This is a genomic window from Rhizobium sp. WYCCWR 11152, from assembly GCF_013087615.1.
GTDB lineage: Bacteria > Pseudomonadota > Alphaproteobacteria > Rhizobiales > Rhizobiaceae > Rhizobium > Rhizobium indicum.
This window is the reverse complement of the sequence record NZ_JABFCP010000009.1, coordinates 113,122-339,071: the sequence shown is the minus strand read 5'-3', so window position 1 is coordinate 339,071 and position 225,950 is coordinate 113,122. Positions and strand designations below refer to the sequence as shown.

217 protein-coding genes, 2 tRNA genes and 7 pseudogenes (2 of these 226 only partly in view) are annotated in these 225,950 nt (G+C 61.2%); 112 read left to right on the top strand and 114 right to left on the bottom strand.

Features of this window, described 5'->3' with window-relative positions:
- From G9X67_RS16810 to G9X67_RS35030, 5 genes and pseudogenes are all read left to right on the top strand, one after another.
- Positions 1 to 144, top strand: partial view of an aldo/keto reductase gene (locus G9X67_RS16810; protein ID WP_210258917.1) — the end only. 843 nt of this gene lie to the left of the window's left edge; only the last 144 of its 987 coding nucleotides appear in the window; its start codon lies beyond the left edge, outside the window; its stop codon occupies positions 142 to 144.
- 89 nt (positions 145 to 233) lie between these two features.
- A complete protein-coding gene (locus G9X67_RS16805) occupies positions 234 to 701 on the top strand; it encodes a cytochrome P460 family protein (RefSeq protein WP_171599235.1) in 468 nt (155 codons plus the stop codon).
- Entirely contained in the window at positions 701 to 1,378 is a 678-nt protein-coding gene (locus G9X67_RS16800; protein ID WP_138328702.1) for a DUF4405 domain-containing protein, read from the top strand. The genes G9X67_RS16805 and G9X67_RS16800 overlap by 1 nt, the downstream gene beginning before the upstream one ends.
- 354 nt (positions 1,379 to 1,732) lie before the next feature.
- Complete coding sequence (locus G9X67_RS16795) at positions 1,733 to 2,272, top strand: BA14K family protein (RefSeq protein WP_171599234.1); 540 nt, start codon at positions 1,733 to 1,735, stop codon at positions 2,270 to 2,272.
- 22 nt (positions 2,273 to 2,294) lie between these two features.
- Positions 2,295 to 2,420 (top strand): annotated as a pseudogene (locus tag G9X67_RS35030) (IS5/IS1182 family transposase); the annotation flags it as partial.
- A gap of 110 nt (positions 2,421 to 2,530) precedes the next feature.
- On the opposite strand, the gene G9X67_RS16785 reads toward G9X67_RS35030, so the two are convergent.
- On the bottom strand, positions 2,531 to 2,917 hold the full coding sequence (locus tag G9X67_RS16785) for a limonene-1,2-epoxide hydrolase (RefSeq protein ID WP_138328991.1): 387 nt from the start codon (positions 2,915 to 2,917) through the stop codon (positions 2,531 to 2,533).
- A 159-nt stretch (positions 2,918 to 3,076) separates the two neighbouring features.
- On the opposite strand from G9X67_RS16785, the gene G9X67_RS16780 reads away from it, so the two are divergent.
- Positions 3,077 to 3,994, top strand: coding sequence for an AraC family transcriptional regulator (locus tag G9X67_RS16780; RefSeq protein WP_171599233.1), 918 nt, complete (start codon positions 3,077 to 3,079; stop codon positions 3,992 to 3,994).
- Here the strand turns inward: G9X67_RS16780 and G9X67_RS16775 are convergent.
- Both G9X67_RS16775 and G9X67_RS16770 read right to left on the bottom strand, forming a co-directional pair.
- On the bottom strand, positions 3,951 to 4,625 hold the full coding sequence (locus G9X67_RS16775; protein ID WP_138328705.1) for a glutathione S-transferase family protein: 675 nt from the start codon (positions 4,623 to 4,625) through the stop codon (positions 3,951 to 3,953). The two genes, G9X67_RS16780 and G9X67_RS16775, sit on opposite strands and share 44 nt — an antisense overlap.
- Before the next feature lie 44 nt (positions 4,626 to 4,669).
- Positions 4,670 to 5,428, bottom strand: a complete 759-nt coding sequence (locus tag G9X67_RS16770) for an SDR family oxidoreductase (RefSeq protein WP_012756469.1) — start codon at positions 5,426 to 5,428, stop codon at positions 4,670 to 4,672.
- Positions 5,429 to 5,579: 151 nt separating this feature from the next.
- Here G9X67_RS16770 and G9X67_RS16765 point away from each other — a divergent pair, with 151 nt between their 5' ends.
- Positions 5,580 to 6,479: an AraC family transcriptional regulator gene (locus G9X67_RS16765; protein WP_138328706.1), complete on the top strand. Its 900-nt coding sequence runs from the start codon at positions 5,580 to 5,582 to the stop codon at positions 6,477 to 6,479.
- Positions 6,480 to 6,730: 251 nt separating this feature from the next.
- On the opposite strand, the gene G9X67_RS16760 is transcribed toward G9X67_RS16765, so the two are convergent.
- Positions 6,731 to 7,477 carry a glucose 1-dehydrogenase gene (locus G9X67_RS16760; protein ID WP_171599232.1) on the bottom strand — a complete coding sequence of 249 codons (747 nt, stop codon included), beginning with the start codon at positions 7,475 to 7,477 and terminating at the stop codon, positions 6,731 to 6,733.
- A gap of 107 nt (positions 7,478 to 7,584) precedes the next feature.
- Between G9X67_RS16760 and G9X67_RS16755 the strand changes: the two genes are divergently transcribed.
- Positions 7,585 to 7,929 carry a helix-turn-helix domain-containing protein gene (locus G9X67_RS16755; RefSeq protein ID WP_171599231.1) on the top strand — a complete coding sequence of 115 codons (345 nt, stop codon included), beginning with the start codon at positions 7,585 to 7,587 and terminating at the stop codon, positions 7,927 to 7,929.
- 195 nt (positions 7,930 to 8,124) lie between these two features.
- Here the strand turns inward: G9X67_RS16755 and G9X67_RS35025 are convergent, their stop codons facing one another.
- The 3 genes from G9X67_RS35025 to G9X67_RS16740 form a co-directional block, all read right to left on the bottom strand.
- On the bottom strand, positions 8,125 to 8,538 hold the full coding sequence (locus G9X67_RS35025; protein WP_246705422.1) for a hypothetical protein: 414 nt from the start codon (positions 8,536 to 8,538) through the stop codon (positions 8,125 to 8,127).
- Positions 8,539 to 8,561: 23 nt separating this feature from the next.
- Positions 8,562 to 8,960 carry a hypothetical protein gene (locus tag G9X67_RS16745; RefSeq protein WP_246413111.1) on the bottom strand — a complete coding sequence of 133 codons (399 nt, stop codon included), beginning with the start codon at positions 8,958 to 8,960 and terminating at the stop codon, positions 8,562 to 8,564.
- Between the two features lie 126 nt (positions 8,961 to 9,086).
- The gene (locus tag G9X67_RS16740; protein ID WP_246413148.1) at positions 9,087 to 9,524 is read right to left on the bottom strand and encodes a hypothetical protein; all 438 of its coding nucleotides are present in this window, start codon (positions 9,522 to 9,524) and stop codon (positions 9,087 to 9,089) included.
- A 151-nt stretch (positions 9,525 to 9,675) separates the two neighbouring features.
- Between G9X67_RS16740 and G9X67_RS16735 the strand changes: the two genes are divergently transcribed.
- Positions 9,676 to 10,659, top strand: a complete 984-nt coding sequence (locus G9X67_RS16735; RefSeq protein WP_171599230.1) for a phosphotransferase — start codon at positions 9,676 to 9,678, stop codon at positions 10,657 to 10,659.
- 266 nt (positions 10,660 to 10,925) lie between these two features.
- The gene (locus G9X67_RS16730; RefSeq protein WP_171599229.1) at positions 10,926 to 11,732 is read left to right on the top strand and encodes a class I SAM-dependent methyltransferase; all 807 of its coding nucleotides are present in this window, start codon (positions 10,926 to 10,928) and stop codon (positions 11,730 to 11,732) included.
- A 257-nt stretch (positions 11,733 to 11,989) separates the two neighbouring features.
- Here the strand turns inward: G9X67_RS16730 and G9X67_RS16725 are convergent, their stop codons facing one another.
- From G9X67_RS16725 to G9X67_RS16715, 3 genes are all read right to left on the bottom strand, one after another.
- A complete protein-coding gene (locus tag G9X67_RS16725; protein WP_210258890.1) occupies positions 11,990 to 13,099 on the bottom strand; it encodes a sulfite oxidase in 1,110 nt (369 codons plus the stop codon).
- Positions 13,100 to 13,424: 325 nt separating this feature from the next.
- Positions 13,425 to 15,314: an adenylate/guanylate cyclase domain-containing protein gene (locus G9X67_RS16720; protein ID WP_138387879.1), complete on the bottom strand. Its 1,890-nt coding sequence runs from the start codon at positions 15,312 to 15,314 to the stop codon at positions 13,425 to 13,427.
- 239 nt (positions 15,315 to 15,553) lie between these two features.
- Positions 15,554 to 16,441 (bottom strand): LysR substrate-binding domain-containing protein, encoded by an 888-nt coding sequence (locus tag G9X67_RS16715; protein ID WP_171599227.1) that lies wholly within the window; start codon positions 16,439 to 16,441, stop codon positions 15,554 to 15,556.
- Positions 16,442 to 16,557: 116 nt separating this feature from the next.
- Between G9X67_RS16715 and G9X67_RS16710 the strand changes: the two genes are divergently transcribed.
- Together G9X67_RS16710 and G9X67_RS16705 are read left to right on the top strand one after the other, a co-directional pair.
- Positions 16,558 to 17,262 carry an SDR family oxidoreductase gene (locus G9X67_RS16710; protein WP_171599226.1) on the top strand — a complete coding sequence of 235 codons (705 nt, stop codon included), beginning with the start codon at positions 16,558 to 16,560 and terminating at the stop codon, positions 17,260 to 17,262.
- Positions 17,263 to 17,350: 88 nt separating this feature from the next.
- Positions 17,351 to 17,920: a pyridoxamine 5'-phosphate oxidase family protein gene (locus G9X67_RS16705; RefSeq protein WP_171599225.1), complete on the top strand. Its 570-nt coding sequence runs from the start codon at positions 17,351 to 17,353 to the stop codon at positions 17,918 to 17,920.
- A 901-nt stretch (positions 17,921 to 18,821) separates the two neighbouring features.
- On the opposite strand, the gene G9X67_RS16695 is transcribed toward G9X67_RS16705, so the two are convergent.
- The gene (locus G9X67_RS16695) at positions 18,822 to 19,472 is read right to left on the bottom strand and encodes a pyridoxamine 5'-phosphate oxidase family protein (RefSeq protein WP_171599223.1); all 651 of its coding nucleotides are present in this window, start codon (positions 19,470 to 19,472) and stop codon (positions 18,822 to 18,824) included.
- A 489-nt stretch (positions 19,473 to 19,961) separates the two neighbouring features.
- Between G9X67_RS16695 and G9X67_RS16690 the strand changes: the two genes are divergently transcribed.
- The gene (locus tag G9X67_RS16690) at positions 19,962 to 20,234 is read left to right on the top strand and encodes a BON domain-containing protein (protein WP_138387884.1); all 273 of its coding nucleotides are present in this window, start codon (positions 19,962 to 19,964) and stop codon (positions 20,232 to 20,234) included.
- A 53-nt stretch (positions 20,235 to 20,287) separates the two neighbouring features.
- Positions 20,288 to 20,587, top strand: a pseudogene (locus G9X67_RS16685) (hypothetical protein); the annotation flags it as partial.
- Between the two features lie 37 nt (positions 20,588 to 20,624).
- Here the strand turns inward: G9X67_RS16685 and G9X67_RS16680 are convergent.
- The 6 genes from G9X67_RS16680 to G9X67_RS16655 all read right to left on the bottom strand — a co-directional run bounded on the left by G9X67_RS16680 (position 20,625) and on the right by G9X67_RS16655 (position 23,680).
- Positions 20,625 to 20,882: a GlsB/YeaQ/YmgE family stress response membrane protein gene (locus G9X67_RS16680; protein WP_138328718.1), complete on the bottom strand. Its 258-nt coding sequence runs from the start codon at positions 20,880 to 20,882 to the stop codon at positions 20,625 to 20,627.
- Between the two features lie 161 nt (positions 20,883 to 21,043).
- Positions 21,044 to 21,262, bottom strand: a complete 219-nt coding sequence (locus tag G9X67_RS16675) for a hypothetical protein (RefSeq protein ID WP_171599222.1) — start codon at positions 21,260 to 21,262, stop codon at positions 21,044 to 21,046.
- Positions 21,263 to 21,611: 349 nt separating this feature from the next.
- Positions 21,612 to 22,223, bottom strand: a complete 612-nt coding sequence (locus G9X67_RS16670; protein ID WP_138328721.1) for an ATP-dependent Clp protease proteolytic subunit — start codon at positions 22,221 to 22,223, stop codon at positions 21,612 to 21,614.
- Positions 22,224 to 22,269: 46 nt separating this feature from the next.
- Positions 22,270 to 22,629, bottom strand: coding sequence for an SRPBCC domain-containing protein (locus tag G9X67_RS16665; protein ID WP_138328722.1), 360 nt, complete (start codon positions 22,627 to 22,629; stop codon positions 22,270 to 22,272).
- Entirely contained in the window at positions 22,626 to 22,940 is a 315-nt protein-coding gene (locus tag G9X67_RS16660; RefSeq protein ID WP_003557361.1) for a metalloregulator ArsR/SmtB family transcription factor, read from the bottom strand. Before G9X67_RS16660 ends, G9X67_RS16665 begins: the two co-directional genes overlap by 4 nt.
- Positions 22,941 to 23,068: 128 nt before the next feature.
- A complete protein-coding gene (locus G9X67_RS16655) occupies positions 23,069 to 23,680 on the bottom strand; it encodes a TetR/AcrR family transcriptional regulator (RefSeq protein WP_138387887.1) in 612 nt (203 codons plus the stop codon).
- 137 nt (positions 23,681 to 23,817) lie between these two features.
- Here G9X67_RS16655 and G9X67_RS16650 point away from each other — a divergent pair, with 137 nt between their 5' ends.
- The 3 genes from G9X67_RS16650 (at position 23,818) to G9X67_RS16640 (ending at position 25,482) form a co-directional block, all read left to right on the top strand.
- Positions 23,818 to 24,207 carry a RidA family protein gene (locus G9X67_RS16650; protein WP_171599221.1) on the top strand — a complete coding sequence of 130 codons (390 nt, stop codon included), beginning with the start codon at positions 23,818 to 23,820 and terminating at the stop codon, positions 24,205 to 24,207.
- A gap of 343 nt (positions 24,208 to 24,550) precedes the next feature.
- Positions 24,551 to 24,868, top strand: a complete 318-nt coding sequence (locus G9X67_RS16645) for a PepSY domain-containing protein (RefSeq protein ID WP_138387889.1) — start codon at positions 24,551 to 24,553, stop codon at positions 24,866 to 24,868.
- Between the two features lie 17 nt (positions 24,869 to 24,885).
- A complete protein-coding gene (locus G9X67_RS16640) occupies positions 24,886 to 25,482 on the top strand; it encodes a general stress protein (RefSeq protein ID WP_171599220.1) in 597 nt (198 codons plus the stop codon).
- A 122-nt stretch (positions 25,483 to 25,604) separates the two neighbouring features.
- Here the strand turns inward: G9X67_RS16640 and G9X67_RS16635 are convergent, their stop codons facing one another.
- Both G9X67_RS16635 and G9X67_RS16630 read right to left on the bottom strand, forming a co-directional pair.
- A complete protein-coding gene (locus G9X67_RS16635; RefSeq protein WP_138328995.1) occupies positions 25,605 to 26,366 on the bottom strand; it encodes a ferritin-like domain-containing protein in 762 nt (253 codons plus the stop codon).
- Between the two features lie 530 nt (positions 26,367 to 26,896).
- Positions 26,897 to 27,619 carry an RNA polymerase sigma factor gene (locus G9X67_RS16630; protein ID WP_138387890.1) on the bottom strand — a complete coding sequence of 241 codons (723 nt, stop codon included), beginning with the start codon at positions 27,617 to 27,619 and terminating at the stop codon, positions 26,897 to 26,899.
- A gap of 366 nt (positions 27,620 to 27,985) precedes the next feature.
- Here G9X67_RS16630 and G9X67_RS16625 point away from each other — a divergent pair.
- From G9X67_RS16625 to G9X67_RS16610, 4 genes and pseudogenes are all read left to right on the top strand, one after another.
- A pseudogene (locus G9X67_RS16625) lies at positions 27,986 to 28,091 on the top strand (TetR family transcriptional regulator); the annotation flags it as partial.
- Positions 28,092 to 28,262: 171 nt separating this feature from the next.
- Positions 28,263 to 29,312, top strand: a complete 1,050-nt coding sequence (locus tag G9X67_RS16620) for a PAS domain-containing sensor histidine kinase (RefSeq protein WP_171599219.1) — start codon at positions 28,263 to 28,265, stop codon at positions 29,310 to 29,312.
- 74 nt (positions 29,313 to 29,386) lie between these two features.
- Positions 29,387 to 29,779, top strand: a pseudogene (locus tag G9X67_RS16615) (response regulator).
- A 275-nt stretch (positions 29,780 to 30,054) separates the two neighbouring features.
- Complete coding sequence (locus G9X67_RS16610) at positions 30,055 to 30,846, top strand: aldolase (RefSeq protein WP_138328729.1); 792 nt, start codon at positions 30,055 to 30,057, stop codon at positions 30,844 to 30,846.
- A 15-nt stretch (positions 30,847 to 30,861) separates the two neighbouring features.
- Here the strand turns inward: G9X67_RS16610 and G9X67_RS16605 are convergent, their stop codons facing one another.
- Complete coding sequence (locus tag G9X67_RS16605; RefSeq protein ID WP_171599218.1) at positions 30,862 to 31,212, bottom strand: AraC family ligand binding domain-containing protein; 351 nt, start codon at positions 31,210 to 31,212, stop codon at positions 30,862 to 30,864.
- 224 nt (positions 31,213 to 31,436) lie between these two features.
- On the opposite strand from G9X67_RS16605, the gene G9X67_RS16600 reads away from it, so the two are divergent.
- Together G9X67_RS16600 and G9X67_RS16595 are read left to right on the top strand one after the other, a co-directional pair.
- Positions 31,437 to 31,877, top strand: coding sequence for a hypothetical protein (locus G9X67_RS16600; RefSeq protein WP_171599217.1), 441 nt, complete (start codon positions 31,437 to 31,439; stop codon positions 31,875 to 31,877).
- Between the two features lie 57 nt (positions 31,878 to 31,934).
- The gene (locus G9X67_RS16595; RefSeq protein WP_171599216.1) at positions 31,935 to 32,393 is read left to right on the top strand and encodes a GNAT family N-acetyltransferase; all 459 of its coding nucleotides are present in this window, start codon (positions 31,935 to 31,937) and stop codon (positions 32,391 to 32,393) included.
- 125 nt (positions 32,394 to 32,518) lie between these two features.
- Here the strand turns inward: G9X67_RS16595 and G9X67_RS16590 are convergent, their stop codons facing one another.
- Positions 32,519 to 32,971 carry a hypothetical protein gene (locus tag G9X67_RS16590; RefSeq protein WP_171599215.1) on the bottom strand — a complete coding sequence of 151 codons (453 nt, stop codon included), beginning with the start codon at positions 32,969 to 32,971 and terminating at the stop codon, positions 32,519 to 32,521.
- A gap of 200 nt (positions 32,972 to 33,171) precedes the next feature.
- Here G9X67_RS16590 and G9X67_RS16585 point away from each other — a divergent pair, with 200 nt between their 5' ends.
- The gene (locus G9X67_RS16585) at positions 33,172 to 33,849 is read left to right on the top strand and encodes a winged helix-turn-helix domain-containing protein (RefSeq protein WP_062941956.1); all 678 of its coding nucleotides are present in this window, start codon (positions 33,172 to 33,174) and stop codon (positions 33,847 to 33,849) included.
- The gene (locus G9X67_RS16580) at positions 33,836 to 35,233 is read left to right on the top strand and encodes a HAMP domain-containing sensor histidine kinase (protein ID WP_171599214.1); all 1,398 of its coding nucleotides are present in this window, start codon (positions 33,836 to 33,838) and stop codon (positions 35,231 to 35,233) included. Before G9X67_RS16585 ends, G9X67_RS16580 begins: the two co-directional genes overlap by 14 nt.
- Here G9X67_RS16580 and G9X67_RS16575 read toward each other — a convergent pair.
- Entirely contained in the window at positions 35,199 to 36,002 is an 804-nt protein-coding gene (locus G9X67_RS16575) for a glycosyltransferase family 25 protein (RefSeq protein ID WP_171599213.1), read from the bottom strand. The two genes, G9X67_RS16580 and G9X67_RS16575, sit on opposite strands and share 35 nt — an antisense overlap.
- A gap of 259 nt (positions 36,003 to 36,261) precedes the next feature.
- Between G9X67_RS16575 and G9X67_RS16570 the strand changes: the two genes are divergently transcribed.
- The 7 genes from G9X67_RS16570 to G9X67_RS16545 all read left to right on the top strand — a co-directional run bounded on the left by G9X67_RS16570 (position 36,262) and on the right by G9X67_RS16545 (position 44,523).
- A complete protein-coding gene (locus G9X67_RS16570; protein WP_171599212.1) occupies positions 36,262 to 37,611 on the top strand; it encodes a nodulation protein NfeD in 1,350 nt (449 codons plus the stop codon).
- 27 nt (positions 37,612 to 37,638) lie between these two features.
- Positions 37,639 to 38,403: a slipin family protein gene (locus tag G9X67_RS16565; RefSeq protein WP_003550345.1), complete on the top strand. Its 765-nt coding sequence runs from the start codon at positions 37,639 to 37,641 to the stop codon at positions 38,401 to 38,403.
- A gap of 1,531 nt (positions 38,404 to 39,934) precedes the next feature.
- Entirely contained in the window at positions 39,935 to 40,630 is a 696-nt protein-coding gene (locus tag G9X67_RS16560) for a class I SAM-dependent methyltransferase (RefSeq protein ID WP_171599211.1), read from the top strand.
- A gap of 433 nt (positions 40,631 to 41,063) precedes the next feature.
- Complete coding sequence (locus G9X67_RS16555; protein WP_171599210.1) at positions 41,064 to 42,590, top strand: winged helix-turn-helix domain-containing protein; 1,527 nt, start codon at positions 41,064 to 41,066, stop codon at positions 42,588 to 42,590.
- Positions 42,591 to 42,926: 336 nt separating this feature from the next.
- Complete coding sequence (locus G9X67_RS35020; RefSeq protein ID WP_138328737.1) at positions 42,927 to 43,271, top strand: hypothetical protein; 345 nt, start codon at positions 42,927 to 42,929, stop codon at positions 43,269 to 43,271.
- A 255-nt stretch (positions 43,272 to 43,526) separates the two neighbouring features.
- Entirely contained in the window at positions 43,527 to 44,045 is a 519-nt protein-coding gene (locus G9X67_RS16550) for an AAA family ATPase (protein ID WP_348647958.1), read from the top strand.
- Between the two features lie 241 nt (positions 44,046 to 44,286).
- Positions 44,287 to 44,523 (top strand): hypothetical protein, encoded by a 237-nt coding sequence (locus G9X67_RS16545; RefSeq protein WP_026158563.1) that lies wholly within the window; start codon positions 44,287 to 44,289, stop codon positions 44,521 to 44,523.
- 277 nt (positions 44,524 to 44,800) lie between these two features.
- Here G9X67_RS16545 and G9X67_RS16540 read toward each other — a convergent pair whose 3' ends face one another.
- Positions 44,801 to 46,375 (bottom strand): carboxylesterase family protein, encoded by a 1,575-nt coding sequence (locus tag G9X67_RS16540; protein WP_171599495.1) that lies wholly within the window; start codon positions 46,373 to 46,375, stop codon positions 44,801 to 44,803.
- A gap of 555 nt (positions 46,376 to 46,930) precedes the next feature.
- On the opposite strand from G9X67_RS16540, the gene G9X67_RS16535 reads away from it, so the two are divergent.
- Positions 46,931 to 47,752 (top strand): phosphotransferase, encoded by an 822-nt coding sequence (locus tag G9X67_RS16535; protein WP_171599209.1) that lies wholly within the window; start codon positions 46,931 to 46,933, stop codon positions 47,750 to 47,752.
- Positions 47,753 to 48,161: 409 nt separating this feature from the next.
- On the opposite strand, the gene G9X67_RS16530 is transcribed toward G9X67_RS16535, so the two are convergent.
- The 9 genes and pseudogenes from G9X67_RS16530 to G9X67_RS16490 form a co-directional block, all read right to left on the bottom strand.
- Positions 48,162 to 48,488 carry an NIPSNAP family protein gene (locus G9X67_RS16530; protein ID WP_027685646.1) on the bottom strand — a complete coding sequence of 109 codons (327 nt, stop codon included), beginning with the start codon at positions 48,486 to 48,488 and terminating at the stop codon, positions 48,162 to 48,164.
- Positions 48,489 to 48,710: 222 nt separating this feature from the next.
- A complete protein-coding gene (locus tag G9X67_RS16525; protein ID WP_171599208.1) occupies positions 48,711 to 49,304 on the bottom strand; it encodes a hypothetical protein in 594 nt (197 codons plus the stop codon).
- A 13-nt stretch (positions 49,305 to 49,317) separates the two neighbouring features.
- On the bottom strand, positions 49,318 to 49,515 hold the full coding sequence (locus G9X67_RS16520; RefSeq protein WP_171599207.1) for a helix-turn-helix transcriptional regulator: 198 nt from the start codon (positions 49,513 to 49,515) through the stop codon (positions 49,318 to 49,320).
- Complete coding sequence (locus G9X67_RS16515; protein ID WP_171599206.1) at positions 49,512 to 49,811, bottom strand: GcrA family cell cycle regulator; 300 nt, start codon at positions 49,809 to 49,811, stop codon at positions 49,512 to 49,514. Before G9X67_RS16515 ends, G9X67_RS16520 begins: the two co-directional genes overlap by 4 nt.
- On the bottom strand, positions 49,808 to 50,206 hold the full coding sequence (locus G9X67_RS16510; RefSeq protein WP_171599494.1) for a hypothetical protein: 399 nt from the start codon (positions 50,204 to 50,206) through the stop codon (positions 49,808 to 49,810). Before G9X67_RS16510 ends, G9X67_RS16515 begins: the two co-directional genes overlap by 4 nt.
- Positions 50,172 to 50,537, bottom strand: coding sequence for a hypothetical protein (locus G9X67_RS16505; protein ID WP_171599205.1), 366 nt, complete (start codon positions 50,535 to 50,537; stop codon positions 50,172 to 50,174). Before G9X67_RS16505 ends, G9X67_RS16510 begins: the two co-directional genes overlap by 35 nt.
- A gap of 51 nt (positions 50,538 to 50,588) precedes the next feature.
- A pseudogene (locus tag G9X67_RS16500) lies at positions 50,589 to 50,865 on the bottom strand (sigma-70 family RNA polymerase sigma factor).
- Between the two features lie 250 nt (positions 50,866 to 51,115).
- A complete protein-coding gene (locus G9X67_RS16495; protein ID WP_171599204.1) occupies positions 51,116 to 51,310 on the bottom strand; it encodes a hypothetical protein in 195 nt (64 codons plus the stop codon).
- Complete coding sequence (locus G9X67_RS16490) at positions 51,307 to 51,498, bottom strand: hypothetical protein (protein ID WP_003557274.1); 192 nt, start codon at positions 51,496 to 51,498, stop codon at positions 51,307 to 51,309. The genes G9X67_RS16495 and G9X67_RS16490 overlap by 4 nt, the downstream gene beginning before the upstream one ends.
- A 142-nt stretch (positions 51,499 to 51,640) precedes the next feature.
- Between G9X67_RS16490 and G9X67_RS16485 the strand changes: the two genes are divergently transcribed.
- From G9X67_RS16485 to G9X67_RS16465, 5 genes are all read left to right on the top strand, one after another.
- Positions 51,641 to 52,288 (top strand): S24 family peptidase, encoded by a 648-nt coding sequence (locus tag G9X67_RS16485; protein ID WP_171599203.1) that lies wholly within the window; start codon positions 51,641 to 51,643, stop codon positions 52,286 to 52,288.
- A 116-nt stretch (positions 52,289 to 52,404) separates the two neighbouring features.
- Entirely contained in the window at positions 52,405 to 52,872 is a 468-nt protein-coding gene (locus G9X67_RS16480; protein ID WP_138328746.1) for a hypothetical protein, read from the top strand.
- A gap of 705 nt (positions 52,873 to 53,577) precedes the next feature.
- Entirely contained in the window at positions 53,578 to 53,841 is a 264-nt protein-coding gene (locus G9X67_RS16475) for a hypothetical protein (protein WP_171599202.1), read from the top strand.
- Positions 53,842 to 53,852: 11 nt separating this feature from the next.
- Positions 53,853 to 54,089, top strand: coding sequence for a hypothetical protein (locus tag G9X67_RS16470; RefSeq protein ID WP_171599201.1), 237 nt, complete (start codon positions 53,853 to 53,855; stop codon positions 54,087 to 54,089).
- Positions 54,086 to 54,310 carry a hypothetical protein gene (locus tag G9X67_RS16465; RefSeq protein WP_138328749.1) on the top strand — a complete coding sequence of 75 codons (225 nt, stop codon included), beginning with the start codon at positions 54,086 to 54,088 and terminating at the stop codon, positions 54,308 to 54,310. The genes G9X67_RS16470 and G9X67_RS16465 overlap by 4 nt, the downstream gene beginning before the upstream one ends.
- 26 nt (positions 54,311 to 54,336) lie before the next feature.
- Here G9X67_RS16465 and G9X67_RS16460 read toward each other — a convergent pair whose 3' ends face one another.
- Positions 54,337 to 54,576 (bottom strand): DUF982 domain-containing protein, encoded by a 240-nt coding sequence (locus tag G9X67_RS16460; protein WP_012756410.1) that lies wholly within the window; start codon positions 54,574 to 54,576, stop codon positions 54,337 to 54,339.
- 183 nt (positions 54,577 to 54,759) lie between these two features.
- Here G9X67_RS16460 and G9X67_RS16455 point away from each other — a divergent pair, with 183 nt between their 5' ends.
- The 4 genes from G9X67_RS16455 (at position 54,760) to G9X67_RS16440 (ending at position 58,429) form a co-directional block, all read left to right on the top strand.
- On the top strand, positions 54,760 to 54,948 hold the full coding sequence (locus tag G9X67_RS16455; RefSeq protein WP_171599200.1) for a hypothetical protein: 189 nt from the start codon (positions 54,760 to 54,762) through the stop codon (positions 54,946 to 54,948).
- A 9-nt stretch (positions 54,949 to 54,957) separates the two neighbouring features.
- On the top strand, positions 54,958 to 55,980 hold the full coding sequence (locus G9X67_RS16450; RefSeq protein WP_138328751.1) for a LuxR family transcriptional regulator: 1,023 nt from the start codon (positions 54,958 to 54,960) through the stop codon (positions 55,978 to 55,980).
- A gap of 206 nt (positions 55,981 to 56,186) precedes the next feature.
- Positions 56,187 to 57,311, top strand: a complete 1,125-nt coding sequence (locus tag G9X67_RS16445; RefSeq protein ID WP_246799858.1) for a GSU2403 family nucleotidyltransferase fold protein — start codon at positions 56,187 to 56,189, stop codon at positions 57,309 to 57,311.
- A gap of 518 nt (positions 57,312 to 57,829) precedes the next feature.
- Positions 57,830 to 58,429 (top strand): c-type cytochrome, encoded by a 600-nt coding sequence (locus tag G9X67_RS16440; protein WP_171599199.1) that lies wholly within the window; start codon positions 57,830 to 57,832, stop codon positions 58,427 to 58,429.
- A 245-nt stretch (positions 58,430 to 58,674) separates the two neighbouring features.
- Here G9X67_RS16440 and G9X67_RS16435 read toward each other — a convergent pair.
- Positions 58,675 to 58,751 (bottom strand) — tRNA-Pro (locus G9X67_RS16435).
- Positions 58,752 to 59,012: 261 nt separating this feature from the next.
- Here G9X67_RS16435 and G9X67_RS16430 point away from each other — a divergent pair.
- The gene (locus G9X67_RS16430) at positions 59,013 to 59,420 is read left to right on the top strand and encodes a hypothetical protein (protein WP_024323212.1); all 408 of its coding nucleotides are present in this window, start codon (positions 59,013 to 59,015) and stop codon (positions 59,418 to 59,420) included.
- A gap of 460 nt (positions 59,421 to 59,880) precedes the next feature.
- Here the strand turns inward: G9X67_RS16430 and G9X67_RS16425 are convergent, their stop codons facing one another.
- From G9X67_RS16425 to G9X67_RS16415, 3 genes are all read right to left on the bottom strand, one after another.
- Complete coding sequence (locus tag G9X67_RS16425; RefSeq protein WP_171599198.1) at positions 59,881 to 63,276, bottom strand: acyl-[ACP]--phospholipid O-acyltransferase; 3,396 nt, start codon at positions 63,274 to 63,276, stop codon at positions 59,881 to 59,883.
- A 93-nt stretch (positions 63,277 to 63,369) separates the two neighbouring features.
- Positions 63,370 to 63,651: a YiaA/YiaB family inner membrane protein gene (locus G9X67_RS16420; RefSeq protein WP_003546080.1), complete on the bottom strand. Its 282-nt coding sequence runs from the start codon at positions 63,649 to 63,651 to the stop codon at positions 63,370 to 63,372.
- A 49-nt stretch (positions 63,652 to 63,700) separates the two neighbouring features.
- Positions 63,701 to 64,387 (bottom strand): PspA/IM30 family protein, encoded by a 687-nt coding sequence (locus G9X67_RS16415; RefSeq protein ID WP_171599197.1) that lies wholly within the window; start codon positions 64,385 to 64,387, stop codon positions 63,701 to 63,703.
- A 111-nt stretch (positions 64,388 to 64,498) separates the two neighbouring features.
- Between G9X67_RS16415 and G9X67_RS16410 the strand changes: the two genes are divergently transcribed.
- The 3 genes from G9X67_RS16410 to G9X67_RS16400 all read left to right on the top strand — a co-directional run bounded on the left by G9X67_RS16410 (position 64,499) and on the right by G9X67_RS16400 (position 66,765).
- Positions 64,499 to 65,107, top strand: a complete 609-nt coding sequence (locus G9X67_RS16410; RefSeq protein WP_171599196.1) for a TetR/AcrR family transcriptional regulator — start codon at positions 64,499 to 64,501, stop codon at positions 65,105 to 65,107.
- Positions 65,108 to 65,402: 295 nt separating this feature from the next.
- Positions 65,403 to 66,182, top strand: coding sequence for an SDR family NAD(P)-dependent oxidoreductase (locus G9X67_RS16405; protein WP_171599195.1), 780 nt, complete (start codon positions 65,403 to 65,405; stop codon positions 66,180 to 66,182).
- Between the two features lie 70 nt (positions 66,183 to 66,252).
- Entirely contained in the window at positions 66,253 to 66,765 is a 513-nt protein-coding gene (locus tag G9X67_RS16400) for a hypothetical protein (protein WP_171599194.1), read from the top strand.
- A 49-nt stretch (positions 66,766 to 66,814) separates the two neighbouring features.
- On the opposite strand, the gene G9X67_RS16395 is transcribed toward G9X67_RS16400, so the two are convergent.
- From G9X67_RS16395 to G9X67_RS16370, 6 genes are all read right to left on the bottom strand, one after another.
- On the bottom strand, positions 66,815 to 70,003 hold the full coding sequence (locus G9X67_RS16395; protein WP_171599193.1) for a type I restriction endonuclease subunit R: 3,189 nt from the start codon (positions 70,001 to 70,003) through the stop codon (positions 66,815 to 66,817).
- A gap of 22 nt (positions 70,004 to 70,025) precedes the next feature.
- Positions 70,026 to 72,158, bottom strand: a complete 2,133-nt coding sequence (locus G9X67_RS16390) for a DUF262 domain-containing protein (RefSeq protein WP_171599192.1) — start codon at positions 72,156 to 72,158, stop codon at positions 70,026 to 70,028.
- Positions 72,159 to 72,204: 46 nt separating this feature from the next.
- Positions 72,205 to 72,948 (bottom strand): DUF6615 family protein, encoded by a 744-nt coding sequence (locus G9X67_RS16385; RefSeq protein WP_171599191.1) that lies wholly within the window; start codon positions 72,946 to 72,948, stop codon positions 72,205 to 72,207.
- Positions 72,945 to 74,225: a restriction endonuclease subunit S gene (locus G9X67_RS16380; protein WP_171599190.1), complete on the bottom strand. Its 1,281-nt coding sequence runs from the start codon at positions 74,223 to 74,225 to the stop codon at positions 72,945 to 72,947. Before G9X67_RS16380 ends, G9X67_RS16385 begins: the two co-directional genes overlap by 4 nt.
- Positions 74,222 to 75,772 (bottom strand): N-6 DNA methylase, encoded by a 1,551-nt coding sequence (locus G9X67_RS16375; RefSeq protein ID WP_171599189.1) that lies wholly within the window; start codon positions 75,770 to 75,772, stop codon positions 74,222 to 74,224. The genes G9X67_RS16380 and G9X67_RS16375 overlap by 4 nt, the downstream gene beginning before the upstream one ends.
- 155 nt (positions 75,773 to 75,927) lie before the next feature.
- Positions 75,928 to 76,001: transfer RNA gene (locus G9X67_RS16370), tRNA-Gln, on the bottom strand.
- 163 nt (positions 76,002 to 76,164) lie between these two features.
- Between G9X67_RS16370 and G9X67_RS16365 the strand changes: the two genes are divergently transcribed.
- The 3 genes from G9X67_RS16365 to G9X67_RS16355 are packed head-to-tail and all read left to right on the top strand — an operon-like array spanning position 76,165 to position 79,286.
- The gene (locus G9X67_RS16365; protein WP_171599188.1) at positions 76,165 to 77,076 is read left to right on the top strand and encodes an MBL fold metallo-hydrolase; all 912 of its coding nucleotides are present in this window, start codon (positions 76,165 to 76,167) and stop codon (positions 77,074 to 77,076) included.
- A gap of 30 nt (positions 77,077 to 77,106) precedes the next feature.
- Positions 77,107 to 77,565: a DCC1-like thiol-disulfide oxidoreductase family protein gene (locus G9X67_RS16360; RefSeq protein ID WP_171599187.1), complete on the top strand. Its 459-nt coding sequence runs from the start codon at positions 77,107 to 77,109 to the stop codon at positions 77,563 to 77,565.
- On the top strand, positions 77,562 to 79,286 hold the full coding sequence (locus G9X67_RS16355; RefSeq protein WP_171599186.1) for a DUF4166 domain-containing protein: 1,725 nt from the start codon (positions 77,562 to 77,564) through the stop codon (positions 79,284 to 79,286). The genes G9X67_RS16360 and G9X67_RS16355 overlap by 4 nt, the downstream gene beginning before the upstream one ends.
- A gap of 572 nt (positions 79,287 to 79,858) precedes the next feature.
- Here the strand turns inward: G9X67_RS16355 and G9X67_RS16350 are convergent.
- The gene (locus G9X67_RS16350) at positions 79,859 to 80,770 is read right to left on the bottom strand and encodes a DUF1499 domain-containing protein (protein ID WP_171599185.1); all 912 of its coding nucleotides are present in this window, start codon (positions 80,768 to 80,770) and stop codon (positions 79,859 to 79,861) included.
- Positions 80,771 to 81,380: 610 nt separating this feature from the next.
- Between G9X67_RS16350 and G9X67_RS16345 the strand changes: the two genes are divergently transcribed.
- On the top strand, positions 81,381 to 81,773 hold the full coding sequence (locus tag G9X67_RS16345) for a hypothetical protein (RefSeq protein WP_017993220.1): 393 nt from the start codon (positions 81,381 to 81,383) through the stop codon (positions 81,771 to 81,773).
- Positions 81,774 to 81,788: 15 nt separating this feature from the next.
- On the opposite strand, the gene G9X67_RS16340 is transcribed toward G9X67_RS16345, so the two are convergent.
- Positions 81,789 to 82,034 (bottom strand): hypothetical protein, encoded by a 246-nt coding sequence (locus tag G9X67_RS16340; protein ID WP_003546063.1) that lies wholly within the window; start codon positions 82,032 to 82,034, stop codon positions 81,789 to 81,791.
- A gap of 123 nt (positions 82,035 to 82,157) precedes the next feature.
- On the opposite strand from G9X67_RS16340, the gene G9X67_RS16335 reads away from it, so the two are divergent.
- Both G9X67_RS16335 and G9X67_RS16330 read left to right on the top strand, forming a co-directional pair.
- The gene (locus G9X67_RS16335; RefSeq protein ID WP_003546062.1) at positions 82,158 to 82,355 is read left to right on the top strand and encodes a hypothetical protein; all 198 of its coding nucleotides are present in this window, start codon (positions 82,158 to 82,160) and stop codon (positions 82,353 to 82,355) included.
- Positions 82,356 to 82,730: 375 nt separating this feature from the next.
- Entirely contained in the window at positions 82,731 to 83,009 is a 279-nt protein-coding gene (locus G9X67_RS16330; RefSeq protein WP_171599184.1) for a hypothetical protein, read from the top strand.
- A gap of 38 nt (positions 83,010 to 83,047) precedes the next feature.
- On the opposite strand, the gene ppdK is transcribed toward G9X67_RS16330, so the two are convergent.
- From ppdK to G9X67_RS16305, 5 genes and pseudogenes are all read right to left on the bottom strand, one after another.
- Positions 83,048 to 85,756: a pyruvate, phosphate dikinase gene (ppdK, locus tag G9X67_RS16325; RefSeq protein ID WP_171599183.1), complete on the bottom strand. Its 2,709-nt coding sequence runs from the start codon at positions 85,754 to 85,756 to the stop codon at positions 83,048 to 83,050.
- An 839-nt stretch (positions 85,757 to 86,595) separates the two neighbouring features.
- Positions 86,596 to 90,057: a chromosome segregation SMC family protein gene (locus G9X67_RS16320; protein WP_171599182.1), complete on the bottom strand. Its 3,462-nt coding sequence runs from the start codon at positions 90,055 to 90,057 to the stop codon at positions 86,596 to 86,598.
- 96 nt (positions 90,058 to 90,153) lie between these two features.
- The gene (locus G9X67_RS16315) at positions 90,154 to 90,930 is read right to left on the bottom strand and encodes a DsbA family protein (RefSeq protein WP_020665237.1); all 777 of its coding nucleotides are present in this window, start codon (positions 90,928 to 90,930) and stop codon (positions 90,154 to 90,156) included.
- 536 nt (positions 90,931 to 91,466) lie between these two features.
- Positions 91,467 to 91,652: pseudogene (locus tag G9X67_RS35435) on the bottom strand (hypothetical protein); the annotation flags it as partial.
- Positions 91,652 to 92,149 (bottom strand): DUF721 domain-containing protein, encoded by a 498-nt coding sequence (locus tag G9X67_RS16305; RefSeq protein ID WP_018069144.1) that lies wholly within the window; start codon positions 92,147 to 92,149, stop codon positions 91,652 to 91,654. The gene G9X67_RS16305 and the pseudogene G9X67_RS35435, both read right to left, overlap by 1 nt.
- A gap of 108 nt (positions 92,150 to 92,257) precedes the next feature.
- Here G9X67_RS16305 and mutY point away from each other — a divergent pair, with 108 nt between their 5' ends.
- From mutY to G9X67_RS16290, 3 genes and pseudogenes are all read left to right on the top strand, one after another.
- The gene (mutY, locus tag G9X67_RS16300) at positions 92,258 to 93,361 is read left to right on the top strand and encodes an A/G-specific adenine glycosylase (RefSeq protein WP_171599181.1); all 1,104 of its coding nucleotides are present in this window, start codon (positions 92,258 to 92,260) and stop codon (positions 93,359 to 93,361) included.
- A 2-nt stretch (positions 93,362 to 93,363) separates the two neighbouring features.
- Positions 93,364 to 93,978 (top strand): HAD family phosphatase, encoded by a 615-nt coding sequence (locus G9X67_RS16295; RefSeq protein ID WP_171599180.1) that lies wholly within the window; start codon positions 93,364 to 93,366, stop codon positions 93,976 to 93,978.
- A 5-nt stretch (positions 93,979 to 93,983) separates the two neighbouring features.
- Positions 93,984 to 94,348, top strand: a pseudogene (locus tag G9X67_RS16290) (nuclear transport factor 2 family protein).
- A gap of 167 nt (positions 94,349 to 94,515) precedes the next feature.
- Here G9X67_RS16290 and G9X67_RS16285 read toward each other — a convergent pair.
- From G9X67_RS16285 to G9X67_RS16275, 3 genes are all read right to left on the bottom strand, one after another.
- Positions 94,516 to 95,679, bottom strand: coding sequence for a site-specific DNA-methyltransferase (locus tag G9X67_RS16285; RefSeq protein ID WP_138387933.1), 1,164 nt, complete (start codon positions 95,677 to 95,679; stop codon positions 94,516 to 94,518).
- A gap of 178 nt (positions 95,680 to 95,857) precedes the next feature.
- Positions 95,858 to 96,208, bottom strand: a complete 351-nt coding sequence (locus G9X67_RS16280) for an antibiotic biosynthesis monooxygenase (RefSeq protein ID WP_138328773.1) — start codon at positions 96,206 to 96,208, stop codon at positions 95,858 to 95,860.
- Positions 96,205 to 96,534, bottom strand: a complete 330-nt coding sequence (locus G9X67_RS16275) for an NIPSNAP family protein (RefSeq protein WP_171599179.1) — start codon at positions 96,532 to 96,534, stop codon at positions 96,205 to 96,207. Before G9X67_RS16275 ends, G9X67_RS16280 begins: the two co-directional genes overlap by 4 nt.
- A 71-nt stretch (positions 96,535 to 96,605) precedes the next feature.
- Here G9X67_RS16275 and G9X67_RS16270 point away from each other — a divergent pair, with 71 nt between their 5' ends.
- Positions 96,606 to 97,292: a metalloregulator ArsR/SmtB family transcription factor gene (locus G9X67_RS16270; RefSeq protein ID WP_171599178.1), complete on the top strand. Its 687-nt coding sequence runs from the start codon at positions 96,606 to 96,608 to the stop codon at positions 97,290 to 97,292.
- A 44-nt stretch (positions 97,293 to 97,336) separates the two neighbouring features.
- Here the strand turns inward: G9X67_RS16270 and G9X67_RS16265 are convergent, their stop codons facing one another.
- Positions 97,337 to 97,768 carry a hypothetical protein gene (locus G9X67_RS16265; protein WP_246705420.1) on the bottom strand — a complete coding sequence of 144 codons (432 nt, stop codon included), beginning with the start codon at positions 97,766 to 97,768 and terminating at the stop codon, positions 97,337 to 97,339.
- Between the two features lie 145 nt (positions 97,769 to 97,913).
- On the opposite strand from G9X67_RS16265, the gene G9X67_RS16260 reads away from it, so the two are divergent.
- The 4 genes from G9X67_RS16260 (at position 97,914) to G9X67_RS16245 (ending at position 101,581) form a co-directional block, all read left to right on the top strand.
- A complete protein-coding gene (locus G9X67_RS16260) occupies positions 97,914 to 98,096 on the top strand; it encodes a hypothetical protein (protein ID WP_171599060.1) in 183 nt (60 codons plus the stop codon).
- A 51-nt stretch (positions 98,097 to 98,147) separates the two neighbouring features.
- Positions 98,148 to 99,977 (top strand): methyl-accepting chemotaxis protein, encoded by a 1,830-nt coding sequence (locus tag G9X67_RS16255; protein ID WP_171599177.1) that lies wholly within the window; start codon positions 98,148 to 98,150, stop codon positions 99,975 to 99,977.
- Between the two features lie 187 nt (positions 99,978 to 100,164).
- Positions 100,165 to 100,854 carry an HAD family hydrolase gene (locus G9X67_RS16250; protein WP_017990554.1) on the top strand — a complete coding sequence of 230 codons (690 nt, stop codon included), beginning with the start codon at positions 100,165 to 100,167 and terminating at the stop codon, positions 100,852 to 100,854.
- A gap of 142 nt (positions 100,855 to 100,996) precedes the next feature.
- A complete protein-coding gene (locus G9X67_RS16245) occupies positions 100,997 to 101,581 on the top strand; it encodes a hypothetical protein (protein ID WP_171599176.1) in 585 nt (194 codons plus the stop codon).
- Between the two features lie 103 nt (positions 101,582 to 101,684).
- Here G9X67_RS16245 and G9X67_RS16240 read toward each other — a convergent pair whose 3' ends face one another.
- A complete protein-coding gene (locus G9X67_RS16240) occupies positions 101,685 to 102,332 on the bottom strand; it encodes a hypothetical protein (RefSeq protein ID WP_138328780.1) in 648 nt (215 codons plus the stop codon).
- A 265-nt stretch (positions 102,333 to 102,597) separates the two neighbouring features.
- Here G9X67_RS16240 and thrC point away from each other — a divergent pair, with 265 nt between their 5' ends.
- From thrC to G9X67_RS16220, 4 genes are read left to right on the top strand one after another with little or no spacing between them, the layout of a single operon-like run.
- Positions 102,598 to 104,022 carry a threonine synthase gene (gene thrC, locus G9X67_RS16235; protein WP_171599175.1) on the top strand — a complete coding sequence of 475 codons (1,425 nt, stop codon included), beginning with the start codon at positions 102,598 to 102,600 and terminating at the stop codon, positions 104,020 to 104,022.
- A gap of 3 nt (positions 104,023 to 104,025) precedes the next feature.
- Entirely contained in the window at positions 104,026 to 105,324 is a 1,299-nt protein-coding gene (locus G9X67_RS16230; protein WP_129418200.1) for a pitrilysin family protein, read from the top strand.
- Between the two features lie 29 nt (positions 105,325 to 105,353).
- Positions 105,354 to 105,968, top strand: coding sequence for a GNAT family protein (locus G9X67_RS16225; RefSeq protein ID WP_129418199.1), 615 nt, complete (start codon positions 105,354 to 105,356; stop codon positions 105,966 to 105,968).
- Complete coding sequence (locus G9X67_RS16220; protein WP_164070380.1) at positions 105,965 to 108,877, top strand: sensor domain-containing phosphodiesterase; 2,913 nt, start codon at positions 105,965 to 105,967, stop codon at positions 108,875 to 108,877. The genes G9X67_RS16225 and G9X67_RS16220 overlap by 4 nt, the downstream gene beginning before the upstream one ends.
- A gap of 33 nt (positions 108,878 to 108,910) precedes the next feature.
- Here the strand turns inward: G9X67_RS16220 and G9X67_RS16215 are convergent, their stop codons facing one another.
- From G9X67_RS16215 to G9X67_RS16190, 6 genes are all read right to left on the bottom strand, one after another.
- Entirely contained in the window at positions 108,911 to 109,537 is a 627-nt protein-coding gene (locus tag G9X67_RS16215; protein WP_171599174.1) for a class I SAM-dependent methyltransferase, read from the bottom strand.
- A 358-nt stretch (positions 109,538 to 109,895) separates the two neighbouring features.
- Positions 109,896 to 110,870: a hypothetical protein gene (locus G9X67_RS16210; protein WP_171599173.1), complete on the bottom strand. Its 975-nt coding sequence runs from the start codon at positions 110,868 to 110,870 to the stop codon at positions 109,896 to 109,898.
- On the bottom strand, positions 110,860 to 111,213 hold the full coding sequence (locus tag G9X67_RS16205; RefSeq protein WP_171599172.1) for a hypothetical protein: 354 nt from the start codon (positions 111,211 to 111,213) through the stop codon (positions 110,860 to 110,862). Before G9X67_RS16205 ends, G9X67_RS16210 begins: the two co-directional genes overlap by 11 nt.
- The gene (locus tag G9X67_RS16200) at positions 111,213 to 111,986 is read right to left on the bottom strand and encodes a hypothetical protein (protein WP_171599171.1); all 774 of its coding nucleotides are present in this window, start codon (positions 111,984 to 111,986) and stop codon (positions 111,213 to 111,215) included. Before G9X67_RS16200 ends, G9X67_RS16205 begins: the two co-directional genes overlap by 1 nt.
- 490 nt (positions 111,987 to 112,476) lie before the next feature.
- Positions 112,477 to 114,375 (bottom strand): UvrD-helicase domain-containing protein, encoded by a 1,899-nt coding sequence (locus G9X67_RS16195; protein WP_171599170.1) that lies wholly within the window; start codon positions 114,373 to 114,375, stop codon positions 112,477 to 112,479.
- Positions 114,372 to 116,699 (bottom strand): AAA family ATPase, encoded by a 2,328-nt coding sequence (locus G9X67_RS16190; protein WP_171599169.1) that lies wholly within the window; start codon positions 116,697 to 116,699, stop codon positions 114,372 to 114,374. Before G9X67_RS16190 ends, G9X67_RS16195 begins: the two co-directional genes overlap by 4 nt.
- Positions 116,700 to 117,131: 432 nt before the next feature.
- Here G9X67_RS16190 and G9X67_RS16185 point away from each other — a divergent pair, with 432 nt between their 5' ends.
- The gene (locus G9X67_RS16185) at positions 117,132 to 117,482 is read left to right on the top strand and encodes a DUF2200 domain-containing protein (protein ID WP_171599168.1); all 351 of its coding nucleotides are present in this window, start codon (positions 117,132 to 117,134) and stop codon (positions 117,480 to 117,482) included.
- An 86-nt stretch (positions 117,483 to 117,568) separates the two neighbouring features.
- Here G9X67_RS16185 and G9X67_RS16180 read toward each other — a convergent pair whose 3' ends face one another.
- Positions 117,569 to 118,267, bottom strand: a complete 699-nt coding sequence (locus G9X67_RS16180) for a TetR/AcrR family transcriptional regulator C-terminal domain-containing protein (RefSeq protein WP_138328787.1) — start codon at positions 118,265 to 118,267, stop codon at positions 117,569 to 117,571.
- A gap of 193 nt (positions 118,268 to 118,460) precedes the next feature.
- Between G9X67_RS16180 and G9X67_RS16175 the strand changes: the two genes are divergently transcribed.
- The 3 genes from G9X67_RS16175 to G9X67_RS16165 all read left to right on the top strand — a co-directional run bounded on the left by G9X67_RS16175 (position 118,461) and on the right by G9X67_RS16165 (position 119,928).
- Positions 118,461 to 118,949: a RidA family protein gene (locus G9X67_RS16175; protein ID WP_138328788.1), complete on the top strand. Its 489-nt coding sequence runs from the start codon at positions 118,461 to 118,463 to the stop codon at positions 118,947 to 118,949.
- Positions 118,950 to 119,092: 143 nt separating this feature from the next.
- Positions 119,093 to 119,518 carry a hypothetical protein gene (locus tag G9X67_RS16170; protein ID WP_164055545.1) on the top strand — a complete coding sequence of 142 codons (426 nt, stop codon included), beginning with the start codon at positions 119,093 to 119,095 and terminating at the stop codon, positions 119,516 to 119,518.
- Positions 119,519 to 119,619: 101 nt separating this feature from the next.
- On the top strand, positions 119,620 to 119,928 hold the full coding sequence (locus tag G9X67_RS16165) for a Dabb family protein (RefSeq protein WP_128440084.1): 309 nt from the start codon (positions 119,620 to 119,622) through the stop codon (positions 119,926 to 119,928).
- 32 nt (positions 119,929 to 119,960) lie between these two features.
- Here G9X67_RS16165 and G9X67_RS16160 read toward each other — a convergent pair whose 3' ends face one another.
- Genes G9X67_RS16160 through G9X67_RS35305 form a run of 4 tightly spaced genes read right to left on the bottom strand, consistent with a single transcriptional unit; the run spans position 119,961 to position 122,620 of the window.
- On the bottom strand, positions 119,961 to 120,860 hold the full coding sequence (locus tag G9X67_RS16160) for a metal ABC transporter substrate-binding protein (RefSeq protein ID WP_171599166.1): 900 nt from the start codon (positions 120,858 to 120,860) through the stop codon (positions 119,961 to 119,963).
- Positions 120,861 to 120,876: 16 nt separating this feature from the next.
- Positions 120,877 to 121,749, bottom strand: a complete 873-nt coding sequence (locus tag G9X67_RS16155) for a metal ABC transporter permease (protein ID WP_171599165.1) — start codon at positions 121,747 to 121,749, stop codon at positions 120,877 to 120,879.
- Entirely contained in the window at positions 121,746 to 122,495 is a 750-nt protein-coding gene (locus G9X67_RS16150) for a metal ABC transporter ATP-binding protein (RefSeq protein ID WP_171599164.1), read from the bottom strand. The genes G9X67_RS16155 and G9X67_RS16150 overlap by 4 nt, the downstream gene beginning before the upstream one ends.
- Entirely contained in the window at positions 122,492 to 122,620 is a 129-nt protein-coding gene (locus G9X67_RS35305) for a hypothetical protein (RefSeq protein ID WP_260685528.1), read from the bottom strand. Before G9X67_RS35305 ends, G9X67_RS16150 begins: the two co-directional genes overlap by 4 nt.
- A 404-nt stretch (positions 122,621 to 123,024) precedes the next feature.
- Here G9X67_RS35305 and G9X67_RS16145 point away from each other — a divergent pair, with 404 nt between their 5' ends.
- The 5 genes from G9X67_RS16145 to G9X67_RS16125 all read left to right on the top strand — a co-directional run bounded on the left by G9X67_RS16145 (position 123,025) and on the right by G9X67_RS16125 (position 127,922).
- A complete protein-coding gene (locus G9X67_RS16145) occupies positions 123,025 to 123,612 on the top strand; it encodes a TetR/AcrR family transcriptional regulator (protein ID WP_171599163.1) in 588 nt (195 codons plus the stop codon).
- Positions 123,613 to 123,722: 110 nt separating this feature from the next.
- Positions 123,723 to 124,478 (top strand): SDR family oxidoreductase, encoded by a 756-nt coding sequence (locus G9X67_RS16140; protein ID WP_171599162.1) that lies wholly within the window; start codon positions 123,723 to 123,725, stop codon positions 124,476 to 124,478.
- Positions 124,479 to 124,919: 441 nt separating this feature from the next.
- Positions 124,920 to 125,828 carry a LysR family transcriptional regulator gene (locus G9X67_RS16135; RefSeq protein WP_171599161.1) on the top strand — a complete coding sequence of 303 codons (909 nt, stop codon included), beginning with the start codon at positions 124,920 to 124,922 and terminating at the stop codon, positions 125,826 to 125,828.
- 113 nt (positions 125,829 to 125,941) lie between these two features.
- The gene (locus G9X67_RS16130; protein WP_171599160.1) at positions 125,942 to 127,417 is read left to right on the top strand and encodes an MFS transporter; all 1,476 of its coding nucleotides are present in this window, start codon (positions 125,942 to 125,944) and stop codon (positions 127,415 to 127,417) included.
- Between the two features lie 40 nt (positions 127,418 to 127,457).
- The gene (locus G9X67_RS16125) at positions 127,458 to 127,922 is read left to right on the top strand and encodes a nuclear transport factor 2 family protein (RefSeq protein WP_171599159.1); all 465 of its coding nucleotides are present in this window, start codon (positions 127,458 to 127,460) and stop codon (positions 127,920 to 127,922) included.
- A gap of 229 nt (positions 127,923 to 128,151) precedes the next feature.
- On the opposite strand, the gene G9X67_RS16120 is transcribed toward G9X67_RS16125, so the two are convergent.
- Positions 128,152 to 128,637: a peroxiredoxin gene (locus tag G9X67_RS16120; protein WP_011650769.1), complete on the bottom strand. Its 486-nt coding sequence runs from the start codon at positions 128,635 to 128,637 to the stop codon at positions 128,152 to 128,154.
- A gap of 140 nt (positions 128,638 to 128,777) precedes the next feature.
- The gene (locus tag G9X67_RS16115; RefSeq protein ID WP_171599158.1) at positions 128,778 to 129,629 is read right to left on the bottom strand and encodes a protein-disulfide reductase DsbD domain-containing protein; all 852 of its coding nucleotides are present in this window, start codon (positions 129,627 to 129,629) and stop codon (positions 128,778 to 128,780) included.
- Positions 129,630 to 129,770: 141 nt separating this feature from the next.
- On the opposite strand from G9X67_RS16115, the gene G9X67_RS16110 reads away from it, so the two are divergent.
- The 3 genes from G9X67_RS16110 to G9X67_RS16100 all read left to right on the top strand — a co-directional run bounded on the left by G9X67_RS16110 (position 129,771) and on the right by G9X67_RS16100 (position 131,864).
- Positions 129,771 to 130,376: a YqgE/AlgH family protein gene (locus G9X67_RS16110; RefSeq protein ID WP_130667473.1), complete on the top strand. Its 606-nt coding sequence runs from the start codon at positions 129,771 to 129,773 to the stop codon at positions 130,374 to 130,376.
- A gap of 115 nt (positions 130,377 to 130,491) precedes the next feature.
- Positions 130,492 to 130,683: a CsbD family protein gene (locus tag G9X67_RS16105; RefSeq protein ID WP_171599157.1), complete on the top strand. Its 192-nt coding sequence runs from the start codon at positions 130,492 to 130,494 to the stop codon at positions 130,681 to 130,683.
- A 95-nt stretch (positions 130,684 to 130,778) separates the two neighbouring features.
- Positions 130,779 to 131,864, top strand: a complete 1,086-nt coding sequence (locus tag G9X67_RS16100) for a putative zinc-binding metallopeptidase (protein WP_171599156.1) — start codon at positions 130,779 to 130,781, stop codon at positions 131,862 to 131,864.
- A 103-nt stretch (positions 131,865 to 131,967) separates the two neighbouring features.
- On the opposite strand, the gene G9X67_RS16095 is transcribed toward G9X67_RS16100, so the two are convergent.
- Both G9X67_RS16095 and G9X67_RS16090 read right to left on the bottom strand, forming a co-directional pair.
- Positions 131,968 to 132,534 carry a flavodoxin gene (locus G9X67_RS16095; RefSeq protein WP_171599155.1) on the bottom strand — a complete coding sequence of 189 codons (567 nt, stop codon included), beginning with the start codon at positions 132,532 to 132,534 and terminating at the stop codon, positions 131,968 to 131,970.
- 30 nt (positions 132,535 to 132,564) lie between these two features.
- On the bottom strand, positions 132,565 to 133,758 hold the full coding sequence (locus tag G9X67_RS16090; RefSeq protein ID WP_171599154.1) for a carboxymuconolactone decarboxylase family protein: 1,194 nt from the start codon (positions 133,756 to 133,758) through the stop codon (positions 132,565 to 132,567).
- Positions 133,759 to 134,015: 257 nt separating this feature from the next.
- Between G9X67_RS16090 and G9X67_RS16085 the strand changes: the two genes are divergently transcribed.
- Positions 134,016 to 134,909 carry a LysR family transcriptional regulator gene (locus G9X67_RS16085; RefSeq protein ID WP_171599153.1) on the top strand — a complete coding sequence of 298 codons (894 nt, stop codon included), beginning with the start codon at positions 134,016 to 134,018 and terminating at the stop codon, positions 134,907 to 134,909.
- Positions 134,910 to 134,943: 34 nt separating this feature from the next.
- Here the strand turns inward: G9X67_RS16085 and rnhA are convergent, their stop codons facing one another.
- The 5 genes from rnhA to G9X67_RS16060 form a co-directional block, all read right to left on the bottom strand.
- Positions 134,944 to 135,399, bottom strand: a complete 456-nt coding sequence (rnhA, locus tag G9X67_RS16080) for a ribonuclease HI (RefSeq protein WP_171599152.1) — start codon at positions 135,397 to 135,399, stop codon at positions 134,944 to 134,946.
- On the bottom strand, positions 135,396 to 136,361 hold the full coding sequence (locus G9X67_RS16075) for a homoserine kinase (RefSeq protein WP_171599151.1): 966 nt from the start codon (positions 136,359 to 136,361) through the stop codon (positions 135,396 to 135,398). The genes rnhA and G9X67_RS16075 overlap by 4 nt, the downstream gene beginning before the upstream one ends.
- Before the next feature lie 70 nt (positions 136,362 to 136,431).
- Positions 136,432 to 137,433 carry a 4-hydroxy-3-methylbut-2-enyl diphosphate reductase gene (gene ispH, locus G9X67_RS16070; RefSeq protein WP_011650764.1) on the bottom strand — a complete coding sequence of 334 codons (1,002 nt, stop codon included), beginning with the start codon at positions 137,431 to 137,433 and terminating at the stop codon, positions 136,432 to 136,434.
- Between the two features lie 238 nt (positions 137,434 to 137,671).
- Positions 137,672 to 138,427 (bottom strand): SURF1 family protein, encoded by a 756-nt coding sequence (locus tag G9X67_RS16065; protein ID WP_138328809.1) that lies wholly within the window; start codon positions 138,425 to 138,427, stop codon positions 137,672 to 137,674.
- Entirely contained in the window at positions 138,420 to 138,800 is a 381-nt protein-coding gene (locus G9X67_RS16060; RefSeq protein ID WP_138328810.1) for a DUF983 domain-containing protein, read from the bottom strand. The genes G9X67_RS16065 and G9X67_RS16060 overlap by 8 nt, the downstream gene beginning before the upstream one ends.
- Positions 138,801 to 139,057: 257 nt before the next feature.
- On the opposite strand from G9X67_RS16060, the gene G9X67_RS16055 reads away from it, so the two are divergent.
- A complete protein-coding gene (locus tag G9X67_RS16055) occupies positions 139,058 to 139,699 on the top strand; it encodes a chloramphenicol phosphotransferase (protein ID WP_138328811.1) in 642 nt (213 codons plus the stop codon).
- 333 nt (positions 139,700 to 140,032) lie between these two features.
- Here G9X67_RS16055 and G9X67_RS16050 read toward each other — a convergent pair whose 3' ends face one another.
- From G9X67_RS16050 to coxB, 6 genes are all read right to left on the bottom strand, one after another.
- Entirely contained in the window at positions 140,033 to 140,911 is an 879-nt protein-coding gene (locus tag G9X67_RS16050) for a cytochrome c oxidase subunit 3 (RefSeq protein WP_138328812.1), read from the bottom strand.
- A 61-nt stretch (positions 140,912 to 140,972) separates the two neighbouring features.
- Positions 140,973 to 141,581 carry a cytochrome c oxidase assembly protein gene (locus tag G9X67_RS16045; RefSeq protein ID WP_130788898.1) on the bottom strand — a complete coding sequence of 203 codons (609 nt, stop codon included), beginning with the start codon at positions 141,579 to 141,581 and terminating at the stop codon, positions 140,973 to 140,975.
- On the bottom strand, positions 141,578 to 141,718 hold the full coding sequence (locus tag G9X67_RS16040; protein ID WP_020048779.1) for a hypothetical protein: 141 nt from the start codon (positions 141,716 to 141,718) through the stop codon (positions 141,578 to 141,580). Before G9X67_RS16040 ends, G9X67_RS16045 begins: the two co-directional genes overlap by 4 nt.
- A complete protein-coding gene (locus tag G9X67_RS16035) occupies positions 141,718 to 142,668 on the bottom strand; it encodes a heme o synthase (RefSeq protein ID WP_138328813.1) in 951 nt (316 codons plus the stop codon). Before G9X67_RS16035 ends, G9X67_RS16040 begins: the two co-directional genes overlap by 1 nt.
- A 67-nt stretch (positions 142,669 to 142,735) precedes the next feature.
- Positions 142,736 to 144,436, bottom strand: coding sequence for a cytochrome c oxidase subunit I (gene ctaD, locus G9X67_RS16030; protein WP_138328814.1), 1,701 nt, complete (start codon positions 144,434 to 144,436; stop codon positions 142,736 to 142,738).
- A 17-nt stretch (positions 144,437 to 144,453) separates the two neighbouring features.
- Complete coding sequence (coxB, locus tag G9X67_RS16025) at positions 144,454 to 145,338, bottom strand: cytochrome c oxidase subunit II (protein ID WP_138328815.1); 885 nt, start codon at positions 145,336 to 145,338, stop codon at positions 144,454 to 144,456.
- Between the two features lie 316 nt (positions 145,339 to 145,654).
- On the opposite strand from coxB, the gene G9X67_RS16020 reads away from it, so the two are divergent.
- From G9X67_RS16020 to G9X67_RS16010, 3 genes are all read left to right on the top strand, one after another.
- On the top strand, positions 145,655 to 146,323 hold the full coding sequence (locus G9X67_RS16020) for an invasion associated locus B family protein (RefSeq protein ID WP_171599150.1): 669 nt from the start codon (positions 145,655 to 145,657) through the stop codon (positions 146,321 to 146,323).
- 458 nt (positions 146,324 to 146,781) lie between these two features.
- Positions 146,782 to 148,197: a metalloprotease TldD gene (tldD, locus tag G9X67_RS16015; RefSeq protein ID WP_012756317.1), complete on the top strand. Its 1,416-nt coding sequence runs from the start codon at positions 146,782 to 146,784 to the stop codon at positions 148,195 to 148,197.
- 16 nt (positions 148,198 to 148,213) lie between these two features.
- Positions 148,214 to 148,705 carry a GNAT family N-acetyltransferase gene (locus G9X67_RS16010; protein WP_138328817.1) on the top strand — a complete coding sequence of 164 codons (492 nt, stop codon included), beginning with the start codon at positions 148,214 to 148,216 and terminating at the stop codon, positions 148,703 to 148,705.
- A gap of 19 nt (positions 148,706 to 148,724) precedes the next feature.
- Here the strand turns inward: G9X67_RS16010 and G9X67_RS16005 are convergent, their stop codons facing one another.
- Together G9X67_RS16005 and G9X67_RS16000 are read right to left on the bottom strand one after the other, a co-directional pair.
- Positions 148,725 to 149,042, bottom strand: a complete 318-nt coding sequence (locus G9X67_RS16005; RefSeq protein WP_064650537.1) for a hypothetical protein — start codon at positions 149,040 to 149,042, stop codon at positions 148,725 to 148,727.
- Between the two features lie 82 nt (positions 149,043 to 149,124).
- Complete coding sequence (locus G9X67_RS16000; RefSeq protein ID WP_138328818.1) at positions 149,125 to 150,408, bottom strand: D-alanyl-D-alanine carboxypeptidase family protein; 1,284 nt, start codon at positions 150,406 to 150,408, stop codon at positions 149,125 to 149,127.
- A 262-nt stretch (positions 150,409 to 150,670) separates the two neighbouring features.
- Between G9X67_RS16000 and G9X67_RS15995 the strand changes: the two genes are divergently transcribed.
- Positions 150,671 to 151,708 (top strand): polysaccharide deacetylase family protein, encoded by a 1,038-nt coding sequence (locus G9X67_RS15995; RefSeq protein WP_171599149.1) that lies wholly within the window; start codon positions 150,671 to 150,673, stop codon positions 151,706 to 151,708.
- A gap of 6 nt (positions 151,709 to 151,714) precedes the next feature.
- Here G9X67_RS15995 and pdxH read toward each other — a convergent pair whose 3' ends face one another.
- Positions 151,715 to 152,335, bottom strand: a complete 621-nt coding sequence (pdxH, locus tag G9X67_RS15990; RefSeq protein ID WP_011650750.1) for a pyridoxamine 5'-phosphate oxidase — start codon at positions 152,333 to 152,335, stop codon at positions 151,715 to 151,717.
- A 65-nt stretch (positions 152,336 to 152,400) separates the two neighbouring features.
- Here pdxH and G9X67_RS15985 point away from each other — a divergent pair, with 65 nt between their 5' ends.
- From G9X67_RS15985 to G9X67_RS15970, 4 genes are all read left to right on the top strand, one after another.
- Entirely contained in the window at positions 152,401 to 152,859 is a 459-nt protein-coding gene (locus G9X67_RS15985; protein WP_171599148.1) for an RT0821/Lpp0805 family surface protein, read from the top strand.
- Between the two features lie 287 nt (positions 152,860 to 153,146).
- The gene (locus G9X67_RS15980; RefSeq protein WP_171599147.1) at positions 153,147 to 154,346 is read left to right on the top strand and encodes a DnaJ C-terminal domain-containing protein; all 1,200 of its coding nucleotides are present in this window, start codon (positions 153,147 to 153,149) and stop codon (positions 154,344 to 154,346) included.
- A 121-nt stretch (positions 154,347 to 154,467) separates the two neighbouring features.
- On the top strand, positions 154,468 to 155,286 hold the full coding sequence (fabI, locus tag G9X67_RS15975; protein WP_138328822.1) for an enoyl-ACP reductase FabI: 819 nt from the start codon (positions 154,468 to 154,470) through the stop codon (positions 155,284 to 155,286).
- Between the two features lie 23 nt (positions 155,287 to 155,309).
- The gene (locus tag G9X67_RS15970; RefSeq protein WP_011650747.1) at positions 155,310 to 155,900 is read left to right on the top strand and encodes a histidine phosphatase family protein; all 591 of its coding nucleotides are present in this window, start codon (positions 155,310 to 155,312) and stop codon (positions 155,898 to 155,900) included.
- 98 nt (positions 155,901 to 155,998) lie between these two features.
- On the opposite strand, the gene G9X67_RS15965 is transcribed toward G9X67_RS15970, so the two are convergent.
- Positions 155,999 to 156,259: a DUF1344 domain-containing protein gene (locus tag G9X67_RS15965; protein ID WP_003569889.1), complete on the bottom strand. Its 261-nt coding sequence runs from the start codon at positions 156,257 to 156,259 to the stop codon at positions 155,999 to 156,001.
- Positions 156,260 to 156,503: 244 nt separating this feature from the next.
- On the opposite strand from G9X67_RS15965, the gene G9X67_RS15960 reads away from it, so the two are divergent.
- The 3 genes from G9X67_RS15960 (at position 156,504) to ribB (ending at position 162,129) form a co-directional block, all read left to right on the top strand.
- A complete protein-coding gene (locus G9X67_RS15960; protein ID WP_171599146.1) occupies positions 156,504 to 159,683 on the top strand; it encodes an EAL domain-containing protein in 3,180 nt (1,059 codons plus the stop codon).
- Positions 159,684 to 159,915: 232 nt separating this feature from the next.
- Positions 159,916 to 161,013 carry a chorismate synthase gene (gene aroC / locus G9X67_RS15955; protein WP_130693959.1) on the top strand — a complete coding sequence of 366 codons (1,098 nt, stop codon included), beginning with the start codon at positions 159,916 to 159,918 and terminating at the stop codon, positions 161,011 to 161,013.
- A 12-nt stretch (positions 161,014 to 161,025) separates the two neighbouring features.
- On the top strand, positions 161,026 to 162,129 hold the full coding sequence (gene ribB / locus G9X67_RS15950) for a 3,4-dihydroxy-2-butanone-4-phosphate synthase (protein ID WP_171599145.1): 1,104 nt from the start codon (positions 161,026 to 161,028) through the stop codon (positions 162,127 to 162,129).
- A gap of 233 nt (positions 162,130 to 162,362) precedes the next feature.
- On the opposite strand, the gene G9X67_RS15945 is transcribed toward ribB, so the two are convergent.
- On the bottom strand, positions 162,363 to 163,553 hold the full coding sequence (locus G9X67_RS15945; protein ID WP_171599144.1) for a winged helix-turn-helix domain-containing protein: 1,191 nt from the start codon (positions 163,551 to 163,553) through the stop codon (positions 162,363 to 162,365).
- 118 nt (positions 163,554 to 163,671) lie between these two features.
- Here G9X67_RS15945 and G9X67_RS15940 point away from each other — a divergent pair, with 118 nt between their 5' ends.
- The 6 genes from G9X67_RS15940 to G9X67_RS15915 all read left to right on the top strand — a co-directional run bounded on the left by G9X67_RS15940 (position 163,672) and on the right by G9X67_RS15915 (position 168,250).
- Positions 163,672 to 164,346 (top strand): ABC transporter ATP-binding protein, encoded by a 675-nt coding sequence (locus G9X67_RS15940; protein ID WP_138328828.1) that lies wholly within the window; start codon positions 163,672 to 163,674, stop codon positions 164,344 to 164,346.
- Positions 164,346 to 164,954, top strand: a complete 609-nt coding sequence (locus G9X67_RS15935; RefSeq protein WP_138387976.1) for an energy-coupling factor transporter transmembrane protein EcfT — start codon at positions 164,346 to 164,348, stop codon at positions 164,952 to 164,954. The genes G9X67_RS15940 and G9X67_RS15935 overlap by 1 nt, the downstream gene beginning before the upstream one ends.
- Before the next feature lie 24 nt (positions 164,955 to 164,978).
- The gene (locus G9X67_RS15930; RefSeq protein WP_012756299.1) at positions 164,979 to 165,542 is read left to right on the top strand and encodes a biotin transporter BioY; all 564 of its coding nucleotides are present in this window, start codon (positions 164,979 to 164,981) and stop codon (positions 165,540 to 165,542) included.
- 114 nt (positions 165,543 to 165,656) lie between these two features.
- Positions 165,657 to 166,193 (top strand): GXWXG domain-containing protein, encoded by a 537-nt coding sequence (locus tag G9X67_RS15925; protein WP_171599143.1) that lies wholly within the window; start codon positions 165,657 to 165,659, stop codon positions 166,191 to 166,193.
- A 129-nt stretch (positions 166,194 to 166,322) separates the two neighbouring features.
- A complete protein-coding gene (locus tag G9X67_RS15920) occupies positions 166,323 to 167,114 on the top strand; it encodes an alpha/beta hydrolase (RefSeq protein ID WP_138328831.1) in 792 nt (263 codons plus the stop codon).
- Entirely contained in the window at positions 167,111 to 168,250 is a 1,140-nt protein-coding gene (locus G9X67_RS15915) for a PAS domain-containing sensor histidine kinase (RefSeq protein ID WP_171599142.1), read from the top strand. Before G9X67_RS15920 ends, G9X67_RS15915 begins: the two co-directional genes overlap by 4 nt.
- A gap of 512 nt (positions 168,251 to 168,762) precedes the next feature.
- On the opposite strand, the gene G9X67_RS15910 is transcribed toward G9X67_RS15915, so the two are convergent.
- From G9X67_RS15910 to G9X67_RS15895, 4 genes are all read right to left on the bottom strand, one after another.
- Positions 168,763 to 170,307 (bottom strand): methionine--tRNA ligase, encoded by a 1,545-nt coding sequence (locus G9X67_RS15910; protein ID WP_171599141.1) that lies wholly within the window; start codon positions 170,305 to 170,307, stop codon positions 168,763 to 168,765.
- 214 nt (positions 170,308 to 170,521) lie between these two features.
- Positions 170,522 to 171,868, bottom strand: coding sequence for an SLC13 family permease (locus tag G9X67_RS15905; RefSeq protein ID WP_171599140.1), 1,347 nt, complete (start codon positions 171,866 to 171,868; stop codon positions 170,522 to 170,524).
- Positions 171,869 to 171,964: 96 nt separating this feature from the next.
- Positions 171,965 to 173,479 (bottom strand): AMP-binding protein, encoded by a 1,515-nt coding sequence (locus G9X67_RS15900; RefSeq protein ID WP_171599139.1) that lies wholly within the window; start codon positions 173,477 to 173,479, stop codon positions 171,965 to 171,967.
- Positions 173,476 to 174,900 carry a malonyl-CoA decarboxylase gene (locus G9X67_RS15895; protein WP_171599138.1) on the bottom strand — a complete coding sequence of 475 codons (1,425 nt, stop codon included), beginning with the start codon at positions 174,898 to 174,900 and terminating at the stop codon, positions 173,476 to 173,478. Before G9X67_RS15895 ends, G9X67_RS15900 begins: the two co-directional genes overlap by 4 nt.
- Positions 174,901 to 175,078: 178 nt before the next feature.
- On the opposite strand from G9X67_RS15895, the gene G9X67_RS15890 reads away from it, so the two are divergent.
- Entirely contained in the window at positions 175,079 to 175,729 is a 651-nt protein-coding gene (locus G9X67_RS15890; protein ID WP_171599137.1) for a GntR family transcriptional regulator, read from the top strand.
- A 39-nt stretch (positions 175,730 to 175,768) separates the two neighbouring features.
- Here the strand turns inward: G9X67_RS15890 and G9X67_RS15885 are convergent, their stop codons facing one another.
- The 3 genes from G9X67_RS15885 to G9X67_RS15875 all read right to left on the bottom strand — a co-directional run bounded on the left by G9X67_RS15885 (position 175,769) and on the right by G9X67_RS15875 (position 177,545).
- Complete coding sequence (locus G9X67_RS15885) at positions 175,769 to 175,951, bottom strand: hypothetical protein (RefSeq protein WP_171599136.1); 183 nt, start codon at positions 175,949 to 175,951, stop codon at positions 175,769 to 175,771.
- A 69-nt stretch (positions 175,952 to 176,020) separates the two neighbouring features.
- Positions 176,021 to 177,061, bottom strand: a complete 1,041-nt coding sequence (locus G9X67_RS15880; RefSeq protein ID WP_171599135.1) for a hypothetical protein — start codon at positions 177,059 to 177,061, stop codon at positions 176,021 to 176,023.
- 82 nt (positions 177,062 to 177,143) lie between these two features.
- Positions 177,144 to 177,545, bottom strand: coding sequence for an acyl-CoA thioesterase (locus G9X67_RS15875; RefSeq protein WP_138387985.1), 402 nt, complete (start codon positions 177,543 to 177,545; stop codon positions 177,144 to 177,146).
- Positions 177,546 to 177,818: 273 nt separating this feature from the next.
- Here G9X67_RS15875 and G9X67_RS15870 point away from each other — a divergent pair, with 273 nt between their 5' ends.
- From G9X67_RS15870 to dxs, 5 genes are all read left to right on the top strand, one after another.
- Complete coding sequence (locus tag G9X67_RS15870; protein WP_171599134.1) at positions 177,819 to 178,754, top strand: histone deacetylase family protein; 936 nt, start codon at positions 177,819 to 177,821, stop codon at positions 178,752 to 178,754.
- 2 nt (positions 178,755 to 178,756) lie between these two features.
- Positions 178,757 to 179,008: an exodeoxyribonuclease VII small subunit gene (locus G9X67_RS15865; protein WP_171599133.1), complete on the top strand. Its 252-nt coding sequence runs from the start codon at positions 178,757 to 178,759 to the stop codon at positions 179,006 to 179,008.
- Between the two features lie 86 nt (positions 179,009 to 179,094).
- The gene (locus G9X67_RS15860; RefSeq protein WP_171599132.1) at positions 179,095 to 179,862 is read left to right on the top strand and encodes an SDR family oxidoreductase; all 768 of its coding nucleotides are present in this window, start codon (positions 179,095 to 179,097) and stop codon (positions 179,860 to 179,862) included.
- A gap of 137 nt (positions 179,863 to 179,999) precedes the next feature.
- The gene (locus G9X67_RS15855) at positions 180,000 to 180,923 is read left to right on the top strand and encodes a pirin family protein (protein ID WP_171599131.1); all 924 of its coding nucleotides are present in this window, start codon (positions 180,000 to 180,002) and stop codon (positions 180,921 to 180,923) included.
- A gap of 234 nt (positions 180,924 to 181,157) precedes the next feature.
- On the top strand, positions 181,158 to 183,074 hold the full coding sequence (gene dxs, locus G9X67_RS15850; RefSeq protein ID WP_171599130.1) for a 1-deoxy-D-xylulose-5-phosphate synthase: 1,917 nt from the start codon (positions 181,158 to 181,160) through the stop codon (positions 183,072 to 183,074).
- Between the two features lie 232 nt (positions 183,075 to 183,306).
- On the opposite strand, the gene G9X67_RS15845 is transcribed toward dxs, so the two are convergent.
- The gene (locus G9X67_RS15845; protein WP_171599129.1) at positions 183,307 to 185,241 is read right to left on the bottom strand and encodes a methyl-accepting chemotaxis protein; all 1,935 of its coding nucleotides are present in this window, start codon (positions 185,239 to 185,241) and stop codon (positions 183,307 to 183,309) included.
- Positions 185,242 to 185,458: 217 nt separating this feature from the next.
- Entirely contained in the window at positions 185,459 to 186,454 is a 996-nt protein-coding gene (locus tag G9X67_RS15840) for a DUF4424 domain-containing protein (protein WP_171599128.1), read from the bottom strand.
- A 132-nt stretch (positions 186,455 to 186,586) separates the two neighbouring features.
- On the opposite strand from G9X67_RS15840, the gene G9X67_RS15835 reads away from it, so the two are divergent.
- From G9X67_RS15835 to G9X67_RS15825, 3 genes are read left to right on the top strand one after another with little or no spacing between them, the layout of a single operon-like run.
- Entirely contained in the window at positions 186,587 to 187,333 is a 747-nt protein-coding gene (locus G9X67_RS15835; protein WP_171599127.1) for a TlyA family RNA methyltransferase, read from the top strand.
- Positions 187,330 to 188,580: a class I SAM-dependent RNA methyltransferase gene (locus tag G9X67_RS15830; protein WP_171599126.1), complete on the top strand. Its 1,251-nt coding sequence runs from the start codon at positions 187,330 to 187,332 to the stop codon at positions 188,578 to 188,580. Before G9X67_RS15835 ends, G9X67_RS15830 begins: the two co-directional genes overlap by 4 nt.
- A gap of 2 nt (positions 188,581 to 188,582) precedes the next feature.
- Entirely contained in the window at positions 188,583 to 189,593 is a 1,011-nt protein-coding gene (locus G9X67_RS15825; RefSeq protein ID WP_171599125.1) for an MBL fold metallo-hydrolase, read from the top strand.
- A 60-nt stretch (positions 189,594 to 189,653) separates the two neighbouring features.
- On the opposite strand, the gene G9X67_RS15820 is transcribed toward G9X67_RS15825, so the two are convergent.
- Entirely contained in the window at positions 189,654 to 190,409 is a 756-nt protein-coding gene (locus tag G9X67_RS15820) for a crotonase/enoyl-CoA hydratase family protein (protein ID WP_171599124.1), read from the bottom strand.
- Between the two features lie 9 nt (positions 190,410 to 190,418).
- Positions 190,419 to 192,197: an acyl-CoA dehydrogenase gene (locus G9X67_RS15815; protein WP_171599123.1), complete on the bottom strand. Its 1,779-nt coding sequence runs from the start codon at positions 192,195 to 192,197 to the stop codon at positions 190,419 to 190,421.
- A gap of 208 nt (positions 192,198 to 192,405) precedes the next feature.
- On the opposite strand from G9X67_RS15815, the gene G9X67_RS15810 reads away from it, so the two are divergent.
- Positions 192,406 to 193,401, top strand: a complete 996-nt coding sequence (locus G9X67_RS15810) for a transporter (protein WP_138328851.1) — start codon at positions 192,406 to 192,408, stop codon at positions 193,399 to 193,401.
- A gap of 290 nt (positions 193,402 to 193,691) precedes the next feature.
- On the opposite strand, the gene G9X67_RS15805 is transcribed toward G9X67_RS15810, so the two are convergent.
- Both G9X67_RS15805 and G9X67_RS15800 read right to left on the bottom strand, forming a co-directional pair.
- Positions 193,692 to 194,159, bottom strand: coding sequence for a BA14K family protein (locus G9X67_RS15805; RefSeq protein ID WP_171599122.1), 468 nt, complete (start codon positions 194,157 to 194,159; stop codon positions 193,692 to 193,694).
- Between the two features lie 146 nt (positions 194,160 to 194,305).
- Positions 194,306 to 195,550: an aromatic ring-hydroxylating dioxygenase subunit alpha gene (locus G9X67_RS15800; RefSeq protein WP_171599121.1), complete on the bottom strand. Its 1,245-nt coding sequence runs from the start codon at positions 195,548 to 195,550 to the stop codon at positions 194,306 to 194,308.
- 404 nt (positions 195,551 to 195,954) lie between these two features.
- Here G9X67_RS15800 and G9X67_RS15795 point away from each other — a divergent pair, with 404 nt between their 5' ends.
- The 3 genes from G9X67_RS15795 (at position 195,955) to G9X67_RS15785 (ending at position 199,146) form a co-directional block, all read left to right on the top strand.
- Positions 195,955 to 196,563: a DUF6656 family protein gene (locus G9X67_RS15795; RefSeq protein ID WP_171599120.1), complete on the top strand. Its 609-nt coding sequence runs from the start codon at positions 195,955 to 195,957 to the stop codon at positions 196,561 to 196,563.
- 145 nt (positions 196,564 to 196,708) lie between these two features.
- The gene (locus G9X67_RS15790; RefSeq protein WP_171599119.1) at positions 196,709 to 197,683 is read left to right on the top strand and encodes an L-threonylcarbamoyladenylate synthase; all 975 of its coding nucleotides are present in this window, start codon (positions 196,709 to 196,711) and stop codon (positions 197,681 to 197,683) included.
- Positions 197,684 to 197,715: 32 nt separating this feature from the next.
- A complete protein-coding gene (locus tag G9X67_RS15785) occupies positions 197,716 to 199,146 on the top strand; it encodes an FAD-binding oxidoreductase (protein ID WP_171599118.1) in 1,431 nt (476 codons plus the stop codon).
- Positions 199,147 to 199,164: 18 nt separating this feature from the next.
- Here the strand turns inward: G9X67_RS15785 and G9X67_RS15780 are convergent, their stop codons facing one another.
- Positions 199,165 to 202,494: a DUF1217 domain-containing protein gene (locus tag G9X67_RS15780; RefSeq protein ID WP_171599117.1), complete on the bottom strand. Its 3,330-nt coding sequence runs from the start codon at positions 202,492 to 202,494 to the stop codon at positions 199,165 to 199,167.
- 300 nt (positions 202,495 to 202,794) lie between these two features.
- On the opposite strand from G9X67_RS15780, the gene G9X67_RS15775 reads away from it, so the two are divergent.
- Positions 202,795 to 203,361, top strand: a complete 567-nt coding sequence (locus tag G9X67_RS15775; RefSeq protein ID WP_018486292.1) for a DUF6101 family protein — start codon at positions 202,795 to 202,797, stop codon at positions 203,359 to 203,361.
- Positions 203,362 to 203,520: 159 nt separating this feature from the next.
- Here G9X67_RS15775 and G9X67_RS35430 read toward each other — a convergent pair whose 3' ends face one another.
- Positions 203,521 to 203,982 carry an Lrp/AsnC ligand binding domain-containing protein gene (locus tag G9X67_RS35430; protein ID WP_171599116.1) on the bottom strand — a complete coding sequence of 154 codons (462 nt, stop codon included), beginning with the start codon at positions 203,980 to 203,982 and terminating at the stop codon, positions 203,521 to 203,523.
- A gap of 89 nt (positions 203,983 to 204,071) precedes the next feature.
- On the opposite strand from G9X67_RS35430, the gene G9X67_RS15765 reads away from it, so the two are divergent.
- Entirely contained in the window at positions 204,072 to 205,049 is a 978-nt protein-coding gene (locus tag G9X67_RS15765) for a pyridoxal-phosphate dependent enzyme (RefSeq protein ID WP_171599115.1), read from the top strand.
- Between the two features lie 63 nt (positions 205,050 to 205,112).
- Here the strand turns inward: G9X67_RS15765 and ubiA are convergent, their stop codons facing one another.
- From ubiA to G9X67_RS15740, 5 genes are all read right to left on the bottom strand, one after another.
- Complete coding sequence (ubiA, locus tag G9X67_RS15760; RefSeq protein WP_171599114.1) at positions 205,113 to 206,072, bottom strand: 4-hydroxybenzoate octaprenyltransferase; 960 nt, start codon at positions 206,070 to 206,072, stop codon at positions 205,113 to 205,115.
- A gap of 158 nt (positions 206,073 to 206,230) precedes the next feature.
- Positions 206,231 to 207,043, bottom strand: coding sequence for a MipA/OmpV family protein (locus tag G9X67_RS15755; RefSeq protein WP_138328860.1), 813 nt, complete (start codon positions 207,041 to 207,043; stop codon positions 206,231 to 206,233).
- Positions 207,044 to 207,437: 394 nt separating this feature from the next.
- Positions 207,438 to 208,019, bottom strand: coding sequence for a histidine phosphatase family protein (locus G9X67_RS15750; protein ID WP_138328861.1), 582 nt, complete (start codon positions 208,017 to 208,019; stop codon positions 207,438 to 207,440).
- A gap of 67 nt (positions 208,020 to 208,086) precedes the next feature.
- Positions 208,087 to 209,346: a cyclopropane-fatty-acyl-phospholipid synthase family protein gene (locus G9X67_RS15745; protein ID WP_171599113.1), complete on the bottom strand. Its 1,260-nt coding sequence runs from the start codon at positions 209,344 to 209,346 to the stop codon at positions 208,087 to 208,089.
- Positions 209,347 to 209,479: 133 nt separating this feature from the next.
- The gene (locus G9X67_RS15740; protein ID WP_171599112.1) at positions 209,480 to 211,789 is read right to left on the bottom strand and encodes a Tex family protein; all 2,310 of its coding nucleotides are present in this window, start codon (positions 211,787 to 211,789) and stop codon (positions 209,480 to 209,482) included.
- A gap of 414 nt (positions 211,790 to 212,203) precedes the next feature.
- Between G9X67_RS15740 and glyS the strand changes: the two genes are divergently transcribed.
- The gene (gene glyS, locus G9X67_RS15735) at positions 212,204 to 214,318 is read left to right on the top strand and encodes a glycine--tRNA ligase subunit beta (protein ID WP_171599111.1); all 2,115 of its coding nucleotides are present in this window, start codon (positions 212,204 to 212,206) and stop codon (positions 214,316 to 214,318) included.
- A gap of 297 nt (positions 214,319 to 214,615) precedes the next feature.
- Positions 214,616 to 215,104, top strand: coding sequence for a DUF523 domain-containing protein (locus G9X67_RS15730; RefSeq protein ID WP_171599110.1), 489 nt, complete (start codon positions 214,616 to 214,618; stop codon positions 215,102 to 215,104).
- A 135-nt stretch (positions 215,105 to 215,239) separates the two neighbouring features.
- Here the strand turns inward: G9X67_RS15730 and G9X67_RS15725 are convergent, their stop codons facing one another.
- From G9X67_RS15725 to G9X67_RS15690, 8 genes are all read right to left on the bottom strand, one after another.
- Positions 215,240 to 217,063 (bottom strand): methyl-accepting chemotaxis protein, encoded by a 1,824-nt coding sequence (locus G9X67_RS15725; RefSeq protein ID WP_171599109.1) that lies wholly within the window; start codon positions 217,061 to 217,063, stop codon positions 215,240 to 215,242.
- Positions 217,064 to 217,323: 260 nt separating this feature from the next.
- A complete protein-coding gene (locus G9X67_RS15720) occupies positions 217,324 to 219,144 on the bottom strand; it encodes a methyl-accepting chemotaxis protein (protein WP_171599108.1) in 1,821 nt (606 codons plus the stop codon).
- Between the two features lie 428 nt (positions 219,145 to 219,572).
- Positions 219,573 to 220,034 (bottom strand): plant virulence effector HPE1-like domain-containing protein, encoded by a 462-nt coding sequence (locus G9X67_RS15715; protein WP_171599107.1) that lies wholly within the window; start codon positions 220,032 to 220,034, stop codon positions 219,573 to 219,575.
- Positions 220,035 to 220,133: 99 nt separating this feature from the next.
- A complete protein-coding gene (purD, locus tag G9X67_RS15710) occupies positions 220,134 to 221,411 on the bottom strand; it encodes a phosphoribosylamine--glycine ligase (RefSeq protein WP_171599106.1) in 1,278 nt (425 codons plus the stop codon).
- 65 nt (positions 221,412 to 221,476) lie between these two features.
- Entirely contained in the window at positions 221,477 to 223,411 is a 1,935-nt protein-coding gene (locus G9X67_RS15705; RefSeq protein ID WP_171599492.1) for a DUF2207 domain-containing protein, read from the bottom strand.
- Positions 223,412 to 223,449: 38 nt separating this feature from the next.
- Positions 223,450 to 224,712, bottom strand: a complete 1,263-nt coding sequence (aroA, locus tag G9X67_RS15700; protein WP_171599105.1) for a 3-phosphoshikimate 1-carboxyvinyltransferase — start codon at positions 224,710 to 224,712, stop codon at positions 223,450 to 223,452.
- A 285-nt stretch (positions 224,713 to 224,997) separates the two neighbouring features.
- On the bottom strand, positions 224,998 to 225,549 hold the full coding sequence (locus G9X67_RS15695; RefSeq protein WP_171599104.1) for a LemA family protein: 552 nt from the start codon (positions 225,547 to 225,549) through the stop codon (positions 224,998 to 225,000).
- Between the two features lie 139 nt (positions 225,550 to 225,688).
- On the bottom strand, positions 225,689 to 225,950 hold the end of the coding sequence (locus tag G9X67_RS15690) for a glycine--tRNA ligase subunit alpha (protein ID WP_011650682.1). It continues 695 nt past the right edge of the window; 262 of the gene's 957 nt are visible here — the last part of the coding sequence; the start codon falls outside the window, past its right edge; the stop codon is at positions 225,689 to 225,691.

The window sequence follows — 225,950 nt, the reverse complement described above, 5'->3', positions numbered from 1 at the left end:
CACCTGGTTGAAAATCTCGGGGCGCTTCGTGTCGAACTGACGCCTGAAGATCTCGCCGAGATCAATGCCGTGCTCTCCACCATAACCGTGCATGGCGGGCGCATGAGCCCGATGTTTACGGAATCGGTCGACGTCGAAGCCTGATCTTCCGGAACGGCGGGCGCTCAAGCGGCGCCCGCTGGCATTTCCGAAGCCGCCACAGGTCACATTTCCCATATCCAGAAAGGATCCTCATGCCATCGTTCCGTTCTGTCCTTCTAGCCCTCGGTGGGGCCGCTCTGCTCCTAGCATCCGGCCTTGCCGCCGCAGCCGCCAACCGCGCGACCTTCCCGAAAGATTTCAAGCAGATGGTTATGTATGGAGATTACAGGCGCGGCTCAGGTGGCGAGCTGGCTTATGCCCTGAAGGAAACGATCGACATCGCGAAGGCTGGCCAGCCGTTACCCCCGGGCACGAGGCTTGTACTGGAGATTTATGATGACGGTGCCCTAACCGGCTACTTCGTGATGGAAAAAGGTGTGGATTGGGGCCTCGAAGTCGAGGAGGAGAAGCGCACCGGTGACTGGCATTTCCAGCAGTTCGACACCAACGGCCAGGTCAACCGCACCTCGATCGCGGAACGTTGCGAGGCCTGCCACCAAGGGCAGGAAAGCAATGATTTCATGTTCACCCGCGACCGCATGGAAGCGTATCTGCCCTGATGCCGCTTCAGGTTCGCCTGCTGATGAACGCCGTGGCGGGTGGTCTGCTAGTGGCTGCCCTGGCCTATGATTGGCTGGGCAACCTTACCCATGAACTGATCGGCACGGCCATGTTCGGGCTGCTGATCTTCCACAACGCCTTCAATCGCCGCTGGTACGGTTCGACCGCCCGCAAGGGTAGCCGGGATCTGCGCGGCTGGCTCAACATCGTCACCATCGGCGCACTCGCGGCCGCAATGCTAAGCCTGCTGGTCACCAGCTTGATCATTTCGCGCTCTCTATTCAGCCTCTTGCCGATTGCCAGCTCGTTCGGGGCACGTCAACTGCACGCCCAGGCCGCCTATTGGGCGCTGGTGATCGTCGCGGTCCACGTCGGCATGCGCTGGGCCATGATCATGGCCTCGATGCGCGCCTGGCTGCGACTTGGCACCCCCAGCGTCGGTAGGACTTGGATCCTCCGCGCCCTGGCGCTGGCCGTAGCCGCCTACGGCGTCCACAGCTGGATGGTCATGGGTACCGGGTCGCGCCTTATGGCCGAAATGACTCTTAATCTCTGGAATTTCGAAGAAGCGGCATTGCGGTTCTTTTTGCACCAGGGCGCCATTGTTGCGCTGTTCGTCTGCCTCGGGCACTACGCAACCAGCCTAATGCAATTGCGCAGGAAAGGCTCACGCTGAGTGGCATTCCGTCACAAATGACAGGTCGCGATTTCGATTCCCATCAAGACCCGATATGGCCGCTTCTGGCGGATACCGCTGACAAAGTCGCGTCGCAGGTGATGACCGCCTTTGCCGGCGTCATGGATGAGCTCCGCGTCGCATGTTTCGTGGAGCGCGCAGCGGCTTATACGGGATGACGGAGAGTGGGGCGCGTGCTTTCGCCGGGAGCCCCGCCGTCGAAGAAAATCCTTCCTGCGAAACTCCTCGAATCAAAGTCGATTTTAGGGTAAAATTAACCAGTGCATTGAGAGGGCTGAAACGTCCTTGCGCGCCGCATGCGTCGCGCAGCGCTTACGAAGGAAAGATGAGCCAATGAAAAGGTTAGCAATCGTTATCCTGTCGCTGGTGACGGCGCTGACGAGCGTCCCGCCGGCCATGGCGTTTCCCACCATTGCCGTGCCGAAAATCGAAGCCGCAGAGGCGCAGCCGGTCCAGTACAGAAATTATCGCGGCGGCTACCGCGGTGGATACCGAGGCGGCTATCGAGGCGGCTATCGAGGCTACCGCGGGGGTGGCTATCGCAACGACAATTGGGCTTGGGGTCTCGGCGGGCTCGCGACCGGCGCAATCATCGGCGGAATGCTAGCGCAGCCGTATTATGGCCGAAGCTATTACGGTCGGGGCTACTACGATCAGGGCTACTACGGATCGCCCTATTACGGTCCGCCGCGCTACTACGGCTCGACCATTTACCGTCCGCGCTACTACGCGCCGCGCTCGTACCGCCAAGTCTATAGTGGCGGCAACGGACATACGAGCTGGTGCTACTCGCGCTACCGGTCTTACAGGGCTTACGACAACACGTTCCAGCCCTATTACGGTCCGCGACGGGCGTGCGTCTCGCCCTACTAGCCGGCAGGTAATGGGCCGCACAACGCTCTACAATCGCTTCATCCGCTGGAGCCGGCTCGGCGTCTTCGATCGCATCTTCGCTGGGCTCACCGGCGGACGGTCCAGGCCTGGGCGCATCATGATCGACGCGACTCATCTGAAAGCCCACCCGCACGGCTGCGAGCCTGCTTAAAAGGGGATGTTCCCGATTGGGCGCGTTGTGCCGATCGCGGAGACAATAATCTCCGCGTCCAGCCCCATCGTTCGCAAGCCGGCGTCTCAGCCGGCAGAGAACTTCTGGACGGCGGTAACGTCGAAATAGTCCCGCCACTCGACAATCTTGTCGTCTTCGATCTCGAAAATGCCCATGATCATCACCCGTCCGATTTCGCTGCCGTCGGCACGCTCGAACCGGTCGAGCCTTTCGGTGAGAACGCGAGATCCGTCGGCGGCAATCGCGAGCATGTCGATATGGACCGTCGAGATGCCCATCGACGTCTCCAATCCGTCGATCATGGCGATAGCCTCTTCGACGCCGTTCGTGACTGAAACGCCTTCGTTGACCCAGCGCGTGTTGGGTGTGAACCAGCGACGGACGGCTGGCCTTCCGCCGTCTTCCAAGAATGTGGCGCAAAAAGCCGAAACAGTTTCCGTTGGGGTGGGCATGGCAGTTCCTTTCAGGATGATTTAGAAGCCTCAACGGCCTCTGTGTTCAGCCTGAAGATAGGCTTTGAATCGCGACGCCACGATGCCAGATCTTCCGCTATCATTGCCTGATTTTCCGGAATGATTGATAATTCTGGGCAATCGAGTTAAGCTGCCTTGATGAGCGAACTCGACAAAATCCGCGCCATGGCGGTGCGCCACGCTGGCCGTCAGAGTCCTCAACTGCCGAGACTGTTCGCTTACATCCTCGACCATACAACCGAGATCGACCCGCTGATCTACGATCCTGCGGCGTCCCTGGTGATCCAGGGAACTCAGCGCATGTTTATCGGCGACAAGATGTTTGAGTACGGCCCTGGCCAAAGCATGATCGTCGCGGCTGAGATCGCTGCGTTGGGTCAGATCTGTGAGGCGTCAGAGGATCAACCGTTTCTCGCAGTCGGTCTGTTTTTGGATCCAGCCCTGCTGTCGGATCTCGTACTTGAAATGGCAGCGATACCAGAGTTGCCGATTGAATCGGGATACGGCGTTAGCACCGCGAGCGCGTCGCTTCTGGGCGCTTGGGGAAGACTACTGGAACTACTCGATCGCCCAACCGAAATCCCGGTCATGGCTCGGTCTCTGGAGCACGAGCTCATGTTTCGGCTGCTGATGGGACCGCACGGCGGCCTGCTCCGTCAGATTGCCGGATCTGACTCGCGCCTGATGCACATCCGAAAGGCCATGGCTTGGATCCGCGATCACTACACCGAGCGCCTCAATTTCAAGGCGGTCGCTGCGCTCGCGGGTATGAGCGTATCCGTGTTTTACGATCGCTTTAAAGCCGTTGCCGCCGTCAGCCCGCTTCAGTATCAGAAATATATCCGGCTCCACGAGGCCCGCCGTCGCATGATCGCGAACCAGGTGAGTGCAGCCGAGGTGGGGTTTGCGATCGGCTATGAAAGCGCCTCGCAGTTCAGCCGTGAGTACAAGCGTCTCTTCGGAGCGCCGCCGGGTCAAGACACCGAGAGAGCGAAAGCGGGCTTGGGGGGAATCAATCGGCCAAGATCGCCTGGTGCTCGGCCAGATGTTGCTTGAAACGGCGACCGTAGTCCCGCCCCACGGCCGCGACGACGCTCGCTCGTAGTGCCAAAGCCTCACGCCATATGGATACGCGTGGGAGACCCTGAAATATTATCTGCGTCACGGTCGGGTTGATGAGGTCGAAATACCGGAACAGAGGCGCGAACACCGCATCGACCATGCTGAACGTCGATCCAGAGAAGTAGGGCCCTTGGTCACGCACATCTTCGAGCCTCTCTAGCCGGTTTCGGAACGCTGCCCGCTTGGCGTCTGCGGTTGCACGATCCTTGGCGTTTAGGAATTGCCAGGCTTCGGCTAGTGCCGCCGTACCATATTCGATCCACGCGCGCTGTTGAGCGCGAGACAGCGCGTCCTCAGAGTAGAGCCTTGCGCCGCCCTGCGTCTCCTCTAGATATTCGCAAATCACCATGCTTTCGAACAGGATCGCGGCCCTGTCATCCGCCCGCTCCACCTTCAGCAAGGGCACCTTGCCTGTCGGAGAAAGCGCCAGGAACCAGTCCGGTTTGTCAGCGAGATCGACGTCGATCCTGTCGAACGACACGCCCTTCTCCAAAAGGACGATCGCCGCACGCTGAACGAACGGGCATAGCGGATGGCTGATGAGCGTGAGCTTGCTGGTTGTCATGATGGCCTCTCGATAACCGACAATCTGGGGAGCACTTGCCTGGTCTAAAGCAATTGTCCTCCCGAGATGTCGAAGGTGGTGCCATTGGCCCAAGCCATGTCGTTGGACAGGATCGCGGCGACGGCGCCGCCCACATCGTCCGGCAGGCCGACGCGGCCCAGCGCGATGCCCTGCGCCACGTACGCGTTCACGCCCTCATTATCGCGCACTGCGCCGCCACCGAAATCGGTTGCGATGGCGCCCGGCGCGATGGCGTTGACGCGAATCCTGCGTTCACCCAACTCCACAGCCAGGTAACGTGAAAGCACCTCGACCGCCGCCTTCATGGCTGCGTAGAGGCTGTACCCCGGCAAGGTGAAGCGCACGAAGCCAGAGGAGACGTTCAGTATGCGCCCGCCATCCGCGATCAGCGGCAGAAGCTTCTGGGTCAGGAAAATCGGCCCCTGGAGATGGGTAGAAACCAAGGAAGCAAACTGCTCCTCGGTCGCATCGACAAAGTTCGAAAACAGGCCGTTGCCGGCGTTGTTGACGAGATAGTCGAAACGATCTCGGTGGAAGTCCGACCTGAGCGTCTCGGTGACGGCGCCAACGAATGCCGGGAAGCTCGCCGTGTCGGTTACATCGAGCGCCAGCATCGACGCCTTGCCGCCCAGCGCTTCTATTTCCTGACGCAAGGCGTTGGCCTCGGTCATGCCATTACGGTAGGTGCCGATGATATGGACCCCACGCTTGGCCAAGTGAAGCGCCATGTTGCGGCCAAGGCCGCGGCTTGCGCCGGTGATAAGTGCGATAGGGTGGGTCATGACTGCCTTTCTCGGATGTCGCGCCCTCAGGCGCTTTTGTTGGATCCAAGATAGGCAAACGCCGGGTTGGGAACACGCCCGATCGGCTCAACCTCTTGCCTGATTGTCTCAAAACCTTTGCTTTTTCGCGGGGGCGTGGCACACTGGAGATATGACAGACGATCTCGCGCCGCATCTGGACATTGTGTTGCGTCATGCCGCGACGGGCTCGACGGACACACTGATCCCCCGCCTCGACATGTTCGTAGGACGAGACACCACGGGCAAGGTGCCTTGCCTTTATCGCTCGATGATCTGCTTCATTCTGCAAGGGTCTAAGCGCGTTGCAATCGGCGACACCCTTCTGAGTTACGACAGCGCGCAGTATTTCATCAGCGCTCTCGACCTACCGCTGACTGGGCAAATCCTGGATGCCGGCAAGGGTCGCCCCTATGTCGCGGTCTCACTCGTCCTGGAGCCGGGGCTGTTGGCAGAGCTTGCTGCGACCATGCCCTCCGTACGAGAGAACGATCAGAAAAGCATGGGCGTCGCGGTCAATCCAATGATCGCTCCGCTTCGCGATACATTGCTCCGGTTGCTGTCGTTGCTCGATAACCCGGCGGATATTCCCATTCTCAGCCCGATGATCGAGCGCGAGCTACTCTACCGGTTGCTGCAGGGCCCACAGGGGCGATTGCTGCGTCAGATCGCACGGCCTGAGGGTGCCGTGGCCCGCGTCCGGCGCGCCATCGCGTGGATTAGGGACCACCCCGACGCGCACCTTCGCATCGAGGCCCTTTGCGATGCCAGCGGGATGAGCCGCGCAAGCTTGCATCGCCATTTCCTGGCGATCACTGGCTTCAGTCCTCTTCAGTATCAAAAGCAGCTCAGGTTGCAGGAAGCCCGCCAACTGTTGCTAGCGGGCGGCCATAGCGCGTCGGATGCGGCGTTCGCGGTCGGATACGAGAGCGCCTCGCAATTCAGCCGCGAGTATCTTCGGCAATTCGGCGCGCCGCCGGCGCGGCATGTCCAGGAGATGCGTCAAGCGATTGAACACCCGACGGTGGCTTAGACGTCTGCGGCGGGCCAATCTCCAAGACGCCGAGCCGGCTCCAGCCTTGGATTGCGGCTTGGCGCACGCACACCATCGCCACAGCTAGAGCATGTCGCGCAAAAGTGTGCAGCGGTTTTGCGATAACGACATGCGTAAAAACAAAGAGCTAAAGCGCGACAAGCGAATCTGAAAGATCGCGACGCGCTTTAGCCGTTTAATTCAGAACAGCATTCAGGTTTGAGGCCGACCCGGTATCACATCATCATGCTTTAGCGAAAACCGCCGCTGGCGGACAATCGTTCGCCGCTCAGCCAGCGGGCATCGTCGGAAGCGAGGAAGACGGCGACACCGGCGATATCATCCGGCTGGCCGATGCGGCCGAGCGGCGTCTGGGCGACGATGGTCTGTTCGAAATCCGAGCCGATGACGCCCGCCGTGTGCGTGCCCTCGGTTTCGACCATCCCTGGCAGGATGGCGTTGACGCGGATCTTGCGCGGGCCGAGTTCCTTGGCAAGCACGCTGTTGATGCCCTCGACGGCTCCCTTCGTCCCGGTATAGACGGCGGAGTCTGGCGGCGCCAGACTGGTGACCACCGAGGAGATGTTGATGATGCTGCCGCCCTCGCCGAGATGCTTCACCGCTGCCTGGGTGGTCAAGAGAACACCGAGAACATTCACGTCGAACATGCGACGATACTGTTCCTCGGTCACCTCACCGATCGGCGCGAATTCATAGACGCCGGAATTGTTGACCAGCACGTCGAGCTTGCCGAACTCCTTGACCGCAGCATCGACCAGTCCCTGTGCCTCACCGGCCTTCGAAACATCGCCTTGCACCGCAATGGCTTTGCCACCGGCCGCGCTGATCGCCTCAACCACGGCGTCGGCTCCCGACTTGCTCGAAGCGTAGTTGACCACCACTTGCGCACCCTCTGCTGCGAACGCCTTGGCAATCGCAGCGCCAATGCCTTTGGAGGCGCCCGTTACGACAGCGACCTTTCCTGTGAGCTTAGCCATTTCTCGTCCCTTCAGATCTGGACAGCCGCCGGGATTGACAGGCTTGTTCCATAGTTCAGAAATTCGGAACTGTTGATCTCGATGTCAAGGGACGCTATATAAAATTCATGAGACCGCTCTTTCACCCAGCCCTGGAGGACATCAAGCCCGAGGCGATCCTCTATGCGCTGTCCGATCCGGAGCGCGTTGCCATTTATGCAAAGCTTGCCGGCGCCAGCGGTGGCGGGACGTGCTCTGCGCTTGCCGATCTCGGCGACCGCGTCATTCCAAAGTCGTCGCTGTCCAACCACTTCAAGGTGCTGCGCGAATCCGGGCTGATCATGAGCGAGCGCCAGGGTGTGGAGATGCGCAATCAAACGCGCTGCACTGAGCTGGACGAACGCTTTCCGGGCCTGATCAAGGCCATTCTGACGGCTTACGGCCAGCTTCCCGGGCAGCCGACGGCGGACTGATCGCCCCTAGAGAATAGCCCCCAATGGCCGCTGCCGGCGGAGGTTCGCCTGGTGCTTGCAGGCAACACGAATGGTCGCATGGATCCAGTCGCCCTTTCTATCTGCCCTACTGATGATTGTGGGCGTAGTTTGCGACCCGCGCATTGGACCGACAGGCGACCCAATGCGGGAGCACCAACAGCGGACAGAAGCAGATCAACGAGCGCTGCGGGTTATGATCTCCATCACGAGCTCTTTGTCTTTGTCCGTCCGATAGATTCCCCACACCCGGCAGCCGCGCATGATTTCATAGTTTTCGCGGTTATCCGGGTTCGATCGCATGAGCGCCACAATCACGTCGTTCGGCCCCCTCCACTGGTCCGCAAGCCCGCTTCGTGTCCAATTGAAAGACAATGGCCCCTGTTGAACGCTCCCCTTCAGGGTCTCCAGTATTTCGAGGGTCACCCGCGCCTCTTGGCCCGGTTCCAAAACTTCGAAGTCCCGGAAATTGCCCCGAACGATCACGTCAGCGTCGAACAGCTCAGAAAAAAATGGTCGAGGTACTGCGCACGCGTGAGCGCTCGTCGCTGCGACGAAAACGGAAATCAGGGCGCAGACTGCCGGAAGCAAAAATTTCATCCCCCCAAGCGCAACTAAGATGCAAAGGCGGTTTCATATTCAGGATAGGCCATGCCCAATATGATAATATTTATTTCCTGAACGGTTTCATTGAAATCCTCAATCGCGACGCCCTCGCATCGAAGCACCCCGAACTCTGCTGAACATGCAGAGAGCTGGGCCTTGCCCTCTAAATCATTATATTCGCCGTCAATTACGAACGCGTGGAGGCGTGGATCATAATCTGGAGTGGGAACAAAATGTCCCCCTGCAACGCCCATCGACGGATCGATGGGACCGAGATCGGCGTGCCCAATGATTTTTTCTTCGTGCAGAATATCGACATTCATGGCTTCATCTCGAAGTTTGCCTCGTTGCCTACCCACCGAATTTTCGACCACTATACCGCGAAGCTCCATTATATAGGATGTCATCACGATGCTTCCTTCCGAGTGGCAATTGAACGAGTACCGCCGCGTAGGGGCTGGAGCCGGCTCATAACAGCAACAGGCCGACACGCGAACTGCTAGTCAGCGACTGGTCCAACCTTTGGCCTTAGCTTAATTCTTGATCACATTGATGTTGACGGTGACGTCCTTGATGGTCCCCTCCCCGTAGGACACCCTCACCTTGTACATGTCACTTCCAGAATAGCCGCTGTTGGAAGTATAGTATTCCGACACGCCGAGAGATTTCCTGGAATTGCATTTAATGCGGATGCCATCCTTGTAATTTGAATAAATATTCTCTTTGACGAATTCAACCGAGCCATGCGCCGGGGCTTGTACCAATTCTATATTGGCCATTGTTGCAGCCGTGCAGTCTTCATTCAAATTGTAGGACTGGCCCATCTTTGTCCGCTCTCCACTCAGAGCCCGACTGTGATCCGCAGAAATAGCGACACCGTTTTGAGTGGTGACACATCCAGACAGACCGAAAATGATGGAAAGCACAGAAATCGAAATAGAGTTTTCTTTCAAAAATCGCGAAGCCTGCATTTTGTTTTTCATCTCTTGGTTTTATCAATAGCGCCATTCACCTTATCCAATCAGCAGCCTATTGCAATCGTAGGTGCCTGCGGCCGCCACCGCCTTCATGGCCTTCTCACCGCGGAAGCAGCCTGCCAGCAAAGCCGATGGTACAGCGCCCATGCTCGATTTTAATCCGCTTTATTCGACCCCGCAGGTTGCGGCTATCGAACAGTTCATCGATCGGCATTATCCGCTCGCAGGGCCGGTTTCCTGCCGGATGCTCCAGCGCGGTTTGAATGATGTGTATCTTGCCGTCGGAAGCAACGGCGAGCGTTATGTGTTCCGGCTTTCCCACCGCCGCGCCCGTGGTCCGGCCGACGTCAAGACCGAAACGGCTTTCCTGACGCATCTTGCGCAATCTGGCGTTCCCGTCGCCGCAGCCGTCCCGACACGCGAGGGCAGCTTGTTCGTTGAGGGAGATGCGCCGGAGGGCGTGCGCCAGGCCGTGCTCTTCCGGGCGCTCGAGGGCCGCAAGCCGGATACGGCGGATGCCGGCGATGCGCGGGCCAACGGCAAGACCCTTGCTTTGATGCACGACGCCGCCGAGACATTTCAGCCGGACGGAGCGCTCTATCGGCTTGATCTCGAACACTTGCTGCATCGGCCGCTTGCCCGCATATGCGACAGCGGCGTCGTGGAGGACGCCGAGGTCCGCAGCGAACTTGAAGACATCGCGGCGCGGACCGCAAAGGCGATCGAAGCCTTCGGCGATTTGACGTCGACCTATTGCCACGGCGACTGTCACGGCTTCAATGCGCGGATCAACGACGCCGGTGAAGCCGTATTTTTCGACTTCGATGACGGAGGTCCGGGATATCTCGCCTACGACTTGTCGGTGTTTTTGTGGGCTCAAATATCCTTCGGCCGGCGGTCGACCGAAATGTGGGACGCCTTCGTCGATGCCTATCGGGCCGTCCGGCCGATCACGCCAGATGACTTCGAAGCCGCCCATCGCTTTGTGATCGCCCGCCACATCTGGCTGATGGGCGAGTACGCCAGCCGGGCCCAGGAATGGGGAAACGAGACTGTCGGCTGGATTGCCCGGGAAGCAAATTTCCTCAGGCGGTGGGAGACCGAGCGATGTGTCGATCGGCTGTTTTGAGTTCAGCTCTGCTCGGCAGCCGGAGGATCGGCGGTGCGCCGGCGCAGTCGGCGATCGCTTCGACCTTCGCCCACTCCTGGTGCCGATAAAGGAACGCCCGTGAAGGTCGATATATGGGACTTGGCGGGATATCAGCACTCCCGCTGTGTCATATTTTCTTGAGAAGCGTTAACATGGTTCCGCTGGATTGCCCGGTGTGACGGCGGTACGCGCGACCCGAATGGCCGTGTTACGATCCATTCTTGATCGAGGGAGGATGGCAAGCCATGGAAACCGCAGAACTACGATATAATTGGGCTGATCCCGACGTCTACGAGACATTCATAGGGCGCTGGAGCGAACATCTGGCAAGCCCATTTCTTACACGTGCCAATATTGCTCCGGGCAGTCGCGTGCTCGATGTAGCATGTGGGACAGGTGTGTTGTCGAAAGCACTGGCCGAGGCGGGAGCGCATGTGATCGGTGTTGACGCATCGGAGGGATACCTGGAAGGAGCCCGCCGTCGACGATCCCACCCCAATATCGCATATGAACACGGCGATGTCCGGCACATGCGGTTCGACACTAACTTTTTCGATGCGGCCGTTTCCACGCTAGCCCTGGACGTTATCCCGGAAATTGAACAGGTAGTTGCCGAGATGATGCGCGTGACCCGTCCAGGCGGCGTGGTCGCGTCCGCCGTTACTCAGTTCTTGGGCGGCATGCCCGCCTTCGATCTCGTCATTAACACCGGCGCCGTGCTTGAGACCGACTTCGCCAGGCTGAGATCCATGCGGGCGGGGCGCCAGCTCTTCTGGCCTAATGGTCAGGCGACGTTGTGGCGGAAGATCGGCCTCGTCGACGTGACGGAGATTCCCGTTGTCGTGGATTGCGAGTATGCGTCCTTCGCGGATTATTGGGCTACGTTCACCGACGGGCCAGGCAGCATCACAAGCATATTGATGGCACTTTCGGACGACGCCCGCGGTTCGATCGAACAGCATGTTCGTGCCGGGTATCTGGTTGGCTTGCCCGATGGACCCCGGTCATTTCCCATGATGTTCCGTGCGGTGCGTGGCTTGGTCCCAGCCTGATTCTGGAGAGCATGCAATGGGCCTGCGAGGGCCCGGTGTGGCCATTCTGAGACCATAATCCCCGCGGGTTGATCGTCAGCTATCGTTCCTCGGCAGCCAAAAGCTGCCAGGCCGCTAACGGCTCCAAATGCCGATCAGCAATGCGCCTCTTAAAGGTCATCGAGCACCCCGTCGCTGTAGCTGCAAAGCGGACATGACGCAGTGACAACGCGGGTCGCAGTTGCGCCAAAAGCCGCCATTCCGCCCCATGCGGGTAATTAGATCACGAATTCCTCCTCGTACGTCTGTGGCTCGGGAACGACCGTAACCTCCACTGGAACGATCCAATTGGCCGCGTAGCTCTCGCAGTCGGAATGCTGAAGGTCGGGCTGCACGCACCCCGCCCCATCGACCGCGCGACATCGCAGCATATATCGCCCCACTTCTTCAGGGGTCCACATGTACTCCCACAAGCGCCATGCAAAGGGACGTTCTTTTTCGAGAAGCCTTCCCTCGCGCCAGCCCCTGCCATCTCCGGTGCAGACCTGCACCTGCCGGATAGCAGCCTCCCCGCTCCAGGCGGCTCCGAAAATCCGGTACGGTTGGCCGGCAATGAGACGCGCCCCCTGTACGGGACGCGCGATCTGCGCTTTGACCTCCATCTCCGCAAGGGGGACCAGCCTGGGTTCCCCGAGGCTGCGCTCCCAACGGAAATAGTCGCGCGCCTGCCAGTAGCCAAGGAACGGTTGCTCCACAACCGTGATATGCGTGATCCACTTGACCCAAGCCATGCCGAACCAGCCACCCACGACCGCGCGTAGCGGGTAGCCGTGATCGCGCGTCAACGGCTCCTCGTTCATCGAATAGGCAAGGATCGTGCTGTCAGCGATGGCCTTCTCAAGCGGTAAACTGCGCGCAAAAGCGATGGGGCCGGGAGAAGCCGTTTTCTTGTTCGTGTCGACGACGCCGCTGTCGGCGCCTGCGAGCAGAACCTCACATGCGGTTGGCTTAACGCCCGCCATTTCCAAAATCTCGCGCAGAAGAACACCTGTCCAGGCGGCATTGCCGACGGCTCCGTTCTGCCACTGCAACCCCTCCTTCGGCGGCTCATAGTAGACGCGCCCGTTCCCTGCGCACTCGACGACGGCGGTGAAAGTCGTGCTCCGCATCGCCTTGATGCTGTCGAGGTCAAGTTCGATCGGCCGCTCCACCGCCCCGTCAACGCGCAATCTCCAGTCTCGCGCATCGAGGTCCGGCGACGGGAAATGGTTTCGCACGAAGAACTGCTCGGTTGGGATCAGCCAATCGGAGAGCGACGCAAACGGAAACTCGATGTTCGGTGGGGATTTCTGTCGAACTATTAGACTGGGTTGCTGTGGTGTCGGCATCGTCCTCGTCTCCCCTTTCAACAGCACAACGTCGGCTCTCGGTCGCGCGAATTCCGGTACGATCACACCGCCCCTCGCCGTGTGTCGGTCGCATTCCGACTTCGGGCCGCATTCTAGCACATACCGCACGTTCCTCGGATCGACCTCGAACGGCAGCAAAGGGGCCGACGGCGGTCTTGACCGCTTTGCGCCCATTTCCAGACATACGTCTCCCCGACCGGAACGAGCGACGAGCGCCGCATCTGGGCTTTCGCGGTCAGTGAAACGAAGGTCGCGTCTCGGACCCTTCGAAGCGTTTGTCATCTGTGGCTGCTCGTCAACGCGATTAGGGCGAAGCACACTCCGGCAGGCGCAACGGCTTCTTTAGCTTCGTGAGCTCTTCCGCTTTGGCGCAATCAGGAAAGCCGACGAGCCGCATGGTTTCGATCAACCGCTGGCGCTCCGCTTCATTGAATCCGGGAATATTGGCAAATCCCTCAACGGTCAAATTGGGAAACCGCCTGAGTGCGTCCGTTACTGAGACCTTCGCCTCTTCAGTTCGGCCAAGAGCCGCAAGCGCGCCAGAACGCATCACCCAGTGTTTCCTTCCATAGTTTTCCGCCGTCAAGCGGTCCAGCATCCGCAGGGCATCCTCATACCGGCCAGCCATGAAGTAGGCATGAGTGAAAATCCTGGCACTCCACATCGGGAAACCGGGGTTGAGACTGACCGCCTTGTCGACCAGTTCCGCGGTGCGCTCAGGCTCGCCGAAGGTCGAGGCCCAATCGATATAGAAAGTCAGAACTTCGAACTGACCGGGAGCGAGGCGCAGCGCGGTATCGAACTCTACCTTGGCGCGTCCAAATTCGCCTCTGTCGCCTAAAACTATGGCATAAACAGCATGCGCCTCGGCATCGCTCGGGTCGAGCTGGACGGCGCGCTCGGCAGCCTCGGCAGAGAGAACCCGGTTCTTGTCGGGTTCAACCCCAAAACCGGTCAAGACACCATGGGAATGGCTAAGTTCGACCCAGGCGCGGGCAAGACCGGGGTCCAGTTCGACCGCGCGGGTGAGCAGCCTGACGGCCTCCTCGACATCCGCCTGATTGACTTGCTCGAGTTTTTCGGTGCCGAGCAGATAAAGTTCGTAGGCGTTGAGATTCCCGGGCGGCTTTCGGTGGGCAGTGATGCGGCCCGCCTCCTGGACCAAACCCGCGCCGCCACCGAGGCGGTTCGAAATCTGCTCGGATATTTCGATCTGGATTGCGAACAAGTCCTCGTCCGGCCGGTCCCAGCGCTGCGACCAAAGATGTTTGCCCGTCTTGGCGTCGCTGAGCTGCGTCGTAATTCTTACGCGGTCAGACTGACGCTGGATGGAACCCTCGACCACAAATCCCGCGCCAAGCGCCTTACCCACTTCACTCGGCGCGGCTGGTTTGTCCCGGTATTGTTCAGTCGAGTTACGGGCGATCACGTGGAATTCAGGGAACCCCGCCAGATCGGTGATGATGTCCTCAGTGAGGCCATTGGCGAGGCGTCCGGTCGCCTCGTCGCCGCCATAGTTGTCGAACGGCAGCACCGCTACCGACGGCTTGCCGCTTACTGTCGCGGTCGGCCAGAATTGCCAGACCGTCCCGGCCAAGACCAGAATAAGGACTGGCACGGCTGCTGCTGCCCAAACCCAGCGCGGAGGCGATGACCGCGCTGGTTGGCGTGGGGCTTGTCCCTCTAGGATGACGCGGAAGGCCTGTACCGGTTCGGCGATATTCTTCACCTTCTGCTCGCCCATCGGCTCGAAACCGAAAGCCAGCTTCTTCTCAACCTCCCTTGCGACCTTTCCCGAAACACAGATGCCGCCAGGGTCTGCCAACTGCTGAAGCCTGGCCGCGACGTTGACGCCCTCGCCATACCGGTCCTCGCCCTCAACGATCACCTCGCCGAGATTGATCCCGATCCTGACCCTGATCCGCTGGTCCTCGGGAACGGCGGCGTTCCGTTCCGCCAGCCCGCGCTGCAGCGAGACGGCGCATTCCACCGCGTCCACCACGCTGCCAAATTCGGCGAGCATCCCGTCGCCCATCAGCTTGAAAATCTGGCCGTGATGGCGAGCAATATCCGGCTCAAACAGTTCCTTGCGTCCCGCACGAAGGCGCTCGAATGTACCAGCCTCGTCGCGCTCCATCAGCGCGGAATAGCCCACGACATCAGCAGCGAGGATGGCGGAAAGCTTGCGGTCCATTGGTTCGGCCTCACCCGCCCTATTATAGGACTGGTCGCACTTAAATGAAACGACCGACCTCAACAGCGCTTCAGGGGAACCCGCGTTTCATCCAACGCTTCCACTGAATGCCGCAGGCAGTCCCTCGGTGTGGAATGTGAGCCCGATTGTTCGTGTGCCTACCGCAGCAATGTGAGGACCGGCGTCGAACGCAGCCCCACTGTCCGGTGTGGGCGGCGAAGCGGCGCATGACCTAACCATCAGTTCTGCACCTGCGAGCGCAGCCAATCCTGAAGCTTGTCCACCGCTTCGGACTTCCGGTATCGCGGCTTCACCAGATAGAAGTGCGAGCGCGCTTTGAGGGCGCCGTCGAAGACCTGCCTCAGCCTGCCCGCCTCAATGTCGGTCGAGACGAAAGCGCGGGTCGCCACGGCGATGCCCTGCCCGGCGATCGCAGCTTCGATCGCATGCGATGTCTGCGAGAAGCTGATGCCCCGAAACAGCGTGGGATCACCGCCGCCGAGGAAGCGATCGATATATTCGGGCCAGGAATTATGGGCATCGTGAAGCAGCGTGTAGTGCGAGAGTTCTTCCGCGTTCTGAGGCTCGGCTCCCTCGGCGACGAGGCTCGGATTGCAGATGGCAATGATCTCCTGCTCGAACAGCAGTTCGGCGGCAAGGCCAGGACCGAAGGGAGGGCTGCCATATCGGACGGCGAGATCGACGCCGTCGACCTGGAAGCTGGAAATGCGGTCTGTCGCCAGGATGTGGAGATCGAGATCGGGATGCCTCGAAGTGAAATCAGGAAGACGCGGGATCAGCCATCTCGAGGCGAAGGTCGGTGTCGTGCTGACCACCAGTTTGACCGGCTGAGGCTTCAGGTTCGCCGTCGCGTTTGCGAGCAGTTCGAAGGCGCGCCTTACGTCGGCGACATAGCTTCGCCCCTCGCCCGTCAGCGCCAATGACTTCGGCAGGCGCTCGAACAATGTCACCCCGAGTTCCGCCTCAAGCCCGCGCACGTGCTGGGCGACAGCCCCTTGCGTGACGCCGAGCTCTTCGGCCGCGAGCCGGAAGTTCAGATGACGCGCCGCCACGTCGAAGGCCTTGAGGCCGTTGAGGGATGGAAGATTGCCGATGGACATGGACATTCGATAGTTTTTCTACTGGAACATTTCACGAAAACTGGTTCGATCTCGCTTGAAGCCCATGGTATTCGAAGGATCAACGCCCGGCAATGGGTGCAAATCGACTAGGGAGAGCGACGATGACAGTAGAAAAGGTAGCGATCATCACGGCTGGCGGCAGCGGCATGGGTGCGGAGGCCGCGAAGCGGCTGGCGGCCGATGGCTTCAAGGTCGCCATCCTGTCCTCTTCAGGCAAGGGCGAGGCGCTTGCCACCGAACTCGGCGGCATCGGCGTCACCGGCTCGAACCAGTCCAACGACGACCTCAAGCGCCTGGTCGATGCCACGATGGAGAAATGGGGCCGTGTCGACGTCCTCGTCAACAGCGCCGGCCACGGCCCGCGCGCGCCGATCACCGAGATCACCGACGAACAGTGGCACGCGGGCATGGACATTTATTTCATGAACGTGGTCCGTCCCGTGCGGCTGGTCACGCCGATCATGCAGGCGCAGAAGTCGGGCGCAATCGTCAATATCTCCACCGCCTGGGTGGCTGAACCGTCGGCGATGTTCCCGACCTCGGCCGTCTTCCGCGCCGGGCTTGCCGCCTACACCAAGATTTATGCCGATACCTATGCGGGCGACGGCATCCGCATCAACAACGTGCTGCCAGGCTGGATCGACAGCCTGCCGGCGACGGAGGAGCGCCGCGACAGCGTGCCGATGAAGCGCTACGGCACCAGCGCCGAAGTGGCGGCGACGATTTCCTTCCTCGTTTCCGAAGGGGCGGGCTATATCACCGGCCAGAGCCTCAAGATCGACGGCGGCCTTACCCGGTCCGTCTGACAGGATCGCTTTCAACGCCAAGGAGAACAGCGATGTGCTTCAACTGGAACGTCAAGGCCGGCGAGATAAGGAACGCGGAGGCGACGGAGTGACCCTCGCCGAGGTCGATGCATCGGCCTGGGCCGAGCTGGAAGGCGCTGCCGCCGATCCGCAGTCGGCCTTCCGCTACCTGAACCTGTGTTCGGTCGACGCCGGCGGCCGGCCGCAAGCCCGCATGGTCGTGCTGAGGCGCGCGGATGTGGCGCGACGCATCCTGGAAATCCATACGGATGTCAGAAGCCCGAAATGGCAGGAAATATCGGCCAATCCTCGGGTCACCCTCCTCGGCTTTGGCCCGCAGCCGAAAGTGCAGCTTCGCCTTCAGGGGTCGGCCGAACTCAATGGACCAGCAAGCGAGTGCGCGACTGAAGCCTGGAGCCTGCTGCCGCGATCGACGCGCAGCACCTATATGGGTGGGCCGCCGGGCGACGACATCGGCGAGCGGCCGGCAAGCGAGGGTAGCATCGCAGACGCCGATGGACGAGCCTTCTTCGGGGTGCTGATATTCCGAGCCGAGACGCTGGACTGGTTCCAGCTACGCCACGCAGACAACCGACGCGCAGTCTTTGCCTACGACCATCTGGGGGCGCTGACCTCCTCCCGCTGGGTCAATCCCTGAATACCAGACGATGTGGATGACCAGCTATCAGCCTTTGCGGTAGGTCGGTCGGGTTTCGAACGTCTGGAGGCTGCGCGACTGTTCCGGAACTATAGGTTTTTTTCCCCAATCTGTTCAGAGGCCCGCAAATGGCGAGACGGTGTCGAGACACTTCGGCCGCTGTCGACCCGACGTGGCCATCAAGAACGCGGCCAAGACCCGACTGGAACCAACCATACTAATCCCTGCCAAGGTCGAGACGTTCTTATCGTGAAATCTCGCGATGAATCGCGGACAAGTCCGAGCTTCCGCATCACGCTTTGGGAGCGGAGGTTGTCACCACTGGTGTATGAGACGATTTGGTCTAGCCTGATATCATGGATTGCGTGAGAGAGGGCTGCTCTGGCACTCTCGAAAGCGTAGCCATTTCCCCATGCCGCTCGTCGGAATCGCCAACCCACTTCGTAGTGGGAACCCAGCGGATGTTTTGGGTCCATCCGCGGCATCACCCCGGAATAGCCTAGGAAATTGCCATTCACGTCTTCCACAGCCCATCGCGCGACTCCATGTTCGGCTTGTGCGGCGAGGTAGCGGGCAAATTTGAGGTCGCTCTCGACATTGTCGATTGGGCCGCCGAGATCCGCCATCACTTCTGGATCGGCGTGCATCTCGGCAAATGGTGATCGGTGATGGTCGGCGAAATGGTGCAATTTCAGGCGCGTCGTCTCAATCACTTTGGGTTCCCGCTTGATCCGTCGCACCTACTTTAAACGCCATTGCGACCTTAGCAACGGCAGGTCTCTGGCGCAAAGCCGTCGACGGAGGGCGGGGTGCCACCAGCTCGCGGATCATGACCGCTCCACCAGCAGGCCTGCCGCCAAGGCCTGAAAAGCCTCGACCGCCTTCGGCCGGAGCCGGGCAGCTAGTACAGTGTCCTTCGGTAGGCTTGCTCCAGTTCTTCGTCCATCTTTCGCATTTCATCCCCGTCCTTCGGCGCTCCTGTCGTCTCGTCCAGAATGATCTTTATCAGCGAGGGCATCTCCGTGCGGTCCTGGAAATGATCCGGGCTCCACAGGTGGGACCGTCTGAAGGCCTTGGCGCAATGCATGAAGACTTCGCTGACGTTGACGATGATCGCGAGTTTCGGGAGACGATCAGCGACGCTCATGCTCGTCAACAATTGAGGATCATGGGTCAGACTTGCCCGCCCGTTGACGCGCAATGTGTCGTCGAAACCGGGGATAAGAAACAATAGCCCGACGTTCGGGTTGGCGATGATGTTGCTTAAGGTATCAAGACGATTGTTGCCAGGTCGATCCGGGATCGCCAGGGTGCGCTCGTCGAGAACCTTGACGAAGCCCGGAGGGTCGCCGCGAGGACTGACGTCGGCCCTCCCCTCCGAACTCTGCGTGCCGATGCAGAAGAATGGCGAGCGCCGAATGAATTCCTGCGCGTGCTCGCCAAGCGAATTCTGACACTTCACGATTGCCAGAGCGTGGGTCGGCTCGAACAGCGCCCGAAGCGACTGCTCATCCGCGATGGCAAAATCTGGATTGAGTTGTAAGGCCGTCATGATCCCCTCCCGAAATCCCTCTTATCGCATGGCCGAACGGTCGGGCCGGAACCCTGACCTCGCTCGTCTCCGTCCGCAAGCCATGGATATGATGTACGTACCTCAGAAGATATACATGAGTTGCTACCCGGGATCAATGAAGGTTTCCGTCGATGCCGCCATCACCGAGATAGCCAAAGCCACCAAGCGAGTGTTTCCACTTTATCGGATAAATCCTGGTCACCACCTCTAACCGCACGCGAAGCATTCCGTTGCTGAGCTCGGACCCTCGACAGTGGTCGATAACTTGGCGCGTCATCAGGGAGGTTCTGACTGGAGTTCAGCAAACATTGCTAAAACCTCCCTGATGTCCTTTCAACAAGGATCAGGAGAAATCTTGGTGCCGAGGGAAAGGTGGACTTAAGTCCAGGTGGTGATGTCAGGACACGCTGCTCATATCTAATGCGAGGTAACGTGTACGTCCGTGGAGGGGCGGGACAGGAGGAGAATATGAAGTTCGGCCCCGATAACTACAATCACGAAGAGCGCTGCTCGCAAGGCCACAGTTCGGCATCCACCATCGCCACAATCGAAGCGACCCTTTCCGCCGATCCGGATATCGACAGCAGTGCCATCGAGATCAGGATGCTCGGCCCTGTCGTCCTGCTCGAAGGCTTTATAACCAAGGCTGCAGACCGCGACAAAGCTATCTCGCTTGCTGCGATGATCGTTGGCTGGGAGAACGTCCAGGACCGGATGCTGAGCCGTTTTCCCACGCAGTAGGCAGGCGAATCCTGTTCTACATTATATAGTTAGAGCATGATGTCACCCGATTGGCCGAACTCAATGGCCCGGCAAGCGAACGCGCGGCCGAGGCCTGGAGCCTGCTGCCGCGATCGACGCGCAGGACCTATATGGGCGGGCCGCCGAGCGACGAAATCGGCGAGCTGCCGGCGAGCGAGGGTAGGATCGCAGACACCGATGGACGGGCCTTCTTCGGGGTATTGATATTCCGAGCCGAAACGCTGGACTGGTTCCAGCTGCGCCACGCCGACAATCGACGCGCGGTCTTCGCCTACGACAAACTGGGCGCGCCGAGCGGACGACCACGCGTGAGTGCTAACCCGAAAACGTGATGAAGGCGGCCGGTTTGCGAAGCCGCCTCCTGTTTGATCAGGCCGTACGTCTGACCATTCTCGCAACAGCGATGAGGATACAGGCTCCGATGAAGCCCGCGATCAGATAACCCAGCCATCCGCCAAGGGCGACGCCGAAGAGCGACAGTACAAAGTTGGCGACGATGGCGCCGACAATACCGAGAAGGACGTTCATCAGCACGCCCATGTTGCTCTTCATCAGCAATTCAGCGAGCCAGCCGGCAATGCCGCCGATGACGATTGCGGCGATCCAGCCGATACCTGCATTTTCCATAACAATTCCCCTTGTGAATTATGAGCGGCCGCGCGGGCAATCACGTCTCGCAGATCCGGCTAAACCGATTGCCAAGCGACAAGACTATAATCTTCGCCGCGCCAGTTGGTTCCATAACCCCCGCCCCAAGAGGTCGCGGCCCCTCCCCGATCGGCTTCAGGTCATCTGTCGGCCGCGGGCCAGTCGTTCGCAGGCTCCTCTATGACGGCAGTGTCGTCGTCCGCGGGGTCGGGATCGCGCTCAAGGGCTGCGCGCAGATCGCCGATCTCCTTGATGATCGCATCGAAGACATCCTGCTGCCGGGCCCCGGCGACAACGCAGTCGTCGACGAGATGCTCCAGCTTCGTGCGAAGCCCGACCTTCCAATTATTTTTGCTCATAACCTTCTCCTCCTCGTTCTGACAGTTCCCACCGCCGTTGATAGGCGGGCGGCGGCTTCTACGTTCAGGAGAAGTGCTGGTTGGCGGTTCGATCATCGCGAGATCCTGCTCAGCGGGATGAGGTCGCGGCGAACGGGTAAAGGTGCTCGCCTGGCGTTTCGTTGCCCGCACCGAGAAATCGGAAAAACCGGTGCGTTCACCATCTCCGTCACGTCCGATTGGCACGCCGCGACCTCGGCGGATAAACCGATAGCCGCCGCAACGGTTCCGCCCGGCTTGGACTCTTTTGCCGGCATCGCAAAACCGTCTATTCTGCGACGTTGCAAAAGTCAGGAAAAGAAGTGTCGCTTCAATCGGGAATTTCGTCTTCCCGAACCTTTAGAATACGGTCGATAAGACCCCATTCCAATGCTTCTTCCGCCGTCATGAAGCGGTCGCGATCCATCCCGCGCTCAAAGTCTTCATAGGAGCGTCCGCAATGCTCCGCGTAGAGCCGCGTCATGCGCTGCTTGGTCTTCAGAATTTCTTCGGCATGAATCATCATGTCGGAAGCCTGCCCTTGGAAGCCACCGGATGGCTGGTGAATGAGGATACTGGCATTGGGCAAAGCAGCTCTTCCGCCGGCCTCGCCTGCCATCAGCAGGAACGATCCCATGGAACGGGCTGTGCCCATGCAAAGCGTATGAACCGGCGCGCGGATAAAGCGCATGGTGTCGTACATGGCGAGGCCGCTGGTCACGACGCCGCCCGGAGAATTGATGTAAAGATTGATCGGCTTCTTTGGATTCTCGGCCTCAAGAAACAGCAACTGCGCGCAGACCAGAGCGGAAACGGTATCGTTGACCTCGCCGTTGAGAAAGATGATGCGTTCGCGCAGAAGGCGGGAGTAAATGTCAAAAGACCGCTCCCCTCTGCTGGATTGTTCTATGACCATAGGGACGAGTTGCATCGCTTCGCGCATCGGCGAACTCCAATCTTGCAGAAATCAAAGGGGAGAGCTTGCCGCGTCAGGCGGCGAGCATGAGGGGCGGACTGTTGCCGTTCGCGGGCGTTTTCGCCATCCGGTCAAGCCTCGCGTCGGTTAGCTCGTGGATGATGCGCAGGCGGGTGCCGCCGGTCGCGTTCGGGACGATCGTGAACGTCACCGTGCTTTCAAGGAAAGGTGGAGCGTCGTCGCGCAGGCTATAACGGACTTCCTCGCCAGGTGTGATCGTGGCCGGAGTGGGATCGGCTAAAGCGTCTTTCGGCAACCAGTTTTCCCGAAATTCCGGAATGCTGATTGCACGCCAGACCTTTTGCGGCGGCTCATCCAGATCGAATTCCAGTTCGATGCCGTTTTTCTGCTCCTTGGCCTTTCCATCGTTCATTGGTCCATATCCTTCAGCAAGACCTTGAGAGCTTCGATGCGGGCAGGCCAGTAGGCGCGATATTTCGCCAACCATTGTGCGATGAGAGCCAGCCCGTCCGGATCGACTTCGTAATTCACGAAACGCCCCTGCCGTTCTTCCCTCACGAGCTTTGCGCTCCGCAAAACCGAGAGATGTTGCGACATTGCCGGCTGGCTGATCTCCATGCCCTCACGCAGGGCACTGGCGTTCATGCCGCCCGCCGCCAGCTTCTCGAAGATCGCGCGGCGGGTCGGGTCAGCCAAGGCTCGGAAAATGTCATTCTCGATCATGCCAACACATAAGCACACACTTATGCGATTCGCAAGTCTATTTCGCGATGGCTTTTCCGTTGTAGAAGGAGCCACTTTCGCCGTTACTGCGGGTGAACGTCCCTTCGCTCGACTTGGCCCTTGGTCGATCACAAACGCTCCACAAGCAGACCTGCCGCCAAGGCATGAAAAGCCTCGACCGCTTTCGGCAGCACGCTCTGCGGATCTTCGCTGGCGGCGATCCAGAGAGCGGCATTGAGAGCCGCGCCGCTCAGCAACCGGGCGGCCGCCTCCGGGTCAAGCGGCTTGAGGATGCCTTGGGCGATCAGGCGCTCCACCGTGCTCTTGGTCACCTGCAGACAATTGTTCTGGCTCGGCCACTGCGAGGGATCCCCCAACACTGCAGGTCCGTCGAGCAGAACGATGCGTTGCACTTCCGGATTGAGCGCCATCTCGATATAGGCCGCACCCTCGGCGAGCAGGCCCTGCCAATCATTACCCGCGCGCGCCCCGATCTCTTGAGCGCGCACTGCCATTTCCGTGTCGATCTGATCGACAACCGCCGCCAGCAGCCCACGCTTGTCTTGGAAGTTGTGGTAAAGCGCGCCCCGTGTCAGACCGACGCCAGCCGTCAGCTCGTCCATCGATGCCGCGGAGTACCCCTTTTCCGCAAAAGCCTTTCGCGCCGCCGCGATCAATTTGACGCGGTTTTCCTGCATCGTTTCGCTGCGTTTCCTGGCCATTCGATCCCTCAATTTCATATACGAAGCGTATATGGACTTGACATACGATGCGTATCTCATACATTTCACATACGAACCGTATATCAAATGGGGCGCGAGATGTGAAGCGATACGTCGCGCTCAACGGTCGTTGTCAACAATGAAGAGAGATCAGAATGACCCAACGCGAAGCAATCTTTCCAGCCGACAGGCACGCTCTTTACGAGAAGCACGGCTATTCCGCCGCCATCCGGTCCGGCGATCTGTTGTTTGTATCAGGACAGGTCGGCAGCCGTTCGGATGGAACACCCGAACCCGATTTCGAAAGCCAGGTGCGGCTTGCCTTTGACAACCTGAAGGCCACGCTGAGTGCTGCCGGCTGCACGCTGGATGATATCGTCGATGTCACTACTTTCCACACCGACCCCGAAAACCAGTTCGGAACGATCATGGCCGTCAAGCAGGAGATTTTCAGCAAGCCACCCTACCCGAATTGGACTGCCATCGGCGTCAACTGGCTCGCCGGCTTCGACTTTGAGATCAAGGTTATCGCCCGTATCCCGTGAAGTCACTGACATTGCCGGGGCCGCATCCGTCACCGCACGAAGTGCCGGCAGCAGAGTGGCCCCGCGCTGCCACCCCCTGGCACATTTGACAGCAGCACAACCTTAGGAGTTATAGGACCGACCTCACTCCGAGAGGTTTCCTCAAGGCGCCCGTGGATCATCGGTTACGCTCCCCGTTATTATCTGCTTACATTGCCCCGGCGCCGCAGAGAATAACCCCGCAGCGCGCCGCGTTGCCATATATTTAGAAAAATCAACCGCATAATCTTCGGGAACAAAGATCTCCTCTGCGTGTTTTGACCGCATGGATCGTCTTCTGATCCGCAAAATGGAGAAAACACCTATGAAGAAGATCGTCTTTGCGGCGGCAATTCTCGGCGCGTCTGCCCTTGCAGCCTTTGCCCAGACAACACCGGCTCCATCTCCGGATGGAAACACACCTGCGGTTGCAACCCCAGACACCAAAAATCCGACTGCGCCCGTTGAGGGCGCCAACAGCTTTACCGAAGCTCAGGCGAAGGATCGCATTGCGGAAGCGGGCTACACCGACGTCAAGGATCTCAAGCTCGATGACAAGGGGATCTGGATGGCCGCCGGCATGAAGGACGGGAAAGCCGTCTCCATCGCCCTCGACTATCAAGGCAACATCGTCGCCAAGTAACCCCAAGGAGAAGCATGATGAGAACTATAACCGGACTATTCGACGACTACTCGGACGCTCGCTCCGCCGTCAGCAAATTGGAAGCGGCAGGCGTTCCCTCAAACGACATCAGTATCGTCTCCAACAAGGCTGGCCGCATTGATCGCGACAATGACGTTGGCGAGGATGCCGCAACGGGGGCCGGCATCGGCGCTGCCGTCGGTGGCGCTGGCGGCCTGCTCACCGGACTGGGCCTGATGGCCATTCCTGGTGTCGGGCCGGTGGTTGCCGCAGGCTGGCTTGCCGCAACTGCGGCCGGGGCCGTCGCCGGCGCCGTCGCTGGTGGTGCTGCTGGTGGCCTGATCGGCGCCCTCACCGACTCCGGCGTCCCGGAAGATGATGCTCACCTCTATGCCGAAGGTGTCCGCCGCGGCGGCAGCCTGGTCACCGCCAAGGTCGACGACGCCCGCGCCGCCGAGGCGCAGGCTATTCTCCAGGGCTCAAACTGGGTCGACCCGGTCGAACGTCGGCGTGCCTATAACGAGCAGGGCTGGACCCGCTTCGACGACACGCTCGATCCATACGCCCCTGAGCAGATCGCGCAGGAGCGCGACCGGTATCGCCGGACGATCTAACCGCCCTTGAGCTCAACCCTCCTTGCACGTCGCAAGGAGGGTTGAGGCGTTAATCTCACACAGAGCAGCGGATACCAATCCGCTCAGTTTCCGGTGGCCAATCGTCACTCGTCGCAATTGGCTCAGGTGGTCTTGAGCGTGCCGTTCATCCCTTCTGGATAAAAGCCGCCCTTGCTCACTCCGTCCTTGTCAGTGAGGTAGACGATCCGGAGCACCTCCTGCGGCGTTCTGGTGAACGCGATCGCATCGGGCGTCGAGGGAACGATGTTGGCTTTTCCGTCCTCCTGGATCCCCTGGTCCTTATCGTCTGATCCGTCGATTTTGTCTCGGGCATTGGAGACCGCGTTGGCGGCCTTCCAGGCTTCCTCTCCCTTTCGGTACAGCGTAGATCGCGCCATTCCCATGTGATAGGCCTCGACCGCCAGGATGCCTGCGGCTGCGGCGAGGAAGTCCTTGTTTTTCAGAACTGTCGCCGCACCGGCATAGGCGGTGACGCCGACATCCTCGAACAACATCCCGCCGAGAACGAAGTTCGTCTCGTTGCTGAAGGGGTCGAAGTCCGGCCCGAGGCCCGCTGCTTCCGCGACGGCTTTGAAGCCCGCATCGAAATCGATGGCCGGCCTGTCAACCGCGTTGGTTCCAAGCGTCTTGCGGTAGAAGCGGACGTGCGCGAGTTCGTTTTCCGCGACTTCCTGCATGAATTCGCCGATGGCCGGCGTCTCGAACGAGACTTGCTTTCCACCAACGACGTCGCCGGGTTTCGAACCGGCATCGGCTGCGTCGATGCCCATTCCGGTGGTGCCGCGGAGGTAGTATTCAGCCTCCATATATTCGAGGTTGAGCGCAAAGCGGAAAATGTCCTCGTCCGATATGTCCTGTGCCAATACCGGCGAAGGCCGCGTAATTCCGCTGAGTGCCACTCCGGCACCGAGTACGATAAGTCCCTGAAGCGACTGACGCCGGGATAGGTGAAGTGCGCCCTGCATGGCGGTCTCCTATGTTTGTTGATTCAACACCGCTGTCAGCACCGCGGCACCGAATGCATTTGCCTGACGATTAGATGGTCCGGGCCGCCAAAATATTCCCGTGTCCCGCTACAAAGGCCCTGCGAAAGGAGCCGGCGTAATCTCGGCGTGGACGGCGTCTAGAGCCTTTCCGGGTTAGATTGAAGCATTCTGTTAGCTCAAACGGAGTCGGATGGTCGACCGGCCGGCGCGTGTCGTAGCCCGGCTCTACGGCCAAGCCGGCCGGTCGATCAGCCGGCCCGTTTCAGCCAACCCGAAGGGCCGGGCATCTTTCCGCCAGGGCAAAGGCGATCGGCTCGGACGTACCAAGAGGTATGCCCATCGCCAATCGCCTTTGCCCTGACGAAAACCTGCTCCGGCAGAATGTTTCAATCTAACCCGGAAAGGCTCTAGGCGCGCTCAGTCGCCGCGTTCAACAGATGAGTAGCCTTTCGAACCAGGCGAATTGCGAGCCGATCGAGGACTGATTGCGCGAGGCGGTCACAACGAGCGCCAGCGAAGAGAAACGTATCCGTGAACACGGTGGCGAGCTTGTCCCGCAGCGTTTCGCGGAGCAGCCGGCGTGCGCGATAAAGACGGGTGCTCACTGTCTGAGGTCGCAATGCCAAAAGAAAAGCCGTTTCCTCAATGCTCATTTCCTCGACGTCCCGCAAGACAAAGACGATGCGAAAGGGCTCTGGCAAGTCACTGACGGCTCGCTCCAGCAGGCCGCGGATTTCAGCGAGAGCGGCCGCCTCTTCGGGATCAGGCTTGTGTGCGCTGAACGGAGCGACCATGCCTTCGATGGCTTTCGCGTCTACGGTGGGTCGCCTTTTCCGGCGGCGTCCCAGCGCCTCGTTCAGCGCGATCCGGGTGAGCCAGGTCGACAGCCGTGCCTCCGCGCGGAATTCGGCCAGATGGGTGAAGGCGTGGATGTAGGTTTCCTGAAGTACGTCCTCCGCCTCGGTGTCGTCATTCAGGACGGCGCGGGCGACCCGGTGAAGCCGCTGATTGTGACGCTTGATGATTAGCCAGAATGCGGCGGGGTCAAGCTGTCGCGCGTGTTCAACCAACCCCGCGTCGTCAAGGTCCTCGATCCTCACTGCCTCGGTGGATCCGCTCGACTTCATCATGGGCGCTCCAGATGCATCAGCTTACTATGAGATAGGCGTTTTCCGGCTTTTCGGTCTGCGGCCAGGTGGAGACTTGGGACTCTACCGGACCAGAGGTCTGCTGACCAAGTAAATCGGACTTGTTGCGAAGCAGTTCTATCTTCCGGTTTTGCCGCAACTGAGACCTTCCAGCGTGGTCGCCGGCGATGCCTGCTTTCTACGGCCGACATGAGGGCGCAAAGCAGCCTTATCCTTCGATAACCAAAAAGGTCCGCTCTTAGGGCTGAAGGCGGACCGACAGTTTTCGCCTCCGGGGCGCAGGCCATTCTCCAGGGAAACCCCTTCAGAGGTTACCGGGGGAGCGAACGTGCATGGCGAGCTTCACGCAGCCAACACCAACCGACAATCGCACGCTCCCATCTGCTGTTGGTGGGACGGCGCTTTCCGGAAAGGCCTCGACTTCCTGCTCGATGGCCTCGCTCCCAAGCAATGAATATTCCTCATCATCGCTCATCGCGTCACCATGGCGGCCGCGATATTTAGTATGAAGAGATTACCTCTCGGCGTGTTACAGTCTCTTTGTCGGACTGAGCCTTCTGGCCGGTTGGCATTGTCGCCGAGTGATGACTTGCTTCGTGAGTCTCCGGCCCTTGAGGGCCTCTCCATGCAAAAGACAGCGCCAGCGCATTTTGAAGCGGCGAGCACTCTTGCCGTGGTGGTATCGTCCAATGAACCGCTGCTTTTCCTATCCGACGACCTGAAGGTTATCGCGGCGAGCGCATCCTTCTGCCGGGCCTTCGACATCGACCCCCGGACAGTTTGCGGCCAACGCCTCAGCGAAATTGGAAACGGCGAATGGGCAATGCCCAAGCTTGCGTCACTGCTGACGGCCACCGCCTCAGGAAGTGCCACTATCGAGGCTTACGAAATCGACTTTCAACGGCCAAACCAGAAAACACGGCACCTGGTCGTCAATGCACGGACGCTCGATGACGGCGACATCGATCATATTCGTCTGCTTCTTGCCATCACCGACGTGACCGATATGCGCGCCGAGGCTCGGCTGAAAGATGATCTCGTTCGCGATAATGCGATCCTGCTGCAGGAGGTCCAGCACAGGGTGGCAAACAGCCTCCAGATCATTGCCAGCGTTCTCATGCAGAGCGCCCGCCGGGTCCAGTCGGAGGAAGCGCGCGGGCACCTCCACAATGCCCATCACCGGGTCATGTCGATTGCGGCCCTGCAGCGGCAACTCTCGACGTCTAACGGCGGCAAGGTTGAACTCCATACCTATTTCACTCAGCTTTGCCAAAGCCTCGGTGCGTCGATGATCGCTGACCCAGACAGGCTTTCGATCCAAGTGACGGTCGACGACAGCGCCGTGGACGCGGACGTTTCCGTTCGCTTGGGGCTAGTTGTGACCGAGCTTGTCATCAACGCCCTCAAGCATGCCTTTCCCGATGAACGACCGGGCACAATCATCATCGACTATCGATCATCCAGCGACGACTGGACCCTCTCCGTGACCGACAACGGCATCGGCATGCCTGCGGGCAGCGAAGCACCAAAGGCGGGCCTCGGGACTGGCATTGTGGAGGCGCTGGTAAAGACCCTGAATGGCGAAATTCAGCTGAGCGATACGGGTCCCGGCACCGCGGTCACCATCAGCCACCGGGAAAGCGCCGGTTCCCGCGACATTTCTACGGCCGCGTAGGAACCGAATGGCTTCCTACGCGCTATCCCATCGGAGCCTGCGAGACTCCGAACTCTAATTCAACTGAGTGAGTGATGAAAAATGGCAAGGCGGTCGTCCTGGTCGTCGAAGACAGCACGATCATTCGGATGGGTGCGGTCGATCTGGTGGTATCTGCGGGATAAGAAGCGCTGGAGGCATGCGATGCGGACGAGGCAATCGGCATCCTTGAATCGCGAGACGATGTCGATCTGGTGTTCACCGATGTTCAGATGCCGGGCACGATGGACGGCATCAAGCTCTCCCATTACATAAACGATCGGTGGCCGCCTGTCAGGTTGATTGTTGCCTCCGGCGCAGCAATCCTCGAAGAGAGCAACCTCCCCACCGGAAGCAGGTTCTTCTCGAAACCCTACGACGACCACGCGATTATCGATGCAATGGCTCATCTTCTGTCGATCCGGAATAAGACTGGGCTGGCAAGTTAGGTGTTTTTCGACACCCCCTCGGGTCGAGCCGCGGGGCGAGACGATCCGCCATCCGCTGCGCCGACGGGGAGTTTGGCGGAAAGCGCCTCCCCACCCTCCGTCATCCGAGGCCTCGAGCCTGGGATCCATGCCCACTGCTGATGGGAGACCGGCGTGGGTAAAAATATGCAGATGAACCGAACCATGTTGCCTCCAGCCGGCTTGATGCGAAGCTGATCCGGGCGTAATCCAGAACATAGCCACCCTCTCCTACGACACCGATCTGAAACGAACCCATGGCGCACTCCCTCAATACAGCCCCCTCGCCCGCCGGCGGCCCCAACCAGCCGAAACTCGATACGGACGACATCTGGCAGGCCCGCGTCGATCTTGCCGCCTGCTTCCGGATGGCGGCAAGGCTCGGCATGGAGGAAGGGATCTGCAACCACTTCTCGGCCGTCGTTCCCGGCTATGACGACCTGTTCATCGTCAACCCGTACGGCTACGCGTTTGCCGAACTGACGGCCTCGATGCTGTTGATCTGCGATTTTCACGGCAACGTCGTGTCGGGCAGCGGGCAGCCCGAGGCCACCGCTTTTTACATCCACGCCAGGATTCACAAGAACATTCCGCGCGCCAAGGCGGCGTTCCACACCCACATGCCCTATGCCACCGCCCTTTCGATGACGGAGGGCGATCCGCTGATCTTTGCCGGGCAGACCGCCTTGAAATTCTATGGACGCACGGCCGTCGACCGCGACTATAACGGCCTGGCGCTCGACGCGCGCGAGGGCGATCGGATCGCCGCCGCGATTGGGGAAGCCGACATCGTCTTCATGAAGCACCACGGCGTGATGGTCTGCGCACCCAATATCGCCGAGGCCTGGGACGACCTCTATTACCTCGAGCGCGCCTGCGAAGTGCAGACGCTCGCCCTGTCGACCGGACGCGAAGTCCTTGCCGTCGCGCCTGAGATCGCGGAAGCGGCGTACCGGCAAATGCGCGAAGGCGACCCGGAGTCGGCCCGGCTCCATCTGGAGTCTGTCAAACGCGCGCTCGATCGCAGCGAGCCCGAATACAAGCGCTGAGCCGCAGCTGGCGGTCTAGGCGTGTGCCGGCCGCCAATGGGGATAGGTGACATAGGCGGTGAGCGCGCCTTCCTCGTGCGAGCGGATGGTCACCGTTTCACCCTTGGGCATGTAGATGATTTCGCCTGGCCCGGCGGTGACTGTTCCGGCATCTGTCGAGACCGAAAGCCGCCCTTCCAGAACGATCATCACGTCATCGACATCAATTGTCTCGGTAAGGCTCTGGCCGGGCGCGTAACGTCCATAGCCGATGGTGATCGGCCCTCCGTGCCGCTCGTCGACCAGATTGCCGACGGAGATGTCTGCCTCCAGTCCGGGGGAGCGCTCCAACGACGCATCGGCGATCGTGAACTTGCGCATCTTCATCGTCTTCCTCCATTGCCGCATGCAGAGGTAGCGCGGAAATTTCACACGCCAAGACGGACGGCAGACGCACGAGGAAAGGCTCCCGGTCTTATGGTTTCCTCGCCATAGAGAACGGCGGGGTGAAGCATGGCAACCCGCTTCACCCACACAAGGCTTTGGGATATCGATCCCGCGTGCCTTTTGGCCAGCGACACCGAAGCCGCCGTCCCAACGAGGAGGGAAACATGCGCTTTCTCCATGGGTCGGCCGTTCCTATCGAGGAATTTATTCGAGCAAAGAAGTTCCATGTGTTGAGATATGATGTCGACGGCTTGACCAAACCCGTGGCCGTGCCTCCTTCCGAAGTCAGCGAATTGCTTGATAGGTCACAGATAGCTTGGGGAGCCCGTGCGCCCTACTATCTCTCCGCTGGAATGGCTGAGGAACAAGCGCCCCTTTCGCTCGAAGAAGCAGTTCGCCAGATCGAACGAACTTCTGGCGATGAATTTCTTTTGGACATGTATGTCGACGGAGGGTTGATATCGGTGTCAGCAAGCGTGCTGGAGTTCCAACGAGGAGCCAGCGAAGCCAACTGGTGGCATCCACGCCCGTTCAAAAGACGATGGCGCGATCTTCCTGGCGTGCGGCATCTCATTCATTTGAAGTCAACATTCAAGAGGTCATGATCGGGCGAGATCTGAACTGGAGAAATCGCCAAATTTTCGGTGGGGACCCTTCGCGCCATGATGGACGAGATTGAAATCCGGGGCGTCATTGGCAGTGACGCCCCTTTGATTAGCGAACTCTTGACAAATACGATCCGCATCAGCAATTCGGCGGATTATCCCGCCAGCGTCATAGAGAGGGTCATCGGTAATTTCTCTGCCGATGCGATCCTGAAATTGATGGACAGCCGGATCGTCTGGATCGCCCTTCAGGGCGGTGAACCCGTGGGAACGGCAAGCCTTGACGGGAATACGGTGAGGACGGTTTTCGTATCTCCGACGGCTCAGGGGCGCGGCATCGGAAGACGCCTCATGCAGACGGTCGAAGTGGAAGCCTTTGCCAACGGCATGAAGGCTTTGCAGGTTCCCGCCTCTCTGACTGCGAGAAATTTCTATGCCCGCCTCGGTTACAACGAGGTGCGGGAGGTCCTATTTGGCGAAGAGCGCACTTTCGTGATGGAAAAGCAGATCGGTTGAGCAGGCAGGCCTGATGGCCGCCGCCCCTGCAGACCTTCCGGATGCGTGGACAACCAATCTTCATGATTTGCCTGCCCGGTGCCAATGGTTGGATCCTCGGGTCAAGCCGATTTCAACAGCAGAAATCATGTTTGGAAGAAGCTTATCTGATAATCTGGGAAGTCATCCGGCCGTTCCGGCTGAACAAACTCGACAGCGAATGTCCGATCAGGAAATTGCCACCCAAGCTTGGCCATGTAGATTTCGCGCAGCCGTTCGCCCAGGATCGCCAGCTTGTCGCCCACCATATCCGTGCATGCCGAGTGCTGAATGTCGGCGATGTGAAAATGGTTCATTGCCCATTCGATAGACTGGCGCGTTGCATCAGGATTTTGTTCGAACGATCGCAAACCCTCAATATTGAAACCATCAACGAGAACGTATTTTTCAAACGCTACGAAGCGCGGCCAGAATATCTCTGAATAGCCTACGGCGAGTGAGAAATTCCCGCTGTTGGCGGTCCAGTCCCGGAGGCTGATCCCTCGACCATCATTCCAGGCTGCGAGTTCTGATTTCATGCTATTAGGAATGTTCGCCACCGTCCCCTCCTTGTCATCTAAGCTTGCCGAGACGAGAGAAGCCTAACGCATCACTTCTTTCCAAGGAACGGCCGGAAACTCCTGGCGCCCGGTTGCGCCTGAAGCCACCCCCCGCCCGTCACCTTACGAATCCGTAAGTTGTGGCCAAGCCGTCCTCTCGGCTAGATCTCGCCCCCAGGCATGCCGGGAAGATCGGGCTGATGCGAATCCTGCTTATCGAGGACGATACCAAGACGTCCGATTATATCGCCAAGGGCTTTTCCGAGGCAGGGCATGTCTGCGACGTGGTTGGCGATGGCCGCGATGGGCTGTTTCAGGCGCAGCGCGAGGCCTATGACGTCATCGTCGTCGATCGCATGCTGCCGGGTCTCGATGGTCTGGCGATCGTGCGTTCACTGAGGGCTGCCAAGGTCGGCACATCGGCGCTGTTCCTGACGTCGATCGGCGGCGTCGACGATCGGGTCGAGGGGCTGGAAGCGGGCGGCGACGATTATCTGGTCAAGCCCTTTGCCTTCTCCGAGCTTCTGGCGCGCGTCAATGCGCTTGGCCGGCGGCCGCCGGTGCAGGAGCAGAGGACGGTGCTGAAGGTTGCCGATCTCGAGCTCGATCTGATCCGGCGCGAGGCCCGCCGCGCCGGCCAGGTGATCGAGCTGCAGCCGCGCGAATTCACCCTGCTCGAGGTGCTGATGCGCGGCGAAGGCCGGGTCATCACCAAGACGATGCTGCTGGAGCGGGTCTGGGATTTCCACTTCGATCCGAAGACCAGCGTCGTCGAGACCCATATCAGCCGCCTCAGGGCCAAGGTCGACAAGCCGTTCCAGGTCCAGCTTCTGCACACAGTCCGAAACACCGGATACAGCCTGCATGCGCCTCGCTAGCTTACGCCGGAGCACGCCTTTCCGCCTTGCCGTCACCTTCGGCGTGCTCTTCGTCGTCGCCTTCATTTTCAGCGGCGCGATCATCTATCACATGCTGCGCCTCGGCCTTGCGCGTGATCTCGAACAGTCGCTGGGCGAGATGAATTCGCTTATTGTCTCGACCTACAAACCCAATGATACCGAGGATCTGGTCAATACGCTGAACAATTATGCGAGCTTCCAGTCGACCTCCGACGGGCTTTATTCGCTGACGGATGCAGGCGGGCGCAAACTTGCTGGCAACTTCGCCGCACCCCGCATCCCGAACGGCGTCTATACCGTCACCTCCAGGGATGTCGGGCTGAAGGGGCATGAACGCTACCGGATGCAGGTCTCGACTATCGGCCCCTACAGCCTGGTGGTGGCGGAAAACTTCAACGACGTCGACGAGATGCTGCGGATCGTGCTGGTCAGCTTCGAATGGGCCGCCGCGATCGTCGTCGCGACTGCGATCGGCGGCGGCGTCTTTCTCGCCGTACGGGCCCAGGCGCGGCTGGACAGGGTCGCGCTGACCATGAACGACGTCTCGCACGGCGCGCTCGACGCCCGCATTGCCATCACCGGCAACGGCGACGATCTCGATACGGTGGCGATCCAGATCAACGCGGCGCTGGAGCGGCTGCAGAGATTGGTCGAGAGCATGCGGCAGGTGAGCGCCGATATCGCCCATGATCTGAAGACGCCGCTCAACAGGCTGCGCCTGACGCTGGATGCCGCGGTGGCCGGAAACGACCAGCAGGCAGATGTTTCGGCTCTGCTTGACGAAGCGAGACACGAGAGCGACCGGATCAACGCCACCTTCGAGGCGCTGCTGCGCATTTCCCAGATCGAGGCCGGCGCCCGCAAGGAGCGTTTCCAGGCAACCGATATCGACGCCGTGCTTGCGGTCATTTCCGAGGTCTATGTCGATGTCGCGGAAGACGCGCTGATGACGTTGAGGATCGCGGAGCGCTGTCCCGCTCTCATCCGGGGCGACCGCGATCTCCTGACGCAGATGATCGCCAACCTGGTGGAAAACGCGATCAACCACTGCCCGGCCGGAACCGATATCACGGTTTCGCTCCGCCACCGCGGCGGCCGCGCCATCGTCTCGGTCGCCGATAGCGGCCCCGGCATTCCCGCCGGCGAAAGGGACAAGGTCTTCCGGCGTCTCTACCGGCTCGACAAGAGCCGCACGACGCCGGGAAGCGGCCTCGGGCTCAGCCTCGTCAAGGCGATCGCCGACCTGCATTCGGCTGAGATCACCATGGCGAATAATCATCCCGGCCTCATCGTTTCGATCGCCTTCCCTCTCGCTTCTGCGGGAGGTATTAACCTCTCATCCGCCATGCCGCGAGCCGGCTGAAGCGGGCAGCAAAGCGGCGCACTTCAGCGGCGGCGCGATACGGCAGGACGCTCCACGGCCGGCGGCGGCCAAGAAGATAGGCCGAAAGCCCTGCCTGGATCTGGGAACAGGGATCGGCCCTTTGGCTGACCGGCAGTGGATCGACGAAGCAGGCGCTCAGCCCATCATCGAACTCCAGATCGAAGGCGAGATCATAAGGCAGGCGCATGGGGACAAGCACACCGGCAATCCAGCCCGCCGCCTTGCGATTGATGAGGTAGGCGCCGGACCCCTTCTCGCGGGTGAGCGCGATAGCGAGCGAGCGCGACGCTGTCAGCGGCTCCACCTTGTGCTTTTTCCCGGAATTGACGGTCGACAGCCGCAGGATGTCCCAGCGCGCCTGGTGCTCAAGGGCGGCATCGAGCAGCTCGGCCAGATCGTCATCGAAATCGAGATCGTCTTCCAGAACGAGCGCGAACTCGGCATGGCTGCCGAGGAAGCGCCTGGCGCATGCGACATGGCTGAGATAGCAGCCGATCTCGAAAGGGTTCGGCCGGCGGCCGTGCCGGCTGAGATAGGCTGCTTCGTCGAAGCCCGGATGCGGCAGGCTTAACCCCGCCCCATCGACCGCCGCCACGCGCTCGAAGGCAAGGCCGAAGCTTGCCAGCAGGCGCTCCATTCGAAACCGGCGCAATGGCGCACGGTCGAGATTGATCAGGTAGGTGTTCACCCGCAGGCTGACCGGATGAAGGGCGGGCATTAGGGCGGCAGGTGTAGCGCGCATGTTCATGAGAAAGCTGACCTCGACTTGGCAATGATGGCGCCAAGCCTGCGCTCCAAACCTCACGGGGACCTCGCTGGAACTATACATTTTGGTAAAGTGCGAGGGTCGAACGGCCGGGGCTGCATTAAAGCCGCGAATGTTTCCAGCCGCGCTCGACGCGGCGCAGAGAAAGGACTTGTCTCTTACCGTTTCGCAGTTCTGCCATATATTTCAAAATATGAGAGTCCGGCGGACGATTGTGTGGCGTTTGGAGCTTTGGCGGTGGATGCCGTCAATCCTTGCTTTGCTGCTGACGTTGTTCTCGGCTTTGGGCCTGGCGACGCCCGCATCCGAAGCTGAGCGTGTCGCTATAGTCCTGAAGATGAACGGGGCGATTGGCCCGGCGACGGCCGACTATGTAAGACGCGGCCTTCAACGGGCCAATGAACGTGGCGCCAGCCTAGTCGTCCTGCAGATCGATACGCCCGGCGGTCTCGACACGTCGATGCGCGACATCATTCGGGCGATTCTTGCCTCGTCGATACCGGTCGCGAGTTTCGTTGCACCCAGCGGAGCACGAGCCGCCAGCGCCGGCACCTATATTCTTTACGCAAGCCATATCGCGTCAATGGCACCGGGCACCAATCTGGGTGCGGCGACGCCGATCGCACTTGGCGGCCGACCATCCGATGGTGACCGAAACGACAGCCCTGATACGACCGGCAAGCAGCGGCAAGTGCCGCGCGATGCCGGCGAGGCGAAGGCGATCAACGATGCGGTGGCCTATATCCGCGGGCTTGCGGAACTGCGCAATCGCAACGCCGACTGGGCGGAGCGCGCCGTGCGCGAGGCCGCGAGCCTTTCCTCCGCCGCAGCTCTGCGTGAGAAGGTCATAGATTTCACGGCGGCCGATATAAACGATCTCCTGGCACAGGCGCAGGGCCGGGTCGTGCGGGTCGGTCAAACGGATGTCCGGCTCGAAACATCGGGTCTCATCGTCCAGGAACTTGAACCGGACTGGCGAACCCGCCTGCTTTCGGTGATCACCGATCCGAACATCGCGCTGATCTTGATGATGGTCGGTATCTACGGCCTGATCTTTGAATTTCTGACGCCCGGGACGCTGGTGCCGGGAACGATCGGCGGCATCTGCCTGCTGCTTGGTCTCTATGCTCTGGCCTTGCTGCCGGTGAGTTTTGCGGGCCTGGGGCTGATCGTTCTCGGCGTGGGTCTGACGGTGGTCGAGGCGCATTCGCCGTCCTTCGGCGCACTCGGCGTCGGCGGCGGCATCGCACTGGTGCTCGGCGCTACCATCTTGTTCGACACGGATATACCCGGGCTTAAGGTTTCCTGGCCGGTGCTTGGCGCAATCGCCGTCGCCTGCCTCGGTCTTAGCCTTATCATTGCCCGTCTCGCCTTCATCTCGCGCGGGCACGATGTCGTCACTGGCGGCGAGCAGATGATCGGAATTTCAGGCAAGGTCGATAGCTGGACGGGCATCTCGGGCTACGTCATCGCTCATGGCGAGCGCTGGAAGGCCGTTTCAACTGAGCCGCTTGCCGCCGGTGACCGCGTGAAAGTGACCGGTCGGGATGGGTTGACGCTCGAAGTGGCCCGCAGTTCGCAGGAGGCCTAGCGGCCTTCAGATGCAGGAGGAAAAGCCATGGGCATGTTTGCAGATCTCGCCTTCTATCTTGTGATCATCTTTATTCTGCTCGTCGTCGTCGCATCTGCGATCAAGATCCTGCGGGAATACGAACGCGGCGTGGTTTTCACGCTTGGCCGTTTCACCGGTGTCAAGGGGCCCGGCTTGATCCTGCTCATCCCCTATGTCCAGCAGATGATGCGGGTCGACCTGCGCACGCGGGTGCTCGACGTGCCCGGCCAGGATGTCATTTCGCATGACAATGTCTCGGTCCGCGTCAGCGCGGTGATCTATTTCAGGGTCGTCGATCCCGAGAGGTCGACGATCCAGGTCGAGGACTTCATGATGGCGACGAGCCAGCTCGCCCAGACGACACTGCGCTCGGTGCTCGGCAAGCATGACCTCGACGAGATGCTGGCGGAACGCGACAAACTCAACATCGACATTCAGGAAATCCTCGACGCCCAGACCGATGCCTGGGGCATCAAGGTCGCCAATGTGGAGATCAAACATGTCGACATCAACGAATCGATGATCCGCGCAATTGCCCGTCAGGCGGAAGCCGAGCGCGAGCGGCGCGCCAAGATCATCAATGCCGAAGGCGAGCAGCAGGCTGCAGCCAAACTGCTTGAAGCAGCCGAAATCCTCGCCAGGCAACCCGAGGCCATGCAACTTCGTTATTTGAGTACATTGAACGTCATCGCCGGCGAAAAGACCTCGACGATCATATTTCCTTTTCCGATGGAGTTCGGCAATTTGATGCCGCCCAAACCGGACCGATGAACGACGCCTTGAATGCGTGGTTTTTGCCGATGGAGCGATGGTCCTGCGGTTGAAAGCATGAGGACGTGGATGACGCGCGCCTTTCTGTTACGGCCGGGGCTGCATTTCTTACGGATTGGTATGATCCCGGCAAAGTGCGCGTGAGAATGCCGCGCTACCAGCTCTCATGCGGCACGCAGTGGACGCCTCCCTTCCCGCGATCGAAACGACAACCACCGCGCCTTCGATGACGACAGCGCCCCACTGCGTGCCGCACCGGATGATCCTTGGCAACGGAGTCCTGGGGATCCGGCTAAGACGGCCCCAACCTCCGTCATTCCAGGCCTTGAGCCTGGAATCCATGCCCACGGCTGACGGAGGCGAGAGTGGATCCTCGGGTCAAGCCCGAGGAGGACGGAGCGGGGGGTGAGCTTTGGAGCAAGGACAGCGACGCATCCGGGCATGATCGACGGTTGAGAACTTCTCTGCCGACGCGATCGTTAAATTGATGGACAGCCGGATCGTCTGGATCGCGCTTCAAGGTCGGCATCACCGATCCCTGCCTGATAACTATCATCATCGATCGTGTTCCGCCCAGTTGTGTCGGCATCGTTTTTCAAGAAAAGTTGCGACATGCGACAATCCCCGCTCAGAGATCGCCGCCTGCCCCTCATCCGGCTGCCGCCACCTTCTCCTCGCTCGCGGGGAGATGGAGCGGTTTCGAATGCGCTGATCCAGCAGGCGCAGAGAGATATCATCGGTCATACGCTTTTGAAACATATCGGCGATCGAAGCACAATTAACGGCAGGCGTTGATCGGGGGATCAGCCGATTGAGGCGTACCTATCGGTGCGAGGACAACTATTCGCAATACTGCAACAGGGGATAGCGTCGGGATGGTCACGCCTCGCCGCCAAGGATGGCCCGTTGGCGAAGGTGCTGGAACTCTAACGACGAATCTTTGGCCTTGTCACCGCGGTTTGCAGGGGATCGATTGCGGGCGTCTTGACGATAGCCTAGAATCCGCAAATGCCTCTCGCTCGAAAAATCGTCCTTCACTCACCCCTTTCCGATGAAGCGCTTCTGACGGGTTTTGTGGAGCAATGCCTTGCCGAAGGCGTATCTTGCTCGCGATCGTCGGGGCGGGCGCCAACGATCTGTAAGAAAGGGTCGATTGGATCGTTGTCGGCGACGGCTCAGATCCGAAGCGATTTCTCTGCACCACGTCGCATCCCGACGAGCCGCTCGACGATGTCCTGAACCTGGCGAAGGCGTGGGAAGCCGACCCTGGTGATAATGTGGAGCAGGTGTTCCTCTAGTTCGCCTCAGCTTGGGCATTTCGTCCTGACGGATCAAACAAACACCCAGGCTTGAGTCACTTCGTCCCCAGGACCTGGGCCTGCGCAACGCCGTCAACCCCTCCACAGCCGTTGCTGTGGCTGCATCTGGCGCAGATGTTCGTAACCCATCACCGTGACGTTGCGCCGTGTAAGTCTGGCTCCCAGGGAGCGGGTCACAACCGCTTCGAACAGTCTTCGCAAAGGAGAAAATCTTGGCCGAGAATGATTATGATGCCTTCGCGGCGGCCTATGACGCCGATAACGAGGTCAATGCCTGGAATGCCTATTACGAGCGGCCGGCTATTCTTGCCCTGGTTGGCGACGTCGCCGGGCTTTCCGTGCTCGATGCGGGATGCGGCGGCGGGGCGCATGCGGCAGCGCTGCTTGAGCGCGGGGCTGTTGTGACCGGGATCGACGCCAGTGCGGGAATGCTCGACATCGCGAAACGTCGCCTGCAAGGGCGCGCGCGGCTGCTATCGGCGGATCTCAACGAAGCATTGCCGTTTACGGACAAAGCTTTCGATCTGGTCCTTGCCTCGCTGGTCATGCATTACCTGCCCGACTGGTCGAAGCCCCTTCAGGAATTCAACCGGCTGCTGCCCGAAGGCGGCCGTCTGGTTCTTTCCACCCACCATCCCTTCATGGATCACGCCTCGACCGGCCGCGACAATTATTTCGAGACCTACAGCTTCGATGAGACCTGGCAGCGCGGCGGAAAGGATATCGCCATGCGCTTCTGGCATCGGCCGCTGCATGCCATGTTCGCAGCACTCAAGTCGGCCGGATTTCAGATCGACACCGTCAGCGAGCCCCAGCCGGATCCGCAAGCCCGCACGCTTTTTCCGCAGGCCTATCAGAGCCTGACGACCAAGCCGCGGTTCCTGTTCTTCTCGGTGGTGAAAGCGTGACGACAGGTGCTGGCGTTGGGGTCTCTTGACTCTATCGGGCGTGGTGTTCCGAGGTGCCGGAGAATGAGACGGTCGCGGAGCTGTTCCTGCCGTTGAAATAGCACAGCCGGACGGCAGCTTGTCCCATCTGGTCGCCAGAAGCGGACAAGCCGTTGTCCACCCCGGTGAAGGTTTTTCGTCATCGAAGGATAAGGCTGCTTTGCGCCCCAGGAGGGTCACGGAGCGACCGGACAAGATCGGGCGGTAGACATCGTTTTTCGCCTCCTGCGCGGTCGTGCTTCATTGCGACCACACACCACGCCGCGTCCAAGTAACGAGCGAGTTCCGGTCGTTTGCCAAAATTGCGCCGGCCAGACCCATGAAAGAATGAAGAGCCGTCGGCGAAGACCTGGTGTATGCTAGGCGACGGGATCCGTCACACGTGAGGATCGTCATGGTCGGTTCACCAGCAACTGCCACCCTTATCCTCAACGGCAAGGTTGTCGTCGACCTGGAAGGCGAGACGCTCCGTCTTGAGAACGGCGATGCAATCGCCCTCAGGCCGCAGGCCTTTGCGGTCCTTCGCCACCTCGTCCAGAACGCGAACAGGCTGGTCAGCAAGGCCGAGCTGCTTGAAGCCGTCTGGGGAGGCGCCGCCGTTACCGACGACAGTCTCGTTCAATGCATCCACGAGATCCGGCGAGCGCTCGGCGACGAGCGGTATGCGGTCTTGGCCACCGTCTCGCGGCGGGGCTACCGCCTGTCGCTGGAGCGTAGCGACGAGAGTGCGCTCGGCGGCCCTTCGATCGCCGTGCTGCCGTTCGCCACCATGCGCGGCGACGAGCCCAATGACTACTTCGCCGATGGCCTGGTCGAGGACATCATCACCAACCTCTCGAAGATCCCCGGTCTGTTCGTCATCGCACGCAATTCCTCCTTCGGCTTCAGGGGCGAGAAAGCCGATCTGCGCACAATTGCCGCCGAACTACGCGTTCGCTACCTGCTGCAGGGCAGCTTGCGGCAGTCCGGGGGGAGGCTGAGGATCAATGCCCAGCTTGTCGATGGCGCATCGGCCACTCATGTCTGGGCCGACAGGTTCGAGGGCGCGGCAACGGACGTGTTCGATCTCCAGGATCGGTTGACTGAGCAGATCGTGGGCTCGATCGAACCGAGTGTCCGCCGTGCGGAGATCGAGCGTGCGCACCGCAAGCGGCCCGAAAGTCTGGACGCGTACGATCTCTACCTTCGGGCGCTGCCGCACGCCCACGCGAACACGCCCGTCGAGACGGACAAGGCCCTGCAATTGCTGGCGCGCTCGATCGAGCTTCAGCCCGACTATGTCGCTGCGCATGGCTATGCCGCATGGTGTTACGAGCAGCGCTACCTGCGCAACGGGTTGGATCCCGCAGACAAGGCGACCGCACTCAGCCACGCCGACATTGCGTTAGGCATCAACAGCGACGACCCGCAGGCGATGAGCATCGGCGCGTTCGTTCGCGCCAACCTCACCCGGGACTACGACGCCGCCGTCGAGGTGCTCGACCGGGCTCTCGCATTGAACAATAATTCGGCCCTGGCCTTTGGCTTCAGCGCTTTGGTCAGTGCCCACAGCGAGCGACACCAGCGGGCGGTGGAACATGCGCACAAGGCGCTGCGGCTGAGCCCGCTCGACGATCCGCTGAGCTACCATCCCTACTGCGCACTCGCCCTGACCCACCTCTTTGCCGGCGCCTTCGCCGACGCAGCCAGATACGCCGCTCTGGCGGTCCGGGCAAATCCCGGCTTCAGCATCCCGTACGCCTATCTGGCGGCCAGCCACGTCGGCCTTGGCAATGTCGAAGCCGCGCACTCTGCGGCACGACGACTGATCGAGGTGGCGCCGAATTTCTCGGTCGGCGGCTACGTGCGAACGAACCTGTTTCAGCCGTACTTGATGGACGCGCTGGCAGCGGCCTTGCGAACGGCAGGGCTTCCCGAATGAGGCCGGCCAGCGGCGACCAAACCGCGCGTCAGATGCGGCGCTGTCACAAGCCGCCGGTCCCCAGATCATATCCGTTGGACGGATAGACCAGTCGAGCCGCGATGCGAACAACATCTGCGTCATGAAGCGTCCATGACGTATCTCCTGCCTTGGTCGGCGTCGAGGAATTCGCGGACGACCATATCAGCAAATGCTTTTCTAATTCGAAACAGGGTCGGGCAAAGATGCCGATCGGGGAAATATCGTCATTTGATCGGAGTCCGTTCGTTACATGCGGCAGGACCTCGCTCACAATTACCGGCGGATTGGCGACCTGCCGCCCCCGGAACACTAAAGATGAATCGCGCTTTGTATTTCTCAACTATCCTATCGACGCTGTCTTGCTGGAATGGCGCTACCGCCCACGACACCGAGTCGGGATGGATCTATCCACCCGCTTGCTGCCGAGGGGACAAAGAACGAGGCGATTGCCACGAAATTCCGAGTACCAGCGTGAGCACCGGTCCTGACGGTTTCAGAGTGCTGCTCAATCCGGGCGACCATCACCTCGTCACAAAGCAACACTTCTTCCGAATTCCGTATGGTGACACCATTCCGTCCGGAGACAGTCATTTTCACATTTGCTTGCACCCAACCGAAGACCACGCGAACTGCTTCTTTGCCCCTCCTTACGGATTTTGATTTGCGAGGCATCGGAGGCGCCGCCTGCGGGCGGGATGCTGACAGTCAGCTTATTGTTGGAGGCACCACAAAGCAGCCAGTGGGTCGGACGACCTCACCGGTGAGCTCACCCATGCGCTCCGTCTTGACCCCCGAGCAGGGCGGTCCTACAAGACAGACCATGGCAACACACCTCTGATTGGCCGCGCCTTGCGGCCTTGAGCGAAGCGCAGTCCTGCACGACACCGCGGGGCCACTTCCACTTGCCAAGCCAAAATCAGAGATTTTCCAATGCCCACGCTCTACCTCACTTGCGGTCTTCCCGGCTCGGGTAAGACGTCGCTCGCCAAGATAATCGAACATGAAGCATCCGCCCTCCGTCTGACCGGAGACGACTGGATGCACAAGCTTTACCCCGACATCTCTACTCCGGAAGCCGAAACTGGTCCGTGCCGAGGCAGAGTCGAGAGCCTGCAATGGCAGATCGCCCTGCGTGCCATCAGGCTTCAGTGTAACGTTGTCGTGGATTGGGGAGTGTGGTCACGGGCAGAACGCGACACCTGCCGGGAGGAAGCTCGCGCAGCTGGTGCCCGCGTCGTCCTCTGCTTCCTCGACGTTCCCTTTGATGCGCTTTGGGACCGGGTTTCCCGGCGAAACACCGAGCTTCCAGTCGGCACGTTCGACATCTCGCGGGCGGACCTGCTTAGGTGGTCGAAGCTGTTCGAGCCGCCAACCGCCGAGGAGATGGCGCTTTACGATCGGCAAACCCATCCAGCCATCACCGCCCTTAGATGAAACGCCACAGCGCTGGGGGTATTCTCAGTCTGCGTAGCAGGCGGGCCCGGGCCAGCTCGCTGGTGAGGACACCTCGCCTTCTTCCCCGGGGGCCGGAGCACGGGACGGTGGCGGAGCTGTTCCTGCCGTTGAGTGGCTCATCTTCGAAAGTGGACGAAATGTTCCAATCCATTGTCACCCATTGACGTGAACAGGTTTCACCCCAATACGGTCAGGCCAGCCAGACGACAACAGGAGTGTAATCGTGAGCGAACCGACCGTAGCAGATGCAACAAACCGCATTTATGAGTCGCTCCAGGCGGACAACGCCGACATCGACGTGCATATCGCGGCCCTGAAGGCAGCGTTGACGCGGGCGGGTGTGAAAGAGGCCGTATTCGACCCGGCCAGGCTCGTGCAGAATAACCGTTCTGGCAGGAAGCGGATGGAGGCCTACTTTCGGCAGCGCGGTGTCACGGTGAAATTCTCAGCCTCGTGAAGCCTTCCAGACGGCTGTCATCACCCTCAGTGGGGCTGACACTACGCATTGGCGTCGGACGCGAATGAAGAGCTCGCGTCGAAGTAACCTGGCTCGTGTTGCCCTTAGTGGCCGAGAGGGGGTTGCTTGCCCTTTCCCGACGCTCGGCGAGCGGGTGGACCATGAGAGTTGACCGAATGTGGGCTCGGTGCCGGACGGATGGCCGATCCACGTTACCTGGGCTGCGATGGCGCTGTCGCTCATGGCATGGGGCCGGGAGCTAAGCGACAGGCATCCGTCACTCCTTTTCCTCCCAATATCTTTGCCAGAGGTCGAGCCTCGGCTTCAGCGGATCTGCTCCGAACGTCACGCCGTGATTGGTGAAGTCCATGACCCTGTCGGCGAACGGGTCGTGGTGAGGCCATTTTGGCCGTGAGCCGCTATTGGGGTCACCCCTCCTTGCAAATTCGAGCCAGTATTCGCTTGCCAATGTGGCCATGGCCCAGTCGGCCGGTGTCACCTTGTCTTTCACCAGTGCGTCTGGAATGCCCAGCGTATACGGAATTTCGAAGCCGTGCGGAGTGCCTTTCCACATCGGATCATTGCGTAAGGCCTCGGCGACATAGGAGAAACGATACCACCACGTCGGTTGACCAGCGCGGACCAATTCGTCAGCGAGGTGGCGAGACGGTTCAACGAGCGTCTTGTCGGCCAGAACCTGCTGCTTCAGCTCATCGAGTGTCTGTTGGCCGCTGGGATCGTAGAGGCTGCGGGCTTCGGCTGCATGATTGCCGAAGAGCGCGAAGAGATCGTCTTTCGTCGCGGCCTCACCGATACCGAGATCACGATTATTTGCCCCGACGATGACGGGAACCGGCGCTTGACGGCCTGCCGCAAAAGCCGCTTCCGGCGTTTCCAGCAAAAACCGTCCGTCAATAATCGCGCCTGAGACGCCGAGGACGGGCTTGCCTGTCGACATTCCCGCCAGCACGTCTTGTGCCGATGCACCTTCGGTCAGCTTTTCCGCAGGCAGCGCCCGAAGGGCGGTGAGAGCGCCGGCATCGCTGCCATTGATCCCCAGCGAAGCCGCATAGTCCAACGCGGTTTTCTCCGCTTCTTTCAAAGGTGACAAAGGCGTGCTCTCAGCACGCGCGGCAGGCAGACCGGGTGACTGTAGAATGGCGCCCCGGAAAAGCCCGCGTGACAGTGGCGATATCATGTGCGCCATCACCGAGCCGCCACCTGCCGACTCTCCGAATAGGGTCACTTTCTTCGGATCGCCGCCGAAGGCTTCGATATTTTGCCGGACCCATTTCAAGGCGGCAAGCTGGTCCATGTAACCATAGTTGCCGACGGGCTCGTCAGGGGATTCCTTCATCAGCGCCGGATGGGCAAAGTACCCCAATCGGCCGACACGGTAGTTCATGCTGACGAACACAACTTTCCGGGCGGCCAGCTGGCCACCGGGATATTGAGGGGTGTTTCCCTGGGCAAGAGCGCCGCCATAAATCCAAACCATCACCGGCAGGGGTGTTCTGGAACGCTTGGCGGGTGTCCAGACATTGAGGGTCAAACAATCCTCTGACTTCGGCAAGTCGTCGGTCTGCATGCAGGACGGACCGAAATCGCGGGCATCCCTGGTCCCGCTCCATGGCTTCATTGGCCTGGGATTGCGCCATCTCAGATCACCAACGGGTGGTGCCGCATAAGGTATGCCCTTGAAGCTGACGACCGTGCCCGACCTCTCACCCTTCAGCATTCCGCTGTCGATCGTAACGGTGTCGTCTGCCGCACCTAACCGTGGCGCCAACGTCAGCTGACACGATGCGACGGCCAAAAAGAGCAGCAACTTGCGACGGCCGTCCACAAACACTGCACTCTCCAGCGCCAAGTTGAGACAGTTTGAGAGCAAAATACTCCCATGGAGCGGCAACGAAAAGGGACCATCCGACGTCGCTAAAGTCGCTATGTCGGCATCGGCCTCTTGCTCGCGCTCATTTATCTGGGCGCCAGGACAAAGTTCTTTGAACGGCGGTGGGCCGAGTAGCTCGGGGGCGGTCAACCGGTCTTAGACCCGCTGCGTTTTGGACGCGAGCAGCGGATCCCATGTCATGCGGCAATCCCGCACATAGATCGCAGCCTGCCCCTCATCCGGCTGCCGCCACCTTCTCCCCGCGCGCGGGGCGAAGGGACATGCCGCACCGGCTTCCTCAATCTTGACGCTGCGTTGGGCACGTCCCCTCGCCCCGTTTTTACGGGGAGAGGGTTAGGGTGAGGGGCAGTTCCCGCCATGAACCGGATAGCGCGGGGGTCCGGGCTTTCGCGGCACTTGCTTGCTGCGATCATCGATGACGTCGGTTCGACGCTCCTCGCCTTTGCGGGTATCTTCTCCGTTGACCCGTCAGTTCGGCCGCGCATAAGCTAGGCTATGGACGAGCCAGAAATTCCTCTTATCGGCGGCAAGGATTCGAACGTCGTGCGCATAGGCGAAACGGTGCGGCGTGGCGGACGCGCGTGGTCTCCCGCGGTTCTCGACCTGCTGCGGCACGTCGAGCGCCAGGGATATGATGGGTCTCCGCGTGCGCTGGGCCTCGATGACCAGGGCCGGGAAGTCCTCACCTATATCGAAGGTGACGTCGGCAATGGCGAAGGCTTCCTTCCCGATAAAGGCGGTCGCTTCGACCTCCGTCTCCCGGATTATGTCTGGCGCGACAGCGTCCTCGAGCGCCTGGGACAATTGCTGCGTTCCTACCACGATGCTGCAGCCAGCTTCTTATGGAAGGATCGCGAATGGCGTCTTGACGCCCGCCACCCTGTCGAAACGGTCTGCCACAATGACTTGACGCCGTGGAATACGGTCTTCCAAGCAGGGCTCCCCGTGGCTTTCATCGATTGGGACGCGGCAGCGCCGGGACCGCGCGCCTGGGACCTCGGCTTTGTTGCCTGGCGCTGGGTGCCGTTCTGGCGTGACGAGAAATGCGAGGCGCATGGCTTGCAAACGGGCGTCCGCGAGAAAGCCCGGCGCTTTCAATTATTACTCGATGCCTACGGGATAGAGCCGGAGATCGGCATCATGCAGGCCGGAATCGAACGGGTTCGGCAAATGCAGCAACATATGCGCAACCTTGCTGCAGCAGGCTCCGCCTGGGAGATGGAATTGGCCAGCCGTGGTGTGCTTGACGAGGGGATGCTTGAGGTCGCCTGGATGGAAGACCATGCGATGGACCTTATTCAGCGCCCGCGCGGATGAGCGCCGGGCCGAGCAGCTCCGGCGTCAACCGGCCCTCGCCCGGCCGCAAGCCCCCTGCTCGCCCACGAGAACAGCGGCGGCGGCATCTGGTGCAGGCGCGCTTTCGCTCTCCGAAGCCACTGAGATCTGACCTAAGCGATTTTGCCGACGGTGATGAAGAGCCGTCGGCGAAGCGCCCCATTCCGGCCGTTCGGGCAGCGTTGGCGATATCCTAGAGCATGATGCCGAAAAGTGTGGTCGGTTTTCGGACGACATCATGCTCCAACTATTTAATTTAGAACAGGATTCAGATTTTAGGCCGACCGGGCCTAAAATCATCCTGTTCTAGGAGCTGCCGTTCTTCATCGCTTCCGCGGATGACCAGATCGGGTGGAATTCCGACTGGCGGCAAGCGGGGATCGGTGGTGTCTTACTTTACTGCCGAAAAGGCGGTCGGTGACAAGAGCTGGCTAGAGATATTGGAGAGGATTTGCCCGTCGCGCTCTGACTCGTCGCGGGCCTTAAGCCATGCAGGATCAGTGGTGAAAGCTTTCCATTTCACCTCGCGATCAGCTAGCGATTCCCAGGCGATCAGATAGGTGAGACGCTGGCTGCTTTCGCCCACGATTGTGGTGAAGAAACCCGCCTGCTTGATGCCGTGCTTGTCCCATATTGCCAGCGTATGTTCGGCAAAGCGGTTGAGCAGCGCGGGCAATCGGCCGGGCAGGCAGTCGTAAATTCTGAGCTCGTAGATCACAGTCTTGCTTCCTTATGTCCCTTGAGAACGACATGTGTTTGGCACTTGCTCCCCTGCGCCCACAATGTCCTCAAAACTTGCAGCAACGTCAATTTCACGGTGGATCCGTCAATATCCCTGTTAGAACAGGCCCTGCAGGTATGTGCGAACCGCTAATCTTCTGTCAATCCGATCGCCTGTGTTTAGGCGTGGCAATTTTGACCCCCGGCTTGAGCCACTCCATCACCCAGCCCTCGCCCCCCGCAACGCCGTCAATCCCCTCCGCAGCCACAGCAACTGCTGCGGCGGCATCTGCCGCAAGTGTTCATAGTCCATCACCGTGACGTTATAGACCGTGCTCCTGACCTGCGGTCCGTCCGGGCAGCGCAGCAGGATGCCTTGCAGTGCCATCATGCGGTTGCTGGCTTTGCGGGCGCGGTCGGCGAAGGTTTCGGTGACTTCGCCTTCGTGGCCTTTGACGGTAAAGAGCGATTGCGCTCTCGGGCTCGGGGCGGGGATGCCTGTGGTCTTGTGGTAGCGGGCGATTGCCTCGGCATAGTCGTCGCCGGCCTGGCGCTGCTCGGCGGTGATCAGGCCGTCGAGGAACATGCGGCCGAGGGTGTAGCCGGCAAAGGGGCTCTTGACCGTCTCGTCATCAACCGTCCGACCGAAGCCGTGGATGCGCCGGCGGGCCGATATCGCCACGCTGATATTCTCCTTCTCGGTTTCGAAGGGCTTGATCTTGCCGCAGGGAAAACGCTCGACATTCTCCTTGCGCGGACGGCCGGCGCCCTTGTTTGTCCGTCCTGTCTTCACCTTGGTGGCTTTGCCGCCCATGCTGATGGTCCTTCTATCGAATGATGCCGTTTCTGAGTGCCGCGGCGACCAGCGCCGTTTCCTTGAAGACGCCGAGCTTCATCTTGGCGTTGGCAATGTGGGTGTTCACGGTGATCGGCGAGATGCCGAGAATGGTGCCGATCTCGGCGGCGGTCTTGCCCTCCGCCATCCAGCGGATCACTTCGGTTTCGCGTGGGGTGACGTTGCTCATGGCTCTGCAGGCCCATCGATGCACGGCACGCGCGGCATCGTCACATGGGCGCCCGACAGGGTCACACGCGTCACGCGGTCGGGGTGGCGGATCGGATCGACGGGCGGGCTCGCCTTCGGCTGCGGATGCCAGGTGTCCTGCCTGGAGGGGAACCTGTCGCGGTTGCGGTGCGCCATGTTGATGACGGTGTTCTTTTTCGAGCCGAACAGGTTGGCGATCTCTCTCGCCGACAGCCCTTCCTTCCAGAGCTTTTCCGCCTTGACGATCTTGTCTTCCGTCCAAAAGGTGATGGTCAATTGGTGGCCTCCTGTGCGTCCCGCGCGGCGCGGGCGATGATCGGGTTGTCGGGAAACATCCGGGCGAGCTCCCGCTTGGCGTTGCGGCTGCCGTTGGCCGCTGCCTTCAGCAGCTGCATCTTGTAGGCCGGCACTTTCGGCTGCAGCACCTCGGGCTCCGCCTCCAGGCGCGGCCGGCGCTCGGCCTCGATCGCCGCCTGCTGCTGCCGGCATTCCTCGGCAAAGCTCGCCGAGCTCGGGGCAAAGGCGCGGTTGTGGTCACTGACCTTTCCGGAGATGAAGCGTTTGGCGGCCCGCCAGACCGCCTCTGCCGGCAGACCCTCGACGGCGACGAGATAGGCGCGGATCTGCATGTCGGGATCAGTGCCTGCGGATGCCGGGAAGCCAGAAAGCATCCCCGAAATGATCTTCACCAGAGGGGAAATCTCGTGCGGCATCCACTGCTGTCCTTCTCGTGATGCTGTTGATCGACCCGGCCTCCCTCGCCTTCTCCTTGAGGTACCAGTCGCATTTGATCGCCTGCCAGCCGCGGAAGATCTGCATCTCGGCGGCGCCGACCGGATCGCCGGTCATGAGATATTCCCTGGCCTGCATCCTGGCGGCATAAGCCGTCAGCGGCTTTTTCAGCGTGCGCTTGCGATGCTCGATGATCGCTGCCGCCAGTTCCTCGCCCAGCACCGGGCGGAGGATCTCCATGATCTCCTCATTCACCGTGTCCTTACCCATGCGATGTCCCTTTCCCGCTCGCGGCCGCCACGGCCGCATGAATGGTTGGCCTCAAACCCGCAGCCTCCGTTGCCCGCCGGGCAAAATTGACCGGGGCGCCGGGCCTCGCGGTGCGGCGGGGAAACCGCCTGATCTCGCCGGCATGGTCCTGCTGGGCGGTGTCGCCCTTTTCCACACTTCGAAGCCGGTGGATCTCTTTTTCCACAGACGGCACCGACGTCCCGAGGAGCGTGGCGATTTCGATGTAGTCCCGGCCGGTGCGGAAGAGTTCGAGCGCGTTCATGTGAGTGCTTTGCTGCGCTGGCGCGGCCTCGGCCTGGATGCTCATCGCATGATCCTTCTTTCCGATTTCGAACGCGGCTCGCCGTTCCCGCCGAAGCGGGTGGCTCGTCCCGTGCTTGATTCAAATTCATCGATGACGACCGGAGCCGGCTCTTGCGCGAGCAAAGGCTCCGGTCGTCTGCCAGGCCGCCGCCTGGGTCGGACACGACAACGTCGCGCCGGTGGGCACGGCATTGCCGCGCCCGGGGATGCTGGCGTCGCCGAGGGAGGGCGACGACGCCAGCCACCGATAGCCGTCAGGGAGGGGCTGGGCTATCGGGGTGGGTGATCGGCAGAGCGCCGGGCAAGATCATGGTCTCGCTGATCTCTTCCGGGCGCATCGGCCGATCGCAATTTTCGCAGTGGCGCTCGATCACCTCGGCGATCGACAGCGCCTTGCCGCAGTTCGGGCAGCCGGTGTAGCGGGCGACTGTTGCGGTGGAGATGGTCATAGCGATTCCACCTCCCGGTTTGCGTTCAGCACCTGCTGCAGGGCCTTGGCGAGAAACGGGATATCCTCGTTGCGCACTGATATCACGGACATCCGCCCTCCCCTTGGGCCTTGCGGCCGGTGAATGACGACGCCGGTCGGCATGACGTCCATGGCGAGCCGCTCTTCGCTTGAGATGGTGAACCTCATGCCATGGTCTCCCCAGTCGGCAACGCTGGTCCGTTGTTGATGATGTCGGTGCGTGTCATGGCGATTAGGGTACAATTAATACCCCAGATGTCAAGCACATTAGGGCATGACATATACCTTAATTTAGGGTATTTTTTATATCATGTTGAAAGATCAGGAACAATTTGAGCGCGAAGAACGCGCAAAGCGCCTCGTCATGGCCCGAAAGAATGCTGGCTTTGCCGGACCGAAGGCGATCGTCGATCGGTTCGGCTGGAATGCCAATGTCTACAAGGCACATGAATCCGGCCGCAACGGCTTCGGCATTGCTGACGCGAAGAAGTATGCCCGCGCTTTCAAGGTCAATCTCAACTGGCTGCAGTTCGGCACCGGCAACGCGCTCGATCCGGATGATCTGCCTGCCTCCGTCGCCGACGTGCCGAAGATCTCCTGGGTCAGCGCCGGGCAGCTGAGCGAGCAGGCGCCGATCACCGATTTTTCGGAATTCCCGACGGTCGCCGCCCTCGATCTGCCCGATGGCGAATGGATCGCGCTCGAGGTCGAAGGCAATTCGATGAACAAGATCTCGCCGCCCGGCTCGATCATTTTCGTCAATCTGCGCGACAAGCGCCTGGCGCCGAACGCGCTCTATGTCGTCGCCGACGAGACGGGTGCCGCAACCTACAAGCGCTATCGCCCGAATGACGACCCGCCCTTCCAGCCGGCGTCCTATGAGGACGTGCCGCCACCGGAATTCCAGGGCGCCGTCACCATCGTCGGCCGCGTCCGCCGATCGATCATCGAGATGTGAGGATCCATGCCGGGCGCGCTCGACGATCTCACCGTTTTTGGGTGTACTACCGGCACCCGTGTGCGCACATCACCAAGCTGCCGGGCAGATCAGCAGAAGATAACATTGGAGGGGAAATGCTTGCTTTTATGGGAACATGGCCGGCGCCGGTTGTTTACGGCCTGGTTGGGGGGATATTCGGGGCGATTGGCGCGGCTGTCGGCCATCTGGCGGCCAAGCGATTTCCGAACGCGAGAACGATCATTGTTGTTCTGTTTCTTGCCAGTTCAAGCCAAGTCACCAAGCTGATCGTCATTCCCAGAATTCAGAATGACGAGGCGAACGCTAACCTGCCGCAGAAGATAGACGCCATTACCACTCTTGAGCGCATCTCTGTCGAGGGAAAGACGGTCCGATATTTTTACCGTCTGAGCGATTCCCTCCCTTTAACGGATGGGGCCGTTATGAAGTCAGGCATTGCCTCGTCCGTGTGCACTTTCTGGAAGCCGAAGCTTGATTCGGGCGAGGCCGAACTCGCCGTCTACAACTACGCCTTCAAGGATGGGCAGTCGAGTTTCGATCTGAGGGCAAGCGATTGCCGATAACGTCGCGACGTCAGGTCGTCCGTTAAAGAATATCTCAATGATTCAAACGTCTTACAATGGGTAAAAGATGCTGAAACCGACATCGCGCGCAGGCAGAATCTGGTTCTATATCGTGACCTTTGCGGTGTTTCTCCTGGCGTTCAGCGCCGCGCGGGAGATCTATGGTCTTTAGGATTTCGCTCTGAATCTTGCCGGATGGCATCCAGACCCGCCTCGATCACCTCGTCGGTGATTTCGATTTCGTTGCGCATGGCCGGCCCTCCTTTTTTCTCGTAGCATCATGCTCCAACTTCAGTTCTCATTCCTCTCTCTTCAGCTTAGGAAGAGAAGGTTCCTGAAGGCTGGTGAGGGAGGGTTCCGGCCAAAGCTTCCCCCTACCCCATGAGCAAAGCCCATGAAGCCGGGAGAGCATTGGCCAAGTCCTGAAGGCCGGAGCCGGGATGGGACACGTGCCAGAGGGGCCATTCGCTTCGCCCTCGTCCTGATTTTCTGACAGCGCACTTAAGGACTTTCGCTTCCCGCGCCGCTGGGCTTCGTCAGCTCGGGAGTTGCACCCGGTCGCCCAATCACTGGCCCCAGACATAGACCTACGATTCGTACCTCGTCAATCGATGAGGTATTTTTTATACCTTTAACTGTTGACGCATTGGGGTATTATATATACCCTTTCTCTCAAGCCGATCAAATGGGCGAGAGGACATCGCGATGCAGCACATTCGCAAGATCGAGACCGAGGAAAGCAGGCGGGATGCCCGCTGGAATGGCGCGCAGACGATCGGCGACTGCCGCGCCTATATGGCGATCGAGGCCCAGCGCATGGGCGCGCTCGGCTTCACCTTCCTGCGCCGTCCCGAACATTCGATCCGCGGCCCATCCTGGCTGCGCGGGGCGGCGGCTTCCGTCGAGGAGCATTACCGTTATGCCCGCGAGATCATGGGCATCGCCAATAACGATCAATTCTACGCTTGAGGGGAACGGAGATGCCTGCCGCCAACCTTACACCTGTTTCGACCGAGAGCCCTTCCCTTCCAGCCGCCCGACGGGCCGGGGCAGCCGAAAAGACCCGCGCCAAAGCCCGCTTCACCGCCGGAGCACCCGATCTCCTGCAGGCGCTGGTGGAGGCCGAACGCTTCTTCGACGGCAGCAAAGATCACGGCTGCCCGCTTCACCGGAAAATCCTCGCCGCCATTGACACGGTGAAAGGCGGTGCAGCATGAGCGATTGCCTGATCAAGGCCTTCTCCGGCTGCGCCTGCCCGCCCAGCGAATGCGCGCAAAAGCCCATCACCCCGGCGCCGATCACCTTCGTCTCGTGGCGGACCCAGGCCATCGCCTGCCTCACCTTCGGCTTCCTCGCGGCCATCGTCTCGGCCGCCTGGATGGAGACACAGCTCAAAACCCGGGATCTGCGAAACCAGGAGCAGGTATCATGGAAGTGAGCCAGGGTTGTTGCCAACACCGCCGGTCAGGAGCTGAACTTGATGTCGCTGGCCTTGGCCGCGGTGATGAATGCCCGCCGCACCTGCTCGGGCCCGGCCGCATCATTGAACACATCAAGCACAAGCCGTTCGGCCACCTTGGCCGCCGGCGTCTGCTCGGGCCAGTCATTCAGCAAGGTGTTGCCCGCCTGAACGACATTATAGACCGTCCTCACCTTGCCATTGATGGTGATCTTCACCGGCTTGAACCTTCGTCGCCTGCTCATGATGCATCCCCCTCACGATGGAAATACGCGACTCAACGAATCACCGCGGGACTCGTTCCGGTTGAAGTGATTCTTTGTTCGCCAGCCGGGCGCCGAGCCCGATGTCCTCCGCCCGCATGACAGAGCAGGGCTCGGATGCGTGCGAGAATGCGGCAGATGAAGCCCGAACCGGGAGGCAATACAATGGACCTTCAGAGTCTCGTCGCCGCGCATATGCCAAACCGCCGCCGCCCCACGCAGATGGGCGCCGCGGCCGAGGACCGATACTACCGAAATCAGATCACCCTGCCGCGCTTGAGGTTTCGGCTCCTCGGGCTGACTGCCGCGACCGCCGGCCTGACGCTGTTTCTGGCCGACGTCATCCACACATGAGGTGCCGCCATGCTCCGACAGAGCGATCATGCTATGCTGCGATCCGTTGTCACGGGGGACCGCGCGATGGACGACAGCGAGGCTGACCGGGCGGCGATCATGGCCGTGATCCGCGCCGAAACCGAGGCCTGGCTGCAGCGCGACTTCGAGGCGCTGGCGAGCCACTGGGTGCAGTCACCGCAGACCCGGCGGATGGAATACTTCGCCTCGCTCGGCGTCCGGGTGGACGAAGGCTGGGACCCGATCGCCGCGCGGATCAAGAAGATCGTCGAGCGTTTCCCCGAGAAACACGCCTTTTCGGAGCGCGTCCGCTGGGAAAAGGTCAACATCGTCGTCGACGGCAACATGGCCTGGATGACCTTCGATCAGATCGGCAGCGACACCGGCGAAGATCGCAAGCGCCAGCTGCGGATCCTCCAGCGGATCGACGGCGCCTGGAAGATCGGCTGCATGGTGATGATGGAGAGCAGCGTCGAGGAGGCGAACTGCCCGCTGATCGAGGTCGACGCGGATGCACGGATCCTCTGGACGAACCGGCTGGCGCGGGAGCGGATGCCTGGCCATCCCGGGCTCGTCGCCGCTGCCGGCCGCCTTCGTGCCCGGCAGCGCGAACGCGACGCAGCACTGCGCGAGGCGGTGCGCCTGGCCTTCCGCGAGCTGCAGAGCCAGAGGCCGCTGAACATCGCGCCGAAGCAGGCCTGGGCGGTGGCGCTCGGCGAAGACGCAGCGGGGATTCCGCTCCACTGCTGGGTTCTGCTCGAGGACGGCAAGGCGCTGGTCTCCTTCGACGACGCCGAGACGCTGGTGCGCCGGATCGCGAGTGCGCGGGAGGTTTTCGGCCTCTCGCCGGCGCAGACCCGGCTTGCGCGCCTGATCGTCGATGGCCATGACCTCGCCGCCGCCGCCGATCTGCTCGGGGTCAGTGTCAACACGTTGCGCACCCAGTTACAGCGCATCTTCGACAAAACCGGCGTACGCAGCCAGGCGGCGTTGGTCCGGGCGCTGTTGAGCGCTGGGGCTCCGAGCCAGTAGGCTCGACCGCCGGCGTCTGGTTGGGCCAATCGTTCAGACTCGAACTTGATCCATGCGGAGCCGATGTACCGTTCCTGTTCAGCCATGCCTCGGCTATAACTTTCCTGCAGAAAAATTATAACCGAGGAAGGACGAGCTTTTATTCGGTTGAACGTGGTGTTATAATCTTTTTGCAGAAAAGTTATAACCGGAGAAAATCCGTGCCCATCCGTGAGATCGATTTGATGTACCAGACCATGCTGGCCGAGCTCGGCCAGCGTTCGCTGGATGGACGTTTTGTCGCCGAGTTCCCGCTGGAGGGTCGGTTCGTCTCCGTTCCCGTGAAGGGCAAGGAATATTGGTATTTCGATCATCCGGGCCAAGACGGCGTCAAACGGTCTTATGTCGGGCCAAAGAATGACGAGGAGCTTACGAAAAGAGTGACCGACTTCGGCGCGATCAAGGATGATCTCCGAAACCGCCGGCGAATGGTGGCCACTCTGACGAGAGAAGGCGGCATGAACGCACCGCCCAGGTTTACCGGCGACGTCATCGAGGCGCTTGCCAATGCCGGGCTCTTCCGTCTGCGCGCGGTTCTCGTCGGAACCGTGGCATTCCAGACCTATTCCGGCGTTCTCGGCGTTCGACTGCCGGCGTCGCTTATGCAGACGAGCGATGCCGACTTCGCCCAGTTCCATTCGATCTCGACGGCGGTCAACGACAGCATCCCTCCCATTGGCGAGGTTCTCGAAAAACTGGACCCGACGTTCCGGGAGGTCCCGCATCTCAACCATCCCACGCGCTCGACTCAGTTCGTGAACGCGAAGAACTACAAGGTCGAATTCCTGACGCCGAATACCGGCAGCGACGACAATCAGCAGAAACCCGCCGATATGCCGGCCCTTGGAGGAATTTCGGCAGAACCGCTCAGATTCCTCGATTACCTCATCTACAACCCGATCAGGACCGTGATCCTTCACAAGAGCGGCATTACGGTCAATGTTCCCGCTCCGGAGCGCTACGCAGTTCACAAGCTGATCGTCGCCTCGCGGCGTGAGAACGACGACAATGGCGTGCTCAAGCGCGAAAAGGACGTGCAGCAGGCCTCCCATCTTTTCGAAGCGATGGGCGCGACGCGCCGCCATTCCGATCTTGCGCTGGCCTATTGCGAGGCGTGGGAACGCGGTCAGTCGTGGCGTGACGCAATTGCACGCGGACTGTCGTTCCTGCGACCGGACCGCCGTATACAGCTCATGTCCGTTCTCGCCGAAGGCATGATGGAAGTTGGCGAAGACCCCGTCCGTTACGGAGTCGGGGAAGTTTCAACACCTGCGCCTAAGTCCCGCCGTTAGCAATGATAAGTGGCGCGGAGACGGCGCCGTCCCGCCGCGCTCAGTTAGCCGGAGCGCTCGTCAACCCGGTGATGCGTGCGTCGACCGTCGTTTAATACCAGCGTCCCCTGCCGTACCAGCCGCCGCCGCCCAGCAAAAGAAGTATCACAACGATGATGAGAAGGGTTGTGAGATCCATGTGCGTTCTCCTGGGAGGACCATCACCATCTCGTTTGCGCCCGACGGGCGTTGCTCATGGTTGGACTCCCCCGTGTACAACGGCGCTGGCCGGGGTTGGTTCCATTCGATGGCCCCACCCGGCCCCTTTCGTTGGTGGACCTCCCATATATTCAGACCTTTGCGGCTGATCATGTCCGCAAAAAGCCCGGACTTATGTCGCAAATGCCACAAGACTCCAAGTCAACTAGGGCGTGAACTCATAAAAACGCAGCCATAATCGGAGGCGACGGGGGTCCGCTCGCCAATGGTTGCATCTCCTGATAAGATCAGCGTCACAAGCCCCGATCTGGAGGCCTCGCATGCCCTGCAGCAGCGCGCTCGCTCCGTTCGTCATCGCCGCTCTCGTGGCCCTCGGTCCGCTGCCGGCTGGAGCGCAGAACAATGCTGCGCCACCGCCGGCGGCAATCTCCCAGAAGGCCAAGCTTTGCCAGATGTGTCACGGTAGGAAAGGTCTGCCGACTGTTAAGAACACGCCGATCATCGCCGGCCAGCACGAGTCCTCTTTGCTGATAGCTTTGCAGGAATATCGCAATGGAGCGCGCACCGACGACCTCATGGGCCGGATCGCGAAGAATCTTTCCGACGACGACATGAAGGCGCTTGCGGCCTACTTCTCCGCACTGCCCTGGCCCGCCTACCGCGAGCCGGCCGGCGCAGCGAGCATTACCCGCTTCCAAGCGCTCGACGTCGGGAAGAAGTGCACCTCATGCCACCGGGAGGGTTTCGTCGGATACGCCAACACGCCGCGCGTCGCAAATCAGAAGCTGGACTACCTGATCAAAACCCTCTCCGACTTTCACGATAACAAGCGCCCGAACATGCCCCGCATGACGGCCTTGGTGCGCAATTTGTCGGCCGACGACATCGCTGCCATGGCTCACTATCTTGCCGGCCTCTGACGATCAGTTCGGGGTCGGCGATCCACCGAATAGGGCCGCCGAAATAGCGATCACTGCGTTACGGCGATCGGCACCTCTTTGCCCACGAACTAAGCATCGTATGTCCGCGATATGGTGGAGCGACAGCCCAGGAGTCAATTCATCGACCTTGTCGTGAAATTGAAGGTCATGATCAATCGTTGCCGGGCAAAAATCGGCATAGCAGCGCCAGAAACGAAAAACCCCGCCGGAGCGGGGTTTCTAGCTGGTCGGAGTGGAGTGATTCGAACACTCGACCCCCACGTCCCGAACGTGGTGCGCTACCAGACTGCGCTACACTCCGTGACCAGCGGCGCTTCTATAGAACAGCCTATCTGGTTGCACAAGCACCAAATTCCAAAAAGCCGGCGGAAATTTTGACGGGGTTGTGACAGGCTCGGACGGTGGCGGCTGCAGCAAAAAGCCACACCTGCCGCAAATCGAACGGAAGTCTCTTGAGAGCAATTTTCTTTTGCCGGGTTCCGCGCTAAAGGGCAGACAGGACAGGCGAAACCGCTCACGAGGGCGGCTTCGCAACCATGCGCTTGAGATCAGGGACGACACGATGAATTTCCGCACCATGACCGCGGCCGGGCTTGCAATTGCGCTTGCCGGATGCACGACCATACCTTCCGCCGGCAACCCGATCGAGGCCCGCTGGGTCGGCAAATCGGCAGGCATCTTCTTTGCCGCCTACGGGCCGCCGATCAGCGACAGCGAGCAAGGCTCGACCACCGTCTATACCTGGCGCGGCGGCTACAAGACCGTGCGCATTCCGGCGAAATATGCCGAAGGCGCCGATGGCAAGCGCGGCAAGCAGATTTCGTCGGCCCGCACCGCCTATCTGCGCTGCCAGGCCGAAATCACCACCAGCTCCGATTACACGATCCGCGACATCCGCACCGTCGCCGACATCCCCGGCGTCAATGGTCCGTCCTATTGCGCAGAGTTTTTGGCGCCCGAACAGAAGTAACGGACGGTTTGGTTGAGACGCGTACAGGCGGCCGGGTGCCGCCTGTTAAAATGCTGACGACGTCTCGGCGCGAGGCCGCTGCTTTCTGGTTTGCACCGAGGGTGGCCCCTCATCCGGCTGCCGCCACCTTTGCCGGGGACGAGCCACTGGTCTCGACCCGTCCTTCGGACCCCCGTAAACGGGGCGAAGGGACCATACCGCGACCTCTCGATTCCACGCTTGCCTCTCGCTGCCGGAATAGCCAGGGCGTTACGTGGATACCCCCCTCTGCCCTGCCGGGCATCTCCCCCACAGGTGGGGAGATCACAAGTGGCTTAAACTTCCTACCCATCTACCGTTTCGCCGTGCTGTGACACCAGTTGTTTGGGGAAGCCAGTGCGCCCAGCCAATCTCCCCCCTTGTGGGGGAGATGCCCGGCAGGGCAGAGGGGGGTGCCACACGCACCCCGAACCCTACGTCCTCACGCCGCCACTTCCCCCTGCACCGCAGCTTCCGCCAACTTCCGCGCCGCGACGAAATCCACCTTGCCGGAACCCAGCACCGGCACCTTGCCGATATTGACCTCGGCTGGGACCATCATGTCCATGGCGCCCTTGGATTTGGCGAAGGCGAGGAATTCGGCGCGGGTGGCGGTGGGGGCGTCGGTCAGGAGCACCAGGCGCTCGCCCTTCTTGGCGTCGGGCAGCGAGGAGACGACCGAGAGAGCGCCGGGCCAGAGTTCGGCGGCCAGCGTCTCGACGGCGGCGAGAGAGATCATTTCGCCGCCGATCTTGGCGAAGCGTTTGGCGCGGCCGCGGATCTTGACGAAACCGTCCTCGTCGATGGTGACGATGTCGCCGGTATCGTGCCAGCCGTCGATCAGCGGCTCGAGCACGCCGGGCTTTTCGGCGCGGAGATAACCGGCCATGACATTGGCGCCGCGCACATGCAGCCGGCCGCCCTCATCGATGCCGGGCACCGGTTCGAGCTTCCATTCCATGCCCGGCAGGATTTTGCCGACCGTGCCCGACTTGTTGTACATCGGCGTGTTGATCGAAATCACCGGCGCCGTCTCGGTGACGCCGTAGCCTTCCAGGATGCGCAGGCCGAATTTTTCCATATAGGTCTGGCGGGTTGCGGCCTTCACCGGCTCGGCACCGGAGAAGATGTAGCGGATCGAGCGGAAGTCGTAAGGATGCGCCGTCCTCGAATAGCCGTTGAGGAAGGTATCGGTGCCGAAGATGATCGTGGCGTTGGAGGCATAGATCAGCTCCGGCACGATGCGGTAATGCAGCGGCGACGGATAGAAATAGACCGGCACGCCCGAGATCAGCGGTAGCACGGTGCCGGCCGTCAGCCCGAAGGAATGGAACACCGGCAGGATGTTGAACACCTTGTCGCCGCTGTGGAAATCGATGCGGGCGGCGGCCTGGGCGGCGTTCGACAGGATGTTGCGGTGGGTCAGCACCACACCCTTCGGCGTGCCCTCGGAACCCGAGGTGAAAAGGATCACCGCCGGATCATCCGGCTGGCGCTTGACGAGCGGCCGCGCCTTGCGCAAATACCCGACGATCTTGTCCTTGAGTGAGATTTCGGCCCTGAGATCATCGAGCCAGACGATCGTCACCTGCTTTTCCATCTCGGCGATGACAGGCCCGAGCTTCGCCTGGGTGACGAAGGCACGCGAGGTCAGCACATGCCTGACTTCGGCGGCCTTGCAGGCGGAGAGGATATTGGCGGCACCAGCGGTGAAGTTCAGCATCGCCGGCACCTTGCCCGCGGTCATGACGCCGAGAAGCGTGGCGGCGGCGCCATTGGCATTCGGCAGCATGACGCCGAGGTTCTGTTCCGGGAAGCGGGCGCGAAATTTGGCGCCGAGCACGGCAGCCCCGGTCAGGAGCTTGCCATAGGTCAGCCGTCCGGTGACCGGATCCTCGACGGCAAGCTTTTTCATGCCGAATTCATGGCCGGCGCGGATGACGCGGTCGAGTACGGTGGACGAGGTATCGGCAGTCTGGAACAGCAGGTTCGACATCACCTGATAAAGTGCTGCACCCGCCGCCGTGCGGCGCTTGCGGCCTTTCAGCTCAGGCGGCACTTCCAGCTTCACCGGCTCGAGAATGGTGACCTTGACCTTGGGGAACAGCCGGCGACGGATCTTGCCGTTGTCGAGATAGGAGAGATAGCTCTTCTCCAGCCCGTCGATCTTCACCGGCACGACCATCGAGCCGGTCTTGTCGGCGACCATGGCGGCGCCATCATAGACCTTCATCAGCGTGCCGGTCACCGTCAGGCGGCCTTCGGGGAAGATGCCGATCGGGTTGCCGTCCTGCACCACCTTGATCAGCGAACGCGTCGCCATCGGCTTTGTCGGGTCAAGCGGCAGGAATTTGCACATCTTCAGGAAGGGGCGCACCCACCAGGCCTGGGCGATCTTGTAATCGACGGCAAAGGTGGGCTCTTCCTCGGTGATGGCAAGCGCCAAGGCGCCATCGAGCAGGCTGACATGGTTGAGCGCAATGATCGGCGCGCGGCCGGCCTTCTTGATATTCTCCAGACCCTCGACCTCGAGGCGCATAAAGGCGCGGAACAGGATCGAGATGAAATCGCGGAAGGGATTGGTCGGCAGCGTCTTCAGCATCAGCCAGGCAACGGCGAAATTGATGATGCCGAGGCCGATCAGGATCTCCGGAATGGAAGCGCCGAGCGCCTGGACGGCGGCAACCAAGCCGAGGCCGACGGTGATGAACAGCGCAGACAGCACGTTGGCCGCACCGATGACGCGGGCGCGGCGATCCTCATGCGCCCAGGTCTGCAGGGCGGCGAAAGTCGGCACGGCGATGAAGGCGCCTGCTATCGCCATGCCGGCGAGATCGATGGCCACACGGATGGTATTCTGACCGGCGAAGAAGGTGGCGATCGTCGTGGCGTGGCTTGCCGAAGCCAAGCCCCAGAGGTTCCAGGCGAGATCGAGGCTGAAGAGGCCAAGCAGCGCCGTGCCGACAGGGGCCGGCAGCAGCACGATGCGGCCGGACGACATCCATGCGGCGATGGCAGAACCGACGGCGACGGCGATGGCAAAGACGGTGAGATAGGCCGGCACGACAAGCTCGGAGCCGCCGAGCAGCTCGGTCACCATGGTCGGCAGGATGGAGAGAACGAAGGCGCCGACCAGCCAGAACCAGCAATTCATCAGCGCCGAACGCCACAGCCGTTTGGCCTGACGGATTTCCATGACGAGGGTGTAGCTGGAGCGGATGACATTGCGGTCGATTTCCAGATCCGGCGCCTTGGAGCCGGTGGGCGGGATCATCCGGCTGGCCAGCCAGCAGAGCACCGAAAGCCCCATCATCATCGTGCCGAAGATCAGCACATTGTCGCCGCCGGAGAAGGCGAAGGCGGCGATGATCGTGCCGGCGAGAATGGCGATGAAGGTGCCGCCCTCGATCCAGGCATTGGCCTTCGGCAGATCGCGGCGCTCGAGATGATCGGGCAGGATGCCGTATTTGATCGGCCCGAACAGCGCCGAGACGACGCCGAAGCCAAACAGCGCCGCCATCAGCACGAAGATGGACGAAAAGGCGAGACCGACCACCGCAAGGGCGGCGACCGCGATCTCGCAGCGTTTCAGCAGCTCGGCAATCTTCGCCTTGTCGTGCTTGTCGGCGAGTTCGCCACCGAGTGCGGAGAGCAGCAGGAAGGGCACGATGAGGATGACGCCGGCAAGCGTCACCAGGGCGGCGCCTTCACTGGCCGACATCTTGAAGAGAATGAGGAACACCAGGGTGTTCTTGAGGAAATTGTCGTTGAAGGCCGTCAGGAACTGGGTCCAGAACAGCGGCGCGAATTTCCTGGAGGTCATCAGATTGTGTTGCACGGGCTCGTCCCTCTTTCGACTGGCAGAGAAGGCCACAGAGTTGTTACGCAAAAGTTGAATGCGATAACAACTCTGCGCTGTGGTTAACCAAGATCAATCTTCATCGTTACGATTGAACTTGACCAGGAGTTTCTCGGTGCGGGCATCCTCGACCTTGCGGATCAGCTTCTCGGATTCGGCATTGTCGCGCAGCGTCTTGGTGATATTCACCGTGGTCTGCACCAGCATCAGAATGCCCATGGCGAGATAGCCTTTGCCCCAGAGATCGAGCGGCATCATGTAGAGGCCGAGCGCCAGCATGAAGGCGGCCGAGCCGAAGGAGATGTAGGAGAAGCTGACCCAGCTTGCGGAATGTTTCTGGAAACTGTCGTTCATTGTCGTAATCCTTGATGTTCGATGGATGAATGGTTGGATGGATGCAATTTCAGGCAGCGGGCGTGATGCGGCTCTTCAGCCGCGCCAGCACATCATCGGCGGATGAGCGCAGCGGCGCGCCGAAGCCGGCATTGGCAAGCTTTTCGATGATGCCGGCCGGGCGGATGGCGCCTTCCATGTCCTTCAGCGCTGCGGCCGTCAGTTCATTCTGGCTCTGGCGCAGGCGAAGGCGCGCCAGGGTCTCTTCGGCATCGTCGAGCGCGGCAAAGCCTGGGCCGGCGACCGCGACATCGAGCTTCTGCGCCTCTTGCGTGGCACGCGCCAGCCGCTCGCCGCGCTGCAGCTCCTGCAGCCGCGCCTCGGAGGCACGGACGATGCCCTTCAGCTTGTCGATCGCTCCGGTGAACTGGGCTTGCGCCTTTTCCGATGCATCGCGCTCGGCTTCGAGATAGGCGATCGCCTCGGCCGCCTCGCGGGCCAGGCCGTCATTGCCCTTCGCCAAGGCGGCGGAGGCGCGGATTTCGAGATCGGCGATGCGGGCAACGATCGTCCCGTGCTGCACCTTCTCCTGCTCGTTCTGGGCGATCGCGACCGCCACGCTGCGGCGGGCCGACTGGATCGATTGGGCGGCATCGCGGATCTGCTGGGAAAGCAGCGGCACGGCGTGGCAGTCGGCGAAAGCCTGTTCGGCATCATGCGCCCTGCCCCGCAACAAAATGGAAATCAGTTTGAACATTTCCTTCCTCCGGTTTATGAACGTTGTTCACGAGAGGTGTTATGCCAGAATCATGAACGTCGTTCAAGATAAATTTTGAACGACGTTCAAAAAATCGAAGTGGAATGGTTAATGGCCGGTAGGCGAGAAGAAAAACGCGAAGACCTGAAGGCCCGGCTGATCGAGGCGGCGCGCGAGCGGATCGCCAAAGACGGGCTGGCGAACCTCAGAGCCCGCGACATCACCCAGGATGCCGGCTGCGCGCTTGGCGGCCTCTACACGGTCTTTTCAGACCTCGCCGAGCTCGTCATCCACGTCAACTCCGCGACGCTGAAGGCGCTGGAGGCCAGGCTGACCCTGCCCGAGACCAAGGACAGGCCGCCGACCGACCGGCTGCGCAACCTGGCGCAGGGCTACTTGAACTTCGCCGTCGAGCACCGGAACCTCTGGAAGGCGCTGTTCGAACACTCCCCGCCGGAAACCAGCCCGACGCCGCAATGGCATCTTAACGAGCACCTCTTCCTGATGGATGTGATCGCCGAACCGCTGGCCGAACTGCAGCCCGACATGCCCCCCGAAGACCGCGCCATCCGCGCCCGCACCCTGTTCGGCGCCGTGCATGGCGTCGTCAGCATCAGCCTCGAAGGCCGCTTCGTCGGCCTGCCGCTGGAGCGGCTGGCGCGGGAGGTGGATGAGCTGGTGCAGACGATTGCGGCGGGGGCGGAGCGGCGGAGGGGGTGATGGGGCGGCGAGACCAGCCCCTCATCCGGCTGCCGCCACCTTCTCCCCGCCTGCGGGGCGAAGGGACATGCCGCAACCTCTCCGTTCCTCGCCAACCTCTCGCAGGGCACGTCCCCTCTCCCCGTCAGAACGGGGAGAGGGTTAGGGTGAGGGGCACGCATCCGCACAAACGAGACAGCCGTGGATCAAGGTCCTGAGATAACGGAACGCGGGAACCCATGCCGCAACTCCTCCGTTGAGCAAACCAACGAAAGCTGCTTGACTGCCCTACCCCACCGCCGCGAATGGAGACAGCATGAGCCGCATCTTCATCACCGGTTCCACCGATGGCCTCGGGCTCGCCGCCGCACGCACCCTGATGAAGGAGGGCCATAACGTAGTGCTGCATGCCCGCTCCAGGGAGCGTGCCGCCGCCATATCAGAGATTTCGGCTGCGGCACTCGGCATCGTCATCGGCGATCTCGCCAGCGCCACGGAAACGCGATCGATCGCCGAGCAGGTCAACGCCATCGGCCGCATGGACGCCGTCATCCACAATGCCGGCATCTACCTCGAGCGGAGCCGCGGCGAAACGCCGGAAGGCCACGCCAAGACGCTGGCGGTGAATGTGCTTGCCCCCTATCTGCTCACCGCCTGGATCACCCGCCCCGATCGCCTGGTCTATCTCAGCAGCGGCATGCATCGCAGCGGCAGCAGCGCCCTTGACGATATCGACTGGAAGAAGCGGCCGTGGAACGCCAGCCAGGCCTATTCGGAAAGCAAGCTCTACATCGCCACCCTCGCCGCCGCCATCGCCCGCCATTGGCCGGATGTTCTCAGCAACGCGGTGGACCCCGGCTGGGTGCCGACAAAGATGGGCGGCGCCGGCGCGCCCGATGACCTGGAGATGGGGCATCTTACGCAGACATGGCTTGCGGTAAGCGATGAAGGGGCTGCGAAGGTCAGCGGTGGTTATTGGTATCATCGGCAGCGGCGGGATGCGGCGGCGGAGGTTGGCGATCTTGGGTTTCAGGAAGCGCTGGTGGAGAAGCTTACGGAGTTGACGGGTGTGCGGCTGTTCTCAGAGCGCGGGTAAGAGTCAACTTGCCTTGCCACGGGGGCGGCGACGAGGCAGTGAGGCCCGGTCTGGATCAAAGGAAGACTTCATGACAGCTCATATGCACTCACTTACGCTGCCGGGGCCAATGCTGCGGCGGGGTTTCTGGCTCTACGTTTGGGTTGTAGAGACGCCTCACGGAGATTTGCTCTATGTGGGTAGGACAGGCGACAACTCTAGCCCGCACGCGACAGCTCCTTACACAAGGATGGGACAACACCTTGGCTTTGCGAAGAACCAGAACGCTTTGAGGAGGCACCTGAGCGACCGAGGCCTCAAAGCGGAGGACTGCGCTTCCTTTGACCTCGTCGCATTCGGCCCGCTGTACGACGAGGTGGAAAAACGGGAGGGTCTTTCCCGAGCTGATCTCATGAAGCTCCACATGCCAACTAGGGATATCGTCGGGGCACTAGAAAAGGCCTTAGCAGAGGAACTGAAGGCAGCGGGATATGATGTCCTCAACACGGTCAAGTCAAAACATCAGCCCGATCTCGAAGGTTGGAGCGCCGCTCGACAGGCATTTTCGCAGCGGTTTCCAAAGCTCCGCGAGCGGTATGATTGAGGTGACTCCATCGAGCCCCTTTGCTGTAGCCACTACTCGGCCAAAGCCATCAAGGCGCCCCTGCAACCTCCCGCAACAGCACCTCTGCCTGCGCCAGCACGGTCTGAACCGCCTCCTGCTCAAGATCAGGTGGATAGCCAAACTTCTTCAAAATTCGCTTCACCAGGACCCGCATCTTGGCGCGAGCGCTCGCCTTGTGCTGCCAATCAACGGTCACGGACTTGCGCATCTGTTCGACGAGTTCATGAGCAATGACTCGAAGATGTTCGCTGCCCATCGCCTCCACTGCGCTGTCGTTACTAGCCAGTGCGTCGTAAAAGGCCTCTTCTTCGGGAGATAGTCCCAAAGCTGCGCCGCGAGCTAAGGCAGCTTTCATATCTTTGGCCATTGCGACCAATTCTTGGATCATCTCGACGGTGGAGATTGTGTTGGCATGGTAGCGGGCCACCGCATCCTCCAGCCGCTTGGAGAATGCCTTAGATTGAACGACGTTGGATTTCGAGCGGCTCTTGATCTCACCATTAAGCAGCTTCTTCAGCGCTTCCAATGCGAGGTTCTTTTTCTCCATGCGCTGCACGTCGGCGAGAAACTCATCCGACAGGACGGAGATGTCAGGCGACTGCAATCCAGCAGCTTTGAGAATGTCGACGATCTCGGCATTGGCGACCGCCTGATTAAGGAGTTGCTCGACAGCCAGCGACTTCGCCTTGTCCGACATCTTACCGGTGGCTGTCGTCTTCACGAGCGCAGCGCGTACCGCCTGGAAGAAGCCGACCTCATCGCGGATTTCCGCCGCGGCATCGCTTGCAGAAGACAAGGCGTAGGCCTTGCTCAGTTCCAGCACTACGTCCTGGTAGCGGCGATGCGCCTTCTTCTTCGCCTCGATGCCCTCGACTTTCGCGGCCTCGTTCTCCAGCCACTTCAGTATCCAATCTATGCCATCTGCCAGGGCCTTCAGGCGCTGCTGCGGGGCACCCACGATACCAAGACTGTAGTCGCGACCGTTGAACATAGCGCGAACGATCTCATACTTCTCCAGAAGAACCGCAACAGCTTCCTCCTCGTCAATGCCGGTTTTGTCTCGGTCGGACTGAGAGTATTGCGCCAGTGCATTCTTCAGGTTCTGGGCAATGCCGATATAGTCGACGATCAGCCCGCCCGGTTTGTCCTTGAAAACGCGGTTGACGCGGGCGATCGCCTGCATGAGGCCGTGGCCACGCATCGGCTTGTCGATGTACATCGTATGCATGCAGGGTGCATCGAAACCGGTCAACCACATGTCACGCACGATCACGAGCTTTAGCGGATCATCGAGTTTGCGAGCGCGCTTGGCGAGATCGTCCCGCCGCTTTTTGTTGCCGATATGCGGCTGCCATTCGAGAGGGTCGGAGGCAGAGCCGGTCATCACGATCTTGACCACACCCTTATCGTCATCGTCCGAATGCCAATCAGGCCTGAGCGCAATAATCTCGTGGTAGAGATCGACGCAGATGCGGCGGCTCATGCAGACTGCCATCGCCTTGCCATCCATGCCCTCGATGCGGTGCTCAAGGTGAGCGACGAGATCGGCTGCGATCTGCGTCAGGCGCTTCTTCGAACCTACCAGCCGCTCGACCGTTGTCCACTTGGCCTTCTGCTTCTCCTGCTCGCTCAACGTCTCGTCTTCGAGTATGGCCTCGATCTCGGCATCGATCTTCGGCTTCTCGTCCTCGTTCAATTCGATGCGGGCCAGCCGGCTCTCGTAGTAGATCGGAACCGTCGCCTTGTCCTCGACCGCTCGGCTTATGTCGTAGATGTCGATATATTCGCCGAAGATCGCTGGCGTGTTGACATCCTCCGCCTCGATCGGCGTTCCGGTGAACCCGATGAAGGAAGCGTTCGGCAGCGCTTCCCGTATGTAATGGGCGTAGCCATAGCGCCGCTTGCCAGTCTGCTTGTCCAGCTTGGCGTCAAAACCGTATTGGCTGCGGTGCGCTTCATCTGCCATGACGATCACGTTGCGGCGATCCGTCAGCATAGGAAACCGTTCCTCGCCGGCGTCGGGCGTGAACTTCTGTACGGTCGTGAAGATCACACCACCCGATGCCCGGTTCAGCAGCAGCCTCAGATCGTCCCGACTCTCGGCCTGCTCAGGCGTCTGGCGGATTAGATCGCGACAGAGGCTGAACGTCCCGAAGAGCTGATCGTCCAGATCATTGCGGTCGGTCAGCACTATCAGCGTCGGGTTCTCAAGTTCCCGCGAACGGACGATCAAGCCGCCGAGAAATGCCATCAGAAAGCTCTTGCCGGAACCCTGGGTATGCCAGATCACTCCGATCTTGCGATTGCCCTCCGGCTTGGCCGCCTCGATGGCGCTGACAATTGCTTTCCGGGCGCCGTGAAACTGGTGATAGCCGGCGATGATCTTGAAGGCACCCGTGCCCTGATCGCCGAAGACGATGAAGTCGCGGATGAGGGCCAGGAATCGTTCCTTGTCGAAGACGCCTCGCAATAGCGTGTCCATTTCATAGGGACCATGCGGCGTGAAATCCCCATCCGCACCAGTGATTGAGCGCCAGGGCATGAAACGCTCCTCGTCTGCCGTCAGCGAACCAATGCGGGCCAACATGCCATCGGAGGCCACCATGACGGCATTGGTGCGGAAGAGCGACGGGATTTGCTCCCTGTAAGTCTGAAGCTGCTGGTAGGCCTGGCCGACGGTGGCGCTCTCGCTCGCCACATTCTTCAACTCGATGATGCCGAGCGGCAACCCGTTCACGAAAACCATCACGTCGGGCCGTCTTGTGTATTTGCCTTCAGCGACTGTGAACTGGTTGGTCACGAGGAAGTCGTTTTTCTCTGGATGCTCGAAATCGATCAACCAAAGTTTGTCACTCTTAACCTCGCCATCACCGATGCCAAATTCGACATCGACGCCCTCCGTGATCAGCCGATGGATGCGACGATTCTCCTCAATTAGTGAGGGGGTATCCGAAATCGAGAGCTGACGGATCGCCTGCTCGCGAGCATCGGATGGAATGGTCGGATTCAGCCGCTCAACTGCAGCGTCAAGAACATCAGAGAGCAGCACGTCTCGGTATGCAAGACGGGCCGGAGCCGTTCCATCGGGGGAGATAACTGCCGATGGCTGATAACCGTATCCGAGTTCCCGAAAGGTGGCGATGACGACTTCTTCGACCAGGCCCTCGGAGAAGCCGGAAGGAGACGCTGACGTTTGCTTGTAGAGGACGTCTTCCATGGGGCCTCTCCCGCCGTTCGTCTCAGACGAATCGTTCCCTGATATAGGTGATGGCTTGGTCTCCGCTCATCTCTCGTGATGAGTTGCCGTTCCGGACATAGAATCGGTCCTGAGCAGCGCCGCCTTTGTCTGCTAGTCTGATGTATATCGGCTTGTTCGCCGGCAGGATTTCAACACGGCAGATTTCCTTCTCGTCGAGGTCGGGAAAGGAAAGCTTCACCTTCGTTGCCGCGAAAGCTTCACCAAACGTGTTGATGATCAACGTCTTCAGGTGAAGCTCGAACTTGTCACGGTTGCCGCCGTTGAGGGACTTGTAGTCACTGTCCAGACCCGCAATGTCCCCATTGTCGGCAACACCGACCAGCAGAGTACCGCCCTGCGCATTGGCGAAGGCGGCGATCGTCTTCATGACGACGCCTTCCAATTCCTTATTCACGGTGCCCTGCTTGATGTCCCAGCGCAGGGTCTGCTTGAACTCCACTTCTTCGTTCTCGCCCTCGGCAATCATGTCCTCAAGAGAGATACCCTCGGCGACAGCATGAGTCTCGGCCAGCCCCTCAAGCCAGGCGTTCAGGCTATCGGCGAGCATTTTGCGGCGCGTTCTGAGGAACAACTCGTAGTTCTCAATTTGCCAAAGCTCCCGGTCTTCCGGGATAAGCTGTAGGCCAAGCGCGTTCGGCTGGTTTCGCGCGACGCCGAAGAGGTAGGCTTCCGTCTCCTTGGCACCCTTGGATCGATTGGCTATTTGGGTCAGGATAGCCCGGTTGGTGAGCTCCTGCGCCAATTGATAGCGAAGCCTGTTTTCCTGGCCGTATCCCGCCGCCTTCAGGTTGGCGAAGGCAAAGATATGATCGTATTCCAACTTGTATCTCTCGCCCATCGGCTGATGAATGGAAACACTCGTGGTCAGGCACTTCGCGCCGCGGCTTTTCAGGTGCCAGCGCAGCAGCCCGAACAGCGGATGCTGGACGGCGCTGCCCACAAATTCGTCTGGCGAAATGGCAATGGCCCCGCCACGATCTTCCCGGATGACCTCTAGAAGGCGATCAAACGGCGTGTCGGAGGTGGCGACAATCTTCAGGTCGTGGTCCAGCTTTTGCGGAAGCTGGCTCACGTAGCGCCGACGAACCTGAGAATAATAGAACCACTTGACCACCTTCTGGATATCGTTGTGGCTGAGGTTGCAGTTCATTCGATGGCAGTAGGCTACGATCGGGATGACTGCGTAGATCGAGTTGATCTCATCGGTATGATCGACGAAAGCATGGCCGCGCAGTAGATTCGCGACATAGTCCAAAACCTTGTCGTCCAGCGCTTTCCAGACCTCACGAATGGCATCGTTGTTGTCGACCGAATGCAGCTTACGCATATCAGAGCCACCCTGATGCAGGATGGCAAGCAGTGCATAGACGATGAAATCGAGCTTGAAAATGAAGCCGTTACTCTTCAGCACGTCGAGCTTCATCTTAAAGGCTTCACGAGCTTGCGGCCAATAGCCAGAAATTTGCGCTAGTGCGAGTTCGGCGTCCGTCAATGCAACACCACCCGCATTGACGATGTAGAAGATATCGATGGCAGCGCGGAGATTGGCCGTGGCCGGAATATTCTGCTCGGGGAAATCACGATCAAGGATTCCCTGAACCGCAGAAAATGTGTCATCGATCTTGTCTTCGTCATCCCGCGAAACCTCGCGCCCGGCCTCTTCGAGCCCTCGAACGACGTCACGTGCTCTCATGCTCCGTTTGAAGATATCCGTGATCTTCAACCAACGTGGATCGTTCTCCATCCGCTTCTGATAGTATTCGATCTCCCGCGTTTCGACATTGACGTGCAGCCCGCGCGTATCCTCGGTAATCTCTTCCAGCGTGTAATAGGGCGGCAGTTCGCCGCGGATCAGCATGTACAGTGTCGTCACGCGCTGCTGGCCATCGAGCAGGATCTTGATCGCGCCCTGGCGAGCATCATAGACGTGGTCACCCTTCAGTTCCGGCGGATGGTTTGTGTCCCAGGTAAGAATGGTCCCCGTCGGATACCCCTTGATCATCGAGTCGATCAGAAGCTTGGCATCCTTCTTCTTCCAGACATATTCGCGCTGGAAGGCCGGCACGAAGAGCTGCCGTTCGTCTATCTTTTCCAGAATGCTGCTGATTTTCATGATGCAAGTTGATCCTTCACCGAAATTCGGTCGTGAAAATCCGATTTCATCGACCGCGACAATCTATTGTCACCAACCCTATCGGACCGTGTTCGCCATCTGGCTCTCGAATGGGGTGTGAGAAATATCCATCGGTCGGAACGATATAGGGGGGAAGCGTGCCGTCACGCATCAGCGTTTGACCATTCAGTTTCGCCACGCTTGGAAAGAAGAGACTTCTTCCTTGCTGGGAGCAAACCAGGAAATGCCAAGGCACACATCGCGCCTCCAACGAAGCAAGATCTTGATAGCCGTGTTTCTTGATTTTGCGAGCAGGGCCAATCAAGCATCCCGCCTCGTAAGGGCGCGGCATGGATGACTTCTGCCAACGCGATCTTGCGCTTTCTTCTGAGTAAAAGCACAGGATCGGCAGCAATCGATCGCGCTTAGCTTCGGCGATCAGCATATCGGCCTGCGGGTGCGGTGCCGACTTCGCCTTGTAGGTAAACAACCCTGGGAACTGCAGTGTATTCTTAGGCAGGCGCTTTGCTTGCACCCGCATCTTCAGCGTGTATTTTCGGCCTATCAGGTGCCACTCCCAGTCAGCGCCGTTGCGTGCTTCTTGTCGTTTTGTAAACGTTCGGATCTTCACTATCTTGGAGTGGCGACGCCAGATCTCCAACAAAGTGCTCTCTGTAATAGTTTCCTCGCCGTAGGAAATGGCAGACCCATATGCCAGATGCAGATTTCTCGAGACGGCATCCCCAAGCTCCAGGAAGGTTCTGCAAAGAGATTTCGCTGAGGGCTTCACTGCGCAGCCTCCATTAGATCCTCCGCCTCGGACAGGCGGATTTCCCCGGACATGAGCTTGGGGAGGAGTAGGTCGCGGGTTGCTGCGAGGGTGCTGTTTTGCTGGCCGTTCGCAACAAGCTTGGCAATTAGCGGGTCTGCAATGTGACTGAATTTCTCCAAAACCCTGTTTCCGCCAAAGGGGAGCGTGAAGCCGTCGATCTCTTTCTTACCCAGATGAATTACCGTGGTGCCGATCGCTGTGGTCTCATGTGTCGCTAGCAAGGGCTTTATGCCGAGGTATAGGAATGCCCGGTTGTCAGACTCCACCGGTGAGAAGCAGCAGATGCGCTGGTTCATCAATGTTTGGTCTCCTTGCCAAAGATAGGCGCGAAACTCCCCATCCATGCCAACGGCTATGTCTCCTGGAGCAATCAGATACTCTTTGGGATGAACTTCCTCCGTAAATACTCCCCCCTCATGCCGAGGAAGATCACGAATGCGAGCTAGCGGGCGACCACGACCTTCACTGTTAAATTGCTTGGAAGCGTATGGCGCTCCATAGATGACTTTGGCGACGCTGTAGATTGATTTGTAAAGCCACCCCTCTGGCAACCCATAGTCATCGAGCGTAGCGGGGAATAGATCCGCGAAAGATTGTGCTTGTTCGGCATCCTGCACAAGGCCGCCCATGATGGTGACCGGATCGGTTGCGCCCTCCAGCTTGCGGCGCGTAGGGCCGAAATCCACGAACCAGTCGCGGAAGATCGCTTGTGCCATCGCCTCTAGCGTCTCGTTCATCCGCCGGTTCAGTTCGATCTTGTTGTCGAAAGCAGCAAGAGCCGTCTCAATGGCGCGCTGCTCATCAAGTGGCGGCAAAGGAAGGGGCTGTACCGCGAACACATCTCTGCTCAGGCTAGGGTTCGATGTACCATCTTTGAGGTGATTGAGGCCGACGAAATTCACGAAATAGTAGAAATATCTCGGGCTTACGTGGGGCTTGAAGGTTGCATAGTACGCTGTATCGATAACCCAGAACGGTCCTTCGCACCATTCGACCCCAAGGTTTCCCTGTCCCTTGCGTCCGAGGATTACCGTTGGTCCTATAGACAACGGGGTATCGTGCCATCCGGTCCTTCCGTTCGAGCCATAAACCGGAACGTGGCCATTTCTCCGGTCGCCTGCGGTAAGCGCGCGACCATAGTTCAAGGTGCACACGTCTTGCATCTTTACTAGCGGCCACTGAAAGACCGTACTATTTCGGAAGCCGATCACCTGAGGCCGCATAACAGCGTTCAACGTAAGCCTCCAAGCGTATGATCTATTTGCTGCTCCAATGCTCGACTACGCTCGAATTGTGCCAACAGCGTTTCCCTCAACCCTCCAAACTTCTCTGCAAAAGACACCCCGTCATCCTCGGCATCTGCTGCGCCCACATAGCGCCCCGGTGTGAGCACATGGCCATGGCCGCGCACCTCATCCAAGCTGGCCGATTTGCAAAAACCCGGCTCGTCCGCATAGTCCACCCATCCATTCTTCGCCCGTGTTTCCGGCTTCGAGCGCCAGCGGTGATAGGCGCCAGTGATCCTGTCGATATCATCCGCCGTGAACTCGCGGCGAACCCGGTCCACCATGAAGCCCAGCTTGCGGGCGTCGATGAACAGGATTTCACCGCGCCGATCGCGATGGCCATTGGCGCTCTTGTCGCGGGCCAAGATCCATAGACATGCGGGGATCTGGGTGGAATAGAAGAGCTGGCCCGGCAACGCCACCATGCAATCCACCTGATCCGCCTCGATCATTGCCTTGCGGATGTCGCCTTCGCCGGATTGCTGAGAGGACATAGAGCCATTGGCCAGCACCACGCCCGCCGTGCCACGCGGGGCAAGGTGATGGGTGATGTGCTGCAGCCAGCCAAAATTGGCATTGCCCTTGGGCGGAACGCCGAACTTCCATCGGGCATCTTCCGCCAGCCGCTCGCTGCCCCAATCGGAAATATTGAACGGCGGGTTGGCGAGGATGAAATCGGCCTTCAGCTCCGGCAGCTCGTCGCGGTGGAAACTGCCCTCGTTGTTCCAGCGGATATCGGCGTCGATGCCCTGGACGGCGAGGTTCATCTTGGCCAGACGCCAGGTTGTGTGGTTGATCTCCTGGCCATAGACAGCGATGTCATTGCGCCGCCCGCCATGCTCCTCGATGAACTTTTCCGACTGTACGAACATGCCGCCCGAGCCGCAGCAGGGGTCATAGACCCGGCCCTTATAGGGCTCCAGCATCTCGACGAGGGTGCGCACCACGGAACGTGGTGTGAAGAATTCGCCACCGCGTTTGCCTTCCGAACCGGCGAAACCGGAAAGGAAATACTCGTAGACACGACCCAGCAGGTCTTTCGCCGTGTCCTTGCTGTCATGCAGGCCGATGTTGGAGAAGAGGTCAATCAGCTCGCCGAGCATGGTCTTGTTGAGCGCAGGCCGGGCATAGTTCTTCGGTAGAACACCCTTCAGGCCTTCGTTCGACGGAAAGCGCTCGATGGCTTCCATCGCCTCGTCAATCAGCTTGCCGATCTCCGGCCGCTTGGCATTGGCCTGCAGATACGGCCATCTGGCTTCCGCCGGCACCCAGAACACGTTTTCCGCGAGATATTCCTCCGGGTCTTCCGCATCGGCATACTCGTCTGCCGTCAGCTTGGCGTAAAGTCCCTCAAAGGCATCGGAAATGTATTTCAAGAAGATGAGGCCCAGCGCCACATGTTTGTATTCCGAGGGCTCCAGATTGCCCCTAAGCTTATCCGCAGCCTTAAAAAGCTCGGCCGTGAAGCCGAGGTCGCCATTATTCTCTTTTGCCACACGAGCGCTCCCAATAGTCGCGCCGACGATAGCAGTGAAGCAGGCTGAGTAAAGGACGAAAAGCAAGCCTCAGTTGTCCATCGCCGATGTGCCGGCTAGGTGTACCGCCGCGGCAACATATCGCCAAGTATCTGGTTTATCGACATAACAAATCGTGGCTGGGGCGCCTGGATTCGAACCAGGGGTGACGGTACCAAAAACCGTTGCCTTACCGCTTGGCGACGCCCCACCAGAGCTTGAGCGGAAACCGCTTGCTCAAATCGACGCCTGATTAGCAAAGCTCTTCGCCTGTCACAATGACTAAGTTTAACCCGGCGCAGATTTTATGCGCTGCGCGGTGCAGGCAGTCGTGCTAGAAACTGGCGACGTCATTGGCCCGAGATCATTCCTTCATGGACAGTCCCGCATTCGACCTCGCTTTCGAGCCGGCCTATGGGCAGGCCGTGCCGGTTGTTTCAGGGGTCGAGCGGGTTACAGTGAACAATCCCGGCCCTTTCACCTTTTTCGGTACCAACAGCTATATCGTCGGCTCTTCCTCCGTCGCGGTCATCGATCCCGGCCCGGAGGACGATGCGCATTATCAGGCGCTGATGGCAGCCCTTGGCGGGCGCGCGGTGACGCATATCTTCGTCAGCCACACGCATCGCGACCACTCGCCGCTTTCCAGGCGCCTGCAGGCGGCAACGGGGGCGGTGACGGTCGGGCAAGGGCCGCACCGGCCGGCGCGGCCGCTGCGCGAGGGCGAGATCAATCCCTTCTCCGAAAGCTCGGATCTATCATTCGTGCCCGATATTGCGCTCAGTGACGGCGAGAGCCTGTCGGGTGATGGCTGGGCGCTCAGAGCAGTGCTGACGCCGGGGCACACGGCCAATCACGCCGCCTTCGCGCTTGTGGGCCGCGACATCCTCTTCTCAGGCGATCACGTCATGGCCTGGTCGACCTCGATCGTCGCCCCGCCGGATGGTTCGATGGCGGATTACATGGCCTCGCTCGAGCGGCTGATTGAACGCGAGGACCGGCTGTTGCTGCCCGGCCATGGCGGGCCGGTGACGGAGCCGGCCAAATTCCTCCGGGCGCTGAAGGCGCATCGCCTCAAGCGCGAGCAGGCGGTGCTGGCGCGTGTGCAGGCGGGCGACCAGCAGATTGCCGAGATGGTGAAGGTGATCTATCGCGATACCGATCCGAAGCTGCATGGGGCGGCCGCCCTTTCCGTGCTCGCCCATATCGAGGATCTTCTGGAGCGCGGCGAGATCGCGGCGGATGGGCCGCCTTCGCTGGCCGCCCTCTACCGGCCGGCGGCATGAACATGAGGGTGGGGTCATGAGGATGGGGACATGACGATGAAGCCGCAAGCCGATTACAGCTATCGTGGCGATGCCGATGTGCCCGCCTTTGCCGATGACCGGCCGTTGATCGTCTTCGATGGCGAATGCGTGTTCTGCTCCGGCTGGGTGAAATTCGCGCTGAAACATGACAAGCAGCAGCGATACCGCTTCCTCGCCGCACAGACGCCGCTCGGCGCCGCGCTCTACCGGCATTACGGGCTCCACGCGCGCGACTATGAGACCAATATCCTGATCGAAAACGGCCGCGCCTTCTTCAAATCCGATGGCTCGATCCGCATGGTGGCGGGCCTCGGCTTTCCCTATTCGCTGGTCAAGATCTTCCGGCTGCTGCCGCGGCGGGCGGCCGATGCGCTCTATGAATTCATCGCCCGCAACAGGCTGAAGATCGCCGGCCGGCAAAGCTGCATGGTGCCGACGCCGGAGCAGCGAAGCCGCTTCATCACATGAGCGAGGACCGGTTTTCGCTGCTCATCATCGGCGGTTACGGCACCTTCGGCGGGCGGCTTGCCCGGCTGCTTGGCGATGAACCGCGGCTCAGGCTGCTGGTTGCGGGGCGTTCGCTTGAAAAGGCTGACGATTTCGTTGCAGATCTCCGGACGCCGAAAGATGGAGCCGAGGGCCTGGGAAGCAACAATCTCGGCGCGATGGTGCAGGCAGTCAGCTTCGACCGAGACGGCGATCTCATCGAACAGCTGACGCGGCTGAGGCCTCATCTCGTCGTCGATGCCTCGGGGCCGTTTCAGACCTTCGGGAAGGATGCCTATAAGGTGGTCGAGGCCTGCATCGGCCTCGGCATCGATTATGCCGATATCGCCGACAGTACCGGCTTCGTCGCCGGCATCAGTGGGCTCGATGCCGCGGCCAGGGCCAAGGGCATCTTCGCGCTCTCCGGGCTCAGCAGCCTGCCCGCCCTCTCCTTCGCAGCACTCGATGCGATGGCGCCGCATTTCTCCCGGATCGAATGTGTCGCGGCGGGCATTGCCCCCTCGCCGCATGTGCGGATCGGGCTCAATGTCGTGAGAGCAATCGCGACTTATGCCGGCAAGCCGGTGGCGGTGCTACGGCATGGGCAGCCAGCCGCCGGGCGCGGGCTGATCGATGCGATGCGGGTGACGGTGGCGCCGCCGGGTGTGGCGCCGCTGCGCAGCCGGAAATTCCTGCTGGTGGATGCGCCGGATCTCAAGCTGCTGCCGCATCACCTTGCCGATCTCAAATCCAGCTTCACCGGTGTTGGCACAGAGCCGCAGCCGCTGCAGCACTTGCTCAGCCTTGCGGCAAGGCTCGTCCGCTGCCGGCTCCTGCCGTCGCTGCTGCCGTTTTCTCGGGCGCTACAGCGCGCCAGCCACGCTTTCGCGATCGGCGAACATCGCGGCGGCATGTTCGTCCGCGTCGGCGGCGTCGATCACGCGGGAAAGAGCCTGTCCTGCGGCTGGCATCTGATTGCCGAAGGTGATGACGGGCCGTTCATTCCCATCATCGGTGTGGACGCGCTGGTGCGCCGCCTGCTGACCGGCGTGCGGCCGGAGAATGGCGCCCGGCCGGCGGCGGGGGAGTTGCGGCTTGAAGATTTCGAAGCGGCCTTCCGGCGTTTTCAGATCACATCCGGCATCAGGATGGAATGCGAGGAGGCCTGCCTGCCGCTCTACCGTAGGATCCTCGGCAGCGCCTGGGAGCGGCTGCCGCCCGCCATTTCAGCCCTGCATGCCGGCGGCGCCCGCGTCGCCTCCGGCCGGGCGCGGATCGAGCGCGGCGGCGGGCTGCTGGCCAGGATCGTCGCTGGGGTGATCGGCTTTCCCAAGGCGGGTGAGGATGTGCCGGTCACGGTGCGTTTCGTGACGGATGGCGACAAGGAGATCTGGACACGGGATTTCGGCGGCACGGTCTTCCGCAGCTGGCAGGCCGAGGGAAAGGGCCGCGACCGGCATCTGCTCACCGAGGTGTTCGGGCCGTTCCGGGTGCTGATGGCGCTGGTGCCGGATGGGAAGAGATTGCGGCTCGTGGTGCGCGGCTGGCGGTTTTTCGGGATTCCGCTGCCGATGTTTCTGGCGCCTAGCGGGGATACGTATGAGGAGGAGCGGGATGGGCGGTTCCACTTCCATGTGGAGATCGGTGGGCGGCTGACGGGGTTGGTGGTGCGGTATACGGGGTGGTTGGTGGTGGAGGGGTGAGTGGGTCTCTGCCTTCGCGCGGATGGCTGCCCCTCACCCTAACCCTCTCCCCGCTCGCGGGGCGAGGGGACGTGCCCTGCGACAGGTAGCGAGGGACGGAGAGGTTGCGGCATATCCCCTTCGCCCCGCAAGCGGGGAGAAGGTGCCGGCAGGCGGATGAGGGGCTGGTCCGCGGGCCGTAATACCCCCTCTGCCCTGCCGGGCATCTCCCCCACAGGTGGGGAGATCACAAGTGGCTTGAACTTCGCGCCCCTCTACCGTTTCTCCGTGCTGGACGCTCATTGTTTGGGGAAGTCGGTGCGCCCAGCCGATCTCCCCACCTGTGGGGGTCCGAAGGACGGGTCGAGACCAGTGGCTCGACCCCAGGCCCGGCAGGGCAGAGGGGGGTGCCACACGGCATGCCCTTCGCCGTCATTCCTTCCTCAGGCTTGAAGAAGGGGCAGCCGCCTTCGGCGGCAGCATAGGGGCGTTGAATCTGCCGCACCGTATCCCGGCCCTTCGCTTGGGCTCAGGGCGTTCGCCGCTGCAATCGATTCACTGGATCGATTGCTCGGGCTGCGCCCGACCGCGGCTCACCCACCCGCAATCCCCAGCAGTTCGGCATCCAGCGCCTTCAGATAATCGCCGGCGATTTCGGCGCTGAAGCCGAGGTCGTGTTGGCCGTAGCGGGAGGCGACGCGGATGTCGACGAAGGTGGTTTCGGCCTCTTCGCGGAGCCGGATGATGATATCGAAGCGCAGGCCGAGGATCAGCGTGCGGGTGGTGCCCTGCAGCGTCACGCCGTTGGCGCCTCGGATCAGCTTGGCGACGTCGTCGTCATAGGGGCGCGGCGTCGGCACGGGGATGGTATCGGGCGCATCGGCCACGGCATCGTCGCCCGGCTGCGGCGGCTTGACCGGTCTGTCCTCGGGGTCGCGGCCGGGCTCGGTGTCGCCACTGCTCCTGGTGATGGTAATACCGCTCATCTTGGCGACCTTGCGCACCGCTTCCAGCACGCGGTCGAGCGCGCCCTCATAACGCCGGCCTGTCAGTTCGGGATAGGCGGTGAGCTGCTTTTCACGATCCTCCGGCGTCACCTGCACGTTGCGTTTCAGCCAGATCTGGTCGGAATAGGGCGGCGAAAGCCAGTCGGGTGCGGAGACCGGATCGGTGGAGACGTCGTAGATATCAGGCAGCGTCATGTAACGCTCGGTGGCATAGGCGCCGAGGCCGAGCGGAAAGGCGGCATAGATCAGTGCGGCCAGCGCCGCCAGCCCGCCTTCGGCCCCCGTCATCCAGAGGCTGCGCAGCCCGACTGCGGCGAGCATGGCGGAAAGCAGCGCGCCGCCGGCGGCAGCAATCAACAACAGCACCAGATAGGGTGTGGCGAGGCCGCCGAAGCGGTGGGCGATCATCACCGCCAGCGCCAGCACCAGGGAAAACGCCCCGAGCAGCCGCGAAAAGCGGGCGGCGTTGGAAACGGGGCGGTCGAAGCGGATGGCCATCAAACTTACCGGTTGCTCGTCAGCGCCCGCGCGTTCGACCACGCAAATCGCCTCAACCCTGTTTAGAGCATGATGCCGAAAAGTGTGAAGCGGTTTTCGGACGACATCATGCTCTATTCTTTGATTTAGATCCGGATTCAGATTTAGAGCCTTTCCGGGTTAGATTGCAGCATTCTGTTGGCTCAAACGGAGTCGGATGGTCGACCGGCCGGCGCGTGTCGTAGCCCGGCTCTACGGCCAAGCCGGCCGGTCGATCAGCCGGCCCGTTTCAGCCAACCCGAAGGGCCGGGCATCTTTCCGCCAGGATCAAAGGCGATCGGCTCGGACGTACCTTGGGGTATACCCTTCGCCCATCGCCTTTGCCCTGACGAAAATCTGCTCCGGCAGAATGCTGCAATCTAACCCGGAAAGGCTCTAGGCCGGCCCGGCCTAAAATCATCCGGATCTGGGGCAAGATTCGGCTAAATTGAAACTATTGTCTGAGGCATTGCGGTTGGAATCCACGGCGAAGGCCATGACGAAACGGCGGTTGCTTCATAAGCCCTTGCTGATATGTCAAAAAAAGGCCATTCTGCCGCGGTTTCATCTCCAGATGTAGAGGAGAGACGGGATGATTTCACCCGAGATTGCAGCAAGGCCGCAGGCGTCTGCGCTTGGCGGGATCGACCATCAGTCCGAGCCGATGCTGCCGATGGAGCTGCTTGAGCTCGAACTTTCGCTCGAAGGTTATGCCGGCGGCGATGCCGGCTTCTGCGAGGCGGTGCGCCAGGCGGCGGCACGCTCCGGCGGCGAGCTGCTGTTCGACCTGCCGGCCGGCGGTCTCATCGACGATTGCCGGCGCATCGCCGTGCTGCGCATTCCGGGTGACGGCCAGGAGATGCGCGTCGTGCTGGCGCTGCTCGACGGTAACGGCACCGAGATCCGCATGCAGGCGCCGGATGAAGAGACAGCGCCGCTGGTGCGTTTCGCCGATGCCTTCATCGAATTGCTGGAGCGGATCTAGTTCTAGATCATGATGTCAGCGGCGCTCGGCCGCAGCTTCCGCAACGCTGCGGAACGGGAACTTGCGTCCGCATTCGCACTTGATGACGAAGTTCTCCTGGTGGTTGGAAGGTCGCTGCACGCCAAAGCCGCGCGGCAGCTGATCGACCTTGAAATCCGGGTGCTTGCGCTTGGGATCATCAACTTCCGAGGCTTCGGCAAAGCCCTCATTGCCGCATTGCGGACAGTTCAGTTTTTTCGAAAATCGATCGCGAAGGGCCATGCTCGTTCCAGTTTTGCAAGCTTTCCTCATACATAGGAATGGCCCTCATGCATAGAAAGGTTGGCAAGCGAAAGTGGAACCAAGTGATGAGGCTGCCGTTCCTTTTTCGAAAAGGAGGCGATCATGCCCAACAGAGACCCGATCCCGACACCCAATGCCGATACCCCGCGCGGCCCGACCCCGACCCCCGGCATTCCCGACCCGATCCAGCAAAAACCGCCGCTGACACCGGCGCAGGATCCAGCCGACACGAAGAATCCACAGGATCCGCCGCTCAATCCGGCACTGCTGCCGATTGGGGATCCGGCTGGGGCGGCTTAGGGCGTTATGGCAGCTTTGTCGTTTGTGCCGACGGCTGCTACTCAGCCAATCTCCCCCCTTGTGGGGGAGATGTCCGGCAGGACAGAGGGTGCTCCTCGCCGCCGCACAAAAAACGGCGCGCGGCTGTCGCCGTCGTCTAGGTCTGCTCAGAGCGGGTAACAGCTCGGTGCGCTCCGAGGGCTTGGCCCCCCCCCTCTGCCCTGCCGGGCATCTCCCCCACAAGGAGGGAGATCGGCAGGCGGCCAACGCTTCCCAAACCAAAGGGGCGCTTCCCCCGCGGCAGCTGCCGGATAACCGGAAGTTGCGAGAGCAATAGCTTGACGCCCTCGCCCGAATGGCCTTTCCTCTGAGAAAAGCATTCCAAGGAATAAACCAATGCGCATTCGTCTTCTCATCACCGCCCTAGCCACCATCGTCGCCGGGCTTTCGGCCTGCCAGACGATGACGCCGGAGGAGCGGCGGGCGGCGGATGAGCAGCGGTGCATGAGCTATGGCTTTCGGCGCGGCACGGATGGCTTTGCCACCTGCCTGCAGCGCATCGATCTCGACCGGCGCGCCGAATCACGGGCGCAGAGTGCCGAGATGATGAACCGCATGGCCTGGGATCTGAACGGACCGTATATCTACCGCGATCGCTGGCGGTATCGTCACTGACTGCCACGGGCGCCCTGCCCCAAACTCAAGCGAATATCCTACACGGTTGCCCGCAGGTCTTTCGGACCGCGCCTGGCCTCTTCCAGATTGCCTGCAATCACCGCCTGCGCCGCCGCAAGCCTGGCGATCGGCACGCGGAACGGCGAGCAGGAGACATAGTCGAGGCCGATCGTCTCGCAGAAGCGGATCGAGGCCGGGTCGCCGCCATGTTCGCCGCAGATGCCGAGCTTCATGTCGTTGCGGGTGCGCCGGCCGCGTTCGGCAGCGATGCTGATCAATTCGCCGACACCGTCGAAATCGAGCGAGATGAAGGGATCGTGCTCGATGATGCCCTTGCGCTGATAGGTGGGGATGAAGGCCGAGGCATCGTCGCGCGAGATGCCGAAGGTCGTCTGTGTCAGGTCGTTGGTGCCGAAGGAGAAGAATTCGGCGGCTTCGGCAATCACATGGGCGCGAAGGGCCGCACGCGGCAGCTCGATCATCGTGCCGACGAGATAATCGATCTTCATGCCGGCTTCGTTCATCACGTCGACTGCGACGGCATCGATGTGCGCCTTGACGTAATCGAGCTCGGTGCGGAGGCCAACGAGCGGCACCATGATCTCCGGTACGACGGCTGCCCCGGTCTCCTTAGCGGCGGCGACCGCCGCCTCGAAGATGGCGCGGGCCTGCATCTCGACGATTTCGGGGTAGGAGATCGCCAGCCGGCAGCCGCGATGGCCGAGCATCGGGTTGAACTCGTGCAGCGCATCGACGCGCTGGCGAAGCACGGATGCTTCCATGCCCATGGCGAAGGCGACTTCGGCCACCTCGTCATCGGTCTTCGGCAGGAATTCGTGCAGCGGCGGATCGAGCAGGCGGATCGTCACCGGCAGGCCGTGCATGACGGTGAAGAGGCCGGTGAAATCCAGCCGCTGCATCGGCAGCAGCTTATCGAGCGCCAGCCGCCTGCCCTTCTCATCGACGGCAAGGATCATCTCGCGCATCACATGGATGCGCTCGCCCTCGAAGAACATGTGCTCGGTGCGGCAAAGGCCGATGCCTTCGGCGCCGAAGGAGCGGGCAGCCAGCGCATCGGCCGGCGTATCGGCATTGGTGCGCACCGTCATGCGCCGGGCGCGGTCGGCCCAGCCCATGATGCGGCCGAAATCGCCCGACAACGCCGGCTGGATCATCGGCACCTCGCCCTTCAGCACCTGGCCGGCCGAGCCGTCGATGGTGATGATATCGCCCTTCTTCAGCGTCACGCCGACGCCAAGCAGCCGCTCGTTGCGCACGTCGATGCGCATGGTGCCGGCGCCGACGACGCAAGGGATGCCCATGCCGCGGGCAACGACCGCCGCATGGCTGGTCATGCCGCCGCGAGTGGTGAGAATGCCTTCGGCGGCATGCATGCCGTGAATATCCTCGGGGCTGGTCTCGACTCTGAGCAGGATGACCTTGCGGCCTTCGGCTTCCGCCTCGACCGCCTCTTCCGCGGTGAAGACGATGGCGCCGGTCGCAGCCCCCGGCGAAGCCGGAAGCCCAGCGCCGATTACCTGGCGGGTGACGCGCGGATCGATCGTCGGATGCAGCAGCTGGTCGAGGCTGGAGGGCTCGATGCGCAGCACCGCCTCGTCCTCGGTGATCACCCCCTCATCGACCATGTCGACGGCGATTTTCATGGCCGCCCGCGTCGAGCGCTTGCCCGACCGGGTCTGCAGCATCCACAGCTTGCCGCGCTCGATGGTGAATTCGATATCCTGCATGTCGCGGTAGTGGATCTCGAGCTCGGTGCAGATGCGGCAGAGCTCGCGAAACGCCTCCGGCATCAGCTTTTCCATCGAGGGTTTTTCGGAGCCGGAGGAAATCCGCCCCTCCTCGGTGATGCTTTGCGGCGTGCGGATGCCGGCCACGACATCCTCGCCCTGGGCATTGACCAGGAATTCGCCGTAAAGCGCGCTTTCGCCGGTCGAAGGGTTGCGGGTGAAGGCAACGCCGGTGGCCGACGCATTGCCGAGATTGCCGAAGACCATCGCCTGGATGTTGATCGCCGTGCCCCAGCCTTCCGGAATATTGTGGAGCTGGCGGTAGGTGACGGCGCGGGCACTCATCCAGCTGGAAAAGACAGCGCCCACCGCGCCCCAGAGCTGGACTTCGGGATCCTGCGGGAATTCCTGCTCCAGCTCCTCCTCGATCAGCTTCTTATAGAGGGAGACGATATGCTGCCATTCCGAGGCGTTGAGTTCGGTATCGAATTCATGGCCGAGCTTGGCCTTCTCGTCTTCCAGGATCTCCTCGAAGGCGTCGTTGCCGAGACCCATGACGACATCGGCATACATCTGGATGAAGCGGCGGTAGCTGTCCCAGGCAAAACGCGCATCGCCGGCATCATGGCCGAGCGCCTGCACCGTCTCGTCGTTGAGCCCGAGATTGAGCACGGTGTCCATCATGCCCGGCATGGAGACGCGGGCGCCGGAGCGCACCGAGAGCAGCAGCGGCTGGCTGACGGAACCGAAGCGGCGGCCGGTGATTGCCTCGATCGCCGATATGCCGGCGCGCACTTCCGCCTTCACCGCATTCTCGATGTGGCGGCCGTTCTTGTAATAGGTATTGCAGGCGTCGCTGACGATCGTCAGCCCCGGCGGCACCGGCAGTCCGAGCGCGCACATTTCCGCGAGATTGGCGCCCTTGCCGCCCAGAATCTCGTGATCGCGCGCCCGGCCCTCAGCCTGCCCGTCGCCGAACCTATAGACCCACTTGGTCATCTTCCCCCCAACACCAAATCAGGATTAGCTTAATCCGTTGGTGTTGAAATGAAAATCGACAAATGCGGCAGAATGTTGCGCTGCACAATAAATCTTCGGCGCAGCCGAGGTCGAAACGATTGAAACAGGGCCGAGATGAAAAAAGGCACAAAAAAAGCTTTGCGGGACTGCAACAATGTCCCGCAAAGCCTTGTTTCCGTCCAGCCAGGAAAACCGGACGGGGGGTCCCTCAACCCAGGAACGATTCAGCTTTTTCTCAAAACAGAACCGTTCTGACCTTCGTTCTACGCAATTCCTGGAAAATAGATCGCTACTTCCCTGGATTTGCTCCAACGGTTTCCGGTTCTTGCCCTCGCCCGGAAAACCGCACGCAAATTCGACAATACGCAGCGTTTGCTCACCCGCTTTTTCAGCAGAGTAATTAGGTTGCGTTGAAACAACTTCTAATGCAAGTCAGCGAAAAGAGCATCACCCAAATGGGGTACAAGCGACAAGTGAGCCGACCTTTTTTGGTGTTTATTGCTCGGCCCTTGATTTTACGCAATTTCTGGACGCAAAACCGCGCCGCACCTTTGCTGAAATTGCGTCTGCGCTCGGCGGCTCCATGGATGCTCGGGTCAAGCCCACTGCAGTCCGGTTGGCGTTAACGACTGCCCCTCACCCTAACCCTCTCCCCGTTCTGACGGGGAGAGGGGACGTGCCATGCGAGACATCGGCGGGGAACGGAGAGGCTGCGGCATATCCCCTTCGCCCCGTTTACGGGGAGAAGGTGGCGGCAGCCGGATGAGGGGCTGCTCTCGCCAATCTCCCCGACGCAGAAAACGCGTTCGTCGAAAACCTCAGGCAATCTCGCGCAGGCGCTCGGCCATTTGCAGGTCGACGGAGACGAGCTGGGAGACGCCCTGCTCGGCCATGGTGACGCCGAAGAGGCGGTTCATGCGGGCCATGGTGATCGGATTGTGGGTGATGATAACGAAGCGGGTTTCGGTGGAGGCCGCCATTTCATCCATCAGGTTGCAGTAGCGCTCGACATTGTGGTCGTCGAGCGGCGCGTCCACTTCGTCGAGCACGCAGATCGGCGCCGGATTGGTGAGGAAGACGGCGAAGATCAGCGCCATCGCCGTCAGCGCCTGCTCGCCGCCCGATAGCAGCGTCATGGTCTGCGGCTTCTTGCCGGGCGGACGGGCGAGGATTTCGAGGCCGGCTTCGAGCGGATCGTCGGATTCGATCAGCTGCAGTTCGGCGGTGCCGCCGCCGAAAAGATGGGTGAACAGCCGCTGGAACTGGGCGTTGACGATGTCGAAGGCGGCGATCAGCCGTTCACGGCCCTCGCGATTGAGGCTCTGGATGGCGCCGCGCAGCTTGCGGATCGCATCGATGACGTCGTCGCGTTCCTTGATCAGCGCTTCGAGCTTCTCGCTCAGTTCCTTCTGTTCCTCGTCGGCGCGCAGGTTGACGGCGCCCAGCCGCTCGCGCTCGATCCTCAGGCGTTCCAGCTCGCGCTCGACTTCGCGCGGATCGGGAAGCGCCTGCATGGTCGGGCGGCCGGTCAGCTGCAGCGCCTCGTGCGGCGCGACGTTCAGGACCTCGCGGATGCGGCCTTCGCTTTCCTGCCGCTTCTCGCGGGCGGAGACGAGACGCTCCTCGGCGCGGCCGCGGCGTTCACGGCATTCGGCAAGTTCCGACAGTGCCGTCGTCGCCTTCTGGTCGGCTTCGCGCTGGATGCGTTCGGCCTCGGCCAGCAGATCGCTGGCTTGGCGGCGCGCCTCCTCGGCCTTTTGCAATTCGCTGAGCAGGGCGCGGCGCTTGTCGTCGAATTCATCCGGCGCCAGTTCGAGCTCGGCTGCCTCGTCCCGCGCCTCTTCCTCACGCTCGCGCAGCGTCGCAACGTGATCCTCGGCGCTTGCCGCCCGCTGGCGCCAGGTCTCGCGCTCCTGGCCGATCGCCATGATGCGGCGCTGGCGGGCTTCGTTTTCCCTCGCCAGGCTTTCATGGCGGGCGCGGCTTTCGGCCAGCGCGCCGCGATCGGTCGCAACTTCTGCCTGCTGGAACCGCAGCCGCTCGTCGATCGCAGTCAGGTCGGGCGCGTCTTCCAGCTCGATGCGGGCGTTTTCTTCCTGGACGGCGATTTCCTCCAGCTGCGCGCGCAGCTGGCTGGCAGCCTCGCTGACGACATCGCGGCGGCGGATGAGATCGCCGGAGGCACGCTCGGCGGCAACAAGCGCATCGCGCGCTTCGGCCAAATGACGCGCCGACAGGCGGCTCATGTCGCGCGCCTCGGCAAGCCGGCGCTCCTCGGCGCGGATCGCTTCGGCAGCGGCAGCCTGCCGCGCGTCGGCTTCGGCAAGCACGTCGCGGGCAAGTGTGGCTTCGCTTTCGAGTTCGGCCAGCCGGTTCTTCTGGGCAAGGCGCAAGGCCGCTGCACTCGGGGCGTCGGCACCGGTGACATGGCCGTCCCAGCGATAGACCGCACCCTCTTTGGTCACCAGCCGCTGGCCGGGCTTCAGCGCCGCCATCAGCCGCTCCGCATCGCCTTCCGCCACCAGGCCGATCTGGCGCAGGCGGCGGGTGAGTGCTGCCGGCGCGCGCACATGTGTCAGCAGCGGCGCAACACCGGATGGAAGGGCGGGATCGCCGGCGCCATCGCCATTGTCCGACCAATGGGCCGGCGCCTCGGCATCGAGCGGCGATTCCAGATCGTCGCCGAGGGCGGCACCGAGTGCGGTTTCGAAGCCGCGATCGACCTTCAGCTCGTCGGCAACCGGCGGAAATTTGCCGGCCGCAGCACCGGCGGCGAGCATGCGGGAAATGGTGCGGGCCTCGGTCTCCAGCGCATTCAGGCTCGAACGGGCCTGATCGACCGGCGCGCGCGACAGCGCTTCGGTCTGGCGGGCGCTAGCCAGCGCCTGGTCGACCACCTGAACCGCCGCTTCCGCGTCGGCGACGGCGATCTCGCCGGCCTCGACGATGGCGCGTTTTTCGTCGGGATCCGGCAGGCCGGCGATCTTTTCGCCGACGGCTGACAATTCCTGGTTTGCCTCGTCCATCTGGCGTTCGAGGCGCATCCGCCGGTCCGTGAGATCGCGGATGGCGCGTTCCAGCTGGTTGCGGCCGGCAGCGGCTTCGGCGCGCTCGGCCGTCAGCTGGGTGAAGATGCGTTCGCTGTCGGCCAGTTTTGCCGCCGCGCCCTCGAAGGCCTCGCGGGTCTCCTCGGCATAACGGCCGGAATCGGCGAGAATTTCTGAAATCTCCGCCTCTTCGGCATCGAGCCTTGCCAGGATGACGGCATTGTCGGCCACCAGCCGCTGCTCGCGGCTTATATCCTCGGCAAGCTGGGCGAGGCGACGGGTCAGCTCGTCGCGGCGGCGCAGGATGCGGCCGGCATCTTCCTCCAGCTGGCTTCTGGCGATCTGCAGGCGCTGCAGGGCGGCGGCGGCACGCGCCTCGCCCTCGCGCAGCTCCGGCAGCTTCAGGCTGGCGATGCCCTGGTTCTTCGCCGCCTCCATCTGCATCTGCGCCTTTTCGGCGACGACGGAGGTCGCCTGGTTCAGCGCACTGTCGGCCTCGGCCTCTGCTTCCTTGGCCTGCACCCAGCGGATATGCAGCAGCATCGCTTCGCGGGCGCGGATATCGGCAGACAGGGTCTTGAAGCGGTTTGCCTGGCGGGCCTGGCGCTTCAGGCTCTCGATCTGGCTTTCGAGCTGCGAGGTCACGTCATCGAGGCGCTCGAGATTGCCTTCGGCGGCGCGCAGCCGCAGCTCGGCCTCGTGGCGGCGGGAATGCAGGCCTGAAATGCCGGCCGCCTCTTCGAGCAGCTGGCGGCGGGCCTGCGGCTTGGCCTGGATCAGCTCGCCGATACGGCCCTGCCCGACCATCGAGGGCGAACGCGCGCCGGTGGAGGCGTCGGCAAACAGCAGCTGTACGTCCTTGGCGCGGCTTTCCTTGCCATTGATGCGATAGAGCGAGCCCTGCTCACGCTCGATGCGGCGGGTGACCTGGATCTCGTCGCTGTCGTTGAAGGCGGCAGGCGCGGTGCGCTCGCCATTGTCGAGATAGAGCGCCACTTCGGCAGTGTTGCGCGCCGGGCGGTTGCCGGAACCCGAAAAGATCACGTCGTCCATGCCGGAGGCGCGCATGTTCTTGTAGGAATTCTCGCCCATCACCCAGCGCAGCGCCTCGACGAGGTTCGACTTGCCGCAGCCGTTCGGGCCGACGACGCCGGTCAGCCCGCGTTCGATGATGAATTCCGTCGGCTCGACGAAGGATTTGAAGCCGACCAGGCGCAGCTTGTTGAACTTCATGCAGAAGCTCCGCAGCGCGGGACGGACTTGTCACGCAGCCACAAAAAAACGGGCGCACGGCTTTCGCCGTCGCCCGTTCTATCGAAACGATCCGGTTCAGAGCAGGCTGTCGATGAGCTTCGACAAAGTGTCAACCGGCATGTCTCCAGAGTAGCGCTTGCCATTGATCAGGAAAGTCGGGGTGGCGTTGACGCCGAAATCCTTGGAACCTCTTTCCCGCGTGGCATTCACTTCATCCAGAAGCTTCTGGTTCGTCAAGCATTTCGTGAAGCTATCCTCAGTAAATCCGGCAAGCTTCGACATCTGCAGCAGTGCGGCGCGGCCATCATCGGCGGCGGCCCAGACCTGCTGCTGCTTGAAGAGCATGGAAACCATCGGGAAATACTGTTCTGGCGTGCTCAACTGCTCCGGATTGGAAGAATTGCAGCGGGCGAGCATGAAGGCTGCGGCGGCGCGCGGGTCGAAGGGGAATTCGCGGATGATGAACTGCACCTTGCCGCTGTCGACATATTTCTGCTTGATCGTGTCGAAGACGGTGTTGTGGAAATGGGCGCAATGCGGGCAGGTCATCGACATATATTCGACGATCTTGACCGGAGCGTCGGCCTTGCCGAGCGCCATTTCCGGCAGCACGCCGGGCTTCAGCACCTCAGCCATGTCGACATCGCCGTCGGACTCCGGCATTTCGGTCGCCGATGTGGCGGCCGTCTGCATGGTATCGACATTGGTGCCATCAGCCATGGTCTTGCCGGAGGACGAAGCATCGGCAGCGTCCTTGCTGTCGTTGCAGGCGACAAGCGCTACGGCAGCGGCGGCGATGGCGATACCGCTGAGCAGGCGGCGTTTCGTCAGTTGCATTTCGGACATCTGCATGGATTCCCCATAACTAATGAGATTGACGGCGTGACTGTGCGATATAACGGCTGGCGGCCACTCACAAGGCACGGTTCGCCAACTTCCTTCAAAGAATTGTGACCGCGGGAAGACGACTAGACCAAAAATTGCGAGAATTCCTACCGCTCCGTCCCTTCATCCGAACAACGGCGGTTCGCAGTTCGAAACCACTGCCGTCCGGTTCGTGCCGATGGCTGCCCCTCACCCTAGCCCTCTCCCCGTAAACGGGGCGAGGGGACGTGCCCTGCGAGAGGTTGGTGAGGAACGGAGAGGTCGCAGCATGTCCCTTCGCCCCGTTTACGGGGAGAAGGTGCCGGCAGGCGGATGAGGGGCAAGCCTCGGCAATCTCCCTGGACCGAGGCCGACAGGGCTAAGCGCCACCGCCCTCAGCCTTCATTCGCTCGGCATGCAGACGTTCGAGCCGCTCGAAGGCCATATCGGCGATCGATATCCGAACCCGGATCATCGATCGCCTCGCGGGTCTTTCGACGCATGATTTCGTCGGTCGCACCTTCTTTCCGGGCGAACTGCGCGCGGATCGCCTGGCGACGTTCTTCGGCCGGCTGATCCGTGGTCTCGGCGAGGAGCTTGCGCATGCGCGAGCTAAGTACCAGGCCGTCAACCGCACTGATCTTTTCGGCGCTGGCTTGAGTCAGGCCGCCGGTCTTGGTGTTGCCGGTCAAGTTGGGCGTTTTGCTCATCAGCGTTGATTTCCCCGCTTCCCCATCACCGCGGTCCCTAAGCGCTGGATTGCCTGCCGCAGCTTGTCGTTCTCGATGCCCTCCATCATGCCTTCGAGCTTGCGCGCGGCTTCGCCTTTCAGTGGCGGCGGGGTGCGGGAGCGGCGGATGGCTTGTGAGACCGGCTTCTGGACGATGCGGATCTGGTGGACGGCGGCAAAGCCGAAGAAGCTGTTGATGCGTTGGATGAGTTCGCCCTGGGCATGGGTGAGGAAGAGCGCGCGTGCGCCTTCGCAGGCAATTGTCAGCACACCGGGGCGGAAGCCGCCGGTCTCATTGCCGCCGCGGGCCCAGGCGATCTTTTCCGGCCGGGTGCAATCGGCGAAATCCTCGCCGGCAATTTCACTCCACGAGCCGAGCAGAGCCGTGTTGATGCCGGCGCGCCTCGCAAGCACGGGATCGATCAGCCCGTTCGCCAGCTCGGAAATCTGCTTTGCACCTTTGCGTGGATAACTCATCGAAACCCTTCAGCGACGCCGCCAATTCGCATGCCAATTCGCACAGGCGACTTGATCGCGCGGCATTGCTTCGCCAAGTATAGGCACTTCCCCCCATCGCGGCAAATCATGACGATCACCACACTCGACACGCCCTTAGCCAAGCCCTTGCTCGACTGGTACGATCGCCACCACCGCGACCTGCCCTGGCGTGTGGCGCCCGGCATGGCGGCCCGCGGCGTCAAGGCCGATCCCTATCGCGTCTGGCTGTCCGAGGTGATGCTGCAGCAGACGACGGTGCAGGCGGTCAAACCCTATTTCGAGCGGTTTCTGCAGCGCTGGCCCGAGGTGACCGATCTTGCCGCAGCCGAGACCGACGCGGTGATGGCCGCCTGGGCGGGGCTTGGCTATTACGCACGGGCCCGCAACCTGAAGAAATGCGCCGAAGCGGTGGCGAACGAGCATGGCGGCGTCTTTCCCGATACCGAAGAAGGTCTCAGATCCCTGCCGGGCATCGGCGACTATACGGCAGCCGCCGTCGCAGCCATCGCCTTTGACCGCCAGGCGGCTGTCATGGACGGCAATGTCGAGCGGGTGATCTCCAGGCTCTATGCGATCGCTACGCCGCTTCCAGCCGCCAAGCCCGCGATGAAGCAGAAGGTGGCGCTGTTAACGCCTGCCGATCGGCCCGGCGATTTCGCCCAGGCGATGATGGATCTCGGCGCCACGATCTGCACGCCGAAGCGGCCGGCCTGTTCACTCTGTCCGTTCCGGGGTGCCTGCGAGGCACTCAAACTTTCCGATCCCGAGCTCTTTCCGGTCAAGGCGGCGAAGAAGGAGAAGCCGGTCAGATACGGCGCGGCCTTCATCGCGGTAACAGGTGATGGCGAGATCCTATTGCGGCGGCGCATCGACAGCGGCCTGCTCGGCGGCATGACCGAGGTGCCGACGACCGCCTGGACGGCGCGCATCGACGGCGAGACCTCGGCTGCCGCCGCGCCCTTCGACGCAGCATGGCAGGCCTCTGGCACCGTCATCCATGTCTTCACCCATTTCGAGCTCAGGCTTTCGATCTGGCGTGCGGCCATCGCTGCCAAGGTCGCCATGGATGACGGCCCGAATGACGGATGGTGGGAGCCGGTTACAAATCTTGAAGCCCAGGCCTTACCAACCATCATGAAAAAAGCGATCGCAGCGGCTATTCCTCTCGCGTTTAAAACATCCAAGGGATGACCATGACCACCGACATAAGACATATCGTTTTCGATATCGGCAAAGTCCTTATTCATTACGATCCGCATCTTCCCTTCAGCCGCCTCATTCCTGACGAGACCGAGCGCAACTGGTTCTTCGCCAATATCTGCACCCATGACTGGAACATCGAGCAGGACCGCGGCCGCAGCTGGGCGGAGGCCGAAGCGCTGCTGATAAAACAGCACCCCGCCCGCGAAGAGCATATCCGCGCCTTCCGCAAATATTGGCACGAGATGGTGCCGCACGCTTATGATGACAGCGTCGCGATCATGGAAGGGCTGATTGCCGAGGGGCGCGACGTGACGATGCTGACCAACTTTGCCTCCGACACCTTCCGCGAGGCACAGGCGCGCTTCCCCTTCTTGACCAAACCGCGCGGCGTCACCGTTTCCGGCGATGTCGGCCTGATCAAGCCCGATATCGCCATCTACGAGACGCATACGAAAAGTTTCGGTCTCGATCCGGCAGCGACGATCTTCATCGACGACGCGCCGGTCAATGTCGAAGGCGCCAAGGCCTTCGGCTGGAATGCGGTGCTGTTCTCAGGCGCCGACAAATTGCGCAGCGATCTCGCCGGCTATGGGGTGAAGGTCTGAGACCCATGGCTTTCGACCCGGCAAAGCAAATCGAACTCTTCCACGCTGCGATCAACGCCCTCGATTTTCCGGCGATCGAGGCCTATTTCGCCGAGGATGCGACCTATGTCTCGAACGGCGTCGGCGATCTCACCGGCCGGGCTGAGATCATGGCTGCCTTCCGGCGTTATTTCGACGACTATCCCGATCAGACGGCAGAAAATTCGCTGGTGGAAACGTTGACGCCGCTCTCCGGCCGATCGGTCTGGTCGGTGCGCGCCACCCACAGCAAGACGGGCAAGCCGCTGATCCGCGAGGTGAGGAGACGATCACCTTCAACGCAGAAGGCCGCGTCACAAGGGTCGAGGTCACCGATTACCAGGAATTCTGATCAGGATTTCTTGTTTTACGCATTCCGGACGCAAAACCGCTGCACACTTTTGCTGGAATTGCTCTGAATAGAGGACGCCCGGGTTTGACCCCGGGCGCCTTGGTCTTCTTCCGCAACTGGAGGGAAATCGGAAGAAGGTGGTTTCGATCCGTCAGAGGCGTTGCTCACTACGCCTTTGCCAGATCACTGCGGATGACGGACCTGAGATCGTCGATCGGGCGCAGGGACTGCCCGTCTTCGAAATGCCAGAAGGTCCATCCGTTGCATGCATCGAGACCCTGCACCTTGGCGCCGAGACGATGAATGGAGCCGGCCTCGCCGCCGGAAGCTACCGTGCCGTCGGCGCGGACAATCGCGCTGTAGCGGCGCTTGGCGTCGGTCAGCACCTGGCCGGGCTTGATCAGGCCGCTTTCAACAAGCACGTTGAAGGCGACGCGGACTTCGGCCTTCTTGCCGGTCATGACGGTCAGTTCCGCCTTGCCGAGCGGCTCGACGGCGGCAATGCGAGCCGAGGCCGCATCGATATAATCCTGTTCGCGCTCGATACCGACGAAGTGGCGGCCGAGACGCTTGGCGACGGCGCCCGTCGTTCCCGAGCCGAAGAAGGGATCGAGCACGATATCGCCGGGCTTGGTCGAGGCCATGATGACGCGGGCGAGCAGCGCTTCCGGCTTCTGCGTCGGATGCGCCTTCTTGCCGTCCTCGCCCTTCAGCCGTTCGCTGCCGTTGCAGATCGGGAACAGCCAGTCGGAGCGCATCTGCACGTCGTCATTGGCGGCCTTCAGCGCATCGTAATTGAAGGTATAGCCCTTGGCCTTGGCGCTGGGGCTTGCCCAGATCATCGTCTCATGGGCGTTCTGGAAACGGCGGCCCTTGAAATTCGGCATCGGGTTGGTCTTGCGCCAGATGATGTCGTTGAGGATCCAGAAATTCAGATCCTGCAGCGTGGCGCCGACGCGGAAGATATTGTGGTAGGAGCCGATCACCCAGATCGAGCCTGTCGGCTTCAGCACGCGGCGGCAGGCCAGCAGCCAGGCACGGGTGAAGGCATCATAGGCCTCGAAGGAGGCGAACTGATCCCATTCGTCGTCGACCGCATCGACCAGCGACTGGTCGGGACGATGCAGCGTTCCGCCGAGCTGGAGATTATATGGCGGATCGGCAAAGATGATATCGACGGAGTGGCTGGGCAAAGCTTCAAGGGCGCTGACGCAATCGCCCTTGATGATCGTGTCAACCCAAGAAGCCGGCCAGGAATCCGACCGGGATCCCGGCCGGGAATCCGACTTGACGGAAGCCTTGAGGTCGGCAAGCGGAAAAACTGATGCCATTCTGATACTCACTCATACGCTCTACGCTTAACTGTCCGTTATGGTTACGCAACTTAGTTACCAAAGCCTGAAGCGGTGGCCGATTTCGGGAATTTATTCGGCTGGCCGATGAGTGAGCGGCAGACTTTGTCGACGTCGGCCGGCTGCCGAGCGGCGGCAAGAATGCCGCCGCCGGCGATCAGGCGGCGTCGTGAACCCTACGGCTGTCATCAGGCGCCTCGTCGCGTTCGAACATGCCGTAATCGCGAACGACACTGGCGATCCGCAGGCGATAATCGGCGAAGATGCCGCCGCGTCCGGCCTGCTGGGCTGCCCGGTGAGACTCGAGATTGCGCCATTCCTTCACCGCCGCCTCGTCGCGGAAGAAGGAGAGCGACAGCAGCTTGCCGCGTGTCGTCAGGCTCTCGAAACGCTCGATCGAAATGAAGCCGTCGATCTTTTCGAGTTCGCCGCGCAACTCGCCGGCGAGATCCAGATATTTATGGCGTTCGCCCATATAAGGCACGACTTCGAAGATGACGGCGATCATGGCAGCACCAGCTTGGCGTGAGGGGCGGAGACATTTTTGAGGAAGATGCGATCTTCCTTCAGGATGAAGCCTTCGCGTCGGGCAAATTCGTAATTCTCGCGGCCGAGCGGGTCGGAAGCCAGCCTGGCGCGATAGGCTTCGTAGGCGGCGAGGCTCTCGATATTGTAGACGCCGTAAGCCGTCGTTGCCGATCCCTCATGCGGGCTATAATAGCCGATCAGGTCGGCACCGTTTCGCGGAATCGCCTGGCCCCAGTTGCGGGCATATTCGGCAAACGCCTCCTTCTTGAAGGGGTCGATCTCATAACGGATAAAGCAGGTGATCATCGGTTTCTCCTTTGGCTCTTCACTCGTTTTCGCACATTGCCTGACGGCGATGCTTCGGTTACGATCGAAGTATGAAGGAAGGTCCTGATATTGCGCAGATCGGCGCGCTGATCGGCGATCCCGCCCGCGCCAACATGCTGGCGGCACTAACCGGCGGCCGGGCGCTGACGGCGACCGAGCTTGCCGGCGTCGGCGGCATCACCGTGCAGACGGCGAGCACCCATCTTGCCAAGCTCGAGGCCGGCGGGCTGCTAACCCAGCGCAAGCAGGGGCGCCACCGCTATTTCACGCTGGCCGACGAGGCCGTCGCCCGGTTGATCGAAAGCATGATGGGCTTTGCCGCCGGGCGCGGGCATCTCCGCCACCAGCCGGGACCGAAGGAGCCGGCGCTGCGCAAGGCGCGCATCTGCTATGATCACCTTGCCGGCGATTACGGCGTGCGCATGCTCGACAGCCTGATCGCCGCCGGCTCGATCGACGCCGTCGGCGATGGCCTGGCGCTGACGGAAAAGGGCGAAAGCGATCTCAAATGCATCGGCATCGATGTCGGCGACCTCAGATCCTCGCGCCGCCCGCTCTGCCGCTCCTGCCTCGACTGGAGCGAAAGACGCGCCCACCTCGCCGGCAGCCTCGGCAAGGCCCTGCTTTCAAGCTTCCTCGACAAGGGCTGGGTGCGGCGAACGGCCGAAAGCCGCTCGATCCTGTTCTCTCCGGAAGGCGATCGGCAGTTCCTGAAGCTCTTCCCGGTCGATCCGTAGGTTATTGCGGATTTGCAAGAGGTTCCGAGGCAGCATTCAGCCCCTCACCCACCTGCCCTCTTTTCATCTTCCTGCCGCACATGCGCCCGCAGCGCCGCCAGCGTCAGCGCCAGCGCCGCGTGATTGCTCTCGGCTTCACCGACGACACTTTCGTCCTCCCGGATCTCGCGCAGCTGCGCACCGTAAAGCGACTCGTCTGCTGTCTTGCGACCGCGGGCAAGGTGCCAAACCGCATCCGGCCGGACTTCCCGGCACAGGTCGATGGCGTGATTGACGTCGTGTGTGAAGGGCCGCGCCATCAGGAAGCCGTGCTCTGACTTGATACTGCTCGGCATGTAGTCGTGAGGACCGTCGAAATCGTTGGGCTCGGCCGGCCGGAGTTGCTTCAACAGAAAGGCACAGGTGATGAAGGCGTCGATCCGGCTGTCGGGCATGTCAGTCTTTTCCAGGGTTTCGATGATGTCCTCGATCGTCATGCAGTCTTCCTCTTCATCCATTCTTGGCATGCCGCCTGTTCTCCTCCCAAGAGCGGCGGTGACGTCCTCCTCGATCGCCATCTAGTGCATGAGAATGCCAAAGGTAGTCCCCGGGCTGCGGTTAGTCTGGCACGATGCGGATTTGATGGATGTGGCGCTGCCCTGGACGACGACGCACACCCCATCGCGCAATCATCTTCCGGTACTCGAAGGTGCGGCTGCGAGCATCCGCTTGACGCACAAACAGCTCAACCTTTTGTCGAAAGTGAAATATCAGCTGCAACCTATTGTTTTTGCGCTGCTAAGCGACATGGTGCTGAGAAAATAATTAAGCATATTCGGCTACTCTCACCTTCTGAATTAACGAGAGAGCCCTGTCATGGCGTCGATCCAGCATAAGATCATCATTGCAAGCATCGCGATTTTCGCTTTGGCGGGTGGCGCTACGAGCGTCGGTATCTGGTCCGCCTCGACCCTCTCCGAAAACAACGCCGAGGTTGCCCGGTCGGCCCAAATTCTGCGCAACCACATGCAGGCCGACATGATGCATGACGCGCTGCGCTCGGATGCGCTCGCATCATTGCTGGCGTCCAATCCGGCAGCAGCCATAGACGCTGCCGCGGTGAAGGCCGATCTGGCGGAGCATGAGGCGTCGTTCCGCGAGATGCTTGACGCCAACAAGGCTCTTGCCGCAGACGACAAGACGAAAACGATCCTTGCCGGCGTCGAACGTCCCCTGCTTGCCTATATCGCAAGTGCTACTCAGATCGTCGAACTTGCCGGTAAGGACCCCACGGCAGCTTTGAAGGCATTGCCGGAGTTCATGACGCAGTTCTCGACGCTGGAAGCGGCGATGGAACAGGCCGGCGATCAGATCAGTGCTGCATCCGAGGAAATTTCCAATCGCAGCTCTGATATAAAGGCGTCGGTCGATATTGTTCTGGAAGCCCTTTTGGCTTCGGCCGTGCTCTTCGCCTTTGGTCTCTATTTCCTCACCCGCAAGACCATCACCAAGCCGATCCTTTCGCTTTCCGGCGATATGCAAAGGCTCGCCGGCGGTGACACGGCGATTGCCTGCACCGGGATCGGCCGCACCGATGAAATCGGAACGATGGCATCGGCCGTCGAAGTCTTCCGCCAGGCGGCGATTGCCAACAAGCAACTCGAAAAAGATGCAGAGGCGGCTCGATTGCAGGGTGAAACAGAGCGGGTCACGGCCCGAAAGCAGGCTGACGAAGATGCCGCCGAACGGCTGCGGGCGGCGACATCCGGCCTCGCCGCAGGCCTGAAGAGGCTTGCATCCGGCGATCTTGCCTTCCAGATCGACGAGCCCTTCGCCCCGGACTTTGAAAACCTCCGGCATGATTTCAACATGTCGATCCGGCAGCTTGATCAGACGCTCAGTGCGATCGCGGCCGCCATTGCCGCCATCGACGAAGGCACGCGGGAAATCGCATCCGGGGCCGACGATCTGTCGAAACGAACCGAACAGCAGGCGGCCTCGCTCGAAGAAACCGCCGCAGCGCTCGATCAGATCACCGCCAATGTCTCGAACTCGAGCAAGCGGACCGACGAGGCGCGCACTGAAGCGACCGATGCAAACCGCAATGCTGCCAAGTCTTCCGAGGTCGTTTCGCATGCCGAAGAAGCCATGCGCCGTATCGAGGCCTCGTCGCAGCAGATCTCCAGCATCATCGGCGTGATCGACGAGATCGCCTTCCAGACCAATCTGCTGGCGCTGAACGCCGGTGTCGAAGCGGCGCGCGCCGGCGACGCGGGCAAGGGCTTTGCCGTCGTCGCCCAGGAAGTCCGCGAACTCGCCCAGAGATCGGCTCAGGCGGCAAAGGAAATCAAAGGCCACATCCAGAAATCGTCGGTGGAAGTGGAAAGCGGCGTCAAACTGGTTCTCGACACCAGCCAGGTTCTGAAGGCGATCAGCGAACAGATCGCCCGCATCAACCAGCACATGGATGCAATCGCCGTATCGGCCAGAGAGCAGTCGACCGGCCTTGCCGAAGTCAACACCGCCGTCAATTCCATGGACCAGGTGACCCAGCAGAACGCGGCGATGGTGGAGCAATCCACCGCGGCATCCGGCCAGCTTGCCGAGGAAGCTGCCAAGCTGCGCGAGCTCGTTTCCCGGTTCAGGCTTAGGGCGACAGCTTCGCAATCTGCAACTGGACGCCGGGGTGGGCAGCTGGCGGCCTGACGGCTTCTATCTGCTCGCCATTGTTATTCCCAAGTCAACCCGACACGACCGATCCGGCAGTGATGCCGGAGCCGGTCGCTTGCCGCATCGCAGCCAATGCTTGAGATCTGGTTGAGCTTTGGCCGGGCATCGTGTAAAGCCGCAGCATTCCCGGACAAGACCCAGACTTTCAGCAAGGCGTGAACATATGGACGGCTTCGACCTCATCATCTTCGACTGCGACGGCGTTCTCGTCGATTCGGAAATCATCGCGGCGGAAGTCGAATCCGCGCTTCTGACAGAGGCCGGATATCCGATCGACGCCGAGGAAATGGGCGAGCGCTTCGCCGGCATGACGTGGCGCAACATCCTGCTGCAGATCGAGCGCGAGGCAAGCATCCCGTTTTCGGCCTCCCTGCTCGACAAGTCGGAGCATATGCTCGACCTCAGGCTGGCGCAGGACGTCCAGGCCATCCCAGGCGTTGAATTCGCCGTCTCCAGGCTGCCGATCAAGCGCTGCATCTGCTCGAATTCGAGCACCAAGCGGCTCGACATGATGCTGACCAAGGTGGGGCTGAAGCCGCTGTTTGCGCCGAACATCTTTTCCGCTAAGGATCTTGGCCCCGACCGCGTCAAGCCGAAGCCCGATATCTTCCTGCACGGCGCAAGCCAGATGGGCGTTTCGCCTGACAAGGTTGTTGTGGTCGAAGATTCCGTCCACGGCGTGCATGCGGCACGCGCCGCCGGCATGCGCGTCATCGGCTTTACCGGCGCCTCGCACAGCTATCCCGCCCATGCCGACAAATTGACGGATGCCGGCGCCGAAACGGCAATCTCCCGCATGAACGACCTGCCAGGCGTCGTCGCCGCACTGGCGGCATGGGACAACGTTCTCTGAGACGCTTCAGGTTCTGAGGCCGCGATCGTGGGCTAGGTGGAGAGCGTTTCCTAAACCAGAAAGTGTCACTCAAGGTCAGTCAGATCATATCGATTGAAGGCAACCAGATCTCACGGTGCGCAAATCAATAGCGGAGAGGCTTATGGATATTGCTGACATCCGCAACCGCGCGCAGGGAGTAAAGCCGGGAGGAGTAACTACCGGTGAGATCGAATACGCGAGAGAAATCCTTTCTTCTGCGAAGGGAAATATCCGCGCCGCACTATATGTCGTCGGGCTATGCGGTGAGCCGGCTGATGCGCGATTAGTCGAACCATATCTCTTTGGCGAGGAACGTGATGTCTTCGGAGAATTGGCGCTTAAAGTATTATGCCGATATATGGGCCTTATCGATGCCTACAAAGATCTGTATCGCGCCCTGATCATGTCCGACGAGGATATTGGATGGCAAAATAGCCGAATGACGGCGATACAACTTGCCGATGTGTTTCTCGAAAAATTCCCGGATAATGCGATCGGCTGCAAACTGCTGGAAATCATGATGACCGAGAACGATCAGGACCGTTTACCTGCTCGATTTAGCCTGATCAATATTTTAGGCCTGAGGCAAATCCTGACAGACCCATACGCTGTTGAATTTGACGATTTCTCTAAAGATTCGCAGATTATTATCGCTGCCGCACAAGCGCGATTTCAGTGTTCGGCCGAAGCGCCAATCATTCATTAAGCGGCCGCGCGCGTTGCGCTCGGCATCATCCCAACAACAAGTTTGACCGCCTTCCGCCGCCTCAATCAACTGACGCCAAATGAGCTTCGGGCCAGTATCCGCGTCAGCTGCTCTTCTTCGTCTTCGCCGGCTGGGTGTCGAAGCCGATATTGACGCGCACCAGAGCGCCCGAGCCGACCGGCATCGTTATGCCGTCCTTGCGGAAGATGACCTGTGTGCCCGGCGCGCCCGGCGGGATTTCGGTCGGGAATTTGGTGACCTCGGAATAGAGCACGGTCTCGCCGTCGACGACGGAGATGCGGATCGGCAGCGTCACAGGGCCTGGCGTGCCGGCCGGGCCGGTGATCAGGCGCAGTTGGGCAACCACCGTCATCGTCAGGTTCGTGTCGTTCAGCGTGCACTGGCGGGTGTAATCGCCGAAGGAAGCCTGGAAGACGATCTGCTGCGGATCGTCCTTCTTGCCCTTGGCATAGGTGCGGAAGATCGCATCCTGGTCACGCATGAAGATCTGCGGGCAGGCGCCCTGTACGACGGGAGCGACCGTGCCCTGCGCCGTCGTGGCGGTGCCGATCGAAGGATTGTTCGAGGACGGGTTGGCCGGCGCCAGCGGCATGATCTGGGCGGTTCCGTTCGGCTGGGTCGCCGGCGCCGCCGGCTTGCTGTCGCCACCTATGCCGAGCGAGTTGCAACCAGCGAGCAGGGCAAGAAAAGATGCGGAGACGATGAGACGCGAGACCTTGCCGAGCACCATATTCCATCCCTTGTATAAGCGCTTCTTGGAGGCCCCATGTCTTTTCCGCGGGGCCTTTCACGACGGTTTGCGATGGTCTATATCAGCGGCGCAAACAAAAATCGATTGGGTAAGCGCCGTTTTGATGCACTTTTCGACGCCGGATGCGGGCAACTTCAACAAGATACCTGAAATGGCACGCCGGCAGGACGGCCCCTTCACGCTTTCCGGCGAATCTCGCCACCACCGCGCCCAGCCAGACTTCCTCCAGCAATAAGATCAAAGGATGACGAACGTGGATTATATCTCGACCCGCGGCGAGGCCCCTTCCCTCGGCTTTTGCGACGCCCTTTTGACCGGGCTGGCGCGCGACGGCGGGCTCTATGTTCCGCGCAAATGGCCGAGCTTTTCCAAGAAGGAGATCCGGGCGCTCAGGGGCAAGACCTATCAGGAGGTCGCCTTCACCATCCTGTCGCCCTTTACCAATGGCGAGATCCCCGACGACACGTTCCGGGCGATGATCGACGAGGCCTACGGCACCTTCCGCCATCCGGCGATCGCGCCGCTCGTCCAGACCGGGCCGAACAGCTTCGTCATGGAGCTCTTCCACGGCACCACGCTCGCCTTCAAGGACGTGGCGATGCAACTGCTCGCCCGGCTGATGGACTATGCGCTGGAAAAGCGCGGCGAGCGGGCGACGATCGTCGGCGCCACCTCGGGCGACACCGGCGGGGCGGCGATCGACGCTTTTGCCGGCCGCGAGCGTACCGACATCTTCATCCTCTTCCCGCATGGCAAGGTCTCGCCGGTGCAGCAGCGGCAGATGACGACCTCGTCGTCAGCCAATGTGCATGCGCTTGCCGTCGAGGGCAATTTCGACGATTGCCAGAACCTCGTGAAGGCGATGTTCAACGACGTGGCTTTCCGCGACAAGGTCCGACTTTCCGGCGTCAACTCGATCAACTGGGCCCGCATCATGGCCCAGATCGTCTATTATTTCACGGCGGCGGTGGCGCTCGGCGGACCGGACCGGAAGATCTCGTTCACGGTGCCGACCGGCAATTTCGGCGATATCTTCGCCGGCTACTGCGCCAAGCGCATGGGCCTGCCGATCGACCGGCTGGTGATCGCCACCAACGAGAACGACATCCTGGCGCGGACGCTGAAGACTGGCCGCTACGACATGAAGGCGGTCAAGGCGACGAGTTCGCCGTCGATGGACATCCAGATCTCGTCGAACTTCGAACGGCTGCTGTTCGAAGCCTATGACCGCGACGCCTCGAAGGTGCGCGCGGCGATGGAAAGCCTCAAGCAATCCAACGGATTCGAGATTGGCGAACAAGCGCTGAAGGCGATCCGCCGCGACTTCCGCGCCGGGCGCGCCAACGAGAAGCAGGTCGCCGAGACGATCCGCAAGACCCATGCCGAGACCGGCTATCTGCTGGATCCGCATTCGGCGATCGGCGTCTTCGTCGCTGCCAAGAAAGAAAAGCCGAATACGCCGATGGTGACGCTTTCGACCGCGCATCCGGCGAAATTCCCCGTCGCCGTAAAATCCGCCTGCGGTATTGACCCGGCGCTTCCGACGTGGCTTGCTGATCTGATGCAAAGGGAGGAGCGTTTCCAGATCATCAAACCGGAGCTGAAAGCCGTTGAAACCTTTATCGGCAAGCACGCCCGCGGCGAGACGACAGCAGGCGCAGAAAGATAGCCAATGACAGTTGAGTGCACCCGGCTGAAATCCGGGCTGACAGTAGTCACAGAGACCATGCCGCATCTTGAAAGCGTTGCGCTCGGAGTCTGGATCAAATCGGGATCGCGTAACGAGACGGACAACGAGCACGGCATCGCTCACCTGCTCGAACACATGGCCTTCAAGGGCACGGCGCGCCGCACGGCTCGCCAGATTGCCGAGGAAATCGAGGATGTCGGCGGCGAAGTCAATGCCGCCACCTCGACCGAGACGACCTCCTATTATGCCCGCGTGCTCAAGGACTACGTGCCGCTCGCCGTCGACATCCTCGCCGACATCCTGACGGAATCGGCCTTCGAAGAGGAGGAGCTGGAGCGCGAGAAGCAGGTGATCCTGCAGGAGATCAACGCCGCCAACGACACGCCCGACGACGTGGTGTTCGACCGGTTCTCCGAGGTCGCCTATCGCGACCAGACGCTCGGCCGGGCGATACTCGGCACGCCGGAGACCGTCGTCTCCTTCACGCCGCAGCAGATCCGTAGCTATCTCGGCCGCAACTACACGACCGACCGCATGTTCGTGGTCGCCACCGGCGCCGTCGAGCATGAAGAATTCCTGCGCATGGTCGAGGATCGTTTCGCCAGCCTGCCGACGGCTCCTTCCGCGCCGCCCGTCATGGAACCGGCGCGTTATATCGGCGGCAGCGTGCGCGAACCGCGCGACCTGATGGACGCGCAGATCCTGCTCGGCTTCGAAGGCAAGCCCTACCACGCCCGCGATTTCTACTGCTCGCAGATCCTTGCCAATATCCTTGGCGGCGGCATGTCCTCCAGGCTCTTCCAGGAGGTGCGCGAGTTCCGCGGCCTCTGTTATTCGGTCTATGCCTTCCACTGGGGCTTTTCCGACACCGGCATCTTCGGCATTCATGCCGCAACCGGCGGTGAAAACCTGCCGGAGCTGGTGCCGGTCATCATCGACGAGCTGCACAAGTCGGCCGATGCGATCCACCAGAAGGAAATCGAGCGCGCCCGCGCCCAGATCCGCGCCCAGCTGTTGATGGGTGCCGAAAGCCCGGCTGCCCGCGCCGGTCAGATCGCCAGGCAGATGATGCTTTACGGCCGGCCGATCTCCAATCCGGAGATGATGGAGCGGCTGGAAGGCATCACCATCGAGCGGCTGACCGACCTCGCCGGCCGGCTGTTCTATGACACTGTGCCGACGCTTTCGGCGATCGGTCCGTTGGAACAGCTCGCGCCGATGGAAGACATCACCGCCTCGCTTTCGGTCCCGGCGTCGAAGACGCTGCAGGCAAGCCGCTGAGCCGACGTCCGTCCTGCCGGGAGTGATCGATGCCAAAATCGGTTTTTCGGTTCCTGCACCGGCAGCCGGAAGCGGTGGAGCTGGAGAGCGACAGATATTTCCTGCGCCTACCGCGCTACCAGGATTTCAACCAGTGGCACCGGCTGCGCGCCGAAAGCCGCAAGTTCCTGGAACCCTGGGAGCCGACCTGGCGGCGCGACGAGCTGACGGAGGGCGCCTACCGCGCCCGCGTCGTCCGCGGCAAGCAGGAATATGCCTCGGGCCAGGCGGTGCCGCTGTTCATTTTCCTGAAAGGCGACATGACGCTCGTCGGCGGCGTCACCATCGGCTACATCAGAAGAGGTGCGGCACAAAGCTGCATGATCGGCTACTGGATGGGCGAACGCCATGCCGGCCAGGGGCATATGTTCGCCGCTCTTCAATTGGTTATTCCTTACATCTTCGCCGGGCTTGAGTTGCACCGTATCGAAGCAGCCTGTATTCCAGATAACGCGCGCAGCATCCGTCTGCTTGAAAAAGCCGGGTTTCAGCAGGAAGGCTATCTGCGCGGATATTTAAAGATCAACGGTCAGTGGCATGACCATGTGATGTTTTCACGTCTCGCCACCGATACGGATAAAGGCAGGAAAACCGACAGCCGATGACAAGAGACCGCATGCTGCCCAAGTCACCGTCCGGACGAGTGATCGCGGTGATCGCAGCCCTTTTCCTGGCGGCCTTCGCCTTCGCGGCGGGTGCTGCCCGGGCGGCCGAACCGGTAAAAATTTCCCGTGACGATACCGCGCTCGATCTGACGGCAACGACCGAGATCTACGCCAACCAGGGCGAGGCCTTCCAGGTTTCGACGGCGGCGGGCGCCGACGGCATCCGCCGCCGCATCGAGGTCCGGGCAAGCTCGGAGAACCATCAGGGCGACTGGGCGGTGTTTGCGCTGGCCAACGTCTCCGAAGAACAGCTCGAGCGCGTCATCGTCGCGCCGCATTTCCGTCTGGTCAATTCCAAGCTGTTCTGGCCGGATCTCGGCTCGCAGCGCATCAGCGCGATTACGCCGAGCGAAGGCTTCGCGCTCGATCGGCAGCCGAGCGACGAGGCTGACGTCTTCCGCATCACGCTGAACCCCGGCGCCGTCATCACCTTCGTCGCCGAACTGTCGACGCCGGAGCTGCCGCAGATCTATCTCTGGGAACCGAACGCCTACAAGGATACGATCAACGCCTTCACGCTCTATCGCGGCATCGTGCTTGGCATTGCCGGCCTGCTCGCCGTGTTCCTGACCATACTCTTCGTCGTCAAGGGCACCTCGATGCTGCCGGCGACGGCGGCACTCGCCTGGGCGGTGCTCGGCTATATCTGCGTCGATTTCGGTTTCCTCGGCAAGCTGATCAGCGTCGCCTCGGCCGACCAGCGAATATGGCGCGCCTGCGCTGAGGTGGCGCTGGCGTCGAGTTTCGTCATCTTTCTCTTCACCTATCTCAACCTCAACCGCTGGCATGCGCATCTCGGCTACGCGACACTTGCCTGGGTGCTCGGCCTTGCCCTGCTCTTTGGCGTCGCGATCTACGATCCGTCTATCGCCGCCGGCATCGCCAGGCTTTCCTTCGCGCTGACTGCGACGATGGGGCTGCTGCTGATCATCTATCTCGGTTTCAACCGCTATGACCGCGCCATCCTTTTGGTACCGGCCTGGGCGCTGATCCTCGTCTGGCTGTTCGGCGCGTGGCTGACGGTCACCGGACGGCTCGACAACGATATCATCCAGCCCGCGCTCGGCGGCGGCCTGGTGCTCATCGTGCTGTTGATCGGCTTCACCGTCATGCAGCACGCTTTCGCCGGCGGCGCCTACCAGCAAGGGCTGTTTTCCGATCTTGAGCGGCAATCGCTGGCGCTGACCGGCTCCGGCGACATGGTGTGGGATTGGGACGTGGCGCGCGACCGCGTCGTCACCATTCCCGACGTCTCGATCAAGCTCGGCCTGTCGCCGGGCGCCATGCATGGCGCGGCGCGCAACTGGTTGCCGCGGCTGCATCCCGACGACCGCGACCGCTTCCGCGCCACGCTCGACGTGCTGCTCGAACACCGGCGCGGGCGGCTGAACCACGAATTCCGCATCCGCGCCGAGGACGGGCATTTCCACTGGCTGCTGATCCGCGCCCGGCCGGTGCTCGGCTCGAACGGCGAAATCATCCGCTGCGTCGGCACGATCGTCGACGTGACCGAACAGAAGAATTCCGTCGAACGGCTGCTGCACGATGCGCTGCACGACAATCTGACCGGCCTGCCGAACCGCCAGGTCTTCCTCGACCGGCTGCAGTCGGTGCTGGCACTGGCGCCGGGCGGCGATACGCTGCGCCCGACGGTGATGGTGATCGACATCGACCGCTACAAGCTGGTCAATGATTCGCTGGGCGTTGCCGCCGGCGACAACATCCTCATCGCGCTGACGCGGCGGCTGCGCCGGCTCTTGAAACCGCAGGACACGCTGGCGCGGCTTGCCGGCGACCAGTTCGGCCTCATCCTGGTTTCAGAGCATAATCCGGCCAAGGTCGCCGATTTTGCCGATGCGATCAGCAAGGCGATCATGGTGCCGATCAACTTCGCCAATCGTGAGATCATCCTGACGGCCTCGGTCGGCCTCGCCTCCTGGGTCGACCGGCAGGAGAGCGCCACCGGCCTGCTCAGCGACGCCGAGCTTGCGATGTACCGGGCAAAACGGGCCGGCGGTAACCGCGTCGAGCCGTTCCAGCCGGCCTTCCGCGACTTCGGCACCGACCGGCTGCAGCTCGAAACGGATCTGCGCCGCGCTATCGAGCGCAAGGAATTGTCGATGGTCTACCAGCCGATCGCGAGGCTGGAGGATGTCGAGGTCGCCGGTTTCGAGGCGCTGATGCGCTGGGAACATCCCAAACGCGGCAATATCCCGCCATCCGAATTCATTCCGATCGCCGAGGCCTCCGATCTCATCGGGCCGCTCGGCATGTTCGCGCTGGAACAGGCGACCAACGATCTGATGAGCTGGCAGCACCAGACCGGCGAATTGCCGATCTTCGTCTCGATCAATCTGTCGAGCGTGCAGTTGCTCAACAACGAGCTCTATGACGACGTGCGTTCGGTTCTCGCCAAGACGCATTGCCAACCCTCGCGCCTCAAGCTCGAACTGACGGAATCCATGGTGATGGAAAATCCGGAACAGGCCCGGCTGGTGCTGCAGAAGCTGAAGGAAGCCGGCATCGGGCTGGCGCTCGACGATTTCGGCACCGGATATTCGTCGCTCGCCTATCTCACCCGCTTCCCCTTCGACACGATCAAGCTCGACAAGGCCCTGGTGCGTGACAGCAGCGACAAGAAGGCGACCGTGCTCCGGTCGGTGATCGCGATGGCGCGCGAGCTCGACATGAAGGTGGTGGCAGAGGGGATCGAATCCAACGAGGATGCGATCGAGCTCGCCAAGATGGGCTGCAATTACGGCCAGAGCTACCTTTTCGGTCCGCCGATCCCTTCGGAATCGGTGCTGCGGCTGCTGCGGGACCGCTTTCCGCTGACGAAACGGGCCTGAGCGGAGCGGCCATTCCCGCAAGTTCTATGTGCGTTACGCCCGACTCGCCCGAACGCTCAGCCACTGATCATGGGGTTTTCCGACGCACCGACGTACCTCGCTGACGATCCAGCCGGCGTCTGTGAGTGCTGACCGCAGGGCAAACTCGCGCCAGTACGTCTCGACGTAGCGCCGGGGCGCTGCAGCACTGCCGTGTGTGGACACATCCTCACCTTCGCCCTCTCTTACCGAGGCGTGCAATCGGCCACCGGTGCGGGTCGCCTCGGCAAGCCGTCCAAGCACCGTGCCGAAATCCTTGCGCGCGACATGAATCAGGCAGGCACAGGCCCAGATCCCGTCGTACGGCGTGCCGGGACGCTGCGGGTCGGCCAAGTCATCGGTCAGCGGGTCCAACAGGTCGGCTTCGAAGCCACTTTCGCGAAACAGTTCGACGAAACCCCTTGAAATGTCGGTGCGCCGGACGCTCATTCCCCGCTTCTCAAGCTCAAGTGCATCTCGCCCGCCACCGCTTCCGATCTCCAGCACCCTGCCCGAGCCGCCCAGTTCGGTCACGAACGCATCGATCTCTGTCGCGACCCATTCGGGCATCGCCGCGGCCTCCGCAGCGTACTCCGCCGCGACCGTATCATAGGACCGCACGGTATCCAGGTCGGTGCTCATCCTAGCGCTCCTCCTTCAAGACAAGAGGCCTGATGAGCGAGAGGCCCATCAGCCCATTGCGCCCTTCACACTTCGGCAGTTGGTGACATCGCGGGCGATTTGCTTCCGAGCTTTAGCAGAAATGCGATCAGAGACACCACCGGCCGAGCCAATGCTGCCGGGCGGCTACGCGCCTTCCATCCGGCCATAGCTTGCTTTCTCGCCATCTCCTAGAAGCGGACTTCTGGTGGATCGGCGAGGCGGCAACTTTGCACATCATTTCGGCATTTCCGGCTGACGCGGCCAGCGCCCAAAGCTGACCCAGCAGGCTTCGTTATAAGCAAAACTCATGAAGTACTTTGGCCGCTTGAGGTTTCGCCTAACGCGATGTCCACTTCCCACATGTGAGATGAGCTTCACCCCTGGAATAATAATGGCACTTGTTATGATTCAAACAACCGCTTTTGGTTTCACGAAGAAAATTTGGGTTGGCAATAAGATCTCGGCAAAAGCCGGGATGCATATTAGAAGGCAGGCGGTGCAAACCGTCCATCTGGACGCGGCCTGAGAAGATGAACTTTCGATTCGGATGCCTGGCGGCGACTTCGCGGCTCTCGGAAATTCTTGCTTTAAGCAACTCCGGCCTCGTCGGATAGATCAACCGCTTGTCCACATTGTAGAAACCGGAAGACAAATCTACGAAATTGAAGGGAAGAGTCGCTATCTCATCTTGAAAATCGACTGTTCCACTATTGTCGAATTCACTGTGGCCGGTCTTCAAGGATATCCGGATGGAAGTCTCAACTCCTTCCATACTCAAGCACTCCGCAAGCAATTTTAGCTCATTAAGAACATGATCGGCGAGAGGATTTATGCGACGGTCAATCAGAAGATTAAGGAGATATCCATGAGCAGCATGAAACTGGATGTGACGAAATCCATGTTTAACTGCCACAGCAGCACCCGCACGGAAAGACCTAATAACTTCTCCGATTCCTTGCGAGCCCATGCTTGCAGCTAGCTCACGCCCTTGTGCGATTACGGTGTTTGGCGCGAACGTCACGAACTTCCTAGAGCCAGCATATCCTGCCCAAGCTGTCGCAAGTTGAATACCGGGACTTGCTCCGCCGTCGTTGATCCTCTTTGCAAGGTCAGCCCAAATCGAATCTTTAGTAATCGTTGGCGTCGATGCGTTACTCCCATGTCCGTTAGGTACGACAACGTTGCCAACTATCGAGCAATACAGCTCAGGAGAGCTTCGGCTTTCGTAAAATTCCAAAAATCGGTGATCAGGGAGCCCGTCGGTTACGAAACCGGTATTCACTGCAGCGAAAAAAATCAGCCTATCGTTCAAGATATTGGTACCGCTCTCTATTAATCTTCATCTTCCGAACAATCTCGTTTTCTAGATCTCCATCAAGGATTGCGATCAGACGGAAGACGTAGATCGACACGTCCGCAAGCTCAGAGCGAAGCTGCGGCGTCGCATCGCTAAGGCTTGGCCCCTGATAGCCAGGAGTTGAAACTGCAAGACCGACCTTCTTCAGGCTGTCAGCGAATTCACCGACCTCACTAACTAGGCCCACCAAGTCCCGCATGAGTTGATCGTGCCGTTCTATGTCGCTAGCGAATTTGACAGAAAATCCGCGACGTTCGTCAGCGTCGATCTGAGATTTGATTAGCTCGGAAAGTTGCATCACTTGTTCCTTCTGAAGATGCTAATGAGGATCGCTACGAACCCGGTGATGCCGCTCGATAGCAGGTTTCCTACTATGCCCCAAAACTGGTCAAGTACCTTTCCCTCGACAAGGAAAAGGAAGACAGCGTTCATTGTGATCGCGAGGAAAACTGCTGCTAAAGTTAAGGTTATGGTCCACTCTAGCCGTTCGATCGCGGTACGTGTCGCTGACGGAAGAAGAGCCAGGGCCTCGTGTTTCTCAGAGTTCACGCGTTTGTCGCTGCTAACTTCAGAGTAATCTTTTTGAAGGTGAGCTTTTATGGGCCATATACCAGCTTGGAATCCGTGCTGGCCTTGATAAGGGCGACCGGCATCTCCGGAGAGCTGCGTAAAATCTGCTTTCGCTATGGGCTCCCCTTGCGGAAGGACAATGTATTTGTCGCTGATGTTCTGAGTCACAATGCCTAGGTTGCCCTCAAAGCCAGGGTCTGCGTAGGTCGAAACGGGACTCAGACCAATGCTGAACAACGCGCCCTTGCTGACAATACGTACGAGTAGATTTGGAGGAACTTTAAGCTCCTCTGCCGTGATCAGGACAACACGATGGCCAGGCTTGATTAGCGCTTGCTCGCCTTCCGCCAGCGCAAAGCGTCTCCCGCCTTCGTTAAGGTCGTAATAGACGCTACCCATGCGCAATTCGTAGCAGGCCCCGGCAATGCCCTTAACGTCGAAATTGGAGATAAGTCGGCTATCCCTAATTGCCGTCGCGATGTCTCGGTCGTTCAGTGTCATCTCACCAACCTGTGGCCCAAATTTTCCATGCGGTTGCATATCACCGTTTGTAACTGGGAAGTAGTATAGAAAGCAGTTGGAGAAGATCGTCCACAACGAGAGCTAACGCCGGAGATGTGGTGGCGAGTCGTCGGCTCGCTCCCTCGGAAGAGTGCAAGTCGTTGGAGATGACGACGGCCGGGCTACGGCGCTTTGCGCCCCCTTTCCGGTCCTTCAACCGCCCTATTGAGTTTTTAAAAGCGGCCTTTCGTCCGACCCGGCGTTTAACGTTTCCGCCAATCGCGCAGCGCAGCATGCGCCCAATGACGGATCAGGCGCGGTCCGCATTTGGCGACCATTGCTGAACCGCAAGTTACGCAAACGCCTGAGGCGCCCGGAATGGCTTCGCGGCGTTCGTTGTCGACTATGGCGTACCGTGCGACAAAAACCCATTTCCAATCTCGGATGCTTTAGCGATTGCCCGAGCGCCTGCGCGCTAACCGCTGCCGACCTATGCCGGCAGGCCAAGCAACACTTCATCCTCATGGAAAAGACCTGACTGGATTACATGGGCATTTATCGCGCCCGGATCGGTCGAATATGCCACAAGAGCTAAGCTAGATTTGGCACGGCTGCAGGTGACGTAAAACAGTCGTCGAGTGCGATCGACTGAGGAATCCTTGCCCTCTTGCGCGTTCTTCAAATCGCTGGCGCTCAATTCCTTGGCTCCCAGCAGTTTGTCGTAACCAAAAAGGAAGCCGCGGGCGTCGCCATCGTCCATGAGAACCATAACGCGATCGAATTCGAGGCCCTTGACCCCTTGATGTGTGTCGAAGGAGGCCTCGCGCGCGACGTACGATGCGTACGGTGCAATCATCGAGAACGGGCAATCCAGAAGAGCCAATAGCGCGGCGACATTCTCACCAACCGGATCAGCCTCTTCGTCTGCGGAAACTGTTGGCTTGGCGCTCACCGCTGCCAGGGCGGCTTTGAGGCTGTCAGGCACTGTGAAGAGATTGGTGCTCACGACATTTTCCAGAACGGCGCCGCAGGTCGGGTCAGCGTTCGCCCAGAGCGACATCAGACTGTCGATCGCCGCTTGCGCCGCGCGCAATTGATCCAACGGCTTTTCGGAGCCTCTCAGCATGTCCTTGCTCAACAGAGGTGACGCTTCGCGGATAAGCTTGGTCGCTAAAAACTTATCGCCCCGCTGGGTAGCGGCGACCAGCGGAAGGACACTGTGAGTGAAAAATCGAGTAGGCGCGAAACTGCCGTCGAGAAACGCCGTCCGGAATGACTCGATAGGCGCAATCGCCTCGAATAGCTGCTCAAACCCCATTCGCTTCGCAGCCATGTGGTGCTCAAGCGTGAGAATCTTACATTCGTCTCGATCACTCCAGCCGGTGTCGGCGGTGAGTTCGGCCATATATGCTCGAACGCGGTCCTCCATCGCGGACTTATCGGGCGTGTCGATGGGGAACAAGAACAGCCGCGCCCATCCTTCACTCGCATCTTCGCGAGGCACCTGAATTTGCTCGTCCGCACCTGAGCGAATCTTATTGATGAGACGTACGATACGCCCTGGGCTCCGGTGGTTCAGTGCTTTTCGGGGCGTTTTCCAACCCGGCGGCAAAGCATCTTCGATATGCTCTTTGCCGTCCAGGTAAATGCGCTGCATCGTGTCCCCGATGAGTCCCAAAGCGAAGCGATTGGCGTGCGCCTGTTGAACTGCAAGAAGGGCGTCGATCAGAACCTTGTTCGTGTCCTGACTTTCGTCGATCAGGAGGAACGGATATTTTTCGACGAACATTCGCTGCATCAGCGACTTCTCAAGCAGGAAGGTCGCAAAAATCTTGATGACTTCACTGTGATTGAGAGCGTTACGCTCGCGGTTATCGCTGTTGGGATTGTACGTGAAAGCTTTGATCTCATCGAGACGCCCGAGGCGGCGCTGCTTTGATTCAATCGACGCCAGCCGCGCTGCGGACGCTTTCGTGCCGGCGCGGCCTTTGGCCTCCTCCGCCGTCAAATCTGCGATTTCTGTATTGAGGTTGGCGCGCAGCCATTCCCTTATGTCGGCGTTGAACCCCCGAATTTGTGACCATGCAAAGCTATGGATGGTTTTGACAACGAACAGCGGATCATATTCCAGGCGACGTGTGATCTCGTCGCAGGCAGCGTTGGTATAGGTGATGACCGCGACATGCCTCGCCCGAAGGCGAAGCGTGCCCCGGTATTTTGTAGCAATGTGTTTGAGCGCATTGACGAGCGACCGGGTTTTCCCGGAGCCAGCCCCGGCAAACAGGAAAAAGCTCGTAGGCTTTTCCAAGTCGAGGTACGAAGCGATCTCGGCCTCGACCCCATCGTCGAGCGTTACATTGGATTCGATTGGATCTGTGTCGACGTTCACGCGGCAGCCTCAACGGTAGCGTCAGCCTCAACCTCTACCTGCCCGAGCGAGACCAACCCTAGCTCTGTCTGTTTGTGGTCAAGTTGCTCTGCCAGCCACAGCAAGCCCTCGCGAATATAGTTGGGCGGTTTCAAATCGCTGGGATTGTCGATCTCGAGAAGGTCGAGGGCAAACTCGGCTTTGCCACCGCCCTTCAATGCCTCTTTCATGGCCATACTCAGTTCCGCGAAATTTGCGCTCTCGGCGATAGCGGCTCGGAATTTCGCGATGAGGCCTGTGCCGGGAAGCGCAGCGAACAGCTCTATATTGGCGACGACAACCGCGTCTTCCAGCGTATATGCCAAAGCCTCAGTTGTGGCGCCCTTGAATTCGATCTCGATCGGACATTGATAGGCGACGCGAAGCGTGAATTCCTCTGCATCATAGTCCTTGGCTTTTTCAGCCTCGGGCTTGTCCAGCAACGCGTCCAATTCCTCGATTTCGGGCCACCAAGTCTTGAGCGTGTGATTACGCGTCGTGTAATTTGCCCCACGTACTGGCACCGCACTGGAGCCGGCCGCGTCCTGAGAGTCGATGTCGGTGACGATCAACGTTGTCAGTCCGATCTTTTCGATTAGGCTGCGCAGCTTGTGGGCGTGGCTTCCTCCGATTTCGAGCCAGGTGATGTAGCTCTCAGCGAGCTTATTAAATTCCACATGCGAGTTCACAAAATGCGGGACGAGTATGCGCTCAGCCGGTCCTTCAATCAGTACCGCGGCGTCGGCGAAAAACAGATCGCAGTGTGTCACCTTCAGATAGCGGGTGACGAAGCGTTTAGTTTCCTGCTCGTCACCAAAGGCCTCACCAACATTCACGACGCACGATGTTGGAATAGCATTCTCAATGGCAGGCAGGCGTCGGAAGTAGCGAAGGGAGTCAAAGTGACACTCGTGAGCGATGTGACTGGAATGGGTGCTCACGACCATCTGCGTAACGAAGTTGGAGCCGGCCCCTAACTGATCGTGATTGCGTAAGATTTTATAGGCCTGCCGAATAAAAACCTGCTGCACTTGCGTGTGCAGATGTACTTCCGGCTCTTCAATCAGGACAAGATGCAGCGGCGGGATTATCGCCTCATCAGAGGCTTTACTTTGCGCCTTTCCAACCCTCATCCAGCTGTCACGAAACGCCATCAGACGGAACACCATGGATATGAGGTTCTGGTACCCAAGCCCGTTGGAATCTTCCGGCAGATACAGATTTATGGAAGCCCCACCCGCCTGCATCGGGACGATGAACCGCACTGCGGTGTCGTGGTTAAGGCCTTCAATGGGCCGCAGGCGCGTTGAGATGTTGAGTTTGGGATCTGTGACGCCAGGATAGCCAAGGGTGTGCATTTCCCTGAGTGGGCTTTCAAAGCCGTCGCTGAGGCGAAGATTAAATGCTTCCTGGGCTTCTTCAATCGCCTTGAGTGCAAGCAGGTCTTTCGCATCCGGGCTCTCATACGGATCGAGATGGCTTTTGTAATACTGCCGAAGTTGGGCCGAGAGTTTGCGGGATGTCGATCCCGATCCGAGTGCTTCGCCTTCTTCCATCTTACTTTCGCCGGCATGGCCAAACCCACGCTGCGCGCTGATCTCGTCAATCCGGATCAGACCCTTGAACGGATCGCCCTCGATAGGATCACTTCCATTCAACGCCTGGGGTAGAGCCCGTCCGTGCTCCGGATCGACGCACGCGGTTGGGTCCAACACGTAAGTCTGGAGCGTAAAGTAGCGCGTGACGCGGCGTTGCAGAAACTCGACCAGCGTTTGCGGCCAGATTGCGACTTGAAATAGTGTCGCGTCCTGACCCCTTGCTTCAGCGAGCGCGGCGCCCGCCGTCTGCAGATCGCGCGCGTTGGCGCGAGCGGTCAGATAGTCCTTCTGAAGTTGTTCTCGATCCTTTGGTTCATACCTGACGCGAACCCCGAGGCGACCTCCCGCCCAATCCAGCGTTGGCAAGATTCCCTGAACGTAATGCACCTCGTTCTCTTCGACGTGCATCCAAACGTCTAAGAATGGAAGAAACGCATCCCATTCCGGTTCTGGCAACGGCTGCTGGGCGACGTGTGCGATCTGCCAGGCAGCACCCATCGTGTCGATGCCGGGCCAATGGGATAGCGTAAAATCGTTGAAGCAAAAGCTTGTGCGTTCCCGATCGACGAGGAAATACCTCAAGGCGGTAATCGCTGAAGTCTTTCCGCTATTATTTGCACCAACGAAAACGGTCTTGTCAGTAGACAGGCCAATTCTCGTCGAGATCAGCTTTCTAAAATTCGCAATTTCAACAAATTCAATGCGCATGGCCCCTCCGGGACCCGACTATATCGCAATCAATGCGGTCTGCAATCTAAGGTAATATATTTAGAGTGCAGGTTTTAACGTCCCTGCACGCGATGGAAAAAGACCTTTTGGATGAGCTGTTCTGAAGATCATTGAACCATCCCCACAGGTTTGAACCGTCTTCCTGTCCTCATTGAGGGCGCGAGGTCCGGTTCTGTAATCACCAGGCAAAAACAGTCAGTCTGGAAACGGCCCCGTAGCGGTCGTCTCCCCAAGCCGAGCCGATGTCCGTTGTTGGTGCAATCCGGTCGAAGACGCGCGGCGCTGTAGAGATGCCGCCTTTGCACTGATCTACTTCGCGCCCGCGGAAGCCTGCCCATTATCCGCCACTTGTTGAGGTCTTGAAGTCAGCTATCTCAAGCCGGAAAATATCTGGAATGTTGAGGAGCACGCATGACGAAGCATCGCATCTATTCCATCAGCGTCGCGAGCGTCTATCCCCACTATGTCGCCAAGGCAGAGAAGAAGGGACGCACGAAGGCAGAGGTCGATGAAATCATCTGTTGGCTGACGGGACATAGCCAGCAGAGCCTGGACGATCAATTGGCTGCGAAAACCAACTTCGAGGATTTCTTTGCGCAAGCGCCTCGGATGAATCCCTCGCGATCGTCGATTACGGGCGTGATCTGCGGCGTCCGCGTGGAAGACATCCAGGAAACGACGATGCGGGAAATCCGCTATCTCGACAAATTGATCGACGAACTCGCGAAGGGGAAAGCGATGGAGAAAATCCTGCGGAAATAGCCGGGGAACCGTGTCGCGGCAGTACCGCGATCACCCACGGCAGGCGCGCAGAATCCGGCACCGTCTCGTCCAGGAATGACGAATGTTCACTGGCGCGGAGCAAGACCATCGAGCAGGAAGTCGAGGCCCTTCCTGAAAGCGCCGTCCCAATCATTATCCAGTAGCAGGCGAGAGCGTTCGATCGTCGGGTAGTGTTGGCTGAGACCTGTCAGGCGCTGCTGCGCGGCCGCTCTGTCGTCGTCCGAGAGGTCGAAGTTCGCCCGGGTGATGGTCGCGCCGATCACATAGTTCCAGAGCGACCATATCGCGACGTTCAAATCCGCATCGGTGACACCGGCTCCGGACAAGGTCTTGCTCAGCAGTTCCAGGCGAATGAGGATGTTCGGGCCGAGCGCCCGGCGCGGCAGCAGCGAGGCCGACCAGGGATGGCGCAGCATGCTGGCGCGCCAGTCTTCGAGCAGATGAACGATTTCCCCGCGCCAGTCTCGATACTCGACGATCTCAGGCGGGCCGCGATATTCGAGCACCGAATCCAGCGCCAGATCGAAGACCTTTTCCTTGTTGTCGACGTGCCAATAAAGGCTCATCGCGCCCGAGCCGAGGCGATCGGCCAGCCGGCGCATCTTCAGTCCGTCGACGCCCTCTGCGTCCAGCAGATCCACGGCGGTCGCCACGATTCGTTCCAGCGAGAGAGTCGGCTCGCTGCGCGGCCCCTGCCCGGACTGGGGCGGCGTATTTCTCCGCCCAGACCCTTTGCTCTCAGCGCCGCTGCGTTTGGCTGCCATCCGTCTTCCTTTACTCATCAGACGCCGATCTAAGCCGACAATGCTGGGAATGTCGATCCTGACCGATTGACTCGTACGGCGTACGATGCAATTTAATCGTACGCCGTACGAGTCGTATCATGTGGCGATAAGATTCCATCCTACAGGCCGCGAGGATCCGTCGCTCGCAGCCCTGGGGAAGCCAGGAGAAGTCATGCCACACACAATCAAGCATCTCATTATCGGAGGACTCATCATCATGACCATCAGCGTTCCCACCGCGACGACAGCTAATGAAGACGATCTCAGGCTGACGATCGTCAATCCGAAAAACCTCTACGACCCCTCGCCGAACGGCTACAGCACGGCGGTGATCGTGCCGCGCCAAGGCCGGTTGGCCTACATCTCCGGACAGGGCGGCCAGGACAGCATGGGGGCCTTGTCGCCCGACTTCGCGGTCCAGGTGAAGCAGGCCTATGCGAATTTGCGCATCGCCCTCGATGCGCTCGGCGCAAGGCCGGATCAGGTCGCCAAGCTGACGGTCTTTGTGGTCGATCACGATATGTCCAAGCTCGAGGTGCTGACCAGGAACGTCAGGGACATGTTCGGCGCGTCGCTGCCGGCGCAGACGCTGATTCCCGTTCCCAAGCTTGCCATCGACCCCATGCTCTTCGAGGTGGAAGCCGTGGTCATTCTGGAATAGCGGCGGCGACGGATCTGCACAATTTCGGATTTTCCCGGTGGCGCGCCAACATCTGCTTGGCGCGCCACCCTTCCCTTTTGTGAGTGGCCATTGACCAACGGCCTGGGATGTGCGTCTCTCATTCCTTGCACAAGGAAAATCCCATGCTCAAGTTTCTGCTCGCCCTCTCGATGGGTGTTTTTTGCGTATCGCCGCTTCAGGCCGCTGAGATCACTCCGGTCACCAAAAGCTGCCAGCCGGGGGCAAAACAGGCGCAATGCGAGCGATGGGTCACGGATATCAAGAAAGCCGTCACGCTGGCCTATAAAGGCGACCACGGGGCGCAGAGGACCATTGCCTTCTGCCTGTCCACCGGTTGCCATGGTGCTGTCGCAATCGACAAGGTCGCCTCCTGCAGCTGGCATCTCGTCATCGCCAATTCCGGTTCTACGACAGTGCTCGACAGTTCAAACACCAGGAACACCTGCCGGCCGATGACGGCGGCTGAGAAAGACGAATCCCGCGCGCTGGCGAGCGATCTCGTCCAGAGGATCTACAAGCGGCCCATGGTTAAGACCGACCAGATGTAATCTGGCCGGCTTACGGCGCAACGCCTGCGTGAAAATAAATCTCATTGCTCTCCCGGCTTTCGCCGCTATTCTCCAGCCAAAGAAAATCGGGAGGACCACTGATGATCCTGCACTGCGTATTCCTGCGGCTGAAGACCGCGGTGACGGCGGACGACAAGCAGTCGCTGTTTGCGGCGATCGTCGCCCTGAAACAGCTCATTCCCGGCATATTGGATATCAAATACGGGCCGAATGTTTCGCCCGAGGGTTTGCATGGCGGCTTCGTCGACGGTTTTGCCGTGACCTTTGAAAGCGCCGAGGCGCGCGACGCCTATCTCATCCATCCCGAGCATGTGACCGTGGGCGAGCGCATCGTCTCGTCGACGGATGGAGGCCTTGCCGGCATCCTGGTCTTCGACCTTAATTTGTGAGGGCCGCAGGATAACCTGCAGCCCTCGATTCCTCAGCTCGATTTCGCCATGGCGGCGGCGAGCTGGTCGACATTATACTTGAACATCTTCTCGTAGGTCGGCGCCGGCCCCTTGGCGTCGGACAGCGATTCGACATAGAGCTCGCCGCCGGGCTCGGCACCGGTTGCCTTGGCGACCTGCTTGACCAGGCGCGGATCGTTCGAATTTTCGAAGAAATAGGCCTTCACGTGCTCGCCCTTGATCTGTTCGATCAGCTTGGCGACGTCGGCGGCCGAGGCCTCGCTTTCGGTGGACAGACCGAGCGGCGCCAGGAAGCTGACATTATATTCGCGGCCGAAATAACCGAAGGCATCATGGCTGGTCAGCACCTTGCGGCGATCGTCGGCCACCTTGTCGAATTTCGCATGGGCGTAGGCGTTCAGCTCGTCCAACGTCCTGGTGTACTTCTCGGCATTGGCCTTGAAGGCGGCGGCGTCCGTGGGATCGGCCGATGACAGCGCCTTTTCGATATTGGCGACCCAGATCTTGACGTTGACGGGGCTGTTCCAGACATGCGGATCGGTGATCTTTTCGCCGTCCTCTTCCATGGTGCGGGTGTTGATGCCTTCGGAAACGGTGACCGGCTTGCCCTTATAGCCCGAGGCGGTGATCAGACGGTCCATCCAGCCTTCCAACCCCTCGCCGCTGACGAAGGTAACCTGCGCCGCATTCAAATTCTTCGCATCGGCCGGCGATGGCTCGAATTCATGGGGGTCGCCGTTCGGCCCGACGAGGCTCGTCACCTTGACGTGTTCGCCGCCGACCTGTTTGACGACATCGGCAAGCACGGTGAAGGACGCCACAACCTTCAGCGTCTCGGCCGACGCGGGTATGGCAGACAGCGCCATCAAAGCGGGGATTGCTGCGGAGAGAAGCAGTCTGTGCGGTGTCATCGAAGTCTCCTTGGGATCAGCCCTTCAAATGCGGGCGGGGAAAGAAGCGCCTGGCCAGGCCGGAAGGCGCGAAAAAGATGGAGAAGGCGTAGAGCAACGCCGCCGTCATGATGATCGTCGGGCCGGAGGCGAGTTCGAGATGGTAGGAGGCGATCAGGCCGAGATAACCGGAGGCGGCGGCACTGGCGGCTGCCACTGCCATCATCACAGGCAGACTGCGCGACCAGAGCTGGGCAACGGCTGCCGGCAGCATCATCAGGCCGACCGCCATCAGCGTGCCGAGCGCCTGGAAGCTGGCGACGAGGTTCAGCACCACGAGCAGCAGGAAGAGCACGTGATAGACCGGCCCGCGCCCGCCGACGGCGCGCAGAAAACCCGGATCGAAACATTCGGCCACCAGCGCCCGGTAGATGAAGGCGAGGACGACGAGGGTCAGCGAGGTGATCGCGCCGATCAGATAAAGAGCGGGAGCATCGATCGCCAGGATGGTGCCGAAGAGCACATGCAGGAGATCGATATTCGAGCCGCGCAGCGAGACGATCAGCACGCCGAGCGCCAGCGATGCGAGATAGAAGCTGGCAAAGCTCGCATCCTCCTGCAGCACGGTCATCCGGCTGACGGCGCCTGATAGTAGCGCCACCGACAGGCCGGCAATGAGGCCGCCGAGCCCCATCGCCGTCAGCGACAGGGAACCGGCGACGAGGTAACCGATCGCCGCCCCCGGCAGCACGGCATGGCTCATGGCGTCGCCCATCAGGCTCATGCGCCGCAGCATCAGGAAGACGCCGATCGGGCCGGAGCCGAGCCCAAGGCAGAGACAGGCGATGAGCGCCCGGCGCATGAAACCGTAATCGGCAAAGGGTGCGAGGAAGAGATCGTAGGCCGTCATGCCGCCGGCGCCTCTTCGGGTGCGCAGGCATTTGCATCCTCATCCCAGCGCTCGGCCATGGCGCGGGCCTTCAGGAGATTGACGGAGGACATGACGTCTGCGGTCGCACCCCAGCCGACAAGCTCGCGGGCGAGCAGCAGGGTTTGCGGGAAATGGGCGCGAACCAGCTCGAAATCGTGCAGCACGGCGATCACCGTGCGGCCTTCGCCATGCCAGCGGGTGACGATATCGACGAGGTCCCTGGTCGTGCGGGCATCGATTGCCGTAAACGGCTCGTCGAGCAGGATGATGCCGGCATCCTGCAGCAGCAGGCGGGCAAAGAGCACGCGCTGGAACTGGCCGGCCGAGAGCGAGCCGACATGGCGCCGGCCGAAGCCTTCGAGGCCGACGGCGGAGAGCGCCTCGCCTGCCCTCTTCACCTCACTGGGCGCGATGCGGCCGAAGGCGCCCATCTTCTTCCAGGCGCCGAGCATGACGGTGTCGATGACCGAGATCGGAAAGCGCCGGTCGATCTCGGCCGCCTGCGGGAGATAACCGAATTCCGCCCGTCCCAGCCGGTGCTCGACCCTGCCTTCGGCGGGACGAAGCTCCCCCATGATCGCCTTCAGCAGCGTCGATTTGCCCGCCCCGTTCGGCCCGGCGATCGCCGTCAGGCTGCCTGAGGCGAAGGCGCCGGAGACATGATGGACGGCGGGGTGCCTGTTATAGGCGACGGTCAAATTCTCGAGACGGATCAGCGGCGTCATGGCAGGAGAACCGCCCAGTGGATCGCCAGCCACAGGAGCGCAATGACCAGCGCCATGCCGATCACCCTTGAAAAAGCCGACTGTCCCAGCAGGCTGACGAAGGGGCGGTCGGGGCTCGGGGGCATGGTGCATCCTACAATGTAATAACATTACGGTTATGTTATAACGAATGCGGCGAGATTGAGGCGAGGCCCGGCAGTTGCTCACACAATTGAAAAGCGCGACAAACGGCCGCTCTTTATCTGTCAGGATGCTCGCAGATGCAGCGCTCCGCTGTCCTTGCTCCAGAAGCCACCCCACCCTCCGTCTTCCTCGGGCTTGACCCGAGGATCCACTCTCGTTTCCATCGGGACCGGGCATGGATCCCAGGCTCAAGGCCTGGGATGACGGAGGCTGGGGGCACGTTTCCGCCAAACTCCCCCGCCGGCGCAGCGGATGCTCACGTCGCGCCCAAGCGGAAGTCGTCGCTGGACGACAAATGGCATGATGTGTCAAAAGAAGCCCGCCGCATGTCAGCGTGGAGACAATCTTGGGACTTCGGGAAGATAAGAAGGATCGCACGCGAGCGCAGCTGCTCGAGGCGGCGTTGGACCTGATCCACAAGCGCGGATTCGAAGAAACGACCGTCGCCGATATCGCTGCCGCCGTCAGCGTTTCGCCCCGCACCCTGCTTCGCTATTTCCCGACAAAGGAGGATGTGATCGTCAGCTGGGTGCAGGATGGCATGACGATCATCCGTGCTGAACTGACGGAGCGGCTCGCCTCGGAGCCGCCGGTTGTCGCACTTCTTGCTGCCGCGCGGGCGATGCTTACGGCTTTCGATGAAAGGTCACGTTTCTTTCTCGCCATCGAGACGGCAATCCGCTCCAACAGGAGCATTTCCGCGCGAAAAGAACAGATGATCGCCGAACTGGTCGACGAAATCGCCCATATTCTCGCCTCACCGGACAGGCGGCCTCCACTCCCTGATGTTGTCGCCTATACGGTCGCGGGGACGGTTTTCGCGCTCATCCGGGCATCGATAAACAGTTGGGTGGACGGCGGAGCGGCAATGTCACTTGTCGATCTCTTCGATCGCGCCGCCGGTATCGTCCATTTCGAACAAAATGTCACTTAGCGTCATTTGTCGTTGACAGACATAATTTCCCATGCAATTTCACAATGCGTTGCTGAGTAACGTCATTGCAAACAGCCTCGCCCTGCGAGCGCGCCTGCTTGGGAGATAGAATGTCCACACATCAAAAGATCGCGCTCGTCACCGGCGCCACCCGCGGCCTTGGCTTTGAAACGGCTCGCCAGCTCGGCCGGGAGGGCGTCTTCGTCCTTCTCGGCGCACGCGATCTTGCAACCGGGCAGGCAAAGGCCGAAGCATTGCGTGCGGAGGGGTTGGCGGTCGAGGCGATCGAGATCGATCTCAATCGCCCTGATACGATCGACGCTGCCGCATCGTCGATCGGCGAGCGGTTCGGCAGGCTCGACATCCTGATCAACAATGCGGGAATCCTGCTGCTCGACACCGACGATTTCCCCAGCGTGGCCTCCGTCGAAACCCTGCGCGAATCCTATGAGGTCAATTTCATCGGAATGGTGATCGTGACCCAGAAACTGTTGCCGCTGATCCGCAAGGCGGTCAGCGGGCGCATCGTCAACCTTTCCAGCAGCGTGGGTTCGCTTTGGTGGACGGGCGATGCGAACAATCCCTCCCCCGATGTCAAATGGCTTGGCTATGCCGCCTCCAAGGCGGCGGTCAACATGCTGACCGTGCAGCTTGCCCTTGAGTTGAAAGATACGCCGATTAAGGTCAACGCTGTCTGCCCCGGCTATGTCATGACCGAATTGAACAGAGGCGGCGGCTACATCACCATCGAAGACGGCGTTCGCGCCCCGGTCAAATATGCTTTGCTTGACGATGCCGGACCGACCGGCCAGTTTGTCGAGGTGAGAAGCTCCACGAGCCTCCACCCGGCGGGTTTGCGGACATAGACTTCGGTGAAAGCCAGACGATATTGTCCTCGGTGTCCCCCCATGGTCACCGTGAAAACGGCCTTGCCTCGGAGCGTGGCTCGATCGCCCTCGACCGCAACCGAAGCGCCCCGCGGCTCGATGCGGTTGTAGACAAATCGGCCCGATCGCAGCTCTTCGATCCACTCTCGCTTCGAAGACACATGCCCGGTGATGTGGACGAAGTGCAGATCGTCGTCGAAAAGCGCCTCGACCAGATCGATACGGCCGGATGTCTTCCAACGGAATTTGTCCAGCGAGAGGGCGATGATCTCTTCCTCGGCGCTTCGTGCTGCGTGGTTCATCGAGAACAGCCTTTCTGGTCGAGATGTGCCTGGGCACTGCCTGCCCCATCATCTAGCCCATGGGCGAAAAGACGATTAGGCTGCAAAATCCGCATTCGGTATTGAGCAGAATTCAAAAATGTCCCGAGACAGCATCAACGACCTCACTGTCTTTTTGGCAGTTGCGCGAGAACAGAGCTTCACGAGAGCGGCGGCAAAGCTTGGCGTCTCGCCTTCGGCGCTCAGTCATTCGATGCGGTTGCTCGAGGAGCGGCTCGGCGTTCGGTTGCTGACGAGAACGACCCGGCGCGTCTCCGTGACCGATGCCGGGGAGCGGTTGCTGCACTCGATCGAGCCGCACTTCGACGGCATCGATACCGCGCTGGCGGCTCTGACAGAACTGCGCGACAAACCCGCGGGGACGATTCGGATCACCGCCGGCGAGCATCCCACGACATCGATCCTCTGGCCGGCGATAGAGCGACTTCTTCCGGAATATCCAGATATCAAGTTTGAAATCACGGTGGACGGGGCGCTCACGGATATCGTCGCGGAGCGCTACGATGCGGGAATTCGGCTCGGCGAGCAGCTGAACGGCGATATGATCGCCGTGCGGATCGGACCTGAGATGAGAATGGTGGTCGTTGGTTCGCCAGACTATTTCGCGCGCCACCCAAAACCATCAACACCGCAAGATCTGACTGCCCATGCCTGCATCAACATCAGACTGCCGACCTATGGAGGCTATCTGGTTTGGGAGTTCGAAAAGGACGGGCGGGAGGTTCGGGTCCGTGTCGATGGCCCGTTGGCTTTCAACACCACGCAGATGGTAATGAGAGCGGCGCTCGGGGGCGTCGGACTTGCCTACCTGTTTGAGGATCATGCACGGGATGAAATCGCGAGCGGGCGGCTTGTCACCGTTCTCGACGACTGGAACCCGCTGTTCGATGGTTACTTCCTCTACTATCCGAGCCGCCGCCAGATGTCTCCGGCCTTCAGCGTGCTGGTCGACGCGCTGCGATACCGACCATCACGTTCCGATCATTGATGAGAATTCCTCAAAAGCGCATGCAGGAATAGCAATCTAATCGGCAGAATAGGCGGGTGCTATCTCTCGGGACATCGGCGGCAATCGCCGCAATGACGGTTCCGGAGAGCGCCATGAGATCACCCCCACAGGCCAGCCGGCCCTCCAGCCGAGCGGAAAAACCTTTATCGCACGCGGTCAACAAGACAGCGATCCTGACCATCATCCTCACCAGCTACGTGATGCTCGTGCTCGACACGTCGATCGTGCTGACGGGGCTTCCGAGCATCCATCGTGAACTTGGCTTTTCCGACCCTGAGCTCGCCTGGGTGCAAAGCGCCTATACCCTCACCTTCGGAGGGTTCCTGCTTCTAGGTGCAAGAGCGGGCGACATTCTCGGCCGCAAGCGCATGCTCACCATTGGCCTCACTCTCTTCACCGCGTCTTCGCTCGCTATCGGTCTTGCCGAAACGCCGGCCTGGATGATCGGCGCGCGTGCCGTTCAGGGGATTGGCGGCGCTATTCTTGCGCCGGCCACACTGGCCTTGCTGCAGACGACCTTCGCCGAAGGGACCGAGCGCACACGCGCGGTTTCCTATTACAGCGCCGTCGCCGGCATTGCGGCCAGCGTCGGCCTCGTGCTCGGCGGCATATTGGCCGAGTGGCTGTCGTGGCGTGTGGGCTTCTTCATCAATCTGCCGATTGGCCTCGGCATGATCCTCGCCGCGATCCGCTTCGTTCCCGAGACGGGACGGCAGTCGGGGCGGCTCGATATTGCCGGAGGCCTGACTTCGACGATCGGCATGGTGGCGCTTGTCTATGGCCTGATCCGTTCGGCGACGCATGGCTGGCATGATAGCCTGACCATCGGGCTTATCGCGGCCTCCCTATTGCTGCTGGTGGCCTTTGTTGCCATCGAACGGAATGCTCGGCAACCGATCATGCCGTTGCGTCTCTTCGCCAGTCGCGAACGCGTCGGGGCCTATTCTACGCGAATGCTCTTCCTCGGCGGAATGATCGGCTTCTTTTTCTTCACGACGCAGTTCTTGCAGAGTGTTCTTGGATATAGCGCTGCCGCCACCGGATTGGCTTTCCTGCCCGCGACACTGGTGAACTTTGCATCGGCAATGGCCGTGCCGCAGCTGACGAAGCGGTTCGGCAACGCCCGCCTGCTAGCCACGGGTTTTGTCCTGACCCTTATCGGAATGACCTGGCTTAGCCGTGTCTCTGCCGATGCGGACTATCTGAGTGATATCGCCTTGCCGATGGTCCTGATCGGCTGGGGCCAGGGTTTCGTCCTCAGCCCTCTGACAGCCTCGGGCATATCAGGCGTCTCCGGGGCCGATGCCGGCGCCGCCTCAGGTGTGGTCAACGTCGCCCACCAGCTCGGCAATTCCCTTGGTCTTGCGATCCTGGTCGCCGTCACGGCTTTCGGCACGAGCGGCCTGGAAGGCATCCCACTTCTTGCCCATCGCGTGACGATGGCGTTGACGGGCTCAGCCGCGATGATGGCGCTCGCGCTTGTTCTCGTCCTCGCCCTGATCGTCCGGCAGCGCCACCCCGCCTCAGCCATCGTCCCGGTCGCCGAAGAGTCGGTCGACGTCGCCTGAAACGCAATCCGCCAATCCGTTCCAACTCAAGGAGATTTCCATGCAAGACAATACTCTGGAACAACGCATCCAGACCCTCGAAGACAAGGTCGCCCTCAAAGCACTCGTCGACACTTTCGCCAATCTCGCGGATCAGAAAGATTTGGCCACTCAATCGCTGCTGTTTGCCGAAGACGCGGTTGTCGACACCTACTTCGAAGGACAGCTTTTTGCGTCGCTCAAGGGTCGCAAGGAGATTCAGGAGACCTTTACGGGCTTCATGGCCAATTTCGAGACGGCCTACCATATCAATGGGCAGCATACCGCCGAAATTGACGGAGACCGCGCAACGGCAGTGCACTATTGCTTGGTTGTCCTCGTCAACACAGTGGATGGCAAAAAGATGAGGAATACCAACGGCGTTTATTACAATGACGAGTATGTGCGCCAGGATGGTCGGTGGCTGATCTCGAAGCGCACTTCGCATTTCACATGGCGTGACACTATGGAGATGGTGGCCGGCTGACCGAGACCGCGGGTGCCGACGCGCGACCTGCGACCGCTTGAGCTCTAGCAAGCGTAATGACCGTCGGCGCGTGCCCCTCATCCGGCTGCCGCCACCTTCTCCCCGCCTGCGGGGCGAAGGGGATATGCCGCGACCTCTCCGTCTCCCACCAAGCTCTCGCAGGGCACGTCCCCTCGCCCCGTTTTTTACGGGGAGAGGGTTAGGGTGAGGGGCAGATCTTGTTCGAAGCTCAGAGCTGTTCCAGCATCGCGGCGGCACCTGATACGGTTGCCTGGCCGGGGCTTTCCTCGACGTTGAGGGCCTTGACGACGCCGTCTTCCACCAGCATCGAATAACGCTTGGAGCGGAGGCCGAGGCCGCCGGCGGAGAGGTCGGCGTCGAGGCCGACGGCCTTGGTGAAGCCGGCATCCCAATCGGCGAGGAAGTGGATCTTGCCCATGCCGCCTGACGATTGCGCCCAGGCGCCCATCACGTGCCAGTCGTTGACGGCGACGACGGCGATGTCGTCGACGCCCTTGCCAAGGATGGTGTCGCGGTTTTCGAGATAACCCGGCAGGTGGTTCAGCGAGCAGGTGGGCGTAAACGCGCCCGGCACGGCAAAGAGCACGACGCGCTTGCCGGCGAAGAGCTGATCGGTGGTGATTTCGACCGGGCCGTCAGCAGTCTTTTCCTTGAAGGTGGCGGCAGGAAGCTTGTCGCCGATCGCGATGGTCATGGTCTTCTCCTTGAGTTCTGGACTGGGGGTTCTGGCTTTGGGGATTCCGGCTTGGCGGTGGCGGGCGCCGTAGGGGATCTGCGGCGACTATAGGAGCCCATCATTGAAAGGCAAGGCCGGTCATTGAAAGGCAAGACCGGTCATTCGAAGGCAAGCGTCGTCTCCATCGCCCGTTCACCGTCGATGACGAGCACGCTCCATTGCTTGCCTACTATGTCGTAATCCTTCGGCAGCTTGCCGATTGATATATCGACCTTGAAGGTGGCGCCGTCGCGTTTGCCGCCGATCTGCTTGGTGAAGGCATAACCGCTCGGGCCGGTGACGATGATATCCGGCGCGCCCTTCCCCTCACCCGGCCCCCCGGCCGGCAGAGCGAGCGTCAGCGACAGCGTCTTCCTGTCGGGCGACATCGCATGCGCCGTCACGCCGAAATCCACCGATGGCGGCTTCGGCAGGCTCGCATCGGCGGCCTGAAGGATCGCCTCCTCCTGCGGGTGCGACTGGATGGCGGGGCCAAGCTTCAGCTGCAAATTCGCCTGGAAGGGAATGCAGATATCCTTGCAGATGCCGATGAAGGCGGCAGCATCGATCGTAACCGGGCCTTTGCCGGCCGCCGTCAGCGACAGCGGCAGCGTCACCGGCGCGTCATAGGCAATATCCTCGACCGCGCCGTTGAAAAAATGCTTCGGAACGGGATAGGCGATGGCATCGAGCGTGACGCCGCTTGCCGCCGCGATGGTGATTTGCGGCGGAATGCCGCTGTTGCCGGGCTCTTTCCAATAGGTGATCCAGCCGGGCTTCGGCTCGATCTGAAGGGCAGCGCGGATTTTGCCGCGGGCATCGGGCGCGAGCGCCACGAGGCGCATGCGGCCGCCTTCGTTGTCCGCCCAGGCGCTCATTTCCGCATGGGCGGAATAAAACGGCACAAGGGCTGCGACCACCGACACAACCGCGATTAAAAGCCTGCGCGGGCCTGAGGAAATAATCATCATGGAACAAAGGTTTACCGAATGTGCTGTTTGGCCGCCAGAAGTCGCGGCGATTTAAATCTTCATTTTCAGTTGATTGATGTGTGACATTGGCCCATGTTTCTTTTGTCGAGGCCTTGGTGCGGTCTAGCAGCAGGAGGAACGATGTCCTTATTGACGCTGAAGAACAGACGGGAACGTGGCTTCTTCGATGGCCAATTCCTCATCGCCATGCCGGGCATGGAAGACCGCAATTTTGCGCGCACAGTGATCTACATTTGCGCGCATTCGGATGCCGGCGCCATGGGCTTCGTCATCAACCGTCCGCAGAGCCTCACCTTCACCGATGTGCTGCTGCATCTCGACATGATCAAGCAGGAAGATTCGATCGTGCTGCCGAAGCGGGCGCGCGAATTCCCGATCCAGACCGGCGGGCCGGTGGAAAGCGGCCGCGGCTTCGTGCTGCATTCGGACGATTATTCCAGCGACTCCAGCATTCCCGTCAGCGACGATATCTGCCTGACGGCGACGCTCGATATCGTGCGCGCCATCTCCAAGGGCGATGGGCCGACGCGGGCGACGATGCTGCTCGGCTATTCCTCCTGGTCGGCCGGCCAGCTCGAAAGCGAGGTCGTCAACAATGGCTGGCTCACCTGCCCGGCCAATGAGGAATTGATCTTCGACCGCAGCCTCGACGACAAATACGAGCGGGCGCTCGCCGGCATGGGCGTGACCGCTGCCATGCTTTCGGCCGAAGCCGGCCATGCCTGAGGGGCTGGCCTGACAGCAGCTGACCTGACGGCAGCGGGAACGAATAGCTGCGAGTGACGTTTCATTTCGGCAAGCATGGACAAAAGGCCCATGCTGACCAAGGAGACATCACATAATGGGTAGCACCAGCGACAAGATTTCCGGTAAGGCAAACGAAATTGCCGGCAAGACCAAGCAGGCCGTCGGTAAGGCGACGGACGATCGCGAAATGCATGCCAAGGGCGCCGTCCAGGAAGCCAAGGGCAAGGGACAGGTCGCAACCGGCAAGGTCAAGGACAAGCTCAAGGGGGCCGTCGACCGGCTCTGAGCAATAGTGCATCCTTCAAGAACCATGCCTGCTGCGCCCCTCGCGCGGCAGGCATTTTTAATCCCCCACCCTCATGCTTTGCAGAGATAGACAAGATGAAGCTTTTTGCCTGCGACAATTGCGATCAGGTCGTCCACTTCGACAACCGACGATGCGTGCGCTGCAACCACCGCCTCGGCTTCCTGCCAGGCGACCTCGCCATGCATGCGCTGGAGCCGCGCGACGAGACGCTCTGGCAACTCGTTTCCAATCCCGATCGCGACGTCCGCTTCTGCGCCAATGCCAGCCTCGACATCTGCAACTGGCTGGTGGATGATGATGGCGAGAGTGAATTCTGCGTTGCCTGCCGCCATAACCGGCTGGTTCCGAACACCGACACCCAGGACGGCATCGATCGCTGGCGGCGCATCAGCCAGGCGCAGCGGCATCTGTTTTATTCGCTGCTGCGCTGGAAGCTGCCGCATCCGGATCGGGCGCAGGACCCGCAAGGCGGCCTGGTCTTCGATTTCCTAGAGGATTCGATAGAGAGCAATGGTTACATCGTGCCGGCCATGACCGGCCACGAGGAAGGCCTGATCACCATCCGCGCCGCGGAGGCCGACGATGCGACGCGCGAACAGGCGCGCAGCTCGATGAACGAACCCTATCGCACGCTGCTTGGCCATTTCCGCCACGAGGCCGGCCATTTCATCTGGAACAAGCTGGTGCGCGATCGGGGCGGCCTTGCCGATTTCCGCACGGTCTTCGGCGACGAACGGCAGGATTATACGACAGCCCTCCAGACCCATTATGCCGGCGGCGCGCCCTTGGGATGGCAGGACAATTTCATCAGCGCCTATGCGGCATCACACCCCTGGGAGGATTTCGCCGAGTGCTTCGCGCATTACCTCCATATCGTCGATACGCTCGAAACCGCGCGCGCCTTCGGGATCGCCATCGATCCGCGCGGCCATGAGGAAATCGCCGGCGAGGTGGATTTCATCCCTTACAGGGCAAGAAGCGCCGAGCAGCTGGTCAGCGCCTGGGTGCCGCTCAGCATCGCGATCAACGCCATCCAGCGCAGCATGGGCCAGCCCGACTCCTACCCCTTCGTGCTGTCCTCGCCGGTGGTGGCAAAACTCGAATATCTGCACCGGCTGATCCAGGGCGCGGCGACGGCACCGCAGCAGCGGGCGGCTTAAGGTACTGAGGCCCGCCACGTCGTTGCCGCTATCCCACTGCGCCGGCGAGTTTGGCTGGAATGACCGCATCGTGATCTGATCAGCGAAGAGCTTGTGTCTTTATTCAACCCAGCCAGCTCCTCACCTGTTCCATCGTCCGGCGTTCCTGGTCCGCTTCCAAGGAGAACGGCGGCTCGATCGTAGCACGCGGCGCCAGGGACCTGATCACTTCAAGGCTGCTTCCAAGGCCGTAACCGCCATGAGTGATGAAGGGCCGGATGATCTTGCCCGAAAGATCATGAGACCGCAGAAATGAGCGGATAACAGGCGGTGCCGTTGTTCCCCAAATCGGGAAGCCCAGGAATATCTCCCGATACTGCTCGAGGTTGGCAACCAATTGAGCCAGGGGCGGGAGGAAGCCTTGTTCGGTTTCCCGGCGAGCCTGGGCAACAGTTTCCTCATAGTCTTCCGGATAAGGCTCGGCCGGCTGGAGTTCAATCAGCGCGGCCTGCCGTGCCCGGCGGACCTGCAGGGCAATGACCCGTGTATTGCCTGTCCGGGTAAAATACGCGACCAGCGTGTTCGCGGACGGAGTTTGCTGAGCCTCAGTGCCGGCGGAGGTCATAGCCAGCCCGATCGCCGCCAGCGGCAGCGACGTGAGAAAGTGCCGGCGTGCGCTCGATTTCTGCATACGCTTTTTCCTCGCAGCTTGTCGGTCAATTTATTCGGCTTCGCGACCCTGGCGATAGTCCTCAGTCGCGACTTTCTCCATCCAGGTCACGCTGTTGCCGTCGAGTGCTTCCGATACCGCAAAATGCACCATCGCTTGATCAGCCGACGCGCCGTGCCAGTGTTTTACCATCGGGGGGATCCAGACGACGTCACCCGGTTCCATGACCTGGACCGTGCCGCCTTCCTTCTGGACCCAGCCACGGCCGGAAACGACAAACAGCGTCTGGCCAAGCGGGTGCGAATGCCAGGCCGTATGGGCGCCGGGTTCGAAGGCAACCGTGGCACCGCCAATGCGAGCAGCGCCATCCCCCTTGTAAGCGGCCGATACCTGGACCTCGCCGGTGAAACGCTCGGCCGGACCGCTTACCGCTTGGCTGCCGCGTTTGACCACCTTGATATCTGCTTCTGCCGGGTTGCTCACGACGGACGCTTCACGGCTTGCGAAGACCGTTTTGAGAACCGGCACTGCTGATATGGCGCGAGGCCAACCGGCATAGAACCCGGCATGGGTAATAGCTTCAGCTGCCTCTTCGCGGCTGAGACCGTTATCCATGGCGCGGTTGAGATGAAAGGCCAGTTGGTCAGACTGCCCCATCGCCACGAGAGCGGCCACCGTAACGAGGCTGCGATCGCGTGCCGACAGATCCGGGCGCTGCCACAGATCGCCGAACAATGCCCGGTTGGTCAGATCGGCAAGGGCCGGCGCGGTAGGCGCCACCTCGGCGCCCACGGAAGCGCTGCGGGCCGCTTCCGTTGCGGCATCGAACTGAATGCGTGGGTCATCGCTGTCCGCCAAGGGCGCGATCTTCAGCTCGTCAAAGGCCTTCTTGGTCTCCGTGACGGCCGATATCGCATTGGGCCAGCCGGAATAAAATGCGAGATGCGTGACGACCTCGCCGACTGCCCGGGGCTCGACACCATTTTCGAGTGCGCGCTTTACATGGTTGGCAAGGACGTGCCCCTTGCCGGTTGAGATCAGTACCGAAATGGTGACCAGGCTGCGGTCGCGCGGGGTCAGATCCCCGCGCTTCCAAAACTCGCCGAACAGAACGTCATCCGTGAAGTGGCCAAGGCCTGGGGCGACGTCATAGACGGCCGGCGGAGCCACGCGGGGGTTCTGTTGCGCTTCGGCGCCTGCGGCTGCGAATGCCGAGATGGCAAGGCTTGCGGCGATGGTTTTCACGGTGATCTCCTTATTGACTGTCTGGTCCGACATAGGATCGGAGGACGGGCCCGATTAGGCATCGGATTCCGAAAGGGGCTATATCCGCCATTCATGAAAGGGGCGGCCTCTAGGACGCCGCTCCGCTGGGCAGTTGGTCAGCGGGCCTTTGTCCCTGGCGGATCTATAGACCGCCGGCTATCGAGGAGAATTTACTCCTGGCCGATTACTCCGACTAGATGCTAGGATCCAAATAGACTTATATTGAGGGTTCATGAATGAGGCGCGATGAACTGGGTGACCTGGCAGCCTTCCTGACGGTCGCTGAAGAACGAAGCTTCACACGCGCGGCAGCACTGCTGGGGACATCGCAATCCTCCCTCAGCCATACAGTGCGCCGGCTGGAAGATCGCATGGGTCTCCGGCTCCTGACGCGGACGACCCGCACCGTTGTTCCAACCGAGGCCGGAGAGCAGCTGGCCGAAACGCTGCGACCTGCGTTCAATGATATCCGCAGCCGGCTGGATGCACTTGGCGCCATGCGTCATGCGCCGGGAGGCACGATACGCATCACTTCGACCCGGCATGCCGCAGAAACGATCCTCATGCCTGCCGTAAAGGGATTGATGCGGTCTTACCCGGATATCAACATCGAGATCTCTGTCGACAATCGGCTGATCGATCTTGTGAACGAGCGCTTTGACGCCGGGGTCCGGCTTGGGGAGCATATCGAAAAAGATATGATCGCGCTCAAGATCGGACCGGAAATGCGCATGCTGGTCGTTGCCTCTCCGGATTATTTCGCACGGCATCCGAAACCGGCCACGCCGCATGAGCTGACGCAGCACCGCTGCATCAATCTCAGGCTTGCAACTGTTGGCGGCTTGTACGCCTGGGAGTTCGAAAAAGACGGCAAGCCGCTGAATGTTCGTGTTGAAGGTCAGTTCATCTGCAATGACGTCCCGATGATCGTCGATGCGGCGCTGGGTGGTTTTGGTCTGGCATGCCTGCCAAACGAATACCTGCTGCCGCTGATCCGTGAAGGAAAACTGCTGCCCGTGCTGGAGGACTGGTCACCGCCATTTCCCGGATATCACCTTTACTATCCGAGCAGACGGCTTGCTTCCCCCGCATTCTCGCTTCTGGTGAATGCATTGCGTTATCGCAGTTGATTTCGCGCGGGACGCAAAGGCAAATGTGCGGACCTTAAAACGAAACCACCTTGCCCTTCTTGAAAGGCTCCATGCCCCGGCGGGCGAGTTCGTCGGCGCGTTCGTTTTCCGGGTGGCCGGCATGGCCCTTGACCCAGTGCAGCGTCACCTTGTGGCGGTCACGGGCCGCCTCCAGCGCCTGCCAGAGTTCGGCATTCTTCACCGGCTTCTTGTCGGCGGTTTTCCAGCCGTTTTTTTTCCAGCCGAAAATCCACTTGGAAATGCCGTCCTTGACATAGGCGCTGTCGGTATAGAGATCGACCTCGCAAGGGCTCTTCAAGGCCGATAGCGCCGAGATCGCCGCCAGCAGCTCCATGCGATTGTTGGTCGTATCCGCCTCGCCGCCGCAAAGCTCCTTTTCGACATCGCCATAACGCAGCACCGCGCCCCAGCCGCCGGGGCCGGGATTGCCGGAGCATGCGCCGTCGGTAAAAATATCGACGTGTTTCATAGGCTCAATCCATATTCGGCGGGCGATTTGATCTGGCGGTGGAACCGCAGCTTGCGGAGATATTCGAGCGGGTCCTTCTTGGTGACCATGGCACCTTCCGGCGTCGTCAGCCAGTCATAGAGCCGGGTCAGGAAGAACCGCAGCGCAGACCCGCGCGACAGTATCGGCAAGGCAGCGATTTCGGCGTCGCTCAACGGCCGGACGCTCTGGTAACCCTCGAGCATCGCCGTGCCCTTGGTGATGTTATAGGCGCCATCCTTCTCGAAGCACCAGGCATTCAGGCAGATCGAGACGTCATAGGCGAGCAGGTCGTTGCAGGCGAAATAGAAATCGATCAGGCCGGAGAGCTGGTCGCCAAGGAAGAAGACGTTGTCGGGGAAGAGGTCGGCGTGGATGACGCCGGCCGGCAGGCCACTCGGCCAGGCAGTGGAGAGGAAGTCGAGTTCGCTGCGGATTTCGGTCTGCAGGCCAGGCTCGACCTCGCCGGCGCGCGCTTCGGACTTTTCCCACAGCCCCCGCCAGCCGTCGATCGACAGCGCATTCGGCCGCTTCATCTCAAAACCATCGCCCGCCACATGCATCTCGGCCAACGCCCTGCCGACCTCGCGGCAATGTTTCGCCTCCGGCTTTCTCAGCCACATGCCTTCGAGGAAGGAGATCAGCGCCGCCGGACGGCCGGACAGCGAGCCGAGCAGCGCGCCGTCGCGGCGCGGCAGCGGCAGCGGGCAGGACAGGCCGCGGGCGGAAAGATGCTGCATCAGGCCGAGGAAGAAAGGCAGGTCGCTCTTTTCCACCCGCTTCTCATAGAGCGTCAGGATCAGCGGATCCTTGGAGGTGTGTAGCAGGAAGTTGGAATTTTCGACGCCTTCGGCAATGCCCTTGTAGGAGAGCAGCGTGCCTGCGTCATATTCCGTCAGGAACCATTTCAGATCGTCTTCGGCGATATCGGTATAGACTGCCAAGTGAGGTCTCGCCCTTCATGCCTTGTTGATATTGGATTTGCCGGAGTGGACGCCAGGCCGAAAGGCCGATCTAGCCGTTGACGAAGGCCATGTCGGCCGCCGTCAGCTCGATATTGCGCAGTTCGCGGTTGACGAGGAAGTTTTCGGTTTCCTGCACCGTTTCGGCCAGCTCGACGCGAGCGTCGAAGCGGGCGCGGAAGGCCTCGATGATCTCGTTGACGATGACCTCGGGGGCCGAGGCGCCGGCGGAAAGGCCGAGCGTCGAAATCGCGCCGATCTCGTCCCAGTCGAGCTCGGCGGCGCGCTGCACGAGGATCGATTTCTTCGCCCCTGCCCTCAGCGCCACTTCGACGAGACGCTTGGAATTGGACGAATTCGGCGCGCCGACGATGATGAAGAGATCGCAGCCGGGGGCTGCCTGCTTCACCACTTCCTGGCGGTTGGTCGTCGCATAACAGATCGAGTCCGCCGCCGGCGCCGTCAGGTTCGGGAAGCGCTCGTGCAGGCGGGTGATGACGCCGGCCGTATCGTCGACCGACAGCGTCGTCTGGGTGACATAGCCGAGATTGTCGGGATCGACGGGGACATAAGCGTCGGCATCCTCGATCGTCTCGATCAGCGAGACCGAACCCTCCGGCAGCTGACCCATCGTGCCGATCACCTCAGGATGGCCGGCATGGCCGATAAGGACGACATGGCGGCCGAGGCGATTGTGGCGCATCGCCTGCTTGTGGACCTTTGAGACCAGCGGGCAGGTGGCGTCGAGATAGAAGAGGTTGCGGCTTGCCGCATCCTCCGGCACGGATTTCGGCACGCCGTGAGCGGAAAAAACCACCGGCTGGGCGCGATGTTCGGCCGGGATCTCGTCCAGTTCCTCGACGAAGACGGCGCCCTTGGCTTCCAGCCCTTCGACGACATAGCGATTATGGACAATCTCGTGGCGCACATAGACCGGCGCGCCATAGGATTTCAACGCCAGCACGACGATCTGGATGGCGCGGTCGACGCCGGCACAGAAGCCGCGCGGGCCGCAGAGCCTGATCGTCAAAGGAGGTTTCGCCGCAATATTCATGTCTGTTCCACAAATTCCTCATTCCTGTGCTCGTCACAGGAATCCAGCCACGGCGCGTCGGCGCCGTGAATGACTGTCAACATCCTCGTTCCTCTTCCGCGCCCAAGGACTTGGCGCACTGGATTCCTGTGACAAGCACAGGAATGAGGGAGAACTTGGCAACGTCCAGCTTCAACAGCAACGTCCCGCGTAGGGCTTAGGGACCTCTAGCCCAATATGGTCGAGAATTGAAGTGATACTATTGCTGAGGTGGCTTGGCACCCTTGCGGAACCAGGAGATCGCCACCACGACGAGAAGCACGGCGGCCAGCCCGTACCAGGTGAAAGCATATTGCAGATGGTCGTTCGGCAGATCCACCTGGGTGACGCCGCCGATCGGCAGGCCGGCCGGATTGGGTGTGGAATCGGCATCGACGAAAAAGGGAATGACGTTCGCTTTCTCCAGCCCGACGCTCTCGGCCATGACGTCGAGATCCTTCCAGTAGAAGATGTTCTTGGCGACGTCGTTATCGGGCACTACCCAGGAAGGCTTGCCGGGAAGCTTTTCGCGCGCCAGGCCGGTGACGGTCTGCTGATCCGTCAGCTGGCCCTGCATGCGCGTTTCCGGCTCCTTGTTGTCAAAGGGAACGAAGCCGCGATTGACGAAGAGAATGCGCCCGTCGGCAAGCTCCAGCGGGGTATAGATGTAATAGCCGGTCTGGCCGCGCCAGGTGGCAAAGAAGTGCCGCTCCTTGTTGTTGATGTAGCGGCCGGCGGCGGTGACCTTGCGGTATTCGATATCGCCGCCTGCAGCCGCCATCGCCTCGATGTCGGCCAACGGCACGGGGCTTGCTGCCTGCCGCGCGGCGATATCGGCGATCAGGCCCTCCTTCCAGTGCAGGCGCTCCACCTGCCAGGTGCCGAGCGAGATCAGGATGGCAAGGGCGATCAGCACCAGGATACCGGTGAAAACCGGCAGCCGGCGGCGCGGCGCGGCATGATCGATATCAGTCACTCAGGCGTCCTTCGCGGGCATTATGGCGGTATTGCATGGCGATCAGGATGCCCTTGAACCAGCGCAGCGTCAGCAGCGACAGGATAATCGTCAACGGAGCGAAGAGCAGGATATGCACCCAGATCGGCGGCCCGTAATTCACCTGCAGCCACAGCACCATGCCGATGACGATGAAGCCGACGATGAGGATGACGAAGACGGCGGGGCCGTCACCGGAATCGGCGAAGGAATAATCGAGGCCGCAGGCGGCGCAACGCGGCTTTACGCCGAGCAGGCCGTCGAACAGTTTGCCTTGGCCGCAGCGTGGGCAGCAGCCCTTGATGCCGGTTTTCACCGGATTGACGGGCGGAAAATGGGCGCTGTCCTCGTTCATTCCACTCCTTCTGGCCACTCCTTCTGGCCATTCCTTCCGGCAGCCTTGGTGGTCGCGGCGCGATGCCGCCTTAACTCTCCCATAAAGTATTCGCAGGACGAAGGGAAATGCCTGCGTGATTTCGTCCCGCTGATAGTTCCTCACATCGGAATCGATGTGAGGAACTATCAGCAATTCAAAGTGTTACAGCGTCCTTGCCGCGTCCGAAAAGTCGCGCGGCGCTGTAATGATTCGCGCCAAACAGAAGAAGAAGACTGATGACCAATGATAGCCATTCCGTGCAGATCCTTATCCTGAACGGCGCGCCGCGGAGCGGCAAATCAAGCATCGCGCGCGCGGTACAGGAACACTTCGAGGGGCCGTGGATCAACCTCGGCGTCGACAGCTACAATGCCATGACACCGAAACGCTACCTTCCGGGCATCGGATTGCGGCCGGGCGGCGAACGGCCGGACCTGGAGGAACTGGTGCCGTTCTTTTATGCGGCGCTCTACGAATCGATCGCCATCCATGCCAGCCTGGGGCTTAATGTCATCGCCGATCTCGGCCACCATGACAGTTATTCGCAGCCGCTCGGCATCCTCGCCGATTGCGCCCGGCGACTGGAAGACTTTCCCGTGCTGTTCGTCGGCGTGCGCTGTCCGATCGAGACGATCATGCAGCGGCGCGACATTGTCCAAGAAGGGCGCGAGACGCTTTATCTCAGCGCCACGGAGGACGTGCCCATTCCAGAACCGGTGCAGCGCTGGCAGGACGAGGTGCATCGTCCCGGCATCTACGACATGGAGGTCGATACGTCAGTGCTGACACCACTCGAATGCGCCGAGGCGATCCGCCATCAGTTGGATCTCGGCATTCCCGAACCTTCGGCCTTCGAACGGATCGCCGGGGCGCGCTGAGGCGATGAAAAGCGGGTATGAGGCCACCTCGGCCCCGGAGATTGCCGCACCTGCCCCCCATCCGGCTGCCGCCACCAACCGGGGTCGAGCCACGGGTCTCGACCCGTCCTTCGGACCCCCGAAAACGGGACGAAGGGACATGCCGCGACCTCTCCGTCCCTCTCTCGCGTCTCGTATGGCACGTCCCCTCTCCCCGTTTTTACGGGGAGAGGGTTAGGGTGAGGGGCGGCTGTCTGCGCAAACCGGACATCAGTGGCACGAGGCCAAGCAAAACGAGATTTACCAACAAAAAAGGCGGGCACGAGGCCCGCCTTTTCTCAAATTTTGTTCCGATCAGCCGGCTGCGACGGGTGCGCCCCAGCCGCCCCAGACGTAGATGCAGAAGAACAGGAACAGCCAGACGACGTCGACGAAGTGCCAGTACCAGGCGGCCGCCTCGAAACCGAAATGCTGCTTCGGGGTGAAGTCGCCGCGCAGCGCACGGATCAGGCAGACAGCCAGGAAGATCGTGCCGACGAGGACGTGGAAGCCGTGGAAGCCGGTCGCCATGAAGAAGGTCGCGCCGTAAATCGAGCTCTTGAAGGCGAACGGGGCGTGAGCATATTCGTAGGCCTGAACGGCAGAGAAGAACATGCCGAGCAGCACGGTCAGCGTCAGGCCTTGGATCAGGCCCTTGCGGTCGTTATGCAGCAGCGCATGGTGCGCCCAGGTGACCGTGGTGCCGGACAGGAGCAGGATGACGGTGTTGTAGATCGGCAGGTGCCAGGGGTCGAGAACCTCGATACCCTTCGGCGGCCAGGTGCCGCCGGTATAGAGCACGCGCGAGGCCTGAATCGCTTCGTTCGGATAGAGGCTAACGTCGAAATAGGCCCAGAACCAGGCGACGAAGAACATCACTTCCGAAGCAATGAACATGATCATGCCGTAGCGCAGGTGCAGCGAGACGACACGGGTGTGGGCGCCCTCATGGGCTTCCTTCACCGTATCGGCCCACCAGCCATACATGACGTAGAGCACCAGCGCGAAGCCGATATAGAAAACCCAGGGATTGGCAAGCTCGAAGCCGGCGACCTTGAAGGAGCCGCCATTGATATAACGCATGTAGCAGACGCCGCCGAGCGCCATGATGAAGGCGCCGAGCGAGGCTAGAATCGGCCAGGGGCTCGGATCGATGATGTGATAGTCGTGATTCTTCTGGTGAGCATCGGCCATGTCGTTATCCCCGGATGTCTTCCTTCACTCCGCTCCCGGCATAGCCGGAAACGAGCCTTGATCAAAGTTTCTTTTCAATCTTCTCCGCTCCACCCTCATTCGAAGCCACCGGCTTCGGACCCTCTTTCGGGTAGAACGTATATGACAGCGTGATCGTATGGATATTCTTCGATTCCACCGCCTTGACGATTTCAGGATCGATGTAGAACACGACAGGCATGTCGAGCTTCTCGCCCGGCTTCAGGTCCGTTTCCGTAAAGCAGAAACATTGCACCTTGTTGAAATAGACGCCGGCTTCGCCCGGCGTGACGTTGAAAACCGCCTGGCCGCGCTGGGTCTCGTTCGAACGATTCTCGGCGGTGAAATTGACCTGGATGGTCTCGCCGATCTTCGGGTTGACCTCGCGCTCGACCGGCTTGAAGTCCCACTGCAGGCCGGGGGCGACATTGGCGTCGAAGGTGACGCGCATCGTGCGGTCGAGCACGACGCTCGACACCTGGTCGACGCGCTGCGTCGTGCCGTTATAGCCGGTCACCTGGCAGAAGATGCGGTAGAGCGGCACGGCGGCATAGCTCATCGCGCCCATGCCGAAGACGAAGCTCAGGCACATCATGACGACGGCGCCGTTGTTGCGGCCGGGCTTTTTCGGTGCGGCGGGGTTATCGCTCATCCGGCCGTTCCCCCGCCGATCTTCACGATTGCCATCACGTAGAAGAGAACGACGAGGCCGGCAAGCACCAGCCCCAGCGCGATGTTGCGGTTGCGGCGCGACTTGAGCTGCTTTTCCGTGAGCTTGACCAATTCCATCAGAACCAACCTCCCGCATGCGAGACCAGCACCGACGCCAGCCGGTCGATCATCAAGGCGGAGAACACGGCGAAGAGATAAAAGATCGAGAAGCCGAAAAGCTTCTTCGCCGGGATCATCTTCAAATCGCCGTCGGGCATGCGCCAGACGGCGATGGAACAGTATATGAAGATCGCGCCGAGGGCGGCAGCGACGAGGCCATAGCCGAGGCTTGCGAAACCGAGGAAGGACGGCAATACCGCGCAGACGGCGGTCAGCACCGCATAGGCGACGATCTGATGCTTGGTCACCCGTTCGCCGGCAACGTTCGGCAGCATCGGCACCCCGACGGCCTCGTAGTCGCGCATCTTGAAGAGGGCAAGCGCCCAGAAATGCGCCGGCGTCCACAGGAAGATGATGAGGAAGAGAACGGTGCTCTCGATCGTCACGCTGTTGGTCACGCAGGCCCAGCCGATCATCGGCGGGAAGGCGCCGGCAGCACCGCCGATGACGATGTTCTGCGGCGTCGAGCGCTTCAGCCACATGGTGTAGACGACGGCATAGAAGAAAATGGTGAAGGCGAGGATGCCGGCCGACAGCCAATTGACGGCCAGGCCGAGAATCACCACCGAAAAGCCCGACAGTACCAGGCCGAAGGCGAGAGCCTCCGACGGCGCGATGCGGCCGGCCGGGATCGGACGGTTGGCGGTGCGGGTCATGATGGCGTCGATATCGGCGTCATACCACATGTTCAGCGCGCCGGAGGCGCCGGCGCCGACGGCGATGCAGAGGATGGCGATCATGCCGAGGACCGGATGGATATGGCCCGGCGCCAGCACGAGACCGGCAAAGGCAGTGAAGACCACGAGCGACATGACCCGTGGCTTCAGCAATTCGAAATAATCGCGCGCACTCGCTTCCGACAATTCGCCGTCCTTTGCAAGCACCTCGTGATTGTCGATAACCGTCATCATTCCGTCCTGAATGTCTTACCATCAGGACGCCGTATCGAGTGCGGCGTCCTGATGCCCGCGCAATTTACTTGATGCGCGGAAGCTGTTCCCACTGGTGATAGGGCGGCGGCGAAGGCAGCTGCCATTCGAGCGTCGTTGCACCCTCACCCCACGGATTGTCGCCGGCGACACGCTTCCTGGCGAAGGCTTCGAAGACGCCGTAGAGGAAGATCAGCACACCGAAGGCCGAGATGTAGGAGCCGATCGAGGAAACATAGTTCCAGCCGGCAAAGGCATCCGGATAATCGATGTAGCGGCGCGGCATGCCGGCGAGGCCGAGGAAGTGCTGCGGGAAGAACACCAGGTTGACGCCGATGAACATGATCCAGAAATGCAGCTTGCCGACCAACTCGTTGTACATGTAGCCGGTCATTTTCGGGAACCAGTAGTACCAGCCGGCGAAGATCGCAAAGACGGCGCCGAGCGACAGAACGTAGTGGAAGTGGGCCACGACGTAATAGGTGTCATGCAGCGAGCGGTCGAGACCGGCATTGGCGAGCTGGACGCCGGTGACGCCGCCGACCGTGAACAGGAAGATGAAGCCGATCGCCCAGAGCATCGGCGTGCGGAACGAGATCGAGCCGCCCCACATCGTCGCGATCCAGGAGAAGATCTTCACGCCCGTCGGAACGGCGATGACCATCGTCGCGAAGACGAAGTAGCGCTGCGCGTCGAGCGACAGGCCGACCGTGTACATGTGGTGGGCCCAGACGACGAAGCCGACGGCGCCGATCGCGACCATGGCGTAGGCCATGCCGAGGTAACCGAAGATCGGCTTCTTCGAGAAGGTCGAGATGATGTGGCTGACCATGCCGAAGCCCGGCAGGATGAGGATGTAGACCTCGGGGTGACCGAAGAACCAGAACAGGTGCTGGTAGAGGATCGGATCGCCGCCGCCTTCCGGAGAGAAGAACGCAGTGCCGAAGTTGCGGTCGGTGAGCAGCATGGTGATGCCGCCTGCCAGAACCGGCAGCGACAGCAGCAGCAGGAAGGCGGTGATCAGCACGGACCATGCAAATAGCGGCATCTTGTGCAGCGTCATGCCGGGAGCGCGCATGTTGAGGATCGTCGTGATGAAGTTGATCGCACCGAGGATCGACGAGGCGCCGGCAATGTGGAGCGCGAAGATCGCAAGGTCGACCGCCGGTCCCGGCGTGCCGCTTGTCGCCAGCGGCGGATACATCGTCCAGCCGCCACCCGTGCCATAGGCGCCTGCCGGGCCTTCGACGAACATCGACAGCAGCAGCAGCGCGAAGGCCGGAACGATCAGCCAGAAGGAGATGTTGTTGAGGCGCGGGAAGGCCATGTCCGGCGCGCCGATCATGATCGGCACCATCCAGTTGGCGAAACCGCCGATCATCGCCGGCATGACCATGAAGAAGATCATGATCAGCGCGTGCGCTGTCGTGAACATGTTGAACATCTGCTTGGCGCCGTCGATCGCGGCATCGCCCTCATAGCCGTAGACCATCGAGGCCAGGCCGTGGAAGATCTGGATCCCAGGCTCCTGCAACTCCATGCGCATGGCAACCGACAGCGCGCCGCCGATGATGCCGGCAATGATCGCGAAGATCAGGTAGAGCGTGCCGATGTCCTTGTGGTTGGTAGAGAACAGCCAGCGATTGGCAAAGCTCGGCTTGTGCCCGTGATCGTGATCGTCATGCGCGTGGTCATGATGGGCGGCGTGATCATGAGAATGATCGTCGTGAGCGGAAGGTCCAGCCATTGTCCCGATCCCCTTTATTACTGTGCTTCGGCGACGTTGACGGTCTTTGCGGGACCATCGGTTGCGGCCATGAGTGACTTGTAGGCGCCGGGCAGGTCGCTGGCGGCTGCGGTCAGCCACTGCTTATACTTGTCCTCGGAGACGACGCGGATGGCGATCGGCATGAACGCATGGTCCTTGCCGCAGAGCTCGGAACACTGGCCGTAGAACAGGCCTTCGCGCTCGGCCTTGAACCAGGTCTCGTTCAGGCGACCCGGCACGGCATCGATCTTAACGCCGAAGGACGGCATGGCGAAAGCGTGGATGACGTCGGTCGGCGCGGAGGTCACGAGAACGCGGACCGTCTTGTTGACCGGCAGGACCAGTTCGTTATCGACGGCGAGAAGACGCGGATAGATCGACTTGTCTTCCTTGCCGGCGGCCGCGCGGTCCTGATCTTTCAGCAGGAAGGAATCGAAAGCGAGCGGGCTTTCGCCCGAACCTTCATATTCGTAGTTCCACTGCCACTGGGTGGCGGTCGCCTTGATCGTGACGTCGGGGTTTTCGGGCAGCGTCAGCTGCGCCGTCAGCAGGTTGAACGAAGGAATGGCGAGAAGAAGAAGCACCAGGACCGGCCCCACGGTCCAGGCAATCTCGATCAGCGTGTTATGGCTCGTCTTCGAGGGAACCGGGTTCGCGCTGGCGCGGAACTTGAAACAGACGACGATGAGCAGGACCAGCACGAAGAGCGTGATCGGAACGATAAACCACAGGGTATATTGTTCGAACCAGTGGATTTCCCGCATGATCGGCGTTGCCGCCGGCTGCAGCGTCGCCTGCCACGGCGTGGGCTGGTCGGCATATGTGCCGGAAGCAAAAAGCAGACAGACCAGCGTGGTCAGGGCTGCATAAGCCTTCTTCATCACCTTATTATCTCCCTCGAGCGCTTGACCTGCAAAATACAACGCAGAATCCTTGCCATCTTCAGCGCTTCAAACCACAGTTTGGCATTCGCCGCAACAGGTCAGAGCAATTGTCTATGCGGCATTTTTGCTCAAAGCATAGGCAGGTCAGAACGGCAAAACATCCCAAGTTTTTCATCAGCATATGAAAAATCGGCTTTCCGGCCAATCCGCGCGCGACACATTATTTCGCAAAGGTCCAATTTCCGCCGCAGTCCCCCGGTTTTCACGGGGTGGGGCTTTTCATTTTTGGTGGGCAGCTTCAACAATAGCCGCAATGATTCGATATCCAGAGGTTTCCATGGGTTTCCGTTCCCTCGCGCAGTCGCTTCTCCTGACTGCCAGCATCGCGGCCGCAGCGACGACGCCCGTTTTCGCACAGCAGCAACCCGCCCCCTCGCAGGCCAAGCCTCCGGCTGCCGCACCGGCACCTGCTCCCGCCCCGGCGCAGCAACAGCCGAGTGCCGCCAAACCGAATGTCGAACCGGTGACACCTGGCCAGACGCAGCCGCCGGCGCCGGGCACGGTAAAGTCCAATCATGGCGCATGGTCCGTCGTCTGCGACAAGCCGGCCGGTGCTTCGACCGAACAATGCGCGCTGATGCAGAATGTCATCGCCGAGGATCGGCCGGAAGTCGGGCTTTCCGTGGTCGTGTTGAAAACGGCCGACCGCAAGTCGAAGATCCTGCGCGTGCTGGCACCACTTGGCGTGCTGCTGCCGAACGGCCTAGGCCTCAATGTCGACGGCAAGGATATCGGCCGCGCCTATTTCGTCCGCTGCTTCGCCGACGGCTGTTACGCAGAAGTCGTGCTCGAGGATGAACTGCTCAAGACCTTCCGCAGCGGCGCCCAGGCAACTTTCATCGTCTTCCAAACGCCGGAAGAAGGCATCGGCATCCCCGTCGACCTCAAGGGCTTCGCCGAAGGTTTTGACGCGCTGCCGTGAGGGCAGCTGCCGTCTACCGTGGGTCCGCCCCTCAGAGCGGCACGTAGGTAGATCGCCACGTCTCGACTCCCTCTTCTCCCCAGCGGGGAGAAGGTGCCCGTAGGGCGGATGAGGGGGCCCGCGATGCCGGTCTTGCCTTACAACGCTCATGCGGACTTCAACCGGAATAGAGTTTACGCGAAGGATGTGCCGTGCGGCCCCCTCACCCGCCTGCCGGCACCTCTCCCCGCTGGGGAGAAGAGATTGTGCCGCGCCCTTTCTGTCCCTCGCTCGCTCTCGCAGGGCATGTCCCCCATCGGCGCGAACCGGACAGTAAGGACCTGGGGTCTGGATGACTCTCGCCACATTATGCTCCCCAACAAAGAATAATTCGAAGACAGGGCTTCACTCTCTATAAGGTAGAGCCCTATCTAGATGAGTAAGTGCACTCCTGAACGCATGCCCATTGGAGCCATATCATGACCACCGATCTCCTGACGCTTTTCGATGCCGACGAAGCGACGATGCGTAAGCACGTGGCCGAGGCCTTGTCCGGCGCCGATGACGGTGAACTGTTCATCGAGCATGCGCAGGCGGAAGCGCTGACCTTCGACAATGGCCGGCTGAAGGGCGGCAGCTTCAACACCGAACAGGGTTTCGGCCTGCGCGCCGTTGCCGGCGAAGCGGTCGGTTACGCCCATGCCGGCGATCTCTCGGTGGCGGCGTTGAAGCGGGCGGCCGATGCCGTCGGCGCGGTGACGCGCGGCTATTCCGGCTCCTATGCGGCCGCACCCCAGGGCACCAACAAGAAATTCTACAGCGACGAGAACCCGATCGGCCAGCCGAGCTTCGAGGAGAAGGTCAAGGTCCTGCAGGACATCGACGCCTATCTCAGAGGCAAGGATGACAAGGTGCGCCAGGTGACGGCCTCGGTCGCCGCAAGCTGGCAGGTCGTCGATATCCTGCGCGCCGACGGACACCGTGTGCGCGACATCAGGCCGATGACGCGCATCAACATTTCGGTGATGGTCGGCGAAGGCGATCGGCAGGAGAGCGGCTCCTATGGCCACGGCGGGCGCATCGGCTTCGGCGATTTCATCGCCGAGGGCAGCTGGCAATACGGCGCCGACGAGGCGCTGCGCCAGGCGCTCGTCAATCTCGAGGCGATCGATGCGCCGGCGGGCACGATGGACGTGGTGCTCGGCTCCGGCTGGCCGGGCGTGATGCTGCACGAGGCTGTTGGTCACGGGCTGGAAGGCGATTTCAACCGCAAGAAAACCTCGGCCTTTTCAGGCCTTCTCGGCCAGATGGTCGCCGCTCCCGGCGTCACCGTCGTCGACGACGGCACGATCGACAATCGCCGCGGCTCGATCACCATCGATGACGAGGGCACGCCGTCCGCCTACAACGTGCTGATCGAAAACGGCAAGCTCGTCGGCTATATGCAGGATCGGCAGAATGCCCGGCTGATGGGCATGGCGCCGACCGGCAACGGCCGCCGCCAGGGCTATTCCCATGTGCCGATGCCGCGCATGACCAACACCTACATGCTCGGCGGCGACAAGACGCCCGAGGAGATTATCGCCTCGGTGAAGAAGGGCATCTATGCCGTCTCCTTCGGCGGCGGCCAGGTGGACATCACCTCCGGCAAGTTCGTCTTCGGCTGCACCGAGGCCTATCTGATCGAGAACGGCAAGGTCGGCGCGCCGATCAAGGGCGCGATGCTGATCGGCAACGGCCCGGATGCGATGAAGCGGGTGTCGATGATCGGCAACGACATGAAGCTCGATACCGGCATCGGCAATTGCGGCAAGGCCGGCCAATGGGTTCCGGTCGGCGTCGGCCAACCGCATCTGCGCATGGATCAAGTGACGGTCGGCGGCACGCAGACCTGAGGCGAAAGGACCCGTCATGGCGGACGTCGAAATCAGAACCTTCACCGCCGATGACGCCGATGCCGTGCTTTCGGTGATCCTGCCGATCCAGCGCGAGGAATTCGGCATCGATATCACCGTGGATGCGCAACCGGATCTCCGGGTCATCCCGGATTTCTATCAGTCCGGCAAGGGGCAGTTCTGGGTCGCCGTCAAGGACGGCGCCATCGTCGGCACGGTCGGGCTCAAGGATATCGGCAACAACCAGGCGGCGCTGCGCAAGATGTTCGTTGCCGCTGCGGTTCGCGGCTCCGAGCATGGCGTGGCAGCGCTGCTTCTCGATCGGCTGTTTGCCCATGCCAGGGATGCCGGCCTCACCGATATCTTCCTCGGCACAACCGACAAGTTCGTCGCCGCGCATCGCTTCTACGAGAAGAATGGCTTTACCGAGATTGCCAAGAGCGCGCTGCCCCGCCCCTTCCCGCTGATGGCTGTGGACAGCAAATTCTACCGTTATAAGGTTGACTGACTTAATCGGCCGACATGCATCAGCTCTTCGGCACCTCCGCCGGCCGAAACAGCCACTTCCGTTCGATCGCGGCAGCAAGATCGAGATCGTTGTGACGGGCAAACAGCAGAAGATGACCGAGAACGTCGGCGGTCTCGTCGGCGAGATCGCGCTGCATGTCTTCAGGCGAGCGGCCCTTCGCACGGCCGCGGCCGGTCAGCCGGTTCCATGCCTGGGTCAGTTCACCCATTTCCTCCTGCAGCTTCAGCAGGAACCAGTCGGCATCACGCTCGATGTTGTTGGCAGCGACGTGAACAGAGGATGAGATTTCGAACTGGTCGGCAAGACGACGCAACATGGGCGTTCTCCTTTTGTTTATGGAGGAGACGCTGATTCCCGATGCTTGTCCAGAGTGAATTGCCGCAGTGCCGGGGCGGCGATCAGCCGTGGTCCGGCAGCAACATGCAGTCATAGGAGCGCTGCTTCAGCGCATCGCAGGCCGAGACAGCGTCATCCCTGCTGGCGAAACCGATGAAGCGGGCGCGATAGATCTTGTTGGCCCCCTGCCCGACCGCCTCGGTATAGGGCGAGGCGGACACCAGCGGTGCGCCGCCTTCCGACTTCGCCTGGGCGAGAAGTGCACGCGCCGCATCGGCACTCGGTGCGGCCGAGATCTGGATCTGCCAGTCGCCATTGGTCTTCTCTGCCGATGTCTTCGGCGTCTTGCCGGCGTTGAGGATCTCGTCCATCGCGACGGGACGCTCCAGCGGCACGACGGCGTCATCGGCATAGGCAAGGCTCTTTGCTGCGAGATCGTCGACTTGCCGCCGTGCGTTGAGCGGCACCGGAACATCGGAAGCCTCGGCGGCGGACGCGACTTCGACGGGTTCCCTCGCGCCGACGCTCGCCACCAGCTTTGCGCCGCCGGAAGACGAGGCGCGGCCGAGATAACGGTCGAGCAAACCAGCCATCTTGGCGTCGCGGCTGCGGGCAGTGCGGCCGCCAAGCACGACGCCGACCACGCGGCGGTTGCCGTCTCTGACGGCGCTGACGAGGTTGAAGCCGGAAGCGTTGGTATAGCCGGTCTTGATGCCGTCCATGCCCTGGTAGCGATACATGAGATTGTTGTGGCCGCGCACGGTGCGGCCGCGGAAATTGAAACTTGCCGCCGAAAACAGCCGGTATTCGTTCGGATAATTCTTCATCAATGCGATGGCGAGCGTCGACATGTCACGCGCCGTCGTGACCTGACGGCCGTCCGGCAGGCCGGAGGCGTTGACGAAGACGGTGCGGCTCATGCCGAGCTGGCGGGCTTTGGCCGTCATCACCCGGGCAAAGCCGCTTTCCGAGCCGGCGAGCTTCTCGCCCATGGCGGAGGCGGCATCATTGGCGGATTTGACGATCATGCCATAGACCGCCTCGCGCACGGTGATCGTGCCGCCCGCCTTGACGCCAAGCTTGGTCGGCGGCCGTGCAGCGGCGTATTTCGACATCCGGATCGGGGTGTCCCAGGTGATCTTGCCGCGCTTCAACGCCTCGAAGGTGAGATAGAGCGTCATCATCTTCGTCAGCGAGGCCGGATGGTTCAGCGTATCGGCGTTTTCGGAGGCGAGAACCTTGCCGGTCCGGGCATCGAGGATCAGCGAAGCGTTGCCGGCAAGGGCCGCAAGCGGCGCCGAAACGGCAAGCGTTACGGTCAAAACAGCCGCCAAAAGCTTTCTCATGCACTTTCCCCTCATATGCTGGCCCCTCATACGCTGGCCCCTGATGCGCAGCCCTTGATGCGGGCTCTCGGTCAGACCGGCATTTGTACCGTATTGTGACAGAAGCCGTAAGTTTGGCGCGACTTTGAGGCAACGCCTATCATTTTTCTAGTCTTTTCATCGTCTTGGTAAACAGGAAATGAAAGACCCGTGCCGGATCGGGATTCAGCAAGGCTTAAGTCACACTTGCTAGTTTCCGGAAAAGGCAAGGGAAAAGCGCCGCATGACGGGACAATTCAAGCGATTGGGCAAGCGACTGGCGATCGGCGCCGGGCTCGAATTTTCCTGGCTGCTCGCCTCGGTCGGACTGATGCGCGAAGCACGCGGGCGCGGCGTCGTCTTCACACTGCATCATGTCCGCCCGCACGTGGCCCAGGCTTTCGAGCCGAATGCGCATCTCGAAATCACCCCCCGCTTTCTCGATGCGGCGCTGCGGCGGCTGCGGCGAGAGGGCTACCGCTTCGTGCCGCTCGATCAGGTGCCGGCGCTGCTGGCCGAGCCGGAAGGCGCAAAGCCCTTCGCGGCCTTCACGCTCGACGACGGATACAGCAACAATCTGGAACATGCGCTGCCGGTGTTCGAGCGGCATCAGGCGCCGTTCACGGTGTTCGTCGCCAAGGGTTTTGCCGAAGGCTCTCACAGCATCTGGTGGGAAACGCTCGCCGTCCTCCTGCGCCGGCCAAGCGAAATCCGCTTCGATTTCGGCCGCGGCATGGAGCGCCTTGTGCTCGACAGCCCGCAGCAGCAATGGCATGCCTTCGACCGTTTTGCCGCCTATATCCACCGCTCCGACGAGGCGCGCGCCGTCGCCGCCATCGATCTGCTGGCGCGGGAAAACGGCATCGAGCCGACGGATATCGTCCGCGAGCTGGTGATGGGGCCTGGCGAATTGCAATGGCTGGCGGCACATCCGCTCGCAGCGCTCGGCGCCCATACGATCAGCCACCGGGCGCTCGCCCGGCTGCCGGAAGCCGAAGCCCGAATCGAGATGCAGGCTTCGGCGGATTACGTCGAAGCAGTGACCGGTATCCGTCCCGAGACGATCGCCTATCCCTATGGCACGCCGGCGGCTGCGACCGCCCGCGAGGCGCGCATCGCTCGCAATCTCGGCTTTACCCTCGCGGTCACAACGCAGCCCGGGCTGCCGGCAGCGCGGCTGACCGGCTATCTCCCACGCATTTCGCTCAACGGCTTCTATCAGAAGCGACGCTACGTCTCGGCGCTTGCCTCCGGGATACCGCTGAAGTTGATGGGCAGGTAAAGCCCGTTACGGATACATCCGCACCTTGTCCCATTCGCCTTCCGGTGACGGGCGGCGGAATTCGACGCGGTCATGCAGGCGGAATTTCTGGTCCTTCCAGAATTCGATCGAGGTCGGCCGGATGCGGAAGCCCGACCAGTGGGCGGGGCGCGGAATCTCGCCGATGGCATAGCGCGCGGTATATTCGGCCACCGCCTTTTCCAGCGCGAAACGGCTTTCGAGCGGACGGGATTGTCTGGAGGCCCAGGCGCCGATGCGGCTGCCGCGCGCACGTGTCTTGAAATAGGCGTCCGCTTCGGCATCGGTGACGATCTCGACGGGGCCGCGCAGCCTTACCTGACGACGCAGGCTTTTCCAGTGAAAGCACATGGCCGCCTTTTTCTGGCCCAGAATTTCGCGGCCTTTCTGGCTCTCGAAATTGGTGTAAAAGACGAAACCGTCGTCGTCGAATCCCTTCAGGAGAACCATGCGGACATTGGGAAGACCATCCTCATCGACCGTTGCCAACGCCACCGCATTGGGGTCATTGGGCTCGGAAACCTCTGCTTCTTTCAGCCATTCGGCAAAGAGCTTGAAGGGCTCGCCACTTTCGGTAAAGTCACCGCTTGTTAACTCGTTTGCCGACATATTGGTTCAAATGCCCCGGATTATTCAAAACTCGCCCAGCTTTTGATAACTGGACAGGATGCAGGGTGGAAGTCATAGCAAAGTCATCTCGCCATACAAAGGGCCTGCGGCGACGCAGCCGCGTGTTCTTCGTCATCGGCGTCGCGATGTTGTCGCTGTCCGGCTGCGTCGGCGGCGGCATGGATTTCCTGAGTGAAGCCAAGGTCGACCGGTCGGTGGCAACCGGCACCGTGCCGCAGACGCCGCCGAGCACCGACACGCTTTCCGACGAAATGACCGTGCGCAACGCCGTGACCTCGGCCGACGTGCAAAGGCTCGAGGGCCAGCCGCTTCCCTGGGCGAACGCATCGACCGGCAGTGCCGGCGTCATCGACACGATCGTCGAGAATAATGAGTCCGGCCAGGTCTGCCGCCAGTTCCGCACGACCCGGCATTCCTATGTCGGCATTGCCAAATTCTACGGCAAGACCTGCCTCGTCGGCGGCGGCAACTGGCAGCTTCTGAGCTTCCAGCCGGAAAGCTGATCCAGCGGGAAAGCTGAGCCTCGAGCTGAACTCAAAGTATACAGCGTCCCTTTGCGCGTTCGAAAAGACGCGGGGCCGTCGCCAACAGGTTAATGTGCGACGGCTTTCTGCCCAATGATTAGCGAAGAGCTAACCATTCGCCGCGAAACACCCCACATCTCTCCACAGAAATAACAAGTGATTAGCAACTCCGCCGCAGGATCGGCGTTGAGAGTGGTTCTTCCTGCCTTCGTGGCGGGTAGCGCACACACGTTTTATTAGACGGGGATGCCGGGCAAGGACGAGGCTTGCCGCATCGCAACACCGGCGGTTTTGACATGCGCGATCCTTATAAAATTCTGGGCGTCAAGCGCGACGCGGCAGTAGACGAGATCAAGGCGGCTTGGCGCAACATGGCCAAATCAGCCCATCCCGACCACAATCAGGACGATCCGACAGCGACGGCTCGGTTCGCCGAGATCGGCCGCGCCTATGAAACGCTGAAGGATCCGCGCAAACGCAGCCTGTTCGACAATGCCCTGCGGATGGCCGAAGCCAAGAAGCACGAACAGACGATCATGCAGCAGCGCCAGGCCGCCCGCGAGGCAGCCGTGCGCGCCAAGGCGGCGCAGGCCAATGCCGAGCGCGTGATGGAAGAGCTGGCGCGCGCCGCCCAGAAGGCTGCCGCCGACGGCTCCAGGCAACAGACAGGCTCCGCCGAGGCAGCCGACGAGATGGTGGATCGCATTTTTGGCGCCCAGGCGCGCGCGGCCGGCGGCGGCCAGGCGCAGGGTCGCGCCCAGCAGGCGCAATATCAGCAGGCACAAAACGCACAGGGCGACGCCGGCAGGCGCATGGATGGCGATGCCGCCGAGCCCGACACCAAGGGCGACGAAGAAGCGGGCGAAGCTGGGCAAAATGCCGCCAACCTGTCGCTGCCGCTCAGCATCCTGACAAACCTGGTGCGCCGCTTCACCGGCGCCAAGGATACCGGCCTCGATAAAGCACCGGACGAGGTGACGACGGCGACGGTGACGATCGACGACGTGTTGAAGAGCGGCTGGATCACCGCGTCGTTGCCGGAGGGCCGCGAAATCGGCTTCGCCTTGCCCGCAGGCACGACCGACGGTCACGAGATCAGGCTCAAGGGACAGGGCTTCAAGCTGCCTGGCATGCAGCGCGGCGACGCCGTCATCAACATTCGCATCGCGCCCGATCCGCGCTTCACCGTCGACGGTTTCGATCTGCATGCCGTGCTGCCGCTCAGCATCGAAAATGCCGTGCTCGGCACCGAGGCGCGTATCGAAGGGCCGAGCGGGCCGCTGAACGTGACGATCCCCGCATGGTCCGGCTCGGACAAGACAATTAGAATTCCCGGCCAGGGATTGCCCCGCGAAGAGGGCGGCAAAGGCGATCTCGTCGTCGAATTGCGCATTATCCTGTGGGAAAAACCCGACGACAAAATCACCGATCTCATGCGGAGCATGCGCGAAGGCCTGTTCCTGTGAAATTTTTATGACATTCGCACCCTTTATTACGATCCCTAACAGTTGATGATCCAGGCCAAGCTTGAACCGATTAACGGCCTATGCCATAGGCAGGATCGATTAGAATCCTAGGGAGCGAAATATGGCTCAAGCATCCGGCCTCATGGCAGGCAAACGCGGCGTCATCATGGGTGTCGCCAACAATCGTTCGATTGCGTGGGGTATTGCCAAGGCCATTCATGCGCAGGGCGGAGAAGTTGCGTTCACCTATCAGGGCGATGCGCTGAAGAAGCGCGTCGAGCCGCTCGCCGCCGAAATCGGCGCGACGCTCGTCGGCCACTGTGACGTCGCCGACGAAGCCACCATCGATGAGGTTTTCGGGAACGTCGAAAAGCTGTGGGGCAAGATCGATTTCCTCGTGCATGCGATCGGCTTTTCCGACAAGGACGAGCTGACCGGCCGCTACGTCGATACCTCGGCCGACAATTTCACCAAGACGATGCAGATCTCCGTCTATTCCTTCACCTCGGTCGCACGCCGCGCCGAGAAGCTGATGACGGATGGCGGCGCCATGCTGACGCTGACCTATTACGGCGCCGAAAAAGTGATGCCGAACTATAACGTCATGGGCGTCGCCAAGGCCGCGCTCGAAGCGAGCGTCAAATATCTCGCCGTCGACCTCGGGCCGCAGAACATCCGCGTCAACGCGGTTTCGGCCGGACCGATCAAGACGCTTGCCGCCTCCGGCATCGGCGATTTCCGCTACATTCTGAAGTGGAACGAATATAACGCGCCGCTGCGCCGCACCGTCACCATCGAAGAGGTCGGCGATGTCGGCCTCTATCTCCTGTCGGATCTGTCGCGCTCCGTCACCGGCGAAGTGCACCATGCCGACAGCGGCTATCATGTCATCGGCATGAAGGCGGTCGACGCGCCCGACATTTCCGTCGTCAAGGACTGATTTCTCCATAGGGATGCGAGACCGTGCTTATCTACGTGATCAGACACGGCCAGACTGACTGGAATGCGGAGCGCCGTCTGCAGGGTCAGAAGGATATCCCGATGAATGCCACGGGCCTGGAACAGGCCCGGCAGAATGGCGTCGCGCTGGCGGAGATTCTCGGCGACACGGTCGACGAATTCGATTTCGTCGCAAGCCCGCTCCAGCGCACGCGCGCGACGATGGAAATCATGCGCACCGCCATGGGCCTGCCGCCGCTTGCCTATCGCACCGATCCGAGGCTGGTGGAAATTTCCTTCGGCGACTGGGAGGGCTCGACGATCAAGGAGCTGAAGGCGACGCAGCGCGAGCGGGTGGCGGAACGCAATGCCTCGAAATGGGATTTCATCCCGCCCGGCGATGACGCGGAAAGCTACGAAATCCTCTCCTGGCGCACCGGCTCTTGGCTGAACTCCGTCGATCGTCCAACGGTCTGCGTCACCCATGGCGGCGTCATCCGCACATTGTTCCAGACGATCGCCGACCTGCCGAAAAGCAGCGCTGCGGAAGGCGCGATCCCGCAGGACCGGATTATCCGGATCGAAACCACTGAGCGGACGATCGCCTGGCTGTAGGGATTGCCAAGCCCGCCCCTCATCCGCCTGCCGGCACCTTTGCCTGGGTCGAGACGAGTGGCTCGACCCCGGTAAGGTGAGAGGCAGCCATCTGCTGCCTATTTGACGATATCGAGATCGTTGATGACGCGCTTGCCGTCGACCTCGGTATAGAAGACGATCACCTTCACGCCGGCTTCGAGGCCGTCGAAATTGAATTCCTCGGGTGCCTGATAGGTCTTGCCGTCGTCGAGCGTCAGGACAAGGTTGGCCGTGTCGACCTTCTTGATCGTCGCTTCGACATCGGCGCTCTCGGCAAAACCGCTCATCGGTGACAGGAAGCTTGCTGTTGCCAAAAGCGTGGCGACGACGAAACGCATGGCGACAATCCTTTTAAGACGCTGCACGAGAACATGACTGGCCACAGATAAGCTCCTGAATATGGCGAAAATTGCCCGTAAGAATGGCTTTTCCCGCCCAATTGATGAATAGGATTTTAAATATAATCAAGATGGTGCGTTTATCCGCGGTTTTTCCCTTCCCGCGATCTTTCGGCATCGCCGGCGGGCAATCGTAAATTAACCCGCGCGCCCTACAGTTGCTCGTCAACATGGGGGTTTCATTTTGTTATCCAGGCTCAGCGACAGCAAGCAGTTGCGGCGCGTGTTGAAGAATAGCCGCGTCTCGTTTCTGGTTTCGTCGCTTGTCGCCCTCGTCGTCATCATGGTCGGCTTCGGGCTCGACCAGGCCAATACTGCGTCTCATGTGCGCGAACTTCATATCCGCACCGAAAACGAGACCAACCTCATCCGTGCCCGCGTCATGGCCGAGATCAATATGGACCTCAGCGTCGTGCGCGACCTGACGAACCTGATCTCCGTCAGCGCGGCAAACGGAAAGGAGATGGAGCGCCAGATCAACTGGCTGCTGATCCAGAACCCGTCTTTCATTCATATCGCCGTCGCGCCTGATTTCATCATCCGTGACATCCACCCGGCGCAATCCGGCAATGAGCGGATCGGCCGCGACGTGCGCGAGGCTCTCTTCTTTCGCCAGGCGATGACCGGCGCAACCGGCAATCAGTCGGCGCGCTTCTACGGCCCGATCAGCACCGAAGGCCGGGACGCCTTTGCCATCTTCTTCCCGGTTTACGTCAAGGAGAATGGCCAGCGGCGGATCTGGGGGGCGGTCGAAGTCGCCATCGACCAGACGATGTTCTACCAGGCGACCGGGCTGATGCCGGCGCGCGACCGCGAAAACCAGGAGCGCTATCCGCATCTCGGCCATCTTTCGATCGCCATTCGCGATATCGGCTCGCCGGCCGCCGCCAAAGCTCCTCCCCCGGCGCCGTTCTTCGGGTCCTCCGATATCGACGGCAAGGATCCGATGCGCCAGAAGATCGGTTTTGCCGGCGGCAAGTGGGAGCTTTCCGCCGTGCCGAACAGCGGCTGGAACGCGATACCCGAAAACCGCACCGAGCTGCGCCTGATCATCGTTGCCGCCGGCTTCATCATCATCGTGCCGATCTTCTTCGCGACCCTGCTGCTCGGCGAGCGCAATCGCAACATCACCGCGCTGGAGACGCGCGAGGCAAAACTGCTGGAACTGTCGCAGCGGCTGAACCTGGCGCTAGAATCTTCGAATATCGGCATCTGGGAGCTGCAGGATGATTCGAGCAGCCTGCTCTGGGACGCACGCGCCGCGGCCCTGCACGGCAAGCCGGCGCAGGAAGGCAGCCGGGCGCTCGACGAATGGCTGGCGGCGGTCCTGCCCGAGGATCGTGAAACCGCCGAAGTGCATTTCTTCAGCTGCAGCATTGCGGGTGCCGCCTGCACGGCGCAGTACCGGATCCTGCTTGGCGACGGCCGCATCCGTCACCTGCGCTCGGTCGGCGCCTTCTATACGGATGCCGGCGGCGTCAGCAAGACGATCGGCATTGTCTGGGACGTGACCGCCGATGCGGAGACCACCGACACGCTGCGCAAGGCCAAGGATACGAGCGAGGTCAAGAATGCCGAGCTGGAGCTGGCGCTTGAAGAGCTGTCGAGCCGCGAGGGGCAGCTCGCCGAACTTTCCAGCCGGCTCGACCTGGCGCTCAATTCCTATCAGTGCGGCATATGGGAGGCGCGGCCGGGCCGAGGCGGCTCGATCTGGAACGAGCGGATGCACGAGCTCTATGGCCTTGCGCCGCGCAACGGCTTCATGACCGAAGAGACCTGGCTTGGCTGCATCCACCCCGAGGATCGGGCCTTAGCGCTCGAAAGCGCGCGCCACTTCAAGCGCAATGGCGACACGCACACCCTCGTCTGCCGGGTGATCGTCGACGACGGCTCGGTGCGCTATGTGCGCTCGGTCGGCAAGGTCCACCAGACGGGGACCGGCGAGATGAAGATCATGGGCATCGCCTTCGACGCCACCGAAGACGTGCTGATGACGATCCGGCTGAAGGCGGCCAAGGACGAGGCAGTCGCCAAGAATATCGAGCTCGAGCTTGTCAAGAACAGGATCGAGCACAATTCGCTGCATGACCCGCTGACCGCACTCGCCAACCGCCGCAAGCTCGACATCGCGCTTGAAAAGCTCACCCAGGACGGCCGTCAGCAGCGGCAGAAATTCTCGATCCTGCATATCGATCTCGACCGCTTCAAGGACATCAACGACACGCTCGGCCATGCCGCCGGCGATGCGATGCTGGTGCACGCCTCGAAGGTGCTCGCCAAGAACGTCCGCGGCAGCGACATCGTCGCCCGCATCGGCGGCGACGAATTCGTCATCCTCGCCCTCGACGTCGGCGACAAGGAGATGGCGCAGCTTTCGACGCGGATCATCGAGGAGATGCGCCAGCCGATCGATTTCCAGGGCTTCTCCTGCCGCTGCGGCGTGTCGATCGGTATCGCGCTCGCCAATGGCATCCATGTCGATGCGCGCAAGGTGCTGATCAATGCCGACATCGCGCTCTACCGCGCCAAGAGCACCGGCCGCAACCGCTTCGAATTCTTCAATCACAATCTCCAGGCCGATATTATCAACACCAAGCGCACCGCCGACGAGATCCTCGCCGGCATCGACAATGGCGAATTCACCGCCTGGTATCAGCCGCAATTCTGCGCCCGGACGATGGAGCTGACCGGTGTCGAGGCGCTGGTCCGCTGGCAGCACCCGTCCAAGGGGCTGCTCACCCCCGACAAGTTCCTGCGCATCGCCGACGAGATCAATGTCGTGCAGATGCTCGATCGGATCGTGCTTGAAACGGCGCTGCGCGACAAGATGCGCTGGACGGCGCGCGGCATTGCCGTGCCCAAGGTCTCGGTCAATGTATCGGCGCGGCGGCTGCATGACGGCAGCCTGTTGGAATCGCTCGCCGACCTGCATATCCGTCCGGGTGAGATTTCCTTCGAACTGGTGGAATCGATCTTCCTCGACGAGAGTGAGGACGTTGTCTCGCAGAATCTCGAACGCATCAAGGCGCTCGGCATCGACATCGAGATCGACGATTTCGGCACCGGCCATACCTCGATCGTCAGCCTGCTGAAGCTGAAGCCGAAGCGGCTGAAGATCGACCGCCAGCTGGTGCAGCCGATCGTCAATGCCTCGCAGGAGCGGGCGCTCGTCAGCTCGATCATCGAGATCGCCCGCTCGCTCGGCGTCGAGACGGTGGCCGAAGGGGTGGAGACGGCGGCGCATGCCGCACTGCTGCGTGATCTCGGCTGCGACATCCTGCAGGGCTACGCCTTCTCGCGGCCGCTCTCCTTCGACGATTTCACCAACGAGGCGACCGGGACGGGGTGGCGGCTGGCGTCCTGATCGCCGCCCGCCGATCGGCCTCGCCCTCACCCCTCCCCGCCTGCGCAGAGAGAATGGCGGCAAGATGTGCGTCCATCCCTGGCAACGAACGGAAACAGCATTTCCTGAGCTGCCGGTTTGGCGCAAAGAAAGGCTTTTGCCTCGGCGGTTTTTTGGCCTATGAGTGTCGCGCCTTTTCAAGCAATGGCGCGGCCGGCAGCGATCGGCTTTGGCGCGCCACCGGTCGGAACACATGTCGCACAATACATTCGGTCACCTTTTCCGCGTAACCACCTGGGGCGAAAGCCATGGTCCGGCGCTCGGCTGCGTCGTCGACGGCTGCCCTCCGGGGCTCAGCTTCAAGCTCGAGGACCTGCAGGTCTGGCTCGACAAGCGCAAACCCGGGCAATCCCGCTTCGTGACGCAGCGGCGCGAGGACGATCTGGTGAAGGTACTGTCAGGCGTCATGCTGGACGCCGATGGCGAGACGATGACGACCACCGGCACGCCGATCTCCATGCTGATCGAAAACACCGACCAGCGCTCCAAGGATTATGGCGAGATCGCCAAGCAATACCGCCCCGGCCATGCCGATTACACCTATGACCTCAAATACGGCATTCGCGACTATCGCGGTGGCGGCCGCTCCTCGGCGCGCGAAACCGCCGCCCGGGTTGCCGCCGGCGGCATCGCCCGCCTTGTCGTGCCTGGCGTCACCGTGCGCGGCGCGCTGGTGCAGATCGGCAAACACAAGATCGACCGCCGCAACTGGGACTGGGACCAGGTCGGGCAGAACCCGTTCTTCTCGCCCGATGCCGCAATCGTGCCGGTCTGGGAGGAGTATCTCGACGGCATCCGCAAGAACGGCTCCTCGATCGGCGCGGTCATCGAAGTGATCGCCGAAGGTGTGCCGGCCGGCCTCGGCGCGCCGATCTATGCCAAGCTCGACCAGGACATCGCCTCGCTGCTGATGTCGATCAACGCCGTCAAGGGCGTCGAGATCGGCAATGGTTTTGCCGCCGCCGAAACGTCAGGCGAAGACAATGCCGACGAGATGCGCATGGGCAATGACGGCACGCCGATCTTCCTTTCCAACAATGCCGGCGGTATTCTCGGCGGCATCTCCACCGGGCAGCCGGTGGTGGCGCGTTTCGCCGTCAAGCCGACCTCGTCGATCCTGACCGAGCGCCAGTCGATCGATGCGGAGGGCAAGAATGTCGATATCCGCACCAAGGGCCGGCACGACCCCTGCGTCGGCATCCGCGCTGTGCCGATCGGCGAGGCGATGGTCGCCTGCGCCGTCGCCGACCATTATCTTCGCGACCGCGGCCAGACCGGCCGTCTGAAATAGGAGCGCTCGCCCATGTCTTATGACCAGAAGCGCGTCGTCGACGCCATCCGGGCCTTCGAGGCCGGCGAGATCGTCGTCGTCATGGACGATAATGACCGTGAGAACGAAGGCGACCTCATCGTCGCCGCCGTGCATTGCACACCGGAGAAGATGGCCTTCATCGTGCGCCATACCTCCGGCATCGTCTGCGCACCGATGCCGAAGGAAGAGGCCAAGCGCCTCAACCTCAACGCCATGGTGGCAGAAAACGATTCGGCTCATACGACGGCCTTCACGGTCTCGGTCGATTTCAAGCACGGCACGTCGACCGGCATCTCCGCAGACGACCGGACGCTGACAGTGCGCAACCTCGCCAATCCGAATGTCGGCGCTTCCGATTTCGTCCGTCCCGGCCACATCTTCCCGCTGGTTTCCCGCGAAGGCGGGGTGCTGATGCGCTCGGGCCATACGGAAGCCGCCGTCGACCTCTGCAAGCTTGCCGGCCTGCCGCTGATCGGCGTCATCTCCGAGCTGGTCAACGATGACGGTACCGTCACGCGCGGACCGCAGGTGGTCGACTTTGCCGAACAGCACGGGCTGAAGCTCGTCTCCGTCGCAGATCTCATCGCCTACCGCCAGCGCAAGGAAACGCTGATCGAACTCGGCGCCAGCTTCGACATCGACACGCCGTTCGGCAAGGCCAAGGCTCATACCTATTCCCTGCCCTGGGACCCGATGCAGCATCTCGCCGTCGTCTTCGGCGACATCCGCGACGGCGTCGACATCCCGGTGCGCCTGCATCCGGAGAATGTCGCCGAGGATCTCTTCGGCAAGAACAGCCCGGTCGATTTCTACATGCAGAAGATTGCCGAGCAAGGCCGCGGCGTCATCGTCTATCTGCGCGAAGGCTCCGTCGGCGTCGGACATCACGACAACGGCCGCAAGGCCCGCAACCAGGGCCGCGAAGCCCATGCCGAAGCCCAGACCCGCGACAGCGAATGGCTGGAAATCGGCCTCGGCGCACAGATCCTCAAGGATCTCGGCGTCAGCTCGATCAAGCTGCTGACCAGCCGCGAGCGCCACTATGTCGGCCTCGAAGGTTTCGGCATCAAGATCAGCACGACGGAGATCTGCTGAGGGCTCCTCCTCTTCTCCCCAGCGGGGAGAAGGTGGCCCGAAGGGTCGGATGAGGGGGCCACACGGCACATCCTTCATGCTGCCCTTCGCTTGCGCTCAGCGCATTCGCGGCTTTGCCGCTCACCCCCTCATCTGCCTGCCGGCATCTTCTCCCCGCTGGGGAGAAGGGATACGTGGCAACGTCTCGGTCCCTTTCTCTTCGGTAGGAGCAGGATATATCGGACGAAGTTCGACTACCCTCTCCACCCCTCCAGAAACACGACCTTCTCCACGCCGGCAAACCGAGCGACCCGGTCCAGCTCGGCTTCCAGCCTCTCCAGCCGCCCGGCCGAAGGTTTCACACCCGGCTCCAGCCACAGCCGCTTGACGTCGAGCGTCGACTTTTTCCGATCCGCCTTCATGTCGATGCGGCCGATCAGCCGGTCGCCTTCGAGCAGCGGGAAGACATAGTAGCCATATTCACGCTTCGGCTCGGGCACGAAGATCTCGATGCGGTAGAAGAAGCCGAACAGGCGTTCGGTACGGTTGCGGTCGCGGATCATCGGGTCGAAGGGGCTGAGCACGCGGATGCGTGGCGGAGCACCGGGGTAAGTGCCGAGCGTCGAGAGGAAATCGGCAAAGGCCCAGGATGGGCGCGCCTTGCCGCCGAGCGCCGGTTCGATCAGCACTTCGATCAGTTCGTCGCGATGGGCTGATACCCAGGCCTTGGCCTCATCGGGCGAGACCAGGTTCCAGAAGGCTGATATCTCGCCGTGGGTGGCGAAGCCGAGCCGGGTGAGCGCGCTGCGGCAGGCCCAGTCGACGAAGTCCTCGCGGCTCACCTCAGGCTCGCGGAACTCGCTCGGGATGACGCGCTCCGCCAGATCATAGATCTTCTGAAAGTTCGAGCGGCCGGCGATGGCGAACTTGCCGGTGTGCCAGAAATATTCGAGCGCCGTCTTGTTCGGATGCCAGTTCCACCAGCCGCCGGAAACGTGTCCATCGGCCTTGATATCGCGCGAGAGGATTGCGCCGTCGCGCTCAACGCGCTCATAGGTCTCCGCGAACGCCGCCTCGAAGCCCTCGCCGCGCCATTTGCGCCAGCGTTCGATGAGCACCTTCTCCTGATGAAGGAACTTGTGCTTCCAATAGACGAAGAAGGCGCTCGGCAGGATGGAAGCATCATGCGTCCAGTGCTCGAACAGCGCGCCGTCCTTTTCGAGCAGCGCCGTCAGATGTTCGCGCCTGTAGGTCTGGTTGCGGGAAAACAGGATCTGATGATGGGCCCGCTCCACCGTCTGGATGCTGTCCACCTGGACGAAACCCAGTTCATGAATGAGCTGCAGCAGGCCGGCCTTGGTCAAGGCGCGGTTCGGCGGAGCGCTGAGGCCCTGCTTGGCAAGGAAGACACGGCGGGCGTCGGAATTGGAAAGCAGATTCGTCATGACCACATCATAATCCGGAAAATCTTCCTAGCCACCCGATATCGACAGCGCAATTTGCTCTTTCATCACCCTCGATTACCCGTATAGAAGCGGGATCGCATGGATGCGAGGGATTGGTTTGGATATTCGTTTCGAAGGCGCCGGGGTTAGTTTCGGGGCACGGGTGGCGCTGCAGCCGCTGACGCTTGGCATCAGCGGAAAACGCATCGGCGTCATCGGGCTGAACGGTTCGGGCAAGACGACTTTCGCGCGGTTGATCAATGGATTGGCCAAACCGTCGGTCGGCCGCGTTACCGTCAACGGCCGCGACACGAGCGACGAAAAGACTGCGGTGGCCGATGTCGGTTTCATCTTCCAGTCGCCGCAGAACCAGATCATCCTGCCGATCGTCAAGGACGACATCGCCTTCGGGCTGAAGCGGCGCGGCTTCACCAAGGCGGAGATCGAGGCGAAGGTCGAGGGCGTGCTGGCCCGCTTCGGCGCCGAGGCACTGGCCGATCGCCGCGCGCACGAGCTTTCCGGCGGCGAATTGCAGGTGGCCGCCCTCTGCTCGGTGCTGGCGACGGGGCCTGGCATTCTCATTCTCGACGAACCGACCAACCAGCTCGACCTCAAGAACCGGGCGCTGGTCGAAGGGATTATCGCCGGACTGCCGGAAAGCGCCATCATCATCACGCATGATCTGGAGCTGATCGCCGATTTCGAGCGGGTGCTGCTGTTTCATGAAGGGCGGCTTGCCGCCGATGCGCCGGCTGCCGAAGCGATCGCCCGCTACAAGGAGATCGCCGCCTGATGCAGTCGCTCTATGTCGAAGGCAACAGCGTGATGCACCGGCTTTCGCCGCGGCTAAAACTGTTGTCGCTGACGATCTTCGGCGTGGTGCTGTTCATCAGCGGGAACCTGATCCTGCTGTCGATCGCCGTGCTGCTGACGGCGGTTCTCTACCGGATGGTCGGCTTGCCGCTTGCCGATGGGCTCAGGCGGCTGCGGCCGATCTTCCTGACGATCGCGGTCGTCGCACTCTTCAACCTCATCTTCAATCCCTGGCAGGAGGCGCTCGTGCCCCTGCTGCGGCTGACGGCGCTGATGCTGCTTGCCGCCACCGTGACGGCGACGACGTCGATCACCGAGTTCATCGACGAGGTGACGGCGCTTGCCCGCCCGCTCGAACGCACCGGCTGGGTGCAGGCCGACGATATCGGCCTGGCGCTCGGGCTGGTGCTGCGTTTCGTGCCGGAGATCGTCGGGCGTTATCAGGCGATCCGCGAGGCGCATAAGGCACGCGGGCTGAAGGTGCGGCCGACGACGCTACTTGCGCCGCTGATCATCCTGACCCTTAAGGATGCGGATAATATCGCCGCGGCGATTGACGCGCGCGGCATTCGGCGGCATGTGAGTTAACGATTGATAAACACGGAATTCAAGATGAGCACTCGCGACCTCGTTCTTACCGCCCTCTTTGCCGCGATCATCGTGGCGCTTGGCCTGCTGCCGCCGATCTCGCTCGGCTTCATTCCGGTGCCGATCACCGCCCAATCCCTCGGCGTCATGATGGCCGGCGTCGTGCTCGGCGCGCGGCGCGGCGCGATTGCCGTGCTGATCGTGCTGGTGCTGGTCGCGATCGGCCTGCCGGTGCTTTCCGGCGGCCGCGGCGGGCTTGCCATCTTCGCGTCGCCGACGGCCGGCTTCCTGATCGGCTGGATCTTTGCCGCCTTCGTCACCGGCTATCTCAGCGAGCGGCTGGTCAACCATCAGCAATCCGGCCTGGTGCAGACGGTGAGCTTCTTCCTCACCGCCATGGCCGGCGGCATCGTCGTGCTCTACGCCTTCGGCATCACCTATCTCGCCACCGTCGCCGGCCTCGGCTTCACGAAAGCCTTCGTCGGCTCGATGGCCTTCATTCCCGGCGATGTGATCAAGGCTTTCGTCGCAGCCCTGCTTGGCCGCGCCGTCATGGTCGGCTATCCCCTGCTGCCGTCGCGCGCCTGACGCATAGGCCTGTCTTGTCTGGCGAATACCCCAACGGCCCCTTCGGGGGCCGTTGCGCTTCCGACCGGTCCGCATGAACGGGAACTTTCCAAACCTTCTTTTCATTTTTCCGCAATGAACGTCCTTGAAGGAGAAACCATGCAAGGCGACCAGCAGGAGGAGATGGCTGCCTGGTTCCGCTCGCTGGAGCCCGTCCAGCCGAAGGACATGGTCGGCCTTTGGAGCGGCGTCGGTATTCCGTCGGGCCATCCACTGGACGGCGTGCTCGAGAATCTCAACTGGTTTGGCAAGCGCTTCCATTCCGACATGCGGGCGGACGCCCTGCTCTTCAACTGGAGACCGGGCCGGCTCGTGGCGATCGAGCCAAATTTCTTACCCATTGGGCTGGCGATCAAGATGGCGCCCCTTGGCCGGACGTTCGTCGCCCGCCACGGGTTCTCGTACCTGCAGAAGGTGCTTCGAGCGAGAGGCACGACCGCTTCGTTGCGGCTTCAGGCGCTCGACGGCATCGAAACGGCTGCGATGATCTACGACAAACAGCCGATCGTGGACTACTTCCGGAGGATTGACGATGACGGGATTGCCGGGATGATGTGCGTGCGCGACGATCCTCGGCGATTCTTCTTCGAGCTCCGGAAAGTGATGGACTAGGCATGCCGCAAATGGCCGGGCGGCCGCCTCGGGAACATCGCGGCATAGAGCCATCGAACCGTTGCCGGGCTGATCTTTCCCCGATCCAAAACAGGCGGAACATGTTATGAAAGCAGGGAAGAGGGCGAGATGACCGTCATCGATCGAAATCATGTTCAAGTCCGGGGCGATGGCCAGCGTGCGATGATCTTTTCGCATGGATTTGGCTGCGACCAGAATATGTGGCGTTTCGTGGCGCCGGCTTTTGAAGGCGACTTCAAGACGGTGCTGTTCGATCACGTCGGCGCGGGGCGATCCGATCTCACGGCCTATGATGCCCGGAAATATGCATCATTAGCGGGCTATGCGGATGACCTCGTGGAAATTTGCCGCGCGCTCGGCTTGACGCAAACGGTGTTCGTTGGGCACTCCGTCAGCGCAATGATCGGCGTCATCGCCTCGCTGCAGGCACCGGAACTGTTTGACAGCCTGATCCTTGTCGGGCCGTCGCCGCGCTATATCAATGACGATGACTATATCGGCGGGTTCAGCGCGGCAGACATAGACGAACTGCTGACGTCGTTGGACGACAACCACATGGGGTGGTCTGCCGCTATGGCGCCCGTCATCATGGGCAATCCCGATCGACCAGAACTTAGCGAAGAGCTGACCAATAGCTTCTGCCGCACCGATCCTGAGATCGCCAAGGCGTTTGCACGGGTGACATTCACCTCAGACAATCGCAGCGACCTTCCGAACGTCACCGCCAGAACGCTGATCCTTCAATGCCGCGATGATATCATCGCCTCTGAAGAGGTCGGCGAATTCGTCCATCAGCAGGTCCCGAATAGTCAATTGGTCGTGCTGAACGCGAGTGGCCACTGCCCTAACCTCAGCGCTCCCGACGAGGTCATATCTGCAATCCGGCGGTTCGTCCGATGACCGGTAGCGACACGCAGATCTTCATGCCGGCGGAAGACCTTGAGGACTTGTACGAAAACGCGCCATGCGGCTATCTTTCGCTGCGGCCGGACGGGCGCATCGTCAAGGTCAACAGAACGCTGTCGACCTGGATCGGCATCCCTGTCGAGCAGCTCCTCGGCAAACGACTTCACGACCTGCTCAACACGTCGGGCCGTATATTCTACGAAACCCATTTTGCGCCTCTGCTGCGCATGCAAGGGTTTTTCAATGAGGTTGCCCTCGATCTCGTGACGGCGGACGGCAGAAGGCTGCCTGTGCTCGCCAATGCCATGGAAAGACGTGCAGACGACGGTGCCCTGCTTTTCACCCGCGTGACGATGTTTCAGGCTGCCGAGCGTCGCCGTTATGAACGGGAGCTGGTCGACGCGCGCACAGCCGCCGATGCTGCCGGCGCCACGATCAAATCCAAACTCGCCTTCGAACAGCAAACCGCCGAGTTGCGGGAAGAGTTCATTGCTGTTCTCGGCCACGACCTGCGCAACCCGCTTGCCTCGATTGCAGCCGCGGCGCGCATGCTCCGAAAAGAGAAGCAGACCGATCGCGCGATTAAAGTTCTCGATTTGATGCAGGGCAGCGTCGTTCGCATGTCTGCCCTGATCGACAACGTCCTCGACTTCGCGCGCGGACGATTGGGTGGCGGCATTACGCTCGAGAGGCGGGCGGAGCATCTCGAGCCGCTCTTGCGGCAGGTCATCGAAGAACTCCGCTTCAGTCATCTCGACCGCGCAATTGAGGTGACGATCGAATTCGATGGGCCGATAAACTGCGACAGCGGCCGGATCGGCCAGCTGGTGTCCAATCTTCTGGCGAATGCCCTGACCCATGGGACACCGGACGAACCGGTGCGGCTATCGGCGGCAACTGTCGACGGAAAACTGGAGCTTTGGATCGCCAACGGCGGCGCTCCGATTTCCAGCGACGCGATGACACGGCTTTTTCAGCCTTTCTTCACAGGCGAAGCCGGCACAAGTCAAAGAGGATTGGGGCTGGGTCTGCACATCGCCTCGGAAATCGCCCGCGCCCATGGCGGGACGATCACGGTCAGTTCCGATGACAAGGAGACGCGCTTCACCTTTGTGATGCCTTTGGATTGATCGGGAACGCAGCCGCGCCGGTATGGGCCGACTGTCCGGTTGATTGCCGCCTCGGCAGCCGGGCAGCCAGGAATCCGGGCAACAAAAAACCGCCTTGAGGCGGTCGGGCATTCTATCGATTTCAGTTTGATTTAGTCTCCTCCTCCACCATCTCCGCCACCGCCGTCACAGTCGCCTGAGGCGTCGAACCAGCCTCCACCTCCATCGCCGGAGCTTCCTGAACTGCCCGACCTGCGCTTGGTGTTTGCGGTGGTCCGGGCGGTGCGCCCTCCTGCTGCCCCGGTGATCAGGGCAAACAGGCCAAAGCCTGCGATGAGCATGGTAGTTATAAGAAATATACTCAATCAGTCTCCTTCGTTTGTTTCAGGAAATCCTGTTTCCTGATTAAAATAGTAGATTATTTTCCCGCTCCCGAAAATAGCCTGAATATGAAACTTTCATGACATTCCGGATCACGTCAAAACTCTGCGCTGCCTAAGGTGCAGCGCAGAGGATCTCGGGCTGGTTCCCCTTCAAGCTGCCGTGCGTTGCGGAAAGAGGACGGCTTGCGGGGCGGTTTTGACTCCGCCCACGATCAAGGGGTCCCGATAGAGGCGAGGAGACGGTATTCCCAGCCTCGAATGGAGCTTTGCGGCCGAACTTGGCAGGAACGGCAGGAGGCAGCGGGCAATGATCGCAAGGCCGTAGACCTGCTCGGCCAGGCAAGCGCCAAGGCGAGCAGTGGTCGCCTGCCGATCCTCCGGCGTGAGATCGGCAAGCAGGGCTTTCGCATCCGCCCACGGCGCGCATTTTGTAAACCGCCTGTTCGCCTCGCCGATAAACACAAAAATATCGGCGAGGCCGAGATGGAGCTCGTAGGCATCAAAGGCTTCAGCCACCTTCCCCGGAAGGCGGGCAGCCTGGTCCACGAACGCGCTGTCCGGCACGGGCGGAACGATGCCGCCGAATGACGTGGACAGAAGCGCAAGTACCCGGTTGGCGAGATTTCCGAGCTGCCCGGCGAGCTCGCCCGACCACGCGGCTTCGAGACGTTCGCCGGAGAAGTCGCCATCGTCTCCCGAGCGTATATGCCGGAGCAGGTAATATCGCAGTGCGTCCGGCGTTGCGTAGGATTGGATGATGCGTTCCGGATCGATGCCGTTGCCGGCCGACTTGCCGATCTTCCGGCCGTCTACCGTGACGTAGCCGTGCACGAGGATCGACGATGGCGGCGGCAGACCTGCGGACAAGAGGATGGCCGGCCAGTAGATGGCGTGGAACTTGGAGATGCCCTTGCCGACGACATGGATGCGTTGGCCGCCGTTCCAATAGTGCTGCAGCAGGGTCGGATCGGACCCGTGGCCGAGACCAGTGAGATAGTTCGCCAGGGCATCGAACCAGACATAGACGACCTCATCCCCATCGGGCACGGGAACGCCCCAGCCTCGCGCCCGCTCCGCACTGCGCGACACGCTGATGTCGGTCAGGCCACGCCGAAGCAGGGCAAGGATTTCATTTCGCCGATGAGCCGGGACGATCCGAAGCTCGCCGGTCTCGACGAGCTCAAGCAGCCGGTCGCCATATCGCGAGAGACGGAAGAACCAGTTCTCCTCGCGGATGGTCTCAAGGGCAAGCCCATGTTCCGGGCAGCGCCCATCATCGAGTTCCGACGGCTCGTAGAATTGCTCGCAACCGACGCAATAGAGACCCTCATATGCCTTGCGATAGAGTTCGCCATTGCCGGCGCATGCCCTCCACAAGGCATGGACGCAGGCGATATGCCTTGGATCGCGGGAGGTGCGGACGAATTCCTCGTTGGAGATATCGAGCAGGCCGCCGAGGCGCTCGAACCTGTCGGCGTTCGCGTTCACGAAGTCCTTGACCTGCACTCCCGCGGCTTCCGCCGACCGGACATTCTTCAGGCTGTTGTCGTCGGTTCCGCACTGGAACCTGATGTCGTGGCCGAGAAGGCGGAAATGGCGAGCATAGGCATCGGCCTGGACCAGTTCGAGGGCAAAGCCCACATGCGGCGCGGCATTCACATAGGGGATCGAGGTGGTGATGTAGATCTTGTTCATCGGTATTTCCTTTCGAAGGCTGTTATTGCCCGCGAGACGGATCGACCCATGAAAAGACCGCCTCGAGGGCGGTCTCTGGTGCATTATGGACGCACGAAACCCGCCACGCTATGAGCGCGGCATCATCATCACGACAGTGCTGATCACGGTGTTGTCCATACAAATTTCTTACCATCAAGGGCGGCTTCGAACAAGCGCGCTCGTTGCCAGCCCGTCACACCAGCCCGGGCACGACGAACACCAACCAGGCGACGATCGGGCCGATGATCGCGATCAGGGCGCTGTAGATCAGCAACTGTCGCAGCACCTGCTCCCGCCTGTCGTCCGGTGCATTGGCGACGACAAGCGCGCCGTTGGTGGAAAATGGGCTGGTATCGACGATCGTCGTCGAGATCGCGATCGCCGAGACCACACCGATGGCGCTGACATGTCCTTGCAGGAGGAATGGGACGGCGAGCGGGATGATCGCGCCGAGCAGCGCGGTCGAGGATGCAAAGGCCGAGACGATAGCGCCGGTAAAGCAAAGCAGGAGTGCTACCAGGAGCGGCATGCCGAGACTGGATATACCGTTCGCCACGTAGTCGACCGTCCCGGCCTTCTCCATGACGCCGACATAGGTGATGATGCCTGATATCAGCAGCACGGTCGACCAGCTGACCTTGTCGATTGCCGCCTTCTGAGTTTTCGGTGACAGCAGCGCCAGGGCGACAGCCACGGTCATGGCGACGAGGCCAACGTTGAACTTGAAGACCAGGGCGCCGATACCGAGCGCCGTCAGGCCGATCAAGGTGGTAATTCTCTCATTGTTCAGGCGCAACGTCGTCGCGGTATCGGCCGCCGTGCCATAGGCATGCTCCCTGATCGGTTTTGCCGGCGTGCCGCCGTGACCTCTGATCGACTCCGATACGCCCTCGGGATGGAGTTCGGGCAAGGGGCCAAATGATGTGGGTTCCTGCTTCATCACCCTGGCGCCGCCGAAAACGAAGAAGACCAGCACCGCGATCGCCAGGTTGAAGAAGAAGCTGGAGAGAAACAGCGAGGTCGGCGCGAAAGGCAGGCCGGCCTTCGCAACGATCTGGTTGGTGATACCGCCATAGATGCTGATCGGCGAAAAGCCGCCCGCCTGCGCGCCGTGGATCACCATCAGGCCCATCATGACCGGGTGAATGCGGTACTGCACGGCAAAGCTCAAGGCGACAGGTGCGAGAATGGCGACGGCAGCAGGCCCAAGTGCACCGAAACCGGTAATGATGGCGGCGACCAGGAACATCACCCAGGGAATCAAGCCGATCCGCCCGCGCACCAGGCGGACGGCACATTCGACGAGCCAGTCGATCGTGCCGTTGATCTGCGCTATGGCGAAGAGGTAGGTGACGGCGACGAGCGTCAGGAACAGGTCACTCGGAAAGCCGGCGAAAATGTCGGTGGTTTTCATCCCGATGACCATCGAGCCGAGCACGAAGGCGCCGGCAAAGGCGAGCGCACCCATGTTGATCGGCTGGATCGTCGCAATGATGAACATCGCGACAAGCAGGCCTATGGCCAGTAATTCAATACCCATGATTCCCCTCCCTCCGACGCCTCCAGCGCCGTAGTTGTTGTGTTCAAGATTGATGCGGGATGTCGACGCACCCTCCTCCCAGAGGGCGCAGCCGTCTTACTTCCTGGTATAAAGATCGGCGTATTGCTGCCGCAGAATGTTTTTCTGAACCTTGCCCATCGTGTTGCGTGGCAGGTCGTCGGCGAAGATGACCCGTTTGGGCTGTTTGTAGCGCGCGAGACGTTGCTGGAGGGCGCTGACGATGGTCTTTTCATCGAGGACGGCGCCGGGTTTGCGCACGACGACAGCCGTTACGCCTTCTCCGAAATCGGGATGCGGCACGCCGATCACAGCACTCTCAACCACACCCTCGATCTGGTCGATCTCGCCTTCGACCTCTTTCGGATAGATGTTGTATCCGCCCGAAATCACCAGGTCCTTGCCGCGTCCGACGATGTGGATGTAGCCGTCCCGGTCGATCTTGCCGAGATCGCCGCTGATGAAGAATCCATCTGCCGTGAACTCCGCCGCCGTCTTTTCCGGCATGCGCCAATAGCCCTTGAAGACGTTCGGCCCCTTGATCTCGATCATCCCCGTTTCTTCAGGCGGCAGCACGAGCCCGGTGGCGGGGTCGGTGACGCGCACCGTCACATCAGGCAGCGGGAAGCCGACGGTTCCGGCAATGCGTTTGCCCTCATAGGGGTTGGACGTGTTCATATTGGTTTCCGTCATGCCGTAGCGCTCGAGAATGGCGTGACCGGTACGCGCGTGGAACTCGGTATGGGTTTCGGCAAGCAGCGGAGCCGAACCGGAAATGAACAGGCGGATGCTGGCTACCGCTTGCTCGTCGAGGCGCGGACTTTGCAGCAGGCGCACGTAGAAGGTCGGCACGCCCATCAGCATCGTTGCCTGCGGCATCAGCGAAACGACCTCGTCGGCGTCGAATTTCGACAGCAGAAACATCGAGGCGCCGGCGAGCAGCGTGACATTCGTGGCGACGAACAGCCCATGCGTGTGGAAGATCGGCAAGGCATGGATCAGCCGGTCGCCTGATGTGACGCGCCAATAATCCCGCAAGGTCAGGGCGTTCGAGAGCAGGTTCCCATGTGTGAGCATCGCCCCCTTGGAACGTCCCGTCGTTCCCGACGTGTAGAGGATCGCAGCCAGATCATCGGCGGAACGCGAGGCGTCGACAAAGTCGGCCGGCTCATCGCGCGCGAGATCCAGCAACGAGCCGCTGCCGTCGGCATCGAGCGTTTCGACGATGGCGCCCTGGGGCTTGGCGATCGTCTCCACACCGCCTCGAGCGGCCGACGCAACCACCACCAAACGCGGCTCCGCATCGCCGATAAAGTAATCGAGCTCAGCCAGCGTATAGGCGGTGTTGAGCGGCAGGTAGACCGCGCCGGTTCGAAGACAGGCGAGATAGAGGATCAATGCCTCGGCGCTTTTCTCGACTTGCACCGCCACCCGGTCGCCGGGGCGAATGCCGAGCGCGTCCATCGCGCTGGCAATGCGGCCGGAAAGAGCGAAGGCATCGTCATAAGTCCATGTGCGGGTGTCATCGATCCGGATGAACGGTGCGTCACCGGGCGCAGCCGCCCGCATGGCGTCGAAAAGATGGTTACTCACTTTCGCCCTCCTCCAAGCGTTGAGTTCACTATTTGTTGGAATGGCCGGGAGCCTTGCTGGCCATTGCCGCCGCGGCGGCTTTCGTCGTTCTGGCTGAGCAGGCTTTTGACGGCAGGCGAGGCAATCACTTCGCCGCGCTGCGCTAAGGCCTCGTGGTTGGCCACGATATCGTCGAGCTTGTAGAGGTAGTTGACCATCAGGCCATGGGCCTGCTGCATCGCCTTGGCCGAGCGGTCACCGAGAAAATTCAGTCTTTCCAGTCGAGCGCCGTTGCCGAGATGGAAGCGGGCGACAGGATCGACGGGGCGGCTCTCCGGTGTCCGTTCGGTCAGGAAATAGCGCGCCGCAAGCGGTAGCAACACACGCTCCACTTCCGTCGCCGTCTTCTCGTCGTCGGGCCAGTTCGGATCGTCCAGCGCCGTCAGCGTTTCGCGGGCCGCTTCCGGCAGCAACCGGTCGGTGGCCGAGGCACGCGCCTTGGCAAGCCAACGGGCAAAACCTGGAACGGGCGACAGCGTAACGAAATTCTTGAGGCCAGGCAGGTCTCTGCGCAGGTCTTCCACGACCTGCTTGATCAGGAAGTTGCCGAACGAAATTCCGCGCAAGCCATCCTGGCAGTTGGAGATCGAATAGAAGACGGCCGTCGTCGCCTCGTCGGCATTGATCTGCTCCCTGCCCTCGACGAGCACATCGCCGATCGCACTGGGCACGGATCGTGTCAGCGCCACCTCGACGAACACCAGCGGCTCGTCAGCCAGTCGGGGGTGGAAGAAGGCAAAGCATCGGCGGTCGGCCGGTGCCAAACGACGGCGCAACTCCTCCCAGCCGGCGATCTCGTGCACGGCCTCGTATTTGATAATCTTTTCAAGGATGTAGGCCGGCGTCGACCAATCGATGGGCCGCAGCGTCAGAAAGCCGCGATTGAACCAGGAGCCGAACAGATGCGTGAAGTCGGCGTCAAGCGCGTGATAACCTTCGGATTGGTCTTTGGAAGCCAGCAGCTGCTCACGCATCCGGACGAGCTTGGCGGTGCCGTTCGGCGCGTGATTCAATCGGCGCAGAAGCTCCTGTCGCCGCGGCTCGGCTGCCTGGTGGAGGGCAATGACCGCGGCAGAGCTTTTATCGGTGCGGTAGTTTTCGATTGCCTGGTCGAGCCTCACCGTGTCGGGCCCGAACTTTTCATGCAGCATATCGAGGAATGCCTGCGCGCCCTCGCTGTCGAGCGCGCCCCAGCGATCGAGGATCTCGGCGGCAAGCGCCATGCCCGAGGCTTCGCCCCGGCTCGATAGCAGCATTTCACAGAGTGTCTGGAGATCGGCCTTGGCTGCGACCTGCGTGGCGCGCGCGCCGGAAAACAGAAGCTGGCGTCCGCGATCCGTGATGCTCTGCAGCATGTCGGTGAAGAAGGAAGCCTCAGACATGCCATTCTCCTCTCTTTCGCTGGTCTCTTCTGTTGGGCCGGCTGGTTTCGCGGGCTGCTTTGACGGCTGCTTCCCATTGTCGGGTTTCACCGGTAGTATGTAGAATGCCATTCTTCGTACACGAGGTCAATGATCGTGTATACAAGAATTGCGTTTATGTATGAGGGAAGTGAGACGAATGTCCGAGAATGTCGGTCGATGGCTTCGTGATGAGATTGAAAACTCAATTCTTTCCAACGAGTTCTCCCCCGGTGAGCGGCTCGACGAAACGGTGCTTGCGACGCGTTTCGGGGTCTCCCGCACACCGGTGCGCGAGGCGCTGATGCAGCTCGATGCGATCGGCCTCATCGAAATCCGACCGCGCAGAGGCGCCATCGTCATCGATCCAGGGCCACACCGTGTCTATGAAATGTTCGAGGTGATGGCCGAATTGGAGGGCTTGGCCGGGTCGCTCGCCGCCCGACGGCTGGACGAGGCCTCCCGGGAAGCGATCACGGCCACCCACGGCCGCTGTGAGAAATCTGCCGCGGCCGGTGACAGCGACGCCTATTATTACGACAATGAGGAATTCCATAAGGCCATCTACGCAGCCGGCCGAAGCGAATTCCTGGAGGAGCAATGTCTGCAATTGCACCGCCGCCTGCGGCCCTATCGCCGCCTCCAGCTGCGCGTGCGCAACCGCCTGTCGACCTCCTTCTCAGAACATTGCGCCATCGTCGACGCGATCTTTGCCGGAGACGGCGACGAAGCCCGCCGCCTGCTGCGGACGCATGTCGGCATTCAGGGAGAGAGGTTCAGCGATCTGGTCGCCAGCATGGCGGCTAGGTGATTGGATTGCGGGAGTAACCTCAGGAGAAAGGTCGCTGCGCTATTCTTGGGGTTGATCGCCACGATGCGGAGAGATCGGAGGCTTTTGCTTGTCGGGCCACGCCGAACGAAGTGTTTTCCAGAAATCCCGGAGCGCCAGAAGAAGCGCGCCGTTGTATTTTCCGTACATGAACGTCACCGCGTCATCGGTCTCCCACTGCCCTTTCTCTCGCTCGTTTTTCACTAAAAACTCCACGGTATCGGCAGGAAAGGGATCTCTGCCCGTCTATTGTAAAGGTCGCATCCAACCGCGTCACGCGGGAGTAACAGATTCACCTGTCCTCGATAAGATGAAGGCGGCGCGTTCTCTCACGGAAGGATTGGGATCAGCTCTCAGCCTCAACGCGAGCTCCTCAGCTTCGCGGCTTCCACGCCACTGCTGAATAACTGCCGTCAGTGCGGCGCGTCGGACGATTGCAGATGTATCTGACGCGGCAGCTCTGATGACAGCCGCTTTATCGAAGGAGATTTGGACGTCACGGAAGTCGAACTTAGGCTCTCGCGCCCGTTTTCCCATAGATTTGTCTATCCACTTCCACTCCCAGCCAACTTGCCAGCCAGCACGCTCGTCCGCAATGGCTTTGACCGCCATGGCTCGAATCCATGGTTGTTTCGCGCTTGCCGCCAGTCGAGACAAATGAGGATCTATCGAACTATTCTTCAGCACGAGACGAAAAGTCCGTGAAGTAGGCCCGGTTTGCGCTTCACAGAGGATTCCGCTGAGCTGTTCAGCCACATCAGGCCTTGCAAGCGTCGTCTCCATAGCCTCGCGTTCGACGCCCCATCTTCCCCAACTTTCTTGGTGCAGAAGCAGGGAGGTCACGGCATTGGCGATTACCTCAGCCGAGGTGAGCGGGAAGCACCGCTTCGCACAATCAAACGCAGCAGCGCGGACTGGCTCCGCCCAGTCATTCAGACGTATGGCGATTGCCGCGAACAGAAAAGAACTTTGCAGCCCGCCGGTTATCCTCTTGAGGGCAACTTCCCTCATCCGTCCATTGCAATGAAACAGGAAGAGATAACGAAGGTCGGGAAATTTCAATAACTGCTGCTTATCAGAGAGATGAGGCCGGAACAGTCTGCCAGGCCACGCGGGCTCCGGACGCCAGCGATATAGCTTTGCTGCTGTTGCAATCGCCGGGGCAGATTGGCTGATCGTTGTAGCCGGGAGAGCGGATATGCCAGCTACAGCGGAAGGCAGCTGCGCTTCGACACTTTGGCCGCTATTCAGGCGCTCCCCAATGGCAACCAGCAGTTCCTGTAGATCGGGGGGTAAAACATCGGATTTTGTCATTGAGCGATTTTGGATTGCTGACATCTGCAGATCAATGGGGCGGCAGGAAAACAAAAGCGCATCCCGCCGTCCGCACGGCATCCTAATCCAAAAACCGATAAAGCCAGTCGCGCGTTTCCTCCGGCAGCGAGGCCGGCGACTGGTCCTCGCGGGTGCGGGCCTGCCAGATGATCTCGACCTCGGCGGCACGCTCCTCCCCGGTGTCGATCGAAATGAGGAAGCCGATGGAATGCATGCCGATCTTGTCGATGGTGGCGGTGAAGGTTGCCGGCTCGTCATAGTGCAGCGGACGGTGGAGCATGCAGGAAACCTTGCTGGGGCTATAGACGGGTTCGTCATCGACATCGGGCCGTGACGACCAGAAGCCTGCCAGGACGGACTCGGCATAGGAAATATAGGAGGCCAGAAACATCTGGCCGTTCATATCGACATCGCGAAACGGCACGCGTATTTCCGCCACATCCGGGCGTTTCGACTGACTCATCAACAGATCTGCCCTACTCAGTTCCCCATGGTAACACTACTGCATAATTGCTTATACCGGAACCGGCTTAAGGAATTACGCAATAGTTACAGTGTTCTTTGCGCGCCTGAAAAGATGCGGCGCTGCTGCGATGGACCGGCTCGACGGAAACGGCGCAAAGGGGACAGTGTGAAGGCGAACGGTCGGACGGCGCGGCAAGAGCGCTTGTTGAAATCGTCGGGCGATGCCCCATCTGCTGTGGCACATGACATAAGCGACCGATAGAGTGTATTCATGAGCACCCGTCTTTATGAACACCCGATCTTCCTGGAACATGTCACGCCCGCCGGCCATCCGGAGCGATCGGACAGGATCCGCGCCATCAATGTCGCGCTGGAACATCCGAATTTCGAGCGGCTGGAACGCCGACAGGCGCCGCAGGCGAATGAGGATGCGGTGCTACTGGCCCATCCGGAGGAACATCTGACCGCCGTCATGCGGGAGATCCCCGAGGAAGAGGGCGAGATCAACCAGATCGAAGCCGACACCTATGCCAGCAGCAAGAGCCTGCAGGCGGCGCTGACCGGCATCGGCGGGGCGATGGCGGCGGTCGACGACGTCTTTACCGGCCGGGCCGACAATGTCTTCGTCGCCGCCCGCCCGCCGGGGCACCATGCCGAGAAGATGACGGCGATGGGCTTCTGCTTCTTCAACAATGCGGCGATCGCCGCCCGGCATGCGCAAAAGACGCATGGCGCCGAGCGCATCGCCATCGTCGACTGGGACGTGCACCACGGCAACGGCACGCAGGATATCTTCTGGGACGATCCTTCGGTGCTGTTCTGCTCGACCCATCAGATGCCGCTCTATCCCGGCACCGGCGCCAAGGACGAGAAGGGCAAGCACAACACCATCGTCAATGCGCCGCTGTCGCCGAATGTCGGCAGCGACCATTTCCGCGAGGCATTCAAATCGCGCGTGCTGCCCGCTCTTGACGATTTCCGGCCGGATCTCATCATCATCTCCGCCGGCTTCGACGCGCATCACCGCGATCCGCTGGCGCAGATCAATCTGACCGGCGAGGATTTCGACTGGGCGACCGGGCGCGTGCTGGAACTCGCGGACCGGCACTCGAAGAACCGGGTCGTCAGCCTGCTCGAAGGCGGTTATGATCTCGAGGGACTCGCCGAATCGGCGGGCATGCATATTCTGAGAATGATGAAGGGTTGAGAATGACTGACAGCGTCAAGCCGGAGGTGTCCGGCCTTTCCTTCGAAAAGGCGGTCGCCGAACTCGAAAGCATCGTCGCCCGGCTGGAACGCGGCGATGTGGCGCTGGATGAATCGATCGAGATCTACGAGCGCGGCGAAGCGCTGAAGAAACATTGCGAGATGCTGCTTTCGGCCGCCGAAAACCGCATCGAGAAGATCCGGCTCGACCGCGCCGGCAAGCCGCAGGGCGTCGAGCCGCTGGACGGCGCCTGAGACAGCAAACTCCCTTTCGAAGACGCTTGGCTATCGGCTTCCGGCCGATCTATGATCCCCTTGCAAAACGATGAGGGGACGGAAAAATGACGGACAGATTGAAGGGCAAGGTCGCCATTATCTCGGGCGGCGCGACCGGCATGGGCGGTGCCGCCTCGAAGCTTTTTGCAGCGGAAGGCGCGCGTGTTGCGATCATCGACCGCAATGGCCAGGCGGCGGCCGAGACAGTCCAAGCGATCCGTGATGCCGGCGGCGAGGCCGACTGCTGGACGGCCGATGTCTCGGACGAATCCGCCGTCAATGCCGCCGTCGCAGGCGTCGAGGCACGTTACGGCGCAGTGACCGTGCTCTTCAATCACGCCGGCACGATCGTCATCAAACCTTTTCTGGAAACGACCGTCGAGGAATGGGACTGGCTGCATGCCGTCAACGTGCGCTCGATGTTCCTGATGACCAAGGCGGTGCTGCCGAAGATGATTGCCAGCGGCGGCGGGTCGATCGTCTGCACCTCGTCGATCTCGGCGGTCGCCGCCACGCCGATGGAAGTGCTATACGACACGACCAAGGGGGCGGTGCATATGTTTGCCCGCGCCATCGCGGTGGAATTCCGCGATCGCAACATCCGCTGCAACGCCGTCTGCCCCGGCTTCATCCGCACGCCGCATGGCCTGCGCGAGGTGGCCGACCTGCAGGCGCTCGGCGTCGACGTTTCGGATGCCGCCATTGCCGCCCAGCAGGGGCGGATCGGCGAACCGGAAGACGTGGCACGGGCCGCGCTTTACCTCGCTAGCGACGAATCGAGCTTCGTCAATGGCGCCCATCTCTTCGTCGACAATGGTTTTACCGCGATCTGAGCCCCGACGCGTGTCCGATTGGACGCGCGGCGCACTTTCAGGGCTGAGCGTCCTTTCCGCGTCCGATTGGACGCGCGGAGCTCCAGGCGCTATCTGTGGGCGATGACGCTCGGCACTGTAGCGATCGGAGATCCGACATGTCCTTCTTTCCCGGTAAAGACCCCCTGCCCGGCGATGCCTTCGCCTGCGATGCGATCGAGAACCTGATCATCCCGCGCACCAGCGATATCGGCGGTTTTCAGGTGCGCCGCGCGCTGCCCAGCCGGCAGCGGCGGCTGGTCGGGCCGTTCATCTTCTTCGACCGCATGGGGCCGGCGATCCTGAAGCCGGACGAGGCGCTCGACGTCAAGCCGCATCCGCATATCGGACTGTCGACAGTCACCTATCTGTTCGACGGCGAGATCCGCCATCGCGACAGCCTCGGCACCGAAAAGGTCATCCGTCCCGGCGATATCAACCTGATGACGGCCGGCCGCGGCATCGTCCATTCCGAGCGCACGCCCGAAAATCTGCGTGGCCATCCGCTGCTGATGTCGGGGCTGCAGACCTGGCTGGCGCTGCCCGATGACAAGGAGGAGATCGATCCCGCCTTCGCCCACACGGAAAAATCCGCCATGCCGCTGATCGAGACGAGCGGCGTGCGCGGGCGGGTGGTCATCGGTTCGTTCGAAGGCATGACATCGCCGGTCGGCGTTTTCTCTGACACGCTCTATATCGATCTCGACCTGCAGGCGGGCGCCAAATTTCCCTTCGGCGCGGCGCATGAAGAGCGCGCCGTCTATGTGCTGTCGGGCGAGGTCGTCATATCAGGCGACCGCTTCGCCGCCGACCAGTTGCTGGTCTTCCGGCCAGGCGATGCGATCACGCTGGAAGCCGGCCGCGATGGCTGCCACCTGATGCTCTTCGGAGGGGCGGCGCTGAATTCGAAACGTTATATCTGGTGGAATTTCGTCTCCTCCTCAAAGGAGCGGATCGAACAGGCCAAGGAGGAATGGCGCACCGGCCGCTTCGATATCGTTCCCGGTGACGAAGAGGAATTCGTGCCTTTGCCGGAAGGCTGAACCCCTGATCCGAATGCTCCGGATCGAAGAAATAGAGGGTGATATCCGCCGAAAACCGCTCACACTTTTCGGCATCATGCTTTAATAGTGGGAGCATGATGTTGCCCGAAAACCGCTCACACTTTTCGGCATCATGCTCTAAGGTGAAAACCTTCGGTTCCTGAAATGCACTTGTTTTGCCGCAATCTAATCGAATAAAGCGGAACAAGGAAAAGCAAGAAAGAGCGCCCGCCCGTGACACAACTGCCGAAGACCCCCCTGCTCGACCAGGTCATCTATCCCGCCGACCTGCGCAAGCTCGAGGATCGCGACCTGCCGCAGCTTGCCCGCGAAGTCCGGGACGAAATGATCGATGCGGTGTCGCGCACCGGCGGCCATCTCGGCGCCGGTCTCGGCGTCGTCGAGTTGACGATCGCCATCCACAGCGTCTTCGACACACCTGATGATCGGCTGATCTTCGACGTCGGCCATCAATGTTATCCGCACAAGATTCTCACCGGCCGGCGCGACCGCATCCGGACGCTGCGCCAGGAAGACGGGCTGTCCGGCTTCACCCGCCGGGCGGAGAGCGAATACGATCCCTTTGGTGCAGCGCATTCCTCGACCTCGATCTCGGCCGGCCTCGGCATGGCGATTGCCGCCGACCTCGACAAATCAGACCGCCGCGTCATCGCCGTCATCGGCGACGGGGCGATGTCGGCCGGCATGGCCTATGAGGCGCTGAACAATGCCGGCGCACTCGATGCGCGCCTCATCGTCATCCTCAACGACAACGATATGTCGATCGCGCCGCCGACGGGCGCCATGAGCGCCTATCTCGCGCGCCTTGCCTCGGGTCGCACCTATATGGGCTTCCGTGACTTCGGCAAGAAGCTGACGGCCTATCTCGGCAAGAACATCGACCGGGCGATCACTCGCGCCGTCGAGCATGCGCGCGGCTATGTCACCGGCGGCACGATGTTCGAGGAGATGGGCTTCTATCATATCGGGCCGATCGACGGGCACTCCTTCGACCACCTGCTGCCCGTGTTGCGCAACGTGCGCGACAATGGACGCGGGCCGGTGCTGATCCATGTCGTCACGCAGAAGGGCAAGGGCTATCCGCCGGCGGAAGCCGCAGCCGACAAATATCACGGCGTCAACAAGTTCGACGTCATCACCGGGGCCCAGGCAAGGGTCAAGCCGAATGCGCCGAGCTATACCAGCGTCTTTGCCGAAGCGCTGGTGCAGGAAGCCACACTCGACGACAAGATCGTCGGCATCACCGCCGCCATGCCGAATGGTACCGGCCTCGACAAGCTCGCCGAAGCCTTTCCGTCGCGCTGTTTCGACGTCGGTATTGCCGAACAGCATGCCGTGACCTTCGCCGCCGGCCTTGCCGCAGAAGGCTACAAGCCATTCGCCGCCCTCTATTCCACCTTCCTGCAGCGCGCCTACGACCAGGTCGTGCACGACGTGGCGATCCAGGGACTGCCGGTGCGTTTCCCGATCGACCGTGCCGGCTTCGTCGGCGCCGACGGGCCGACGCATGCCGGCTCCTTCGACACGGCCTTCCTCACCACCCTGCCCGGCTTCGTGGTGATGGCGGCGGCCGACGAGGCCGAACTCAAGCACATGGTGCGCACGGCTGTCGCCTATGATGGCGGGCCGATCTCGTTCCGCTATCCGCGCGGCGAAGGTGTCGGCGTCGACATGCCGGCGCGCGGCGAAATCCTGCAGATCGGCAAGGGCCGCATCGTCAAGGAAGGCACCAAGGTTGCCCTGCTCTCGTTCGGCACCCGGCTTGCCGATTGTCTGCTGGCCGCCGAGGATCTCGATGCCGCGGGGCTTTCGACGACAGTCGCCGATGCGCGTTTCGCCAAGCCGCTCGACCGCGACCTGATCCGCCAGCTTGCCCGCCACCATGAGATCGTGATCACCGTCGAGGAAGGCTCGATCGGCGGCTTCGGCAGCCATGTGACGCACTTCCTCGCCAGCGAAGGCCTGCTCGACAACGGTCTGAAGCTGCGCTCGCTGGTGATGCCCGACATCTGGATGGAGCAAGCCAAACCCGAAGCGATGAACGCCCATGCCGGGCTCGACCGCGCCGGCATCGTCTCGACGGTGTTCAGGGCGCTGGGACGTGGTGTTGCGGTTGGGGTTGCGGGATAAGTGATTTGGGTGAGGGCATGCCGTGTGGCCCCCTCATCCGCCCTACGGGCACCTTCTCCCCGAGGGGGAGAAGAGGGAATCGAAACGTCGCCGCAAATCTCTTCTCCCCCCGGGGAGAAGGTGCCGGCAGGCGGATGAGGGGGCTGCCCGGCAGGTCCTCTCAATAAAAAAGGCGGCGCATCACTGCACCGCCCTCTTCATTTAACGTCCCTTCCCTAGGAAAGGCGTACTCTCAGAACTCCGTCCAGTCTTCCTTCACCGCCGCAGCACTCGCCTGTCTTCCGCCGAAAGCCTTGGCGACGGTGCGGGTCAAAGCGTGGGCCGGGGAGGCGACCGGGCGGGCGTTGGTGCCGGCAACGCTTGCGCGCGGCGCCGGGGCCACCTGGCCGAGCTTGAACTGGCGCAGCAGTTCTTCGAGGGCGTTTGCCTCCTGGGCGAGTGCATGGCTGGCCGCGGTCTGCTCCTCGACCATGGCAGCGTTCTGCTGCGTGCCCTGGTCCATGTTGTTGACGGCGGTGTTGATCTCCTGCAGGCCGATCGACTGTTCGCGCGTGGCGGTGACGATGGCGCTGACGTGGTGGTTGATCTCCTGCACCTCGGAGACGATGACCTCCAGCGCCTTGCCGGTCTCGCCGACGAGGCCGACGCCGGCAACGACTTGTTCGCCCGAGGTGGTGATCAGCGCCTTGATCTCCTTGGCCGCCTTGGCCGAGCGTTGGGCGAGCTCGCGCACTTCCTGGGCGACGACCGCAAAGCCCTTGCCGGCATCGCCGGCGCGGGCGGCTTCGACGCCGGCGTTCAGAGCCAAGAGATTGGTCTGGAAGGCGATGTCGTCGATGACGCCGATGATGTTGGAGATTTCACCCGAGGACTTCTCGATCTGCTGCATGGCGGAGACGGCCTTGCGGACGACTTCGCCTGACTTTTCGGCGCCGAGGCGAGCTCGCTCGACGAGATTGCCGACATCCTCGGCGCGCTTGGCGCTGTCGCGGACGGTGGTCGTCACTTCTTCAAGCGCTGCTGCGGTCTGTTCGACGGCGGCAGCCTGCTGCTCGGTGCGGTGGGCAAGATCGTCGGCGGCCGAGCGGATTTCGCCAGCGCCGGCATTGATCGCCGAGGCGTTGCGGCCGACCGATTGCAGTGCCGCCTGCAGCTTTTCGACGGCATGGTTGAAGTCGTTGCGCAGGCTGTCATATTGCGAGGCGAACGGCGTCTGGATACGACCGGCCATATCGCCGTTGGCAAGCTCGGCAAGGCCGCCTGCCAAGGCGTCGATGGCATAGCGGATCTCGCCTTCCTCGCGCGCCTTCTGCTCGTCGCCTGCCCGGCGCTGGCGCTCGGCGTCGTCGCGCATGCGGTCTGTTTCGCCGGCAAGGCGCAGCTTCTCGATCGCCGCCTGCTTGAAGACCAGGACGGACTGAGCCATGCGGCCGATTTCGTCGCCGCGGTCGGTCGCCGGAACCTCGATATCGTTCTGACCGCCGGCGAGGCGATCCATGGCGCTCGTCATGCCGACGACCGGGCGGACGATCGTGCGCGACATAAGCCAAGCAAGCATGGCGGCGGCAAGCGAGGCGACGATGCCGCCGGCAAGCAGCGTCGTCTTCAGATGGCTGTTGGCATCGGCGCGGATCGCGGCCAGCGCTTCCGACTTTTCACGCGCGGTGGCCTTGATCTTGGCCGAGGCCTGGCGGAACCCGTCGAGCTGGCCCTTGGTGGCGTTGACGCCGATCTTGACGACCTCTTCGATCGGCATGTCGGTTTCCTTGCGCGCCTTGGTCTGCGGCTCGGCAAGTTCATGGAAATAGAGATCGGCAGCCTTCTGCATGCCGTCGATCATCTCGACCAGCTGCGGCTCGCCGGCCGCCGTCTGCTTGGCGGCGGCAATCGCCTTCAGCATGCGCTCGCGGTTGGCGAAGACATCGCCATAGGTGCTGTCGCTGCGGAAGAGGATGAAGCCGCGCAGGTTGACGGCCTGCTCGAGCATCGCCTGCAGCGCATCGTCGATCTGGTTGACGAGCAGCTCGGACTTTTCCTGCTCGGCAGACGCGGCCGCAGACGCCGTCGCCTTGGAATAGACGAAAGCGGAAACGGCGACGAAAATGAGAATGAGGGCTGCGAACGTGGCCGCAAGCTTACCGTTCAAGGATATGTTTTTGGCGGACATCGGTGATTTCTCCTGACGACAGTCGACGCGGCGAGGCAGGTCGCACGAGACGCAACCGCCGGGATGTTTGAAGCTGAGAACATGATCGGCGTGGAAACGCTTGCGCCGTCATGGCGCCGAGCGGCTTGGATGAACCGCTACAATCACGCCGAACCTATCCGGCCAGGCTTTAAATTTGTTTAAATTTGTGCGGCGCAACAGCGGCCAAGCCTGAGGATTATTGTGCCGTTTCTGGAGGATTGAGGATCAGGATGTCGAAATCCTTCGCAGGATCGAAATCCTCGGCCGTCATCCGGAAGGTCGTAGGACCGATCTTCTGAACATTGCTGCCGCAGAAGCTGATGAGGCTGCCGGGCTTGCCCTTGTCGATCGTCAGCTGGAAGCGCTTGATCGGTCCCGCCCAGTTGGCGCCGGTCGACAGCACATAGGAGATCCAGCTTTCGGTATAGTTGGCGCCTCCGGCCTCGGCTTCCCGCGCACGCTGCTGGGCAACCCTGACGAAATCTCCGTCGAGGCAGTATTTGCGGGAATATTCCTCGAAGCGCTCACCCTTCGGCTCACCACCTCCGAGAAAGCTGATGGCGACGGTGCCTCCGACGGCCGGCTTGTAACGATGCTCGACGCTGACCTTTTTCTTCGCCGGGAAGGTGGTGCGCCACCAATAGGTCGAGCGCAGCGTCCAGAGCGGCACGAGATCGACCTTGGCATCGCCGGCGCCCATGGGATAGACGAGGCCGCGGGCGATCCAGTCCTTGCGGACGGTTTCGGGAAGTTTGGCGAGCGCCTCAGTCGTCTTCTGGCTGTAGGGCAAGACGGGAATGCCCTGCTTGGCGAACTCGTCGGTCACGTCGATGCCGAGCGAGACGACGCGCTGCTGCAGCTTGGCGGTGATCGGCCTTCCATCCTGCACGGTGGAGAAATGCAGGAAATTATCGCTGTCATAATCGGAGATGGCGGAATTGTTGTCGACCTGGCCTGATATGTCAGGCATCGGAAAGGCGACCAGGCTTTCGACATCCTTGTCGGAGCTGTTCTCGAAGACGTAGTCGACACGCACTTCCGAAGCGGAGATGAAAAGATCCTCTTCCGCCATGCTGACATCGTCGGATTGGGCAAAGATCAGCCCGCCGGTCTTGACCTCGGCCATAGTGTCGTTCGCGAGCGCGGGCGACGCGATCACTGCCGCGACAATCAGAGTGAAGAGCTTCAGCATAGAACACCCCCGTGTCTGCGGCACGCCCCGCGATCGCCGCGGCAGGATTATCGCCGAAAGCTTTTGAGGGTCAATGACGGTCTTGGGAACAAAATGCTTGCAACCGGCGGCTTTGCCGGTCATGCACAGCCGATGTCAGATCAAAACACCCAACGCCTCGACCAGCTTCTCGTCTCCCTCGGCCTCTTTGCCAGCCGTTCACGCGCCCGCGACGCCGTGCAGCGCGGCACCGTCAGGATCGGCGGCCAGGTGGTCACGAAGGCCGGCGCGCTGTTTGGCGCAGACGCGGAAATCGAGATCGACGATCCGGCGCAAGACTATGTCTCGCGCGCCGCGCTGAAGCTTGCCGCAGCACTTGAGCATTTCCGGCTCGATCCCGCCGGCCATCACTGTCTTGATGTCGGCGCTTCCACCGGCGGCTTCACCGAGGTGCTGCTGCAGCGCGGTGCCGCGCATGTCACTGCGATCGATGTCGGCCATGGGCAGATGCATCCGCGCATATCAGGCGATCCGCGGGTGACCAACAGGGAGGGCCTCAACGCCCGTAACCTGACGGCAGACGATATCGACCATCCCGCCACCTTCATCGTTTCCGACGTCTCCTTCATCACGCTGAAGCTGGCGCTCGCGCCGGCCCTTGAGATCGCCGAACCCGGCGCTGTCGCCGTGCTGCTGGTCAAGCCGCAGTTCGAGGCCGGGCGCGATGCGATCGGCAAGGGCGGGATGCTGAAGGACCCCTCGTCTGCTCCCGCCGTTGCTGCAGAACTGGCGCGCTGGTTCGTCGAGGACATGGGCTGGAAAAGCCTTGGCCTCATCCCCTCCCCGATTTCCGGCGGCGACGGCAATCAGGAATTCCTTCTGGCAGGATTGAAGCCGTGAGCACCGAAACCGTCACGATCGAGAAGCTCGGCGCCCAGGGCGACGGCATCGCCAGCAGCGCCGGCGGGCCTGTCTATGTGCCCTTTTCCCTGCCCGGCGAAACCGTGGCGATTGCCCGCGTCAAGAGCCAGGGCACGATCATGTCGATCACGACACCCTCGCCCGACCGGCAGGAGCCGCCCTGCCGGCATTTCGGCCCGGATGGCGTCAACGGCACCTGCGGCGGCTGCACGCTGCAGCATATGGCAGATGCGCCCTACCGCGCCTTCAAGCGCCAGCTGGTCATCGACGCGCTGAAATCCAAGGGGCTGACGCCGGAGGTCGGCGAGATCGTTCCGGCCCGGCCGGGCGAACGCCGGCGTGTCGTCTTTGCGGCACGCAAGACCGAGAAGGACATGCTGATCGGTTTCAACCAGGCCGAAAGCCACCATATCGTCGCCATCGAGGAATGTCCGATCTCGTCGGCAGGGATCATTGCCCGGCTGCCGGCGATCAGGGCGATTGCTGCTTCGCTGGCGACCAGCGCCGAACCCTTCCGCGTCGCCGTCCTCGAAACGCTTTCCGGCCTCGACATCTCCGTCGACGACGTGAAGAAACTCTCCGACCCGCAGCGGCGCAAGGCAATCGAGACCGCGCTCAGCCTGCGCGGCATCGCCCGTGTTTCGCTGAACGGCGAAATCCTCGTCGAGCCGTCTAAGCCGATGGTCGAATTCGGCGGCGTCCAGGTTTCACCACCGCCGGGCGGCTTTACCCAGGCGACGAAGCCGGCGGAAGAGGCGATGGCGGAGCTGGTCACGGCTCATGCCGGCAAGTCGAAGCGGATCGCCGATCTCTTTGCCGGCTCCGGCACGTTTTCGCTGCGGCTGGCGCGGATCGGCCGCGTGCACGCCGTCGAAGCCGAAGCAAAGGCGCTCGCAGCTCTCGATCATGCCGCCCGCAACACACAGGGGCTGAAACCGGTCACCGTCGAAAAGCGCGATCTCTTCCGCCGCCCGCTGATGACGCAGGAGTTCAAGCCCTATGACGTCGTCGTCTTCGATCCGCCGCGCGCCGGTGCCGAGTTCCAGTGCCAGGAGCTTGCCCGCTCAGGTGTGAAGAAGATCGTGGCCGTTAGCTGCAATCCGCTGACGCTGGCGCGGGATCTCGCGATCCTCGTCGAGGGCGGCTACCGGATCACGCAAGTGACGCCGATCGACCAGTTCCTCTGGACCTCGCATGTCGAGGTGGTGGCGACGCTGGAGAAATAGGCGTGCCTGTCGGAAAGACGAAAAGACGCAACCCATACTATAACGGCCCAGTGTCCGATCACTTCGACGGCACACATTTCTTCAATCCCGAAGGTATTGAGCCCCTTGGCTTCCGCGATCTGCTGCGGTGGCAATTCGGCGGTGGCCGTGAGCGCTGGCCTCAGTCGGTCCCAAGTCCATACCCGGCGGCCAAGCCGGATCCATGCGTCGACGGCGAGGATCTGAGGGTGACCATGGTTGGTCATGCAACAATGCTCGTGCAGGTCGCTGGGCTCAATATCCTCACCGACCCGGTATGGTCAGAGCGCGCGAGTCCCCTCGCTTTTGCCGGACCCAGGCGCGTCGTCCCACCGGGTATCGCGTTCGATGATTTGCCCCCGATTGATCTCGTGCTGGTGTCGCACAATCATTATGATCATCTCGATATCGCAACGCTCAGGCGGTTGGGTGCGAAGCATCGGCCGCGTGTCGTGACGCCACTCGGCAATGACACGATCATTCGCCGTGCCGTGCCCGATATACAGACGACATCGATGGACTGGGGCCAGCACATTTCGCACGCCGGAATAAGCATTGATGCGGAGCCTGCACACCATTGGTCCGCCCGCGGAACCGCCGATCGCCGGATGGCGCTCTGGGCGTCGTTCGTTTTGTCGACTCCAGCCGGAAAAATTTATCACGTCGGAGATACGGGCTTTCACAACGGCATCAATTACAAAGCGGCACAGCAGAAGCATGGCGGCTTTCGCTTGGCCATTTTACCCTTCGGCGCCTATGAGCCGCGCTGGTTCATGAAAGGGCAGCACCAGAATCCACAGGAAGCGGTGATCGGGATGAAGTTGGCAAATGCGGCCTATGTGGCCGGGCATCACTTCGCCACGTTCCAACTGACAAATGAAGCGGTCGACGCGCCGGCAAGAGCGTTGCAAGACGCAATGAGCGAGCATGATATTCCCCCGGAACGGTTCCGGCCGCTCAGGGCCGGCGAGGTATTTAATGTGCCAGCTGTCTAATCGCTATCCGTTTGCTCCCGGTGTTGGTGTCGATCGCCGCGAAGCGATGCCAGGCGGCGCTCAGCGACGCATGAAGGCTTCGAAGGCCGCCCGCGCCTCGGCACTTTTCAGCCGCGCGGAGAAATAGCGGGCCTCCTCGTCGATGCGGGCGATGATCTCGCCACGATCGCCGCGAATGAGGTCGCGGGAGATACGCAACGCTTCCGGCGGCTTGGCCGCGAGCTTCGCGGCGAGGCCAAGCGTCAGTGAATCGACCTCGCCTGGCTCGACGACCTTCCAGACCAGACCGGCTTCCCTCGCTTCCTCGGCCGAGAATGCTTCGCCGGCCGCCAGCAGGGCGAAGGCGCGCTGATGCCCCATCAGGCGCGGCGCGACGAGGCTGGAGCCGGCCTCCGGGACCAGCGCCAGATCGACGAAGGGTGTGCGGAACTGGCTGCGGCTAGAGGCGATGGTCAGGTCGCAATGGAGATGGATCGTCGTGCCGATGCCGACCGCCAGACCGTCGACGCCGGAGACGACGGGTTTTTCGGCATTCACCAGCGCATAGAGGAAATCGAGGATCTCCTGCTCCAGGCCGCGGCCGCCCATTGCGGCAGCCAGAAAATCGTTCAGGTCGTTGCCGGCCGAGAAGCAGCCTTCGGTGCCGAGCAAAGCGGTGGCGCGGATGCCGGGATTTGTGTTGGCCGCATTCAGCGCATCGGCCATGGTGCGATACATGGCGCGGGTGATGGCGTTCTTCTTCTCCGGCCGATTGAAGCGGATAGACTGGACGCCGGGATGGGCGGAAGGCTGCTCGACGATGATGTGATCGGTCATAAGGTCTCCTCAGGCAAGCAGGATACGGGCGGCGGCAAGGCTTGCCGCACCATTGACGACCCGGTCGCGCAGGGCTGCGGTCTCGGCGAGCAGGTTCTCGGCGGCAAAGCGGCAGAGCGCGATGCGGTTTTCGGCCACACCATCGGCACTCTCGGCGAGACCGCCCTTGGCAAGATAACAGCCGGTGAGCACCAGCCCGAACAGGCGCTGATAGGGGGTGGCACCGGAGAGCGCTTCGGCGGTCTTGTCATCGGCAAGCGTCTTTATCAGCCAGGCGGTCGCCTGATCGAGATCGGCGATCGCCGCGTCGAGCCTCACAGCGGTCTCGCCGAAACCATTAAGATTGGAGCGGCGGACGTCGTCGGCGATCTGCTTAAGCTCGGCGATGAAGCCCTTCACCTGATCGCCGCCGGAGAGCGGCAGCTTGCGGGTGACGAGGTCGATTGCCTGGATGCCGTTGGTGCCCTCGTAGATCGGCGCGATGCGGGCATCGCGAAGATAGCGCGCCGCACCCGTCTCCTCGATGAAGCCCATGCCGCCATGCACCTGAATGCCGAGCGAGGCGACGTCGACGCCGGCATCGGTTGAAAAGGATTTGGCGATCGGCGTCAGCAAAGCGGCGCGCTCCTGCCAGTGGCGGCTGGAGCCAACTGCCCGGTGAGACATGTCGATCGCATGGGCGCAGGCATAGGAGATGGCGCGCGCCCCTTGCGTCAGCGCCTTCATGGTGAGGAGCATGCGGGCGACATCGGGATGTTCGACGATCGGGCTCATGCCGGCACTGCCTGAGCCCGGCGCCCTGCCCTGAGTGCGTTCCCTGGCATAGGCCAGCGCCTTCTGGGTGGCGGCTTCCGCGATCGCCACGCCCTGCATGCCGACGGCAAGGCGGGCATTGTTCATCATCGTGAACATGCAGGCCAGTCCCTTGTTCTCCTCGCCGACCAGCCATCCGACAGCGCCCTTTTCACCGCCGAATTTTCCGTCGCCGTAAATCATCGTGCAGGTCGGCGAACCATGGATGCCGAGCTTGTGCTCCAGCGAATGGCAGAACAGATCGTTGCGGGGCCCAAGCGAGCCATCGTCGTTCACCAGGAATTTCGGCACCAGGAAGAGCGAGATGCCGCGTGTGCCGGCCGGCGCATCCGGCAGACGGGCCAGCACCAGATGGATGATGTTGTCGGCGGCGTCATGTTCGCCCCAGGTGATGAAGATCTTCTGGCCGAACAGGCGGTAGCTGCCGTCATCGCGGCGCTCGGCGCGGGCTTTCAGCACACCGAGATCGGAGCCGGCATGCGGCTCCGTCAGGTTCATGGTGCCGGTCCATTCGCCGGAGACCATCTTTTCCAGATATGTGTCTTTCAGCGCAGCACTACCATGGGCGCTGACCGCCTCGATGGCGCCCATCGTCAGCGTCGGGGCGAGTGCAAAGGCCATGGAACCGGAATTCCACATTTCGAGTGCTGCGACATTCAGCATATGCGGCAAGGCCTGGCCGCCGAACGCTTCCGGCGCCGTCAGACCGTTCCAGCCGCCGGCAATCCAGTGGCGGTAGAGATCGCGCCAGCCATCCGGCAGCCTGACATCGCCATCGATCAAGCGGGCGCCCTGGCGGTCACCGATTTCGGCAAGCGGCGCCACTTCCTCTGTGGCAAAACGTCCCGCCTCAGCGAGGATCGCATCGACCAGATCTTCGCCGAGATCGCCGAGCAGCCCTTTGGAAATCGCCTCGCCCATGCCCGCTACATGCTTCAACGTGAACGCGATTTCTTCGACGGGCGCCTTGTACATGGTTTTTCCTCCGCAGACCGGCCTGCACTTGGGCAAGCCCCTCCGAGGCAAGGGCTAATTGATTTTTACGTAAACGTCAATTTCGATTTCCTTGGCCGGCATGCGATAAATCGCCGGACATGGCGCTTTGCTCTTGCACCTTTGGACAAATGGACGTCATGAACAATCTCTAAGGGAAGACATCGCCTTCGCAAAGGACCGGCGAACAATGGATACATTGCCCGTCAACATACCCGGTTTCGTCTGGGCCTATCGCTTCTCGCCGGGTGAAAAGACGGCGGTGCGACTGAACAATAGTGCGACGGTGGCGGAACTGACCGCCGACAACTGTTTCTACTGGCTGCACCTCAACCTTGTCGACGCCCGCGTGCCGGCCTTGCTCGATACGCTGGACGGGCTGACGGAGGACGCGAAATCGGCGCTGACGACGCGTGATACGCATGCGGCCATCACCGTCGACGAGCAGATGCTCTATGGCACGCTCGTCGATTGCCAGCGCGATTTTGCCCAGGATACCAACAATCTCGGCTGGCTGCATTTCGCCATGTCCGACCGCTTCCTCATCACCACGAGGCTGCAGCCGCTGCGCAGCGTCGAACGGGCGCGGGCGCTGATCGAGAAAAACCCGGGCAAATTCTCCCGGCCGGTCGATCTCTTCGAACTGCTGGTGATCGAGTTCCAGCGCACGCTGATCGCGATCGTCATCGAACTCACCGAAGAGCTGAACCAGATCGAGGATATCGTCTACGACAGTGCGCAGCGCGACGAGCGCCGGCGCCTGGCGCCGGTCCGGCGCACGGTGGTCAGGCTGCATCGGCACCTGCGCACCGTGTTGGCGCTGATGCGCCGGGCGGCGGCGGCCGACGACGACGAGATGCCCTTCGGCTTCGACGACGTGGCGCGGCGGCTGACGAGCCGGCTGGAAACGGTCGACCACGATATCTACGCGCTGCAGGACCGGGCACGCCTGCTGCATGAAGAAATCGATTCGAAACAATCCTCCGAAACCAACCGCCACCTCTATCTGCTGTCGATCATGACGGCCTTCCTGCTGCCGCCGACGCTGGTGACCGGCTTCTTCGGCATGAACACGGCAAACCTGCCCTTCGCCGTCGGCGACTACGGCACCGAATACGCCGTCGTCCTCATCGTCGGCTCCATTGCCTTTGCCTGGTGGCTATTGAGGCGGGTGGATATTCTTTGAGGGTGAAGGTTCGACATGACTGTCGGAGAGGCGCATTCCCCACCCGTCGCGGTACTTGCTCCAGAAGCTCACCCCACCCTCCGTCATCCTCGGGCCCGACCCGAGGATCCATGTTGGCCTCCATCAGCCGAGGGCATGGATCCTCGGCTCAAGGCCGAGGATGACGGAAGGTGGGGTTACGTTCCGGCCGAACTCGCCGCCGACGCAACGAATGGAACGGCGCTGCGCCTATGGCATCACGCTGCGTTGACACTTAGCGATTGGAAGCGCAACGCGCTTCCTACGCCTTATCAATACGGCGAATAGCACTGCTGGCGCGGGCCGTTATAGGGTTGGAACGTGTTGTCGTAGGCGCGATAGGACCGGTAGCGGTTTGCGCACCAGGCGACGTGGCTCGAACCCATGCGGGGAGCGGGCGCGACGTAACGCGGCTGCGCGACGATAGCGCCGCCGATGACCGCGCCGGCGCCGAAGGCGGCGAGCGGATACCAATAGCCGTTATAGCGGCGATAGCCCGGACGCTGATAGGAATAGCCGCGATAGCCGCCGTAATAACCGGGCCGGTAATAGGCGCCGGGACGATAGCCAGGCCGGTAGCCGGGACGGTAATAGCGGCGGTACTGGACGCTCTCGACGTCGGAGGATTTTTCCACCTGCGGGGCGGTGGGCATCTGGATTGCCTGGGACGGCACGAAGCCCGTCAGCACCACGGCGGCAGCCAGAACTGCGGTCGCAATCTTGTTTCTCAAACCGATCATTGCTTCAACTCCCATTCAACAGCGATCACCGCCTGCCCAGCAACGTCTTCGCGCCCGAATGGTTCCGAAAGCGGCCGGGGCCGGCCTGCTCTCCCTTTTAGATCAGTTGAACTGAACCGGACATTAACCGGTGCGGCAAAGCGCTATCAGGCAACGGCGGAGATTTTCGCCTGGTCGCCCTGCAGACGGTTGACCATGAAGTTCGAATACCATTCGAGGAACTGCATGACGCCGCCCTCGTGCAAGGCGGAATAGGGGCCGGGCTCATAGGCGGGCGAGCGAATGCCGAAGGCGTTTTCCTCGACGATGCGGCGATCCTGATCGTTGGTCTCGGTCCAGACGTGGGTCAGTTCCTCGAGATTGTAATCCACACCTTCGACGGCATCCTTGTGGACAAGCCACTTGGTCGTCACCGCCGTCTCATTGGCGCTGAGCGGCAGCACGCGGAAGGAGATGGCGTGGTCACCGAGCAGATGGTTCCACGTCGTCGGGTAGTGGAAGAGCAGCATGGTGCCGATATGGCTGATCGAGATATCGTCGGAAAGCGCGCGCTTGACCGCGCTCTTGCCCGACATGGTGTAGCTCTCTGCATCCTCGATCAGCGGCATGCGGGCGGTGCGGAACTGACCGTCCGGCGAAATCTGGAACTTGCTCGGCAGGCCGGCCGCCTCGCAGCGCGCCCAATGGCCGGCGATCTCGGGATCGTCGGCGCCGCCATCCGTGCCGGTGACGCTCGGGGCTTCGGGATAGGTGCGGCAGAGCTCGGGGTGATTGGCGGCGCAGTGATAGCACTCGCGGTTGTTTTCCCAGACAAGCTTCCAGTTGCCCTTCTCGATGATCGTGCTCTGGAAGGCGACCTTGCTCTCGCTGATCCGGTGCGGCGCGACATAGGGTTCGATCTTGTCGCGCACCGGCTGGAAATCCGGGGCGGTGTTGGCAAGGCAGATGAAGACATAGCCAGCGACGATTTCGCAATGGACGGGCTTCAGGTTGAAGCCAGTCTTGTCGAAATCATCGCCCATGTGGCGGGCGAAGGCGAGCTTGCCTTCGAGATCATAGGTCCACTGATGATAGGGACAGACGAGGCGCACGGAGGAGCCGTGCTCCTTGGTGCAGACGCGCGAGCCGCGATGGCGGCAGCTGTTGTGGAAGGCACGGATGACATTGTCGCGGCCGCGGACGATGACGACAGGATAGCTGCCGATCTGAACGGTGAAATAGGCACCCGGCTTCGGCAGCTCGCAATCATGGCCGATGAACAGCCAGTCGCGATAATAGATCATCTCCATGTCGAGCTGGAAATAATCCTCGTCGATATAGAACGGCTGTTCGAGACTGAAGCCCTCACGGCGGCTCTTGAGCTGACGCAAAACGTTGCTGCGAATATCCATCTTCATGTCCTCGTGCACCCGGCTGCCGCCTTCCGGCAAGAAGGCCGGCGGAAGCGCGCCCGCTTCCTTCTCTCATGGCGTCATTTAATCACCGAGCCTGCCTGCCGCTTGGTTGTAATGCGACATCGGCTTCGAAATTGACGACAGGATGCGGCACGGCTTGAAGCTGCCGATCCCGGTCGATGACATCGCCCGACTCTCCGGGCAATTATCGTCAATTGCGACATGGCGTAAAGACCCGCTCCGCAAAGAGGTCGGCTGCCTGATATCGATGTCAGTCGCGTTTGCGACATCTGCCGGCATTTGCCCTTCAGCCGGCCGGCTGAGGGGCCATTTTTTAACATCGCCTTAAGCATACGGTCCTATCCTCCTGATGATCACCGACCGACCGAAGAACGCGAACCATGGCCAGACTCCGTTATTTCGACGCGAAAGATGCGAGCAGATCGCAAGAGCCGCAGCTGATTGCCGCCCATTCCGAATTCCTCCGCACCGGCCGCATCCCCCGCGAGCGGCGGCATTGGCTGGCCGAGGAAAAGCGGTATTTCACCCATGACGAGGTCGCCGCGAAGACCGGCCGCAAGCTGCAGGTGGCTGGCGAGAAGACGCATCAGCACATCAACGGCTTTCACCACTCGATCCAGTTTCCGAAGATGATCTTCCACCGGACGCTGGAGGACAGCCCGCATCTCGGCTATTGCCACGTCACCGCCGCGCGGACGAAATTCGCTCATTACGAAGAGGTAAGCTGGGCCTTCTACATCTCGAATTTCTATTCCGACATCGGCGAGAACGACAATTTCTTCGAACGCATCGATGTCGGTTATTCCCGCATGTATTTCGCCGTCGCGATCAAACCTGGCGAGAATTCCGCGGAAAAGATGAGCATCGACCGCTCGGTGCGCGGCAACGGCCTGCTCTTCCGCACCCACGATCCGCAGGCGGCGATCCGCAACATCCTGCTGCTCGGCGCCCGCAACGAACAGCTGCGCGAAATCATCCGCCAACTCTAAAGCGCGACGCGCTTAGGTCCTTGCTTGATGCATGTCGTTGTCCCAAAACCGCTGCACACTTTTGGGCGACATGCATAGATGAACAACGCGATTGATCGCGGGCGGCGGAAAGCCTAATGACTGCCAGGACGAACACGGGCAGGACATGGCACGCACGATCGATATCACGGCAGACAGGCAGGCAGCGCTCGAGGCGGCCTCAGCCGCTCTTGCCGGCGGCTTTGCCATCGCCATCCCGACGGAGACCGTCTACGGCCTTGCCGCCGACGCCACCAATCCTTTGGCCATCGCCCGCATTTACGAGACAAAGGGACGGCCGCGCTTCAACCCGCTGATCTGCCATATGGCCGATCTCGCGATGGCCGAAGAGCATGCCGAGTTCGACCCGGTCTCGCGGGCGCTCGCCAAAGCCTTCTGGCCCGGCCCGCTCACCCTCGTGCTGCCGCTGAAGCGGGAAAGCCCGATCCATTCGCTGGCAACTGCCGGGCTCGACAGCGTCGGTATCCGCGTGCCGAAGGGATTTGCCGGCGCTTTGATCGGCGCCTTCGGTCGGCCGCTCGCAGCCCCCAGCGCCAATACCTCAGGCGGGGTCAGCGCCACGAGTGCCGCCCATGTCGAAGCCGATCTCGGAGCGAAAATCCCGTTGATCCTCGATGCTGGCCCGAGTGCTGTCGGTGTCGAATCGACGATCGTCAAGGCGGAGGGCGGCCAACTCAGGCTGCTTCGGCCGGGTGGACTGGCGGCGCGTGAGATCGAACGTGTTGCAGGCCAACCGCTGCTGCGGGCGAAGGCGCCATCGGCGGCCATTGAGGCGCCTGGCATGCTCGCCTCGCATTACGCGCCGGGTGCATCCGTGCGCCTCAATGCAATGGCAGTCGAACCCGGCGAAGCGCTGATCGCCTTCGGCAGCGCTGCGGTCTCCGGCGCAGACAGTGCCCGCATCGTGCTTGATCTCAGCCCGCGCGGCGACCTTGCAGAGGCCGCCGCCAATCTTTTCGACTACATGAAGCGGGCCGATGCCAGCGGCGCCCGGAGCATCGCCTTTTCGCCGATTCCCGAGGAGGGGTTGGGCGAAGCGATCAACGACCGGCTGCAGCGGGCAGCCGCGCCCCGCGACTGAAGGACCGGGAACAGGATGGAGAATCGAGCCCGATGAGCAGCATTTCCAACGAGGGTCTCGACCGCTTCGTGGCGATCGTCGGCGAAAAATACGCGCTTCGCAGCGAGGCCGACCTTGCGCCGCATCTGATCGAAAACCGCGGGCTCTATCACGGCTCCTCCCCTCTCCTGCTCAAACCCGGTTCGGTCGAGGAAGTCTCTGATATCATGAAGCTTGCGACGGAGACCGGAACGGCGATCGTGCCGCAGACCGGCAATACCGGCCTCGTCGGCGGCCAGACGCCGCGTCAGGGCAAGTCCGATATCATCCTGTCGCTCGAGCGGATGAACAAGATCCGTGATGTCGATCCGGTGGCGAACGTGCTGGTGGCCGATGGCGGCGTTATCCTGGCCGAGGTGCAGAAGGCGGCCGAGGCGCATGGGCGGCTGTTTCCGCTGTCGCTCGGCTCGGAAGGCTCCTGCCGCATCGGCGGCAACCTTTCCACCAATGCCGGCGGCACGGCCGTGCTTGCCTACGGCAATATGCGCCAGCTCTGCCTCGGCCTCGAAGTGGTGCTGCCGACCGGCGAGATCTGGGACGGTTTACGCCGCCTGAAGAAGGACAATACCGGCTACGACCTGCGCGATCTCTTCATCGGCGCCGAGGGCACGCTCGGCATCATCACCGGCGCAGTGCTGAAGCTCTTTCCCCAGCCGCTCGGCCATCAGGTGGCCTTCGCTGGCCTGAATTCGGTGACGGATGCCCTTGCCCTCTTCAACCTCGCCTCCAGCCTCTGTGGCGCCTCGCTGACCGGTTTCGAGCTGATGCCGCGTTTCGGCGTCGAGATCACCACGCGCCACATCGACGGTGTGCGCGATCCGCTGGAAACGGCCTATCCCTGGTACGTGCTGATCGACATTTCGACGTCGGATTCGGCCGAGACGGCGGAACGGATGATGAACAGCGTGCTGGAACAGGGTTTTGAGGCCGGGCTGGTGCTGGATGCCGCAATCGCTGCATCGGTAGCGCAGCAGAAGGCGATCTGGCACATGCGCGAAAGCATGTCGGATGCTCAGAAGCCGGAAGGCGGGTCGATCAAGCACGATGTTTCGGTGCCGGTGTCGAAGATCCCGCATTTCATGGCCGAGGCCGAAGAAGCGGTGATGGCGGCCATGCCTGGCGCCCGCATCTGCGCCTTCGGCCATATGGGCGACGGCAATATTCATTACAATATTTCCCAGCCGCTCGGTGCCGACAAGGCCGCCTTCATCGCCCGCTGGCGCGAGATGAACCATATCGTCCACGGGCTGGTGCTGGCCCATGGCGGCTCGATCTCGGCCGAGCACGGCATCGGCCAGCTGAAGCGCGACGAGTTGGCGGCGATCCGCCCAACCATCGAAATCGAACTGATGCGCCGCATCAAGCGCGCCTTCGACCCCGCCAATATCATGAACCCGGGAAAGGTCGTCAGCCTCGATCCGTGAGGCTGCACGCCATCAGGCCTACTGCGTACCGCCGTTGGTCAGGATCATCAGCGCCGGCGACTGCTGGGTGGCGTTCTGGACGTCGTACATCGCGGTGAACCGGCGCAGCAGCTTGTCGACCTTCTTCGGATCCTGGAGATCCTCGAGCTTGACGAAGCGATTGATCAGATCGGCCTGTTTGGCGACATCCATGCCCGAGATCTGCGACGGCAGGCTGTAGGCGGTAGTGATGACCTGATAAAGCGCCTTGTCGCCGAGGATCCCATAGATCGAGGTGATGCTCGAGGCCTTGCGGCTGAAATAGAGCGCCAGGCGGACGCCGTCATTGCTTTCGCCTTCCTGGGCTTCCATCGTTTGCTGAACGTAGAGCTCCTGCGTATGCTCCTCGGCCGCCTTGTTCTGGATGGTGCCGATCTTGGCGCGGGTCAGGTTGCCATCCTTGTCGAAATTGAATGCGGCGACGATGTCCTTGAATCGTGCATCGGCGGTGGCGTTGAGATAGCTCTTCTTGTCGTCGGGATCGGACGTGAAGATCTTCTTCAGCGTCGCCTTGTCGTAATCCTTGGGGTCAAGGTTGTTCGCCTTCAGCACCAGATCGGTCAGGCGGCTGTCATCCAGGAAATCGTCAAGCGACTTCACCTTCGCCATGCCCTTGGCGAAATAATCGACTTCAGCCGTCGCGTCCTTCGCCGCCTTGTCCTTCACCGGACCGTCCTTCATCAGCATGGTGATATGCGATCTATAGTCGGTGGCGTATTTGGCCATGGTCGCGTCGGGCAGTGCCTGGAAGGGTGATGCCGCCTTGCCGTCGGGGCCGAAATTGAAGGCGCGGGCAAGATTGGTGATACGTTCATCCTGGAGCGAGGCGACATAGCCGTTCGGATCATAGGCATCGCTGGTCAGGATCTTGCGCATCATCGAACGCGATACGTCCTGGTCAGTCAGGCCGAAAGCCTGCAGCGCCACATGGAAGAGATCCGGCAGATTGTCGTTGCTCTTGCTGAAATCGACCGCCGAATTGGTGCGCAGGAAATCATTGACGCTCTTGATGTCGGAGAAATTCTGCAGGCGGCTGGTATCCGCCATCAGGCTCTTGTAATTGGCAGCGACCTCGTCGATCGCCTCGTCGCGCTCGTCGTCATAGCGCGCGGCGTAGTTATCGTTGGTGGTCTGCGCCTGGTCGGCCGTCTGGACCGAGCTGACGACGGGAAGCGATCCATCGGCGGCGAAGTTGAAGTCGGCATTGAGATCGGCGTGACCGGCTGCTGCAGCCGCCGTCGCATCGGTCAGAATGCTCTTCAGGTCAGCGTTCGAGATATCGAAAGGCAGATTGTAAGTGCTCTTCAGGAAATTGGTGATGCCGTCATCGGCAATAAGATCATCGACATTGGCGATCGCCCCCATGCGTGCGGAATAGTCGTTGGTCCGCGCTGTCGCACTAATTTTCGTATTGCTGATCTGGGCGGCCGTCTGCGCCTGCATACCATCTTCAAGCGTGCCGTCCGCCTTGAAGTTGAAGGCAGCGGCAACGTCGGCATAAGTGCCGGTGCCGCTCTGGTCAGTCAGGATATTCCTGAGATCGAGATCGCTGACCGTCGATGGGATGCCGAAAGCATTGCGGACGAAATTGTTCAGTTTCTGGTCTGCCAGCAACTGATCGACGTCCGAGATGCCGGCGATGGTCGCCTGGTAATAGACGGCCGCATCATTCGCCTTGCTGGTGGTGCTCGCGCTTTGTGAGGCGCTTTGCGAGGCGTAAAGGGTGGCGACAGAACCATCCGTCTTGAAATTGAAAAGATCGTGGACGTCGCTATAGCCCTGGGCGCTGGCAGCCGCGGGATCGACCAGGATGGTCCTCAAGGTCGCATCAGAGACGCTGTCTGCGATCTGCATGCTGTTTCTGATGTAGCTCACGGCAACGGCATCCGACATGATGTCATCGACATCGGTGACATTGCCGATCATGCCGTTGAAATGCGCGGCGTTCGCCGCCGACTTGTCGGTGGTCGACTTGCGCTGTGCTTCCGTCTGAATCACCGAACCGTTGATCGAACCGTCCGCCTGGAAATTGAAGTCGGCATTGATGTCGGCATGGCCCTGAGCTGCGGCATAGGCCGAATCCGTCAGGATGTTCTTCAGGTCGGCATTGCTGAAGCTCGTGCCGAGACCATAGGCATCCTTGATGTAGCGCGCCAGCACGTTGTCGGCGAGCAGGTCATCGACATTGGTGATGCTGCTCGATTGCGAGGTCAAGGTATAATAATTGCCGGTGTTCGACGCAGCCGACTGCAGATTGTTCGCCTGGGCGATAGACTGGACGCGCGCCGTGTTCGACGTCGAACCGTCGGCCTTGAAATTGAAAGCATTGTAGACGTTGGTGAAGCCCATCAGCTGGGCATAGCCGGGGTCGGTCAGCACCGTGCGCAGCGCTGCAGCGGTAAAGTCGGCGCCCATGCTGTAGGCCGTCGTGATGTAGGAGGTCAGGCGCTTGTCAGCGACCAGGTCGTCGACATTGGTGATCGTGCCGATCTTGGCGGTGTAATAGGCCTTGTTGTATTCGGCCGCCGTCTTGCCGACATAGTAGACGTCGGAGCCGACCGAATTGTCGATGATGACCGATTGGGAATTCAGCGTGTAGGACTCGATGACCGAGGCCTTCTGCGCGGCGGTCTGGGCCGTGCCGGTGACGGTGCCGTCGGCGTTGAAGCTGAACTGGGCGGCAAGCGCCTTGTATTTGTCGCCGCCCTGCGTATTGACGACGCTCGTGGGATCGCTGAGATCGCTGGTCAGCACCTGCCGCAGAAAATCCTTCGACGCATAGGTGGGGTCGATGTTGAAGGTCTTCAGCACATAGGTGCGCAGCCGGGTGTTGTTGACCAGGTCGTCGACGCTCTGCACGCTATCGATATTGTTGCCGTAATAGGTGCTCTCGGCGCTCGCGGCCTTTTCGGCATCGGCGAAGGACTGCTTGTAGAGGCCGATGAGATCGTCCTCCTGCGCGTCTGTCTGCACGTCCTTCTCCGGCGCATTGAAATTAAAGGCGGCGGCGAATTCGCGGTAACGCGTATCGGAGAGCTTGTTGGCGTAGCTGTTGGGATCGGTCAGATCGCTTTCCAACACCTTCTTCATGAAGGCCTTGGCGTAGGTCATGTCCTCGAGGCCATAGGCCTTCATCGCATAGCTGTAGAGCTTGTAGTCGCCGAGGAAGTCGTCGACGTCGGTGACCTTGTTGATATGGTCGGCGTAATACTGGGCATCCTTCTTGACCGTCGTCTGCGACGCGACCTTGTTGAGGCTCGACGTCATGTCGCGCGACAGGATCGTGTAAGCAAGGGAAGCCGTGATCATGGAAAGCGCCCTTTTCGGCAAAATCTCTAAAAGAACGACGAAATGCTGGTGAGCACATTTTGCCATGCAAAGCTTACCTGAGGCTTACCTCCGGATGCATCATTCCAGGACACCGCATCGTTCACCTTCCGGAAACCCTGCCGGATTCGGTTTTGATAACCATCAGAGGAGGCAAAGTTTTCTTAACCGCAATTTTTAAGCTGTACGGAAGGGCAGCTGCCTATTGTCGGCCATAGAGGACGAAAAGTCCCAAGGAGAAGACCGGAAATCGGCTCTCAGGTAAGACAAGGGTAGAATGAAATGAACAATCCCGTTATGAAGCCCGCTTGGGCTGGCACGACGTTACGCCTCGATCCGTCCCGCTTTCCCCAGCAGGTCAGCTACGCCATCCACGATTGTTCGGATGACGTCAATATCACCATAGACGAACGTGGTGCGGTCCTGCGCAAGGTCCTCCCCTCCAGCGGCCTGCCGCTCTCGATTGCGCTGCCGAAGCGCGTTTTCAAGGGCGTCGCCGCCCGCGCCATCGACCATGGCGACGGCGATGTCACCGTCACTCTCGAACTCCATCACACCGATCCGGAGCTCTGCATTCCGCTGCTCGTCGCCCATGATCTCAGCGACATTGCCGCAGACTGGCGCAGCTGGTCGGAAGCCTTCCGCATTCCGATGCTGATGGTCGAGGCCGACGGCGTCGCCCGGCCGCTCGAAGACCACATCGGTGCCTTGCGCACCAGCGACCTCAAGCCGCGCCGCCGCCATTCCTACTTCGCCAATCGCCGTCCGCGCTTCCTCGTGCGCCGCACCACCGGCCGGCTGGGCGTCGCCATGAAGATCGAAGGTAAGGAAATCATCGCCCGCAACTGACCGAAATCGCGACACCGGACATCATTGCCGGGCATTCTGCGCACTCACCTGTCGCGGAATGCCCGTTTTGCGACGCTGTCGAATTCGGCCGTAGACTGTCTCGATTGGCACCGCGGGATGAGTTTTGACTGGATCACTGCGTAGCCAGTAAAAAGCCTCTCATTCAAAGACGGAAAGTCCCAATCCGTGCTTGACCGTTTTGAGTGCGATCAGGCTCTTGTATTTTCGCACGAGCGCCTGCTGCTCGCCCATAAGCCGCTCAATGAAGGCATTGTATTCCTCAAGATTGCGGACGGCCACGAGCAGGACATAGTCCATGTCGCCGGTGACATACCAGCATGACTGAACTTCAGGCGCACGGTCCAGCCATCGTTGGAATTGCTCCAACGCGTGTCGATGTTCGTTCTGAATTTCGAGCTCAACCAGAACGGACAAGGTGCGATCAACGGCTTTCGGACTGACCACCGCCACGATCTTCTCGATGATCCCATCTTGTTTCAGTTTGCTGATGCGCCGTTCGACGGCCGAGGTAGAGAGATTGACCGCGTCAGCAATGACCTTGCCGGGAATGTCGGCATTCTCCTGCAGCATCGACAGAATAGTTCGATCAATATCATTCACAGCGTATAACCAAGCCCATAAGCAGAAATTCCGCTATAAATTTCTCATGAGCGCGGTTTTTCCGCGCCGAAAGTTCCTATCATCTGCCCATGACAAAACAAACACCTCTTTCAGCCGCCAAAATCGACGATGCACGCAAAAAAATCGATCCGATTTTCCTGAACACCAATCTGTTGCGTTCCGATAGGCTCGCGCTGTCGCTCGTCGCCAAGGACGAAACGGAAAATCCCATCCGCAGCTTCAAGGGGCGCGGGACGGGGTATTTTCTCGCCGATCTCGTTGGCGACAGAACTCCTCTGGTCACGGCATCAGCCGGGAATTTCGGCCAGGGGCTTGCTTATAATGCCGCGCGGCATGGGCGATCCCTGGTGGTGTTCGCCAGTGTCAACGCCAATCCGTTGAAGATCGAAGCCATGCGCAAGTTTGGGGCGGAGGTCTTTCTCGCCGGGGAAGATTTTGACGCTGCAAAGGAGGCCGCCAAAATCTACGCCGCCGAACGGAAACTGCAGTTCGTCGAGGACGGGGCGAGCGCAACCATTGCCGAAGGGGCAGGAACGATTGCGGCGGAGCTGACTGAAGAGGTCGAAGATATCGATGCCGTTTTCATTCCGCTTGGCAACGGTGCCCTGGCGGCCGGAATAGGGTGCTGGTTCAAATCACGATCACCGCGAACTAGGGTCGTCGCAGTTGCCGCAAAGGGCGCACCTTGCATGGCCCTGTCCTACAATGCGGGTGACGTGATCTCAACGCCGGAGGCACGCACGATTGCCGATGGAATTGCTGTGCGGATTCCCGTCCCGTCGGCCGTCGGCTGGCTTCAAGACACGATCGATGACGTCGTTCTCGTGGATGACGATCAGCTTTTCGATGCAATGCGGTTTGCTCATGACACATGGAAGCGTCTCGTCGAACCAGCCGGAGCAGCCGGGCTCGCTGCTATTCTTGCGCAGGCATCTGCCCTGAAAGGCTGCCGTGTAGCGACTATGCTGTGTGGTGCCAACCTCACGGATCAACAAATCAAGGCATGGCTTCCATCTGCCGCAAAGGACGACACGAATGGCTGCTAGACCAATCCTCCTATCTGAGGACATGCGCGAGGGCTGGCGCCCGCGCCGGGCTTAACGTCCCAATCAGGGAATGGCAAACAGCAGCGAGACGAAGAGGCCGAAGAAGATGATCAGGCCGACGCGGTTGTTCGATTTGAAGAGCGCCAGGCACTGGTCGGCATCATTGATATCGAGCCGGACGATCTGCCAGGCGAACATGCCGGCCGCACCGAGCAGACCCAGAAACGCGATGAGATTGGCGCCGGCGAGAACGAAAGCAACAAACATCAGCGCCAGCGTCAGTCCGTAAAGACCGATAAGCCACTGCCGCGTCCTGTCGCCGAACAGGCGCGCGGTGGAGCGGACGCCGATCAGCTCGTCATCCTCCTTGTCCTGATGCGCATAGATCGTGTCATAACCGATCGTCCAGGCGACGGAGGCGGCGTAGAGCAGGATGGCGGCAAAGGAGAGGCCGCCGAGAATGCCGGCCCAGCCCATCAACGCGCCCCAGGAAAAGGCAAGTCCGAGGTAGAATTGCGGCCAGTCGGTGAAACGTTTGGCAAAGGGATAAAACGCCACGATCCCGAGCGAGAGCACACCGAGGAAGACGTTGAGCCAGTTGAACTGCAACAGCACGAACAGGCCGACCAGCGCCTGCAAGCCGATGAAGATCTTCGCCCGGCGGCGCGTGACGCGGCCGGAGGGCAGCGGACGCGACCGCGTGCGCGCCACTTCCATGTCGATCTCGTGGTCGACGAGATCGTTATAGGTGCAACCGGCGCCGCGCATGGCGACCGCGCCGATGAAATAAAGGAACAGGTGAGACACCAGCAGGCTGCCGGAATAGAGCCCCTCGCCGATCGCCGCATTGGCGGCAAGTGTCGCCGACCAGAAGCACGGCCACATCAGGAGCTGCCAGCCGATCGGGCGATCCCAGCGCGCCAGCTGCGCATAAGGCCAAAGCCATGACGGCAGGATCCGGTAGACCCAGTTATCGGAAGGTGCGTCGGAGACGCGATCGTTGAAGTCGCCGGTATCGTGCATGCCGCTCATCTAGCGGCGGGCGGCCGATCCGGTCAAGAAGCGATCATTGCGCTGCCACTTGCATCATCCCTAGATCAGAATCGATCCCGGGATGAAATTATCCTGCAATTCAAAGTGTTACAGCGCTGCGCATCTGAGAGGGATGCGCAGCGCGTCAATCACTGCAGGGAAAAATTGAACTTGTAGGTCGCCGAGACGCCGATCAGGACCTGGTTCTTCGAGCCGCGCTCGCGCACGAGGCTGCTGTCGGCGGCGGGACCCGCCAGCCGCTTATATTCGAGGAAGGAACTTGCCGAAAGGTTTTCCGTCGCCTTCCAGGTGAGCGCCGCGCCTGCGCCATAGGATTGGATGCCCGACGACGGCTTATAGGGATCAAGCCCGCTTGCGGCCGCCTGCTTGGCGTTGACGCCGTAATAGGCGTCGTAATAGCCGCTGGTGGCGAAGGTCGCGCGCGGGCCGCCTGATAGCTGCAGGTCGGGGGCGATATCGGTGAAGGCATCGACCGCGAGATCGGCGACGATGCCGTCATGCGAGCGGATGCCCTGGCGGACTTCGGCGCGGGCGCGAAGGAAGTCGGTCGGGTAAACCTCGACGAAACCGCCGGCTTCCGCCCCCCATTTGACCTTCTTCAAGCCCTTCAGCTCGTTGCCGTCGCCATCATCGCGCGACGGCACGAACTTGCCGACGATACCGGCGCGGAAGGCGCCCTTGTCGATGAGGGCGAAGGACGGATTGTCGTTGCGCGAGGAAAAACGCGGGCCAGCACCCTGGCGGCCGACCGAGATCAGCGGGCTGAACTTGAATTCATTGTGCGACGAGCCCTCGAATTTCGGGGCGGAGAAGCCGGCGACGCCGACGCTCAGATACCAGTCGCCGGACCAGAAATGCTGGCCGCTTTCCTGGGCGGCCACTGAGCCAGCAGATAAAAGGGCAATAGCCAAAGAGATCGATACGACTGATCGATGAGACACGTCCACACTCCAGAAAACGCAAAAACAAAGCCGCGGAGGGCGGCGCTCGCTACATTTATCCTGATGTCGTTACCCCAGTGTTAACCACGGCAAAACAAAGGGCGCTCATGAAAGGCGTGCCGTGTGGGCCCCTCATCCGCCCTACGGGCCCTGACCGGGGTCGAGCCGCGAGTCTCGACCCGTCCTTCGGACCCCCGCTGGGTAGAAGAGGGAGAATGCCGCTTCGTCACCGACCCCATTGGATAGCGTGCCGTTGGGCAGGCGGGTTCGTTTGGCAGTGTCGGTGCACCTTGCTCCCTCTTCTCCCTCGGGGAGAAGGTGGCCCGAAGGGTCGGATAAGGGGGCCACACGGCTGATGACATCTGCTATCGAACTGAGCAAACCCGCTTCCGCCCTATCTCTGGTTCCAGCGGCGGATGACCGGTTCGGTCAGATCATGCTCGTAGCCGAGCACGCTGATGCTGGCCGTATCGAGCACGAAACGGGAGCCGTCTTCCGGCGGCAGCCCAAGCCAGCGGGCGGCCAGCACGCGCAGGAAATGCGAGCTCGAAAAGACCAGGATAGTGCCGGCCGTTTGGCGAAGCGCATGGATGACGGCGTCGGCGCGATCGCCGACATCGGCAGCGAACTCGCCCTTCGGGCAGCCGTCGCGAAAGAGCTGCCAGCCGGGGCGGTCGGCAAGGATCGCCTTTGTGGTAATGCCTTCATAAGCGCCGTAGTCCCATTCGGCGAGATCGTCCTTGATCACCGCGCCCGAGCCGAATCCGGCGAGCGTGCAGGTCTTGCGGGCACGCTCGGACGGGCTCGACCAGACGGCGGAGAAGCTAAGGCCCGCCAGCCGGTCGGCGAGTTTGCGGGCGGCGGCCTCGCCGCTCGCCGTCAAGGGAATATCGCTGCGTCCGGTATGGCGCCCGGACAGGCTCCATTCGGTTTCACCGTGGCGGACCAGGTAGATCTCGGGATACGCACTGCTCATCGGCACGTCCTTTCATGAGAATCTGTCCCTCGGCAAAACCGCCAGCGGAAGCGGCATTTCCGCGGGATCAGAACGTCACCTTTTCGAGCGGGGCGCGCGCCGCCTCGAATTCCTTCAGCTTCGCTTCATTCCGCGCGATGTAATTGCGATTGTCGGGAACGGCGAACTGGTTCTTGGCGATCTGGATCTGCAGGATGAAGAGCTCGTCCCAACGGAAGCCTATTTCGGAACCGGCCAGATAGAGTTCCCACATGCGGAAGAATTGCTCGTCGTAAAGCGCCACCGCTTCGGCCTTACGCGCCACGAAACGCTCGCGCCAATGGCGCAGCGTATAGGCATAATGCAGCGGCAGGATTTCGATATCCTTGACCAGCAGCCCGGCCTTTTCAAGCGGCGGCACGACCTCGCCGACTGAAGGGATGTAGCCGCCCGGGAAGATGTATTTCTCGATGAAGGCATTGGTGCCGAAGCTCGGCTTCGGGCGGCCGATCGAATGCAGCACCATGACGCCGTTGTCGTCGAGGAGATCCGATACCTTGCGGAAGAAATTGCCGTAATGGCCGATGCCGACATGTTCGAACATGCCGACCGAGACGATGCGGTCGAACTTCCTGCCCGTCATGGTGCGGTAGTCCTGCAGTTCGAACCGCACCCGGTCGGCAAGGCCGCGCTTTTCGGCGCGCGTACGCGAGACCTTGAACTGCTCTTCGCTCAGCGTGATGCCGGTGAACTCTGCACCTTCGGTCGCCTCCGCCAGGTACATGCCCATGCCGCCCCAGCCGGAGCCGATCTCCAGGATGCGCTGGTTCGGCTCGAGCAGAAGCTTGGCGGCGATATGGCGTTTCTTGGCGAGCTGCGCCTCGTCGAGACCAATGCCCGGCGGCTCGAAATAGGCGCAGGAATATTGCCAGTCCTCATCGAGGAAAAGATCGAAGAGCTTGGCCGACAGGTCGTAATGATGGGCGACATTGTGCTTGTTGCGATTGACCGGCACGCGGCTCTTCAGCTGCTGCCAGGCAATGCGGCCGAGGAGCAGTGCCGCCATCTTGAAATCGAAGATTTCGTTGGTGGTGTTCTGTTTCACCAGCGACAGGAAATCATAGATGTTGCCCTGTTCGAGAATGAACCGGCCTTGCATGTACATTTCGCCGAGCTTCATGGCCGGGTCGCGCCGGATGGCGTCCTCGGCCTCCTGATCGGCAAGGCGGGCGACAACGGTTTCACCGGTGCCGTCGCCGATAGTGTGGGTTTCGCCATTGGCAAGGGTAAGTTTCAACGAACCCTTGCGGATGATTTTTTCGACGATCGATAAGAATGCCGACGCCATGGACGCCTCGCAAATGTGACAGGATGGTCACATCAACTTAGTAGCTCTCTTTCGCCTTACAAGCGCCGGATTTAGCACTCTGTTCAGAACGCTGCCAAACTGTTGCATTTTTGCCGAAATGCCGGCTAAACCCTTATTTTCGCTTCATGGCTTCGGCAAGTGCCGCACCGAAGGCGCCCTGGCTCTCCGGTTTCTGAGCCGCAGGCCGGCGTTCGTTCTGCGGCCGCGACCCTTGGCTTGCGCGAGAATCACCACGCGGCGGCGGCGCTGAGGAGCCGTCATCGCGGCGCATGGAAAGACCGATGCGTTTGCGCTTGGCATCGACTTCGACAACCCGCACCTTGACGACATCGCCCGCCTTGACGACCTCGTGGGGATCCTTGACGAAGCGATCGGCAAGCTGGGAGACGTGCACCAGACCATCCTGGTGCACGCCGATATCGACGAAGGCGCCGAAGGCGGCGACGTTGGTCACCGTGCCTTCCAGCACCATGCCGGGCTTCAGGTCGGAAATTTCGTTGACGCCCTCGGCAAAGGTCGCGGTCTTGAAGCTCGGACGTGGGTCGCGGCCGGGTTTTTCCAGCTCCGCGATGATGTCCCTGACCGTCGGCAGGCCGAATTTCTCGTCGATGAACTGGCGCGGATCAACCGATTTCAACACGGCGCTATCGCCCATCAGCGTGCGCAGATCCCGGCCGCAAGCGGCGACGATCTTCTTGGCGACGCCATAGGCCTCCGGGTGGACCGAAGAGGAATCGAGCGGCTCCTTGCCGTTGGGAATGCGCAGGAAGCCGGCGCATTGCTCGAAGGTGCGGCCGCCGAGGCGGGCGACCTTCAGCAGATCCTTTCGCGTCTCGAAACGGCCTTCGCTGTCGCGGTGGCGGACGATGGCGTCGGCGATCGACGGACCGAGGCCGGAGACGCGGGACAGCAGCGGTGCAGAGGCGGTGTTGAGATCGACACCGACGGCATTCACCGCGTCTTCCACCACGGCATCCAGCGAACGCGATAGCTTCTGCTGGTCAACGTCGTGCTGATACTGGCCGACGCCGATCGACTTCGGCTCGATCTTGACGAGTTCTGCCAGCGGGTCCTGCAGGCGGCGTGCGATGGAGACGGCGCCGCGCAGCGATACGTCGAGATCGGGGAATTCAGCCGCGGCGGTCGCCGAGGCGGAATAGACCGAGGCGCCGGCTTCCGACACGATGACCTTGGTCGGCTTCGGCGCCGGCAACTCGGCCAGCATATCGGCCACCAGCTTTTCGGTTTCGCGGCTGCCGGTGCCGTTGCCGATCGAGATCAGCTCGACATTGTGCTTGCGGATCAGCGATGCGAGCTCGACCTGGGCGCCGCGCACGTCGTTCCTCGGCTGGAAGGGATAGACGGTCGATGTCGCCACCACCTTGCCGGTGCCGTCGACGACGGCGACCTTGACGCCGGTGCGGATCCCGGGATCGAGACCCATCGTCGCGCGCGAGCCGGCGGGCGCTGCCAAAAGCAGATCCTTGAGATTGCGGGCGAAGACGTGGATCGCCTCTTCTTCGGCCCTTTCGCGCAGTTCCCGCATCAGGTCTAGCGAGAGCGACATGGAAAGCTTGACGCGCCAGGTCCAGCTTGCGACCTCCATCAGCCAGCGGTCGCCGGGGCGGCTCGTACCGATCTCGTAGGCCGTCACGATCATGCGTTCGACCGGCTTGTTCGGAGAGGTCGTCTCGGCGTCGGCCTCGATCGTCAGCGTCAGCACCTCCTCGTTCCAGCCGCGCAGCATGGCCAGCGCGCGGTGGCCGGGGGCGGTCGCCCAGCGTTCGGAATGGTCGAAATAATCGGAAAACTTCTCGCCAGTCGCCTGCTTGCCGTCGACGACTTTCGCCTTCAGCAGCGAGGCCTGGCGCATATGGGCGCGCAGCTTGCCGAGCAGGTCGGCATTTTCGGCAATGCCTTCGGCGATGATGTCGCGCGCGCCTTCGAGCGCCGTCTTCACATCGGGCACATCGGCGGTGACGAAGCCTTCGGCCAACACCGCCGGTTCCCTGGCACGGTCGGCAAGGATCGTCTCGGCGAGCGGTCCGAGGCCGCGTTCGCGGGCGATTTCGGCCCGCGTGCGGCGCTTCGGCTTGTAGGGCAGATAGAGATCTTCGAGCTCGGCCTTGGTTTCGGCGCCTGCGACCTTGGTCATCAGCTCGTCGGTCATCTTGCCCTGGCCGGTGATCGATTCGACGATCGCGTCGCGCCGGGCTTCGAGTTCGCGCAGATAGACCAGCCGCTCGGCGAGATTGCGCAGCTGCGTATCATCCAGCCCGCCCGTCACTTCCTTGCGGTAGCGGGCGATGAAGGGCACGGTAGAGCCTTCGTCGAGCAGCTCGATGGCGGCTTTGGCCTGTTCGGGCCGGGCGTTGATTTCGGCGGAGATGCGGGCTGCGAGAAAACGGAGGTCTGCGGCCATGGGATTTCCTGTTTCGTCAGAGGTGGCGGGACCATAGCGGCGAAAAGCGGCAAGGCAATGCCCGACTGTGGTTTTCACAGGTTAATGGATTGGGGGATCATCGGCGTGTTGCCGTGTGGGGCCCTCATCTGCCTGCCGGCATCTTCTCCCCGAGGGGAGAAGGGATATGCCGCACTGCTTTCCTCCATCACAAACGGCAGCGGCAAGAATGGATCGCTGCCGCAACTCCCCTTCTACCCACCGGGGAGAAGGTGCCCGGCAGGGCGGATGAGGGGGCCACGCGGCAACACGCCTGCCGGTTGCCCCACCCCATCGCTCTCGTCCGTTTTTGCGGTTGTGCAGATGCGGCATTCTTTGATAGCAGAAGCAACGTTTTTGGATCGCCCTGCCCGCGGGCGCAAGGAAAAGATTGACATGCCAAACCTTCTTCTCGAACTCCGCTCCGAAGAGATTCCGGCCCGCATGCAGCGCAAGGCTGCCGGCGACCTGAAGAAGCTCGTCACCGATGCGCTTGTCGAAGCGGGTCTGTCCTACGAAGGGGCGCGCGAATATTGGACGCCGCGGCGGCTTGCGCTCGACATCCATGGCCTGACGGCCCGCTCCGCCGATGTGCGCGAGGAACGCAAGGGACCGCGCACCGACGCCAACGAGAAGGCGATCGAAGGCTTTTTGCGCGGCGCCGGCCTTTCCTCGGTCTCCGAGGCGCAGGTGGTGAGCGATCCGAAGAAGGGCGATTTCTACGTCGCGGTCATCTCCAAGCCCGGCCGCGCGACGGAAGAGATCGTCAGCGATGTCATGCCCGGCATCATCCGCGATTTTCCCTGGCCGAAATCGATGCGCTGGGGCAAGGCCTCGTCGAAGCCCGGTGCGCTGCGCTGGGTGCGGCCGCTGCAGTCGATCGTCTGCACCTTCGGACCGGAGCATGAAGAGACCGTCGTGATCCCCTTCGAGATCGACGGCGTTACCGCTTCCAACATCACCTATGGCCACCGTTTCCATGCGCCCGAGGCGATCACCGTCCGGCGCTTCGACGATTATGCGGCGAACTTGGAAAAGGCCAAGGTCATCCTCGATGCCGAACGGCGCAAGGACATCATCCTGCACGACGCTCGCGACATCGCCTTTGCCAACGGGCTCGAGCTGGTGGAAGACGAAGGCCTGCTGGAGGAAGTCTCCGGCCTCGTCGAATGGCCGCAGGTGCTGATGGGCAGCTTCGAGGAGGATTATCTCTCGATCCCCTCCGAAATCATCCGGCTGACGATCAAGACCAACCAGAAGTGTTTTGTCACCCGCAAACAGGGTGAAGAGACGCTTTCGAACAAGTTCATCCTCGTCTCAAATATCCAGGCGAGCGACGGCGGCAAGGAAATCGTCCACGGCAACGGCAAGGTGGTGCGGGCCCGGCTTTCGGATGCGCTGCACTTCTGGAAGCGCGACCAGGGCAATCTGCCGGATCTCGAGACGCTCACGGCTTCGGCGGCAAAGTTCGGCCTCGACATCAAGAAGCCGCTCGATCAGCGCATGGCCAAGCTCGATGCGCTTGACGTAACGTTCCATGCCAAACTCGGCACACAGGGCGCGCGTGTCGCCCGCATCCGCACGCTTGCCAAGGAATTGGCTGATATCACCGGCGCCGACGCGGCCCTGGTCGATCGCGCCGCCGTGCTCGCCAAGGCCGATCTGCGCACCGAAGCGGTCGGCGAATTCCCGGAACTGCAGGGCTTGATGGGCCGCAAATATGCGGCGCTGCAGGGTGAAGATGCCTCCGTTGCCGCAGCGATCGAGGATCACTACAAGCCGCAGGGTCCATCGGACCGCGTGCCGGAGGACAAAGTGGCGATCACCATCGCGCTTGCCGACAAGCTCGATACCCTGATCGGCTTCTGGGCGATCGACGAAAAGCCGACGGGATCGAAGGATCCGTTTGCGCTGCGGCGGGCAGCCCTCGGCGTCGTCAGGATCCTGCTGGAACGAAGGATCCGCCTGCCGCTGCTGGCAACGACCAGGGATGGCGACCTGCTCTCCTTCTTCCACGACCGTCTCAAGGTCTATCTGCGCGACCAGGGCGCCCGCCACGATCTGATCGACGCCGTGCTGACTTCAGATGCCGACGACCTGCTGATGGTGGCGCGCCGCGTCGAAGCGCTGACGGCCTTCATCACCTCGGAGGACGGCAAGAACCTGCTTTCCGGCACCAAGCGGGCGACGCAGTTGCTCGCCGCCGAGGAAAAGAAGGGCACCGTCATCGCCGACGGCGTTTCGCCAGCGCTTCTGACGCTCGATGCCGAGAAGGAGCTGTTCGCCGCAATCTCCAGCGCCTCGAAGGATGCATCGGACGCCGTCGCCGGCGAGGATTTCCGCTCGGCAATGGAAGCGCTTTCCAAGCTGCGCGGCCCGGTCGACCGCTTCTTCGAAGACGTGCTCGTCAACGACGAGGACGCCGCCATCCGCGCCAACCGCCTCGCCCTGCTGCGGCTGATCCGCGAGGCGACGGGGACGGTTGCGGATTTCTCGAAGATTTCGGGGTGATGTTGCCAGCACGAACGGGGGCGTTTGCCACGTGGGTGCTGGGATTAAATACGTTTGGCGCCGATGTTGCGCCGTCTCAAAAACATCTGCCCCTCACCCTAACCCTCTCCCCGTACACGGGGCGAGGGGACGTGCCCTACGAGAGGTGGGCGAGGAATGGAGAGGTTGCTGCGATACCCCTTCGCCCCGCCTGCGGGGAGAAGGTGCCGGCAGGCGGATGAGGGGCGGTTCGCTGTCCCTTGAAGAGCGGCTATCCAACGCTGGCATTGCCGCCGCCGTGGCGTTATTCATGCAGACATGCAAAGCAAGATTCTCGTCAGCGCCTGCCTCATGGGGCACGCCGTTCGGTATGACGGTCGGGCGAAGCCGTTGCTTCATTCGGCGATCGAGACATGGCAGGCCGAGGGCCGGTTGGTGACGATCTGTCCGGAGATGTCGGCGGGCATGCCGGTGCCGCGCCCTCCGGCCGAGATTGGAAATGGTGCGACCGGCGAGGATGTGCTGGCCGGCACGGCGCGGGTCGTCGAGCTGACGGGCGCCGACGTGACGGAAGAGTTCCTGCAGGCGGCGGAGAATGCCGTGGCGCTCGCAAGGCAGGCCGGCTGCCGCTATGCGCTGCTCATTGACGGCAGCCCGTCCTGCGGATCCGGTTTCATCTATGACGGCACCTTTTCCGGCCGCAAACGAGCCGGCAACGGCGTGACGGCGGCGGCGCTGAAAGCGGCCGGTGTCGAAGTGTTTTCCGATCACGAGATCGAGCGGCTGATCGAGCGTATCGAGCAATGAGCTCCAAATGGCACGGCCGCCGGAGAACCGACGGCCGCTAAGAATTTGGTGATGAAAAGGCTTGTTGCCTCCGCGCCGTTTTGTTTTTACGCAATTCCTGACGGAAAACCGCTACACACTTTTCCTGGAATTGCGCTATGCAGCGCGACGACCTTGATGCATGACCGGGGCAGCGCTTTCGCCACTGACTCGGAAGCCGCGGATGAGGTCGATCAGCTCGTCGGTATCGGTGGCCAGCGTCTCTGCCGATGCCGTGGTCTCCTCGGCCATGGCGGCATTCTGCTGGGTGGCGGCGTCGAGCTGGTTCATCGACGAGGAGATCGAGCGCAGCGTCGTGTCCTGTTCGGAAGCGCTGTGGGCGATCTTGGCGACGATCTCGTTGGCGGCCTTGATCTGGTCGGAGATCCGCTTCAGCGCTTCACCTGCCTCGCCGACCAGACGGACGCCGTGGTCGACCTGGCTGGAGGAGCGGGCGATCTGATCCTTGATCTCCTTGGCGGCCGCGGCCGAACGCTGGGCGAGTTCACGGACTTCCTGGGCGACGACTGCAAAACCCTTGCCGGATTCACCGGCGCGGGCTGCCTCGACACCGGCATTCAGCGCCAGCAGATTGGTCTGGAAGGCGATCTCGTCGATAACGCCGATGATCTTGGTAATCTCCGAGGACGACTTCTCGATGCCGCTCATCGCCTCGATCGCCTGGGTGACGATCGCATCGCTATGCGTTGCCTCGGTGCTGACCGCGTGGACGCGCTTGCTCGCTTCATGGGCGCCATCGGCCGTCTGACGGACGGCGACGGTGAGTTCGTCGAGAGCGGCCGAGGTTTCTTCCAGGCTGGCGGCCTGGCGCTCAGTGCGCTGTGACAGCTCGTTGGAAGCGCGGCGGATCTCTTCCTTGCTGGTGCCGATGTCGGTGCCCTTGGCGCTGACCTTGGCCATGGCGGCTTCGAGATGCGACAGCGCATCGTTGAAGTTGTCGCGCAGGGCGGCATACTTCTGGCCGAGATCGGCGCAGCGAACGGTAAGATCGCCGCGGGCGATCATCTCCAGCGCCTGGCCGATGGTCGTCACCACGCGCGCCTGCAGCGTTGCTTCATCCTGCTGCTGGCGCAGATTGTTTTCGCGCTCGCTTTCCAGCGCCAGCTGCTGGGCCGCCTCGCGATCCGACATCGCATGGCGTTCCCTGATCTTTTCCTGCAGTGACTGCGTCGCCTTCGCCATCATGCCGACTTCGTTGTTCATGCCGGTGTGCGGAATGGTGATCGAAACATCCTCTTCGGCGACAGCCTTCAGGGCGGCATGGACGTTGTTGAGAGGTCCCGATATGCCGCGGATGACGACGTAGGCGGCTGTCATGGCAAGGAAGAACAGGACGATGCTGCCGGAGAGCGCGGTCAGGATCGTGCTGTTTATCTGAGCATCGAGATCGTCCATGTAGACGCCGGTGACGACGACGATCTTCCAGGGTTCGAAGGCCTGGCCATAGGCCGTCTTGCGATAATCGCCAACGGGTTGGCCCGGTTTGACCGTGGAATAATATTCGACGAGACCGCCGCCCTGCTGCCCGAGCTTGACCAGCTCATCGCGATAGAGCTTGCCTTTGCTGTCCGGCTGGCCCTTGTTGATCTGCCCGACTTTCGAGGCATCGTAGTGGAATACCATCTGGACGTCGTAGCTATAGCCGAAGAAATAGCCGTCCGGATCGTATTTCATCCCGTTGACGGTGGTGTAGGCCTGCTTCTGGGCATCCTCCAGCGTCATTTCGCCGGCGGTGACCTTGGCCTGGTAAAGCTTGAGAACGGAGACCGCCGACTGAACCTCGGCGCGCAGCATGTCATAACGTTCCTTGTAGATCGCATCGACCGAGGAGCGGATCTGCAGGGAGGTGGCGATCGCAAAGGCAATCATCAGGCCGACGACCAGCAATATGAGCTGCTTCGATATCTTCAAATTTTTCATGACGCCTCGCAACGGGAATGGGTGAATACATTCCGGTGCGGTTTTCTACCGCCTGTGCGAGCGCGCCAAACAAGACGACGCGTCTACCGCTGCTAAAACAAACATGCTGCGACCGGGTAAGGAACAATTGATGCCCACCCTATAAAAAAGCTTTAACTTTATTGTTCGCGATCCGAATTTCCCTCAAAATCCAGGGGTGCTTACAAAGAAAAACCGCCGGATTTTCACCCGGCGGTCGAATATTGCTTGTTGTCGAATTCTCAGCTTGCCCGGCGCATCGGTTCGGCCTGGCGGTGCTGCGGTGCGCCGACGCGGAAGCCGCGGATGAGGTCGATCAGTTCGTCGGTATCGGTGGCGAGTGTCTCGGCGGATGCCGTGGTCTCTTCGGCCATGGCGGCGTTCTGCTGGGTGGCGGCGTCGAGCTGGTTCATCGACGAGGAGATCGAGCGCAGCGTGGTGTCCTGCTCGGAGGCGCTGTGGGCGATCTTGGCAACGATCTCGTTGGCAGCCTTGATCTGGTCGGAGATGCGCTTCAGCGCCTCGCCGGCCTCGCCGACCAGACGGACGCCGTGATCCACCTGGCTGGAGGAGCGGGCGATCTGGTCCTTGATCTCCTTGGCCGCAGCGGCGGAACGCTGGGCAAGTTCGCGCACTTCCTGGGCGACGACCGCAAAACCCTTGCCGGATTCACCGGCACGCGCCGCCTCGACGCCGGCGTTCAGCGCCAGCAGATTGGTCTGGAAGGCGATCTCGTCGATAACGCCGATGATCTTGGTAATCTCCGAGGACGACTTCTCGATGCCGCTCATCGCCTCGATCGCCTGGGTGACGATCGCATCGCTATGCGTTGCCTCGGTGCTGACCGCGTGGACGCGCTTGCTCGCTTCATGGGCGCCATCGGCCGTCTGACGGACGGCGACGGTGAGTTCGTCGAGAGCGGCCGAGGTTTCTTCGAGGCTGGCGGCCTGGCGTTCGGTGCGCTGCGACAGCTCGTTGGAAGCGCGGCGGATCTCTTCCTTGCTGGTGCCGATATCGGTGCCCTTGGCGCTGACCTTGGCCATGGCGGCCTCGAGATGCGACAGCGCATCGTTGAAGTTGTCGCGAAGGGCGGCATACTTCTGGCCGAGATCGGCGCAGCGGACGGTGAGGTCGCCGCGGGCGATCATCTCCAGCGCCTGGCCGATGGTCGTCACTACGCGCGCCTGCAGCGTTGCTTCGTCCTGCTGCTGGCGCAGATTGTTTTCGCGCTCGCTTTCCAGCGCCAGTTGCTGGGCCGCCTCGCGATCCGACATCGCATGGCGCTCCCTGATCTTTTCCTGCAGCGACTGCGTCGCCTTGGCCATCATGCCGACTTCATTGTTCATGCCGGTATGCGGGATGGCGATCGAAACGTCCTCTTCGGCCACCGACTGCAGGGCATTGTGGATGTCCTTCAGCGGATGGGAGATGCCGCGGATGAAGAAGACGGCGGCGGCAATGCCGCAGACGAAGACGATCAGCGAGGCGGTCAGCGCCTTCCAGATCGTCGCATTGACCTTCTGCTGCAGATCGTCGAGATAAACGCCGGTGCCGACGACGATCTTCCAGGGCTCGAAGGCCTTGGAATAACCGCCCTTGAGGAAGACCTGGTCTTCCGGCTGACCCGGCTTGGTCCAATAGTAGAAGGTGCGGCCGCCGCCGGCCTTGCCGTTGTCGACCAGCGCCTGGCTGAATTTCGCGCCGGTCTTGTCGACTTGACCGCTCATGTCCTTGCCGAGATTGACCGGGCTCGGATGGAAGAGCTGGATGACGTTGTAGTCGAAGCCGAAGAGATAACCGGATGGCTGAAAGGAGACGCGCTTCAGGATTTCGAAGGCCTCGGCCTGGGCGGCCTCATGGGTCATCTGACCGGCCTTCTCGCGCTCATAGAAGGTGTTGAGGACGGAGATGCCGGATTCGACCTGCGTGCGCAGCATGTCGAAACGCTCGTCGTAGATCGCCTGTTCGGAGGTGCGGATTTCGAAATAACTAGCCACTGCAAAAGCAGCCATTAGGACGCCGATCAGCGCAAACAATTGATGCGCAATCTTGAGCTTTTTCATGATGTGCCTCGCAAAGCAGGTGAATTCAAAACAATTCCGGATCGGTCAACTCCCGACCCGCGGACGTCTCAAATCGCCCGCGCAGCTAGCGCAATCATGCGTCCTCCGGCCTCTCGATTGGTAAAATTAGAGTGAATGACTAAATTATCTTTTAACGATCCATGGCTTCTATTTGCACGACTTGGGAAGATCGAAATATAAATTCTCGAATAAATGCGTAAGTTGCATTCTTCTATTTAATTTCAATAATTCAGTTTTTGATTGTGCATTGAAACAAGAATGCACCCTCGCTGCTCATCGAGGGTGCATTCGGTCCACCGGTGGTGGAACCCCAATCGATCGAAACCTTGATCAGGCAGGGGCAGGGAACTTATTTGTTTTGCGCAATTCCCGGCAAAACCGCTGCGCACTTTTCCTGGAAGTTGCTCCTAGAAACGCAGCTTGAATTCGGAAGCGTCGAGGCTCTTCGGTTGTTCCGTCATGCCGGCCGCGACAGGCTTGGCTTCGCCGCCAATGACGGCCGCGGTTGTCGCATTCATGTCGATGCCGTCTACCGGCGCCGCCGGCGGCGCGGCCGCAATCATGGATTCAGGCGTCGCCTTGCTGACGAAGACGACCGGCGAGCCGCCCATCCAGCTTTCGGTGCGGTAAATCTTCTTTTCGCCGCCGACATCGCGGACTTCACTTGCCTGGAGGACGCCGGGCTTCAGCTCCGGCACCGTATAGTCCTTCTTGGTGAGCTCCGTCTGGAGCGGTGGGCAATGGGCGCAGGTTTCGGTGACGATGCTGCCTTCAGCGGACGGCGCAGTCTTGCCGACCACCTCTATCGAGGACGCCATTGCTGAGCCTGCCATCAGCAGGATTGCCGCACCGAGAAAAATCTGACGCATCAAAGTTGCTCCGTCTCATCTTCGGAGCAAATTAGCGCAGCTTTGTTTCCATCCCGTCAGGGGAAAGGGTAAAAATTTAAAGAACGCGGCGGTTTATACTCACGCCGAGCCGGTTTCGCGCTCGATCGCCCGCCAGCCGATGTCGCGCCGGCAGAAGCCGTTTTCCCATCTCACCCTGTCAAGCAGCGTGTAGGCGCGGTCCTTGGCCTCGGCGACCGTGCCGCCGGACGCGGTAACATTCAGCACGCGGCCGCCGGTCGAAACCAATGTGCCATCCCTCAGACCCGTGCCGGCATGAAACACCTTCTCGCCCTCGCCTGCATCCGGGAGGGAAAGGATCGGCGTGTTCTTCTCGTAGGCGCCGGGATACCCCTTCGAGGCCATGACCACCGTCAGTGCCGGATCGTCGTTCCATTCGGCCTTGACCTGATCGAGCGTGCCGTTGGCGGTGGCGAGCAGCAGTGGCAGGAGATCGCTCTTCAACCGCATCATCATCACCTGGCATTCGGGGTCGCCGAAGCGGACATTGTATTCGATGAGCTCCGGCCCCTTCCTGGTGATCATCAGCCCGGCGAAAAAGACGCCGGAGAAGGGATGACCGCTCTCTGCCATGCCGCGCATCGTCGGCTCGATGATCTCCTTCATCGTCCGCTCGACCATCTCGGCGGTCATCACAGGCGCCGGCGAATAGGCGCCCATGCCGCCGGTATTGACGCCGGTATCGCCCTCTCCCACTCGCTTATGATCCTGGGCGGTTGCGAGCGGCAGCGCATGTTTGCCATCGCAGAGGCAGAAGAAGCTCGCTTCCTCGCCATCGAGATAGGCTTCGACGACGACTTCGGCGCCGGCAGCGCCAAAGGCACCCTCGAAGCAGTCGTCGACCGCGGCCAAAGCTTCATCGAGCGTCATCGCAACCGTCACGCCCTTGCCGGCGGCAAGACCATCGGCCTTGACGACGATCGGCACGCCCTCGGCGCGGATATAGGCTTTCGCCTTCGGTCCATTGTTGAAGCGCTGGTAGGCGCCTGTCGGAATATCGTAGCGGGCGCAGATATCCTTGGTGAAGCCTTTGGAACCCTCGAGCTGGGCTGCGGCAGCGGAGGGACCGAAGACCGAAAGGCCATCGGCGCGCAGCCGGTCGGCAAGGCCGGCAACCAGGGGCGCCTCCGGGCCGACGACGACGAAATCGATCGCCTTGTCCTTGCAGAAGGCCGCGACCGCTTCGTGATCCTCGATGTCAACCGGCACGAGGACGGCGTGTTCGGCAATGCCGGGATTGCCGGGTGCGGCGTAGAATTCCGTCATCAACGGCGATTGCGCCAGCTTCCAGGCGAGCGCATGCTCGCGTCCGCCCGATCCGATCAACAGAACCTTCATGCGCGACCCTTTCCTTTTCTGTCTGGCGGTTAAGGGCCAGGGGCCGAAAGGTCAAGCGGGAAAGCTTACCAGCCCCCGCCTCCCCCGCCTCCGCCGCCTCCTCCGGACGAGCCGCCGCCGGAAAAACCGGAGGATGAGCTCGATGGCGGCGGCGAAGGAATCGTCGACGCGATGGTCGAGGCCATGGACGAGGAAAAGCCGCCTATACGATCGGAGAAGCTGCCACTGTTGAAGTTGCCGGAATACCAGGCGGGCGCATAGGCGGCCGCCGCGCCGGCTGCAGCTGCCGCAAGCCAGGTTTCGAATGTGCGCGACCATGGTTTTTCGACACCGAGCGCCACCGCATAAGGCAGCAGCGTCTCGAAATGCCGCGGCGACATTTCCGGGGCGCCGGCCGTGTTCATCCGGTCTTTCTCGGCAAGCGTCAGATATTGGCGCAGACCGTCTATGCCATCCATCATCTTGGCGCCGAGCGGGGTCGGCGCACCCATGATGAAGAAATAGAGAATGTTCAAAAGCACGATGCCGCCAACGGCAAAGAGCATCGGCGTTTCGTGCAGTTGCACCAGCGAGGAGGCAAGCGCCAGCCCCATGGTCGCCAGGATGCTGATGCCGACGAAGACGCCGATCGCGGCGGAGATGATGGCGATGATCTTGCCGAACAGCGAATTGCCGCGATGCAGCGACCTGACGAGGCCGGCGACGAACACCGAAACGAAGACCGAGATGACAATCGGGATCAGCATCACCGCGATGGTGTCGGGCTCCAGCGAACCAAAAACGAACAGGGTCACCAGGGCCGCGGCGCTGAGCGCGATGCCGCCTGCGGTATAGGCCAGGTTGGAATTGTAATATTTGCCGCGATGCTCCTTCTCGATCGCCGCGCGGAAGGACTGACCGACGGATTTCACCCGCTCGCCATTGGCCTTGTCGATCGTCAGCGTCGAACCGGCGCCGCCGGCAACCTTCAGCAGTTCGATTTCGCCGGCCTGGAATTTCTCCTTGCCGAGCGGCTTGCCGGTGCCCTGGATGACGATCGAATTCTTCAGGTCTTCGAGCTTGACGTAACCGCGGACGGCAAGATTGAGGGCGGTGGCGGACAGCGCCGTCCAGCCCTCACCGGAGAAGCCCTTATTGTCGATGTAATTGACCAGCGCCGGCGAGATACCATCCGGCGCGTCCCAGCGCGGCACGACGACACCCCGGGCAGGATCGCGGCCGACCTTCAGCCAGGAGCGCGTGTAATAGGCGAAAACGAGGATCAGGCCGCCGAAGCCGATGAAATAATTGCGGTTGTCCTTCAGCCACCAGGTGCTTTCCATATCCGCGCTTGGCGGATCGATCGACCCCTTCGGCATGCGGATCGCAAAGGTCAGGCCTTCGTGGGCATCGAGCGGCGCGGTGGTGGAAAAAACCAGGCCGGCGCCGGTTTCGCTGACGCGGGCATTCTTTCCCGTCGCGCCCTCAGGGCCGGTGAAGAAGGTCGTCTCCGTCGCGCCGACGCCGGGCGGCAGCTTCACCGTTGCCGTGATCGACCGGATCGGGAAGATCCAGCCATTGCCGGTGACGTTCCAATAGAGTTCGTCGTGATCGTCGAAATAGCGGATCTGGCGATTGGTCCTGTAGGTGAAGACATATCGATGACGGCCCGGCGTCACCGTCACATCGGCAGAACCGGCATAGATGCGGATGCCGCGTGATATCGATTCGGTGTGCCAGGGTTCTTCCTCGCCATCGCGCTTGACCGAGACCATATCGAAATCGACGCTGCGGCGACGGCCGTCGGCGTCGGTGAAATAGAGCGGGAAGTCACGGAAGATGCCGTGGTTGATCTGATTGCCCTCGGCATTGACGGTGATCGTCTCCGTCACCGACATCGCGCCGCTCTTTTCCAGCGCGATATCGGAGGCAAAACTGTCGATCACCTCGGCGGCAACGGCCACCGGGGCGGTCAGCATCAACAGCAGCGCAAAGCAAAATCCGAAAAACCGACGCCCCATCCCTGTCTCCCCGCCGGCAGCCTCGGCTGCGTGTTTCGTCAATCTTTGTCCTGATAGGTCACGCCGAGTGCTGCCAGCGTCCGCCAGTAGGCGGGGAAGGTCTTGCCGACGCAATCGGGATCGAGAATGGTGATGCCGTCGATCTTCAGCCCGGCCAGCGCGAAACTCATGGCGATGCGGTGATCGGCGAAGCTGTCGATCTCCGCCGGCAGATGCTTGCCCACCAGTGCGGGATCCGACTGCACGATCAGATCATCGCCCTCTTCGCGGGCAAGGCCTGAAACAATGCGGTTGAGCCCGGTCGAAAGCGCCCGGATGCGGTCGCATTCCTTGACGCGCAGATTAGCGATGCCGACGAAGCGAACCGGCGTCTCGTTGAAAGCGGCAAGCACGGCAAGGGTCGGAACGGCATCCTGCATCTGCGAGCCGTCGATCTCCGCCGGCAGATGCGGGAATTTGGCGATGATGTCATAGGCGCGGGCATCCGGCTGCGAGAAGGCGTCGGAGGGAACACCGAGATCGATCGCGCCGCCGGTGAGGACCTCGGCGGCCCAGAGATAGGTCGCAGCCGAGGCATCGGGCTCGACGATGAAGTGGGCAGCGCGGTAGCCGGTCGGCTCGACGCGCCAGGTGACCGGGCTGGTCTTCTCGACCTTGGCGCCGAAAGCCTTCATCGCCGCTGTGGTCAGATCGATATAGCCGAGCGCGCCGATATCCTCGCCGACGAGTTCGATATCGACCGGCCGGTCGCCGCCGGCCGCCATCATCAGCAGCGCCGAGACATACTGGCTGGACAGGCCGCCATCGATGCGGATGCGGTCGGCCTGGAAACGGCCGGTGCCTCTGACGGTGACCGGCGGGCAGCCGGTCTCAGACGTCGCGTCGATGCCGAGCGTGCGCATCGCCTCGACCAGCGGGCCGATCGGGCGCTTGCGCATATGTTCGTCGCCATCGACGATGACGGTGCCGTCGACCAGAGCCGCAGCGGCCGTCAGGAAACGTGTCGCCGTACCGGCATTGCCGAGGAAGAGCGGCGCCTTCGGCGGCAGCAGCCTGCCGGTGCCGGTAACGACGAAGCTGGTGTCGTCAGGCTCGTCGATCGCAACACCCATAGCGCGCAGCGCTTCGGCCATATACCGCGTATCGTCGCTCTTCAGCGCCCCGGTCAGCCGGCTCGTGCCCTTCGCAAGGCCGGCGAGCAGAAGCGCGCGATTGGTGATCGACTTGGAGCCCGGCGGCATGGCGCGGCCCGAAAGCGGCCTGCCCGGCGGGATGATCGTGAGTTTGGCTGTGCGTGTCATGCTGTTCTTCCGTCCATAAGGCGACCCCAAAACGTGTGCCGCGCTTTAGGTCTTTGGTTTTGCGCATGTCGTCATCGCAAAACCGCTGCACACTTTTGCGCGACATGCTCAGAGCATGATGCCGAAAAGTGTGCAGCGGTTTTCGGACGACATCATGCTCTAACTCTTTAATTGAGAACAGGATTTAGATTTTAGGCCGACCGGGCCTAAAATCATCCTGTTCTCGCCGGCCGCGATCTGCCCCTGCTCTTAATCGCTTTCTGGCAAAGGCAAAATGCCGGATCGTCAGAATTTCACGGTGGGGACGGCGCGGTCGGCCTCGTTGGTGATTTCGAAATATTCCCGCTTGGCAAAATCGAACTGACCGGCAACGAGATTGGACGGGAAGCTTTCGACCTTGACGTTCAGGTCGCGGGCGGCACCGTTGTAATAACGCCGGGCCATCTGCAGCTCGCCTTCCATGGTTTCCAGCGAGGCCTGCAATTCTGCAAAGTTCTGGTTGGCCTTGAGATCGGGATAGGCTTCGGCGAGCGCGATGACGCGGCCGAGCGCCTGGCCGAGCAGCCCTTCCACCTGCGCCCTGCCGGCAACATCGCCTGACGGCACGGCCTGCGCCTTGTTGCGGAGCTCAACCACCTCTTCGAGCGTCGATTTTTCGTGGGCGGCATAACCCTTGACCGTCTCGATCAGGTTCGGGATCAGATCGGCGCGGCGCTTGAGCTGGACATCGATGCCCGACCAGGCCTCTTCCGCCATCTGCCGCGCGCGAACCAGACCGTTGTAGATGAAGACGAGATAGAGCGCGACCAGAACGATGACGCCAAGCGCAATATACATCGCGAATCCCCCGCAGCGAAGTAATGTTGAGGCGGAGACTAAGCGGTTTTGCCGGCTGCCGTCAAACGCCGATATCCGCGAGGATTCGGGGTACCCGACCAGCCGTTTATATAGACGATACGGCTGGTGAGCTGTTGCGTTACGCCGCCTCTTTGGAGAGATTGACGCCGCCGGCGTCGGTCAGCAGGAAGGCTTCGCCGCAAGCCTTGGCAAGCGTGCGAACGCGCAGGATGTAGCTCTGGCGCTCGGTGACCGAGATGACGCCGCGGGCATCAAGCAGATTGAAAACATGGCTTGCCTTGATGCACTGGTCATAGGCGGGGAAGACGCATTTGTGCAGGCGCTGGTTGGCGTTGTCGCCGGGGGCGCCAGCATCGAGCAGCGCCCGGCATTCCTTCTCG

Coding starts and splice junctions, on each gene's coding strand:
- G9X67_RS16805 (WP_171599235.1), top strand. CDS start 234: ATGCCATCGTTCCGTTCTGTCCTTCTAGCCCTCGGTGGGGCCGCTCTG.
- G9X67_RS16800 (WP_138328702.1), top strand. CDS start 701: ATGCCGCTTCAGGTTCGCCTGCTGATGAACGCCGTGGCGGGTGGTCTG.
- G9X67_RS16795 (WP_171599234.1), top strand. CDS start 1,733: ATGAAAAGGTTAGCAATCGTTATCCTGTCGCTGGTGACGGCGCTGACG.
- G9X67_RS16785 (WP_138328991.1), bottom strand. CDS start 2,917: ATGCCCACCCCAACGGAAACTGTTTCGGCTTTTTGCGCCACATTCTTG.
- G9X67_RS16780 (WP_171599233.1), top strand. CDS start 3,077: ATGAGCGAACTCGACAAAATCCGCGCCATGGCGGTGCGCCACGCTGGC.
- G9X67_RS16775 (WP_138328705.1), bottom strand. CDS start 4,625: ATGACAACCAGCAAGCTCACGCTCATCAGCCATCCGCTATGCCCGTTC.
- G9X67_RS16770 (WP_012756469.1), bottom strand. CDS start 5,428: ATGACCCACCCTATCGCACTTATCACCGGCGCAAGCCGCGGCCTTGGC.
- G9X67_RS16765 (WP_138328706.1), top strand. CDS start 5,580: ATGACAGACGATCTCGCGCCGCATCTGGACATTGTGTTGCGTCATGCC.
- G9X67_RS16760 (WP_171599232.1), bottom strand. CDS start 7,477: ATGGCTAAGCTCACAGGAAAGGTCGCTGTCGTAACGGGCGCCTCCAAA.
- G9X67_RS16755 (WP_171599231.1), top strand. CDS start 7,585: ATGAGACCGCTCTTTCACCCAGCCCTGGAGGACATCAAGCCCGAGGCG.
- G9X67_RS16745 (WP_246413111.1), bottom strand. CDS start 8,960: ATGACATCCTATATAATGGAGCTTCGCGGTATAGTGGTCGAAAATTCG.
- G9X67_RS16740 (WP_246413148.1), bottom strand. CDS start 9,524: ATGCAGGCTTCGCGATTTTTGAAAGAAAACTCTATTTCGATTTCTGTG.
- G9X67_RS16735 (WP_171599230.1), top strand. CDS start 9,676: ATGCTCGATTTTAATCCGCTTTATTCGACCCCGCAGGTTGCGGCTATC.
- G9X67_RS16730 (WP_171599229.1), top strand. CDS start 10,926: ATGGAAACCGCAGAACTACGATATAATTGGGCTGATCCCGACGTCTAC.
- G9X67_RS16725 (WP_210258890.1), bottom strand. CDS start 13,099: ATGCCGACACCACAGCAACCCAGTCTAATAGTTCGACAGAAATCCCCA.
- G9X67_RS16720 (WP_138387879.1), bottom strand. CDS start 15,314: ATGGACCGCAAGCTTTCCGCCATCCTCGCTGCTGATGTCGTGGGCTAT.
- G9X67_RS16715 (WP_171599227.1), bottom strand. CDS start 16,441: ATGTCCATGTCCATCGGCAATCTTCCATCCCTCAACGGCCTCAAGGCC.
- G9X67_RS16710 (WP_171599226.1), top strand. CDS start 16,558: ATGACAGTAGAAAAGGTAGCGATCATCACGGCTGGCGGCAGCGGCATG.
- G9X67_RS16695 (WP_171599223.1), bottom strand. CDS start 19,472: ATGACGGCCTTACAACTCAATCCAGATTTTGCCATCGCGGATGAGCAG.
- G9X67_RS16690 (WP_138387884.1), top strand. CDS start 19,962: ATGAAGTTCGGCCCCGATAACTACAATCACGAAGAGCGCTGCTCGCAA.
- G9X67_RS16680 (WP_138328718.1), bottom strand. CDS start 20,882: ATGGAAAATGCAGGTATCGGCTGGATCGCCGCAATCGTCATCGGCGGC.
- G9X67_RS16675 (WP_171599222.1), bottom strand. CDS start 21,262: ATGAGCAAAAATAATTGGAAGGTCGGGCTTCGCACGAAGCTGGAGCAT.
- G9X67_RS16670 (WP_138328721.1), bottom strand. CDS start 22,223: ATGCGCGAAGCGATGCAACTCGTCCCTATGGTCATAGAACAATCCAGC.
- G9X67_RS16665 (WP_138328722.1), bottom strand. CDS start 22,629: ATGAACGATGGAAAGGCCAAGGAGCAGAAAAACGGCATCGAACTGGAA.
- G9X67_RS16660 (WP_003557361.1), bottom strand. CDS start 22,940: ATGATCGAGAATGACATTTTCCGAGCCTTGGCTGACCCGACCCGCCGC.
- G9X67_RS16655 (WP_138387887.1), bottom strand. CDS start 23,680: ATGAAATTGAGGGATCGAATGGCCAGGAAACGCAGCGAAACGATGCAG.
- G9X67_RS16650 (WP_171599221.1), top strand. CDS start 23,818: ATGACCCAACGCGAAGCAATCTTTCCAGCCGACAGGCACGCTCTTTAC.
- G9X67_RS16645 (WP_138387889.1), top strand. CDS start 24,551: ATGAAGAAGATCGTCTTTGCGGCGGCAATTCTCGGCGCGTCTGCCCTT.
- G9X67_RS16640 (WP_171599220.1), top strand. CDS start 24,886: ATGAGAACTATAACCGGACTATTCGACGACTACTCGGACGCTCGCTCC.
- G9X67_RS16630 (WP_138387890.1), bottom strand. CDS start 27,619: ATGATGAAGTCGAGCGGATCCACCGAGGCAGTGAGGATCGAGGACCTT.
- G9X67_RS16620 (WP_171599219.1), top strand. CDS start 28,263: ATGCAAAAGACAGCGCCAGCGCATTTTGAAGCGGCGAGCACTCTTGCC.
- G9X67_RS16610 (WP_138328729.1), top strand. CDS start 30,055: ATGGCGCACTCCCTCAATACAGCCCCCTCGCCCGCCGGCGGCCCCAAC.
- G9X67_RS16605 (WP_171599218.1), bottom strand. CDS start 31,212: ATGAAGATGCGCAAGTTCACGATCGCCGATGCGTCGTTGGAGCGCTCC.
- G9X67_RS16600 (WP_171599217.1), top strand. CDS start 31,437: ATGCGCTTTCTCCATGGGTCGGCCGTTCCTATCGAGGAATTTATTCGA.
- G9X67_RS16595 (WP_171599216.1), top strand. CDS start 31,935: ATGATGGACGAGATTGAAATCCGGGGCGTCATTGGCAGTGACGCCCCT.
- G9X67_RS16585 (WP_062941956.1), top strand. CDS start 33,172: ATGCGAATCCTGCTTATCGAGGACGATACCAAGACGTCCGATTATATC.
- G9X67_RS16580 (WP_171599214.1), top strand. CDS start 33,836: ATGCGCCTCGCTAGCTTACGCCGGAGCACGCCTTTCCGCCTTGCCGTC.
- G9X67_RS16575 (WP_171599213.1), bottom strand. CDS start 36,002: ATGAACATGCGCGCTACACCTGCCGCCCTAATGCCCGCCCTTCATCCG.
- G9X67_RS16570 (WP_171599212.1), top strand. CDS start 36,262: ATGCCGTCAATCCTTGCTTTGCTGCTGACGTTGTTCTCGGCTTTGGGC.
- G9X67_RS16565 (WP_003550345.1), top strand. CDS start 37,639: ATGGGCATGTTTGCAGATCTCGCCTTCTATCTTGTGATCATCTTTATT.
- G9X67_RS16555 (WP_171599210.1), top strand. CDS start 41,064: ATGGTCGGTTCACCAGCAACTGCCACCCTTATCCTCAACGGCAAGGTT.
- G9X67_RS35020 (WP_138328737.1), top strand. CDS start 42,927: ATGAATCGCGCTTTGTATTTCTCAACTATCCTATCGACGCTGTCTTGC.
- G9X67_RS16535 (WP_171599209.1), top strand. CDS start 46,931: ATGGACGAGCCAGAAATTCCTCTTATCGGCGGCAAGGATTCGAACGTC.
- G9X67_RS16525 (WP_171599208.1), bottom strand. CDS start 49,304: ATGGGCGGCAAAGCCACCAAGGTGAAGACAGGACGGACAAACAAGGGC.
- G9X67_RS16520 (WP_171599207.1), bottom strand. CDS start 49,515: ATGAGCAACGTCACCCCACGCGAAACCGAAGTGATCCGCTGGATGGCG.
- G9X67_RS16510 (WP_171599494.1), bottom strand. CDS start 50,206: ATGCTTTCTGGCTTCCCGGCATCCGCAGGCACTGATCCCGACATGCAG.
- G9X67_RS16505 (WP_171599205.1), bottom strand. CDS start 50,537: ATGGGTAAGGACACGGTGAATGAGGAGATCATGGAGATCCTCCGCCCG.
- G9X67_RS16495 (WP_171599204.1), bottom strand. CDS start 51,310: ATGACCATCTCCACCGCAACAGTCGCCCGCTACACCGGCTGCCCGAAC.
- G9X67_RS16490 (WP_003557274.1), bottom strand. CDS start 51,498: ATGAGGTTCACCATCTCAAGCGAAGAGCGGCTCGCCATGGACGTCATG.
- G9X67_RS16485 (WP_171599203.1), top strand. CDS start 51,641: ATGTTGAAAGATCAGGAACAATTTGAGCGCGAAGAACGCGCAAAGCGC.
- G9X67_RS16480 (WP_138328746.1), top strand. CDS start 52,405: ATGCTTGCTTTTATGGGAACATGGCCGGCGCCGGTTGTTTACGGCCTG.
- G9X67_RS16475 (WP_171599202.1), top strand. CDS start 53,578: ATGCAGCACATTCGCAAGATCGAGACCGAGGAAAGCAGGCGGGATGCC.
- G9X67_RS16470 (WP_171599201.1), top strand. CDS start 53,853: ATGCCTGCCGCCAACCTTACACCTGTTTCGACCGAGAGCCCTTCCCTT.
- G9X67_RS16465 (WP_138328749.1), top strand. CDS start 54,086: ATGAGCGATTGCCTGATCAAGGCCTTCTCCGGCTGCGCCTGCCCGCCC.
- G9X67_RS16460 (WP_012756410.1), bottom strand. CDS start 54,576: ATGAGCAGGCGACGAAGGTTCAAGCCGGTGAAGATCACCATCAATGGC.
- G9X67_RS16455 (WP_171599200.1), top strand. CDS start 54,760: ATGGACCTTCAGAGTCTCGTCGCCGCGCATATGCCAAACCGCCGCCGC.
- G9X67_RS16450 (WP_138328751.1), top strand. CDS start 54,958: ATGCTCCGACAGAGCGATCATGCTATGCTGCGATCCGTTGTCACGGGG.
- G9X67_RS16440 (WP_171599199.1), top strand. CDS start 57,830: ATGCCCTGCAGCAGCGCGCTCGCTCCGTTCGTCATCGCCGCTCTCGTG.
- G9X67_RS16430 (WP_024323212.1), top strand. CDS start 59,013: ATGAATTTCCGCACCATGACCGCGGCCGGGCTTGCAATTGCGCTTGCC.
- G9X67_RS16420 (WP_003546080.1), bottom strand. CDS start 63,651: ATGAACGACAGTTTCCAGAAACATTCCGCAAGCTGGGTCAGCTTCTCC.
- G9X67_RS16415 (WP_171599197.1), bottom strand. CDS start 64,387: ATGTTCAAACTGATTTCCATTTTGTTGCGGGGCAGGGCGCATGATGCC.
- G9X67_RS16410 (WP_171599196.1), top strand. CDS start 64,499: ATGGCCGGTAGGCGAGAAGAAAAACGCGAAGACCTGAAGGCCCGGCTG.
- G9X67_RS16405 (WP_171599195.1), top strand. CDS start 65,403: ATGAGCCGCATCTTCATCACCGGTTCCACCGATGGCCTCGGGCTCGCC.
- G9X67_RS16400 (WP_171599194.1), top strand. CDS start 66,253: ATGACAGCTCATATGCACTCACTTACGCTGCCGGGGCCAATGCTGCGG.
- G9X67_RS16395 (WP_171599193.1), bottom strand. CDS start 70,003: ATGGAAGACGTCCTCTACAAGCAAACGTCAGCGTCTCCTTCCGGCTTC.
- G9X67_RS16390 (WP_171599192.1), bottom strand. CDS start 72,158: ATGAAAATCAGCAGCATTCTGGAAAAGATAGACGAACGGCAGCTCTTC.
- G9X67_RS16365 (WP_171599188.1), top strand. CDS start 76,165: ATGGACAGTCCCGCATTCGACCTCGCTTTCGAGCCGGCCTATGGGCAG.
- G9X67_RS16360 (WP_171599187.1), top strand. CDS start 77,107: ATGACGATGAAGCCGCAAGCCGATTACAGCTATCGTGGCGATGCCGAT.
- G9X67_RS16355 (WP_171599186.1), top strand. CDS start 77,562: ATGAGCGAGGACCGGTTTTCGCTGCTCATCATCGGCGGTTACGGCACC.
- G9X67_RS16350 (WP_171599185.1), bottom strand. CDS start 80,770: ATGGCCATCCGCTTCGACCGCCCCGTTTCCAACGCCGCCCGCTTTTCG.
- G9X67_RS16345 (WP_017993220.1), top strand. CDS start 81,381: ATGATTTCACCCGAGATTGCAGCAAGGCCGCAGGCGTCTGCGCTTGGC.
- G9X67_RS16340 (WP_003546063.1), bottom strand. CDS start 82,034: ATGGCCCTTCGCGATCGATTTTCGAAAAAACTGAACTGTCCGCAATGC.
- G9X67_RS16335 (WP_003546062.1), top strand. CDS start 82,158: ATGCCCAACAGAGACCCGATCCCGACACCCAATGCCGATACCCCGCGC.
- G9X67_RS16330 (WP_171599184.1), top strand. CDS start 82,731: ATGCGCATTCGTCTTCTCATCACCGCCCTAGCCACCATCGTCGCCGGG.
- ppdK (WP_171599183.1), bottom strand. CDS start 85,756: ATGACCAAGTGGGTCTATAGGTTCGGCGACGGGCAGGCTGAGGGCCGG.
- G9X67_RS16320 (WP_171599182.1), bottom strand. CDS start 90,057: ATGAAGTTCAACAAGCTGCGCCTGGTCGGCTTCAAATCCTTCGTCGAG.
- G9X67_RS16315 (WP_020665237.1), bottom strand. CDS start 90,930: ATGCAGATGTCCGAAATGCAACTGACGAAACGCCGCCTGCTCAGCGGT.
- G9X67_RS16305 (WP_018069144.1), bottom strand. CDS start 92,149: ATGAGTTATCCACGCAAAGGTGCAAAGCAGATTTCCGAGCTGGCGAAC.
- mutY (WP_171599181.1), top strand. CDS start 92,258: ATGACGATCACCACACTCGACACGCCCTTAGCCAAGCCCTTGCTCGAC.
- G9X67_RS16295 (WP_171599180.1), top strand. CDS start 93,364: ATGACCACCGACATAAGACATATCGTTTTCGATATCGGCAAAGTCCTT.
- G9X67_RS16285 (WP_138387933.1), bottom strand. CDS start 95,679: ATGGCATCAGTTTTTCCGCTTGCCGACCTCAAGGCTTCCGTCAAGTCG.
- G9X67_RS16280 (WP_138328773.1), bottom strand. CDS start 96,208: ATGATCGCCGTCATCTTCGAAGTCGTGCCTTATATGGGCGAACGCCAT.
- G9X67_RS16275 (WP_171599179.1), bottom strand. CDS start 96,534: ATGATCACCTGCTTTATCCGTTATGAGATCGACCCCTTCAAGAAGGAG.
- G9X67_RS16270 (WP_171599178.1), top strand. CDS start 96,606: ATGAAGGAAGGTCCTGATATTGCGCAGATCGGCGCGCTGATCGGCGAT.
- G9X67_RS16265 (WP_246705420.1), bottom strand. CDS start 97,768: ATGACGATCGAGGACATCATCGAAACCCTGGAAAAGACTGACATGCCC.
- G9X67_RS16260 (WP_171599060.1), top strand. CDS start 97,914: ATGGATGTGGCGCTGCCCTGGACGACGACGCACACCCCATCGCGCAAT.
- G9X67_RS16255 (WP_171599177.1), top strand. CDS start 98,148: ATGGCGTCGATCCAGCATAAGATCATCATTGCAAGCATCGCGATTTTC.
- G9X67_RS16250 (WP_017990554.1), top strand. CDS start 100,165: ATGGACGGCTTCGACCTCATCATCTTCGACTGCGACGGCGTTCTCGTC.
- G9X67_RS16245 (WP_171599176.1), top strand. CDS start 100,997: ATGGATATTGCTGACATCCGCAACCGCGCGCAGGGAGTAAAGCCGGGA.
- G9X67_RS16240 (WP_138328780.1), bottom strand. CDS start 102,332: ATGGTGCTCGGCAAGGTCTCGCGTCTCATCGTCTCCGCATCTTTTCTT.
- thrC (WP_171599175.1), top strand. CDS start 102,598: ATGACGAACGTGGATTATATCTCGACCCGCGGCGAGGCCCCTTCCCTC.
- G9X67_RS16230 (WP_129418200.1), top strand. CDS start 104,026: ATGACAGTTGAGTGCACCCGGCTGAAATCCGGGCTGACAGTAGTCACA.
- G9X67_RS16225 (WP_129418199.1), top strand. CDS start 105,354: ATGCCAAAATCGGTTTTTCGGTTCCTGCACCGGCAGCCGGAAGCGGTG.
- G9X67_RS16220 (WP_164070380.1), top strand. CDS start 105,965: ATGACAAGAGACCGCATGCTGCCCAAGTCACCGTCCGGACGAGTGATC.
- G9X67_RS16215 (WP_171599174.1), bottom strand. CDS start 109,537: ATGAGCACCGACCTGGATACCGTGCGGTCCTATGATACGGTCGCGGCG.
- G9X67_RS16205 (WP_171599172.1), bottom strand. CDS start 111,213: ATGCAACTTTCCGAGCTAATCAAATCTCAGATCGACGCTGACGAACGT.
- G9X67_RS16200 (WP_171599171.1), bottom strand. CDS start 111,986: ATGACACTGAACGACCGAGACATCGCGACGGCAATTAGGGATAGCCGA.
- G9X67_RS16190 (WP_171599169.1), bottom strand. CDS start 116,699: ATGCGCATTGAATTTGTTGAAATTGCGAATTTTAGAAAGCTGATCTCG.
- G9X67_RS16185 (WP_171599168.1), top strand. CDS start 117,132: ATGACGAAGCATCGCATCTATTCCATCAGCGTCGCGAGCGTCTATCCC.
- G9X67_RS16180 (WP_138328787.1), bottom strand. CDS start 118,267: ATGGCAGCCAAACGCAGCGGCGCTGAGAGCAAAGGGTCTGGGCGGAGA.
- G9X67_RS16175 (WP_138328788.1), top strand. CDS start 118,461: ATGCCACACACAATCAAGCATCTCATTATCGGAGGACTCATCATCATG.
- G9X67_RS16170 (WP_164055545.1), top strand. CDS start 119,093: ATGCTCAAGTTTCTGCTCGCCCTCTCGATGGGTGTTTTTTGCGTATCG.
- G9X67_RS16165 (WP_128440084.1), top strand. CDS start 119,620: ATGATCCTGCACTGCGTATTCCTGCGGCTGAAGACCGCGGTGACGGCG.
- G9X67_RS16160 (WP_171599166.1), bottom strand. CDS start 120,860: ATGACACCGCACAGACTGCTTCTCTCCGCAGCAATCCCCGCTTTGATG.
- G9X67_RS16155 (WP_171599165.1), bottom strand. CDS start 121,749: ATGACGGCCTACGATCTCTTCCTCGCACCCTTTGCCGATTACGGTTTC.
- G9X67_RS16150 (WP_171599164.1), bottom strand. CDS start 122,495: ATGACGCCGCTGATCCGTCTCGAGAATTTGACCGTCGCCTATAACAGG.
- G9X67_RS35305 (WP_260685528.1), bottom strand. CDS start 122,620: ATGCCCCCGAGCCCCGACCGCCCCTTCGTCAGCCTGCTGGGACAGTCG.
- G9X67_RS16140 (WP_171599162.1), top strand. CDS start 123,723: ATGTCCACACATCAAAAGATCGCGCTCGTCACCGGCGCCACCCGCGGC.
- G9X67_RS16135 (WP_171599161.1), top strand. CDS start 124,920: ATGTCCCGAGACAGCATCAACGACCTCACTGTCTTTTTGGCAGTTGCG.
- G9X67_RS16130 (WP_171599160.1), top strand. CDS start 125,942: ATGAGATCACCCCCACAGGCCAGCCGGCCCTCCAGCCGAGCGGAAAAA.
- G9X67_RS16125 (WP_171599159.1), top strand. CDS start 127,458: ATGCAAGACAATACTCTGGAACAACGCATCCAGACCCTCGAAGACAAG.
- G9X67_RS16120 (WP_011650769.1), bottom strand. CDS start 128,637: ATGACCATCGCGATCGGCGACAAGCTTCCTGCCGCCACCTTCAAGGAA.
- G9X67_RS16115 (WP_171599158.1), bottom strand. CDS start 129,629: ATGATGATTATTTCCTCAGGCCCGCGCAGGCTTTTAATCGCGGTTGTG.
- G9X67_RS16110 (WP_130667473.1), top strand. CDS start 129,771: ATGTCCTTATTGACGCTGAAGAACAGACGGGAACGTGGCTTCTTCGAT.
- G9X67_RS16105 (WP_171599157.1), top strand. CDS start 130,492: ATGGGTAGCACCAGCGACAAGATTTCCGGTAAGGCAAACGAAATTGCC.
- G9X67_RS16100 (WP_171599156.1), top strand. CDS start 130,779: ATGAAGCTTTTTGCCTGCGACAATTGCGATCAGGTCGTCCACTTCGAC.
- G9X67_RS16095 (WP_171599155.1), bottom strand. CDS start 132,534: ATGCAGAAATCGAGCGCACGCCGGCACTTTCTCACGTCGCTGCCGCTG.
- G9X67_RS16085 (WP_171599153.1), top strand. CDS start 134,016: ATGAGGCGCGATGAACTGGGTGACCTGGCAGCCTTCCTGACGGTCGCT.
- rnhA (WP_171599152.1), bottom strand. CDS start 135,399: ATGAAACACGTCGATATTTTTACCGACGGCGCATGCTCCGGCAATCCC.
- ispH (WP_011650764.1), bottom strand. CDS start 137,433: ATGAATATTGCGGCGAAACCTCCTTTGACGATCAGGCTCTGCGGCCCG.
- G9X67_RS16060 (WP_138328810.1), bottom strand. CDS start 138,800: ATGAACGAGGACAGCGCCCATTTTCCGCCCGTCAATCCGGTGAAAACC.
- G9X67_RS16055 (WP_138328811.1), top strand. CDS start 139,058: ATGACCAATGATAGCCATTCCGTGCAGATCCTTATCCTGAACGGCGCG.
- G9X67_RS16050 (WP_138328812.1), bottom strand. CDS start 140,911: ATGGCCGATGCTCACCAGAAGAATCACGACTATCACATCATCGATCCG.
- G9X67_RS16045 (WP_130788898.1), bottom strand. CDS start 141,581: ATGAGCGATAACCCCGCCGCACCGAAAAAGCCCGGCCGCAACAACGGC.
- G9X67_RS16040 (WP_020048779.1), bottom strand. CDS start 141,718: ATGGAATTGGTCAAGCTCACGGAAAAGCAGCTCAAGTCGCGCCGCAAC.
- G9X67_RS16035 (WP_138328813.1), bottom strand. CDS start 142,668: ATGACGGTTATCGACAATCACGAGGTGCTTGCAAAGGACGGCGAATTG.
- ctaD (WP_138328814.1), bottom strand. CDS start 144,436: ATGGCTGGACCTTCCGCTCACGACGATCATTCTCATGATCACGCCGCC.
- coxB (WP_138328815.1), bottom strand. CDS start 145,338: ATGAAGAAGGCTTATGCAGCCCTGACCACGCTGGTCTGTCTGCTTTTT.
- G9X67_RS16020 (WP_171599150.1), top strand. CDS start 145,655: ATGATTCGATATCCAGAGGTTTCCATGGGTTTCCGTTCCCTCGCGCAG.
- tldD (WP_012756317.1), top strand. CDS start 146,782: ATGACCACCGATCTCCTGACGCTTTTCGATGCCGACGAAGCGACGATG.
- G9X67_RS16010 (WP_138328817.1), top strand. CDS start 148,214: ATGGCGGACGTCGAAATCAGAACCTTCACCGCCGATGACGCCGATGCC.
- G9X67_RS16005 (WP_064650537.1), bottom strand. CDS start 149,042: ATGTTGCGTCGTCTTGCCGACCAGTTCGAAATCTCATCCTCTGTTCAC.
- G9X67_RS16000 (WP_138328818.1), bottom strand. CDS start 150,408: ATGAGAAAGCTTTTGGCGGCTGTTTTGACCGTAACGCTTGCCGTTTCG.
- G9X67_RS15995 (WP_171599149.1), top strand. CDS start 150,671: ATGACGGGACAATTCAAGCGATTGGGCAAGCGACTGGCGATCGGCGCC.
- pdxH (WP_011650750.1), bottom strand. CDS start 152,335: ATGTCGGCAAACGAGTTAACAAGCGGTGACTTTACCGAAAGTGGCGAG.
- fabI (WP_138328822.1), top strand. CDS start 154,468: ATGGCTCAAGCATCCGGCCTCATGGCAGGCAAACGCGGCGTCATCATG.
- G9X67_RS15965 (WP_003569889.1), bottom strand. CDS start 156,259: ATGCGTTTCGTCGTCGCCACGCTTTTGGCAACAGCAAGCTTCCTGTCA.
- aroC (WP_130693959.1), top strand. CDS start 159,916: ATGTCGCACAATACATTCGGTCACCTTTTCCGCGTAACCACCTGGGGC.
- ribB (WP_171599145.1), top strand. CDS start 161,026: ATGTCTTATGACCAGAAGCGCGTCGTCGACGCCATCCGGGCCTTCGAG.
- G9X67_RS15945 (WP_171599144.1), bottom strand. CDS start 163,553: ATGACGAATCTGCTTTCCAATTCCGACGCCCGCCGTGTCTTCCTTGCC.
- G9X67_RS15935 (WP_138387976.1), top strand. CDS start 164,346: ATGCAGTCGCTCTATGTCGAAGGCAACAGCGTGATGCACCGGCTTTCG.
- G9X67_RS15930 (WP_012756299.1), top strand. CDS start 164,979: ATGAGCACTCGCGACCTCGTTCTTACCGCCCTCTTTGCCGCGATCATC.
- G9X67_RS15925 (WP_171599143.1), top strand. CDS start 165,657: ATGAACGTCCTTGAAGGAGAAACCATGCAAGGCGACCAGCAGGAGGAG.
- G9X67_RS15920 (WP_138328831.1), top strand. CDS start 166,323: ATGACCGTCATCGATCGAAATCATGTTCAAGTCCGGGGCGATGGCCAG.
- G9X67_RS15915 (WP_171599142.1), top strand. CDS start 167,111: ATGACCGGTAGCGACACGCAGATCTTCATGCCGGCGGAAGACCTTGAG.
- G9X67_RS15910 (WP_171599141.1), bottom strand. CDS start 170,307: ATGAACAAGATCTACATCACCACCTCGATCCCCTATGTGAATGCCGCG.
- G9X67_RS15905 (WP_171599140.1), bottom strand. CDS start 171,868: ATGGGTATTGAATTACTGGCCATAGGCCTGCTTGTCGCGATGTTCATC.
- G9X67_RS15895 (WP_171599138.1), bottom strand. CDS start 174,900: ATGTCTGAGGCTTCCTTCTTCACCGACATGCTGCAGAGCATCACGGAT.
- G9X67_RS15890 (WP_171599137.1), top strand. CDS start 175,079: ATGTCCGAGAATGTCGGTCGATGGCTTCGTGATGAGATTGAAAACTCA.
- G9X67_RS15880 (WP_171599135.1), bottom strand. CDS start 177,061: ATGACAAAATCCGATGTTTTACCCCCCGATCTACAGGAACTGCTGGTT.
- G9X67_RS15875 (WP_138387985.1), bottom strand. CDS start 177,545: ATGAGTCAGTCGAAACGCCCGGATGTGGCGGAAATACGCGTGCCGTTT.
- G9X67_RS15870 (WP_171599134.1), top strand. CDS start 177,819: ATGAGCACCCGTCTTTATGAACACCCGATCTTCCTGGAACATGTCACG.
- G9X67_RS15865 (WP_171599133.1), top strand. CDS start 178,757: ATGACTGACAGCGTCAAGCCGGAGGTGTCCGGCCTTTCCTTCGAAAAG.
- G9X67_RS15860 (WP_171599132.1), top strand. CDS start 179,095: ATGACGGACAGATTGAAGGGCAAGGTCGCCATTATCTCGGGCGGCGCG.
- G9X67_RS15855 (WP_171599131.1), top strand. CDS start 180,000: ATGTCCTTCTTTCCCGGTAAAGACCCCCTGCCCGGCGATGCCTTCGCC.
- G9X67_RS15845 (WP_171599129.1), bottom strand. CDS start 185,241: ATGTCCGCCAAAAACATATCCTTGAACGGTAAGCTTGCGGCCACGTTC.
- G9X67_RS15840 (WP_171599128.1), bottom strand. CDS start 186,454: ATGCTGAAGCTCTTCACTCTGATTGTCGCGGCAGTGATCGCGTCGCCC.
- G9X67_RS15835 (WP_171599127.1), top strand. CDS start 186,587: ATGTCAGATCAAAACACCCAACGCCTCGACCAGCTTCTCGTCTCCCTC.
- G9X67_RS15820 (WP_171599124.1), bottom strand. CDS start 190,409: ATGACCGATCACATCATCGTCGAGCAGCCTTCCGCCCATCCCGGCGTC.
- G9X67_RS15815 (WP_171599123.1), bottom strand. CDS start 192,197: ATGTACAAGGCGCCCGTCGAAGAAATCGCGTTCACGTTGAAGCATGTA.
- G9X67_RS15810 (WP_138328851.1), top strand. CDS start 192,406: ATGGATACATTGCCCGTCAACATACCCGGTTTCGTCTGGGCCTATCGC.
- G9X67_RS15805 (WP_171599122.1), bottom strand. CDS start 194,159: ATGATCGGTTTGAGAAACAAGATTGCGACCGCAGTTCTGGCTGCCGCC.
- G9X67_RS15800 (WP_171599121.1), bottom strand. CDS start 195,550: ATGGATATTCGCAGCAACGTTTTGCGTCAGCTCAAGAGCCGCCGTGAG.
- G9X67_RS15795 (WP_171599120.1), top strand. CDS start 195,955: ATGGCCAGACTCCGTTATTTCGACGCGAAAGATGCGAGCAGATCGCAA.
- G9X67_RS15790 (WP_171599119.1), top strand. CDS start 196,709: ATGGCACGCACGATCGATATCACGGCAGACAGGCAGGCAGCGCTCGAG.
- G9X67_RS15785 (WP_171599118.1), top strand. CDS start 197,716: ATGAGCAGCATTTCCAACGAGGGTCTCGACCGCTTCGTGGCGATCGTC.
- G9X67_RS15780 (WP_171599117.1), bottom strand. CDS start 202,494: ATGATCACGGCTTCCCTTGCTTACACGATCCTGTCGCGCGACATGACG.
- G9X67_RS15775 (WP_018486292.1), top strand. CDS start 202,795: ATGAACAATCCCGTTATGAAGCCCGCTTGGGCTGGCACGACGTTACGC.
- G9X67_RS15765 (WP_171599115.1), top strand. CDS start 204,072: ATGACAAAACAAACACCTCTTTCAGCCGCCAAAATCGACGATGCACGC.
- ubiA (WP_171599114.1), bottom strand. CDS start 206,072: ATGCACGATACCGGCGACTTCAACGATCGCGTCTCCGACGCACCTTCC.
- G9X67_RS15750 (WP_138328861.1), bottom strand. CDS start 208,019: ATGAGCAGTGCGTATCCCGAGATCTACCTGGTCCGCCACGGTGAAACC.
- G9X67_RS15745 (WP_171599113.1), bottom strand. CDS start 209,346: ATGGCGTCGGCATTCTTATCGATCGTCGAAAAAATCATCCGCAAGGGT.
- G9X67_RS15740 (WP_171599112.1), bottom strand. CDS start 211,789: ATGGCCGCAGACCTCCGTTTTCTCGCAGCCCGCATCTCCGCCGAAATC.
- glyS (WP_171599111.1), top strand. CDS start 212,204: ATGCCAAACCTTCTTCTCGAACTCCGCTCCGAAGAGATTCCGGCCCGC.
- G9X67_RS15730 (WP_171599110.1), top strand. CDS start 214,616: ATGCAAAGCAAGATTCTCGTCAGCGCCTGCCTCATGGGGCACGCCGTT.
- G9X67_RS15725 (WP_171599109.1), bottom strand. CDS start 217,063: ATGAAAAATTTGAAGATATCGAAGCAGCTCATATTGCTGGTCGTCGGC.
- G9X67_RS15720 (WP_171599108.1), bottom strand. CDS start 219,144: ATGAAAAAGCTCAAGATTGCGCATCAATTGTTTGCGCTGATCGGCGTC.
- G9X67_RS15715 (WP_171599107.1), bottom strand. CDS start 220,034: ATGCGTCAGATTTTTCTCGGTGCGGCAATCCTGCTGATGGCAGGCTCA.
- purD (WP_171599106.1), bottom strand. CDS start 221,411: ATGAAGGTTCTGTTGATCGGATCGGGCGGACGCGAGCATGCGCTCGCC.
- G9X67_RS15705 (WP_171599492.1), bottom strand. CDS start 223,411: ATGGGGCGTCGGTTTTTCGGATTTTGCTTTGCGCTGCTGTTGATGCTG.
- aroA (WP_171599105.1), bottom strand. CDS start 224,712: ATGACACGCACAGCCAAACTCACGATCATCCCGCCGGGCAGGCCGCTT.
- G9X67_RS15695 (WP_171599104.1), bottom strand. CDS start 225,549: ATGTATATTGCGCTTGGCGTCATCGTTCTGGTCGCGCTCTATCTCGTC.